This is a genomic window from Spirosoma sp. SC4-14, assembly GCF_037201965.1.
Lineage (GTDB): Bacteria > Bacteroidota > Bacteroidia > Cytophagales > Spirosomataceae > Spirosoma.
The window spans coordinates 1,223,090-1,453,775 of sequence record NZ_CP147518.1 but is presented as its reverse complement, the minus strand read 5'-3'; the positions used below and the strand labels follow the sequence as shown (position 1 = coordinate 1,453,775).

The following is a 230,686-nucleotide window of genomic DNA, read 5'->3' as shown; positions in this document are numbered from 1 at the left end:
ACGAGAAAGACAGTTGCTGCCCCGATAGCTGATTGAAAATAGGTAATGCTATAACAACCAGCAACAGTGCGAGCCCAACGGCCAGGCCATTGAGCACTACCGACTCGGTCATAAACTGGCGAATCAATTGCCCGCGCAACGAGCCCACTGCTTTCCGAATGCCTACTTCTTTAGCCCGATTAACGGCTCGCGCAGTAGCCAGATTGATGTAGTTGACCCAGGCAATCACAACAATAAAAAAGGCAATTCCTAATAGCAGGTAAACCGTATTGCCATCGCCATTGGGTTCAGCTTCTTCCATAAAATGGGAGTACAGATGAATGTTGCGCAGTGGTTGGAGCGTATAAATCGCGTCGGCATCGTATTTTTTTAGTTCGGCCCCGATCGTTTTTTGGATATAGGGCACAAACTTGGCTTCAAGGGCCTTAGGGCTGGCATTGGGCCGCAGAAGCAGATACGACAAGGCACCGTCCCACATCCAGGCCTGATCGGGGTTGTTATCCTTGCCCATATCCTTGATAAAGGTTACGTGCGGAATCAGCAAATCGGCATGAAGGTGCGTATTGGCAGGCATGTCCTGATAAACGCCCGTTACTTTCACGGCCCGTTCCTGATTGAGTTTTATGGTCTTCCCCATGGGGTTTTCGCTACCAAACAGCCGCTTAGCCACCGACTCCGAAAGAACAACCGTATTGGGTTCGGCCAGCACTGTGTTCACATTGCCAGCCAGAAGGGGGTAAGAAAAAATGTTAAAGAACGATTCGCTGGCCGTAAACACCCGCTCAACTTTCAGGCTTTTTTCGCCATAGTCGGCAATCATCGCCCGGCGCTTGAGCACCTTAACGTAATCTTCGACTTCACCGAAGTTAGCCTTAAACGAGTTTCCGGCGGCTTGTGCTCCGCCCGCCCATTGCGTACTGAGCTTACCCTTGTCGTAGCGATCCTGCAAAACACGGTAAATTCGGTCTCCCTTTGCGTGGAAATTGTCGTAGCTCAACTCAAAGGATACATATTGGAGAATAAGCAGACAAGCTGCAATACCAATGGCTAACCCCCAAATATTGATGGCCGAAAAGGCTTTGTTACGGATCAGATTCCGCCAGGCAATTTTGAAATAGTTTGTGAGCATGGAGCAGGGGCAAAGGGCTTAGGGCGATTTGTCTCAAAGACACAACAGAATCGAAAACGCTGCTTGTAGGGTAAGAAATCTTCTGGGTAGGCCCGTAGCGTAAAGAGCGTACCGATTACAGGCAGATCAACCTGATGATCCAGCCGCAGCGTATGAAATACGTTTCGGCATACCGCCCTGAAAGGCCCGAGGCTATTTTTTCAGGCCTTTACTACTGGCAATTATTTTATCGAATTATCCATATCTGCCGCAATCATCCAGCGCCGATCAGGGCCCCGCCGTAAAGCCAGTATAAACTTCCCAACATCATCGCCAGTTTCTTTATAGCGATATGCGCCAATAATATAACCTACTGATTCGGACTGGGCGAACGACAGTGCCCGCAGATACAATGGCCCTCCCATACCCCGATAGGCCTGCTCCAGCGCAGCATGCCCACGAACAGGGGGGCGTTGCGGCTGCATCACAAACCCATCTGGCATAAACAGAGCAACCAATGCCTTTGTGTTCTTAGCCCGCCAGGCTTGTTCATAATCGCGCAGTACCCGATCAAGTTCGGGCGGTAGTGCCGTTGTAGTCATTTGTGCCAATGCGGGTTGCCCAACCAGGCGATTCGCACTAAGCATAAAAAAAAGTATCAATAGAATTGATTTCATAGCGGTTCTGCTTCTTTATATAGGGTATAAGACAACAGGCAATTTTGAAATAGTTTGTGAGCATAAACAGCCCCTGCCCAGAAGGGGAGTTGTTACTCGGTTTAATGCCCCTTTTGGGGGTTAGAGGATTGTTTTTATTCCGTCCTCAGCGATTTCACGGGGTTTGTTAAGGCAGCCTTTAGGGATTCATAGCCTATGGTCAGAACCGTGACGAGAACCGTCAGGCTTAGTGTTAGAGCAAAAACCCACCATCCAGGCTGAATGCGATAAACATATCCGCGGAGCCATCCATTCATCAACAACCAGCCAACAGGAGCAGCCAACAAAAAACCAATGATTATCAATCGGCTAAACTCCCGACCAAACAGCCAGAGCAATTCCCGCACAGTAGCCCCTAATACTTTTCGAATACCAATTTCTTTAGTTTTTGCTTCGGCCATAAACGATACCAAACCATATAACCCCAAACAACCAATCAGAATAGCAATCAATGAAAATAGCTGTGCCAATCCTAACAGAATACGTTCGGTCATATAGAATTGATTCAGCATATCGTCGACAAAATTAGCCTTGAAAACATATTCCGGGAAAAGTGTATTCCAACTAGCTTCGATAGCACTGACTGTTTCGGAGCGATTAGCTGGAGTCAGTTTCAGTGCGGCAATATGGTTTTCGGGGTAGTAATTCAGTATTGTTGTTGGCGGAATTACCTCCCGTAAGTCACTAAGGTGAAAATCCTTTACTACACCCACAATTGTCTGAGTTCGTCCCCAAACACGAATCGACTTGCCCAGTATTTCCTTCGGCAAGTGCAGACCCAATTGTTTTACCATCGTTTCGTTCACAATAGCTTCATTACTGACGGTATCATTATTCAGAAAATTGCGCCCAGCCACTAGTTTGATATCAAACAACGGAATGTATTTCTGATCACCTACTTTTACCGTGGTTGGAAACGCTTCGGGCTGAGCATGATTATCAAAGGAAAACGAAATCGGAATCCGGCGATACGAGGCAGGTACTTCGGCACCTAATGCCACTTGTTCAACACCCGAAACCTGGCGTAACTGACTGCGCAATAGTTCTTGCTTTGCAGGATTTTTTGTGGGAACGGGAATAGTCAGAATAGCATCCTGGCGAAAGCCCAAATCCATTTGTTTCATATAACGCATCTGAGTCATCATCACAATGACTCCAATCAAAAACAACTGCGTAATAAAAAACTGGAACACAACCAGCCCCCGCCGAACCAATAAACTACCGATCTGTTTTGTCGTTACCTGACCATAACCCGATCGTAAGGCAGTCACAGGAGTAAATCGGGTCAGCACTAAAGACGGATAGACCCCTGCCAATAGAATTACCCCTCCAATTAGTCCTACAAACCAACCCAGCGAATTAGGCCGAAATACATCTAACACTGTCATATCGGCTCCTAATACAGTCAGGGCATTGTTCAGCATCGGCAAGCATAACTGAGCAATTAGCAATGCCAGTACTACAGCTACTAGCGTCAACAACGATGTTTCGGTCAAAAACTGTCGGATAAGTTGCCCTCGCGAACTCCCCATCGCCTTCCTGATACCAACTTCTTTCGAGCGTTTCAGTGCCTGTGCCGTAGCAATATTGATGAAATTGATACAGGATGCCAGCATCAGAAATAATCCGACGATAATTAGTGTATAAAGAACAGGACGGGGAGCCTGACCACCGTATTGCGGATTATGATTCAGATCGTCAAGTGTTAAGGCATGAAACTGTAACTTCTTAGCCTCTTCCCTGGCGAGGTATTTTCGCTGAATATCAGACAAAACGCTCGTTAGCTTCGATACGGATATCGCTTCGTGTAATGTCACAAAACATACTGTCGTAACATTGTTCCAATCTTGCATGGCTTGGTGCCGCCGATCACCAAGCAGCGATACCATTGTAGCATACGAAACAAAAACATCGTACCGCATCTTGGTATTCGATGGTAGGTTTTTCACTAATCCGGTCACGGTCAGATCTACCTGATTATCGAACCGCAAAGTGCGACCAATTGGATTTTCCGAACCAAAATACTTCTCAGCATATCGCTCCGACAGCACAACGGTATTGGGGGCAGTCAATGCAGTCTTTGAATCTCCGCTAATCCAGTGCGTATCGAACACATCGAAGAATTGCGGTTCGGTAAAGCAAATATTACGGGACTCTTCAAATTTTTTGACAAAGCCCCCTTTGTTATCTGGTATGCTGACGATACGTCCGAACGCATTTTCCAGCCGTACAACACGTTCAATAAACGGCACTTCCCGGCGCAGAATTTCGCCCAGCGGGCGAGGAGTGGCATCGGTAGGCAATACATTTTCCTGCTCAATATCCGTAACGATCCAGTACGTACGATCGGCTTTGGCATGATACCGGTCGAAACTGAACAGGTAACTCACCAGCAGAAACAGCACAAGGCTGCACGCCAACCCAATTGACAAGCCGATAATGCTAATGACACTGACTTTGCGATTGCGCCAAAGATTGCGTAGCGAGATTTTTAGATAGTTCCGAATCATAACGAACGTAGTAAGGATTAGTAAACAAGCCGTTCATACCTTACCACCTGAGTTCAAATCATCAGATTATCCATATTAACCATTAAGATTGTTATTTAGTGGTATAGGAAGGGCGTGAGGCATAGGGATAAAAAACACTGGTTCATCCCTCTTTACCCCACATCTCTACTCTGCCCGCAACGATTTTACCGGATTCATTAAAGCCGCCCGAATGGCCTGAAAACTAACCGTTAAGAGAGTAATCAGAGTAGCGCCAATGCCTGATACAACAAAAATCCACCACGATATATCGGTTCGGTATTCATAACTTCCCAGCCACTCACTGAGAGAATAATAGGCAATTGGCGCAGCAATCAGGAACGAGAGCAGCACCAGGCGCACAAAATCGATAGAAAGCAGGCCCCAGAGGTTTAGTGTCGATGCACCCAGCACCTTCCGTACTCCGATTTCCTTAATGCGTTGTTCGGCAATGAACGATGCCAGGCCAAACAAGCCTAGGCACGAAATGAAAATGGCGAGTACGGCAAAAATCCGGGCTAGTTTACCAATCCGTTCTTCAGCTCTGAATTTGGCATCATATTCTTCATCGGCAAACTTGAAATCGAAAGGCGAGTCGGCATCGTGTTTTTTGAAAACAGTCTCTACTTTTTTCAGCGCATCTTCAACCGGCACATTGGGCATGAGTTTAACGTTGATAAGGTTAGCCCAGCTATAGTTGACCATGAAAATAGTGGGCTTGATGGGTTTATAGGGCGATTCCATCACCATATCTTTCACCACGCCAACTACTGTGCAGGGCTTTTCGTTGTAGCGAATTGTTTTGCCAACAATATTTTTCAGCCCGGTCAGTTTAACGGCTGCTTCATTGAGCACAAAAGCCGATGTATCGGTCGAAAAATCACGCGAAAAATCACGCCCCTCTTTAATCTGCCAGCCAATGGTTTTACCAAAATGATGGGTGCAGCCCACAACCCCAAACAACGGAATCGATTTGGGGTCTTTACCTTCCCAGTCAAACCCAATCTGATTCGACCATACGCCGGTGGTTGGGCTCGACGATTGGCTCATTTCATAAACGGCACCCGTTTTCAGCAGATCATCGCGTAGCAAATCATACTTGTTATTAAGATTCGATGTCAGTGAAATTTGTAACAGACCCTGCCGATCGTAGCCAACGGGTCTATTTTTGGCATGTTGTATCTGCCGAAACACGATAAGGGTTCCGATGATCAACGTGATGGAAACCGTAAACTGAACTACCACCAGCACTTTCCGGGGAACAGCGGCCCAGCGACCCACACGAAATGTACCTTTCAGCACCGCCAGCGGATTAAACGATGAGAGATACAAAGCCGGATAACTCCCCGACAGCAACCCCGTTAGCAGCGAAAAACCAAGCAGCATTGTCCAGAATAATGGTTCTTGATACGGAATGCTCACCTGCTTACCCGACAAATCGTTGAATGCCGAAAGTGAAACCAGCACCAGCAGAATAGACAAAATCAGAGCAAAGCAAACCACCAGGATCGACTCACTCAGAAACTGCGTTATCAACTGCTGCCGAAGCGACCCAACGGCTTTTCGAATGCCCACTTCCTTTGCCCGTTTTTCCGACCGTGCCGTACTGAGGTTCATGAAGTTGATGCAGGCCAGCAGGAGCACAAACACACCGATAATGGCAAAGAGCCACACAAACTGAATGGCCCCGCCCGTGTTTTTGCCTTCTTTAAAATCGGAATACAAATGCCACCGACTCATCGGGTGCAGAAAATATTCGGGATTTTCCTGGGGTGATGTGTGCTTTTTCTCAACATCCCGGATTTTGGCCGAAACCTTACCCATATCGGCCTGATCGACCACCTGCACGAATGTCTGAAACGAGTGGTTGCTCCATTGCTGTTCCGAATCTTTCACCCATGGATTCTCGGCGCGGTAGGCACTCCATGGCATATAAAATTTTACAGAATAGAAATCCGAGTTGAACGGTAAATCTTCGAAAACGCCTGTCACTTTCATATCGTTTTTCGAATCGACCCGAATGATCTTATTCAATGGATTCTGCTCGCCAAACAACGCTTTGGCCATCGACTCCGACAACAGAATCGATGCAGGTTCTTTCAATGCAGTAGCATAATCGCCTTTCAGCATAGTAAGCGACAACATCTGTGGAAAAACAGGCTCCACATACATGCCTTCTTTATTGATCCGTTTTTCGCCGTTCATCAGTAAATGTCCGTAGCTCCACGATGCCAGCGATGCGTATTTGAAGTCAGATGCATAGTTCGTTTTGATTTCGGTAGCCGATGGTATCGACACTGCCGGACTGGTTCCCGTTGATCCGTTGAAGGTCTGGTTGATGAACAATTGCGCAATGCGGTCGTAACTTTTATGGAATTTATTATACGACAATTCATCGTAAATCCATAAGCCAATGAGCATGGCTACGGCCATACCAACAGCAAGGCCAAGGATATTGATAAATGAGTAAACCTTGTTCTTCGACAGGTTTCGGAGGGCGATTTTGACGTAGTTGCGTAGCATTGTGGTAGGGGCGTAGGGCAACGGGCGTGGCACAGAGGTACGTTGGATTCTACCCCACGTCCGTTGCTTTTTATTCTGACCGAAAAGACGTAGCCGAATTCATTAACGCTGCTTTTGCGGGATAAAAAGTTAGAACTTTCGGTTAAGGCCTAAAAGCGTTGCGGGTTCTTTAAGCAGTTAAAAAAACTCTGCTAACGCAACGAAACGCTTCTAACGCAAAAACGTGGAGTCAGAATAAAACTGGCTCCACGTTCCCACTATCAGAAGTATCAATTATTGAGCGACTGATTTGATGCCCAGTCTACGCTCCGTTTCTTTTATGATGGCTTTCTTTTCACTCTCGCTTTTGCCAAGTACGTTGGCTGTCCGTTCAAATATCAGTTCGTCGCCATCTTTTTTGAAAACATACTGCATCCACAGCCGCCCGTTTTCTTTATCTTCCCGATGAATCACCGACGATGGTGCCACATCATAGGTCGTCACTTCTTTCGATGCTTTTGACTCCATTACTTCGTAGCGAACGGGATCCATATCGGCCTTCACACTGGCAACAGCTACCGATTCGTCGGCCCATTGCTTTTTCCGGAATTTTTCTTCGCGCTTTCGCCCGTTGAACAACCCGGCATAACGTCCTTCAAATTCCTGATCCAGCGAATCAAGAATACGATTTTCCAATGCTTTCACCGCTCGGGCATCCATCTCCGACACATCGAACGTCTGATTGTAATGCATAGACTGACCCGATTGTTCGGCATCTACCCGAATTCGAAGTTGCTGACCGTCAGTCGTCACTTCTTTGCTAAACGACGACTGTTGCGCCACTGCGCTAAAGCCGATTGCAAGGAACAAAAGAGAAAGTAGCGTTTTCATATACTGGCAGTGGCTGTGTCTTAAATTAGAATAGGCATAGTGATCCATAAATGGTTTAGCCAGTTTCATGCCAAGCTAACTAACCACTGATTAACAGACGATTAAATAAACATATCATTACAAAATGTCCGATTTCGGACAGGAACGTACGGCAGTGGACAAAATTGTGCGGGGTGCTTCGCGTGGGGAGAGCGGGGAATAACGGAGATTGTCCAGCAAGCCCCGCCATCCCTGCCATTTATTCCGACCGCAGGGAACTAACCGGATTTACCAACGCAGCTTTAATACTCTGAAAACTAACGGTTAATACCGTAACCGACAAGGCTAGCAAGCCCGACAAGGCAAACATCCACCAGGAGAGTTCGATCCGGTACGCAAAATCGGCAAGCCATTTGTTCATGGCCCACCACGCAATGGGCGACGCGATAAATAGCGCAATCAGTACCAGAATTACAAAGTCTCTGGAAAGTAGCTGAACAATGTCAGGAACCGATGCACCCAGCACTTTTCGGATACCAATTTCTTTGGTCTTCTGCTGCGTAACGAGCGAAACCAGCCCGTATAAGCCTAAACACGAAATCAGAATTGCTAACCCGGCAAAGTAGCCGATAAGCTTGCTCAACCGTAATTCCCGCTCATAAAGCTGCGCCAATCGTTGATCGAGGAAGTCAAAAGCAAAGCCCTTTTCGGGAAAAAAGTGGTCCCATTCCTGCCGAATGGCCGCAATGGTTTCGGCTTTGTTTTCTGCTCCAAGTTTGATTGAAAAAATACTTAACATCGGTTGATCGACTGTTAGCAGTAAACTTTCGATAGGTGCCTGGAGCGACTGGTTATGAAAATCTTTCAGCACCCCAACAATTTTTCCCTGCCTGCCTTCCAGATTGACCGTTTTCCCAATAGCCTGAGCGGGCGATTTCCAGCCAAACTGGTTTACGCCCGTTTCGTTGATCAGAAAGGCGTCTGTTTTGTCGGTCGGGTAGGCCTCCGAAAAGTCGCGCCCTGCTACCAATTTCAAGCCGTACGTTTTGGCAAAGTTATGATCGACGGCAACGGTGCCAATAAACAGATTTTCGTCGGGCTGGTGGCCTTCTGGCACCACATTACGCCGAATAGCACCGGCCACCATCTGTCGGTTCGAAAGTGTTACGGTCCGAATGTGCGGATTTTTTAACAGGATATCCCGAAATGTCCGCAACCGCTGGTAGGTACTATCGCTCCGATCGGCAAAGACGTTGGTAATTTTTGCATTGAGCGTATTGGCCGTAATGATAAATTCTTTGTCGAATCCCATTGGCTGATTCTGCATATAGCGCAACTGCAGAAACGATACCAGTGTACCAATAATTAGTGCAATGGATGCCACAAACTGCACGCCCAACAGCAGTTGCCGAACCATTCCGCCTTTAGCTTTCCCGCTTACAAAACTCCCTTTCAGGGTAGCAATTGGCTGAAACCGCGACACGAAAAAGGCCGGATAACTCCCCGACAGCAACCCCGTCAGCATGGCTACTCCAACAAAGAATAGAATCAGCCAGCCATCCGACAGAAAATAGCGGACCGTAATGTGCTTGCCTGTCAGATCGTTCAGAACCGGTAGTAATGCCCCAATCAGCACAAACGACAAGCTCAGGGCAATTACACTTAGTAACATCGACTCGCCCAGAAACTGCGCCATAAGTTGTTGTTTCTCGCTGCCCAGTACTTTCCGAATTCCGACTTCTTTAGCCCGTTTGAGCGACCTGGCTGTTGACAGATTCACAAAATTGATGCAGGCTATCAACAGCGTCATCAGCGCAATACCAATAAAGACATAGAGATAGGTAATGCTGCCGTTTGGCTCAGGGCCCTCCTGCGCATCGGAACGCAAATGAAAGTTGCCCATTGGCTCCAGTTTATAGACAATGTCTTTGGCAAATTGCTTATTGGCATGTGTCAGCAAAAATTGCGGGAAACGGGCATTAACTGTTTCGGGCAACTTTCCGGGGCGCAGCAACACATACGTATAGCCATGCGAGATGATCCAGTTTTGTGGCAGATTCTGACGAGCGCTTTCGCTCTCAGTGGCAAACATGGTTTCGTAGTTAGCCAGCAGATCGATACGGATATGCGAATTATCGGGAAACTCCTCAACAACGCCGGTTACCGTCAACGGATGTTGCCCTTCATAAAGCATCGTTTTCCCAATTGGATTCTGATTGCCAAAGTATTTATGAGCGACTTTGTCGGTAATGATAACCGTAAACTTATCGTTTAGTGCTTTATGCGGGTCGCCCTGAAGAAAACGAAAGGAAAAAATAGCCAACAAACTCGAATCGGCGAAGAAAAACCGCTCCTCATCATATTTGATGGGACGTCCCCGCCCCACCACTTCAACCGTGGCCGGCGATTGAAACACTCGTGCCGACGTTTCGATCTCCGAAAAATTTGCCCGAAGCAGCGGAGAAACCGGCGGAGGTGTCAGCGCCAGCGGTTGTTCAAGCCCCGCAAACTTAGGCAGATACGTTATACGGTAAATCCGGTCGAACTTCTGCTGAAATGTATCATAGCTGAGTTCGTGACGAACGAACAACAGAATCAGAAAACAACAGGTCAATCCAACCGTCAGACCGACAATGTTGATGAGCGAAAAACCTGTCTGTCGCAGCAGGTTCCGCCAGGCGATTTTGAGGTAGTTTGTGAACATAACAGCCCCCCTGCCCCCGAAGGGGGAGTTGTGACTCGGTTAAAGGCCCCCTTTGGGGGTTAGGGGGCTGTTTTTACTCAGACCGAAGTGATTTTACGGGGTTCATCAACGCGGCCCGAATACTTTGAAAACTAACCGTGATTAAGGCAATCGCAATGGCTAACATACCCGCAATCACAAATACCCACCACTGAATATCGATTTTGTAAGCAAAATCGGACAACCACTTATCCATTGCATACCACGCAATGGGCGAAGCGATCACGATTGCAGCCAAAACGAGTTTAAGAAAATCTTTTGAGAGTAGGCTTACAATGCTGAATACCGAAGCACCCAGCACTTTGCGAACGCCGATTTCTTTGGTCCGTTGCTGAATGGTTAGTAAGGCTATCGCAAACAGACCCATACACGACAATACAACAGCAATTCCGGCAGCCGACGAAAAAATGTTCGACAGCCGCTGTTCGCGCTTATACCAGCGTTCGGTGTTTTCGTCCAGAAACGAACCCATAAATTCCTGCTTCGGCGCTATCGTTTTCCAGGCTGCTTTAATGGTTTCCATCGCTCCGTTCAGATTCTGGGGATTTACCCGAACAAGAATGTAATTGATGGGCCATTTTGACTGCATTTGCAGCACAATTGGTTTAATTTCCTGATGCAGCGAATACAGATTGAAATCAGACACAACGCCCACAATCTGATACTCTTTATCGTCGGGTTTAATAAATTTGCCTATCGGGTTTGCTTCACCCAACCGTTTTGCCATCGTTTGGGTAATCAAGATGGCATTTGTTGAGTCGGTACCGAAACTGGCATTGAAATCGCGCCCCTGAAGCAGTTTTATACCCAGCGTTTTCAGGTAATCGGTATCGACCCGAAGCCAGTCGCAGGTAATGTCGCGTTTCCCATAAAGAAACCCAAACATCATTCGCGACGAATTACCATCCAGCCCAGAACCGATGTTGACGCCCGTTCCTGAAACGGCAATTACGGTAGGCTGATTGGCCAGCCGATCGCGCATGGTTTTCAGAGCCTCGCTTCCGTTTAGTTCGCCACCGACCGGAATACTGACAACCTGTTCCTTGTCGAGCCCCATTGGCCGGTTTTGCAGATAGCCAATTTGCTGACGAACAATTACCGTACAAACAATTAACAGGCAGGCAATGGTAAATTGCGTAACGATCAGCGAGTTGCGCAGAAAACCCGGACGGCTCACTTTCACTTTGCCTTTCAGAACCTCAACGGCATTGAACCGAGTAACAAACCACGACGGATAACCACCCGCCACCAGCGTAACGATCAGGAAACCAATTGCGGTTGCCAGCAATACAGTTGGTGTCAGAAAATCGGTAAGCGTTAGGCTGCTCCGGAACATGCGGTTAAACACAGGCAGTGCAACGTAGGCCATGCCCAGACCAATGAGCAAGGCTCCCAGGCATAGCAAAATGGTTTCGCCCCAGATTTGCCGGAACAACTGCCCCCGCTGCGCCCCCAGGGACTTACGAACACCCACTTCCCGGGCCCGCGTAAGCGATTGCGCAATTGTCAGGTTAATGAAATTGATACAGGCAATGGCCAGAATAAAGAACCCGACCAGCATCAGCGTAAACACATATGTTTGGCTGATGCCGAGCCCATGTGTGGTTTCAGTATCGAAATGAACGTTTAAGAGCGGTTGCAACATCAGGCTACGCTGAAAACCGAGTTCATTTTTCGGATAACCCTGCTCCTGCCGATCTTTTATATCGCTGGCAAAATACTTGTCCATCATCGCCTGCGTACGACGCTGTAGTGTTTGCGGGTCCACACCCGGCTTCAGCTTGATATATACATCGTGGTTGCCATGATCCCATCGGTCTTTAAATTCCTGATAATCACCCGCATTCTGACTGCTAATGAGTGCATCGTACTCAAACGACGAATTTTTGGGCGGATTACTGGCTACGCCTGTTACATTAAATGTTTTCCAGGCACCGTTCAGCCGAAGCTCAAGTGATTTGCCAACGGGGTCTTCTTTCCCAAAAATATCATGGGCCATGCGTTCGCTGATCACAATGTCACTCAGGCTGTTCATGGCGGTTTTGGGGTTCCCTTTCAGCATCGGAAACGAAAACATGGTCAGAAAATCGCCATCGGCCATACGCACATCTTTCTGGTAGGTCTTATTGTTCCACCGTACACTGGCCCCCCTATCGAACCAGCGTGTGACGCCTTCAATTTCCGGAAATTCGGCTTTCAGAACAGGAGAAATTGGATAAGGCATCGTTGCTCCCTTATCGGGCGAACCGTCGCGGTTCGACGACAGGAAATAGATCCGAAAAATCCGGTCGGCATCGGCATGGAACTTATCGTACGATAATTCGAAGGAAGCGGTCAGAAAAAGAAGTATTCCTGTACCAAACGCAACCGACAAACCCACTACATTGATTAGTGTATGAGTGCGGTTTTTCCAGAGCATTCGGAAGGCTATTTTCAGGTAGTTGCGAAGCATGACACTTTTTAGTAGATTTGGTTAAAACCATTACATTATGTATTTTCATGCTTTAACCCCACCCTCGCTTGTTCAGGAAGATCGGGGCGTTTGGGCACCCGCCGACCACCAGCGGGTCATATCCAGGCTCACTATTGAATTGGGCATCCTTTATCATCATAAAAAAACAATTCAGTTAGAGCCACTACCCGAAACCATGCTGGATGATACAAAGGCAAGCCCTGTTCCTGATTTGTTACTGGTAAATAATATAACTGATGAAACCCCAATCATAATTGAAATATGTAAGACAAATGGACAAAAAGGGGATATTCAAAAAGTCATCGAGCTTATCGACCGTGACTTATACGGCATCCGCGAAGGTTTTGTCTATAATTACAAAACTCACCAATGGTATCGTTATCGTTTCGGCGACGGCGGCCTAACCACCGAGTCGTCATTCTCCGAAATCCTGCAACTAGACCTGAATGCGTTCATCTGACCTGGATTTATATGATTTAAACGATTTACAGGATCAACTCGCGTCAAAGAAGCGCCTGAAAAATCCTGCAAATCGTTTAAATCCTGTAAATCACGGTGCAGACTTACTCACTCCGCAAGCTCATTACGGGATTCATGAGTGCGGCTTTAATACTTTGATAGCTTACGGTCAGGAACGCAATCAGAATAGCCAGTCCTCCTGCCAGACCGAAAAGCCACCAGCTCAACTCTGTCTTATAAGCAAACGTCTCCAGCCATTGGTGCAACGCCCACCATGCTAATGGAGCGGATAGTACCAATGCAATGATGACCAGTTTCAGGAAATCCTGCGACAGCATACCCACAAGGCTAAACACCGACGCACCCAGCACTTTCCGAACGCCAATTTCTTTGGTGCGTTGTTCGGCCATAAAAGCCGCCAGCCCGAACAAGCCTAAACACGAAATCAGAATAGCCAGCAGGCCAAAGTAGTTAACCAGCGAATATACCTGCTGCTCACTCCGATACAGGCTTTCATATTCTTCATCCACAAAATGATAGTCGAATGGATAGTTCGGGTTGAAATCCTTCGTAATCTGTTCCAGATCAGTAATGGCCTGCTGGGTTTGGCCAGCGCGGGTTTTCACCAGCAGATAGCTCGTATTGCGGGTATCGAAACAAAGAATAAGTGGTTTGATCGGATCGTGTAATGAGTTGATGTGGAAATCTTTCATCAGCCCGATGATGTGCCCTTTACCTGGCCAGAATTTCACCTCTTTACCAACCGGATCTTTCATGCCCATCAGTTTGGCAGCCGCTTCGTTGATCAGATAATTAGTTGAATCGGCCGGGCTATCAGTTCTGAAATCGCGGCCATCGAGCAGCTTGATGTTCATTGTCCGCGTAAAATCGCCCCCAACAAACATACACGACACGTTGGTTTGTAGTTTCGGATCTTTTCCGGTCCAGTCCAGATCGCCCGACGAGCTTTGTACATTGACTGGCAACGACATAGCTGTAGTAGCCGACACGATCGAAGGTTTCCGCATGACTTCCTGCCGAAATGCTTCCACTTTAGTGGCCTGAGCAATTTCGCCCTCCAGCGGTACGTAAAGCACGTTTTCTCGATCGAGACCAAGGTTCTTGGTTCGTAGATAACTCATCTGCCGCCCAACGGTCAGCATACCTACAATTAGAAAAATCGACAACGAAAATTGAAATACGACTAAAGTCCGCCGGAAAAGCGCGGGGCCAGAACCAAATTGCAGACGCCCTTTCAGGATCTTAATGGGTTGTAGCGACGACAGGAAAAGGGCAGGGTAACTGCCAGACACAAAACCAGTAATGAGCACCAGAATAGCCAGGATAGCCCAAAGAGATGGGTCTGTCAGATTAAGGACCAAATGGGTACTGAATAGCGTATTGAACCTAGACAATAACCCCCAGACTAACAATAAAGCCAGACCGATAGCCAGTAAACTAGTCAGTATAGCTTCGCTCAAAAATTGTCCGATTAGCGACGACCGCAATGCGCCAACCACTTTACGAACGCCAACTTCTTTCGCTCGCATAGCCGACCGGGCCGTGGCCAGATTCATGAAATTGATACAGGCAACCAGCAGGATAAACAAAGCAACAATCGCGAAAATCCGAACATATTCGATTCGTCCGCCAACGGCTTTGCCATTTTTATACTCTGAGTATAAATGAAAGTCGGTGATGGGCTGTAAGGTCGGTCTGCCCGTTTCAAAATTCTTTCCACCATAGCGTGGATACAGAACCGCCATAGCTTTCTCAGCCTGTGGCAGTGTGGTGTGGGGCTTTAGCCGTACAAAGGTCTGGAAAGAGTTATTGCCCCAGGTTTTCATCCAGTCCTGTTCATATACTTTCCAGTTGACGAGCCAGTCGAACTGGAGCGAGGAGTTGTAGGGGAGATTTTCCAGTACAGCCCCAACCACATAAAACTTGTTGTTGTCGAGCTGGAGTGTTTTTCCGAGAGCCTGTCCGTTAGGAAAGTATTTTTCGGCTACTTTTCTTGTAATGACGATCTGGTTAGTTTGTGCCAGTGCCGCTTTCGGATTTCCGGCTATGGAAGGCAGATCGAAAACGCCAAAGAAATCTGCCGTAGCATAACGCCCGTTTTCTTTAGCCGCTTTTTCTCCAACCTTAATCAGCGCATCAAAACCCCAGTTTACTTTGGTAGCAGCCGCTACCTCCGGAATGTGTTGTGAGATCGCTTCCTGAAGCGGACCTGGCGTGGGGAAATTAGTAATGGTTTCGCCATTGAATGGAAAATTTACGCGCACAAAACAAATTCGGTCGGCATTGGGCAAAAACCGGTCATAGTCTAGTTCGTTCTTAACCCAAAGACCAATTAGCAAGCTACAAGCCATGCCCAGTGCCAGACCAAACACATTGATTGATGAATAGAGCTTGTGTTTCAACAAACTCCGGATGGCGATTTTAATGTAGTTGCGGAACATAAGGAAAGGCAGAACCGCACCGGCGACCCGGCGGGATTTACAGGATTTAAACGATTTGCAGGATCAATTCGCTTCAAAGAAGCAACTGACAAAATCCTGTAAATCCCGGTTCTGATTATACGTGAAAATTCTCGGTTACAACTTTACCATCGAACAGATTAACGATACGATGGGCAAAACCGGCATCGTAGGGTGAGTGCGTCACCATGATGATGGTGGTTCCCTCATCGTTCAGTTCGCCCAGTAGTTTCATCACCTCTTCACCATTCTTCGAGTCGAGGTTACCCGTCGGTTCATCGGCCAGAATTAGCTTGGGTTTGGCAACAACTGCCCGGGCAATGGCTGTCCGTTGTTGCTGACCACCAGAGAGTTGTTGTGGGAAGTGATTCCGGCGGTGCATGATGCTCATCCGCTCCAAAGCTTCTTCTACACGCTTTTTACGCTCATCGGCGGGAGTTTTCAGATACAACAGCGGTAACTCAACGTTTTCATACACGGTCAGCTCGTCGATCAGGTTAAAGCTCTGGAATACGAAGCCTATTGACCCTTTTCGTAATTGAGCCCGCTGGCGCTCAGTCATCCGGGCTACGGGTGTGCCATAGAAATTATATTCTCCTTCGCTAGGGTTATCCAGCAAGCCCAAAATATTGAGCAGCGTGGATTTACCACAACCCGAAGGGCCCATGATAGCGACAAATTCGCCATCTTTAACTTCCATGTTAATGCCGTTAAGGGCGGTGGTTTCTACTTCTTCGGTCGAGAAGAGCTTCTGAAGGTTAACTGTTTGGATCATAGTTTTCTGACAGGATTAACAAGATTTACAGGATTAGAGAGAGGTTATAAATCCTGTAAATCCTGTCGAAAAATTAAAATTCAAGGACTTCGTTATCGCCAAAATTTTCGTAAGAACTTGTAATGACTTGTTCACCTGGTTCAAGGCCGCTTAACACTTCATAATATTCTGGATTCTTACGACCCAGCGTAATGGGGCGTTTCACAGCACGGTTGCCCGATTTATCGACTACGTATACCCAGTTGCCACCCGTATCGGAGAAGAATCCGCCAACCGGAAGCAGGGTAGCTTTAGCAGCCTTGCCCAATTCCAATTGAATTGGCGACGACTGCCCGCGTTTAATACCTTCGGGCGCTCCTTTTGGAAATATCATATCAACTTCGAAACGGCCATTTTTCACCTCAGGATAAACCCGGCTGATTTCGAGTTCATTGGCTTTACCGTTAAACTCAAAACTACCTTTCAAACCCGAAAATACACGGCTAATGTAGTGTTCGTCGATACCAACCCGCATTTTAAACCCATCCAGATCGTCGATCTGACCAATGTTCTGTCCCCGGTTGATATTCGACCCAACTTCTACATCGATACTCGACAACTGGCCCGACACGGGCGCTTTCACCACCAGATTATCGAGTGTCTGTTGCCAAAGAGAGACATTTTTCTGCGTACGTTGCAAGGTACCTTCAAGTTGTTTGATTTGCATCTTCGCATTTTCCTCCTGATACTTCTGCGTTTCTATCTCAATCACACGCTGAGCAGTCAGCCGTTCGTAGGCCCGTTTGGCTTTCAGATAATCCTCTTCCGACACGACCTTGTCTTTATACAATTTGGCCTGCCGGTCATAAGAATCTTTAGCCTGTTCGATTTGAGCATCGAGATCGGCTAGTGTTTTGCGGAGTGTAAATCGCTCGATTTGCAGACGCTGACGAGTATTTTGCAGATCATTGACGAGTCGGTTCGCTTCCGTTTCCGATTGAAGGAAGCTTAGTTTCAGGCTCTGATTTTCAAGTTTTAACAATACATCACCTTTATGAACCATGTTCCCCCCTTCAACCAGTTTCTGCGTCACATAACCACCTTCAATAGCATCAAGGCGAATGGTTTTCAGGGGTTGCACTACGCCCGTAACGGCAATAAAATCTTCGAAAGGTCCGGTAGTAACGTCTGAAATAGTTATTTTATCTTTCTCAACATTCAGTTTCGACCGCCGGTCAGCAAACAGGAATGTGTAAGCTAAAAGACCCATTACTAGTGCACCACCAGAAAAAACAGCAATGCGTTGTGTTGTCCAAAATCGTTTAGGTAAGGCGCGATCCATTGTAAGTATTCAATTTGCACATTAAGAAAAAAAAATGACAAGCTTGTGCGCTACCTCTGTTGGGCCAATAGTCGTGCCAACAAATAAAATATACTGATTATCAGCCATATGATTAAATATTATTCATAAAAGCTGTCCGCTTTCGGACAGCTTTTTGTCCGCTTTCAAAATCACTTTATTTTCCCGTCCAGCTCAAGCAATACATACGGTTTCAGCGTTTTGGAACGGGTATTGTAATTCAAAAAATCGTATGTAAGCTGACTGATATGGAAATAAGGGAAAGCCGCCAGAGACCGAACGGCAAAACCACGATTAACCAGCGAATCGGCATAAACGGTTGTAGTAAAAATCTGTATTGGCCGCTGGCTACTCAGTTGCCGCAAAACCGAATCAGATCGGATATACTGAGTTGGGCCTTTCACATAGAACTCATAGGACCACGAACTTTCTCCGAAAGTTGTTGAGCCATAGAGTGCCGTTGGTCGGTTAACCCGTTGCGGTTGTTCATTCACAAAACGAGCGGCTGCAAGGCCAGCTTCGTAGTTCATGAATGTTGGATAAAGAAACAGATTCAATACACCCGCCAGCAGCAGCATCGCCCCAACCATTCGCCCCATCAGAGATAGTAATGTGTTTTGCCGAAACAAGCTGATTGTAGCAAATACGATAAGCATAACCCAGCTCACTGCCATACCCAAATGGACAGGTTGAACAATCACCAGAACAGCCACAATCAACACAACCAGCAGTCCTCCAATAACTGACTGCGCAATTGTCCATTGACGCAAACTTTTCTCACTGATTGTTACGAGATAATGGGCTGTCAACACCGCAAAAAATGGAAAAACAATATTCATGTAGTGCGGCAGTTGAAAACCCGACAGCGAAAACAACACAAATGTTGCCAGCCCCGAGCCGAGCGATATATATTCGGGCAGAAAATGGTTACGCTTTACTATTGCGACCAATGCTTTGCCTACGCTTACGTATAGCGGCAGCGACCAGGGTAAAAAAGCCCAAAGCAGCGTATGAACAAAGAAAAACTTGTCGCCCGCGCCTTTAATTGGCCCCGTGTTGAAAAATCGCCCGAACTGACTATCCCAGAAAAAGAATCGGATACCCGACACGCCTGTGTTGTCGAAAATAACTTTCTCGGGGTGCAGATCGAATTGTTCATAGAGGCAATAAATTTCGGGCAATGTGAAAGCAAACGACAGTATCACGGCAAAATACCAGCGAAACTTCAGCAACTCCTTCCAATTACCGGTCAGCAGCCAGTGAAGTCCTAAGCCAGCCCCAATAGGAACAATAACAAACAGCCCTTTGGTCATCAGCGCACAGCCCGTTAGCAATGCCCCAAGCACTAAATGGTAGAATTTCCCTCCCCGAAAGACGTGGTAGAAGTGATAAACCGGGCCAATAATGAGCATGATCAGATAAGGCTCGGCTCTCACATCACTATTTGACAAAACACCATGAAACGCTGTCAGCAACACCAATGCAGCCACTTGCGCCGTTAGCTTTGAGTAGGTCAGACGGGCAAAGCGGTAGGTATAGATAACGCTGCCCAGAAAAAACAATAAGGCAGGAAACTTGTAGGCAAACGTATTAATCCCAAATAGGAGATAGCTACCCGCCGATACCCAAAAGGGGAAGTGGGGTTTATCGAGCCAGTCGCGACCAACGGCATAGAGATTCACGAAGTCGCCGGTTTGTGCCATCGTTTTGGCAATGCAGGCATAGAGTGCCCCATCAGGTTCAAGAATTGGCGGAAACAAACCAGTTGCATTCAGAAATACGCCAGCAAATACAAGTGCATAAAACCAGCGATCATCGAGAGGGGAGTACTGATCTATCATTGATTAACAACGATTACGGTCGCTAGAGCGGTTAACTACTCATTGGTTGAGTAACCCTGTTTAAGCAGCCAAAGGCAATGCTCAACAAATGGCTGTACCGACGGCCCATAATAATGACCATCTAATGATAATAAATGACCGCTTAACGACTTTTAACGGCGAAAGTACATAAGAAAACCGTAATTCGTGGTCGAAATGGCCCCTACGTGCAACAAATCGCCAGACTCTTTTATCTTTGGTATATGCAAGATGCTAAACTCCTACTCGTCGACGATGATCCCGATGTGCTGTTGGCTGCCCGACTGCTGCTAAAACGGCATTTTGGTGCTGTAGACATCGAAAAAAATCCTGAAAAGCTACCTTTTCTGCTCAACAATAACCGCTACGACGCTATTGTTCTCGACATGAATTTCCAGCGAGATGTTAGCAGTGGCCGAGAGGGATTTGCCTGGCTCGACCGTATTCTGGATATTGATCCTAGTGCCCGGGTTATTTTATTCACAGCTTATGGCGATGTTGAAATGGCGGTTCGGGCCATCAAAGCAGGGGCTGTCGATTTTGTGCTGAAACCGTGGCAAAACGATAAGTTTCTGGAAACGATTCGGGGCGCTGTCGAAGGGAAAAAACAAGACAAGGAAGCCGAAGAGTCAAGTCCAAAAGAAAAACAGCCGGGTAAAGTAAATGGAAAACATACATCCATTATTGGTTCGGCCATGCGCCCGGTACTGGAAACGGTTGAACGGGTTGCTCCAACTGATGCCAATGTTCTGATTCTTGGCGAAAATGGTACGGGTAAAGACCTGATTGCCCGTGCTATTCATGAACAATCGGATCGGCGCGACAAGCCATTTGTAAGTGTCGATGTGGGCGCCCTAACCGAAAGTTTGTTCGAAAGCGAACTATTTGGTCATGTAAAGGGCGCTTTTACGGATGCTCGCGATGACCGGGCCGGGCGATTTGAAGAAGCGAACGGCGGTACGGTTTTTCTTGATGAAATTGGGAACCTAAGTGCTTCGCAACAAGCCCGGTTGTTAACGGTACTTCAACAACGACAGGTAACCCGGGTTGGCTCCAACAAAGCGCGCCCCATCGATGTTCGACTTGTTTGTGCTACCAATGCCGACCTGAATCAGCGGGTCGCAGAGCGGCAATTTCGGCAGGATTTACTGTATCGGATCAACACTATTGAACTTCACTTGCCTCCTCTGCGCGATCGCCCAGGCGATATTGGGCAATTAGCTGAGTTTTTTCTAAAGAAATATGCCAAACAGTATAATCGTTCGGTAACGGGACTAAGTCCGGCACTTCTGGCCGAAATGAAGCAATATCGCTGGCCCGGCAATGTTCGTGAGTTGCAGCATGCTGTTGAACGGGCCGTTATTCTTGCCCGTCCCGAACTAACTCAAAGCAACGTTCTGGAGCCAGACAATTTTGTATTCCGTAAAGATTCCTTTACGACAACGCCCGTTAACGAAACAATGCAGTTAGAAGATATGGAGCGGCATCTGATTCAACAGGCTATGCAAAAACATCGTGGCAGTATCACAGATGTAGCGCGTGAACTAGGGGTTTCCCGACAAGCACTGTACCGGCGTCTGGAGAAATTTGGTTTATAGATAGATATCTTATTTAGCCGAACGCCCCGCCTGAATTACTCAGGCGGGGCGTTCGGTGTTTACCCTAGGCGCTCGCGTAGGAATTCTATCAGTTGCTGCTGGTTCTCTTCAAGTCGCTGCTGATTTTCTTCAATACGGGACTGCCCTGTATGGAGATCAACAATACTTGACTTTAATTCCTGAATATTCGCATCCTGATGTTCAAATCGCTGATTAACATCAGACGTCAATTGATCAAATCGCTGGTCAACCTGAGCAAAACGTTGATTTACCTCTGTCCTTAATTGGCTAAATCGTTGGTCGACATCGGTACTCAACTGATCAAAACGAAGGTCGACATTTTCGAATCGTTGATCTACATCTGCGCTCAATTGATCAAAGCGCCGATCAACGCCCTCAAAGCGGTCATCAACCTTATCAAAGCGTCGGTCAACGCCCTCAAAACGGTCATCAACCTTATCGAATCGTTGATCTACATCTGCGCTCAATTGATCGAATCGTCGGTCAACGCCCTCAAAACGGTCATCAACCTTATCGAATCGTTGATCTACATCTGCGCTCAATTGATCAAAGCGCCGATCAACGCCCTCAAAGCGGTCATCAACCTTATCAAAGCGTCGGTCAACACCCCCAAAGCGGTCATCAACCTTATCAAAGCGTTGATCTACATCTGCGCTCAATTGATCGAATCGCCGATCAACACCTTCAAAACGTTTATTTACTGTTAGAGTCAGAGCAGCCAATCCTCGGGCTGTTTTATCGACCTGCAGCGTTACTTTCTGGATTTCGGCCTTATTTTCAACAGCTAATTGAAGAATCTGACCATTCGATTCAATGAGCCGATCGGTTTTTTGCGCTACATCGGCGAGTATAGGTTCAATTTGGTCCAGGCGTTTTTCGGGAGTCATACAAACGGTGGTGTTTGCAGTAAATATACAGCATTAACCCAAAAAGCGACATTAAATAGTTGCTGGTAGCCCAATTTTGTTGCTCATTGATTCATAACGCTATCCGATACGCCAAGCTCCTGGGCAATAGCCTCTTGGGCAGATCGCACAACATCATCCGGAGTTTGTCCGGCAGGTTCAATGGCAGGCAGCACAACCCACGACATCCGCGAGAAAGATGTTAGCGGAAATATTCCTTTAGGATTAAAATGACCCGTTCCCCGAACAGCTATTGGGACTACCAGCGCCGATGGCGCCCGTTTCAATAACGTCGAAACGCCACCCGTCACAAACGGCCTCATTTTACCCGACGACGACCGGGTGCCTTCTGGAAAAATAACCGCAGAATGCTTCGTTTGCTGAATATGCTTACCCAATCGGGCAATCTCAACAATTGCCTGTTTCGGATCTTTCCGGTCAATCAGAGCGGCTCCACTTCGGCGCAGATTATATGATACCCCTGGAATACCTTTTGCCAGTTCAATTTTTGAGACAAAAATGGGGGTATGCCTGCGCAGGAACCAGATAATTGGCGAAATATCGAACATACTCTGGTGATTAGCGATAAAAATAATGGGGCGATCGGTTGGCAATTCATCCTCCTGCTGAAAGCGTATGCTGCTTCCTGTCAGATACCAGCCATAGGAAATAGATGCGTTCATCCAGTCGACTACTTTCTTGTGAGCCGATTTCCCAAATGCATGAAACGCTATCACCTGCAGGCCATGAAAAACCACCAGGGTTAGTCCAAAATAGAGCAAATAAATACAGCTAAGTATATAATCAACAATTTTTTTCATCGCGCAGATTCAACAGAACAATGCTCCTCTCGCATTATTTTGCCAAAAATAACAATCAGTTGGTTTAGGTATAACAGAAAAAGCGAGGCCAGATCAAAACTAGCGTTTGTTTTACGCGTACCTTGCAGGTTATTGAATGGATTATCGATCTTCTTTGTTTCTTATACATGATTCTATCAGCCTCGCGTGTAGACGTAATGCGTTTCGTCGGCGAAAAAATAGATGCCTTAATTGGCGATTACCTTAAACCCATCGAAACGAACTGGCAACCGACCGACCTGTTGCCTGATTCTACACGGGAAAATTTTCTGGATGAAGTAAAATTTCTTCGCGAAAGCGTTCGTGAACTTTCTTACGACTATGTGGCGGTGCTGGTTGGCGATACCATAACTGAAGAAGCACTGCCAACCTACGAATCATGGCTGATGGACATGGAAGGCGTCGACCAAAATAACCCCCAGAACTGGACAGCCTGGATACGTGGCTGGACAGCCGAAGAAAATCGACATGGCGACCTGCTCAACAAATTCCTCTACCTGTCTGGCCGTGTCAATATGCGGGCTATGGAGGTTTCAACGCAGTACCTGATTGCCGATGGTTTTGATATTGGAACCGGTCGCGATCCATATCGGAATTTTGTATACACGTCCTTTCAGGAACTAGCCACCAATATTTCGCATCGCCGGACGGCTACACTGGCGAAACAGGCTGGGTGCTCGCAGCTTTCTAAAATTTGTGGTGTGATTGCGTCAGACGAAATGCGCCATGCGAAAGCCTATAAAGCTTTTGTTAAGCAGATATTTGAAGTAGACCCCACCGAAATGATGCTGGCATTTGAAGATATGATGCGAAAGAAAATAGTGATGCCCGCTCACTTCCTTCGGGAAACGGGTGTCAAAATAGGTCAGACATTCAGTCACTTCTCCGATGCAGCCCAACGGCTGGGCGTTTATACAACCTACGACTACATCGACATTTTGGATGATTTACTGGCCGACTGGAAAATTGGGAGCATTACCGATCTGGATGATGCCGGTCAGCGAGCCCGCGATTATGTGATGGCTCTACCCAATCGTCTGCGCCGAATTGCTGAGCGGACCAAAGTTCCTACACTCGAATATCCGTTTAGCTGGATAGCATAAGGCATGGATCGTTTTGCAATAGGCATTGGATGGCGCATTACGGCCATAGTTCTCTTAACCGTAGCCCTAACCTATCTTTATCTTCAGGAAAGCAATGGCATACTGCTTTTCCCACTGCTTATTGCTCATTTAGTTTTATCCGTTAATCTATACCGATTTGTTACCAGTTTAAACCGTAAACTGACCCGGTTTCTGGAGTCGGTTCGGTATTCTGATTTTGCAGTTGCGTTTCGGGCCGATAGCAACCTGGGGCCATCTTTCCACGAACTCAACGATCAGTTCAACGAAGTGCTGGATGCCTTCCGGCAAGCTCGGGCTGAGAAAGAAGCTAATCTGCACTATGTCAACACAATTGTGCAACATGTCAGTGTAGGATTGCTTACCTTCGATGCCGCCGGACAGGTCGAACTGGTGAATCAGTCGGCGTTACGATTACTGGGCACCTACCGGCTCCGAACTCTCAGCGACATCAACGCTACCCATGCCGATTTGGTCAATGTTCTTAAATCGGCGTCAACCTCGCCTACTCCGGTTTCGTATCAGACTGGCACAGATGGTGAGTTATCCGTTCGCTGCACCGCCGTTCGGCTTCGCGGGCGCTTAGTTACGGTGGCATCGCTCCAGAACATTCGTACGGAGTTACAACAACGTGAACTCGATGCCTGGCAAAACCTGACCAAAGTATTGCGGCACGAAATCATGAATTCAATTACGCCCATTGTATCGCTGGCCGGTACCATGCGCGATATTGTTGAAACAGATCTTGTTCCTATTGCCGAAGCTAGTTTGGCTCTTGAACCCGACAGCAGCGCTACCGATAAAGCGATGTCGGCGCTATTGTCGCCTTCTTTCTTTGCTTCGTCTGTTACAGATCTGCGCGACGCCCTGAACACCATTGAACAACGGGGAGCCGGTGTGATGCGGTTTGTGGATGCTTATCGCCATTTTACAACCATACCTCAGCCTAATTTCGCCGAGGTTTCGGTAGCCCATCTGTTGCGTCATGTTATTCAGCTTGCCCAGGCCAATAATCAAAAGCATCCGATTACGATCCTCACCAATAATGTATCGCCTAATCTGGCCATTCGTGCCGATGCCGACCAGATTGAAATGGTATTGATCAACCTATTAAAAAATGCGGTAGAAATTCTGGACGAAACCCCCAATCCAACCATTAAGCTCGAAGCCGTAACCGACGGCCCACGGGTGATTATCAGCGTGTCGGACAATGGGCCTGGCATTGAACCCGAAGCGCTGGAACAAATATTCATTCCATTCTATACAACGAAAAAAACCGGGTCGGGAATTGGACTGAGCTTATCGCGTCAGATTATGCAACTTCATGGCGGACAACTCACAGCCACATCAATACCTGGTCAGGGCAGTACGTTTAATCTGGTATTTTAGCCTAATTGATACTTACTCCAGAGGGCGCATCGACCAGCAGCGTATAGCTTATCTGGTCGATGCGCCGGAAAAAGCGCGTTGTGAGCAATACGGCTGCAATACTTAAGCCCGACAACAACCCAATCCAGACTCCAATGGCATCCTGTCCAAACGGAAAAGCCAGCACATAACTGAGCGGTAATGCTACAACCCAGTAGGAAAACAGCGTGATGACAGTCGGCACATTTACATCGGAAAGCCCCCGCAAACTCCCTAATGCTACTACCTGAACGCCGTCGGAAAGCTGAAAAAATCCGGCCACAATGACCAGCGATGCGGCAATGTCCATCACCGCCGGATTATCCCGGATGTAGAGCGAAACAAGCCATTCATTTGCCGACAAAAACAAGATAGCCGCCAGGCTCATAAAGCCAATCGACAACATAAATGCGGCTGTTCCAGCCCGAAAAACCCCTTCGCGGCTCCCTTTCCCTACAGCCGCACTTACCCGAATAGCAGCCGCCGACGAAATTCCGGTGGCCATCATATAAGTTACAGATGCCATGTTGATAGCAATCTGATGAGCAGCCAGTTGATCTTCGCCAAGCCAGCCAACAATTACGACTGCCAACGAAAATGTTGCGACCTCAAAGAAAAACGTAAGTCCGCCCGGAATACCTAGTTTCAGAATCGTTTTAACTTCTTCAACGGCTGGTAGCGATCGGAACGTTTTCAGCAGATAAGGCTTAAAATGCGCTGATCGATAGATATAGACCAACATCGCACTTGCCATATATAGCCGGGAAAACAAAGTTGCCGTAGCCGCTCCGATCAGCCCCATTTTCGGAAATGGGCCAACGCCTTCTATCAGAATGTAATTGAAAAGAGCATTGAGCAACAGGGCCGATAAGGTTATGGCCATAGCCACACGCGGATACCGCAACCCATCGGCCAACTGACGAGCTGCCACAAATACCAATAACGGCACCAGCGATATACTCACAATTAACATAAAGTCGCGGGCCAGGCGGGTTACTTCGGCCGTTTGCCCGAAAAGGCTGAAGTCAAAAGCCAGCCATGCCGACAAACCACCAAAAACCAGACTAAATAAGCCAGCAACCCGTAAACCTGCCCGAAATAATCGGTTAATAGCCGCAGCATCTTTCTGACTATGTGCCTTCGATACCAGAGCTGCCACTACTGTGAGCCCGCCCACACCAATACTCGACATCAGGAACGAGAGCGAATTGGCCAGTCCGGCAGCCCCTAAAGGTACAGCCCCCAGCAAGCGCCCAACAAACAGATTATCAGTCACACCCATCAGCACAACGCCCAGTTGTGCAATAATGATGGGTACGCTCAGCCGGAACGTATCAATAAGTTCGGGTCGATAGATAGCCAGAAAAGAACGGGGTACTAGTTGCATGAAAAGAAGGACGCAGAGGCCAATAATGCCGTACAAAGGTAACGCATCTTTCTACACAGTATGTTCCCCCGATTATTGTCCCTTGCCCCTTACTCCATTCTTCGTACTTTTGTTCTCTTTATCACGAATTCGGAAATGCCATTGAAAGAATACGGCAGCAGTATCCAGAAGTTGGTTGACAACATGGTCAACATTGAAGATCGGGAGAAACGCACACGCTATGCGCATATTCTGGTCGAATTGATGCGGCAAATCCACCCTAACATGAAGGATGGTCAGGACTACTATAATAAATTGTGGGACGATCTGTATATCATGTCAGGCTTCACACTGGATGTCGACAGCCCGTATCCTCCGCCATCAGAAGAGGCATTAGGCAAAAAACCCCAGCGGGTTCCCTACAACACCCATCACCTGAAGTTTAAACACTTTGGCCGTAATGTCGATTTATTGGTAGCAAAGGCTATTTCAATTGAAGATCCAGACGAAAAACGGGCATTTGTATCATACCTGACCCGGTTGATGCGCACATTCTACCAAACCTGGAACAAAGAATCGGTAGAAGACGAAACAATTTATCAAAGCCTGCTCGAAATTTCGAACGGAAAACTGGCCGACGATATCAACCTGATTCGTGAACAGGGTTTAGTTGAGTCGACTCCCCGCGAACGGACAGGCGATCAGACGCAACCGCAACGAATTGGTGGCAATAACTACCGCAACGACGGGTCGGGCAACCGCAACAACCAGGGGCGGCAAAATGGTGGTCAGCGGAACTTCCGCAACGACGGATCAGGCAACCGCAACAACCAGGGACGGCAAAACGGCAATCAACGCAATTTCCGCAACGATGGCGGCAACAACCAGGGGGGGCGTCCAAATAATAACCGAAACAACGACCGTCGGAGACGATAACCGCCGGTTAATTATGAATGATGAATTATGAATGATAGATGATGAGCAGCTAGTAAAATCATTCATAATTCATCATTTATCATTCATAATTCATCATTTCACACATGGCTTCATTTCAAATTACAGGCGGACGCAGGCTCAGCGGTGAACTAATTCCGCAGGGTGCCAAAAACGAGGCTCTGCAAATTCTCTGCGCTGTTCTGCTGACCAAAGAACCCGTCACAATTCATAATATCCCAAACATCCGCGACGTCAACCAACTCATCGATCTATTGGGCGACCTTGGCGTCTGGGTTACGAAAATCGGCGAAAACTCGTATCGGTTCGTTGCTTCGGATGTTAACCTCGATTATCTGGAAAGTGATACCTATAAACGCAAGGCGGCTGCGCTGCGCGGCTCGGTCATGCTACTGGGGCCAATGCTGGCCCGCTTCAAAAAAGGTCGAATTCCGCGGCCAGGTGGCGACAAAATAGGTCGTCGGCGGCTCGATACGCACTTCCTGGGTTTCGAAAAGTTAGGAGCTCAGTTTAATTACGATGCCAACGACGGCGGTTATTATCAGGTCGATGCCAGCAACCTTCGTGGCACGTATATGCTGCTCGATGAAGCCTCCGTAACCGGAACCGCCAATGTGCTGATGGCTGCCGTTATGGCCGAAGGTGTTACGACCATCTACAATGCGGCCTGTGAGCCATACCTACAGCAACTGAGCAAAATGCTCAATGCCATGGGCGCTAAAATTTCGGGCGTGGGGTCAAATCTGCTCACAATTGAGGGCGTATCGGAACTTCACGGTACTGAACATACCATGCTCCCCGACATGATCGAAATCGGTTCGTTCATCGGATTGGCTGCCATGACACAATCTGAAATTACGATCAAGAATTGTCGTATTCCAGAGTTGGGTATCATTCCGGACCAGTTCCGGCGATTGGGCATTCAGATTGAGTATCGGGGCGACGACATTTATATTCCGGCTCAGGACCACTACCAGATCGAATCATTCCTCGATGGTGGCATGATGACCGTTGCCGATGCGCCCTGGCCTGGTTTTACGCCCGATCTGTTAAGCATTGTACTGGTTACGGCCATACAGGCGCAGGGAACGCTGCTCATCCACCAGAAAATGTTTGAAAGTCGATTGTTCTTTGTCGATAAACTGATCGATATGGGCGCACAAATCATTCTTTGCGATCCACACCGGGCTACAGTCGTTGGACTTAACCGACAAATTCCATTGAAAGGTATCCGTATGTCGTCGCCCGATATTCGGGCAGGCGTTGCGCTCCTGATTGCAGCCATGTCGGCCAAAGGTACCAGCATCATCGACAACATCGAGCAGATCGACCGGGGTTATCAACACATTGACACCCGTCTGAACGCCATCGGCGCCGAGATTGTACGGTTGTAATTTGCTGACATTTTATAACTAAAAGAAAGAGGCTGAACGGCCTCTTTCTTAGTTTCTTACGCTTTCCCAACAAACAATTGATCGAACTCAGGGTTATTGACTTGTAATTCATTAACTATCGAAATCAATTGTTATGATAACTAACAAAGAAATCGTTGACGACCTCAACGATCTGGTCAAGATCAATAACGACCGCATTCACGGCTACGAAGATGCCATCAAAGACAGCGAAGATACTCAGCTAAATGAGCTGTTTCGCCACATGGTCATTCAGAGTGAACAGTTCCGTAGCCAGTTAGCCGACCATATTGTTCGGATTGATGGAACCGGAGTAGCTGATATAGACTCAACCGACCTATCCAGTAAATTGCACCGTGCCTGGATCGATATTAAGTCGGCCGTTACGGGTAAAGATCGATCAGCGATTTTAAGCTCAGTGGAGTTTGGCGAAAACGCAGCGGTAGAAGCGTATGAAGATGCGATTGCCAAAGATCATATTCCGGCATATATTAAAGAAGATTTGCAAAAACAACTGAGCGAGCTGAAAGGCGCTTACGATAAAATTAAAGGCCTGCATCAGGCAGCCTAACTGGTTGCCAATCAGCAGCTAACCATTAATCAATAAAGGGATGCCGTAGGGGCATCCCTTTATTGATTTTCTAGCGAGTCTGAGCAACTCTGGCCGATAAATCATCGAGTACTTCTGCCAGTTGCAGCAATTGACCTACTAATCCTACATCCGACGATTCGTTTGCCGCCCGCTTGGTTAGCTTGCTCAGGGTATGCAACGATCCGGCAATTTTAGGCGCTTTTCCTTCCGTAAGAGCCTGTTTTAGCGAATACAATTCATCAGCAATAGTATCGAGCGTCAGATTTCCCTCGCCAAGTGCATCACTCCACTGATTGATCAGTTCATCGACGGGACTGATGTGCTCAGCTCCCTGTTGCAACCGCTGTAATGTGTTAGCCAGCAACTGCTGGGCGTCCAGATTCGTTTGGGATGTCATAGGAATTTAGGTTAATGGGTTTATGGTTGCGCTGCCTCAATAAGATGCATACTAGTAGGCGGAGCAACCATAAACCCCTACTTTGGCAGAGGCATATCCTGTAGGTCTTCGTCGGTCAGTTTGATGGTAGCAGCCAAAACGTTTTCTTCCAGATGTTTAACAGACGATGTGCCCGCAATAGGCAACATTACTGGCGAGGCCGCCAAAAGCCAGGCCAATGCAATCTGATAATCAGTAGCATTATGCCGCGCTGCTACTTTCTTGATCGCTTCGGTAGCCGATATGTTTCCAGAATTTAACGGATACCACGGAATAAAGGCGATGTTGTGTTGTTCGCAGTACTTCAGCACATCGTTCCATTTCTGCTGACCAAAATTGTACATATTCTGTACCGAAACAACATCAAAATAGGTCTTTGCTTCCTCAATCTGTTCGATACCCACTTCGGAAAGGCCAATGTGTTTTATTTTCCCGGCTTTCTGCGCTTCCTGTAAAAAGCCAAGAAACTCTTCCGAAGGCACTTTAGGATCGAAGCGATGAAGCTGGTATAGCTCAATCTGGTCGAGCTTAAGTCGTTTCAGGCTACCGTCCAGCGCTTCTTCCAGGTGTTTTCGGCTGGCATCGACCGGCCACTGATTTGGGCCCGTTCGGAGCAAGCCACCTTTAGTAGCAATGACTAACCCTTCTGGATATGGATGAAGTGCTTCGGCAATCAGTTCTTCTGAAATATGCGGACCATAGCTATCAGCAGTGTCGATAAAATTAATCCCTAGATCAAGGGTGCGTTTCAGTACGCGGATAGCCTCATCATGATCTCTGGGCGGCCCCCAGATGCCATCGCCTGTAATCCGCATGGCTCCATAGGCCATCCGATTAACCGTAAAACCGTTCTCACCACCAATTGTAATTGTACCAGCCTGTGTTGCTGGTGCTTCAGTTGCCTGCATAAGCGTTTTTGGTTGTTTGTTGCGAAACAGGACTACCCAGTTTGTCCCGTAGTCTATCCATAAACAAAAAGAAACGCTTTTTGTATCAAATCAACCGTTAAGTTTTCTATACATTTAGGTAAGTGATTCGGTTTGCTTCCATTCGACGATGCCTTTATCTGTCATTAGCGGAACCTTCCTGATACCCGCAACCTGATGACATCTACCGCTTCTCAATCCCGTCCAGTACCCGCCGGATCACGTTAGCACGCTGCATAAATTCGAGCGAGGTAGTAATGTCCCGGTCGTCGATTACCTGTTTAAACTGTTGCAGAAACTCAATGTAGGCAGCCAGTGCATCCGATACATTGGCCCGGTTCTGATCGAAAATGGGAGCCCACATCTGCGGAGAACTTTTTGCCAGTCGAACGGTCGAACTAAAGCCGGTGCTGGCCATATCGAAAATGGCTTTCTCGTCTTTTTCTTTTTCAAGAACGGTTAGTCCCAACGCAAATGCACTAATGTGGCTTAGGTGCGAAACGTAGGCCAGATGCAGATCGTGCTCCTGTGGCGTCATATAGAAGAGCTTCATGCCCGCATCGCGAAACAGACTTTCGGCCAGTGTCAGGCTGTCGGGATTGCTTTTTTCGCGGTCGCAGATGATGAGGTTTTTTCCGGGCAGCAGTTCCTTAAACGCAGCACCGGGACCGGAGTTTTCGGTGCCGGCCATTGGGTGAGCCGCCACAAACTGGGCACGTTTTGGATGCGCATCGGCCACACCGCAGATCAGGCCTTTTGTCGACCCCAAATCAAGTACGGTTGCCCCTTCGGGTAGTAAATCCAGCACGGTGGGCAGCAGGTCAATAATGGTATTGACAGGCGTCGCCATCACAACCAGTGTGCTCTGGGCCACGGCTTCTTCTAGTGGTAAAATCTCATCGACAATGCCTTTGGCCAGGGCTAACTGGCCATTTACGGCAGATTTATCGACGCCAACAAAATGCATTCGAGGGTATTTTTCGCGCAGGGCCAGCGCGAACGATCCGCCGAGCAAGCCTATGCCTATGATTGAAACGGTCATCTGAACCGGGATTTTTAGGATTTACCTGACTGACTTTGATTTTATTGATTTATTAGAAATGATTTCGATAGATGGCTGACTATAATTGTACATACGCTAATGAACGGTGATTATGGTCTAAACTTCTTATTCAGCAGCCGTTTAAACTGAAGGCTTGGACTACCGAAATTGATCAACATACCGATCTCAAGATTGTAAGCTTCCAAGTAATTGATGGCTTGTGCTAAATGATCGTCATCAAGAGTAGAGATTGCTTTTAGTTCAACAGATACAATTTCTTCAACTAAAAAATCAACTCTACGAGAACCAATATGTCGGCCTTTGAAAAAAATTGGCATTTCGTGTTCGCGAGAAAATGTAAGGCCACACTCTTCTAGTTCAATGGCTAAAGCGCGTTGATAAATCACTTCCTGAAATCCATTACCCAATACTCTATGAACCTCAAATGCACATCCTATTACCTTACCAGTTAATTCAGAATGTCTGTATTCTGCTTTAAACATTGGAAATGATTTGTCTACTATATGTATCGTTGCGTTGCAAATAATAGTAAATCATACAAGAATCAAAGTCAGTCAGGTAAATCCTAAAAATCCTGGTTCAGACGGCCAACAGCTTCGGTGATCCGCTCTTCGGGCATACACAGTGAAATACGGATATAACGATTGCCTTTGGGACCAAAAATGAAGCCGGGGGCAATAAATACGTGCTTATTGTAGAGTAGATCGTCGACCAGCGCTTCAGCCGACTCCACCGAATCGGGGAGTTTTGCCCAGATAAATAGCCCTTCCTGATCCGTTGTATAGCTACAGCCCAGTGCGTTCAGAAAAGCATGAACGGCATCCAGACGCCCCTGATAAACTGCATTTCGTTCCCGATGCCACTCATCGGAATTCGTCAATGCTTCCGAAGCCGCATCCATCAAGGGCTTAAACTGCCCCGAATCGACGTTGCTTTTGATTGTTAAAACGGCATCGACATACGCCTTTGCGGCAGCCATCCAGCCGATGCGCCAACCCGCCATGTTGTGCGACTTGCTCATCGAGTTCAGCTCAATAGCCACTTCGTTTGCGCCATCGACCGACAGTAAACTGATAGGCGATTTCTTATTCAGAATCAGACTATACGGATTGTCGTGGCACAGTAAAAGCCGATGATCATGCGCAAAACGAACCGCCCGCTCAAACAACTCACGCGTTGCGGGTGCGCCCGTAGGCATGTGCGGATAATTGAGCCAGATAATTTTTGTGGTATCGGTCAGCAGATCGGCCATAGCGTTCCAGTCGGGTTGCCAGCCGCCGTGTTCGAGCAGCGGATACTCACGGACCTGCGCACCTACCATCTGACTAACTGCCCGATAGGCCGGATAACCCAGCTCAGGCACCAGCACGCCATCGCCATCGTTCAGGAACGTCAGCGAAATATGGGTAATCCCTTCTTTGGAGCCAATCAGCGGTAATATTTCTGTTTCTGAGTTTAGCGAAACACCATACGTATGGGCATAAAACTGTGCTATGGCCCGACGAAGACCAGCAGTGCCTTTATAAGGCTGATACCCATGCGACGACGGCTGCTGAGCCGATTGAATCAATGCATCGATGGTATTGGCCGACGGCATCATGTCGGGGTTTCCAATTCCCAAATTAATAATATCGTGGCCAGCCGCCTGCAGGCGACGGACTTCGGCCAGTTTCACCGAGAAATAGTATTCCTGCGTTTGATCGGCACGGTGAGCAAGAGGGATAATCACTTCAGAACCTGAGTTTGTATGAGTTGATAAACCGGTTATCACAAATGGACGGCAAAGATACTTGTCTGAACCGGGATTTACGGGATTTTAATGATTTACACGAATAAAGCGCTTCAAAGAAGCGAAAGCAAAATCGTGTAAAATCACGTTAACCATTACAATCCTGTAAATCCCGCAGGGCCGCCTGGCGGTTCAGACAAATACCTCAGTAGAGGAGCAATGTGAAGTGCCTGCATCATTTCGCCATTATCGATTATTTCCAGCGCGCGTTCCCTCGACACAACGTGTACCGTAATTTCTTCCGTCGATTCAAGATGTTGACCCTGTTTCAGTTCAACTCCCGTTGCCAGAAACGAATGGGTCAGGTTTGCGTGCGTGCCCGGATTGGCCGACAGCGTCATCAGCGGTTGCCAGTTTCCGCCACCAAAGCCCGTTTCTTCCAATAATTCGCGCTGGGCCGCCACCAGTGGATCTTCGCCCGGATCGACAACCCCCGCACAAAGTTCATAATGTACACCAGCAATTCCATGACGGTACTGGCGAATAAGCACCAGTTGACCTTCGGTTGTGATGGCCACGACATTAATCCAGTCGGGATATTCGAAGATGAAATAATTGGGAATTTCGCCACCATTCTGCATTTTGATGGCATCTTTACGAACCGTAAACCACGGTAGCTGATGGATGTATTCAGAGTGTTCGACCGACCACGGCCGAGGATCGTTTTCTGGAGTCATATCGCAAAGGTAGGTGGCAAATAAACGTCTTGTAGCGAAAAAGAAGTTATTTGGCTTAGCGATTTGACGGCAACAGATGCCGTCGTTAAGCGTAGTAACTACTAGGTTCGAGCCCTACTTCTAACAACTTCTAAGCGCGATTGCAGAAAAGTAATTTGGTAACCTTTTTCGCGTTTTAACATAAAAAGCAGCAGAATAACTCATACCGATGAATGACCAAAATCATCTCTACGTATATTCTCCCGCCTAATTTTACGACAGATTAACCACACAAGCGAGGAGAGTATCCTAAAGCCATGAAAACAATCCTAGTTCCGGTCGATTTTTCAAAAAACTCAGAAAACGCTCTGCATTTTGCTATTAACCTGTCACAGAAACTCCAGGCCCAACTCATTCTTTTTCACTCATTCCATACGTTTCATTCAAACGCTTATGGATCGGCTAAATCGTTTGATAAGGACGCGCTGTTTGCAAAAAATTATTCTGATCAGGAATTAAAAGAACTGTATGATAACGCCGGTATCGTGGCTTTCTCTGAGCCTGAGTATATAAGCTCCCAAAACGAGTTACGCGACGAAATACTACGGCTGGTGGCTGAAAAAAATGTCGATCTTATTGTGATGGGAACACAGGGATCGGGAAACCGGCTGGAAGGGCAAATTTTTGGTACCAATACCTCATGGGTGGTCGAAAAAGCGCCCTGTCCTGTCATAACCACCCACGAAAACCTGCAACTGGAAACGCTTAGCAACATAGTGTATGCCACCGATTATATGTCGGGAGATTGTGCCAATCTGCAAAAGCTGGCACAGATTGCCCAGGCATTTAGCGCGCATATTACGGTTATTCACATTGCCAAAGAAGAATCGGCGGAGGCCCTAACAGCACTGAACAATTTTGAGCAGCGGGTAAAAGCAGAAACCGGGCTTTCTAACCTTAGTTTCAACCTATTGAAAGGCAATAACGTTGAAAAAAGCCTGGAGCAATATCTGGCAGACAATCAGGTCGATCTGCTGGTACTGTCGGCCCACCACCATACCTTAACCGAAAAGCTCCTTGGCAAAAGTGTTACAAAGAACATGACACTCTATACCGACATTTCGCTGATGATTTTCCATCAGAAAGCTAACTAACCCATTGCTTGTCAGCGATTCAATCGCTGACAAACTACCCCGCAGACTCATCGGAAAGCTACTTCACTAATTCATCTGCCAACTGCAGATATTGTTCCCAATCGTAGTTGGTAACGTCGTGCTTGCCGGTTCGGATATGGTAGCGAACCGTATGCCCTACGGGTTGATTGACAGTTGGAAACGTAGTTGTTCCTATACCCGTTTTTCCATACAGACGATAGACAGGTCCGGCGGCAACGGCGCTTAGAAACTCCCCTTTGGGGTCCGACCAGCGATCTTCTTCGGCACTGGCTACATAGAGCGGACGGGGCGCTACCAAAGCCAGCAACTCATGCTGATCCACTGGCAAATTGGCCACACGCTTATTGAATGTTTTGTAGTTAGCACAGAACCAGTGCGGAAAAGCGGTATTGATTCGCTCAACAGTTTCGCCATACCAGCGACGCGCCAGTGCCGAACCGCCTTCTCCTGCTTCATTAGCCACCACTGCCGCAAAACGCTTATCCTGCGCACCGGCCCATAAAGCTGCTTTCCCGATTCGGGAATGACCAATCGAAATAATTCGCTTCGGATCGACCGCCGGATCAGTCATCAGATAATCGACAATACGGCTCATGCCCCAGGCCCAGGCACCAATGGCACCCCAGTTGTTGGCGCGGGTTGTATCGCCAAGCACCGATCGGATACCAGAACGCCAGCCCTGCGGATAATCGGGTTCAATATCGCCATAATAGGCCGTAGCCACGCCATATCCGTGTTTCACAATCATGTCGATGGGCCAACGCCGAGCCTGACTGCCCCGCGCTTTTTCGGTGGCTCGGTTGTTCAGAGCCGTTCCGTCTTGTGCGTTATACATCCACTGCGTCGAGAGCGGAATATCGGCCTCCATCGTTACACAGTGATTGCCACAAAAATTCAGACCCAGAAAAACCGGAACTGCTTTTTTCGCCGACTTTGGCGTATAGAGCAAGACCTCAATGGGCGGTAGCTGCGGATACTCGACGAACGAAATCGCTACCTGCTTCCGAACCGCTAGTCCATTCAATGCATTCGGATCGGTACTAACCGTTTTAAATTGAAGTTTGACTTGCTGTTTGGGCGTTTGCCCGTACACATTTTCGGCAAATAGCTGAAGTAGCTCGGCCCGACGACGCTCCCAGCCAGCTTTGTCGGTCACACGCTTGCCGTTCTGATTCAGTAGCGGGTCAGGCAAAATATACGCCCCAACCTTTTCTTCCTCATAATTGTAAACAGGTTCGGTTGTTTGCGCACAAACAACATTGAGGGCAACCAAACTCGTCAGTAAGCAAACCAGAAATCGATACATAAGCGTCAGCGGGCAATTTAGACTAAAAGAAACGGCCCCGACCGTTCATACTGATTAGTTCCGTTTTCGGCATTCATACCCGTCATTTTGTCGACTTTTTTTCGTCAGTCATATCAACCGCCCTCTCCAGTTCGTTGTTAAGGGAGCTTTTGCATTTGCGATTTCCGAACGTACAACACAACCTGATGAGAAATACCGCTGTCCTTTTCGTTACTGCGTTATGTCTTTTTGTATCATCCTGTCAACGGCCCACCGCCTATTTTCAGCGAACACCGCATCCGGCAGCCGCCCGAGTACCAATTGAACAGCCAACCGCCCAGGCCAAATCATTCTCGGCCGAATTAGCAGCCGATACTTCTCCAACCGAACTAATCGTTCCCGAAACAGAAACCAGTCCTATAGCCAGCCGCGAGGCCAACCCAACCGAAACGCCCGGCAACCGGGTTCAGCACCGGATGCAGCGCATTCAGTCGATGCTCCTCACCAAGCCAGAGTCGGTTACGCGCCCCAATGCCAACTCGAAGTCACAAAAACCTCTTCGGCTTGGCAACCGGATTCGGCAGGGTCTGGGAATTCCGCTCCGCAAAGAGCTAAACTGGTGGCAGCGCATTAGCTGGAAACTCAAAGCATCGGTCATTATTCTGGTGGTGGCGGTGTTGTTCGCTATTCTTCACATCACAATTCTGGCCATTATTTTCGGCATCATCGGTGCCCTTCTGATGATGAGCGGCCTTAAGAAATCATTTAAGGTTAAACGACCGTGGTTCTGACAACCCAGGTCTTTTTTTCTACTCCCGGATTAGATTTATCCAACAGCCAAACAAACGACGAAAGGAAACGCTTTTTTAGGTATAACCTAACTGCGTTCTTCGGCGCAATAGTCGAACTTCCTTTCGCATGACTGCAGAACAAATCCGTTTACAGAATCCGGCCTGGCGGCAGTGGGGATCGTACGTTTCTGATCGCCAATGGGGCACCGTACGTGAAGACTATAGCCCCAATGGAGACCACTGGAGCTATACAACCCACAGCATGGCCCGCAGCTATGCCTACCGCTGGGGCGAAGAAGGCATAGCGGGCTTTTGCGACAACAAGCAGCAGCTATGCCTGGCGCTGGCACTCTGGAACGGTCAGGATTCGATGCTGAAAGAACGCTATTTCGGTCTGTCGAACCCGGAAGGCAATCATGGCGAAGATGTGAAAGAGGTCTATTTCTACCTGGATGCCACCCCCACACACTCCTACCAGAAATTGCTCTATAAATATCCGCAACGGGCCTTCCCCTACGAACAGCTGGTTGACGAAAACGCCCAACGGAGCTTGCAGGTCGGCGAATTTGAACTGCTCGATACGGGTATTTTCGACGACGACCGTTATTTCGATGTGTTCGTCGAGTATGCCAAGGCTGATCCGCAGGATATTCTGATGCGCATTACGGTCTGGAACCGAGGCCCCGAAGCGGCTCCAATTCATCTGTTGCCAACGTTATGGTTTCGAAATACCTGGCGCTGGAACAATACCCCAAACGCGCAACGGCCAATCCTAAGGGCACAACCCGGCGGCTCAGTCCAAATCAATCATTCCGATCTGGGGCAATACGTAATCTACGCCGATGGTTGCCCCCACTGGCTCTTCTGCGAAAACGAAACCAATGTTGAGCGGCTTTACGCCAGTGACAACACTACGCCATATCCTAAAGATGGTATTAATGATTATCTGCTGCATGGTTTACAAACCGTTAATCCCGAGCAAAAAGGAACAAAAACAGTTGCTCAGTATAAGCGAATGATTGAAGCGGGTAGCTCAACCACCATTCAGATCAGGCTCCGTTCCGAAAACATCAAGTTGCCTTTCAACGATTTCGACGACATCCTACAACAGCGCAAACAGGAAGCCGACGAGTTTTATGCAGCTATTCATCCGGCAAAAGCGACCGACAATGAAAAATATATTCAGCGGCTGGCGCTTAGTGGTATGATCTGGAATAAGCAGTTTTACTATTACAACATCTGGCGCTGGCTCAACGGCGATCCAGGACAGCCGTCGCCCCCACCCGAACGCTGGAACGGACGGAACCATACCTGGCTGCACCTGATCAACGAAGACATTATTGCCATGCCCGACAAATGGGAGTATCCGTGGTATGCCGCCTGGGATCTGGCTTTCCATAGTGTCACGTTTGCGCTGATCGACCCGGAGTTTGCCAAAAATCAGCTCCTGCTGCTAACGAACGAATGGTGTATGAACCCTGACGGGCAACTGCCATCGTTTGAGGGAACGTTCAGCGATGTGAATCCGCCTGTGCATGCCTGGGCTGCTTATCGGATTGTTCAGATCGAACAGCAACAGGGGCAAAAAAACGCCGATTTAGGCTTTCTGCGGACAATGTTCGAAAAACTCATGCTCAATTTCACGTGGTGGGTAAACCGGAAAGATCATTCGGGCAACAACATTTTTGCGGGGGGCTTTCTGGGACTGGACAATATTGGCGTTTTTGACCGCGATACGAGTTTACCCAACGGAGAACATCTCGAACAGGCCGATGCTACTAGCTGGATGGGTATGTTTGCGCTCAACATGATGCGGATTGCACTGGAACTTAGCCAGCACCACGAAGGCTACACCGACCTGGCCATCAAGTTCTTCGACCATTTTCTGTTCATTCAGCGGTCCATCAATCAAATGGGCAAAGGGCCACAGGGGCTTTGGGATAAGGAGGATGCTTTTTTCTACGACCAGATTCGAAACAACAATGGCGAGGTAAAGAAACTACGGGTTCGAACGCTGGTTGGTTTGTTTCCGCTCTATGGTGTCGAAGCACTGGATGAGCACCTACTGAGTTCGGCGTTTCTGGATCGGATTCACTGGTTTGAACAACATCGCCCGTCGTGGAGCGATCTGATCAATCACTACCTGAGCCCAGCAACACAACCGATAGGGCAACCCTCAAAACGACTGCTAAGTTTGGTCGATGAAGCCCAGTTTAAAGCGCTTATGGTTCGAATGCTCGATGAAACCGAATTCCTGAGCGGCCACGGCATTCGGTCGGTATCGCGGGTCTACCGCGATCATCCCTACGAATTTTCCTTATCAGACATGCAACTGGAATTTCGGTATGCGCCTGCCGAAAGCGATATTCACATTGCGGCTGGAAACAGCAACTGGCGTGGTCCGGTCTGGATGCCTGTCAACTACCTGATGGTCGATCGGCTGTTGCATTATTATCAGTACTACGGCAATGATTTCCGGATCGAATGTCCGGTTGGTTCGGGACAAATGCGGAACCTGAAAGAAATAGCACAGGAGCTAACGCATCGACTCATTGCCTTGTTCATCCCCGACGCCAATGGTCAGCGGCCGATAGCGGGAAGCCATCCAAAATGGCAGGACGAACATTTCAAACCCTATCCTCAGTTCTACGAGTATTTCAATGGCGACAACGGACAGGGTCTGGGGGCATCGCACCAAACTGGCTGGACAGGCCTGGTTGCCGACCTCATCCGCCGAAAATATACAGACTTGAAAAAGAATTAGTCATTGGTTCTTTGTTGAGTATAGTGAATACTACGCTCAACAAAGAACCAATGACTAACAACAAATGCCTACTTACTTCCTCGATGAAAGAAACGTAACCAGATCATTCAGTTCGGCTTTTGTCAGCATACCGCCATAGGCTGGCATTTCGTCGCTTCCGTTCACGATCTGGACTTTAAGTTGGTCAGGATTCCAGGTTCGACCAATCCGGCTCAGTTCGGGCCCCGTTATTCCGCCATGACCATCGATGCGGTGGCAGTACTGGCACCCTTTTTTGTAAAATAATGATGCCCCCCGTTCGAGTTTCGGGTCGCGAAAACGAACAGACTGAGCAAGGGGTTTGGTTTCAAACTGCGGTGACCAGGGCGCCCGATTACCGATATAAAGCAGACTACCCACGGCAACCACTACACAAACGACCCCAAACACAGCCCAGGGCCGACGGATGGGGCTTCGTTCGCCCCGATTCGATATAAACGGCAAGACCAGCAATGCCAGCACTCCTACTATGGGACCGAAGAAAATCAGATATGATTCCGTAGCCGGTGGCAACAGCGCAAACAGCGCAAAAATAGGAAGCATGTACCAATCGGGCTCCGGCGAGGTATTGATAATAGACGGATCGGGCGGCTGCGTCAGCGGAGGTGGCCCAATCAGTATAGCGAACCCCACAATGGCCAGAATTACCAGTGAACTGAACAGCGCGTCGCGCCAGGCCGCATTAGGCCAGAACGGCACCCCCTCTCGTTTCAGCATATCGTCATACCATTTCCGGTACGTTTTTGGATCGACCAGCCTGCCTGCTTTTGGTGGCTCTGAAATGCCGTTGCGAATAACCAGATACAGATGAAAGCCGACAAACAGAAAAATAAGCGCCGGGAACAGAAACACATGAAACGAAAAAAAGCGGCTGAGCGATTGCGCCCCAATGGTATCGCCCCCCAACAGTAGCCGGGCGAGAGCCGTACCGATCAGCGGCACACGCCCTAAATTCTGAGCTGCCACTACCGACGACCATACGCCGTTGGAATCCCAGCGCAGCAGTTGCCCCGTAAACCCCATGGCAATGGTCAGAAAGAGCAGAAAAACGCCACTGATCCAGCTCATTTCGCGCGGGTATTTATAGGAAGCCGTAATGTAGACCCGAATCATATGGATGCCCACCAGAATAATCATGCCCGATGCGCCGAAGAAATGAATGCCCCGTAGCACTTTCCCGAAAGCAGCCTGGCTGGTAATAAACTGAAGCGACTGAAAGGCCGAATCGGATGAGGGTTGGTAGAGCAATGACAGCCCAACACCCGTTACGACCTGAAGAACAAAGCAAAATAGCGTAGCACTCCCAAACACATAGGCCCACTTAGCACCCGGCGGTACAGGATGCCGCATCACGGGCAGTATCGTCTCAGAAAATCCCGTTCGGTCGTCGAACCAGTTCGCTATTTTTCGGAGTAGGCTCATGTTTTCTGTCCATCGCTGAAGTTGGTAATAGGAATAGGCGCTGTTCCGATCTGCACCTGGCCATCGGCCACCCGAACTGCATACTGACGTAAGGCAATAGGAGGTGGCCCCGCAGCCACAGACCCATCATGATAATAAACGCCCCCGTGGCAGGGACACATAAACAGTTTAGCCTCCGCTTCCCAGCGCACCGGGCAACCCAGATGGGTACAATTCGCCGAAAAGGCAATGAATTTATCGGTCGATTCGCGCCGGAGCCATGCGGCTGTGTGGGCCGTAGTTCCTGCCCAGGCTTTTGGATCGGCATTTTCGAACTTAACCAGTTGAGTAGAGCCTATTGGAAAATTTTCTGCCGAACCCACGGCTCGCCAGACTTCGGGCTTGTCTTCGAGCAACGGGGCCAGCAGTGCCCCTGCCACCGGTATACTAACCGCTATGGCTGCCAGGCCACCCAGGCCGAGGCTCATGTTCATCATAAACTCCCGGCGGCTATCGTTTTCGGGCTCAGTCTTCGTCTTCTCCTGATTCATAGCGTAGTTCGGTTATCCATCCTGCCAGCGTATAGGCCATAATCAACAATCCAGCGGCACTAATGATCCAGCCCGCCAGCAATCCCCAGCCCAGAAAGGCCAACCCCATTGCGAAGAAAAAAGGCCAGTACGTTGGACGGGGCAGTTTGGGTGGGTGTGCTTTTGTCCAATTGGCAGGGTCTTTCAGAAACTGCATTTTCTCGTCCTGATTCATAGATTTTTCGTCAAAAGCAGTTGAATATGATCCGTATGTTTTTGTTCAGTTGTTAACCAGCCAAACAGCAGATACATGGCTCCGGTCAGATAAACCAGACAGCCCGGTACCCACATCAACAAACCTGCTATCTGCTGATCAGTCACAGCATCAATACCCCAGTTGTGGCGAATCAATCTTACCAGTCCGTAGTAGTCAGCCCCCTCGTAGGTCTGATATAACCCAACGGGGGCAAACGTGATTAGCATCCCCAGCAACGAACAGGCCGCACAGGCAGTGAACAAATAAACGACCCCTGTTAATGGATGAAGCCGTTGCTGGCCGAATGGTCCGAGAATTGGCCAAACAAAACAGAAGCCCGCCAGAATCAGGCTGACAGGATGCAAGACGTGGGCCAGATTGGCCAGCGACCCCGCCGACGTACCGGCAGTCTGGCAAAGCGGAATAGCGGCTATATCGCCATAGGTGGTCGAGAAATCGTGGGCCATCGTAGCGTCATACACGGCCGGAATATGCCAGAACCACATCAGGCCAACGCCCGCCAGCCAGCCAAGCCAGGACCATACCCGAAAAAAAGCCGATACCCGAATCATTATCCGTTCGGCTTTGGAAGTTGGATGCTGGGGCAATCCGAGTATGAGTAATGGAGCCGCTACCAGCAGCAACAGAACGTGTTCGGCCATGTGCGCACTAAGCAGATAATGAACGCCCAATGTATGCAATGGCGACAGTTGCGCCAGTCCGACAAGCAACAGGCCAGCAACATAGAAGCCAGCCCCAGGCTGCCATTTCCAGCCCGATATAATGCCATAGAGCAACCCAAAACTGGCCAGCCCCAGCAGATCGAGCCAGTTAATTGTCCAGAGGCTAAGGAGTTGATTCATGACCAGCTATGTTTATTAGGGTTGGCAATACATACACCAGCGTGAATACTACCACCCAAACTACATCCACAAAATGCCAGTAAATACCTACCGTACTGATGACAGACGACTGCGGTTTGTCGAAATCGCCCAGCCATGCCAGATACAGCACAACACTTAAAATAATTAGCCCCACAAGCACGTGCAGACCATGAAAGCCCGTCAGCGTGAAAAAACCGGTCGCAAAAGTTCCTTTACTGATGGTGAGTTGACTGGATAGCAGATGACTATATTCCCGAATCTGCCCGACTAGAAAAACAGTACCCAGCACTAGCGTAGCCAGCAACCAGCCTTTTAGCCCATTCGGGCGTCCCTGCTTAAAATTGACTTCGGCCCGCCAGAAAGTAAAACTGCTCAACAGAAGCAATGCCGTAAAAGCCGCCGTTGCTGGCAGTTCCAGTTGCTCAACCGATTGCGGTCGAAAGCCCGGATAATAGGCAAAATACACGAAGCCCATCATCAGCGACAGAAAAAAGATGGCTTCAGTGCCCACCACCAGTTTCATCATGATCTTTGGTTCCATATTTTTCGTCGTCTGTTTTTTGATGATCGCCAATGTCTGTATGATTCAGATCGTGCAACGGGCGAAAACTTACTATGGGCGGTACCCTGTCGAAATTCCTCAATGGAGGTGGTGAAGTTGTCAGCCACTCCAGCGTGTAGCCATCCCAGGGGTTGTTGGGCGCAACCCGACCGCGTTTCAGTGCTGCGTATAGGGCATACATAAATAGCAGCATCGACCCACCCATCAGAAAAGCGCCCAAACTCGAAATCAGGTTCAGCACATCATAGGCAGGCAGATTGGGGTATGTATGCACCCGCCGGGGCATACCAATAGCGCCCAGAATATGCTGCACAAAAAACGTGAGGTTAAACCCAATGGTAAAGAGCCAGAAAAACCAGTTCCCCAGCTTTTCGTTTACCATGCGCCCGGTAATTTTAGGAAACCAATAGAATAGCCCGGCAAATAGCCCAAACAAACTACCGCCCAGAAAAACATAGTGCAGATGCGCTACTACATAGTATGAATCGGTCAGTTGCCAGTCGATGGGCACAATGGCGAAGGAAACTCCGCTTAACCCGCCAATAGTAAACTCAACCAGAAAGGCCGTAGCAAACAGCATGGCCGTTGTGAACCGGAGCGACCCTCCGTACATAGTACCCAGCCAGTTGAAAATTTTAACGCCTGTTGGAATACCGATGAGCATACTGCTGGCCGCAAAAAAGCCATTGACAGTATTGCCCATACCAGTAGCAAACATATGGTGCGCCCATACGCCAAAGGCCAGCAAGGCAATGGCAATCCCCGACCCTACCACAAATGCATAGCCGAAAATGGGCTTTCGCGAAAACACCTGAAAGACTTCAGAAAGAATGCCAAAGGGTGGTAACACCACAATATAGACTTCAGGGTGCCCAAAGAGCCAGAACAGGTGCTGCCAGAGTAACGCCGAACCTCCACTGGCCGTATCGAAAAAATGTCCATCCAGTTGGCGGTCAATCAGCAACATAGCCAGAGCCGCATTTAGCGATGGGAATGCAGCCAGAATCAGAAAGCTATTGACCAGCACCATCCAGACAAAAACAGGCAGGTGTTTGTAGGTCATTCCGGCCGTTCGCAACCGAATAATGGTCACAATCAGGTTCGCAGCCGTACTTACGGTACCAATCCCGGTAAGCAATAAACCAATGCAGTAGTAATCGACGCCGGAAGTTGACGAATATTGCGGCAGATTGAGCGGAGCGTAGTTGAACCAACCAGTATTGGGAGCCCCGCCCGCCAGAAAACTAAAATACAGTAGCAGCCCCCCAAAAAAGGCAATCCAGAAACCGAATGCATTGAGCCGGGGAAATGCCATGTCGTTAGCCCCAATCATTAAAGGAGTCATATAGACCGAAAAGCCTAGAATAGCCGGAGTCAGCACGAAAAAAATCATGGTAGTTCCGTGCATCGTAAAGAGCTGATTGTAGGCATCAGGGCTCAGAAAATGATTTTCGGGTATCAGTAGCTGCACTCGCATCAGCACTGCAAAGGCCCCACCAACCAGCAGGTAAAACAGGGCCATGAGCAGATACAGGATACCAATCTGCTTATGATCGACCGACGACAGCCACTGCAACAATCCCTGATTGCTACTCACATCGGCACCGGGCAGCGGAGTCTGTGGTTCGGGAAGTCGCACATTTGTAATCATTGAAGCGTCGATAAATAGTCTACCAATACATTAATGCTGTCTTTAGGATAGATAAACCGGGGCATCCGCGAACCGGGCTTAATCGATTGTGGATCACTGAGCCATTTTCGCAGATTTTCGCGGGTGTTGGGCATCATACCCGACAGCATGGTTTTACGACTGGCAAAATGCGTCAGGTCGGGTCCAACATCGCCATTGGCAGTTGTGCCACGAATACGGTGGCAGCTTCCGCAGGTTTGCCGGTTAAAAAAATCGGCTCCTGCAATGGCCGACGTCTGGGTTGGTTTCACTGCGTTCTGCTGGCGTTCTTGAAGCCACTGCTGATATTCGGATTCTGGCTGCGCCACCACTCGAATGCGCATCCAGGCATGCTGGGCACCGCAAAATTCACTACAGGCTCCTTCGTAAATACCCGGCTCCCGAATGGTTAGCCAAAGGTGATTGGTTCGACCAGGAATAGCATCCATTTTCGATCCCAGCGCCGGAACCCACCAGTCGTGAATCACATCGTCGGAATTCAGATGTAACAGCACTTTCCGACCAACAGGCAGATGAATTTCATTGGCAACAATAGCCTGAGTGCCAGAATAGCGAGCCTCCCACCAGAACTGATGCCCCGTAATTACAACATCGGGTTTACGGTTGCCGGATGCTGGCAGAATGCGTTTCATGGTCCGAATGGTCAGGTAAAAAAATACCCCAACCAACAGCGTCGGAATTCCAATCATAAAAAGCTCTACCGTTCGATTGCCCGTAAACTGACGGGGCTCTTCATCGCCGGGTTTCCCTCGAAATTTAACGACAACATAGATCAACAGTCCGATTACTGCCAACAGAATCGCCATTGCCGCTACGATAAAATAGATCGTTAACGAATTAATTTCATCAGCCTCATACGAAGCGGGCGAAAATATTGACGGTATGCGTAGCAGATGAGTCATTGAATCCGGTTTTGTTACACACTAATCAGCGCCAGGCCCGTTTCGGCATCCTGTTTCCGGCGCAGATAGGCCGGAGATTCGGTCAAAATCACCTCCAGTGTTGGATGAACCCGGCCCGACAATACATGACCGCCGTGTGCGGTACCATCCGCCTTTCCAACAACCACATGCGCATGAACCTGCACGTCACCGTCGGGATTTAGGGATATATCGCCTGCCAGCGTCAGTACCTCAACCTGGTCGCGGATCGGAATTTTGCGATAGTCTTTAATGGCATAATCGAAATAGCCCAGCAACACCTCATCGAATGCGCCAATGGCCGTAAACTGGCTGGCCGTCAGATCGTTTTTTTGAGCAAACTCTTTTAACCCGGCTATCACCTCGTCGCCTTTATCAAAAATCAGCGCATAGGTCTTTTGTTCGGCATCGTTTATGAGTTTCGATTTCATACATATCTGCGTTTTCTTCGACAGGATGAACGAGATTTTTTCCACAGAATTAATCCTGTTCATCCTGTCAAAAACTTCACCCGTTTATTCGGTATAAGCAATGGTCGAAATCAGCGCATTGGCATCCTGGCGGGAATCCAGCCGGGTATGCTGCACCACAATCGGCACATCGGATCGGATAACACTGGCATAGTCAGTATCGACCGGAACTGGCTCAGGATCGGTCAGGTTATTGAACCGTATGTGTTTGGTGCGTCGGGCACCAACCGTGATTTTATAAGGACCTACCGGCTCCCGGTCGGAGAAATAAATCATAATTTCCACGTGCGCATCCCGATCCGATGCATTCAGCAGGCAAGCTGCTTCGTGGCTGGTCATTTGTGGCTCAGGACCATGGCTCCAGGCCGGAATGTAGCCTTCGGCAATAGCCCATGTTTTCTTACCTAACTCCATAGTCATGGCGATTGTTGGTCAATAGCATCGTAAGTCAATCCAGCGGTCACAGCACTCTTTCATTCTTTCCTTTGCACCAGCCAGTAGCCCAGCGCAACACCTGCCAGAGTTGCGGCTAATACTGCCAGCCGTTCTTTCCTGACGGCTTTTCCGGACAGCTTCATGCCCTTTACATAGGTCTTTTCGGGATATGCACCGGTTTTGGCTCCATTCTGTTCGCGTAGGGCCATCTGCATTACCTGAGCAAGGTGCATTCCCTGCCGATCCGTACCCTGCTCAATTTGTTCGCGGCAACTAAACCCATCGGCAATTACCAGCGTATCGTCGCCTGCCTCCCGAACTTTGGGTAACAATACGCGTTCTCCGGCTGCCAGGCCAACGTCATACTGTTGTCCGTCGAGGTAGCCAAAATAACCCGCCATACCGCAACAACCCGAATCCAGCATCTCGTAGTCGAGCTTGAGGTCGCCCAGCAGTTTTTCTTCTGCTTCGGTTTTCATAACCGCTTTGTGATGGCAGTGACCATGCACAATGGCCTTCCGTTTCAGTTCGGGCAGTTTGAAGTCGGGCGCTTTCTTTTCCAGAAATTCGGCCAGCGTAAACGTTTGCTCCCGAAGGCGTTTGGCATCTTCATGTTCGGGAAACAGGTTGCACAACTCGTTTTTAAATACTGACACGCAACTGGGTTCCAGTCCAACGATGGGCGTTCCTGCCCGAATGTCGTCGCGCAGGGTATTCATGATGTCGTAGAGCAGATTTTTAGCCGTATCGAGCATCCCAAAATCGTATAGCGGACGACCACAGCACAGGATTTGCTTTGGAACTACTACGTCAAACCCAGCCGCTTCGAGTACTTCGTGACCAGCCACCAGGGTTTCGGGCAGAAAGAAATTATTGAACGTATCGGCCCACAGAATCACGCGCGGTTTGCCGGTTTTCGTCCCATTGGTTTCGCGCCGGTACCAGTCGCGGAAAGTCTGTTCGGCAAATTGAGGAATAGTCCGCTTCTGTGAAACGCCAGCCGCCCGTTTCGCCAACCGACCTGTTATGGGATTCTGCATGAAGAAATTTACGACTTCGGGCACGAGCGACGCCAGCCGCGACCACCAGTAGATCAGGCCAAAGGCATAGGCCGAGCGTGGGCGAAGCTTTCGTTCGTAATAATGCGACAAAAACTCTGATTTGTAGGTCGCCATATCGACATGCACCGGACAATCGCCCAGGCAGCCTTTGCACGACAAACACAAATCCAGGGCCTCTTTCACCTTGTCGCTATGCCAGCCTTCGGCCAGTTCTTCACCCTGTAGCATTTCGAACAGTAGTCGGGCACGACCACGGGTAGCATGTTCTTCCTCGCGAGTGACCATATAGCTGGGGCACATGGTTCCGCCTTCGTGATGGCGGCATTTGCCTACGCCCACACACCGGAGTGTTGCCCTGGCAAAACTGCCATCATCGTCGGGGTATTTGAAATGGGTCATCACCTGGGGTGGATTATAGTCGGTGCCCAGCCGCAGGTTTTCGGTCTGGCCATAGGCGTCGATGGCTTTGCCCGGATTCATTTTGCCGGTTGGGTCCCAGATGGCTTTAAACTCCCGAAACGCCTGCATCATGTCGGGCCCATACATAATGTCGAGCAAGTCGGCGCGAGCCTGTCCATCGCCGTGCTCACCCGACAGCGACCCACCATAGCTAACGACCAGTTTAGCCGCTTCGTTCGTAAAGCGTTTGTAGGTATCAATGCCTTTGGCAGTCACCAGATCGAAGTCGATGCGGCAGTGAATACATCCCTGCCCAAAATGCCCGTAGAGTGATGCTTCGTAACCATACTTATGAAAGAGATCGCGCAGGGACTTAAGATAGTCGCCTACTTTATCGGGTGGTATGGACGAATCTTCCCACCCCGGCCAGGTATCGGGCATGTCGGGCACAAAGGCTGTAGCGCCCAGTCCTGATTCGCGAATTTCCCAGAGTTTTTTCTCCTGCTTCGGATCATCGAACAAACTCATTGTTGGGGGATTATCGCTCTTTTTAAACTCCTCCATGAGCGCTTTGGCCTTGTTGTCGGACTCCTCTTTGGTATCGCCCCCAAACTCAACCAGCAACCAGCCTTTACCAGAGGGTAACAAAGGCAGATCGTCGACGTTCAGCCCCCGTTTTTTCATGTAGCCAATCAGTTTCTCATCCATTCCTTCGAGACCAATGGGCTTATGTTTCATGGCTATAGGTGCATGGTGTCCGGCGGCATACACATCCGGAAAACCCAGCACCAGCAGCGACCGGGCTTTCGGTTTGGGCAGGAGCATAAGCGTGGCTTCCAGTATAACCACACAGGTACCTTCTGTTCCGACCAGCGCCCGTGCTACGTTGAAGCCTTTTTCGGGAAGCAATTCATCCAGATTAAAACCTGACGAACGCCGGGGAATCTGTGGCATTTTAGCCCGAATCACATCGGCATACCTGTCGCGCAGGGCTTTCAGCTTCGCATAGATTTCACCCTTACGCCCACCCGTGCGAATAATCCGTTCCAGTTCATCTTCGGGGGTTGGGCCAACGTCCATAATGGTTCCATCGTAGGTCAGGATAGTGAGCGAGTGGGTGTTGTCGGAAACACGTGCCCCCAGCCCTGCATGTTGCGCCATTACGGAATGGACACCACAGGAGTTATTGCCCAGCATACCGCCCAATGTGCAATGGTCGTGCGTGGCGGGGTCAGGCCCAAAAGTTAACCCATACTGCGTTTCGGTTTTGCCGCGCATACTGTCGAGCACAATGCCGGGCTGAACCGTTACGGTTTTCTGCTTTGGATCGATCGCCAGTATCCGATTGTAATACTTCGACAAATCCATAACCACGGCTACATTGCAACCCTGCCCTGCCAGACTGGTCCCTCCGCCCCGCGTCAGAACAGGCGCTCCGTATTGGCGACAAAGCGCCACGGTTTGCACAATATCGTCTTCGTCGTGCGGAAGCACTACACCAATAGGCACCTGCCGATAGTTGGAGCCATCGGTCGAATACGTAGCCCGGCTTCCCCGGTCGAACCGGACTTCGCCTTTGATCATAAGTCGCAGATCCGCTTCGAGGGCTTCGACATCAATGCCCGTCGCGTTCTCTACAACAACTCGCTCTTTATAAGTAGACTGGCTTTGTTGTTCTGTTTCGGTTACCATGTGAAGGGTTGAATTATTGAATTGTTGAGTTGTTGAATGATCCAACTACACGGCGGACCGCAATTCAATCATTCAACAACTCAATCATTCTAGTTTATACGGTTCAGCATCAGCCCGTTTCAGTTCAAGGCCCAAACCGGGTCGGCTCAGATCGGGCGATAGATAGCCATGAACGGGTTTCGGAACGCCATCGAAAAACAGGTTTTCGATACGGACGTGGTCATGAAAATATTCACCAACCCAGAAGGCATTCAGCGCCAGCGACGGATGCAGATGCAGAGCGGGTGCACAATGAAATGAAAAAGGCAACTGATAGCCTTCGGTCAGGTAGCCCGCTTTCAGAAAACCCGTAATACCACCACACCGGGTAGCGTCGGCCTGCAATACATCGACGGCTTTATGATGAAGCATATGCGCAAAATAGTCCAGCGAATAACCGTATTCGCCAGCCGCAATTCGTATCGATGCAGGAGCGTGGTTTCGGATAAACTCCAATCCACTCAGATTGTCGGACGATACGGGCTCTTCAAACCAGTTTATGCCATACTGCCTGAAGTTTTCCGCTTTTTCGAGCGCCTGTTTAACCTCATAGCCACCGTTGGCATCAACCATCAGGCTTACATTTGTGCCAATGGTTTCTTTTGCCAGGCGTACCCGTTCGAGATCGGCATCAGGGTTTCGGCCTATTTTCATCTTAACCATGCTAAACCCTTCGCTGGCCCAGTTGCCAAGCTGGTGCTGTAGCTGCTCATGCGAATAGGACGTAAAGCCACCACTGCCATACACCATCGCCTTGTTTCGCACGCTGCCCAGCAGTTGTACCAACGGCACATTCAAGAGTTTGGCTTTCAGATCCCAAAGTGCCGTGTCGACCGCAGAAAGCGCCATATAGGCCATACCACAACTCCCCTCATTGCGAATGGCACTGGCCATTGCTTTCCAGAGGGCCGGAATATCGAACGGATGCTGTTCGACGACAATGGGAGTCAGTTTCTGCTGAATAAATTGCCCAACCGATGCATCGGCATAGGTATAGCCGATTCCCCGCTGATCGCCAGCCTCAATTTCGACCAGCACCATTGTGGTACTGTCCCATTGTAGCGTCCCGTCCGATTCCGGCGCATCTGTTGGTATCCGATAAACAGATACCGACAGATGCCTGATCCGGTCGGAGTGCATTAGCATAGTATTTAGCGAATCAGCCTTTATGGGGCATATAATTTTCGACTACTTCCTTGAAGGTTTGCTTAATAACGCCCCCTTCTTTCGGGTCGCCCTTGAGCAGTGTTTTTGAGAAATTAAACATCTGATCGTAGGTGATGTGCGGAGGCAGCGTTGGCACGTTGGGGTCGACAACAGCTTCCAGCAAAGCCGGCCTGTCGGCCGACAGTACCTCGTCCCAGGCAGCAGCCACCTGTTCGGGATCATCGACTCTCACTCCTCTAAGGCCCAGCATTTCGGCATATCGCGCATAGGGGAAATCGGGTACTTCCTGCGAGCCGGTATATTCTGGATTACCCGCCATTACCCGCTGCTCCCAGGTCACCTGATTCAGGTCGCCATTGTTGAGCACCAGAATAACCAATCGGGGGTCGCTCCACTGTTTCCAGTATTTACTGATGGTAACCAACCCGTTGATACCCAGCATTTGCATGGCCCCATCGCCCACCAGCGCAATTGGAATGCGGTCGGGGTAGGCAAATTTAGCGGCAATAACATACGGAACACCGGGGCACATGGTAGCCAGATTGCCCGACAACGACGCCATCATACCATCCCGAATTTTCAGATCGCGGGCAAACCAGTTGGCCGATGTTCCTGAATCGGCTGCCAGAATGCAGTTGTCGGGGAGTTTAGGCGAAAGCTCCCAGAATACCCGCTGCGGATTAATGGGATTGGCTTTGTTCATGGCACGGCCTTCCAGCAGTTTCCACCAGTCTTTAACACCCTCTTCAATGGTTTTTCGCCACGAACGATCATCCTTATACGTAATCAATGGCAGCAGTTCTTTCAGGGTTTCTTTACTGTCGCCAAGCAGGTTTACTTCCATCGGATAGCGTAGGCTTAGCATTCGCCCGTCGATATCGATCTGCACCCCACGTGCCTGTCCTTCTTTGGGCAAAAATTCGGAATACGGGAAGCTACTGCCAATCATGAGCAACGTGTCGCAATCGGCCATCATATCCCAGCTTGGCTCAGAACCCAGCAGGCCAATCGGCCCCGTAACATAGGGCAAATCGTCGGGCAGAGCGGCTTTGCCCAGCAAGGCTTTGGCCACACCAGCGCCCAGCTTTTCGGCAATTTCTTTCACTTCCGTAGCAGCCCCAAAAGCGCCGGCTCCAATCAGAATGGCTACTTTTTTGCCTTCGTTAAGCACTTGTGCCGCTTTTTCCAGTTCACTTTTCGGCGGAACCGTATGTTGTTTAGCATGGCCAACCCCCGTAAAGACCGTACCATGAATCCGCGGTGGACTTTCTACTGCATCCAGTTCCTGCACATCGTTAGGAATGATGACGCAGGTAACGGTGCGTTCGGCTTTGGCAATCCGAATGGCGCGGTCGATAACCTGCCGGGCCTGCGCAGGGTCAGTAATCATGTGTACATACTCGCCAGCAACGTCTTTATAAAGTGAAATCAGATCGACTTCCTGTTGATAACTACCACCTAAAGCAGTACGGGCCTGTTGCCCCACAATGGCCACAACGGACTGATGATCCATTTTGGCATCGTATAATCCATTCAGCAGATGAATAGCACCGGGGCCGGAAGTGGCCATACAAACACCGACTTCACCCGTAAACTTGGAATGGGCACAGGCCATAAACGCGGCCATTTCTTCGTGCCGAACCTGAATAAAATCGATTTTTCCTTCGGCCCGATCCAGAGCGCCCATTACGCCGTTGATACCATCGCCCGGAAATCCGAAGATCCGGTTGATACCCCATTCGCTCAGTCGATCAATAATAAAATCGCTTACCAGTTTTGCCATAACAGTTTGAGTAAGAGTCTAAAAAAAAGAATTACAGCAGTAATTTCTCTTCAGGTGTAACTAAAATTATACCTGTCGAGCCTGCTGCTTAATCAAATTTTAATAGCTCTGCTCATGGCCTAAACTAGCAAAATAGTTCTGGCATCCTACAACGCCCCAAAGCAACACCCTAATTACCAGGCAATTACTAGTCACATCTCCTCAGATAGTACTATTTTGAATCTTTGTCATTATTTCTAGCTACTGATTCGCCAACGGTCCAGAGCCTAATTTTACTGATTTAATCGGCAAAAAGGCAGGCCATAACTGTTTCAAACCAGTTATACTATTAGTCATTGGGTAGAAGTAGTCATTGGGTAGAAGTTATTGGTCACTAGTTATCGGTCAGTGGTTGTTTGCTTCCATTTCCCTACTCATCAGCTACCAATGACCAACCTCCAATGGCCGATAAAAGTAAACTCAACTGCTATGATACAGCCTATTGATTTTCAATCAGATAACATCGTCGGCCTGCGCATGACCGACAAAATTACGGAAGCCGACATTAAGCCCTGGGCTACGTTGCTCGATCAGAAAAGCCATGCAACCGACAAGCTCCGTGTTTATATCGAATATGAAGATGTAGACGCTATCACCTTGAAGGCAGCATTACAGGATCTGAAGTTCGATGTTACCCACCTGGGCGATTTTGAAAAGGCGGCTCTTGTTTCCGACAAAAGCTGGACTAATCTGCCGGCTTTTGTGGCCAATATGCTTCCTAATCTGGATGCCAAACAGTTTTCGCCCTCCGAAAAAGAAAAGGCCCGCCAGTGGATCACCAGCTAGTGTAGTAACGACGGGGCAATTGTCATTAGTCATTGGAAACTGGTCATTAGTATCTTTTCCTAATGACCGATGACGAATCACCAATGACGAATGACAACCGAAACGTATCCTATTACCAGTGAAACCGGCATTCCACCCGGATGGAGCTATAACCCATCGACCTGGGGGCAACGGATTCCGCTTCTGGCCATTGCCCTCATTGGTATGGGGATATCCCTTTATCTGGGTTTATATCAGTTGCAGGTTATTTCTACTGTTTGGGACCCATTTTTTGGGTCTGCTTCCAGTGCTACCATCCTGCACTCAACCTTTTCCCGCATATTACCGATTCCCGATGCGCTTCTGGGCTCCATTGGTTATCTGCTCGATGCCATCAGCGGTATTATTGGCAATACCCGACGCTGGAAAACGATGCCCTGGATTGTTATTCTTTTCGGTATAGCTGTGGGCCCGCTGGGCATCACCAGTTTGTTTCTGGTTATTGCCCAACCAGTTTTCTTTCATGCCTGGTGCAGTCTGTGTCTGGCTTCGGCCGTACTTTCTATATTTATGATTGGTCCAGCTATGGACGAAATTCTGGCCAGCCTGCTTTATCTCCAACGGGTAAAACGCAGCGGCTATTCGGTCTGGAAAGCATTTTGGGGAGACACGGACCTAAGTTCGACCATAAACTGACTATGCTGGCACGCCTTATCAATACGCTGATCGGTATCTGGCTTACTGCATCACCAGATATACTTCATCTGGATCAGAAAGCCGCGATAAATGAACACATTGCCGGACCAGTGGCAGCCTCGGTAGCTATTATTGCCATGAGCGAATCGGTTCGCAGTTTCCGATATGTAAATACGCTGGTTGGTTTCTGGCTACTGATGGCCCCCTGGATACTGGGCTATCAGGATTCAGCGGCTGTTCTGAACGAAATGCTGGCCGGGGCACTGCTGGTAAGCTTATCGTTGGTGAAGGGCAAGATTCATCAACGGTTCGGCGGTGGCTGGCGTTCGTTGCTAATGCATTCCGACAAGTAGTTTGGCACTAGCCCGCTACGCTATTCTCCATTGGTGGATTTTACCCGCCGTCAAAATACGTCGTTATGAAAACCAAAAAAGTTGTTGTTGTTACGGGAGCCTCGGCCGGTCTGGGTCGGGCCATTGTTCGTGAATTTGCGAAGCAAGGAGCTAATATTGGACTGATTGCCCGCGGTCTTGAAGGCCTCGAAGGAGCCAAACGTGAAGTTGAAGCCTGCGGTGGACGTGCCCTTATCTGTCCACTTGATGTAGCCAATGCCGATGCTGTCGACAAGGCCGCCGATGAAATTGAGGCTACATTTGGCCCGATCGATGTATGGGTTAACAACGCCATGAATAGTGTTTTTTCGCCCATTAGCGAGATGAAGCCCGAAGAATATAAGCGCGTAACGGAAGTAACCTACCTGGGGCAGGTATATGGTGCGCTGGCCGCGCTGAAACGGATGCGCCCCCGCAACCGGGGAAGCATTATTTTTGTTGGGTCGGCGCTGGCCTACCGGGGTATTCCGCTGCAATCGGCTTATTGCGGGTCAAAACACGCTATTCAGGGCTTTTATGATTCGCTGCGGGCCGAACTATTGCACGAAAAAAGCGGCATTCATACCTGTATGGTGCAATTGCCTGCCATGAATACAACACAGTTTGGGTTTGTTCGAAGTAAACTACCCAAAAAACCGAAGCCGATGGGTACTATTTATGAGCCTGAAGTAGCGGCACGCGCCATCGTCTATGCCAGCGAAAGTGACCACCGCGAACTCTATGTTGGCTGGCCTACCGTTGAAGCCATTGTGGGCAACAAAATTGCCCCATCGATTGGCGACTGGGAACTAGCCCGAAGCGGCTACAAAGGGCAAATGACCAACGAACCCGAAGACCCAACCCGGCCCGATAATTTATGGGAACCACTCCCTGGCGATCATGGTGCTCATGGGCCCTTCACCAGCCAGTCGTGGTCGTTTAGCCCGCAGTTCTGGCTCTCGAAAAACAAAGCCCCCATCACTGCTTTCGCCCTGGCGCTGGTAGCGGGAGTGTTATGGGGAAAATGAGTACGGTATTCGGTTTACGGTTGCTCCGCCTGTTAGCTTGCTTTAATGCGGAGCAACCGTAAACCGAATACCGGCTATCTCTCCTGCTCTGCTGGCAGTTCCAGGCCGTTTTCTTTATACCACTGGTTGGGGGTTTGTTTCAGGTTTTCGACAATAAGGGGCAGAGTTTTGCTCAGGCTATGCCTGGGTTGCCAGCCTAGCTGCTGTTTTGCCCGGTCGATGTTGAGTTCGTAATGATCGTCGGCGCGGTCGATCATCCAGGGTTTTATGAATGGATCGCCAACCAAATCCTGCGCATACGCACCGACTTTGGCCAGCAGTTTTGGTAGTTCAATGGTTGTCCAGTCGGTTCCGTACAGAACCTGCCCGGTCGTTTCCTGAATCTCAGCATAACTAACCGACTTTTCTTCACCGATATTAAACACCGCTTCCGATCCAAGTTCGTGGCGCTTGTCGATCGTTAATGCAATAGCCTCCACCACATCGTCCAGATGCACGTAGGCATTACCGGAATCGGTATCGCCCGAGTAGAAATGACTCGTCAATGTTCGCTCATAAATGCGCTGAATCTGATGCACCACCGGCACCGAATGCCCCATTTCGGTATACAGCCCCGCAATTCGCAGAATTACCGACGGAATGTGTCCATGCAAATCATGAATGAGCTGTTCCGTTTTGACTTTCGATTTGGGGTAATCCCAGGCAGGCTCTACCGGAGCGTTTTCATTGAGCGGGTGCCCCGGTGTGGTCGGTTTATAGATGAGCATACTACTCGAAAAAACAAATTGCTCCACTTCAAACGGCTGTAGTGCTTCCAGCAGATGTTTTGTACCCTGAACAGTGAGTTTTTCGTAGAGTGGACTTGGTTCACCAGAAAAATCGTAGTAGGCCGCTAAATGAACTACCGAAACAATATGATGTCCGAACTGCCCGCGCACCTGCGCCAGTGCCGCTTCGATACTGCTTTTGTCGGTCATATCGGCCGAAATGCAGACGGCTTCTTTGGGTGGATAGGGCGGCCCCGCCCGATCGAAACCAACCATGGTGTATGTAGACGCCAGTTTGCGAATCAACTCACTACCTATCAGCCCACTGCTTCCGGTAACGATAATTACCTTTTTCTGATTTACCATAATTTTTCAATTTAGTTTCGACAGGACTTACAGCCGAAATTCACTTTACATACTTATCCCAACTACCGTATTGCTCGGTAATAAGCCCACGCGGAATAGCGAGCGCCACAATCAACAAGCCAGCTACCAGATCATTGATGGACAGGGCAATAGGTGCGTTACCGGCAAACCAGATTCCACCGGCAATGGCTACCCCCAGCATTACATTCAGGTAGCGACCAATCCGCAGCACTTCGCCCATACTGATTACGGATACCACCACAACCAATGCACCACAGAGGTGGTTTAAACTGGCCGCTGCTGTTTGAATAGGAACGCCAACTACATAAGGAGAGAAAACAAGCCAGATGCCTAAAAGCATCGATACCGTTAAGGTCCACGGAAAGCTCATGCCCCATATCGACGCCTGAAAAACGGCACCCTGCTGATCTGGAAAGGTTACGAGTTCGGGCGATCGTTTATCCATTTCGCCTTCGTCTACCCCTCCCCCTTTCCAGAAAACCGTCCAGAAACGACCTCCCTTTTGGGTGGCTTGCTTCATGTACTGAACCATAGCAATCACTTCATCGACCTCCAGCGGAATCATAGGCAGCATAATCAAAGCTGCCAGAATGCAGAAAGAGCACCAGTAGCCTACTACCAATGGCTGAGAAATGACCAGAAATATATGCACCAGCCCTAATGGGATAACCAGAATACCGAAGAAAGTAACCATCCAGGGCATGGTACGCCAACGCGCCGAACTGCCCATCCAGCCCATCAGAAATTCAAACGTATAGGCAAACGACCCTAAACCAGCATCGGAAACGGGTAGCGAATGCGACATAGCCGAATTGAGTACGTTAACGGTGCTTTGCCCAAAGAATGGGTCCCAGGGATGATCGAGGTAGCCAAGTTGAAAGGCAGCCAGGTAGCGCGACACTACCCAGCCCATAAACCCCGCAACAATCATAATCCAGCGCTGCGGCCAACTCGATGGGTTATAGCTCCAGCCGGGGGGCGTGTCGGGGCCCATTTCCATATACAGAATCATGTTGGGCATACCCGGAACCAGCACCGTAAAGCCAATAACCAATACACCTACCAACGTATCGTTCAGATAAGCCGCTGCCGACGGCGACCACAAAACGAGCGGAGCCATGCTGAGCCAGATGCCCACAAAACAGCAGATCCAGACACTGATGGGCCGGTTAGGTGTTAGCGATCGATAGCCGAAAATGATCAGCAGAATACCACTGACAATGTCGCTCCACCGGAGTGCCTGCACACGCTCGGCCAGGGGTAGCCATACCGACCGACCCCCACTGGGCATCACGGGGTTTTTACCATAATCGAACGTAAGCGGAGCCAGCAGCACCCAGAAGCCTAGCAGAACAACCAGCCAGTAGATCCATAACGTCTGCATATGATGCTTATGCAACATATCCAGCCGTTGCTTGGGGTCCATGTGCATCATGCTATGTTCCTGATCCTGATGCCCCATGCCTTTCATCTGACCGTTAGGTTCGCCTTTCGGCTGCCCATTGGGGTCATGCATCATCGGACGCGTAACACCCCGGTTGCCCATGTTCTGCTCCATATCGCTGGTCCGTTTTTATGCTGATCTCTTTAGGAAAACCAGCAGTAGGCCAGTGTGTTATGATATTAAGCAAATTCTAAGCTTGTGGCGCAGGAATAAAAAAACCTAAAAGGGTTCTGAAGCCTTTTAGGTTTTGGGCGGTAGAGTCGGCTATGGAAGCGACAGAATGGCGTTGTAGATCAGGTCGATGTACATCTGCCGGTCCACATCATACACGAACTCCGTATTGGGCGTTTTTTTCCAGACATCGAAAAAGTCGACAACCGTAGTGCCAGTCGTTAGTTTTCCCGTAAGCTCCACATCCACATGGCAGGCTTTCGACTGAAACATCGACGGATCAATGAGCCAGGCAATGGCGCAGGGATCATGCAGAGCCGCGCCACCTTCCAGCTCGGGTCGTTCGCGTCGGTAGAAAATGGAAAAGAAATCCATGAGTTCGGCAATGACAACACCGGTTCGGTTACCCGCCGACCGAAACCGCTCAATATCGTCCTGAAAAACCAGTGCTTTATGCGTCACATCGAGTCCGCACATGGTAATGGGCACGCCCGAGTGAAAGACAATTGAAGCGGCTTCGGGATCGACATAAATATTGAACTCGGCGGTAGGGGTCATATTGCCCCGAAAGCCGCCACCGCCCATCAGCGAAATCCGCTCGATTTTCGATTTCAGATGTGGAAAAGCCAGCAGGAATGTAGCAATATTGGTCAGCGGTCCCGTGGGCACCAGCGTAATGTTCTCTTCGGATTCGGTCAGGATTTGGGCCATGGCTTCGATCGCCGACGTCGATTCGGGCTTAATCTCGGGTTCGGGTAAGATGGGGCCATCCATACCCATTTCACCATGCACATAATCGGCAATGATCAGGTCGCGAAACAGCGGTTTGTCGCAGCCTTTGTAGATAGGTATATCAACATTCAGCAGGGTTTTGAGCTTTAAGGCATTTTTCAGGGTTTTTGCCTGTGTCTGGTTGCCCGCTGAGGTCGTAATGGCTTTAATATCGAAGCGACCGCTTCCTACGGCCAGCATAAGCATTACAGCATCGTCGTGGCCAGGATCGCAGTCAATAATTACGGGTATTTTGTTCATCAGTGGTTCTGTTCTATATAGCCTAAAAGTCGCGTTTGGCAAACTTGAAACGGCGAATATACGACCTGGCCGGAATCTTGTGCTTCAGAAACAGAAAATACCCTGTGGGAAGGCTAATAGGCTATCTATTCAGTCTGGTACTGGTAGGTTTGTACTTCTGAAAACTATCTATACTATCGTCCGAGCAGGAATTGTATGCCTAAACCCAGAGATAAATCCTGATGATTCGAGCGACCTGGTAAAAAGGACGTATTAGGCCCACTAAGCCCCACCGGTCCTCCTGCTTCATTCATATACATAACATAGTGCAGACTAGCCTGAAGAGCGAATCGGTTATTCAAAAAATAAGCAAGCCCAAGCGCAGGAGTTAACGCATTCGACGAGAAAGTTCTGGAATACGATTCTACTGCTCCCCCATAGATAGTAAATGTATCCTTATTGGTAAAGAAGCTATAAGAAATACCCACAAACGGTTTTAAAGGCGCTTTTCCTACATAATACCGGATATAAGGGGAAGCGCCTATACTACTTGTATGTTCCCGGAAAACGGTAGTTGTGGAAGTACTATAATGATTCAGCGAGAGGCCAACTCCTGCAACCAAATTCTGTACGAGAACGTATCCAATTGCCGGTGTTAGCTGGCCAGAAAATGAAGTATTGGCATCGTTTACTTTATAAGAGAAATCAGACAAATCGGCACTAACCTGCCACCGCCCCTGACTGATTTGAGCTTGTGTCGTCAATGACACTAATACAAATAGTAAAGTCGTGAGTTTCATCCCTGGAGTATAGTAATGTTTTTACTATCTCATCAACGAAAAAATAATATATATCAATATGTTTAAGTAAAACAAATCCTCTATAACGGATCACTATTTTTTATTCGGATCATTAGCCAAAACCTCAGGCTAAACCCAACTGACTATAGCCACTCGGAAGGTGCCTTGCCGAATTTTTTCTTAAACGAATGGGAAAAATGCGACAATGTTTCGAAGCCCAGATCAAGGTAAATCGCAGAGGGTTTCATGCTCTTTTTTTCGATAAGATGCCGCGCTTCCATCAGGCGTTTCTCCTGTAGCCAATGCCGGGGCGACGTACCAAATGCTTTCTGGAAATCGCGCTTAAAACCAGCAAGGCTTCGGCCCGTGAGTTGGGCAAATTTTTCAACCGGAACATTGAAATGGAAATTGCTCAGCATGAATTTTTCCAGATCGATCTTATAAGGCTCCGAAAAGTCGAATAAAAACGGACTGAGTTTAGGCAACGCGTGGAGCAGCAATTTCACACCTTCCTTCACTTTTAATTCGCCCATAGCAGCCGTTATCTTTTCTGCCGGATTGCGAACGTAAGGTAGTACCGACTGAAAATACCCCTGCAAAAAATCGTCGGCGGGAATAAGAATATTGGGCGGGCCAACATACTTCTGCTTTATGTCTATTTGCTCCTCCAGGGCAATTTTCCTAAGCAGATTTTCCTGCAGGGAAATAACAATCGTTTCATAATCCTCTTCGGGCAGCGGGGTTTTGGTGATCTGACCCAGTTGGTTTTTGCCAATCAACATCATCTCTCCGCCCCTCATCGAGATTGTCTGCGTAGCTGTTTCCAAAGTGAACTGTCCCGAAACCTGCAATACCAGCTTAGTGTCATTCAGGAAGCCCACTTTTTCCTTTCGTCGGGTCGAGAGGTAGGAGTAAAAGATAACTCCAGGAAGTATTTCGGTTGGATTCGTCACTTTGTAAATATAAAAAAAGCGGGGTTATAAATAAACCCGCTTATCGCTGTAGGTAGGTACCGCCCAATATCACGCCCGGTGCAAAGTGTGTGTTCAGGGCATCTATCTCATCGGTCGTAAACTCGATCGACATGGCCTCTATGTTCTCGGGCAACCGCGATCTTCGGCTCATGCTTACCAACGGCATAATATGATTTCCCTGCGCATTCACCCAGGCAATAGCCAGTTGAGTTGGCGTGTATCCTTTTTCGTTGGCCATTTGCCTTAATAGCTCGACTTTTTCCAGATTCCGGATTAGATTTTCTCCCTGAAAACGTGAGAAGTGAGTGTGGTAATCATTGGCCGCAAGTGGGGCTTTCATGGTCCCCGTGAGTAAGCCTTCGGCCGTATTGGCAAACGCCACAACGCCAATTCCCAACTCTTTCGCCGTAGGCAGCAACTTGTCTTCGATTTGCCGGTCGGCCAATGAATACCCAATTTCAAGAGCCGTTACGGGATATACACTATTGGCCTTACGGAGTTGCTCCGCAGTGATTTCAGATACACCGAGGTAACGTACCTTCCCTTCTTTGATCAGGTCGGCAATAGTTCCAATTACATCTTCTACAGGAACGCTGTTATCGAGTCGGCACGGCTGATAAAGATCAATGGTATCTATGCCTAAACGCACTAACGAATAATTGATAAAATTCTTAATGGCTATGGGGCGCAGGTCCAGGCCAAGCCATTGACCATTATAAAAAATTGCCCCAAACTTAACACTGATGAAGGCATCGTCCCGTCTGCCTTTGATGGCTTTTCCGACAAGCAACTCGTTATGGCCGCTACCGTAAAAGTCGCCTGTATTCAGAAAGTTAATGCCGCTATCCAGTGCCTCCCGAATAGTGGCAATACTTTCCTGTTCGTCGTTCACCGGACCTCCCCAGGTAGACGACATACGCATACAACCGAGTCCGAGTTTGGATACGATCGGGCCATTTGTACCGAGGGCAATTTCTGTTACTGTTGTCATTGGTAGTCTGTATTGATTAACGATACAAAGCTCTCGACTTTTGCCTACGGTCGATGTCTTTTGTGGCTCAATTTACTTGCCTGAATGGCTCATCGCAGAAAAGCAATACCAGAAACATCCTGCATCAGCCAGACAGAGTTTGATCTACCAGAATCATCGACTATCTTAGACAATTCGTTCCTGAGCTTTGCCTTGTTTTATGCGTTTTTTTATTTCTCTTTCAATTCTCCTCAATCTGGCAGTAGTAAGTTTGTCGATGGCCCAATCGGGCATACCTGCCGAAGCCCAGGCCGTTGCCAGAACCGTTCGGCCAGCCGCCATTCGGGCCGCCATGCGGTTTCTGGCCGACGATGCGCTCGAAGGACGTAAACCAGGTAAACGGGGGTTTGCACTGGCAGCCCTCTACATGGAAACCCAGCTCGAAGCACTCGGGATGCAACCCGCTGGCGAAAACAATACCTATCGGCAGGAAGTACCCCTGCGCCGGTGGCAGGTTCGGGAAAAGAACAGCTCATTAACAGTGGTGACCGATGCTGGCGAACAAACGCTTGTGTATGGCAAACAATTTATTCTGAACCCTAATCCCGACCATTCGACCAGCGATGTGTCGGCACCTGTGGTGTTTGTTGGCTATGGCATTTCGGCACCCGAATTAGGCTACGACGATTATGCAACCATCGACGTCAAAGGCAAAATTGTGGCTTATGTAAATGGAGCGCCCAGTTCGTTCCCGTCGAATCAACGTGCCTATTATTCGTCGTCCAAGGCCGAAATAGCGGCAAACCACGGCGCTATTGGCGTAATGGCCTTCAATTTACCGAGCGACCTGCGCAACCGCATCGAAACGTCGGCCCCGCGCGCCCGGCAGGGCATTTATCGCTGGCTCGATAAACGCGGCAAGCCACAACGGACGTTTCCAGCCCTGAAAGGCTCAGCCTCATTGAGCGATTCAACCGCCCGGCTGCTGTTTGCCAAAGCCGAAACCCCGTTTAGTGATGCCGTGACGGCTGCTCTCAAAAACCAGCCGCAGGCGTTTCCGCTCAATGTATCGGTCAAAATGAGAACGTTTACCGATGCGGTAGAAGATGTGGCCGGACAAAATGTGGTGGCCGTTTTGCCCGGTTCTGACCCGGCTCTGAAAAACGAATACATTGTATACGTGGCACACCTCGATCATCTGGGCATTGGCCGACTGGTTAATGGCGATTCGATTTATAATGGTGCTCACGACAACGCATCAGGGGTAGCAATCAATCTGGAAACGGCCCGACTGTTTGCCTCGTTGCCTAAAGCACCACGCCGATCAATTATTTTCGTTGGGGTAACAGGTGAAGAAATGGGCTTACTGGGTTCCGATTATTTTGCCAGCAATCCAACCGTACCAAAAGAAAAAATCGTCGCTAATTTTTGTCTGGATATGCCCTTTTTCTTCCATCCGCTCCTCGACATTGTGCCTTATGGCGCTGAGCATTCGAGCCTGAAGAAAGAAACCGAACTGGCAGCATCGTTCCTGGGCATTCAGATCAGTCCCGATCCTATTCCGGAGCAAACCGTGTTTATGCGGAGCGATCACTTCAGTTTTGTGCGACAGGGCATTCCAGCTATCTATATCAAAAGTGGCTCACAAACCGGCAACCCCAAACTCGACGGCACTAAACTTAATCTCGACTGGCGCGCCACAATTTATCATTCGCCACAGGACGACATCAATCAGCCGTTCGATTTCAAGGCTGCGGCCAAACACGTTCAGTTGCAGTTCCTGATTGGCTACCTGACCGCCCAGGCCAACAGTCGCCCAAGCTGGAATAAAGGCGACTTTTTCGGGACAAAATTTGGCACAAAAGCGGAGAATTAGTCATTAGGAATTGGCCATCTGCCTTTGGGCTCTAACGAATAGCTACTGACCAATAATAAAGCGTTTTTCAACAGGATTTTCAGGATTAATTTTGAAATCAGGCTAATTCTGCCGAAAAAAGAACTTTATATGTATTTCTCCCTTAATCTGCATAAATCCGCCAACGGTTTCTCATCTTTGCTCCCTCTTTAGGCCGAAACCACACGGCTTCTGCAACCATGCCCGGCACGATATTACTCATCGACGACGAACCCAAGCTCCGCCAGCTACTGGCTCGTATTTTAATTCTCGAAGAGTATCAGGTTCTGGAAGCTGATACGGCTAAAAGTGGTCTACGAATGCTGGAGCGTACCGAAGTCCATCTGGTCATCAGCGATGTAAAACTCCCCGACGGCAATGGTATCGACCTGACCGCTCAGGTAAAAACGATCCAACCAGCTACGGAAGTAATTGTGCTGACAGCCTACGGAACCATTGCCGACGGCGTGAAAGCCATCAAAAACGGCGCATTCGATTACATCACAAAAGGTGACGATAACGATAAAATTATTCCGCTGGTGAGCCGGGCTATCGAGAAAGCACAACTGCAATTTCGGATCAGACGACTTGAAGAGCAGGTTCAGCAAAAATATGGCTTTGAGAAAATAATTGGTCAATCGGTGGCTATTCGGCAGGCAATTGATCTGGCCCGGCGCGTAGCGGTTACGGACACTACGGTGCTGTTAACCGGCGAAACCGGAACGGGAAAAGAAGTGTTTGCCCAGGCCATTCATCAGGCTAGTCCACGCCGAACAGGGTCTTTTGTGGCCGTAAACTGTAGTGCTCTCAGCAAAGAAATCCTGGAAAGCGAACTCTTTGGGCATCGGGCGGGGGCTTTTACGGGCGCCACACGCGACAAAAAAGGCCTGTTCGAAGAAGCCAACAAAGGCACTATCTTTCTGGACGAAATCGGCGAAATGGCGCTCGACCTTCAGGCCAAACTTTTGCGCGTACTCGAAACGCACGAATTTATGCGCGTTGGCGATACGAAACCAACCCGAACCGATGTGCGCGTGGTTGCCGCTACCAACCGCGACTTAAAACACGATGCCGAATCGGGAGTATTTCGGGCCGATCTCTATTATCGACTCTCGGTTTTTTCCATCGAACTTCCACCCCTGCGCGACCGGCGCGACGATATTCCAACACTGGCCGACGTACTGACCCAGCAGGAAGCCGCCAAAATTGGCAAACGGCAACTGACGCTTAGCCCTGCTTTTGTTGATGCCTTGACCCGCTACAACTGGAAAGGAAACATTCGCGAACTGAAAAACGTCATCGAACGGGCAGTCATCCTCAGCGACGGGCAAACCCTAGTGCCCGAATACCTGCCGCTGGATGTTCAGGTTCCGGCTACGCCCTCTCCCCTTTTCACCTACGATCTGGCTACTGTCGAGAAAAACCATATCGATCAGGTCCTCCGCCATACCAACGGCAACAAAGCCGAAGCTGCCCGGCTGCTGGGTATTGGCCTCAGCACGCTCTACCGGAAACTGGAAGAATACCGGCTGGGATAAGCTCAGCGGTAAGCCTCGAAAGACACCTGTCCAGGCGAGAAGTCTTTACGGAATTTCTTTCGTGGACCGATAAACAATCGAGTTCAGAAAAAAATGTCGGACCGCTGTCTATTTATGCAATTGCACACCGTCTAAACGAAACTAACCTATTTTCTATCGACGATGGCATTACCTTCTATTTTCTCGGCTGATATAGCCGCCACCGTAGTTGAACGCATCAATCAACTCAAACCAACTACACAACCCCAATGGGGAAAAATGGACGTTGCTCAAATGCTGGCACACTGCAACGTGACCTACGAAATGGTTTATGAGAACAAACATCCTAAACCAAATTTTCTGATGAAACTTTTCTTAAAGTCGTTCATCAAGCATATCGTCACAAATGAGCAACCCTACAAACGGAACTCCCAAACAGCACCGGCTTTTCTGATCAAAAGCACCAAAGATTTTCAAACAGAAAAAAAACGGTTAATTAACTATATCACCAAAACCCAGCAACTAGGCGAAACGTATTTCGATCAAAAAGAATCTCATTCGTTTGGCAGGCTCACTAAAGAGGAATGGAATAATATGTTCTACAAACATCTGGATCATCACCTTCATCAGTTTGGTGTGTAATCTCTGGCAACACCTATGCAAAGGCGGCAATTTGTCAAAGGTAGTTTAGCAGGTTTGCCCACTCTATTTCTGGCCACTTCGCTGGTAGCAGGTGCCTGTAAAAAGAACAACAACGTTGACCCTAACAGCAAAACTGTTGTTATTGTTGGCGGAGGGGTTTCGGGCTTATCTGCCGCAAAAAAACTAAAAGAAAAAGGGCTTACTGTTATCGTTTTAGAAGCTCAGGACAAAGTAGGTGGACGCTTACGAACAAACCGAAGCCTGAGCGTTGCGTTTGACGAAGGCGCAAGCTGGATACACGGCATTAATGGCAATCCGATGGCAACCCTGGCCCAACAAGCCGGAATGGACACGTTTTATACGGATGACAATAGTCGAAAATCGTATGACATTGGTGGCGTCTTAAGAAGTTCAATCGCCTACGACGATGCCGAAGAAGAGCTTTACGCTATTTTAGAGACACTGATGAAGAGCGGAAATGCCAGTCAAAGCTTTGAGACGGTATTTACGAATTTATATCCTGCAAAAGCGAATGACCGGCTTTGGAAATTTCTGCTGTCGACGTATATAACGTTCGACACCGGCGATTTAAATCAACTCTCCTCTCTGCTCTACAATGAGGGAGAAGAATTTAGTGGAGTAGAGAAAATTGCTACCAATGGCTACGACACTATTGCCAATTATCTGGCAAAAGACCTAACTGTTCAGCTCAATCAGCGAGTCACAAAAATCGACTATTCTGACACTAAAATTGCTGTAACGCATAATGGAACCACAACGGTAGCCGATTACGTAATCGTAACGGTTCCGTTAGGCGTTTTAAAAGCCAATAGTATCGAATTTGTGCCTGCCCTTCCGGCAGTTAAACAAACGGCGGTTCAAAAAGTAGGCATGAACTGTGTCAATAAATTTTTACTTACCTGGAATACCGCCTTTTGGGACAATGTGCAATACCTATCCTACACTCCTGAAGTTAGAGACAAATTCAATTATTTCGTGAATGTAAAAAAATTTCATCCAGACGTAAATGCATTGATGACGTTTGCCTATGCCGATTATGGCCGACAAACCGAAACAATGTCTGATGCACAAGTCACAGCCGACATTATGGGACATTTGCGGGATATGTATGGAACCAGTATTCCTGACCCGACAACTATGTTGCGTACCAAATGGCAATCGAATGAAAATTCAGTTGGGGCTTATTCCTACACAGCCGTTGGAACAGCAATGCACCATTTCGACGATTTAGCCGAAGAAGTAAACGACCGTTTGTTCTTTGCTGGCGAACATACCCATATCGATTATTTTTCTACCGCCCACGGCGCTTACTTAAGCGGGATACGGGAAGCTGATAAAATCATAGCTCTGCTATAAAGACAAAACGCCATACGTAAAGCTTTTGAGAACCTGCCCCAGATGCAGGTTCTTTTTTTTTGCACGCAAAGTGGCATCCGCTTTCCCAAAATGAGAATCGACCTTATCAAAATGAGAAGGTTCAGCTTGTTCTATTGCGTTCCGAAATAAAAAGCAAGAAACTAAACCACTAACTATCAAAGGTTTACCCAAACCATTTTATCAAATCGTCAAGAAAGGAATGCTTTTTGGCATAGTGTGTCCAAACCAAACAGAAACGCTTTTATGGAAACCATCCTGCTGATTGTAACGGCCCTACTCTGCTTCGCTTTCTTTTACAAATCCATCGAGTGGTTTGAACACATTTAGCTTGTTGAATGATTGAATCAAAACAATGAGTCCTGCTTATTAGCACAATTCAATCATTCAACATTTTAATCATTAGTCATGCTTACCGGCTTATTCATCATCTCGCTAATGGTTTTCGCGTATATGCTATACGTGCTGATAAAACCAGAAAAATTTTAAACGACAAGAGCAAAATGATAGGTACATGCCTACCATCCGGTGACCCGGTTTTGCGCTTTCGCTATTTAACACTTTCATTCTTTAACAAATGTCAACTGAATTAGTAGGCGTGGTGGCCATGTATGGCATTACCGTCTTGCTGGCTATTCCGCTGGGCAACTACATTGCCAGCGTTTTTAAACCAGAAGCCACTAATGGGCCGTTTGAACGGTTCATTTACCGGCTCGGCGGCATTGATTCTGCCCGCGAAATGAACTGGCAGGAAAACCTGACGGCGCTACTCACAATCAATGCCGTATGGTTCTTATTTGCCTTTACGCTCCTTGTGCTCCAGGGTCTATTGCCACTCAATCCGGATGGCAACCCGTCGATGACGCCCGATCTGGCGTTTAATACAGCCATCAGTTTTATGGTTAACTGCGATTTGCAGCACTATTCGGGCGAGTCGGGTCTGACGTATCTGACACAACTGTTCGTGATCAACTTTTTGATGTTCACGTCGGCCGCTACGGGCATTGCCGCATTAATACTCATTGTGCGGTCATTTTTGCCCCAAACGGTAACTACAGCCGGGAATTTTTACGTGTTTTTCGTAAAGTCGATCACCCGCATTTTGCTGCCAGTTTCGTTTGTTGTAGCCCTTATTCTTGTCTTTAACGGAACGCCTGCCAGTTTCGACGGTAAAGACAGTATTGTAACCATGCAGGGCGACACGGTTGGTGTATCGCGTGGTCCTGCGGCCGGTATGATTGCCATCAAGCATGTTGGAACCAACGGCGGTGGCTGGTTTGGTGTTAACTCGACGCACCCACTCGAAAACCCCAGCTACTTCACCAATATGGTCGAAATGATTGCTCAGGTACTTATTCCGATTGCTATGCTTTTTGCGTTAGGGCATCTGATTAACCGTCGGCGGTTTATGTGGGTTGTGTATGGCGTTATGACGGTAGGTATGCTCTGTCTGCTAATTCCGACACTAATCTCCGAAACGCATGGCAACCCGGCAATTGCGCATATGGGAGTGGTTCAGCCAACAGGCGCGATGGAAGGCAAAGAAGTGCGGTTCGGCCCGTTGGCATCGGGTTACTGGAGCATCGTCACCACAATTATTTCGACCGGGTCAGTCAACTCCATGCACGACTCCTCGATGGCTTTGTCGGGGGCTATGGAGTTGCTGGGCATGATGACTAACGCCTTTTATGGCGGCTGTGGCGTCGGATTTTTGAACTACTACTATTACCTGATCATTGCGGTGTTTATTTCGGGGCTAATGGTCGGTCGAACACCCGAATTATTCGGGCGGAAAGTTGAAGCACGCGAAATCAAAATTGCTTCGATTGTAGCCTTATTAAGCACATTTCTTATCAAAGGCGGCACAGCCCTGGCAGCGTGGTTTTTCGTAAATCACGGCGATACTGCCGGAATCGCGTCTGGCTGGTTAAACAACCCCGCCAATCATGGTTTCACTGAGATGCTGTACGAATTCACATCGGCAAATGCCAACAATGGTTCGGGTTTTGAAGGACTGGGCGACAACAATTTCTTCTGGAATTATGCTACCGGCATTGTTCTGCTTTTGGGTCGATTTATTCCAATTATCGGTCCAGTGGCGATTGCTGGATTATTGGCTCAGAAAAAGTACATACCCGAATCGTCGGGAACCCTCCCAACCGACACCGCGACGTTTGGCCTGATGACCTTCGCCGTCATCATTATCATCACAGCACTATCGTTTTTCCCGGCGCTGGCTCTGGGGCCGCTGGCGGAGTATTTTAGTCTGAACCCGGATTTATAGGATTTATGGGGCTGACTATGATTTAAGTTGATTTAAGCCGCTTCCAAGAAGCGAAATAAAATCATGGCTGGTCAGGTAAATCAGTATAATCCAGGTTCAGACAGCATTCTTTTCACCTATAACAAAAATGGCAAAGCAACATTCATCCCCTTCGCTGTTTCAGAAAGACCTCGTCATAACAGCCATTCGGGAGTCGTTTGTCAAACTTAATCCGGCAGTTCTGATAAAAAACCCGGTTATGTTTACCGTCGAAATCGGCACCCTGATTATGGTGTTCGTAACGCTCTACATCGCACTTACGGGCAACACTACCCAAGGCTCATTGGGTTATAACGTGGCCATTACAGCTATCCTTTTCCTGACCATTTTGTTTGCCAACTTCGCCGAAGCCATTGCCGAAGCACGGGGCAAAGCTCAGGCCGAATCGCTCCGCAAAACCCGGCAGGAAACACCCGCTAAAGTTGTTCGGGCAGTAGGTACCATGTATACTAACGAGATTGAAATTATCTCGTCGGCTCAGCTCGTTAAAGGCGATGTATTCATCTGCGAACCGGGCGATATTATCCCGGCCGATGGTGAAATCATCGAGGGACTGGCAACTATCGACGAATCGGCCATAACGGGCGAATCGGCACCGGTCATCCGGGAAGCTGGTGGCGACAAATCATCGGTAACGGGCGGCACCAAAGTCCTCTCAGACCATATTAAAGTACAGGTCACCACACAGCCTGGCGAGTCGTTTCTCGATAAAATGATTGCGCTGGTAGAGGGTGCCAGTCGGCAAAAAACACCGAACGAAATTGCCCTAACGATCTTACTGGCTGGTTTTACCCTGATTTTCATCATTGTGTGCGTAGCCCTGAAACCCTTTGCCGATTATGCCCACACCCCCATCACGATTGCCGCCCTGATCTCGCTCTTTGTTTGCCTCATTCCAACAACTATCGGGGGGCTTTTGTCGGCCATTGGCATTGCAGGGATGGACCGCGCTTTGCGGGCGAATGTCATCGCCAAATCGGGGCGGGCCGTTGAAACGGCTGGCGATATCGATACGCTGCTGCTCGACAAAACCGGAACCATTACCATCGGCAATCGAAAAGCAACCAATTTCTATCCAGCGCCGGGCATCCGCGAAGACGATATGGTTCGGGCATCGACGCTGAGTTCGCTGGCCGACGAAACACCGGAAGGAAAATCGATTGTCGAACTGGCCCGCACAGGTAGCTGGGGTGCTAACGTAACAGGTCGACTATCGACCGAAGGAGCAACGCTGATCAAGTTTACGGCCGAAACGCGATCCTCGGGAATTGATATGCCAATGGATCAGAATGGGACCGTACGACGTATCCGCAAAGGTGCAACGGACTCAATTCGCACTATCGTCACTCGGGCCGGGAATCCATTCCCTCAGGCGGTTGAAGAGCAGGCTAAAAAAATTGCGGCCAACGGCGGCACTCCGCTTGTTGTAGCCGAAAACGAGGAAGTAAAAGGAGTTATCGAATTGCAGGACATCATTAAACCCGGTATTTCGGAACGGTTCGAACGGCTACGGAAGATGGGCGTAAAAACGGTGATGGTTACGGGCGACAACCCACTGACGGCTAAGTTTATTGCCGAAAAAGCGGGCGTCGACGACTACATCGCCGAAGCCAAACCCGAAGACAAAATGAACTACATCCGCCATGAACAAACCGGCGGCAAACTGGTAGCCATGATGGGCGATGGCACCAACGATGCTCCGGCGCTCGCGCAGGCCGACGTAGGCGTCGCGATGAACTCAGGCACGCAGGCCGCCAAGGAAGCGGGCAACATGGTCGACCTCGACAACGACCCAACCAAGCTTATTGAAGTTGTTGAAATTGGTAAGCAGTTGCTCATTACACGTGGTACGCTGACAACCTTCTCCATCGCTAACGACGTTGCCAAGTATTTCGCCATTGTTCCGGCACTGTTTGTTGTATCGATTCCGGCGCTGCAATCGCTCAATATCATGGGTCTGCACAGTTCCGAATCTGCTATTTTGTCGGCCGTAATTTTCAACGCCATTATTATTCCGTTGCTGATTCCGCTGGCGCTACGTGGTGTCGAATACAAACCCATTGGCGCATCGGCTCTGCTCCGCCAGAATCTGTTCGTCTACGGTTTGGGGGGTATCGTAGCACCATTTATCGGGATAAAACTTATCGACCTGGTGGTGGGGCTGTTTTTATAAACTAAATGTCATTTGTCATTGGCAAGCTACTACGCAACAGCGTTTATTTTAAAAACAAATGACCAATGACAGCATATTACGAACGAATTATCATGAAAAAGCATATTGGATCTGCACTTCGGCTGACGCTCGTTTTGCTGGTTATTCTCTCCGTTATTTATCCACTCGTTATTGCGGGTGTTGGTCGATTGGCGCCCGGACAAGGCAAAGGCGAAACCGTTAGCCTAAACGGTAAAGTGGTTGGTTATGCACTGGTCGGACAGAAGTTCACCGAAGACCGGTATTTCAACAGTCGTCCTTCGGCAGTTGAGTACAATGCTGCCGGATCAGGCGGCTCCAACAAAGGCCCCTCGAATCCCGATTATCTAAAAATAGTGCAGGCTCGTATCGACACCTTTCTGGTGCATAATCCGGGCATTGACAAAGCAGCTATTCCGGCTGAACTGGTAACGGCTTCGGGATCGGGTCTTGACCCGGACCTGTCGCCGGATGCCGCCAGAATTCAGGTAAATCGTATTGCTAACATTCGTGGCATTAGCCCTGATCGGCTTAATCAGTTGATCGATGCGCAGACAAAAGGGCCTCTGTTCGGACTATTCGGCCCCGCTACAGTTAACGTTCTGAAACTGAACGCGGCTTTAGATAGTCTGAAGTAATAACTGACAGTAATTTGCCGGGTGTAGCCGGACTACTTAGCTGTATTGAGTACAACAAAACTCCATGAAAAACCTCTTTTTATCATCGGCCGCTTCTGCACTGTTTGCAACCGCATCATTGGCCCAGACAATAGATACAACCAAAACCAAACAGACGGCAACTATTCCCCACATGGGTATAACATTTAGTGGCTATGTAGAAGCGTATTATGTGCATGATTTTACAGCACCTAAAACCAGTCAGGAACGCCCCGGTTTTTTGTATAACCACAAACGAAACCGCGAAGTAAACGTTAACCTGGCCTTTCTGAAGGGCGCGTATACGAGCGAGCGTGTACGTGCCAATCTGGCCATTCAGGCAGGCACCTACGCCCAGTATAACTATGTTACCGAACAGCCGCTGCTGAAAAATGTATTTGAAGCCAATGCGGGCGTGAAACTAAGCAGGAAGCGTGATTTGTGGTTAGACGCTGGCATTTTTGGCTCGCACATTGGTTGGGAAAGTGCTATTTCGAAAGATTGCTGGACCCTGACCCGAAGTATAGCTGCCGAAAATTCGCCTTACTATCTGGCCGGAGCCAAACTTACCTACAACACATCGAACGGAAAATGGACATTACTCGGATCGGTAGTCAATGGCTGGCAGCGAATTGCGAAACTACCGGGATATACAGGTCCTGCTATTAGCACACAGGTGCAATATAAACCCAGCGCCAATGTGGTGTTGAACTGGAGCACCTTCTTCGGAAGCGACCGGCCCGACTCGCTCAGGCAAACGCGCTTTTTCAACAATTTGTACGCAATTCTGAATCCGAACGGTAAGGTCAGTATCATTCTGGGCTTCGACATCGGCGCAGATCGTAAACCCATCGGTTCCGATGGGCGTCGGGTGGGTAGTGGTCACTATGTCTGGTATTCGCCCGTAGCTATTGTTCGCTACTCAATCTCCGATGTTCTGAAACTAGCTGGCCGGGTCGAATATTACGACGATAAAAACAGCGTCATTATCGCAACCGGAACCGCTAATGGATTCAGGACCTGGGGGTATTCAGTGAATTTCGACTATCTTATTTTACCCACGGCCGTATTTCGTATTGAAGGAAAAGTATATGACAGCCAGGACGCTATTTTTGACGCAACGAACGGCGTAAGCCGGACCAATACAGCCCTGACAACCAGTGTAGCCGTTTCATTTTAAAAAAGTTTACAGTTTTCAGTGCTCCGCTTGTTTATAACCTCACTACAGCGAAGCACTGAAAACTGTAAACTGTAAATCCCGTGCACAACAACGACCAGAATGCCGAACACTTCCTGAACTTGCTCCGTCAGTCGCGACGGGGTAAGTTCAAGGTGTATATTGGTATGAGTGCTGGCGTTGGCAAAACGTACCGTATGTTGCAGGAAGCGCATTCGCTGCTGCGAGGAGGCATCGATGTGTGTATTGGGTTCGTAGAAACACATAACCGCGCCGAAACGCTGGCGCTGGTCGATGGGTTGCCCGTTATTCCCCGGCGCCGGTTGTTTTATAAAGGGCGCGAACTGGAGGAAATGGACTTGCAGGCCGTTATCAATCTGCACCCTGAGCTGGTCGTTGTAGACGAACTGGCTCACACGAATATTCCAGGCTCAAAGAACGAAAAACGCTGGCAGGATGTGCTTGAAATTCTGGATGCGGGCATCAATGTGATCAGTGCCGTCAATATCCAGCACATCGAAAGTCTGCATCAGGCCGTCCGGCAAATTTCGGGCATCGACGTAACGGAACGAGTTCCCGACCGCATTCTGCAAATGGCCGACGAGGTTGTCAACATCGATCTTACAGCCGACGAGCTAATCAACCGATTAAAAGATGGCAAAATTTATGAACGGGCCAAGGTCGAATCTGCACTAGCTAATTTTTTTCAGGCCGATACGATTCTGCAACTGCGCGAACTGGCGCTCAAAGAAGTAGCCACTGCCGTTGAGCGAAAAATTGAGACTCAGATGGCTCCAGGCGCACAACTCAAACCCGAACGGTTTCTGGCAGCTATCAGTAGCAACTACGAGGTAGCCCGGCGGGTAATCCGAAAAACTGCTCGCCTGGCCAGCTATTATCAGTCGCGTTGGTTCGTGTTGTATGTACAGACGCCAGCCGAAGACCCCGACCGGATTAAACTGGATATTCAACGGCATTTGATCAACAACCTCAAACTGGCTACGGAACTTGGAGCCGAAGTAATCCAGGTAAAAAACCGCAATATTGTCAATGCCATTGCCGAAACCGTCGATCAGCGAAACATCACAACCGTATGCATCGGAAAGCCGCATATTAATTTATTTCAGGTCATTTTACGCACCAATGCCTTTAATCAGCTATTGACTAAACTGTCAGACTCCAATACCGATCTGATTATACTATCATGACGATCAAAGCCAAACTATCGCTCGGGTTAGCCTTTATGTTCGTTATCATTCTCGGATTGGGTGGGCTCGGCACCTACTACCTAAACGAACTGGCCAACGATTCGCAGGCTATTCTGAAGGACAATTACATATCGCTCCAATACGTGAGCGATATGCAGAAGGCGCTGCTCGACCGTGTTGCTGATTCAGATGCGCTGCACCGGTTCGAAATAACCCTCCGAAAACAGGAAGCGAATGTTACGGAAGAGGGCGAACAGGGCATTACCGATGCCCTGCGAAGAGATTTTAACCGGCTGGCTACAGTTCCTAATGATACAATGGCCCTCCGGCGGCTGGAAGTCAATCTGCTACAGCTTGACGACATAAACCGGCAGGCGATGTTCCGAAAAAACGGAACCGCCAAACAAACGGCTACGGATGCGCTGTTGCTTCTGGCTGTTGTTGGTACGGTTTGTTTTCTGATCGCTTTCTCATTTGTCATCAATTTCCCAAGTTACATTGCCCGCCCGATCCGCGAACTCACCCGAGGTATTCGGCAAATAACCAGCCGCAATTTCGAAGAACGACTACACTTCCGATCCAGCGACGAATTTGGCGAACTGGCCCGTTCATTCAACTCAATGGCGCAGAAACTGGATGAATATGAACACTCGAACCTGGCGAAGCTACTATTCGAAAAAAAACGCATTGATACCCTGATCCAGTTGATGAACGACGGGATTATTGGCCTGGATGAGCATAAGAAAATTCTGTTTACCAACCCCGTAGCCAGCCGATTGCTGGGCATAGACGCCGATAAACTGATTGGTCGATACGCACCGGATGTAGCCTCGGTTAACGACCTGATGCGCACCCTGATTCAGGACCTTATGGCCGAACACTGGCCCGAAGAACCCATTCGCCCAAACGGAAATGGCCTACTGAAAATCTATGATCCCGGTGCCGATGGGAAAGGCAAAGAAAGTTTTTTCACGAAACAGATCCATGCTGTTACCGTTGCGCCCACAGGCGATGGCGACTATCGTCCAGCGGGTTGGGTGATCGTGCTCGAAAATATCACCTCGTTCAAAGAACTCGATCAGGCTAAAACCAACTTCATTGCCACCGTTTCGCACGAGCTAAAAACCCCAATCAGCAGCATTAAACTTAGCCTCAAATTGCTGGACGACGACCGGATTGGGCAACTCAATACCGAACAGAAACAACTGATTGGCCACGTCCGCGACGATGCCGAACGGTTACTGAACATTACTGGCGAGTTGGTCAATATGGCTCAGGTAGAATCGGGACAGATTCAGCTAAAGATCGAAAACGTAGCTCCATCCGACATTGTGCGCTACGCAACCAATGCCCTACAGGTATCGGCCAATCAGAAACATATCCGTTTTGAGGTAAATGCGCCTGTCGATTTACCAACCGTAAAAGCTGATCCAGACAAAGCCTCGTGGGTACTGGTTAACTTTCTGTCGAATGCGGTTCGGCATAGCCCCGAAGACAGTCCAATCGACGTCTCGGTCCGACCGATTGGCAACCAGGTTGAATTTGTTGTGCGCGACTACGGCGCTGGCATCCGCGCTGAACACCGCGACCGTATTTTCGACCGGTATTTTCGGGCACCCGGCACAAATGGGCAATCGAGCGGAACAGGGTTAGGACTAGCTATTTCAAAAGAATTTATTGAATCGATGGGGGGCGAAATTGGGCTGTTACCTAACCTCGCCAATGGTGCTGCATTCTATTTCCGGCTACCAATCTCCATTAGCCAGTAACTAATTGCCAGCTCCCAAACAAAGTACCCGCCTGATGCTGGAAGACAACAGCATCGGGCGGGTAGCTTTCACAACGTCCCTCTTATCAACTTACTCCGCTAATTCCAGTTTCAGTTCCCTCTGGGCATAGCCCGCCAGAACTGTCCTGTCCTGATTTTCGCGAAAAATGAATTGAATATTCCGCAGCTTTGCCGATGATCCAAAATTCCGAATCGTAGCCACTACATCGCTATCGACAAACGACGAGGCCGTAGCATCGATTTCGAGAATCGAATTATCGGGCACACTTTTGAGCAGTTTCATCAGCCGGGCTTTGCTCAGAAACGACACATGATCGCCCAGTTTAACCTGAATATGCGTCCGGTCTTTGTCGCTATCCCAATTGGTGCGAACACGGTGTGCATTCAGGTAATGATCGCGCAGAATGAAGAAGATTCCGGCCACCATACCAACGCCGATACCTATCAGCAGATCGGTTAGCAGAATGGCAACGACCGTTACCACAAACGGTACAAATTTTGCAACGCCTTCGGCATAAACACTCTTCACGATTTCAATTCGGGCCAGTTTATACCCCGTCACGAGCAGAATAGATGCCAGACTCGCCCACGGCATTTTATTGAGCAATGTGGGCAGCGTTACCACACATACCAGCAGCAGTGTGCCATGAATCAGGGCAGCGAGTTTGGTACGCGCTCCGGCATTAATGCTGACCGAACTCCGTACAATCACCGATGTTAGCGGAATACCGCCAATCAGGCCACTCACGATATTGCCGACGCCCTGAGCTTTCAGTTCATGATTGGTCGGCGTTTTACGTTTCAGCGGGTCCAGCGCATCCGAGGCTTCAATGGCCAGTAGCGCTTCCAGACTAGCCACCAGCGCAATGGCAATGGCCGATGTATAGACTACTGGGTTATTCCACTGCGAGAAATCGGGCAGAGTAAACAGGTTTATGAATCCGATTGCACTATCAGGCACCGGCAACTGAACCAGATGATTACCCCGCAAGGCCCATTCAGGAGCCATCAGCCGAACAAGTTCGTTCATACAGATACCAAGCACCACAACGACCAGTGCCGCCGGAACGTTCTGGGCAAACCTGGTTGTTTTGAAACCCGGCCGCTCCCACAGAAAAAATACCGCCAGCGACAGTACCGAGATCAGTATAGCGATGCCCCGAAACTGCCCCAGAGCCATCTGTAGTTGCTCAATAATATTGAATCCGCCGGGCTGAAAAAGGGCTAACCCCTCGGCTGCGTCGGCATCGTAGCCTACCAAATGCGGGAGTTGCTTAATAATCAGAATGATACCAATACCGGCCAGCATTCCTTTAATGACCGACGATGGAAAGAAATTACTAACCATACCGGCGCGGGCAAACCCCAGTCCAATCTGAAAAAGACCGGCAATGCAGGTAGCCAGCAAAAAGGCCGGAAATGATCCCAGCGACTGAATGGCCCCTAAGGTGACGATGATCAGGCCCGCTTCGGGACCCGAAATACTCAGCGCCGACCGGCTGACGGCCCCCACTACCAGACCACCCACTATACCGGCAATGATACCGGAAAAAAGCGGAGCCCCCGAGGCCAGTGCAATTCCCAGACATAAGGGTACTGCAACCAGAAACGAGATGGCTCCCCCCCTAATGTCGCCCTGAAGATTTGGTAAACGAATTGCGCTATTATTCTTTTTTGCATCATTCATTGTTCGTTGAGCTGTTTACTGCTTTCTTTTTGTTGTTATAGTTCACCCAGTCTGGCCGGTTGAGCCCGCTGAATGACTGATATACGTAGCTTTGTTGTACTCTCTAACTGCTGTAAACGCTGCTCCAGACGCTGTTTTTCAACCAGTAGCGAATCGGCTCGCTGGCTTATGGCTTCATACTGAGCCCGCTCATGCTGTTTCTGCTGCCGTCTGTCGGTATATCGATTAAAAACTATGCAGGCAATAACGATTCCCCAGACAGTCAGCCAATTCACAAGTTTTTCGGTTTCTCTAACGCGGTCGTACATAGCTCAATACCATCGTTTTAGCGTATTGATACATTTACAACACAAAATTAGCTCAGGCAATAACGGCCTTCATTAAGGGGTAATTAGAAGGTAATGAGAGATCGGTTAGAAACCGATTAGAAATCGATTAGAGCTTTTTGGGTAGCTGAACTGTAAAGGTTGTTCCCCGATCGATTTCGGACGAGACGTGAATATATCCGTAGTGAAGTTGAATAATTCGGTAGGTAAGCGGTAGTCCAACGCCATGGCCATGAATACGTTTTACGTTATCGGCCCGGAAAAAGGGTTCGTAAATGCTTTTGAGGTCGGCTTCTGAAATGCCAACGCCTTCGTCTTTGAACTCAACCGTTATCCAGCGTTCGGTGGCTCCCAGCGTTACATCGACGCGCTTCTTTTCGGAAAACTTGCAGCCATTTTCCATCAGATTGAAAAAGGCAGAAAACAGCAGCGATTTATTTCCCTCAATGGTTAGCGACGGCTGCATACTTTCGAGTTTACCGTCGAAGGCAAATACCACCGAATAATCGGGCTGGCGGTTGGTAAGCATTTGCGACGCCTGGTAAATAACCTCATCGATAGCCACTTCGCTAAACTTCAGGGGTGTCGAGCCCAAACTCACCAGCGTCAGGTCGAGCAGGTTGTTGGTGAGTTTGTTCATCCGCTGAATCACTTCCAGCACGGCTTTCCATTTGGCTTCGTGCTCTTCAACTGTCCGGCGTTTGAGCAATGTTACTTCAATTTGGCCGGTAATGATCGTAAGCGGAGTACGTAGTTCATGCGAGGCATTGGCCACAAAGTTTCGTTGCATTTCAAAAGCTTCCTGCACCCGGTCGAGCATTCGGTTAAACGTGTGTGCCAGTTGTGCCAGCTCGTCTTCATCGTTCCCGGCCGAAACGCGCTGATTCAGATTTGAAGCCGTTATGCGGTCGACCTGCCTGATTACTTCCGAAATAGGTCGTAGCGACCGGCCCGCATAGGCCCAGCCCACAATTCCCATCAATGCCAGACTACACACCAGCCCCACCACCATAATGGTGCTGAGGTGCCGCATTTCTTCCAGCCCATACTCGTCGTGTGCCGATGCCACCAGTATATACTCCTGATTGTTATGCCGGTGCACAAAGCCAACAATTTCCTGTGGGCCCTTTCGAAAAAAAGCTTCTTTCTTCTTTCGAATCAGCAGCAACACTTCGGGTTTGATGATAGTACTATCCTGCGTGGCATAAATCATCCGATTCTGCTGATCGTAAATATTGATCTGCTCTTCGGGAAGTGCCGTAAGGTTATTCTGCTCAAAAATCCGCAGCAGCCGCATCGTAATTTCATCTTCGTCGAGCAGCAGCCGGGCTGTGGTTTTGGCCTTATCGCTCAGCCGCAGGTAGAAATCCCGCTGCCTGAAATACTCCGCCGTAGCATATACGACAAACGAAAACAGCAGTAAAATAGCCGCTACAATACCAACGAACGTAAAGGACAGACGAGCGCGTATCTTCATAAGTTAGTCGTCGGTAGCCTGCATGATATAGCCAATGCCGCTGAGAGTGTGGATGAGCTTGACCGGAAAATCCTTATCTATTTTTTTTCGCAGGTAGTTCACGTATACATCCACGACATTGGTGCCCGTATCGAAATTCAGATCCCACACCTGCTCGATGATCTCATTACGACTCAGCGCCTTGTTCTGGTTTTTCAGAAAAAACTCCAGCAACGCCAGTTCGCGGGCTGTCAGCGAAAGCTTCTGATTACCCCGTTTTACGGTTTTGCTCTGTTGGTTGAGTTCCAGATCGGCAATTCGGAGAATTGCTGGTTCGGCCGGATGCGCTGAATTCCGCCGGGTAAGTGCCCGCAGACGAGCAACCAACTCCCGAAACTCGAACGGCTTAACCAGATAATCGTCGGCACCGGCATCGAATCCGTCGAGTTTACTGTCGGTACTGCCAAAGGCCGTCAGCATCAGTATGGGCAAGTTTTCGAATCGATTGCGAATCATCCGACACAGATCGAAGCCACTAATGACGGGCAGATTGACATCGAGAATGACAATATCGAATTCTGACTCGGCCAGTTTTTGCTGAGCTTCTTTGGCATCGCCAGCAATGACGGCCACGAAGTCATATTCTTCTAACCCCGTTTTGATGAGTGTAGCAACTTCCCATTCATCTTCAACAATCAAAATTCGCATAACATCCAGTATTGAGTATGATTCCAGAACGTTCCAGAACTTGCTGACGGGCATTTCTACCGCTGCCCATTTGCTCTTAAACAATGACTTAATGGCCGAATCAAGTTCCAAACCTGGCCCGAATCAACGCGAATTTCAAAGAATCTTCGTCTATATAACCAGCCAATTTTATCAACCTTAGTAGAAACCACTCCGTGCACCCTATTTACTCTGCCAAACAATAGTTATCCTGCAAGCTACCGTCGACGCACCATTTTAGTGATGCTCCCCGGCGCCTACCGAAGCGAATCACTAAATTCTGTAACATTGCATCCTATTTTTACCCCTCTCCTGGCAGCAGTAAATGAATAAAGACCCCCTTAAAACACGCTCATCTAAACTTCCTCACGTTGGCACAACCATTTTTACGGTTATGTCGAAACTAGCCACCGAAACCGGTGCCATCAACCTATCGCAGGGATTTCCGGGTTTCGATTGTTCGCCAGAACTTGTATCGCTGGTTGAGCAGTACCTGCAAAAAGGGTTCAATCAGTATGCTCCAATGACCGGTGTGCCTGCACTACGGGAAGCCCTGGCCCAGAAAGCGGTTAATCAGTATAACGTTTCCTACGATCCTGAAACGGAGGTTACGATCACTTCGGGCGCTACCGAAGCGATTTTTGCAGCCATTACGGCAGTGGTTCGCCCCGGCGATGAGGTAATTGTGTTTGAACCTGCCTACGATAGCTACGTGCCAGCCATCGAACTCAATGGTGGCACTCCTGTATATATAACCCTGGCTCCAGCAAACGAGTCAGCCCCGGAAACGCATACCGCAGATTATACCATCGACTGGCAGCTAGTTGCCGAAAAAATAACCGATAAAACCCGCCTGATTCTGGTCAATACTCCCCATAACCCAACCGGCCGCGTCTGGACAACAACTGATCTTGACCAACTAGCCAACCTGATTCAGGATCGTGCTATCTGGGTTGTAAGCGATGAAGTCTATGAACACATTTTGTTCGATTGCCGGAAGCACCATTCGCTCATGACGCATCCGGTTCTACAGGAACGTACGTTTGTGATTGGCTCTTTTGGCAAAACATTTCATATAACAGGCTGGAAAGTCGGCTATTGCTTTGCCCCGCGACCGTTAACTACCGAATTTCGCAAAATCCATCAATACTTAACCTTCAGTACGGTCACTCCTATCCAATACGCCCTGGCCGATTACTTAAAAAATCCGGATCATTACTTACAACTTCCTGCTTTTTACCAACACAAACGCGACCTGTTTCTCGATGGTTTACGGCAATCCAGATTTCGGTTTCGGACAACAGAAGGCAGTTTTTTCCAGACCGTTTCCTACGCCGATATTAGCCACGAACCTGACTATGAACTAGCCCTTCGTCTGACAAAAGAAATTGGTGTAGCAGCCATTCCAGTTTCGGTTTTCTATCATCGGAAAAACGATTACCGAGTGCTGCGTTTCTGCTTTGCCAAAGATGACGCTACCTTGATAGAGGCTGCCGACCGGCTAAGCAAACTGTAAACCAGCGATTTAACAACCCGATACCAATAAGTTCTAACAATTGCGCTATCAGCTACATATCTCCTGAACCAGCCTTGCCCGAGCCGTGGCAATACCACAATATCTTTATATTGAAAAATCAACTAAAATACATATAATATACTACACTAATCCGATTTTTCAACTAAATATACCTATAAAATACAAAATACAAAAGTATAATATGGTTCCACTATTTACGAAGCATATATAAGCTTAATCCTATTTTACTGTTTTTGTCTTTTGGAGAAATTAAAGCCCATAAGCCGCAAATATGCCTTTCTCCTCAAACTACTCCTTTTGCTCGCTATCTACTTCCGATGCTAAGTATTATTCCTAAAACAGGAGCTTACTTTCCACTAGATACAGTAAAATCAGCCATAGTTAAACCAAAAAACATAGTATTTGTACTTATACAATATCAATCTAACAAGTCAGAATAATATTTTAGCAGCATGAACACAGTCTACCAAATAAATATACATGTAAAAGAAGATACTGTTTATCATTATTAGCCATTCTAAGAATATTGCAAAAAAATATTTGCAATCCCTTTCAATTATACGGGATCTATATATTACTTTTGTTCTCCCGTTTTCTTGGGATATTAAAAAGTACCTAACAACTACTGTTTTCATGAGAAAAATTCTATTCGGAAGTTGGCTTCTTGGTCTACTTTTCTGCTTGCCAGCATTGGCGCAGGATGTAACCGTAAGTGGCCGCGTTACTTCATCAGACGACGGGTCGCCCCTACCAGGAGTGACTGTACAAGTTAAAGGTGCAAACCGTGGTACAAACACCGATGCACAGGGTAATTATCGGCTAACGGCACCAGCCAGTGCCCAGTTAGTTTTCAGCTTCATCGGCTATACGACTCAGGAGGTGCCCGTCAACAACCGCAGCGCGATCAATGTGTCGCTGTCTGGCGATTCGCAGCAACTAAACGAAGTTGTTGTAATTGGTTATGGTACACAAACCAAGCGTGATGCTACCGGTAGTATTGGTTCCGTAAAAGGGGCTACCATTGCTCAGATGCCAATCCAGAGCTTTGAATCGGGTCTGGCTGGTCGTACGGCCGGTGTTCAGATTACGGTTCCGAACGGTGTACTGAACAATCCTCCCGTTTTCCGTATTCGTGGTACAAACTCTATTTCGCTTAGCTCACAGCCGCTTATTGTAGTTGATGGTGTTCCATCCTTCACGGGCGACTATTCGTCGACAAACGCACCTGCTAACCCACTGGCCAGTATCAATCCAAATGATATTGAAAGCATCGACGTAGCCAAAGATGCCGCTGCCACTGCGATCTACGGTAGCCGTGCTGCCAACGGTGTTGTATTCATTACGACCAAACGGGGTAAATCAGGGACTGTTAAAGTTAATTATGATGGCTGGGTTGGCTTTTCCAATGCCTATCGGCTACCATCGCTGCTAAATGCGCAGGAGTACATTAACTTCAAAACGCAGGCGGTTGCCAACAACCCGTCGGCAAGTGCCATTAAGTACAATCAGGTAAACGATGCCAATGGCAACCCAGTCGATACCAAATGGTATGATCAGGTTTATCGGCAGGGCGTTTCCCAGAACCACAATGTAAACATTTCGGGTGGTTCGGATAAAACCAATTACTATTTCTCGGTTGGCTATACGAATCAGCAGGGGATTCTGAAGAAAAACGATTTCCAGCGCATCAATACGCTGTTCAATATGGACAGCAAGCTGGGCAAGATGTTTACCGTTGGTGGCAAGATTGCTTACTCTAACGAGAAGAACCTGGCCGCTACCTCGTCGGGGTCGCTCTATGGCGAAGCCTTCAACACGGGTGGTTTAGGTCGTTTGGCTATTGTATTGCCTCCCATCATTTCTCCTTACAAAAATGATGGTTCGTATAACATAAATGGTTCGGCTATTGGCTCTTCTAACATCAGCGGTATAAGTTCACTATCGTATTATAACCCAGTAGTTCTGCTCGACAATAACCGCTCTAACTCAGAAAGTAATCACATTCAGTCGAACATTTATGCCCAGTTTAAGCCATTAGACTGGATTACGCTGAGAAGTACCTACGGTATCGACTATCTGCTGATCAATAACGATCTTTTCTGGACACCGATCAGTGGTGATGGTTACAGCTATGGTGGCTATGGAACTGCCAGTGCGGGAACCTACAAAACATGGGTTTGGACCAACACGGCGCAATTCGACAAGACGTTTGCGGGTAGCCATAATGTTAGCCTGCTGGTTGGTCAGGAACAACAACGCCGTACGTCCAATGCCTTTGGTATCAACCGTCAGACCTTGTCGGATGATGCCTATAACCAGATTCAGGCAGGCTGGGTGAATAACAACCCAGCGGGTATGACTTATGGCGAGAACTACCTGTTATCTGCTTTTGGTCGGTTAAATTATAACTATAAAGAAAAGTACTTCCTGAGCGGTAATGTTCGTCAGGACGAATACTCGGCTTTGGGCGAGAAAAAAGGCGTATTCTGGGGCGCATCGGCTGGTTGGGAAATCACGCAGGAGGGTTTCTGGAAAGCGGCTGGCCTCGACCGTGTGTTCAGCAACTTTAAAATACGCGGTAGCTACGGTAAGGTCGGTAACATTGGCGGTATCGGCGACTATACGCCTTACTCTACCTACGCTTCGGGCTTATATGGTGGTTCTTCTACGTTGTATTTCTCGAACGTGGGCAACCCCAATCTGAAATGGGAAACCAGTACGAAGACCGATGTTGGCTTTAACTTCGGTTTGTTCAATGATCGGATTACGGGTGAATTTGCCTGGTACAAAAACGACATCAACAACCTGATTCTGTATGTAGCCCAGGCTCCATCGACTGGTCTGCCAACCAACCCCCCTCAGAACGTTGGTACGATGTATAATAAAGGTATAGAGCTGTCGCTGAACGCACGGGTGGTTAATTCAAAAGCTTTCCAGTGGAATTCGAGCTTCAACATTACCTTCAACAAAAACGAAGTGACTTCGCTGGCTCCTGGCTTAAATGTAATTCAAACCGGAATTGGTGGTAGTGGTGCGCTCGAAACAGTAAACCAGACTCAGGCCGGTTATTCGCTGGGTCAGTTGTGGGTAGTTCGTACGAATGGTGTCGATCCGGGAACGGGCAAGCGTATTTTTGTGAATTCGCAGGGACAGAACGTGTACTATCAATACTACGCTCCAACGGGCCAGTATCAGTATTCAACTACACCCGATGGCAAAACAAAATATGTTAGTCCAACAGGTGGATCGGCTATTACACAGGCTGCCGATGGGGTGATGTATGCAAACGTGTTGCCAAAACAGTATGGTGGCTGGGATAACACCTTCAAATACAAAAACTTTGACCTGAGCGCTCTGCTTACCTATCAGCTCGGTTTCTACGTATACTACGGCTCCAACGCTGGTTTGCACGATCAACGCTGGTGGAATAACGCCAAAGACGTGTTGACCGATGCCTGGCAGAAAGAAGGCGATACGGGCAAGAAGTATGCTAAGCCTGTTTATGGCGATAACGTATCGAATGGCTCTGCTATTCCGCTGGATGCCAACGTATTTAAAGGTGACTTCCTGCGGCTTAGAACGTTGACGCTGGGCTATACGCTACCGGCATCGCTCACATCGAGAGCTAAAATCAGCAATCTGCGGGTTTATGTAAGCGGTCAGAACCTGGGCTTAATCACCAAGTATCCAGGTCCAGATCCAGAAGTATCGTCGAACGGTGCCAACAGCAATAGCAGTACATCTTCGCAAGGTGTCGACAGAAACACAATCGGTAACGCACGCACAATAACGATTGGTTTACGGGCAGGTTTCTAATGCGTTTCATCAAAGATTTTATGAAAAAGAAAATAATATATTCGGCAGCCTTATGCCTGATTAGCTGGGGTTTTAGTGCCTGTAATCGGGATTTGCTTACCCCAATTCCACAAACATTGGTAGCAGACGTATCTGCCTTTAGCACCGTATCACGCGTTAATACACAGCTTCTCTCTTTATATGGAGCGCTGAAAGATGGTAACGTGTATGGCGGCCGCTATGTAATCTATGGCGATATTCGTGGCGAAGATTTTATCAACGAGACGAATAACCTGGTTACGGGTTCTGACGTGTGGGCCGAAAACCCAACCAACAGCGCCACTGCCGTTTCTAACTTGTGGAACTATGGCTATCTGGCCATTAACAAGTGCAATATCTTTTTAGATGGTATGGCAGCAGGCGGCACTACGGTAGTAGGTGCCGATTTGGGAAAACAGTACATCGCGGAAGCCAAACTGATTCGTGGTCTAGTCTATTATAGCCTGCTTCAGTTCTATGCTCGTCCATATGCCGATGGCAATGGTAACAACCCAGGGTTGCCTCTGCGCCTTACCGGTATTAAAGGAGCAGGGCAGTCTGACTTAGCCAGAAGCACAGTGGCCGAGGTGTATGCCCAGGTAATTAAAGACCTGAACGAAGCAGAAGCCGATTTACCTTCAAAATATACGGCAGCCTCTGACAACGTTACCCGCGCTCACAAGAACACAGCAATTGCCCTGAAAACACGCGTGTATCTGAGCATGCAGAACTATGCCAACGTAATTACGGAAGCTAACAAGATCGTGAGTGCTACGGCTCCCTTCTCGTCGCCTTCGAACGTTGCCAATGCATTGCAGCCAGATATCACAACGGTTTTCACGAACTATACAACATCGGAATCCATTTTCTCGATGCCAATGACCAGTACCACAGGAGACTATCCGGGCACGCAAAACCAGTTGGCGTATTACTTTTCGCCAACTACGGCTAATGGTGGTGTAGGAAATGGCGAGTTTTCGCTGAATCCGAATGGAATCATTGCTAACCCGGATTGGAAAGCAACCGATAAGCGTCGTTCGTTCATTAAGCAGTCGGGTACGACAACCGTTAAAAACTGGCTTGTTAAGTACAAGGCACCAAGCCCCTATACAGATTATGTTCCTGTAATTCGGTATGCCGAAGTGCTTCTGAACCTGGCCGAAGCAAAAGTTCGTAGCACCAACACAGTCGATGCACAGGCAGTAGCGCTGCTGAATGCCGTACGAAATCGTTCGGATGCCTCAACAACGTTTACGGCTGATAGCTTTGCCGCTTCTACCGACCTCATCAACGCCATTCTGACCGAACGTCGTATTGAGTTCCTGGGCGAAGGGCTGCGCAATAACGATCTGATGCGTCTGCTGCAAACGATTCCTGCAAAAGGAACAGCTCAGTCAAAAGCGCCATCGGACAATGGCTATATCTGGCCAATTTCGGCATCGGAACTGGCACTGAACAAACTGGCGACGGACAACTAATTCTGTCTTTTGTTCTCATTAAAAAGAGGTTAGTCCAGGCGGGCTAACCTCTTTTTTGTTATTGGGCAATTGTTATTAGCCACTTTCTGATGCTCGTCCACGATGCAATCGCGGATGAGCATCAGAACAGACCTAAAAGGTTTTTAAAACCTTTTAGGTCTAACTTAACACTACTTCTCATGCGATAACACTTCTTTTTCTTCCATGCCTTCGGGTTCGCCTTTAAGTACACTCAATGCCTTTTTGACGACATTTTCAACCGTAAAGCCGAAATAGGCCATCACTTCTTCGCCCGGACCAGACAAGCCGAAACGATTCATACTCAGCGACGTTCCTTCGTCGGTCACGTATTTATGCCAGCCTATGGGCGAACCCACTTCTACAGCCAGTCGCTTACGGACGGTTGGTGGCAGCACTTCATGCTGATAAGCCCGATCCTGCTTTTCAAACAGTTCCCACGAAGGCATACTAACTACCCGAGCCTGAATACCCTGTTTCTTTAACTCCTCCTGTGCGTCCAACACCAGCGATACTTCCGAGCCAGTACCGATTAAGATCAGCTCGGGCGTTCCTTCGGCGTCACTCAGAATATAAGCCCCTTTCTCCAATCCGCGAGCCGACCCATATTTACTCTGGTCGATTACCGGTAACTTCTGCCGAGACAGAATCAGAGCAACGGGCGTTTTGTGCTGCATCATAGCCACTCGCCAGGCTTCAACCGTTTCGTTGGCATCGGCCGGTCGAATCACAATACTATTTGGAATAGTTCGCAAGGACACAAACTGCTCGATTGGCTGGTGCGTAGGGCCATCTTCTCCCAGACCAATACTGTCGTGCGTAAACACAAACGTCACCGCCGATTCGGCCAGCGCCGTTAGCCGGATTGCTCCCCGCATATAATCGGAAAAGTTCAGGAAGGTGCCGCCGTAAGGATGCACGCCACCGTGCTGCGCCATACCGTTGAGGGCTGCCCCCATAGCGTGTTCACGTACACCAAACCAGATGTTCGAGTTGCCATAATGCCCCGGCTGAAAACTCACATCACCTTTGGTTGGCATTTCGTTCGACGATGCCAGATCGGCCGAGCCCCCAAACAAATACGGCACGTGTTGCTTCAGCGCCGTTAGCGCTTTGCCCGACGCCTGTCGCGTTGCCAGTGGTCCATCGTCGGGCTTAAATTGCGGCAAATCTGCATCCCAGCCTTCGGGCAATTTACCAGCAAACGATACGCTAAACAGATCCGCTTCGGCCGGAAACTGTGCCTTATAATCTTCAAATCGGTTTTGCCAATCGGTTTGCAAATCAGCTCCTTTTTTGCCTGGTTCGAGCAAATAGGCTTTCACGTCTTCAGGAACAAAAAAGGTTTTGTTGGGGTCCCACCCAAAAAACTCTTTGGTTTTCCGAACGTTTTCTTCGCCCAGCGCACTGCCGTGTACTTTGCTGGTGCCTTCCTGCGGACTGCCATAGCCAATAATTGTGCGAACGGCAATAATCGACGGTCGGTCGGTTTCGGCCTGTGCTGCCCGGATAGCCGCTTCAATGGCATCCAGATCATTGCCATCCGCAACGTGTTGTGTATGCCAGCCATAGGCATCAAAACGCGCCATCCGATCTTCCGTAAAAGCCAGATTGGTTGGGCCGTCGAGCGAAATAAGATTATCGTCGTAGAGATAAATCAGCTTCCCTAGCTTCAGGTGGCCAGCCAGCGAAGCAGCCTCTGATGCGATACCTTCCATCAGATCGCCATCGCTGACAATGGAATACGTGTAATGATCAACCACCGTATGCCCATCGCGGTTATAGGTAGCTGCCAGAAAGGCCTCTGCCATTGCCATACCGACCCCATTCGCAAACCCCTGCCCTAACGGCCCGGTAGTTACCTCAACACCCGGCGTCAGATTCGACTCGGGGTGGCCCGGTGTTCTGGAGTGAATTTGCCGGAAGTTTTTCAGATCGTCGAGACTCAAATCATAGCCATACAAATGCAGCATACTGTAGAGCAGTGCCGACCCATGTCCTGCCGACAGCACAAATCGGTCGCGGTCGGGCCATTGAGGATCTTTAGGATTGAATCGCAAAAAACGAGACCAGAGCACATAAGCCATGGGCGCAGCGCCCAGCGGCAAACCCGGATGGCCAGAATTGGCTTTCTGAACAGCATCGACCGACAGTAGCCGGATGGTATTGATGCTAAGTTGGTCAAGATCAACGTTCTTGTTTGCCATAGCGGAATTGAACGAAGTTGAAAAGATAGCTTTTAGCTCTTACTCATCAGTAAGAGCAGGTTTCTAATAGCTAACTCGCAAAATCGAAAGAAGATTGAAAAAAGAGAAAATTCCTGCAAAATCGCTCTGGTTCGCAAGCGTTGGGCATTGTTCATAATGAATACATATAGCGCGTTAGTCAAGGGTCTTATTGATTCCTGATTGCGGACGCGCTTATTTTTTTGAACCGGCAATTACTTACCCAATTCATGCCTGAGGCCGTTTCAGCGGGCTTGTTTTTATGGAGTTTGTTAGTTTTAAAGCCCGTTGGTTTTCGTTATATCCGTAAAATTTCGATTAAGTCAACTGTTTATTGTACCTACCGGTTATTTTTGCACCGGCTTTTGGCCATTTTTGCCCAATTTTCCCGTACCTCATGTCTAAGAAAACCAAGATTGTGGCCACTATTGGCCCGGCTTCCGAAACGAAAGAACAATTGCTGGCATTAGCCAAAGCCGGTGTCAACGTATTCCGGCTCAACTTCTCCCACGGTACCCACGAAGACCACCTTCAGCGATTAAATCGCATTCGTGAGATCAATGCAGAATACAATCTGAATCTGTGCGTGTTGCAGGATTTACAAGGGCCTAAGATCCGTATTGGTAATGTCGAAAATAAAGATGGCGTCATGCTGCTTCCTGGTAGCCAGCTCGTATTTACAAACGACGACATCATTGGAACGGCTGAACGGGTCAGTACACCTTATAAAGGCATGTATCAGGACGTTCATCCGGGGGAGCGCATCCTGATGGACGATGGCAAACTGGAAGTTCGTGTGATTGGTACCGATGGTACCGATGTGGTGACGGAAGTCGTTTATGGCGGTCCGATGAAATCCAAAAAAGGAGTGAACCTGCCAAACACCAAAGTGTCGATGCCCGCTGTTACCGAAAAAGACTGGGAAGATCTTAAGTTTGGCCTGGAGCACAACGCCGAATGGATTGCGCTCTCGTTTGTCCGTGAAGCTTCAGAAATTATTGAAATCAAAGAATACATTAAAGCACAAGGCAAGAGTAGCCGTGTTATTGCCAAAATTGAAAAACCGGAAGCGATCCAGAACATCGACGCCATTATTGAAGCGACCGATGGTCTGATGGTTGCCCGTGGCGACCTGGGCGTTGAATTACCGGCCGAGCAAGTACCGATGATTCAGAAAATGCTGGTTGAGAAGTGTAACAAAGCCGCCAAGCCGGTTATTGTGGCTACCCAGATGCTCGAAAGCATGATCGACGCTCCTCGCCCAACCCGCGCCGAAATCAACGATATTGCCAACTCGGTGTTGGATGGTGCCGATGCCGTAATGCTGAGTGCCGAAACGGCGTCGGGCAAATACCCAATTCTGGCCGTCGAAAGTATGGCCAATACCATTCGGCAGGTCGAAGCCACCAGCGACACAATTTATTATCGCTACCATGCTTATGTGAATGAACATCCGAGCGAAAATGTCATTAACGACAACGTGGTGATGAGCGCCTGCCGGCTGGCACGCGACACAAAAGCGAAGGCCGTTATTGGCATTACAAATTCGGGCTATACGGCCGTGCGGCTCTCGCACCACCGGCCCAAAGCCGATTTGTTTGTCTTCTGTAATGATGCCCGGCTCCGGAACACCTTAGGTCTGTATTGGGGGGTTCAGGTAATGCCTTATGAACCAAACCACGATCTGAATGTCGATCAGACGGTAGAGGGTATTAAACAAACGCTGATTGGTCAGGGCAAACTGGCCTCTGGCGATATTTTTATCAATACACTCAGTATGCCGCTTACGCAAAGCCGTCGGACCAATACGGTAAAGCTGAGCACGGTCGATTAAGTGTTTTTACTCCCAAATCAAATCCCCCAATGGCATATCCTGAAGACGTGCCGTTGGGGGATTTGGTTATTCGTCACTGGCTAACGCGCCCTACGGTCACGTATTTATGCCAGCACCGTTGCCCGCTTCACTTCTTTTTTCATCGATCGGCCTTGTTTCACCAGCTTATGGATGAATTTCATTTTTTGAACAATGGCCGCATTGAACACTTCGGGAACCACATCCAGCAATCCCATTGTGCGGTTCATTTCGTTAAGTTTTATGCCTAGTTGCTCATAGTTAAGCAGTAGTTTATCGAAGGGGGTTCCCCGAAAATCAACCGATTCCTCTTCTTCGAGCAATAGGTTCACATTCTCGGCAGTATCCAGAATAGTAATCATTTCCAGATAGGCCCTAAATGTTTCGGCAAAATCTTCCCACGGGTGCATACTGGCGTAAGCACTGATGTACCTGAGCGCCCAGTCGGGTTTAGGTCCCTGCTGATAATACTGATTCATGGCTATTACGTAATCGACAGCCGTATGATCGCCAAATACGGCTTTACATTCTTCTTCGCAACGATACTGAACCAACAACTGCCAGTAATAATGCCCGATCTCATGATGAAAATGCCCGATCAGCGTACGGTGCGATTCGCCAAAATCGACCCGAAGTTTTTCCCGCTCCACCGGGTCGGCCTCTTCAATATTGATCGTAATGGTGCCATCGGCATGGCCAGTGAACACTTTTTCGGCAATGATAGCGTCGGTTCCGGCCTGCGTAGTTAGCACTACATCGCCTTTGAAATCAAAAATCAGGGGTAACGAAAAACCGGAATAGACCGATCCGTAGGGTAGCCCAAGAATATCCAGGGTATAAAGAAGACGTCGTTTTGCTGCTTCAAGTTTATACCATTTCTCCTGATTACCCGGTACCGACATATCGGGCACAATACGATTCAGACTACAGCAGTCGCAATATGCGTCGGCCTGCTGCCAGGTTGTAGTTACCACAACACAACGATTACAGACCTGATAGTCTCGATAGTTGGCGCATTTTGTTAAGGTTGCCTGGCAATTGCCGCAGCTATAGGTATGTTCATCGAGCGGATTAAGCGATCGGATACCCTCGCACGACGGGCACCAACCTACTTCCCGATGGCAATTGACACAGGATGAATTCTCAAAATGCAGCGTATTCCCGCACTGACACGGATATATATTCATTAGTTTAGTTCTTCGTAACATTAGTAAGCTTATCTATAACCACCCCATCAGCAAGTTGTTAGCACAGCTTCTGTAAGTTTTATAATCTGGAGACACCAGGGGTCTGCAACTTCCCTACCGCGGTAGTGCTTTATTCTACTATTCCTATAAATATTATCCATTTCAATACAATCTCCAGCCGAAAGCCCACATGCTGCAACAATTGCATTATAACAAATAATATTTTACTTAATCCAATAAAAACCCAAAAAAAGTTGGCAAAATACAATATAGAGATAACTTTAACCTGCTAATCTCCTTTCATAAAAGGTCCTTCCGTATCACTCTTCAGTATGGCTATTAAAGTTGCAATTTCCCATAAAACAACCTACAAATTTGATCGTCTGGTTGGGCTTTCTCCTCATGTGTTTCGTCTTCGTCCGGCTCCTCACTCACGCACAGCCATAGAGAGTTATTCGTTTAAAATCTTCCCCCAAAATCATTTTATAAACTGGCAGCAAGATCCGTTTGGCAACTACCAGGCCCGGGTTGTATTTCCCGAAAAAACGAAGGAATTACGGATCGAGGTAGAAGTATTAGCCCGGATGGAGGTTATTAACCCGTTCGATTTCTTCATTGAAGAATATGCCGAAACGGTTCCTTTCCGCTACGACGAACACCTGCAAACAGAGCTAACGCCCTACCTGGAAATCAAAGAGAACGGCCCGTTACTTAACGAATGGCTCGTGCAGAACACCATTGCCGAAGCTACACCAACGGTCGATTATCTGGTTCATCTTAACCAACGGCTAAATCAGACGCTTGCCTATAACATCAGAATGGAGCCAGGAGTGCAATCGTGCGAAGAATCGCTGACCATACGAAGCGGTTCCTGCCGCGATTCGGCCTGGTTGCTGGTGCAGATTCTGCGGCATTTAGGCATTGCTTCCCGCTTTGTATCGGGTTATCTGGTTCAACTCACCGCCGACGTCAAGTCGCTGGATGGGCCGTCGGGACCCGAAGCTGATTTTACCGACTTACACGCCTGGGCCGAAGCCTATATTCCGGGAGCGGGCTGGATTGGCCTCGATCCGACATCGGGTTTGTTTGCCGGAGAAGGGCATATTCCGCTCTGCTGCACTCCCCACTACAAAAGTGCGGCTCCCGTTACGGGCGCTACAGATGTATGCGAAGTAACGTTTGCGTATGAAAACCAGGTTTTTCGAATTTTCGAAGATCCGCGCGTTACCAAGCCCTATACCGAAGATCAGTGGCAACAGATTCTGAAAGTAGGTGATGATGTCGAAAAAGATTTACAGGCGGGCGATGTGCGGATGACAATGGGGGGCGAACCTACATTTGTTTCCATTGATGATAACGAATCGCCCGAGTGGAATTCGGCTGCCGATGGCCCCCTAAAACGCAAACTCTCCTACGATCTGGCTTTGCGGCTCAAAAATCGGTTTGCGCACGGTGGCCTGCTCCACTTCGGACAGGGGAAATGGTATCCTGGCGAACCCTTTCCCCGATGGCAATATGGGTTATACTGGCGCAAAGATGGGCTACCCATCTGGAAAAACGACGATCTCATTGCCAAAGAAGCGCAAACTTCATTTACGTTCAGAGAAGCCGAAACTTTTATTAACGAATTAGCCCGATGCCTGGGACTTAGTGTCAATAATATCACTCCAGCCTACGAAGATCCTATTTACTGGGCGCTGGAAGAAAACAAGATTCCCGTTAATCTCGATCCACTGGACATTGATCTGAGCGACTCCATTGAGCGCCGGACGCTGGCCAGTATTCTGGAAAAGGGCCTCAATAATCCGGCCGGTTTTGTACTGCCGGTAGAATGGGATAGCAACACTAATTCGTGGGTAAGCTGCGTCTGGGAATTCCGCCGAAAAAGCTGTTTTCTTGTACCAGGCAATTCGCCAATTGGTTTGCGGCTTCCACTCTCTTCGTTACCCCACGTCACAAAAAATCGCCGAAAACAGCCCGTTGAGCGAAGTCTGTTCGAAGAGCTACCCGTTCTGGGTTCCTACCAGTCGGTTGTCGAAAGCCGCTATGGTAGCGAAACATCGCCCTACAGAGCCCCCGTTGGGCAGGAGCCAAAACCCAAAGCCGACGAGAAACCGGCCGAAAAGGCCACAACCGAGAAGACACCTTTATTTGAGGTCGATACGATCCGAACAGCCATTAGCCTGGAAGCCCGCGATGGTATTATCTATGTTTTTCTGCCTCCAGTCGATTATCTGGAACACTATCTGGATTTAATCGCGTCGCTGGAAGCTACCGCCGAAACGCTCCAGATGCCAATTCGGGTAGAAGGCTATACACCCCCTTCCGACTATCGTATCCAGAAATTGGTGGTGTCGCCCGATCCGGGTGTAATTGAAGTAAATGTGCATCCGGCTGCTTCCTGGCAGGAACTGGTCGACAATACAACAGCCCTCTATGAAGAAGCGTTTTTAGCGCGACTGGGCACCGAAAAATTCATGGTCGATGGTCGGCATACGGGAACGGGCGGAGGTAACCACGTGACCATTGGTGGTGCCAAACCCGCCGATAGCCCCATACTCCGACGGCCCGACTTATTGCGAAGCCTGATCACATATTGGCAACACCATCCGGCGCTTAGCTATTTGTTTGCCGGGCCATTTATTGGCCCTACCAGTCAGGCACCCCGCATCGACGAAGGCCGCGACGAGCGTTTGTATGAGGTTGAAATTGCGTTCGATCAGATTCCTGAAGACCGGGAAGTACCGTTCTGGATGGTCGACCGGATTTTCCGGAATCTGCTGGTCGATATTACCGGCAATACGCACCGAACGGAGTTCTGTATCGACAAGCTGTATTCACCCGATTCGTCGACGGGCAGGCTCGGCATTCTGGAATTTCGGGCGTTCGATATGCCTCCGCATAAACACATGAACCTGGTTCAAACGCTGCTGGTGCGGGCGCTGGTATCTATGTTCTGGAAACAGCCTTACAAGAAAAAACTCATCCGCTGGGGCACCGAACTCCACGATCAGTTTCTGTTGCCGCATTTTGTTTACCTCGATATGGTTGATGTGGTCACCGATTTGAAAGCAGCCGGTTATCCGTTCGATATATCGTGGTTCGATCCATTTTTCGAGTTCCGTTTTCCACATCACGGCACCATCACGGTAGATAATATTCAGATGCAATTGCGGCTGGGCATTGAGCCCTGGCACGTGCTGGGCGAAGAGCTGTCGAACGCCGGAACCGCCCGTTTCGTCGATTCGTCGCTGGAACGTTTACAGGTAAAAGTAAGCGGCTTTGTGGATGGCCGACACATTTTGCTGTGTAACGGCTGCCGGGTTCCGCTGCGCAGTACGGGCATCAAGGGCGAATATGTGGCAGGCATCCGCTACAAAGCCTGGAATCCGCCCTCGGCATTGCACCCCACCATTGGTGTCGATGCACCGCTGATACTGGATATTATCGACACCTGGAACAACCGGGTATTGGGTGGCTGTACGTATTTTGTGTCGCATCCGGGCGGGCGCAGCTTCGATACGTATCCAATCAACAGTTACGAAGCCGAATCGCGCCGAATCAGCCGGTTCTGGGGCTTTGGGCATACACCTTCGCAAACAGATGCGATTCCGGTGCCGGTAAAATTCTCCCCAACCATCTCCCGATTTGTAGCCGAGCATAAGAAAGACCTTCGGGTCGATACTCCTTTGGAACTGGTCAACCAGGATTATCCGCATACGCTCGATCTGCGTCGGTTCTGGCGGGCAAAATAAAATTGGCCATTCACTGCCAATCTGATCAAAAATAGTCTGAAGTTTATAGTATGGAGTATGACTTTTATCCAGAGGTTTTGTATAAGCGTCTACTGCTGACTACAGACTTCAGACTGCTCATTTAACAGAAATATGGTTTCAGAACCTACCCGTAGTTTGCTAGACCTATACCAAACTAAACTTAGCTCGTATGATGAGGTATTAGCACCCGATGGCACCTTAAAGCCGCATTGGCGAAAGTTATTTTCTGCATTAGAAAAAATTGGCAGTAACGAACTGGAAAATCGTGCGCAGGAAATAAAAAATAAGATTCGGGAAAACGGTGTCACCTACAATATTTACCAACGCCCAGGTGGCTTGAACAGCCCGTGGAAACTGGATCTGATTCCGTTCCTGATCGAACAGAAAGAATGGCAGGCCATATCGAAGGGGTTGCAGCAACGGGCGATATTGCTGGATTTGATTCTCCGCGACATCTATGGTGAGCGCCGGATGATTAAAGACCGAATACTCCCGGCCGAACTGGTCTTTAACAATACGGGATTTTTCCGATCCTGCCACGATGTAAAACTCCCTACCCAAAACCAGTTGATCATGTATGCTGCTGATATGGCTCGTGGTCCCGATGGCCGTATGTGGGTGGTTGATAATCGAACGCAGGCTCCGTCGGGGTCGGGCTACGCGCTGGAGAACCGAGTGCTCATCAGCAAAATTATGCCCGAGCTGGCACAGGATATGCACGTACGTCGGCTTTCGCCTTTTTTCACCCAGGCGCAGCAATCCATATTTAAAGTCTTCCGCGAAAAATCGGAAAACCTGAATGTGGTTTACCTCACTCCCGGCCCCAACAACGAAACCTATTTTGAACAGGCTTATCTGGCTTCCTACCTGGGCTATACGCTCGTTCAGGGCGACGATCTGATCGTTAAAAACGGGTTTGTCTGGATTAAAGCTATTGATAGTCTACAACGGGTCGACATCATTATCCGGCGCATCGACGACGAATGGTGTGACCCGCTTGAGCTTCGCATCGATTCGAAATTGGGAGTACCGGGTCTGTTGCAGGTTATTCGCAATGGCAATGTGATGGTTATTAACCCGCCGGGAACCAGTGCGGTCGAAAATTCGGCCTTCAATGCCTTTTTGCCATCGTTGTGCCGGTATTTTCTGAGCGAAGAGCTAATTCTGCCTTCGGTGGCAACCTGGTGGTGTGGCCAGCCCAGGGAACTCCAGAACACGCTGGACAATCTGGGCAACCTGATTATAAAAAAGGCCAACAGAAAACAGGTTTTTCGCTCGGTCTATGGCAAACAGCTCTCAGCTCAGCAACTGGAGGAGCTTCGCGCTCAGATTTTGCAAAACCCAACGGAATATGTCGCTCAGGAAGAAGTCAGTTTCTCAACAACACCGGCTTTTGTCGATGGCAGGATTGAGCCACGTTACGCGGCCATACGGGCTTTTCTGACCGCAACGCCAACGGGCTATCAGGTAATGGAAGGTGGCTTAACGCGCAGTTCGATCCAGAAAGACAGGTTTTCGTTTTCCAATCAATACGGCAGCATTTCAAAAGACACCTGGATTGTGTCGAACGAGGCCGAGATAATTCGGGAACGGGTTAAAGTTCCGGCTATTGTTTATCAGCAAGCCCATTCGTCGCTACCGAGCCGAAGCGCCGAAAACCTATATTGGGCCGCTCGCTACAGCGAGCGGAGCATGAGTGCCACCAGCTTTCTGATGATTACGCTCAATGCCCTAAGCTTTCAGCGCAATTTTGGCATTCAGACCAAAACGCAGCATATCGATATATTGCTGAAAACGGTATCGAGCCTTATTCAGGTAGAACCTCATTTTTCGGACGAGCATAAAGAGTTTTTCAAAAATCCTTATCCAATCATTGCCGAAAATATAGCGAGCAGCACCCAGGCTGGCAGCATCACCTCATCCGTTCAATCGTTTCTGCGAGCCATGCTTTCGGTGCGCGAACGGTGGAATAACGTAACCTGGCGCGCCATTGATGTTATTGAGCATATAAACCAGAAGCTTCAGCAGATTCGCCCCAATCAAAACCCAAACGACACTCATAACCTCCTGAATGATTTGCAGAGCAGTTTGTTCACGTTCTACGGAATCGTTAGCGAATCGATCCCCCGAAACCACGGATACTATCTGTTTGAAACGGGGAAGTTGATTGAACGAATTTTGTCGAAGATTACCATCCTTCGGTCTATCTTTAGCATTAAAACTGAGCCCTTTATTGAGAATGAATTGATGGAGATTGTGCTGATGAATCATGTTGCCTTATCGCACTATCGATCTACCTACAAGACCAATTTCGAAAAAGAATATGTGCTGGATATGATTCTGCTGGACCGGCAAATTCCGTCTTCGCTATCCTATTTGCTGGATTCGCTCGACTATAGCCTTAGCCAGTTGCCTCAATCGTCGGAACGGCTAAGCAAATCCCGAAAGGCTATTCTGGAAGCCGTTACGCAGATTAAGCTCATTGACGTATCAGACATTGCAACCGTTGAGCCCAGCACACAGGCTTATGAGAAATTAAGTATCGTTTTATCGCGTGTGTACAACTTGATTTTATTGGTATCCGACTATACAACCAACCAGTATTTTAATCATACAGCTACGCAACACTCGATCACAGAAACCATCGTAGATCTGGAAAATGAATTATAGATTGCTGCATAAAACCCAGTACGATTATAGCGAGAATGTGAATAACTATCATGGTCTGGCTTGTGTAACCCCAAAAAATCTGTCTCGTCAGACCCGCACCGATTTTTCGCTGTCGATTTATCCAACTCCTGATGAAATTTATACTCACACAGATTATTTTGACAATACAATTCATTATTTCTCCATTCATAAACCTCATAACAAACTCGTCATTTTAGCCAAAAGCACCCTCGAAACTCATTCGTCAGCCAGTGCTGTTGTGCCCATTACCAACAAAGAAGTCAGAGAAGGAATTCGAAGCGATGGTACCCTGAAAAATATGCTTCTCGACTATATGCTACCGAGCCCGTTTGTTCAGTGGGACGACGAAATCAAACGGTTTGGAGCCGATTGTTTTGCCGATACGGTATCCTTTTATGAAAGTGCGAAACGACTATGCCATAAAATTTATACAGAATTTACGTATGTGCCGGGTTTCACAACGATTCATACTCCGCTAAAAACGGTATTGCGGGAACGAAAAGGCGTATGTCAGGATTTCTCCCATCTGTTTATCGCCTGCCTGCGCAGCATGGGCTTTGCAGCCCGTTACATCAGCGGTTACCTCGAAACGCAGCCTCTTCCCGGCAAGCCCAAATTACAAGGTTCCGATGCCACTCACGCCTGGGTGTCGGTCTATGTTCCTGGAATGGGCTGGTGCGATTTCGACCCAACCAACGACCTCATTCCGCAGGAACGCCATATTACAACAGCCTGGGGGCGCGATTTTGGCGATGTTTCGCCTTTGAAAGGGATTATTTTCAGCACGGGCAAACATACCTTCAGGGTTGAGGTCGATGTGATACCCATTTGATGGGGCAAAACCTGTTGTCGACACAGACACAGGGGTGAAGTTCAATTTGTAAATTAGTCGTTCTGTGTCCTCTGTACCTCACAAGAAGGCAATTCAGCACAAAGACTAAAAAGCCGCGAAACCAAGGGTCATCGCGGCTTTTCTGTTCTCACTGAAAATGGAGATTTTCCGGGTTTACACGTTGGAGGCTACAGCCAGCTTTGCTGTTACCTCGCTATTAAAAACCCTCATTAAGCTTTTTCTTCGGTTTCGGTCTCAGCCGTTCCTGTTTCTGTCGACTCTGGTTCCGAGACTTCGTCGGCGGTTTTTTCAAATAGCTCAGGCGCATACTGACTCAGAATACCATACCACACAATTAACTTCTTAATGTCGGTTGGCCGAACCCGTTCGCGGTCATAATCGGGCACTACCGACGCCATAAAATCGGCCAGTTCGTTATTCGATCCTTTGGGATCGGCGGTCACTGTTTTGCCGTATTTATCATTAATTGCCAGCAACACCGTAGCGAGCGGAACCGACTGTTCGGGTGTGTCGACATAAATAGAAATATCGTTCAGAACCGAAACGCGTGCCGTTGGTCCCATCATTGTTTTCGCCTTTTTATCATCTAAAGACTCAACAATAACGCCATTTCGGCTTGGTTTAAGAATCCGAAACAGACCGCTGTGACCAGCAATGTTGGCAATTTGTTTTAATGCTTCCATAGAGACTTATTGAAATGGTAACGCCCGTTTTGGCCGACGTATTGCCCTTTTAATGAATGATTAATGGAGAGTTGTTAAATGATTGAATTGTCGAATGATTGAATTGTAGTTCTATTCAATCATTCGACAATTCAATCATTCAATCATTTTTTAAATTCCTGATTCAGCGGCCGAATAAACGCCAGGAGCTCTTCGCGACCGGTGGCCTTCACCGCTGATGTAACAAAAAACTGGGGTGCTTCTTCCCACACCTCCAGCAATCTGGCGCGGTAGGTTTCCAGCGCAGCGTTCAGTTTCACCTGGCTTAATTTCTCGGTTTTTGTGAATACGATTACGAATGGCAACCCACGCTCTCCCAGGTTATACATAAAATCGAGATCGAGTTTCTGGGGCTCAATGCGCGAATCGACCAGCACAAAAATACACAATAGATTGGGGCGGCTGGTCAGATAACCGTCGATGAGAGCCGCAAATTTTTCCCGCTCGGTTTTGCTAACCTGGGCATAGCCATATCCGGGCAAATCGACCAGATACCACTCATTATCGATCAGAAAATGGTTGATAAGCTGCGTTTTGCCGGGTTTGCCAGAGATTTTGGCGAGCGACGAACGGCTTGTCAACATATTGATCAACGACGATTTACCCACGTTTGAGCGGCCAATAAATGCATATTCGGGCCGGTCGGGTTTAGGGCATTTTGCCGGATCGGAGTTGCTAACAAAAAATTCGGCTTGTTTAACGGGCATAACAATAATGGCTGAAACGGTTGCAAAGGTCGGAAAGATTAAGGAAAATGGCACATAGTTTGTCTTTTGAGAAAGTGCCTATTAATTTGGATATTCAAAACGCCGGTAGAAACGAAAATAGGCTACCCAAACGTTATTCATCCGAAACTCAGAAAATAACCGTAGATCGGTTCGAGCGCATGAAAAAAGTAATTTGGTTCTTAACCATCCTATTCGTCGGATTTGGCTATTCTGCCACACAGGCCATTCCGTACGGTGATCACAAACCAGCTCCTAAAGAAGATCCTGAAGGTATTCAGTTTACCGAAGCATCCTGGAAAGATATTCTGAAAAAAGCCAAGGCCGAAAAGAAAGTAATTTTTCTGGATGCCTATGCCAGTTGGTGTGGCCCCTGTAAGCTGCTGCAAAAAAATGTTTTTACGAAAAAAGCGGTTGGCGATTTCTATAATGCCAAGTTCATTAACGTAAAAATAGACATGGAAAAAGGCGAAGGCCCAGCCTTATCGCAGGTGTATCCGCTCGAAGCGTATCCTACTCTGCTGTATATTGACGGAAATGGCAAAGTTATCAAGAAGGTCATTGGCCTTCAAACCCCTGAAAACCTGATTGCTATCGGCAAAAGCATCAAATAATTTCGGGTGGGTTTTACCTACGATTTGTGAGAGTCGGCCCGGAAAGGTCGACTCTTTTTCATTATTCATCCCAGCAGTCTGGCCATCAATCACGAAGTTTAATCGTACTAAACAAATACGTGATTCCAAGCAGGCCTAAAATTGTGGCAGCCAGCAAAAGCTGGTTCGGCCAGAACCAGTCCAGCGCATTGAGAACACATCCGTTTATTAGCAATTGAACCAACGCATACAAGGCCGATACGGACAGGTGCGGCCACCGAAGCCGATGCACCAGTTGCTGAAACAGGTGCAGTCGATGAGCCCGAAAAATATTCTGCTTTAGAAGCATACGATGAAGAATGGTCAGTACACTATCCACGCCATACACGGCCAGAAACAGAATGGGCAAACCAGTTTGGACAGCCTGCATGAACTGGACCAGTGCGAACAACACGATAAAAGCCAGTGTCATGCTGCCCACATCTCCGGCAAAGCAAATGGCCTGCCTGCGGGCATTGAAATAGCTAAACACAACTAAGGCTACAACCGTGAAGGGCAAAAGTGCTTCTGTTAAGAACGAAGCCGATACCAACTGGCGCAATCCATACCAGATTGATCCAACCGTAACAAGGCTGTAAAATGCCGTAATCCCGTTTATACCATCCATAAAATTGTAGGCGTTCAGGATTCCAACGCCAATGATTACGACCAACAACGTTGGCCAAACCCGATCGGGCACGACATTGGTCTGATAGAGTAACAGGCCAATAGCGACAAATTGAATACCAATCCGATATCGATTTGGTACGGACACCAGATCGTCGAAGAAACTTATCGCAGCCAGCAGCCCTAGCCCCAGCAGGAAGTAGGGCACATTGGCTTTGTAGTAGCCCCAGGCCAGCATGGCCGCAACCAAAAACAGAATGCCACCACCCCGCACAATGGTTTGTTCAGTATGCGAACTTCGCTCGTTGGGTTTGTCGATAATACCAGCCCGACGGGCAATAAGCAGATAACCCCTCTCGATTGCAGCCAATAGAATCAGCAGCAGAATATAGTCGGAAACAGTCATTGAAAACAATCGAGTACAGCGCGGGGCTTCCAGTTGAGATACCGACGAGCGGCCTGGTCGGAAAAGGTCAGCGAGTTTGTCAGCTTTTGCAGCGCAATTGAGTCAAGAGGAAATTTTCTGCCAATAACCGCATTAATGCCATCGCCCAGGCGAGCAACATGTTTAGCCATTCCGAACGGAACAGTACGGATATGAGTTCGACCAACGCACCGGGCAATAGCCTCTTCGAGATCGTGAATGCTTGGATGGCGCCCATCGGTAAGATTATAGACTCCCCCTACTTCGGCCGCCCGAACGACAACAGCAGCCACATCGTCGGCCCGAACCATACTCCGGCGTGCCGAGCCATTGCCAATTCGCACATAATAACCGCGCCGAATGGCCGTCATCATAGCTGCCAGATTGCCATTGGGTTGGTCGGCCACCACAAGTGGCAAACGCAGAATGGCCGTTCGTACGTTTCGTTGCATTCCCCACTCACGCACAAGCTGTTCGGCTCTTACCTTGCTGGGTCCATAGGCATCTTTGGCCAGTAAGGCTGTGCTTTCATCCAGCAGGTGGCCTTCCTGCCGACCGTATACCAACACTGTGCTTAGGTGCACCACTGCTTTTGGTAATGTGGGCATCTGTTCCAGTGCCGTTAAGAGTCGGGCTGTTCCCTGCACATTTACCCGATCGTAGTCGGCCATTTCCTGTCGATTCTTCGGAATCGAATGCGCTTTGCCTGCTGCATTGATTACATAATCGAACGTCTGATTTTGCAGATTCGGAACCTGCTCAGCCAAATCGCAATAGATATGCCGTTCACCCACAGGTTGCCGCCCAAGGGTTGTAAGAACATGCCTGGCCAGTAATTCTTTTCGAATTCGGCTTCCCAGAAACCCAGAAGCCCCCGTCAGCAGAATAGTCATAAAGCAGGTGCGTCAGCGTGATTTATAGGATAAGCTGCGGTCTTAAGCATCTGCTTTGCCAGAGCCTTCACAATGGTTTTTCGCTGAAACTGCTCCACAAAACGGGTGCGGCAACAGGTTCGGTAAGGCGTAGTGTTCAATTGTACAACCAGACTCGTTACATCGCCGGGGTCGAACAGAATATGGTTGTCGATATAGGTGCGGACAAACTGAGCGGCATAGCCTGCTACGCCCGCCAGAATGGGTTTATCAGTGGCTCCATACTCAAACAGCTTAGAGGGCAAAACACGCCGAAATGCCTCAAGGTCATTCAAATGAACCAATAGGTAATCAGCCGATTGATAGGCATCCAGGAGTGTGGTCCGGTTTACGGGTGTCCGTAATTCCACATTCGTTACTTTGTTTGACCGAATGGCTTCCTCCAGCTTTTTCTTTGCCCCTCCATCGCCAATAATCACAAACCGATACTGGTCGGCCAGCAATCGGGCGGCTTCGGGAATGAGTTTGTGTAACCCTTGTCCTTCGCCAATATTTCCGGCATAGAGAATTGTTTTGCGCCCTGAGTTTCGAGGAGCCGACACTGGCAGATTTAAAAACTCCTCGTCAATACCATTGGTAAAATAACTGAACGTCGCCTGCCGATAGGGGTCAAAATACGACCGAAAGCCTTCCGAAACCAGATTGATATGCGTTGCATAGCCAAACGTATACTGCTCTACCAACCGGAGGGCAGGGTTTAGGACAATCGGCAGAACAGACTTGCCGAACATCTCCAGAATTGTTTCGCGGAATAAGTCCCGAATATCGAGGAATAACGGCCTTTTCTGCCGACGCGCCAGTTGCGCTCCAACAAATGCCGTAAACAATCGCGACGACGAGGCCACCACCAGATCATACGACTCCGTTTTTGTCAGTTGCCGGGCTGCCCGATAGTAGCTCCAGAACGACCTTATCTGATCGGTAAGGCCACTGGCATGAGCAGGAACGGCAACACGATCAATACGAACCCGAGCCCCCGATTCACATTGCCATTCCTGATAGGGTAATGCAATTTGTTTGAACGACTGATAGCGATTGGGCTGCGTTGTCACCACATGAATCGTGTCGTTCATCTGAAGCTGGCTGGCCAGTTCCCGAATTAAAGGAGTATTACGAAACGAACCTGCACATAAATCGGGTTCGTAGTAAAACGTTAAATATAGTACGTTCATTCATCAATGGTTACGGTAGTATTCAGGTATTTTTCGAATGCAATTTCAAGGCAGTGGCCTATTCGAACTTGATTAAACCCTTCCGACATCGGATACGATGTCAATGACAAAGTGGGTACGTTTTCGGAAATGAACGTTACTTCTACCGGCCCCGCCCTAACCGAATCGTTGGTTTTCGTAACTGCTATAGCCGGATGGAAATACAGTCGGGCAATACCCGAGATCGATGCTCCGTGTCTTTTTCGGTCACTTACAAGTCGATCGAATACACTAATCCGGTTAGAATTTATATACCAGGATCGTTCATGGCTGATACCAATAAAACCGTATCCATCGTGGCAGGCCGATAGCCGATCAACTGTGTCATCCTGTAGCATTACATGAGCCCGGCGTCCCACGCGAAACCCGCTCCATACCTCCGATGAATTCTCACCCATTACGCTAACAGTATTGTGAGCGGCCGTACTTCGTTCCCAGCTCCGGCGTACACCAATTTCATACGTTGTTACACCAGGATCAATTATAACCGGCTGCCCGTTTACATACAGCACAAATGAAAACGTATCTGCGTGCGCGTGTCCCGGCTGATGATCAGGTCCAACAGCGCCAACGTCGATAAAAAGCTCATAAAATTGACGACGAAACATCCGGTAGCCACTATCGATACCCTTGCCAGGGGTTGGCACTGAATAACTGGGCAACAGTTGTAAAGCCTTTTTCCGAATTTGCGCAGTAGTCGGCGCAATATTCTGCGATGCGTCATTGACCAATGGAACATCGCCATTCGAAAACGTTATCGAGTTTAACCAGCAAAGCATTCTGACTGCCTTTTCCGACATAAAACTGACCAGCGTATCATCATCATACCAGTTATTTCCGCGCAAAGCCAGTATGGCATCGAGCAATCGATCCAGAACAATCTGATGATACATTGGACTACGCTCATGATGAGCGCCATCGGCCAGAATTTGTACAGTCAGCTCCTGCCGAATCAGCTTGGTGGCCCGGTAAAACCAGTTCTGATCCCGAAAAAAAAGTCCGCCGGTTAATAAAGCAAACCCGTTCTCCAGCAAATGATTGCCCGCCAGATGATACTCCAGACGTCGGTTTACCAGGTCAATCTGAGCAGCTAAATGTCTGTTTATGGGTTCATCCGTAATCTCATGTCTACTCAGAAATTGTATCCAGTTGATAATCCGTAACGATGTTGGATAAGGTTCCAGCCCATCGTTGATCGAATTGGTCTGTGCAATAAACTCCCGAATTAAGGATAGGCCCTCTTCAATCGTTATGGTGGGCTGATTGAGGAAATCGAAATACGTCAGGTTATAGGTCCAGAGCTTTCCTTTCAACCCACAGTTCCAGTCGATGGCCTCATCAAATTCGATGGGCTGGTTCAGGAACGTAAATCGTCGGCCGGCATAGGAAACAGGCTTATCGGCCTGAGGCACCTGCAGAAAATAACCAGCAGGTACACGTTTTGGAAAGCGTAGTTTTGCCCGACCGCGAAATTGCTTAACTACCTGATAATATAGCTGCTGGAAACGCAAATGCCGGACCGTTCGCCAAATAAGCCCTAGTCTGCTCATGTAGTCGGGGCTAAAACCAGATTGGGTAGAACACCTATTGCCCCAACATCTACCCAACAACCTTCGCGCAGGCTATGCAAAGCGCCCAGTGTTGTTTGGGTAGTATTAATTAGCTCGGTAAATGGAATTAGTGCTTCTTCCGAATTTCGACTTCGCAGGTGGCCAATCAAGCGTTTCATTTGTTCTTTATGGCCTTTGTCCTGCTGTCCCGACAGGCCCGAAAACCCCCGAAATCCATAGCCGGTCAGTTTACGGAAGTTATCAAGAACCAGCGTGCGCTCCTGCGAATAGACTTCTACACGCTCTTTGGCATAGGTTTTATGGCCATTGGCAAAATAGTTGACAACCCCAGTTGCTCCGTTTGCATACCGTAAGAGTAACGAAGCCGAATCTGTGGTTTCAGCCGGATGTTGGCCCATTGCGTTCATGCATACACGAACCACACGACTTCCGGTCAGGAACGTAATCAGATCGATCAGGTGGCAGGCTTCGCCCAGAATTCTGCCGCCACCCACTGCCCGGTCATGCACCCACGAGTTATCCGCAATAGTGCCGGCATTCATTGTTGCTACAACATTCATTGGAACCTGACCAGAACATTGCCCACCCAATAGCGCCTTCATTTTCAACACATAAGGCGAAAACCGGCGATTAAATCCAACCAGTATGAAGCGGCCCGATTTCTGTTGAGCCTGAATTATTGGCTGAATTTCTTCGTCATAAATTGCCAGTGGTTTCTCAACAAAAACATGCTTTTGTGCCTCCAGTGCCTCTATCGTTAGCTGGGCATGACTATTATGCCGGGTTGCGATAATGCACAAGTCAATTTCAGGATCGTTCAGAATCTGGCGGTAATCGGTTGTACTTTGGCCTATTCCATATTTTTTTGCCAGTAAGGTCGCATTCAACCCTCCTGCACTTGCAATCGTTTTTAAGTTGGCACCCGATGCTTTCAGCGCTGGCAGTAGCATTGCATTGGTAAAGTTACCCGCACCGATAAGGCCAACCGTACCACTGGATTCGCCATAACTCGTTTCCTTCAGGATAACTATTGGAGCAACATGACCCGAATCGGTATAATGCATCAACGACGCAATTCGCGACGATTGCCTCTGATCGATTGTGCTGTAGATCGTATTGAATTCGGCAAACGGTACTGTTTCAGTAATAAACGGTTTGACGTTCAGCCGACCGTCGGCCATTAACTGCAAAATTGTTTGAAAATTGCGATTTTCGGTCCACCGCACGAATGGCAGCGGATAGTCGTGGCCCTGTCGTTCATACAAATCATCGTATCGGCCAGGGCCATATGAGCAGGAAACCTGTAGAGACAATTCCTTTTCGTAGAACTCTGCCCGGCTAAGATTGAGCCCTACCACCCCAACGAGCACAATACGCCCGCGTTTTCGGCTCATTTGGGCAGCCTGCGCAACCAGCTCATCTGTTTTGGCCGAAGCCGTAATCAGGACACCATCGGCACCAACCCCGTTCGTACTGGCAAGTACGGCTTTCACCGGATCGGTTCCCAGCGCCGAATTAAATGCCGTGATACCCAGTTGCCGGGCCAGTTCGAGTTTAGGCTCATCGACATCCAGCCCAATAACCCGGCAACCATTCAATCGCAATAGTTCGACCGTTAACAAGCCAATTAAGCCTAATCCGATCACAACAATTGTCTCGCCCAGAGTAGGGTTTATTAAGCGAATGCCTTGGAGGCCAATGGCACTAATGACGGTAAAAGCAGCATCGTCGTCGCTAACTTCGGCGGGTATGGGCGCAACCAGATTTCGGGGTACACAAACCACTTCGGCATGGGCTCCATTTGATACAACCCGATCGCCAATGCGTAAATCCGTTATAGCCTCTCCTACTGCCATTACGGTTCCAACATTGCAGTACCCAAGCGGGAGTGGCTGATCGAGCTTCCGAAACACGGCTTCGAGCGTTGGCATCAATCCGTCGCTTTTTATTTTGTCGAGAACCTGCCTCACTTTGTCGGGTTGCTGCCGTGCTTTCGCAAGTAGGCTGGCCCGGCCAAATTCAACCAGCATCCGCTCAGTTCCCAACGATACCAACGATCGGCAGGTCCGAATCAGCACCTGCCCCCGGCCAACCTGTGGTATCGGCACATCTTCGAGCAGGGTTTCGCCCGTTTTCAGGTTTTGTATCAATTGTTTCATTACGGTGGAAATAAACAGAGTGATAACAGGTAGATTGCCTTCTTATTATCGCTCGGTTTGCAGGAGTATGTTAGCAATCCGACCAGCAGCCTGCCCATCCCATAAGGGCGGTATGGAACCAGTTCTGACGGTTCCGGCCAGAATGGTTTTGACTGTTTCCGATACAGTTTTAGGGTTCAGATCGGCCAGCAATTGATTTGTTCCTAACTCAACAGTAACGGGCCGTTCGGTAGAGTCACGAAATGTCAGGCAAGGAACCTGCAAGTAGGTTGTTTCTTCCTGAATACCGCCCGAGTCGGTAATGACAACAGCCGCATATTCCATCAAATTCAAAAATTCCAGATAGCCTTGAGGCTCAAGCAGGCGCACGGTCGAACTAGCTCGCAGGCGGTCCATTAAGCCCAGTTTTGTTAAGTTGGCCTCGGTTCGGGGATGAATAGGGAACAGTAGGGGTAGCTGATCGGCTATTTTTTCTGCAATCTCAACAATAGCCAGCAAGCCCGTTTCTGTATCAACATTAGCCGGACGGTGCATGGTCATGAGTCCATAACTACCCGGAGTAAGCCCTAACCGGCAAACAGTATTCAGGTCATGCGCTTTTTGACGATAATACACCAGCGAATCGATCATGGCATTGCCAACAAAGTGAATTTTCTCATTGGGCACGCCTTCCCGTTTCAGATTATCGAGCCCCGCCTGTTCAGTCACAAACAATAAATCGGCAATGGAATCGGTCAGAATCCGGTTGATTTCTTCGGGCATTCGCCGGTCGCCGGAGCGCAGTCCGGCTTCTACGTGCGCCACTCGAACGCCCATCCTGACGGCAACCAGCGCACAGGCAATGGTACTGGTCACATCACCTACCACAACTACCCAATCGGGCTTTTCGATAGATAGAGTTCGCTCAAACTTGAGCATGATTTCGGCCATTTGCTCCGTCTGCGTTCCCGTAGCTACGCCCAGATAGTAGTCGGGATTGGGCAATTCCAGTTGATTGAAGAAGATATCGCTCATACGCGCATCGTAATGCTGCCCTGTATGAACAATTTTCGATTCAACGGTGACTTGCTGCAAAAAGGCACGATGTAGTGGAGCAGCCTTCATAAAATTGGGCCGCGCTCCAACAATTGTCAGAATTTTCACGGTGGGTACCTACTTCATTGCTAATGGTCTACCGTTTCCGGTAAACCCCAACAAACAGATTGTTGACGTATTTTTTGGGCAATGCGAATTTTAATACACGCGATACCGGATCATGACCAGCGAAATACTCCGTTTCGACAAGATCAAAACCCAATGCACCAAGCTGCTGATTAAAATTTGTCACCGTTGAGACGTTATGTATGTAGGAAAAGTATCGTGGGAAGCCAGTCAGCCTGAACATAAATCGTTCAAGATGCCGATAAAAGCTGGTCTGATTAGGCATCGAAACGATAAATAAACCATTGGTTTTCAGCACCAAACGAACCTGCTGCAACAATGCAGGCATATTGGCTATATATTCGAACAGACTGGAAGCAATCACTACATCCTGCCCAGCGTAGCCAGTAGTATTGGTCAGTGGCAGCGCCTGAACCTCAAAGCGAGCGGTTGTCAGTGGTTGTTTCTGGGTGGCTAACCGAATCATTTCCGGAGAGCCATCGATTCCAGTTACAGAGCATCCTTTACGGGCCAGATAATGACTAAAAATGCCCGATCCACATCCAATATCCAGCACATTGTCGGTGGGGCTGATGTACCGCTCAAAGAGACGAGTCCAGACGGCAAACCGCTCCGAAAAAGCCTTCGACACAGCATATCGCTGATCAAATTCAGTGGCAATTTCAGTATGAAAATCAATGGCATTCGTGGTAGCTTTATTCACGATTGTATCAATCAGGAAAAAAGAAGGCGGTATTTTTCGGCAAACGATTCTGAATTCATGTATGTATCGGCAACTGTACGAGCAGCTTGAGACATTACAGAATACGTTTCCGTATCAATCTCCATTGCCTTCTTTATAGTATCGAGCCAGTGCCGATCGGTTAATGGTATATCCCAGCCAGCCTGTTGCTGCTCTAAATTTCGCCACTGGGTTTGATCGCTGATCAACACAGGCAAACCGACCGAGAACGCTTCAAAAATGGCATGGCCAAAGTTTTCGCCCCGCGTTGGCAGAATAAAATAATCGTAATCGGCCAGCACCCGGCTGATCTGACTGTGCTCAGCAACCCCTTTATAGCGCACAGTGCAGGAATCAGCAACAAGGCTAAATTCTTTTTGGCATATCTGCCAATAGTTCAGATCGTCGATAGGTCCATAAATATCCAGTTCAATTCCTTCAGCGGTTTGTAATTTCAGTACATTAGCCAGAAAATCGAGTCCTTTTTTAGGCGTTATGCGCGACACGAAAATGAACCGGGCTTTACCTTTTTGCTTAAGGGCTACGGTTCGTTGTGTTAACTGCTCCGGCGTATCAGGGGCAAGCACGACCGGTACTAAGCCTATTTGAGACTTTGGAAAAAAAGAACGGATTGCTTTTAGCTCATTTTCATCAGTAGCATGCCATTTAATCTGGCTCTTAAATACCCTTTTTATCAGCTGCAAAAAGGGATATTTTTTGTAATACTTTAGCCGTAAGGCACCTTTATGTAATTCGCCACGCGGAGCAATTATAAATCGTTTTCCGGTTATCCAGGCCATAGAAAGCAGCTTTATCGAAAACTGTCCGAACAGGCTGTTAGCATAAATGAAATCGAACGACGGTTCCTGTACCAGACGATAAATCGAACGCATCGTTAGTTTCGCTGGCGAGCAATACATAATCTGATAGCCGTCTTTACATAACCATGTATCCGGTGCAATACCATCATAAGGCTGCGTATCCAGAAAATCCCGATCGCGTGTTACGACAAAAATGGAATAGTAGGGCTGGAGAATTATAATTAGGTTTTTTACGGACTGAACGGGTCCTCCCGACTTGAAACCGGGGAGAAAGTATTCAATAAAAATCAACAGCTTGGGTTTTGTTATCACGTTTAGGGTCGCCTATTAAGAACTGAGTTTAGCATACAATACTTCATACTGAGCAGCCACCTTTTCGACCGTGTACGACTGAGCATTCTCCAGTCCATATCGGATCAACTCAGCGCGATATTCCGAATTGTGCCAAACCTTCAATATACCTTCACGAATGGCGCTAACATCAGTAGGATCGACGTAACAGGCGGCTTTTCCCCCTACTTCAGTCATTGGACTACGATTACTGGTAACAACAGGTCGCCCAACGGCATTAGCTTCCAGAATAGGCATCCCAAACCCTTCGTAGAGAGACACGAATGTGACCATGTCACAGACTGAGTAGAGCTGCATAATAGCTGTCTGGTTCAGATTCAAATAATTTTCATACGCTATATGACGAGCCCGAAGCCTGTTTGTCATTTTATCTGACAATGATCCAACAATAATTAGTCGGCAGGGGAAATGCTCTATGGCTTCGATAAGGCGTAATATGTTTTTGTGCGGAGCCGTACCTATCTGCAACAGCACCGGGCCTTCCTGATTGAAACGGCGGGGCTGGTACGTAAAAAATGGCGCGTAGGCATTAGGCACTACCATTATTTTCCTGCCCACTTTCCCCACATAATGAATAAGCTCCTGCCGTGTCTTTTCTGAGATAGCGGTTATAACTGCAGCCCGACGAATGGGGATGTAATACCAAAGTAGCCAGAATAACGCATAGCGCACTGGATTGCCTTTATGCTTATCTAGTAATACGCAGTCGTGAAAGGTAAGAATAGTGCGCGACCGTGGCAATGCCAGAGCGGCATAATAAACATCACCAGTAATATGAACCAAGCCGCCAACGTTTTGCTTCGCCAGAAACCGAAGATTTTGCCAGACCGAACGCAAACCCCGACTGATATGCGGCAACTGAACAGCCGTAGCCGTTAAAGATGGAAGTTGGTTCACTTCATCATAAATGGCATTGAATAATGTTTCAATGCTATGCCCTGTACCGGAAGCCCTGAAAACATACGTTATTCTCATTCTGTCGATATATTTTCTTTACGGGCAATATCCTCTAAAGCCGTTGTAACCTGTTGGTAGTAGTTCTCCCACGTATACTGTTCAGCTACGCGCCGAGCCACTGCTCCCAGCCGATTAACTTCCGAGCGGTTAGTATAGAAATGGAGAATTTTAGTGGCCATTGCCGATTCATCGCCCGCAGGAATAACAAAACCGCCCCCTTTCAGAACAGCATCTTTAGAGCCGGTATTTTCGCTAACAATTACCGGTGTTCCGCAAGCCATTGCTTCCAGCACGACTTGCCCCCAACTATCCAGATACGAAGGAAAAACGAAGACATCGGCCTGCTGATAATAACGAACCAATTCGTCGTGGTGCAGGAATGGAAGATGGCGAACGGCACCAGTACATTGCATCAATAAATCCTTACCATCGCTAACGGGGCCAATTAGTATCAGCTCGGCATCAGGTAAAGCTAGTTGACGAAAGACTTTCAGTACTAAATCGATGCCCTTCCGATAGCACACTTCACCAACAAAAAGGACCCTGAATGGGCCACCCAATGGTTTTTCTACAGGTGTGAATTTCTGCACATCAATGCCCAGGTTAACTTCGTGAATGCGGGAACGACAGATGCCATTTTCGGTCAGGCTTTGGGTTGCAAAACTGGAGAGGGTTAGTATGTAGTCTGTGGCATCCAGTGCAGCCTGTTTTCGTTGATTAATATATTCGGTTTGCTCCCTGGTAAGGCCATTAATTCTGAAGTTCGTTCCTATACTGTCGATTAAGTTATGATGCACCTGAGCCAGATCCAGTATAGTAACCTTTCCTAACTGCTTTGCGGTCTGAAACGTGATCAGATTAGAATTTTCGTAACCAATAATCATGTCAAACGACTCAGTTCTACGTATCTGCCGGGCAACCCAACGGTCAAAAAGTGGAAAAGCGATACGCATAATTCCAAACTCATGACGAAGTAGTTTAGCCATTGCAAATGCAAACGGATATGATCGAATTTGTTCTAAAGGAATTCCGATGAACTCATGCTTCCGCAGCTGATGAAATAACCTGGGCCAGGGGCGGCTCAGCCGTAAATAAGCATTAGCCGCAAACCCGGTATAAAACTGAGTCAGCCAACCCTGCTTTACTAAGGCAATCAGTAATCGATTTACATGTTGTTTTTTTACATGAGTAACTATTATCCTCATTTATCACAAATCGTTTTGGCGTAGGTAGTAGCTACGGTCCAGATAGATCCACCCCATCACGGAGTAAAAAACTACATTTACGTTATAGACCGTCGCCGAATTAAAGACCAGTAGATATACCAGTATTGCACCGAACAAGGCCGGGATTGTTGACCGGCGTGCCAATAGCCCCCATAAGAACAGCCGTACAAAGAATAATAGAAAGCCCCCTTCCAGAACAATCCGCTCAGGTTCTTCTTCATAATAGCCATACTCCTGCAAATAAATCGACTCGCCAAACAGGGCCTTAGCTCCCTGATAGGTCCCGCCCAGGCCTGTCCCAAACAGTGGATATGCGCCCCGGAAATCAATGATTTCCAGAATCTGACCAAAAACCCGATCTTCAGTTTCTCCATCTTCTAAATGCGCTACAATCCGGTGGTTAATGCCAGCATAAGCTTCCTCCACCAACGAAACATCGATATACTGACTTATCAACAGAAAAAGACCACCCAAACCAGCTAGTCCTATAACAGTACGCACATCAGTAATCGTGGAAAGAAACGAACAACCGACCAGAATGACGAGCATAGCCAATAAGCCCCGCGACCCTGTCATGGGGGCTATAACGGCGCAGGCAATCAGAATGGTAACTATAAGTAGTACAGATGCTTTCATCAGCCGTAACCCCCACACCCAGAAGCCAAAAAATGTAAATAGCGCCGTAAGGCCGCCGATATAGCTATAAGTACCAGTGATACGCACCCGTTGCACAGCATATAACGTAGCCACTCCGCCCGACTCCGATGTATCGCGCACGTACTTGTTGATAAAACTGTTGGCGGGCGACATAAACTGAATAACACCTAATCCTAGTTCTATCAGAATAATGATCAGAAAAAGCCGATTCATCCGCTCTACCGGGAATGCCTCCCGGTCGTCCATGTACACAAGCAATGGGAGGTATACACCTATATGAAGAAAATAGCCTATTAGCCCATGAAATGGCGTTTGAGCTAATGGATTAAATGCCATAGCAATTAACAGCAGACTATAGCCCCCCATTACCACTCTGGTGAAGTAGCTGGCAGGTTTCGTTTTGGCTAGCAGAGCAAACAGAACAGGCATCCCGATCTGAATTCCCAGTAGTAAATTTGCCGTCAGACCGTCTGTCAATATCCATTTCCGAATAGCCCCATTGAAGGTAACATAGAGAAAGAAAATGGTTAGCAACCGAATGTTATAGGTTTGCCGCTGCTTCAGTAGTTCTTCTTCTTCCATACGGCTTCTTCGATGATTGTTAAAAAACGAGCGGCAACAATTGGTCGGGTATGCTGCTCAAGATGGTGCCTCGCCTGCTGTCGATACATTTCTACCCATTCTGGCTCTTGTAAAGCCTTAGCCAACAGGTCTGCTAATGCATCGCTATCTTCCATGGGAAACGTAACACCACAAGGCCCAATCGCTTCGGGAAGCCCCCCCGCCTTTGAGCCAATTACAAAACAGCCGCAGGCAATACCTTCCAGCGCAACAATACCAAACGGTTCTTCATACACGGACGGAATTAGCAATATCTGGGATTGGTTTAACTCCTCTACCAATGTTTTCCCCTGCAAAACACCAGCAAACTGCACCTGTTGATGCAGCCCCAAATCATGTACTTGTTTTTCGAGTAATGAGCGTTCAGGTCCATCGCCAATAATGGTCAATGTGGGCATAAGATCTGTTCGCTGGCGTAATTTGGCCAGCGATTGTAGCAAAACAGACACTCCTTTATCGGAGACTAAACGCCCTAAAAACACCAGTTCTTTAGATCGTTGCTTATTAGTTTGGCCGATAAAAACGGTATCGTTATATGGATTACTCAGTGTATAACAGTTTCTGTAGTGTTGGGCAATAAATTTACTACAACCCATATTCACAGTAGCCCTTCGGGATACAGCCCATTTTAAGCGACCAGTTAGCGATGTGGCTGGATAAAGATTATGGTGCGTTAATACTAAAGGATTTTGTACGAATAAATAGGGCAGTATGCCTTTCAAACTAATGTTGAATTGCACAAATGCATCAGCCCACCGTATATGTCGAACAGTTTGCCAAAATCCGGGCTTTCTGACTACCTCGAACGAAAAAGCGTCAGGCTCTCTGGCAGGGGTTAGTGTTAACACACGTATAGAATGGCCCAGTTGGCTTAGTTCGGTAGCTAAATCCATAACCACATTCTCTAGTCCGCCAACCATAGGGTAAAAATTGGGCGCGTAAAAAACCAACTTCATGCCACACGTTTATTAGCCCGAAAAAACAGCCAGGATTGATTGCCTCTAAATTCGTTGAGCATGTAAGTCCTAAATCGTTGTGTCCAGCGGGGCAGCGCAGTGTTGTTCAGTTGTTTTTTTGTATCTGGATTGATCTCTTCTACTGTATGCGAGTTTTTGAAGCGATTCATCAGCAATGACCTAACGCCTTCCACTTGTTCAGGATGAAGCTCGACCAACATATCACAATTGAGCAGGTCGGGCAGAGCCACTGGATCAAGTAAACTAGCCTCTCCCCCTTCAATATCTACAATCAGAAAACCTCGTTTCTTGGACAGCACCTCAAGCAGGTCAGTGCAGTCGCAAAATCCTTTAATAGTTATATTCTGCACACCATTGCGTTGGGCCAGCATATGGATTTGCTTTTGTCCACGAGGAGTTGCTTCGAACGCAACAGTCGGGATAGCATTCTGAAAAATATACTTTGTTACGCCAACTGCATAATAGCCTTCGGCGGCTCCAATGTCCACAAAGAGATCGTAATCTGAATAATGCACTGCCTGAAGTACTGGCCATAATTCACTCTCATAAGAACCAGTCAGCTTAGGAACGATTACGCTACCGGTGCTTTGTGCGATGTAATGCATACCAGAAAAAGGTCCGGTCAACACATGCTTAGGCAGTAATGCAGCCAGTATGGTCTGAGGCACTGTGATATTGGCCATGTAGCGGATTCTATATATTCCATATCTGATGATCCGCCTGAAAATATTCATAGCTTAGCGAGCATTTCAAATTGATTTTCAAGAACATAGATCCACATAGCGTTGGTATGTGGCTTCCCAGCTCAGATGTCGGTAAAAAAACTGGCTAATGGCTTCAGGCTGTTGCTGGCTATTAAGTATGCTAAGTAAGCGTTCTGCAATCTGAACAGGCTGCGAAGCATCTTCCAGAAACACCCCTGGTGTTTGTTTCAACAAGGCGTTATTCATATCCCCTCTGGTGCCTACTACAGGTAGCCGGGCCAGCAAAGCCGCAGCCAGCGATGTACTTTTATTACTGGTTCCTCCTTCAAAAACGTTAGTTACGGGATCGGGTAAAAAGAAAATATCACTGGCCCGTAACATCCGGTAGACCTCCGCATTAGGCAAATAACCTGTTTCATAAACATTATCCCGAATCTGGTTGTAAATAGGTTCCAGTTCTTTTGAAATTTGCAACTTTCCACAAATCAGCAATTTTGTTTCTGGATGACGTTTACATACTTCATAATATACCTTAATTAGTAAATTATGATTACGAATTCCAAACGTGCTTAGTATGTCTTCATCTTTCGGAGCTATAACTTTTCGGATTGCAATAATATCTTCATCAGATACCTGAACAGGTAAAATGTTAGACCCTATAGGAATTAAATGAATAGATTTACGTGAATATTTTTCCAGCAATAACTTATAGAAATCGATACTGGTAATAATAACGTCTGCTATCTGTAACAAAAAGAAACAAATGACTCGCTGTATAAAGGCCATTATCCAATATTTAATTGGCCAATAAGTCATACGCACATATACCTCATGGAAAGTAATACTGATTTTGACTCCATATCGCTTACACATCAACAACAGTAACGGTATCCAAATTGGCATTGCCCACTTACTAAAGGAGTTAGGAACATATTGTAAGAACAGCCAATCTGGTTTATGTATAGAAAGAAATTTATTAAGAGTCAGGCAGGATTGAAAGTTCCATGTATTGATAAATGGATAAACCTCCGATTGATTTTCATATAGATGTGTATTCTTCTTGCAAATAACCAACACATCATGCCCATTTTTTTTAAACTCAGTAGCCAGATTAAATGAATAGTCTCCTACGCCATCTACTGCGGGCGGAAAATTATTTGTTAATATAGCGACTTTCATCTCTTAACTAATTTTTCACCTTCGAACATAGTTTTCTTGATAAAATAAGGAATACCTAAAGAGACATACAAAAAATTATAAAAAAATGATTTCAATTTCATATTTCTAGCGCTAACCAGCATCTGGTAGGTATAAGGATGAAAAGCAAATTTTATCAAATTTTTATTTACATATAAATAGTTATGTTTACTTACATATACAAACCAGTTATCAATAGATTTAAAAATATTTTTTACTTTATGATTAAAAGTTGCTATTCTAACTGGGTGTATAACGACGGCTTCGGAAACGAAAACAACCTCACATACTCGTTTAATTCTTAGATATAAATCCTGATCTTCGCGAGCGGCTAAAAAAAAATCCTCATCAAAACCTGATATACTTTCGAACAAGCTCTTTTGTAAACAAATATTGGCAGACCAGAAACATCCACCGGTAATATTTATTGGGCATTCTGCCATATCCTCATCTAGTTTCTCCCATGAATCAGGAACAATCTTACCTTCCAAAGCCCGCACATTTTCTTGACCATCAATTACATTCTTATAACCTATTAACAAATCTGGCGTAGAAATACAATCATCATCTATAAAAACCAGCCATTCGCCCTTTGCTAATCGAGCTCCGTTATTCCTATTAGATGCGGGGCCACGGCCAGGCCCCTTAACCCAACGTACCCACGGATAAGCTTCATTTACTAATTGTTTAGTGAGTCCATCTTCTCCATCATCAGAAACAATTACTTCGTATTGCGATGTATCTAACATTTGGATGCAAGGCGTTAAACTGTCCAAACATTTTATCAAAAAATCACTTCGATTATAGGTGGGAATAATTACGGAGAAGATCATAAATCAAATTAGAAGTAAAGGCTAGTATTATTACCTCTTATCCCAACCATGAGAATAAATATATTACTTAACAAAGAGACAGTCGACAAATAGACAGATAATACTACAACGCTATGAGTGGTGCTTAAATCTGCGTTACGTATATAAATCAGTTGAACAGTTAGTAAAACAAAAATGTTTATCAGTGCCAGATACCCTCTATTAAATTTTCTAGCAATAATAATAGCCCATAGAATTCCGGCCACATAATTAATAGCAGCAACACAAATAAATAAGAGTATCTCGTCTTTAACAGAAAAGAATTTAGAACCTAGCATCCATATAAAAAAATCTTCCTTATAATAGGCAATTACTACAAGAGGGAAAACCAAAGAAGTAGATACAATAACTATTAAGATAGCACGTTTCAACACTTCTTCAGTATTACTACGAGCAAAATAAGGCAATAACACAATTGAAGTAAAAGGAGTAAATAGCGAAAAAATTTGCGACAATCTACCAAGTGCTCCTATCTCAGCCACATTAGTAGCTTTACCAAAATAGCCTGATAAGAAAATAGTCATTTGTCCTTGTATAGCATAAAAAGCTACCATAGGCATAACAGGCCACACTGTTTTGAAAATTTCTCTAATTTTATCGGGATTGGCTTTCCGGACAGGCTCAAAATAAGCAAGTGCATACTGTCGTACCCAAATGGCATTTACCATAAAAGCTATTGTAGCGATAAAGACTGCCTGAATTGCGTTTAATTCAAGAGAATAATACAACAAAAAGGCAGCAATTAATCTAATAAATGCAGCTGTTACTTGCGTGCGATAATAGGAAAGCAGATCTTTTTTCATTTGTAAGATTGCCGAATAATAGCCTATCATACTTTGCGCATAAATACCAAGAAGAACAAGTCCATAAATAATCCATAAATCAGAACCCCAGTTTTGCTTTTGATAAAATATAGCTACAGCAATAGAGCCGATAAATGCACTAACAATAAAAAACCGGTCTTTAAATCTCTGTATTCCGGCCACATATTGCCCAATTAACTTTCTATCGTCAACCCTGTCACCAATCAAGCCTAACAAACTGCCTCCTAAGCCAAGGTCTCCTAAAATACCTAAGGTTGCCTGTAAACCCATTGCCAGACTAAATTTTGCCTGCTCGTCAATACTTAACCAGCGTAACAGAAAAAATCCATTTAACACATTCAATAGCTGCAACAACCCTTGGCCAGTTACATATTTATACACCAATCCGACCCGACCACGATGCTGGTCGAACTGATGACGCCAGGAAATTGAACCGGAGGGTAACATAGGTTTTTTGTGGCTATTACTATTTCCAGAATCTCGACAAAACGCCCACTCCTTTTCTTACTACGGTCTTTACGGTTTTTTTCTCTTCATCGTAGTAGCCAGTCTGATAGCCATAGCCATATTCTGAACCATAGCCATAGTTGTATTCATAATCTTTCTTCGTCACAATACCATTGATGAGCAGACTCATGTTACGGAAGCGCTTTTCCTGATACAGCGTCTCAATGGTTTTCAGGTAGGCCTTGTTCGTATACAGGTGCCGGAGAATATAAATTGTAGACGTGGTATAAGGAGCAACACTATATGCATCGCTAAGCAAGCCAACCGGTGGCGTATCGGCAATGACGACATCGAACCCTTCGCGCAGTGCCGCAAACAACTCGGCCATACGCTTACTGCCGAGTAGTTCGGAGGGGTTAGGTGGTAACAAGCCGCAGGGAATAAAAAACAGATCGGGGTAGTTGGCTATCGGCTGTATAATCTGCTCCAGCGTTGCCTGACCAATCAAAAAATTCGACAGCCCTATTGCCGACTTTACCCCCAGGTATTTATGTAGTTTAGGCCTTCGTAAATCAAGCTCAAGCAGGATAGTACGCCGTCCTGTTATGGCCATACTGGCTCCCAGATTCAGCGAAATAAACGATTTTCCTTCGCCACTTACACTCGATGTAATCAACAGTACCTGATGGTTTTCATCATCATCGGGTGCCAGAAAATGAATATTAGCCCGTAATGCCCGTATCTGTTCAGACAACATCGAACGGCTCGATGGGCTTACCTCCAGAGGTGATTTTATATCGGCCAGAACCACCTCCCCAATAATAGGAATCTGGGTTATTTCTTCTATCTCAGCTTTGCGCGTTACTTTGTTATTCAGAAAATCCAGCAGCCACAGCAAGCCAATCGGAACCAAAATTCCAACTACCAGCGCAAACAGATAATATGCGCTTTTACGAGGTTTAATTGGCTCCAGATTGCTTTTAGGTGCATCAACAATCCGCAAATCAGACACAGCAGCCGCCAGCGAAAGAGCCGTTTCTTCGCGCTTCTGCAGCAAATAGGTATACAATTCCCCTTTTATTCCCTGTTGCCGCGATATGTCGAGCAATACGCGCTCTTTCAGCGGAATCGTCTGAATAACGGCTTCAACCTTCCGCGTCGAAGCCAGAATTTTGCTGCGTGTATTGAGCAGAATCTGGCGAAGCGACTGCGTATTATCAGAAATATTGGCTTTCACTAACCGAATCTGATTGTCGATCACCTGTACAGCCGCACTCCCCTCAGGTGCAGACCGAATCAGTTTTTCGCGCTGAATTTCCAGATCCAGCAAATTCCCCAGCAGCCCGGTCAGAACCGGATTTTCGAGGCCTAATGTAGCAGGTGCCAGATTACCCTTGTCCGACTTGCTGGCAATGTATCGTTCAATCTCGTCTAATGCGCCCAACTGAATCGTTACCTGACTAAGCTGTGTATCGTTCTCATGGACTTTGTTCAGAAAAACGGTCGATTCGGCGCTCAGGTCGACAATGCCCGAACGGGTTTTATAATTCTGTATATTTTTTTCGACGTCGGTCAGTTCCCGTGAAATAATAGTCAGTCGATCATTGATAAATCGCAGCGTATTTGAGGCCGTTCGATTCTTGTATTCCAGCGATGACAGATCGTACCAGTGAATGAGCCGATTGATGAACGCGACTCCCCGTTCGGGGGAGGTATCTTCGAGGTTGATCCGCAACACAAACGACGACCGGCTGGCCTGCGTAATTTTAAGTCGGCCGATATAGGATTTAATGGCCTCCTCTTTGCTGGTAGTTGTCAGCAAAATATGCGCATAAGGATGCACAGCCGCCGAATTCCGGCGAATCAGAATACGTCCTAATACGGTGCTGACGGGCCGGTTGAATGGATAGGTTACGTCGTTAATTTTCAGTCCTCCCGGCACTAGTTCAGCTTCGGCTTCTTTACCAAACTCCTGTTCGTTCGGAGCCAGCAATGTGATCAGCACAGGCGAACGCTTATAGATGTCGCGCGTATGAAGTCGTTCTTTAATCGCATAGTTAACATCCAGATTCAGGTCATTCACAACTTTTTCGGCCAGTGTGTATGACTTCAGTATTTCTATTTCATCTTCAATATTTTTTGAGGGTGAAAAGATATCGAGTTCACGCAGAATGTCTTCTTTCGCTGGCGAGCCACTGTTATCTTCCATATTGATCAACAGGCTCGACTGAATGCTATAAACAGGCTTAATGCTTGTCAGAATCAGGTATGTCGTTCCAATACTGAGTAGTATGGCCAACACAAACCAATACCAGTTCTTCAGGTATTTGACAATCAAAAACTTAATATATTCCTGCCCAAACTGCCCTTTTCCCTGTAAACCGGTCTTCATGGTTGTTTATCTATAACTAGGCTTCGGCACATGCATTTGTTATTTTTCTATCGACGAAAAAACAGTACAGCGATGGTTACCAGCAGCGATGTACCGGAGAAAATGGTGGGCAAAAATGGAAATACCCGACCCGCCTGTGCCTTCTTCGATTTTTTAGGCTCGATGTAGATCATATCGTTGGGTTGCAGATAGTAATAGGGCGACCGAAACACGCTCCGATCCTGTAAATTCACTTGCCCAAACTCCCGCTTGCCAGCACGCTGCCTGATTACCAGTACATTTTCGCGTTTCCCGTAAATAGTCAGATCGCCCGCCAGGCTGATAGCTTCGGGAATTGTCATCTGTTCCCGGCTAACATTCAGCACAACGGGCCGGTTAACTTCTCCCATTACAGTTACCTGAAAATTGATAACCCGCACCCGCACAAACGGATTGTTAGCCTGTTTGCTCAACTGACTAGCCAGCAAGTCGGCGGCCTCGAAGGTGGTCAGGTTTCGGAGTTGCACACGACCCAAAACCGGAAAATTAATATAGCCTTTGGCATCGACCAGATAACCGGCAAGTTGCTTTGTATCAGGGTTATTGGTCATGTTTGCAACCGTTGTCTGAAGGTGCGGATTGAGGAGTGCATCCAGTTCTTCATTGAGCGTGGCCACATTGATAGTCAGTTCAGTACCTGGCTGAATCCGAAAAGGAGGTATGCTATCGACGGCCATAGTGCCACTATCGCCGGGCATGGCCTGAAAGTAGGCAATCGCATCTCTTTTTTGCTTAACGGGTTGTTGCGCAAAGCAACCTGCGCTCAACGCCCAGCCACTAAGACAAGCAAAAAAAGTATTCCAGTAAGTACAAGTACGGTTCATCCAGGCGACAGGCAATCCGGTAAATTTGTTGGCTGTGTGAGGATTAATAGACTGAAAAGTTGACGGCGAGTCACAGTTTAGTGACAAAATCAGATGCGTAAGGTAGCAACAGACCGGTCCAGCACGGCCTTTAGATCAAAAATGACGCTGTTGCTATCTTTTGTCAGACTATGCATGTCCATCATTCGAAATTCCTGATGGGCCACTGCTACCACAATACCATCGTATGCCTGTTCCGTCGGTTTTTCGATGAGCTGAATTCCAAATTCATGGTCCACCTCGTCAGCTACAGCCCACGGATCGTAGACGTCTACCTCAATTCCAAAGCTGCTCAGTTCACTGATTATATCCGGCACTTTAGCATTACGGATATCAGGGCAATTTTCTTTAAACGTTACTCCCATCACCAATACCCGACTACCTGCCAGATAAATACCGTGCTGGCTCATTTTCTTTACCAGCTTATTGGCCACATACAGCGGCATATCGTCGTTGACGCGCCTACCCGACAAAATCACCTGTGGGTGGTAGCCCAGGCTCTGCGCTTTATGAGCCAGATAATAAGGATCTACGCTGATGCAGTGGCCACCAACCAGACCGGGTCGAAAATTCAGAAAATTCCACTTGGTTCGGGCCGCTTCCAGCACATCGAGGGTGTCGATACCCATTCGGTCGAAAATCAGCGCCAGCTCGTTAACAAACGAGATATTCACATCGCGCTGAGCATTCTCGATGGCTTTGGCAGCTTCGGCCACTTTAATTGTAGGTGCCAGATAGGTTCCTGCTTCAATGATGGAGCTGTAGAGTCGATTAACAAAATCGGCTGTTTCTGGCGTTGAACCAGATGTAATTTTGAGAATTTTCGTCAACGTCCGTTCCTTGTCGCCAGGATTGATCCGCTCGGGCGAATAGCCACAGAAAAAATCAGTATTAAAAACCAGTCCGCTAGCTTTTTCCAGCACCGGAACACATTCTTCTTCCGTACAACCGGGATAAACTGTTGATTCATAGACCACAACATCACCTTTTTTCAAAAGTTTGCCAACCGTCTTCGACGCTCTTAACAGAAATGTCAGATCAGGATTTTTGTAGGAATCAACGGGGGTAGGAACCGTTATAATAAAAACGGTGCAGGGTTGCAGTTCTGCTGGGTCGGTTGTAAACCGGATATGTCGGCTGGCTCTGAAATCATCGGTACTAGCTTCGCGGGTCCGGTCATAGCATCCCTGCAACTCCTCAACCCGCCGACTATCAATGTCAAAGCCTACTGTTTGATACTGTTTACCAAATTCAAGGGCAAGCGGTAATCCCACATAGCCTAAGCCAATAATGCCAACCCTTACATTGGTTTTTGTTTCTGATGAATGCATGTGTACCCGTTGTATTACTGAATTTATCGGATAGTTACCAATAACTCTATCCAAACACAACCGGCAACCGTAGTGGTTTATCGTATGACTTGGCCAATACTGCTTCTAAATCAGGGCGATCAGCATCGCTCTACAACCCAACACACAAGCGGGGCATAGTACAATTCTTATAGATAAAGCAAGTTACGGATGCCGAACGCAATGTTTGGGCAGTCAACAAATATACTATTCAACTCAAATAATACATAAAAGGAGACACAATACTACCTATTGAGCCTGTAACATCCAGGTATCTTTCCTGACCCATCCTGACCGATTAACTCGCTCAACCAGCTTACAATCGCTGCATAAATTGACCGATTACGTCGTTTTTCCAGGACACGTAATTTCCCGTTTCGATATGACTTCGGGCTTGCCGTACCAGCCATAAATAGAAGGTCAGATTTTGTAAAGTAGCAATTTGCCCGGCCAATAGCTCTTCTGCCTTGAACAGATGGCGTAAGTAGGCTTTCGAATAAAACGTGCTGGCGTAGCCACCCAATCCCGGATCGATTGGGTTAAAATCGCGGCTCCATTTTTCATTTTTAATATTTATAACTCCTTCCGTCGTAAACAGAATACCATGCCGGGCATTACGGGTCGGCATTACACAATCGAACATATCGACACCAAGTGCAATTGCTTCCAGAATGTTAGCGGGCGTTCCAACGCCCATCAGATAGCGGGGTTTATCGGCCGGTAGAATACCATTCACTAACTCAATCATTGCATACATCTCTTCGGCGGGCTCGCCTACCGCCAACCCCCCAATTGCATTGCCTTCCCGCTCTTTAGAGGCTATCACTTCGGCCGATTGTCGGCGCAGATCGGGATAGGTGCTTCCCTGAACAATGGGGAACAGTGTCTGACGATACCCATACAGCCCTTCAGTTTCGTCGAAACGATTAATGCACCGATCCAGCCAGCGGTGGGTCATGTCCATCGACTGACGGGCATAGCTGTATTCGCAGGGGTAGGGTGTACACTCATCAAAAGCCATGATAATATCGGCACCAATTGTTCGCTGGATATCCATGACCCCTTCGGGTGTAAACCGATGGTTCGAGCCGTCGATATGCGATTTGAAGGTTACGCCTTCTTCCTTAATTTTCCTCGTATTAGAGAGAGAATATACCTGATAGCCTCCCGAATCGGTAAGAATTGGCCGACGCCAGCCATTGAATGCATGGAGCCCACCCGCCTGTTTCAACACATCGAGACCCGGACGCAGGTATAAGTGATAAGTATTACCCAAAATAATTTCGGCATTTATATCGGTTTCCAGTTCCCGTTGATGAACAGTCTTTACCGTTCCTGCCGTACCAACCGGCATAAAAATTGGCGTCTGAATAGGCCCATGATCGGTCGTCAGCGTACCCGTGCGCGCTTTCGACTGCACATCCTGAGCAGAAATTGAAAAAGTCATACGACAAAGATACGGGGCGCGGGGCAAGGGGCAAGGGGTGAGGTTAGTCTGGACTTCCCCGCCCCTTGCCCTCCACGCCACACCCCGCTATTCCCCGCGCCCTAAGCCCCTTGCCCCTCACCCCTTGCTTCGCTATCTTTGCGTTTTCATTCAGAAAACCATTCACTTAACGAGTCAATCTCTCCTTTCTTTGTGATTACTGTCCTGCTGATATTCTGGCTGCTTATGGTCGGCATTCAGCTTATTTATATTCTCTTTATCTTCTCCCGAACGGCTTTTTGGAATGCCAGCCATTCGGCTAGTGCGGTATCTACAGCGGCCCCGCAACCGGGCGTAACAATCATAGTCTGCGCCCGCAATGAACTCGATAACCTGACCGATCTGCTCCCATTACTAGACCAGCAGAACTATCCAACGTTCGAAGTGCTGGTGATGGACGACCGTTCGAGCGACGGCACGCTTACCTTTCTGGAAAACGAAATCACCGGTCTGACCCATGTTCGGTTTATCCGTATCGACCGGGAACATGAGCACGTTACTCCCAAAAAATATGCTATCACCATTGCCCTCAAAAAAGCCGTTTACCCCATCGTTTTGTTGACCGATGCCGATTGCCGGCCAGCAACAACCGAATGGCTTGCCCAAATGGTAGCCCCATTAACGGATCAGGACAAAAAACTGGTGCTGGGTTTTTCGCCCTACCAGCAGCAGCCCGGCTTTCTCAATCTGCTCATTCGGGCCGAAACACTTTTTACGGCGGTTCAGTATTTTTCGCTGGCGCTGGTGGGTCGCCCCTATATGGGCGTTGGCCGCAACCTGGCCTACCGCACACAGCTTTTCTTTGATAATCGCGGTTTCTACACCCACAAGAACATTGTGGGGGGCGACGACGACCTGTTTGTCAACGAAGTCGCTACGGGTCAAAATACGGCGATTTGCCTCGATCCCGATACGTTCGTCTGGTCGAGACCTAAAGAATCCTGGGCCGAATGGCAGCAACAGAAACGTCGGCATCTGAACGTTGGCAACTATTATAAAACCGGGAATAAGATTCGGTTAGGGCTACAAACAAGCACGCACGTGCTTACATGGGTGCTGGGCCTGCTCGTCGGACTGATAATTTTAGGGTATGCCATCGGCTATTATACGTTTACAGCCAGCGAATGGCTACTTTTGCTGATCGCTTCGGGTGCATTTTTGTTTCGGATAGTGGCCTTTTGGGGCATTGTGGGGCAAATCAGTTATAAACTGGCCCATACAGTTCATTGGGCCATTATGCCAGCCGTCGATCTGCTGCTGGCTATTTACTATGGCCTGAGTGGCCTCCGAATGCTGTTTACCCGACGCCAAAAGCGAATTTACTGGCGGTAGCCTTCTATTGACTAATGAACATCGACCTTCTGCTCAAGTATTTTCCAGACCTTACCGCCCAGCAAAAAGAGCGCTTTGCGGCCTTGGATGAGCTCTATCGCGACTGGAATGCCCGCATCAATGTTATATCCCGGCAAGACATCGACTCGCTCTACGAAAAGCACGTCCTGCATTCGCTCGGTATTGCCAAAGTGGTGCAGTTTAAACCCGGTACCGAAATCCTGGACGTAGGAACGGGCGGAGGTTTTCCGGGGATTCCACTGGCCATTCTGTTTCCACTGGCCGACTTCCACCTGGTCGATAGCATTGGCAAAAAAATAAAGGTTGTCGAAGAGGTAGCCAACGCGCTAGGGCTAACCAACGTAAAAGCCCAGCAGACCCGCGTGGAGCAGCTAAACACCACCTACGACTTTGTAGTGAGTCGGGCCGTAACACGCCTGAAGCCATTTATGGGCTGGATGCGCTATAAAATCCACAAAGCAGGCAACAACGACCGCCCCAATGGTGTTCTGTACCTGAAAGGTGGCGATCTGACCGAAGAGCTGGCCGAAGTGCCTGACCGTTACCGGGTTTATGATCTCTCCGACTATTTCGACGAGCCTTTCTTTGAAACAAAAAAAGTAATTTATTTACCTAAAACTAAATAGGTGAATGAGCAAATTAGCCTGGACCAATTAAAAAAATCAATTCACTGAAATTCAGTCACTTATTCACTAATCCGCTCATTCACTAACTCGCTCATTTCTTTATGCCAAACGAACGATTTCGCAGCAGTAGTTTTAAAGACCCCATTCGGCACGACGAGATTCTTTTCGACGACAAAGGGGTGACCTTCCGAATCCGCAAGCTGATTGGAGGAACCGACAACTTTGTTTTCTACTCCGACATTTCGGGTGTAGAAATCGACAACGGCCTGTTTTTTGCCACCATTCGGGTGATTCCACGGGCTCGCCCTGAAATTGTGATCCAGAACTTTACGAAAGGCGATGCCCGGCGCGTAAAAGAGCTGATCCTGCAGAATGTGCCCAGCCATCGGCCCGACGTATTCGGTGGTCCTACAACGCAGGGCGGCTACCCAACCCGCTAGTCAGAAAAAATTTTTGCCGAATCTTGAGGTTGACTATCACGCGGTTGTATCGGCAAGAGCATCTTTTTTCGATAGCGACACCAATTTTTCTTAGACAAACGCTTGCGTGGTGTCATTCTCTGCACTACTTTTGCACCACGATTCCCGAATAGCTCAGTCGGTTAGAGCATCTGACTGTTAATCAGAGGGTCGCTGGTTCGAGCCCAGCTTCGGGAGCCTGAAAATCAAGCACTTACGAGATAAAACTTGTAAGTGCTTTTTTATTTGCACAAGATTTGCACAAGAAATTTAGGTTGGCTCGGAACAGGTAGTGTACAACAGATGCGCTATTGGGGTTCATCTATTCCAGCGTAACCATATTTTTCACGAATATTTTTAGCGAACTCTCTTTTTTACCTTCTGCTGGTTGCGCTCTCGGATTGCCCTCTGCTCCTGCATCAGTCGTTGAAGCTCGTTTTCATTGTTGGCAACTTCGGCTGTCGTTAGGTCTTCATTTTCCAAAAATTGCCGTGCTGTTGTCTGTTGTCGCTGCACGGTTTCTTCCTGTGGTTTGTCATTTTGATCAACCAATTCGTCCTCGGCTTGCATAAACTCTTTCAGGATGTCTTGATGCCGTTTACTATCTGGCTTTGTACTCGGTTGGCTTGTGTCTTCTTCGTTAGCTGCAAATTGCTGCGCTATCCTTTGCTGTCTCTGTCGGCTCTCAATGCTCTGTGACTTCGTAGTTATCTCCTCTTGTGCCTCTGTGTAATCATTCACTAACTGCGTTGCAGATTCTTCGGCTTTGCCCGTCAATTCATCCGAATTCAAAAAATACTCTCCTGCTCGTTTCTTTTTCTTTTCAAGGCTATCGGTTTGATCTGTTGCTTCTGCTTCCGTCAGTTCTTGGCCTGATTGAATAAAGCTTTCAGCCAAATCTTTCATTCGCTTGCGGCTCTCAGTCTCTTCGACTTCCTGTGTTGTATCCTGCTTATTATCCCAGAAGGCAATGGCCGTTTTTTTCGCTTTATCCAAATCGCGCTGCTGTTCGGCCTTATTCGCGTTACTACTACCTTCCTGCTTTTGACGCATCAATTCGATGGCTTCTTTCTCCGGTATCAGCTTTTCATGGCGCAAACGCTGACGAACTTCTTTGATCCACACACCTTTTAGCTGGCGTACTAGATCAAACGACCGCCCATTCTCATCTACCACCATGAACGGATGACGTGGCACACCTTCGGCCAACAGATACCCATTGTCATGGACGGCTTTGACAAACTCTTTCCCCGTTTCAGTGTCGTTCCATAGATTGGTCAGCGCTTCCTTGAGTTCAGGCCGATGCTGATTGCGGTGGGGCGTAGGTTGCTGCTCAAACACTCGCTCCATTTCTTTACGAGCACGATCTTGAGCCAGTCGGCTAAACTTGTTGGCAATCACTTTGCCGGTTTTATGGTCGTAGCGCTCCCAGACCACATGCGCATGTGTCCTGCCCTTTTTGGTGTGTAGGACAATCACGCGCCGTTGCTCCTGCAACCCTAACTCGTTGCCCAAAATATCAGCCGCCTTGAGCCAGTCCTTTTCGCTCATTTTCCGGTCTTCGCTATAAGCCGGATTGATCTGGGCGTGGTACAGCCCTTTCTGACTTTTGGTTGGCTCGCTGGTCAGCGACATGCTTTGCAAGGTCTGATGCAAATAAGCGTCGGTTGCGTTTGAGCGTCCGGCAACGTCCACAACCTGGACACGTTCATTGGCTTCTCCAGAGAGAAGGTAATGTGCTAGCTGTTTGCCATTGCCCCGTATCGCTCCCCGGATGACCATTAGCTAAGCAGTTTGAGAACCTGTGCTGTGAGATTATCCAAACCTTGCATGGCCTGGTTGATCTCATCCGTATCGATGTCGGCCAGTTGCCCCGTCTCATCACGGCTGTTGAGGGCACGTGCAATCTGATTGACATTGCTGCCGACCTTGCCAAGTTCGGCCATCACATGGAGCAGCAATTCACGTTCTGGTGTGGGCTTATGCCGCAGGGGTTGTGTGGCCGCCATTGTCCGCAAGCGCATGAAGTCGCTGGGCGTATAGCCGTTCTCGGCTGCCATCTGCCAGATACGCAGTTTCTCAGATGCAGTCACGCGAACGCGAATAGTGAATTCGCGTTTGTCCGCATCGTCCTTTGGGGGTCGTGCCATACGCGGTAGCGTTTACAGGGAGGGTTAAGGGAGGGAGTATCCCCGCCCTTACAAGATCGGTTTGAGAGCTACAATTAAGGAGTTTTTGTAGCTACAAACCACGTCTTGCAACACCTACCCACGAAGATAAGGAAACCACGGGGTTTCTGGGTGAACTGCTTTTTCTTTTTTCTGGGCAATGGCTTTTCTAATAGTGAAAATCTCTGGTTTGGGATTTGCTGGTTTGGATGCAAGGCGGCAACTGATTTTTGCCCGTTGGCGCTTTTTTCTGTCTCCGGTGCGGCAAAAGCAGATGTGGCTGTGGGGATGGCGTGCCGAACCATCTGCCCTGGCAAAGCAGCCATTTTCCCAGCATGCAAAGGGACTTCCAAATCACGCAGGAACTTCTGGCAAAGACCCCAGAATACGTTTTCATGCTCGCCGTACCGAGCCAGCTCAAGGGCAATGATGCGATAAACACGATACCAGCCCATCAAGAACACAGCTCACTCCTCGACCTTTACAAATCCGGCAAATCGCTTTGGTAAATACGATCACATGCCTCATTGACTAATTCTTATCGCCCTTTTCATCAAGTCCGTTTCCGCGAACGAATTGCATTGAGACGCTCTAAAAGTGGCTGGCGAGTTCCTTCCGGTAATGCAACTTCATAGCTACCCAGAACGAGGTAACTGGTTTCGATCCGATCCAAATGATCCATATTAATGGCAACCGAACGCGATAATTTGTAGAACGTATTTGGCAAATAATCGAGTATATTGCTCAAGCCCTTCGCAACAACCACACGCCTTATCTTACGCTTTAATCGGTCTAATTCCTCTGACGTTAGGAATAATTCAGTATACCCCTTATCAGCCTCTAAATAGATTATATTCTTTATATAAATACGGAACCTAGCGGTCCTATCCGGTAGATAAAGATAATCGGACGTACTGATCAAGTCTGTTTTTTGCTCGTCATCATCATAAGACTTGAGCCTGTTTTCTGAAGGGTTGCCTTCGTGATAATTATGCAGGGCTAAGTCGATCTGCCTGACAAGGTCCCAAGGCCGGAATGGCTTATAAAGAAATCCTATAGGGTTTGTTTTTTTAGCTCTTTCATAGGTCTCATCTTCCATACGGCCCGTTATATAAAAGATCAGAACCGGTTTGATTTTTTTCAAACTCTGTGCTGTTGTAACCCCATCGGGTTTACCCTTAAGGCCAATATCGAGGAGGACTAAATCCGGCGACTCTGTCTTCATCAAGGCAATCGCGGAGTCATGATCAGCAGCCTCTCCACAGATTTTATAACTGGTCCGTTCAAGACTTTCTTTGATCGCCATAACGGCTAGAGACTCATCCTCTACGATCAAAATGCGTACGGGTGTTTTCATGAGTGTAAATGGATAGATGGAGAATCATAAACAGGGAATGACAATCGGAATATCTTGCCACCTGCTGCATGGCAAGCCTTACCATGTAAGCGTTGTGTGAAGGCCTGAATTAATTTCAGGCCGAAGCTCTCATAGCTTTTCCCGGCGTCAAAACCGGGACCATTATCCTCTATTTCCACGTTGATCGTATGATCGCTACGCTGGCAAGTCACTATGAGACGAGAAGCAGGCTGGACCGGGAATGCATATTTACAGGAATTGGTCACCAGTTCATTGATGATCAATCCCAAAGACATCGCTTTATCGGGATGGAGCCAAACAGGTTCCAATGTATAAATTGGCTGAATGTGCGCATAGCTATAGCCATACAAGACACCTTCGACCAGTTCAGGGATAAAATTCTCCAAGTTGATTTTAACCAATTGCTGGTTCCTATAATAAAGCCGTTGATGTACCAAGGCCATCACTTCTACGCGAAGCAATCCTTCAGTGATGGCTTTTTGAGCGTCTTCATTCGTCAGACGATTGGACTGTAATGTCATCAGATTGGCGAGTTGCTGAAAATTATTCTTCACCCGATGGCTCTGCTCCATCACCAAAGCCTCATTCTCCTGGCTAAGCCGCTGGTAGCGCCGAAAAAACCGGTAAAAAAATATGCTCGCGATAATGGCTAGAATGCATACCCCAATCACGATCCCGTTCAATCGTCGTTGCCAGTTCAGTTGGGCTTCTTTTTTCTGGGTTTCATACTCTATATTCAAACGCGTTATGGCCCCTTCTCGATCTGCTTGTAGTGCCTCTACGGTTAAATCATAATACGTCTTTTGTGTCTTTAATGCCTCTTGCCAGTGTCCGGTTTGTTCATAGAGTCGGGTATAAATTTGAAAGAGTTTTCCTCGTTGTTGGAAATCACCCTGCCTGGCCGTGTCCATGACATACTGTGCCCGACTTAGCCATTTTTTTGCACCAACAGGCTGTTGTAAAATCAGACAGGCATCCGCCAGGTTTAATGACGTATTGATAATGGGATAGGGTGTTTTTTCTTTTGTAAAGATGGAATCCGCTTTCTTCAGGTAAGCAAGCCCAAGCTGAGGGGTGACCTTCAAGAGGAGCGTTCCTTTGATAAGGTAAATGTTGGCGATATCAATGGGCACGTTTAACATCAACGCCAATTTTTCAGCCTGATTAAAATAGTAGATTGCACTATCCAGCGAGTAAGGAGGATAGACTCCTGGCGTTTCTCGATTCAACTCATACCCTAATGTATGGGCACCGGCCATTGAGGTGTATCCACTTATTAGACCGTGTTTGGAACCAGCGGCTTTGAAATTCGCCATTGCCTTCCGTATGGTCTGCATGACCTCAATATACTTTTTCTGCTCCACCAGAGAGTGTGACATGAATAAATACGTTTTGCCAACCGCTTCTGCTTCTGAGGAACCCAGTGGCTCACGTATCCGCAAGGAACGGATAAAGTATTTCTGGGCCGTTTCAAAATCACCCAGGCCTGTATAGCGTTTTCCTAACCGATAGCACATTTCGGCTACCTCTAAAGAGTCACCTTTCACCATCGCGTCCTCGTATTCTTTTTGGGCTTTTACCAGCTTGTCATAGAGGGAACGCCCTATCACTTTAGGCGGATCGGACGCTTTTTGCGCTTCCAAGGGAAAGGCGTTTAAAACTCCTGCTGTCAGAATGAGGAACAGCCTATAAGAACGCCTTATCTTTTGTAAAAAGATCAGGATGGGGGCCATGTGATTGAAGGGTGGAGATAGCTAACCAATTTAGGCAAAGGCTCATTTTAACCAAAAATACTGTCCTGGATACTACCGATGGCTTTGCCTAGCAATTTCATGTGGCAAAAACCGCGTTTCATCAACCCGTTTCCGGCATTCGTGAAACAGCCGAGGCATGGCATTGATAAATAGCGCATTTTGAATTGATTTTTTATTCCCCTATGAATCTGCTGGACAGTAACTCGACAAAACGGTGGCTTGGGGTGACCTCTGCCGAAATCGAAGAGCTTTTTCGGATCAAGCCAAGTGCTTCGTTCCGCAACCGGCTCATTCTGTTTCTGGTCGGCCTCATTCTGACGCCTATTACCTTGGCGGGCGCCCTGTTCGGCTATACGCAGGCGTATCTGCGCTTCATGAAGCCGTTCGCCGTATATCCCCTGCTCTATCCCTTAAATCCCATCGTGCGGTTTGCCATGTTTGCCTGGGCGATCCTGGGCTGGTTGGTGCTGTTTGGCCTCGTATTCATGCTCAGGCTGCTCGCGGAAATTATAGGGTTGCAAGGCTATGCGTTTCTAGTGTTCCTGGGTTCCAACCTGTTTTTTTCGCTCATTGTCTTTTTTGTTTTCCGGCGCTGGCAAATAGGCATTAACAATTCACTGGTCGAAAGCGACCGCTTTGGCTCGGCGCGGTTTGCCCGGCCTGATGAACTGAACTCCTACCGGCAAGGGCCAGGCCTGTATATCGGTGGCGGGTATGTCTTCAAGGACAAAGGCCATATCCTAACAGTTGCTGGTACACGGGGTGGCAAAGGCACGAATTTGATTATCCCCAACCTGCTTGGTTTAGGTGGTTATACAGGTTCCTGGGTAGTGATCGATCCCAAAGGCGAGAATGCTGCAATCACAGCGCGGTATCAACGCGAAAGCGGACGGCAGGTTGTCATTCTTAATCCGTGGGGATTGCTGGAAGAGCATATTGGCGAAGCAGAATCCTATAACCCACTCGATATTCTAGCTGATACTAGCAGCATTCATTTAGTTGATGATGCGCACATGATCGCGGAAATGCTCGTGCCCGTTGAGCGTGACGATAAGAACCGCTTCTTTACCGATACCGCGCGTTCTGTCGTCACTGGCCTCATCATGCAGATTGCAACAACGCAGGAAGGTAATGATCGAACTCTTACTACGCTCTGGCGATGGGCACGGCTTGCCGGTGATGATTGGGATGAATTGATTGCCCGTATGCGGCTCAACAATGATCCGGTGAACGGAGAAATCATTCGCAATGCCGGTAACGAAATCGTCAAATTGATGGAAGCCGGTGAGGAAACGTTTGGCAGTATCCTCTCCTCCATTTTACAAGCAACTGACTTTCTAAAAAGCCCATCCCTGCAAAAAGCATTACGGTCCGGCTATGACCCGGCCACCTTATCGGATGGTGATACGGCACTCTATATCATCATTCCCGCCGACAAACTGCAAAGCCATGCGCGTTGGCTGCGGCTCATGGCGACAACGACCTTACGGGCTGTTGTCAGAAACCCCAACAAGCGCGTTACATTTTTACTCGATGAATTTGCAGCTTTGGGTTATTTACCTGAAATCGAAACAGCTTTAAGTACCTATGCCGGATTTGAAATCACGGTCTGGCCGATCCTGCAATCACTGATTCAATTGCAGGGATTGTATGGTGAGAACTGGGAAACTTTCACGGCAAACACGGCAATACGGCAGTTCTTTACCATCAACGATAATTTTACAGCCAACTATGTGAGTGCGGCCATTGGTCAAACTTCTCATGTGATTACAACACGAAGCTGGTTTGGTGTACAGGACGCTAATGCAAATCAAAGACCCTTGGTAACGCCCGATGAAGTGCGACGTGGATCGTCAGATAATATTTTCGCGTTTTTCGGAGGTAGCCCGTCAACGACTTTTGCAAAAATACCATACTTTCATTTACCAGAATTAAAAGGGAAGTTTAGTAATAATCCATATCATAAATAACATTATAGACCTCATCTATAATAAATTTTAAAGCATAAGCCTGCTATATAATAATGGAAATTTTTGAATCTATTGAATCAAATGTCAGAAGTTATATTCGTCATTTCCCTGTCATATTTGATAAAGCTAAAGGTTCTAAAATTTACGACGAGTACGGAAACGCGTTCATTGATTTTTTTGCTGGGGCAGGTTCTCTCAACTATGGCCATAATAACCCTATTGTAAATAAAGCTCTTATAAAATATTTAAAAAGTGATGGAATAACGCTATCGTTAGATAAAGCAACTGTTGCAAAAAGGGAATTCTTAAAGAGATTTAATGAAATAATATTATTACCCAGAAACCTTGATTATAAAATTCAGTTTACCGGTCCTACTGGGGCCAACTCTGTGGAAGCGGCTCTAAAATTAGCGCGCCTTATAAAAAAAAGACAAAATATTATATCGTTCACAAATGCTTATCATGGATTGTCTTTAGGCGCACTCGCAATAACGGGTAATTCGTTCTACCATAACCAATTTTATAGTCATAGATCTAATGTAGCTCATATGCCTTATGATGGGTATTTTGGTGAAGGCTTTAATACTCTAAGTTATATGAGAAGATTTTTAGAAGATAAAGGTAGTGGTATAGAATTACCTGCTGCTATAATTGTAGAAATTATACAATGCGAGGGCGGAGTAAATATTGCTAGTATATCGTGGTTAAAAGAATTAGAGTTGCTCTGTAAAGAATTAGATATTTTATTAATTGTAGATGATATACAAATTGGTAATGGGCGTACTGGTCGTTTTTTTAGTTTTGAAGAAGCAGGTCTGTATCCTGACTTAGTTTGTATCTCTAAGTCAATCGGCGGTGGGCACCCTATGGCATTACTATTAATAAAACCAGAATTAGATCAATGGCAACCAGGGAAGCACACAGGGACTTTTAGAGGAAATAATTTAGCTATGGTCGCATCTACAGAAATCCTAAATTCTTACTGGCAAACGAATAGTTTAATTGAATCTATAGATAAAAACTCGAAAATAATTCGTACTTATCTTGATCTAATTTCTCAAGAAATACCTGAGCTCAATATGAAAGTTAAAGGAAGAGGTATGATTTGGGGATTAGAAATCCCAAAACTTGGCTTTCCAAATAAAGTGATATCACATGCCTTTAAGCGGAAGCTTATTATAGAAACATGTGGGATAAATAATCATACTATAAAATTGATACCTCCATTAATCATCAAAAGAGAGTTACTAAAGGAGGGATTGGATATATTTAGAGATGTCATACATGGATTAAGCAAAGATGAAGGGTGATTTTTAACAATAAAAACTTCTTTAAGCTCGCGCTAGAACTGAACTTCAAAATTTATATACTCCTTAAGTAAACCAGCTAATGATATGATAGTACGGCGTCTAATTGATTTAAACGAAACTGATCGTGAGGTAAAAGCGCCCAATGGGAATTGGGTAAGCCGACGATTTCTCCTTAAAGGAGATAATGTAGGTTTCTCTATGCATGATACATTAATACATGCAGGAACTGAGACATACATTTGGTATAAATACCATGTAGAGGCAGTTTATTGTGTCTCTGGAAAAGGAGAAATTGAGAATTTGGAGACTGGTGAAATACACAATATCTCAGATGGAACAATATACGTATTAAATCTTCATGAAAGGCATTACCTTAGAGCATATGAAACTATGAGGCTAATATGCGTATTCAACCCGCCAATTGTTGGAAATGAAGTACACACAGAAGAAGGATATTACGATCTTCCCAAAGAATAATATATAAATTTCTGGATGTTCGTAAAATTGCTCTATAATGAGTTTTGTGATTTTGCTTAATATACCCCTGAATAAGTAAACTAATAAAACTTTCTTCGTATGGATGCTAATACAGAAATACAGGAATCAATAGCATATCTAACTAGAAACCAGTATAATATTGAAAAAGCCAAAGGCATAAACAAAGCTTTTGAAAAAATTGTTGTACATCTTAAAGAATATTTTGACGATGAAGATGTACTTTTTATGCTATCTGAACTTTCAGATGATATAAAGATACTAATTATCCAACAATTCTTCCAGCATACTCAAAAAGGGAGCCATCAAACAGAATTTGATTATAATAAAGTTTCCGCTTTATTGAACAAATGGTTCAATATTAAAATTGATTTGCATTGGGAACAATCTAAAATTCAGACTAAAAATAACATTAAAACTATTAGTAGTAAAGCTGATAATCAAGGTATCTCAAAAATAGACTTTGGCGAAACAAAAATTTTTTTTGTCACAAATGGAACCCATCGGCTAGCGGTAAAAGAGTTGTTAAATACTATTTCTCAAAATACAATTATTACAACAGATAGAACTTCACCTCCTTGTGCTATAGCTGAATTTATTCCACTTTGGTTAAAGGATAGAAGCCTAAATGTAAGCGAGTATTATATAGACGGTTCAAACCATCATCAAATTGAACAATACTTTTCGATTATAGAACGATCATTATCAGAAAATATAGGGATATCATTTCATGAAGTTTCTACTGAAATGGGCATTATCACAAATGGAGATGCTCTTCGATTTCACAAAGACCGTTTAGTGAACCAATATGCATTCCTTGATAAACTAGGAGCTAATAGAAACTCCTTTAGTGTATCCCAGTGTTTAACCCTTATCGACTGGGACATGCAAGAAAACACTATGTCAGGTATTATATTCGATCATCCCAATGGTGACAGATATATTTTTTGCTTATTCCCAGGAGAAACGATAAGCTTACTATTTGCAGAGAACGTTAAACCAATTGGTCCAATGATGATGCCTTATCATTGTGCTCTTCCAGTAATAGATAACTCCGCTAGAAATACAATAGGGATTGCTAAAGGTAAGCGTTTAAGTACTGTTCTAAGAGGTCTTGTAAATTTAGAGAGTTTAGCTAAACTAACAGAAAAATCTTCTAATATACCTATCAATGAATTGAGTATAGAAAATGGGAACTCACGTATATACAGAGATGGCACTAAAATATTTCATAATAAAGTACAGGACATAGAAAACTCACAAGGGTGTTTAGTAGATGATCAAGGTGAAGAAATCACAATAATTGAACTTTCCATTCAGGGTAATGAAAAATTTCTTTATGAACTTCTCGGTGGAGATCTAAGTAATACGAAATTATATCGACTTGAAAAGCGGAGTTCTGGTTTCTCAGACCTTAATATAGCTATCCCAGATTTTACTACAGCAGACCAAATACATATAATTAATAGGTCTAAAAATTGTCCACAGAATAATTTTAATTATCCAATTGCATTTGATTTTAACGAGCATCAACTACCCTGGATACAATTATTTCCAGTATCTGTTTCTGAATCTATTGAAATTCCTAAAAATATGAGGCATTTAGTAAGGCTATGTCCACCAAGTGAAGTATTGCATAGGTCTGCGATAGCTGACTCTTTCTATCAATTTTCAACTTTAAAACGTCGCCAATCTATTATAGTAGACATAGTTTTAAGGTGAGAAGCAAATTAATTATAACAGAAAATATGAAGGAAGTTTAATGTTTGACTAAATAACTTAAACAATGAATATTGCCATTTTTATATACAATAGAATTCACATGTATTCTGGTGGACAATATCACGCATTCTCATTAGGTAAAGCAATAGCTGCTTGTGGTCACAATGTGAATTTTTTTTGGAATATCTCACCAGTCTTTGCCTCAGAGTTCTCGGATATACAGACGTTTAGCTTTACTACAGAGGAAGTTGAGTATCAAGCTAATAAGAATTATGACTATGTAATAGTTGCTCCATCGGGGTTTTATGTTCCTACTTATTATGAATCTGCTCTTCAGCTTGCTGGATTATCAAATGCGCGAATATGTTTATTAAATTATGAAAGCGAGAATTGGTTCAACAACTTAGCTCCAACAAAAGATGATCCTAGAGTATGGGATTATTGGCGACGAGTCTTATGCTATGGAGGCTTGGTAATTTCAAGTACCTTCGAAGCCCAGGAATATGCAAGGAATTTCTATAGAACACCTTTATCAAAACTTCATTTTGACGTCTCTAGGCCACCTATCAATTCAAATGAAGCTAATAAAGTACTATCAAAAAATCTATCTAAGGACGCTAGTGTTGTAATTTTTGTACGTCCATTCCATGATTACAAAGGAGGGGAAGATTTACTTAAACTATCTCCTAAAATATTTTCAGGTCGTATTTTAAATATTGTATTTGGTGGTCAACAGAATGATGAGTTTATTGAAAAGGTGAAATCTCATTATAGTAACAATAATGTAACAATACTTACACATACTTGTATTTCTGTTGCAGAAAAGTATATTTTATTAAGAAAGGCTCAAGTTCTTTTGTTTCCAAGCTATTTTGAAGGATTTGGTTATCCACCCATTGAGGCATTTGCCGTTGGTACAGAGGTAGTATGTTATGATTTACCCGTCTTATGTGAAACTTTAGGTAACTTGGCATTTTTTGCTGTAATAGGAAATATAAATCACTTAGAGAAATGCTTATTACAAGCTTTCAATTCTAAACGAGATACATCTATTTTAGTTAATCAAGCCAATTCCGTTTGTGGATTTTATAATGTTGGGCTAAATTTCGCGGAAATCTTAAAAAAAAACCTGTTAATTATTCCCTCCATAACCTCATATTCGACTTATTTGCATTGGGGACCTTTTAGTGTGGAACAAGCCGTGTCGATTCCTTCAATAGGAGTTCAAGTTCCATATCCACCATTTGTTGAAACAAGTACATTATCTAATAGCGGGCTTATTCTCAATATTCGTTTTGCTGTAAATCAGAAAGTGAGAGGAATAGAAATTGAAGGTAGCTGTATTGAGTATTTATCAATCACTTTGGATGAAATAGATTTTGATCAAAAATTTTTACACTATAATATTAAATTGATCGCAAAAAATATTGGCGATAGTTTATTGAAAATGCGATTAGATGATTTGTCATTTTATGAAGAAATAATTCATATTGTAAAAATAGATTAGCAAGTCTTTGTACAATCCTTAAACAGTGAATTTTATGAATGAAGCAAGATTTGCAGAAAAATTAACTCCCTATCTACAAGAGTTAGCTCAAAGGAGTAAAGCAGTGGAAAAAATGTACGTATTTAACTCAAAATACGAAAATATACCAGCAGATATTGAAAGAGATCTATTAAACGAAAAAAATACTTCAGCGGTTTTTGGTGTAGTAAAAAAATATGAAGGTCAAGTATTGGTTCTATTATCATATACTTGTGCTGCTAATTGTCGTTACTGTGAGCGTCAGGATAGAGTTGGAGTTGGTTTAGATTCAATCGGTAGATTGACAGAAAAACAGATCGACACTGTAGTTGATAGTATCAAAAAAGATCCTACAATATATGAAGTAATTGCAAGCGGTGGTGATCCTCTGACACATCCTAAAGGTCTAAAATATTTATTTGATCGTCTCAGTTTGATTGACCATGTTAAAGTACTCCGAATTCATACAAGGTTTCCCTTACAATTCCCAAATAAAGTAAACCTTGAGTTGATGGAACACTTAGTAAAAGCAAAAGATACAATCTATCTAAGCTTGCATATTGACCATCCAGATGAACTTCAGCCAGAATGTATTGAGCTTATAAAAAAATTTCGAGCAGCAGGATTTATTCTTCTCTCTCAAAGTGTATTTTTGAAAGGTGTCAATGATGATGTAATTATTTTAAAAACCATGTTTTTGAGACTTTTTGAGCTTGGCGTACGACCTTATTATATATACCATTGCCAAGAGATACCAACTACAAAAAGATTTGTAATGTCTCTTGCTGATGAGATTTTTATAATGACCAAATTAAGGAATGAACTTTCAGGGCTTGCATTCCCACAACATGTAATTGATATACCTGATGCTTCTGGGAAAGTTATTGTTCCGTCAAACCATTGGAATACAGATACTTCTATAGTTAAAGATTTTACAGGGCAAAAGATAAATACAAACAATTGGGCGAAAAATGAAAGTATATGATCTATTTCCTTTATAATGTACCTGCGTCTGTGCAGCTTGAGAAAAGCTGGTTTCAGAAAGAAATATATGCTAATTTTGAGACAGATATTAGTATTAATAAGTTGATATCACACCTCCGAAAATATATTCCAGATATTGAGCTTCTTAATATTGCAAATAATAATTGGTTTAAATACATAGATAAATACCCAATATTTAATTATACATACGGTTTTGGAAGGCTTATAGATTGTATCCACCCTTCTTATCTTCTAGAGGCAAGTGGGAATAGATATTTTGGCGCAACTCCTTTGGGAATATTACTTTCGTCGAATAAACCTCATAGTAACTCACTTATGAAGGCTTTAGGATACTTAGTACCCAAAGAATATCTTTTAGTTAGCGAAATAAAGAAAGAAGAAGCTCAGATTTTAAATTCTTATTTTTCTTCCTCAAGTTTCCTTGTTCTAAAACCTGCCTATGAAGAGTCTAGCTTAGGATTAAGGCTAATTGAAAATGAACCAGATAATATTTTTAATACAGTCAATGAAGTATATGCAAACATAAAAGCACCCCTTTTACTTCAGGAATATATTGACGGGGAGGATGTTACAATACCAATTATTGGGTATGAAGAAGCTTTCTTACTACCTGCTGTTGTACTTAAGCATGAAAAAAAATCCTCTCAACCTTTTTTATTCGAAGCTGCTTCAAAAGCTACAAAATCTGGTTTAAAATATGAAAGTATGGACGGTTATCCTGAGAAAATAAAAAAAAATATATATAAGATGGCTAAGGATGCTTTTTACATTACTCATCAACGGGATTATGCACGACTTGATTTACGCCTATCATCTAATGGTCAGTGTTATTTTTTGGAGATGAATTCTAATCCACAATTAGGGCTCGATAAAGCATCTTTCGCTGTCTCTGCATCTTTAATTAACTTAGAAGTTGGTGAAATTTTTAGAATGATTCTAGATAATAGAATCATTCCGAGTGGTTTATTTAAAAGTTTTTAATCAAATATTATATAGGTAGTTGCTGTATTCTTCCTAGGAAAGAATACATGTTAACTTTTGTACAACTTATTTTTATGTAAAAAATTTTATATAGTAGATAATTATTGCAAATTAAGTCTAAATAAGCTATTATATTGGTACCTTAAACCTCATTGCAATAGCTTAATTAATGTTAGAAGAATTTACCCTTGATATAATATATGAAGATAATAACTTTGCAGTGATTAACAAGCCAACAGGTTTATCTATGTTTAATGATAAAACTTGTTCTAAATCATTCTGGGATTTATTAGAAAGACAATTTAATAATAAAAAAATTTTCCAAGTGCATCGTTTAGACAAAGGTACAAGTGGTTTAATACTTATCGCTTTTTCTAAAAATGTACAAGCTCAATTAAACAGGCAATTTTGCTATCGAAAAATAGAAAAATATTATTTAGTTATCTGTATTGGGCAACCTTATCCTCCAAGTGGAAAGATTGATTTACCTCTTAGTCCAGGTCGGAAAAATCGCTTTAGAGTAGCCGGAAATAGAAAAGAAATTTTTGTAGATAATTCAGAAAACTATCCTACTTGGAAATTAAGAGAATCCGGCTCCCAGTCACTACATAACTCGTACCCAAGTGTAACTTTTTATGAAACTGTTTTATCTAATGGTTATTATTCATTGTTAGTCGTAAAACCTATCACTGGTAGAACTCATCAAATACGAGTTCATCTATCATGGATAGGTTACCAACTATTTGGAGATACAATTTATGGAAAGCCTAATTCTACTATTCAACGTGCTTGTCGTCTAGCACTACATAGCTTTAGATTGAAATTAATAGAAAGTTGGATTGAGGGTCAAGAATTTGTACAAAAAGTTTTCAAAACTGATATACCTATTTTCTTTATAAATTTTTTTACTAGCCATGACACTAATAATATGATTGAAATTTCATTTTTATATAAAAAAATAAATAGAGCTTTGTCTAAATTAGATGATATGTCCAATTAACAGCAATTAAAATAGTGAATGTATGAGCAAATTCTACAATTAATAGAGTAATTGCCTACATCAGTTTAGCAAAGTATTGAGTATACTAGAAATCATAACTTGATTAGGGAAGATGTCTGACAGGTTTGATTGGTTTACTGGTTCCGTATCGTTCACGAAGGCTCGTAGATTAATACTAGCTGGCTAGCCGCTTAACGTACCGTTACTTATACAATGCACAACTAGTGTAGTTACCTACAAAAATGTAAGCATCACAAAATCACTATTAGTCGTCCCCTATAGATATGAGTTTTGCCGCTGGCAAGTTGTACTGTTAATTGGTAGGTGTAAACACCCGGCTGGGTGGTATTTTTATACGTTCCGAGCCATAAGAAATCCCCACTGCTAACGGCTCTGGAACCGATATAATATACAACCTCCCCCCATCGGTTATAGATGGTTAACTCTTCCAATTGCAGGCTCGGGAAAGGGAAAAAAATAGCCCAGCCATCATTAATCCCATCCCCATTGGGGGTAAATGAATCGGGCAAATAGATGGCTTCTTCGCAGGGCTGACCGAGTTGGACTAGTTGGCTGGCCGTGCAATTGAGACCATCTCTGATGGTAACTTCATACGCGCCAGAAACCAAATAACTAAACGAGGAGTCGCCTTGGAAGTCTCTCCCATTCAGGCTGTAGGCAAGAGGCCCCAAACCTGTCGCATTAATCTTTAAAGAGCCATCATTGGTACCACATTCGGGTATGCCTCTACTGACATGGATGATACGAGGCCCTTCACTGCCCGCGATCGTAACAGTTTTAGTATCGGAGCACCCTAACTCATCCTTTACCGATACGGTATATTGGCCTGTCTTAAGACTATCGAACGAACCTGACAGTTGATAAGTCAAGCCATCAAGGGAATAAAAACTGGCTCCATTCCCGCCTTCACTAGTTAAGACTAGGCGACCATTATCTTTACCGCATGTGGTTGGAAACACATCCATTGCCTGAAACCGAAGTTGCGTTGATTTCTTCAGGGACACCAATTGAGTGGATGTACATTGGTTTTTGTCTTTGACGCGTACGGTATACTCCCCACCGTCAAGGTTATTGAACTGATTGTCGGCTTGAAAATCAATACCGTTGAGCGAATAACTTAACCCGCCCTCTCCACCGTAAGCCGATATGGTAAGCGCCCCATCCTTGTTGCCACATTTAGGATCGACTGAGGTAACTTGGCTAATCGTTGGTGTTTCCGGTTGACTGACGGTTACTTCTTTTGAGCCATGACAATTCGCAATGCTATCATGCACAGTGTACGTACCTGGGGCTAGGTTAGTAAAAAAGGAGGAGCTTTGGAAAGGTCCATCATTTAACCGATAGCGGACCTGACTGCCGCCGGTTGCACTTACCGAGATAACCCCGTCGTTTTTCCCACAATGGGCAGGTGTGGCAACAACGCTAACGAAAATCAATTCAACAATCGTAATCTGGATGGGAACGGGTGCCGATTCGATCGCTTCTATGGTTTGAGTGACATAGAAAACTGTCGTTTGTTCCAGGCTGGGCGCTGAGTAGGTATTCCCTTCATGTAGCAGGATTTGTTTTGCTGCGTCAGCGTACCATTTGACGTTTTTGCCTGTAACCGTCAAAGTAGGGTTACTCCCTTTACAATAGCTATCAGGTGATTGCAAAGCGATACTATCGCTGGTGACCTCAACCGTTTGATGAGCCCATGCTTCCTTAGCAAATGACGCGTTAAACAGCTTAAATGATGGCGTTTTATGGTTGTGGAGCGTGCGTACCAGAATCGGTGTGCGAAACAATTCTCCTGTTGATGAGCTCCTTGGGGCTACAGTAGCCATTGAGCAGCACCGCTCCAGATCGAACGCTTGCCTGGTCAGTAAGCCCCCCTTTACACTTGTCTGTATATGCATCTGCTGAGCCAGGTGGACTAAACCATTTGCTGGCCATTGAGCCTTCCCACACACAACCTCAGTCTTTGCTAAAAGAGAAGTGAACAACAGGATAAAACAGGTTAATCTCTTCATCTCTTGAAAAGCGTTTTATCAGTTACTACTTTCTCTAAGCACGAATAATAGCCTTAAAACGCGAACATTGTTCTATTTTACTTCTTACAGGCAATTGTTGCAGCTAGCTTTATCTATGCAATCAATCAAACCGAAGGGGTATTCCGCTACGTTCGCGGAATACCCCTTTCCATTCTTATCAGCTTACATGATAATTAAAACCTGCCCTTTAAGACCAGGTAAGTTTATAAACCCGTGCCATGGAGGTACTCTAATTACTCCATGAACGATGCGGTTCAATCAGCAATAGTACGTTAGGTTTACCAACCAGACCCGGTTATACCATTTTTCAACGCGAAAATAAGTGGGGACTCCTGTTTGCGGATCAGCCGCCGTATAATTCTCTCTTAAGGGTCTCATGCCATAATAATAGCGTAGATCAGCCACCAAATGCGTTCCCAATCGATACCCTACTCCACCGGTTAAGCCCGCATCGATTTTATTGGTATGCTGAAAGGCTGTAAATGTTTTCTCTTTATCAGAGCTATGATAGCTGTTAGCGCTCAGTAAATAACCAGCCTGCCCCCACTTCAAAGAACCCTCGTTCCCCTTTGGGTCGGAACCGGAGCATGACCGGAAGCCCTATATAGTCAAAAGCCGTAATATATCGATCCGACACATACCCATTGGTAGCGATTAACCGACTTCCCTGTCGGGTGTAAATTAATTCACCGGCTAAAGCCACGTTACTCGTCAGTTGCTGTTCAACGGCAACACCCGCATTATAGCGCCACAAAAGATTTGTAAGCGTCAAACTGGTTTGCACCTGACCGGCATTCAACCCACCAGTTATGCCCAATCGAGCTTTATTTTGTCCGTAAGCCGAAAACAGGATAAGGTATAATAAGCCAGCAACGATGCATTGTGCCCTTTTCAAAAATATCTTTTGCATCATTCAATAGATCCATTTTACGGCCTTAACTACCAGAAGCCATTCATTGTCAACATGAAAAGATGAAGCCCTCAAACGGCAGAAGGTGGCTAACCCCCTTCACAAAAACCGATCGGAGAAACCTTGCCAACGTATCCGATATACAACTCGAGTATTCCTACTCAATAAGGTTAGTTTACATAGTATGATAGAGTAACAGATATAACTTGATTATAGCGCGTGGTTGGCGGCCGGTTTACGTACGATTGCGTGACGGGATCATAGCCTGAATAGCCTCTAAAAACGGTCGCTAAACTTTTATAATACTTCCCTTCGATTAACCAGCTTGATGAAAAGCGATAGCCAACTCCGGCCAAAAAACCAATATCAACCTTTTTAAGGTTTGTTCCTTGACTGGTTGTCGTTCCGTTGGCGGGCAAAAATTCCTGGTGATGATTCAAGAGATACCCGGCCTGCACGCCCCCTTCGACTAAAAAAGGGAATCGCCTGCTTTGATAGCGCACGCCAACGGGCAAAGTCAAATAATTATATCGGATCGCAAGCTCTGTGTAGTGGGGATCGTTATAGAGTGGAATCGTACTCCCCTGCCGGGAATATAGTAATTCATAGAAAGCGCTCAGTTTAGGCGTAAAACGTTGTTCTAAACCAATCCCCGTTGTATATAAAGGCACCAGATTTTCTTTCGTATTAGGCTCGATAAAATTGGCCAGATTCAATCCTGCCTTGAGTCCGATATGGTAGGACGTAGGTGATTGGCTATATAACTGGGTCACTAGTAACCCTAGTAACCCAGTTATTGCTAATGATTTTTTGCTCACGATTATTGAAGAATGATTCGAACAGATTCAGCCTTACCAACCTCATAAATACCCTGTAAATAATATGTTCCTCGCGGTAAGGAATGCACATCGATATCAACCTGTAGACCGTTTTTTACAGCCTGGTCAGCATATTGCCCCCGCACTTTTATCTCTTTAACCGTTCCGTTTTTTTCACTGGAAAGTTGTAAAGCAATTGGTAAAGCCTGCGAGTCATCGCTAGGCTCGAATAAGGCTGTTACTTTATCATTAGCCGGATTATTGGCAATCCGATAATACCCACCTCCACAACTTGTGATAAAAAAAGTCCGAGAGGAACCTCCCGATGAACCGCATCCAGAATAGGTTACATCCATTTCGAGTACAAACCCTGTACCTGATGAGCCGGCCGTTATCGTTGCATTCGGCCCATACGAATAAAAATAATTCACATTACTGCTGCCTGTAGGAATAGACCAGCTATAACTATACTGGGACAATGGTAAGTTTGGATTCGCCTGAAAATTCCAGGTGCTTCCATTACAAAGCGAACTACCTGGATCGGCACCTCCGGTAGCTGAGAACGTTATATTACTACTGCCCGGAGCACCTATATAACCGGTTACTGCAGGACCTTCCAAGTTACTGCAACCTGTTATAAGGCCACTGACTGAATAAGTACCATACGAACTATTATGCAGTGTGACGCTACTATTGGTGCTATTGTCCGTATAAGAGGTTCCACTATTAACAGTTATGCCACCCGTGGTGCGCCAGATGAGACTTGCCGACGAGGTTCCACCATATGATAAACTGGCACTAAATGTCCCATTTTGGCCACTGCAAACAGTGGGCGTTGCGGTTAAAGTTGGACGAGGAGGTATTTGGGTAATATAAACGGTGATAGTGCCATTTCCCGATACATTCATGGTCACCCAGCCATCATTGTGGCTTGGGTCTAAGGTGAGAATAATATCGGATTCGACTATATGCTCGGTCTGGGAAAAATTGGGAGATGCTCCCCAGACCACATTTAAATCAGGCTGCGGGTATTCCTGGTAGGTAAAAATTTCGACACTCGATTTGCTACAATCAATAAATGCCGTTTGACCGTCAGTATAGTGATTGCCCTCAATCACCATTTCAAAAGCAAAAGCCTTTTGGGCAACAAGCAGACAAGTAGCTAAAACAGCCATAAGGAAGAAGGAGGTTTTCATGATGTGTAGTAGATTTAATTAACATATAAATGGTTTCTTTTTAAGAATAGTAACAATAAATAGTCTATAGGCTAGTTCAATATTTGCATTAAATTAATATTAAATAATACATAAATAATTCGAATAGATTTAGCCTGTGGAAGTCCTATCTTATCACAACGTACAGAACACTTTACTCTAAAGATGTTGCCTTCTATGACACCCCATCTTTTTAACCACCTCCACTCTGGTCAAACAAGAACAGTAATTCAGTACTGACACGTACTTCCCTAAGAGCTTTTAGCACCAAACTGCAACCAAGGTCTTCTTGCAAAGAAGTCATGCAACAAAACCATTCTAATAGTAAAAAAAAGCACGAATGAAGTCGTTTATGTCCTGGCAAAAGACTATTAATTCGCTTTTGCTGATCATTAATCAGGTTTAATAAATCGACCTATTAACTGCCAGCGCCGAAGTTATCCTGTATAAAATCATGCATGATACGCATGATTCAAAGCAGTTCCGCCGGTCAAGCCAGAGAGTATTTTAACTCCTCTCTGCGCCGTTCCGACTATTATCTGAACGGCCAAGAACAACCTGGTCAGTTATGCGGTCGGATTGCGGCCCGTATGGGAATTGCAGGTCCCATCACAAAGAATACCTTTCATGCTCTCTGCGAGCATATCAATCCTAATACAGGCGAGGCTCTTACGCCACGTAAAAAAGACAATCGCACAGTTGGTTACGATGTCAATTTCCACTGTCCGAAATCAGTCTCCATCATTCATGCGCTGACTGATGACAATCATATTCTGGATGCGTTTCAGGAAAGCGTTCAGCAAACCATGCTAGATATTGAAGCCGATGCCCAAACCCGCGTTCGTAAAAACGGCAAGGATGAAGACCGACCAACGGGTGAACTGCTCTGGGCGGATTTTATACACCAAACCGCAAGGCCCGTCGATGGCTCGGTGCCTGACCCTCACCTGCACTGCCATTCGTTTGTTTTCAACGTGACGTGGGATGCCGTTGAACAGCAGTTCAAGGCAGGACAATTCCGGTCGATCAAACAGGACATGCCGTATTATCAGGCGCGGTTTCACAAACGACTGGCCGATAAACTGGTTGAGTTGGGCTATCGCATTCGACGTACGGATAAAGCCTTTGAAGTCGCTGGTGTACCTGAACATATCATCGATCTGTTTTCCAAACGCACCAATGAAATCGGCCAGATTGCCAAAGAACTCGGTATTACCGATCAGGCCGAACTGGATCAGCTTGGCGCACGAACCCGCGCTAAGAAGCAAAAGGGCTTGAGCATGACTCAACTCAAGCAGGAATGGCGTAAGCAGATATTCGCGTTAGGAATGCGAGATAAAGACGAAGGCAACCCACCAATCCGCTTTGCCCCTGTCAAACCTTTTGCCCATCCCTCGCCTAAACACTGTATTGATCATGCGTTAGCGATGCGCTTTGAACGGGTGTCGGTTATGCAGGATCGGCGGATTTTGGAAATCGCTTATCGGCAGGGGCTTGGTTATCTAGCACTCACCGTTGAGCAGATTACCGACCGCTTTGCAGACGATAAGCGTATTATTCGGGTTAAGGATGGAGCCAAAACGCTCTGCACCACGAAAGAGGTGTTACGCGAGGAGAAACGGATGGTAGCCCTGGCACAACATGGCAAAGGCAACCTACCTCCGCTTTATCCAATTACACCTTCAATAGCATTGGAAGGCGAACAGCATGAAGCTGTTTCTCATGTGCTGACTACTACCAATCGCGTGTCGATCATCCGAGGACGAGCCGGAACCGGCAAAACCACGCTCATGAAAGAAGCTATTCGGCTGATTGAGGAAACAGGTCATAAAGTCACCGTTGTTGCACCGACAGCGCAAGCGGCACGGGGTGTGTTGCGGGAGGAAGGCTTTAGCGAAGCCGACACCGTAGCCAAACTGTTGTCCTCACCCGAACTGCAAGCGGCTTTAGCTGATGGTGTGTTGTGGGTCGATGAAGCCGGACTGTTGAACACCAAGGACATGACTGCCCTGTTGCAATTGGTTACTGACAAAAACGCACGGTTGATTCTAAGCGGGGATACCAAACAACATAGCAGTATCATTCGCGGGGATGCATTGCGCATTCTCAATACTGTGGCGGGTATTCAATCAGCCGAAGTCAGCCGCATATATCGGCAACGCAATCTGAACTATCGCAAAGCCGTGCAAGCTTTAGCCGATCATAAAGTCGGAGAAGCGTTTGCTGTGCTGGATAGCATGGGATCAATCAAGACTCCTGATCCTGCCAATTCCTTTATGGTCTTAGCCACTGATTATATAGCGGCCTTGAAAAAAGGAAAATCTGCTTTGGTGATTTCACCGACGCACAAGGAAGGTGAACAGGTTACAAAAGCCATTCGAGAGAAACTGCGTGAAACCGGACTAATTACCAGTGAGGAAACACCCCTGACACAACTGGTCAACACCAATCTAACGTCGGCTGAAAAAAGCGATCCTCGCAATTACCGTATCGGTCAGGTTATCCAGTTCAACCAGAATATAGCAAGCATCGAGCGCGGTTCGCGGTGGGAGGTTCATGCTGTGGCCGATGGCCTAGTCCACATTCAGGATACCAGCGGTAAGCAAACCTCCCTGCCCTTAGATCGCATGGAACAATTCGATGTGTATCGACCTAGCGAAATCGCACTGTCCAAAGGCGATAAAGTACGCATTACCCGTAACGGATATGACGCAAATAAAAAACGATTGACGAACGGTCAAATGTTGGATGTTGTCGCCATTGAGCCGAACGGGGCTTTGCGCCTACGCAACAAGGCAAGCAAAGCCACCTATACCGTTCCTGCCAGTTTTGGCCATATTGCCCATGGTTATTGCCTAACTTCGCATGCTGCGCAGGGCAAGACCGTCGATGAGGTGTTTATCGCCCAACCAGCCAGCACCTTTGCCGCCACCAATCTCAACCAATTCTATGTGTCGGTGTCACGGGCGCGAGATGGCGTGCATATCTACACAGATGACAAAGCCGCTTTGCTGGCTCATGCGTCCGAATTAGGGGATCGCCTATCCGCGTTAGAGTTGGTGAATCGCAAGAAGCCACACCGAAAATCCGTTGAGCATGTGATGCGAACAGCGCGACATGTGCCACCCAAAGTGAAACCATCGATCAAGCGTACTGAAACGCCAAGCCAGCCTAAGCCTATTCAGCGAAAGCCAAACAGCCATGCACCCCGTCCAACATTTTAGAGCGAATTTCGCGCAAGATGAGGTAGTGGATACAACCAGCGATAATCTTACGGATTACACGGTTGGTAGCACAGAATTGCATGATATAGACAGTACTGTGCGAAATCTATGCTTCGTGTGGGAAGACGGGCGACGGGCGTTTTTCAATTACGCCTATCTAGCATCGGTTGATTTGGTACTCACTGACAATCTGAATGAAATGCTACTTTATTTTAGTGGGCACGTCGTCACGTTAAAAGGGTATCAGCTAAGCCCATTGTTCGATTTATTATTCGATCATAGCCTCAAAACGATTAGAGCTAGCAATCCGCGCTATCAGATTGACGGGCAAACACAGGATAGTTATGTGACTGAAATCTTGCTTAAAAGCGAGTGATATATGTCTTATGCGTTGATTAAACCCTTTATTCTACGCATATTTTGCGTAGAATAATCTTTTGCTTTATCAAAATTCGATAGATGAAAGCCGGACGACTGGGTTGCCATCCGGCCTGTTGATTTAATTGGCTTTCGGTTTGTTCTTACGAACAACAACTGGAATTTTCTGGCCGAGGATGTTCAACGACAGGTTCAAGCCGTCTTTATCGCCGTGTTCCCAAGCAGCCCCTACTCTGATCCGGTCAACTTGCTCTTTAACCATAGTCCCTAAATAATTACTGGCAGCAGTCCACGCTATCAGGTTGACGGGCAAAGGCAGAATAGTCTTGTGACTGAAATCTTGCTCAAAAGCGAGCAATGTATATGCGTAGATTAGGCCTTTATTCCCTGCAAATTATACCTAGAATACGCATATACATTGCTAGAAAAGCGTAATAATGGACAATCTGACGATAAAAGCGATTATTTAAGGATTTGCTTTGTTGTCTTGCGAAAGATTAGCGCCGAACCCTTATCGACTAGTTATTTGACTTCGTAGAATTGCTTTCGAGCAATCCAACTGGCACCGACCATGAGACTGTCCATCTATAACCTCTCGACGATGACCCAGGATTCCTAATTTACTGGTAAAATCGACTAATTCCACAGCATCCTGCCATAAGCTGAATGGCCTACATACACATTTTACCACTTTTGCCAGATTGTAATTTGCTGTTGGGAGTCCATGCATGCAGGGAGTTCTCACCTAAGTAAGATACCCAAAATCGACAAAACAGTTTCACCCACTAAGTACCTATCTTTTATCAGCTCTTTCTATTACTCCTATAAGAGAGAAAGGGGAATTTTACACGGATAAAAGGGTAATTTTCCCGGTTATTTTCTACCCTGCCCTGTTTATTTTTGGGTAATCCTCTTTGTCAAATTACACTATCATGAATTTAGGATTTCTTTCCTCGCCAAACCGCTGGGCCTATTTTATGGCTAGCCTCCTATTTCTGCTAGTTACGGGTTACATTATATGGCATTACCTTGATAAGCCAGGTTCAAAAAATGTGATGCTGTCATCTTCGGAACAGGCTGATATACAAAATATTTTAGATGATTCTGAATCACTTAATGATTCCGGAAATACCGATAGCACGAGTCATCTTGCTACTCCTAAGAGTAATTCAGCTACAACCCAGCTTTCGTTCGAAATGAAACGCAGGAAAGTCTATGATTATATTACTCAAACCCATACCATGCTTGATAGTGCATCTAATGCACAACTTTGGGCAACCTGTCAGTTATTACCCGATGAACAGAGCCTGCGAAGTTACTTAAGTACACATCCTGTACGGGTATACTCACCCTACCACTTAAATGGTCGTTCTTTACTTTGGGAGCTAATCTGCTGGGCATTATTTGGTGTATTCTGCAATCTGTTCTACAGCGTATCAGAAGCATATAAAGGAACAGAAGTAAAAAAGGCAGCACCATCAGATAATCCTACTAATGCTTCTTCCGAAGAAGTAGAATTAGTTTCACCAAACGCAAAAAGCAGTTTAAAAAAACGAACTGTTAAAGAACGCCTCCAACGTCGGCTACTTGGCGGATTTGATCCAGCCGAAGTACCTTCCCATTTGGCTAAACTTCTGTATACTCCTTTTTTGGTAGTCATTCTGTATTTGGCCCTTATTTCATTTAATAGCACAACCGATTTACAATGGGTTCAATATGGTGAAGGGATTATTGTTTTTGCCTTCATCGTTGGTTTCTTTTCTGGACGAATGGTCGATTTGCTCGAACGCATCAAAGATCTGATTCTTCCAATTGGCCGATTTGGTAATGAACCACCAGCATCCAACCCAGCAGTAGATACTACCGAATCCGATGATTCCCCTGAAAAAATGGACTCATTTCAATTTATTAGCGAACGAACGCCAAATTCTTTGCTGTCTAATCTGGCATCCGCCAACAATCTATTACCAGTATCTGGCTTTGCTAATCTCAAGCTCAAATACCGACTTGAGCTTGACAAGCCAGACCGACAATTGGATATTTTCACATTAGGGTTTGATAATTTTTTGTCAGTTGTCAAACAACAACTTGATAGTACTAAAACGGTTTATTCGAATGAAAAGCTATCTACTACGCTTGATACATTTTCGAATGATGTAGCCGGAACTCCCGATTTTTTTAAAGTATTTGTTAATCTGCGTATTCGACGAGGTGACTCTATACCTGACCCGGCTGCTCAATGTTTTCTCTTTCTCTCTTTTATCGATCCCGACACGAATAAACCGGTTGCTTTTCCTCCGCATACGCCCAACCCCCGCAATGCAACATTGGTGTTTAAAATGCCGTCATCAGGAATTATTGCTGTTCATGAAGATGTACTCTGGAAACAACCGTCTGGGCCACAACCTGCTTCGCCACAGCCCATTGTACCACAACCTGTTGCACCATAAAATATAAACTACCCACCATGCATACAATAGCACGCCCTATTTTAGTGGGTTACTTATTCCTTTTTAGCCTTTTGGTACAGGTACAGGCGCAGACACTGGTTCAAAAAGCCGATGGTACTGTTCCTGTTCTCATCAAAGGAGTAACCCTCGGAGTCGATATTACACGGCCCAACGCATCGATCTATTATCTAAATGCCAAACCAGATACCGTAGGCCTGGACAATATTGATCTAAAGATCAACGAAGATAGCAAACCCATAAGCCTGACTGCTCCTGTGGTAGCGGAAAAGCTTTTTGGAACGTATTTATCTGTGAAAAATGATGATGACCAGGCTAGTACGTTCGCCATTTTCGGTGGTGAAAAACTGAAACCTCAGGTCAGAGCGGGGATTCTGTATGGCCAAACCAGAGACCTTGATCATCGACTGACTACGCATCCAGTTGTTATTGGCTCATTTTACGATGACACGCTAAAAAAGCTTGCCAACAAAGTTCAAAGACCTGTATTACTCCGGGATACGATCAAGATATTCAAAAATAAAATCGATTCATTACGATTTGCAAGTGCCTGTTTGAGCAATGACACTTTGGGCTTGGCAACTGCTATTAACAAACTTCTCGATACTAAAAAAAATGCGGATTCATGTCTTGCCGTTCCCAAAATAAAACAATTAGATGCTAAACTGGGCGAGCTGAAGTTAGTCCATAAAATGCTGAATGACTCTACCCAGGTCTGGCAAAATCGCATTAGGAAAGCTAAAGCAGACTTTCCAATCAGCCAGACGGATAGCATCAAGGCGTCAGAGGATCTAAGAACCCTGGGGGCTAGCCGACGAAGATGGCTGGCTAAACAGGATATTCTCGATAAAAAACTGCTTATTACCCAAACATGGTATATAGGTGCTAATTTGTCAACCTCATCCTTTAACTACCTGCCTTCGACAAGCCTGTCGAAGTTTACATCGTCGTTGGTAGAAGATTCACTAGCCGTTGCCTATGACTTTACGGCTGGCCTAAACTATCATATTGGCCGTGACTGGTTTATTGGCCTTAGTGTCAACCCTGGTTGGACAAACAATCTTGCTTCCCTAAAGAGTAAAGCTTACACACGAAAAGATTCCTTTAAGAATGATTCGCTGAGTATAGAAAAAACGGAAACGTATAATGCCGTGACAGGCAACTACCAAAAATATTGGCATCTGCCCTCACGGTTAGATTTGCTGTACAACATTCCCATCTCTCAGGCTGATTCAGCAGCAGCGGTACTGGTCTATGCTGGTTTGGAATACCGTTATCCGACCAACATAAATGTACGAAAGGTAATACCCGAGCAGATTAATTTACAAGCTGGGTTGTATCTCTTTACGGGACGCAAGCAACGTTTTGTGGGTGGGCTGCAATTTGGTATACAGGATATAGGTAACAACGGCTATTGGCTAAAAGTCCAAACCGATCCGACAGCTAAACGCCTGTCGTTTGGCGAACGATTTACAGTCTCTATCGTAGGTCGTATTACCCTTGCCCGTTTAGGTGGCCTGAGCGACTTTTTTAATGGTATAAGAAAGCCTCAGTGATATACATAATTTAAGTTGCGAGTTATAGCAGATCTGGTGTGAGTCCATCAAAGGTGTATGCCAAAAGAAACAAAAACACTTTCAACAGGAACCCTTTAGCCGTCACTGCATGAATACTGCGGGGAAATAAGTCAGTGATTTGATTAAATACCCCTTCGATGGGTTTGCGAAAGTGATTCTTTAGAAACACATCCCAAGCAGCATCGGGTCGATGGCTATTCGTTTTACGATGAATTCGCAGAAAAATCTGTTCATGCTCAGCGTACAAATCCTCCTGTTGGTAGTCAGTATAGCCTTTGTCTCCATAGAGTTCACTACCCGCTGGTAGATGAATACTCATCGACTGAAGAGCCGTTACATCAGCAAAACTGCCTGCAAGCACAAAATAATCAACGGGTAAGCAGTTTTCATCGATAATAAGCTGAATCTTAAAACCGTAGAACGGGGCCGCCCGCGCGGTATTCCTTTTTCGCTTCGTTGTAGCCATGATAGGCTTTGCCTTTCAGCAGTTTACAAACCGGAATCCGGCAATTTCGGCAGACCGCTACCGGAAACGAGTCGATGACGTAACGACTACTAGTGCTGAGATCTTTAAGAGTAAAGCCCAAGGCATGAAAGAGTGCTACTAGTCGGGCTTCAAGCCGGTGGATACGTCGATTGAAGCCCGATTTGTCAATCATTTTCAACCCATGATGTTCGCGCATATATTTCATAGCCGAGGCTTGATTGCCGTAAAAGAACAGGGCCGCCAGTAAAGCGGTTGTAGCGATTTCGGCATCGTTAAGTTTACAATGAGCATCTTCTTTAGGGGCACTGGCCTTGAAGAAATCGTCTAAAAAGCAGTAGATTGCTATGGCTTTGTCAGTCATGGGAGTTGTTATTTTAGAACCTCGGAAACTCTAAAATACACTCCTGACTGGCAGGCTCAGACTATCTCGCAACTTGAATTACATAAGGGTTCTTTATTTCTGCCAATCACAACTTGGGCCCATACCATACTTGTTTCATTCTGATTTGTTAAAGCCGGAGAGAGTCATCTATCCGGCTTTGTGTTAATTAGGTTTTCGGTTTGTTCTTACGAACAACAACTGGAATTTTCTGGCCAAGAATGTTCAAGGATAGGTTTAACCCGTCTTTATCGCCGTGTTCCCAAGCAGCCCCTACTCTGATCCAATCAGCTTGCTCGGTATCGGCTTGTGATTTTAGAACATAAACCGTGTGGGTTGGTTTGGACGAGCGGGTTTCGGTTTGAGAAGTCATCATCAAATCTCCTTTCTTGTGTGGTTGATGATGGAAGCAAACAAAGCTCAATAGGCCGTGTCAGCTCCCCAAGGCCAAAAATCGATGTGCAATGTCTATTTTTGGCCGCAGTCGTAGATCGTTTTTACCTCGTAAAAATGAGGGATCAGCGCCATGACGGACAATTGGGCTAGGCTGACATGCTCTATCAACTGACCCCAAGAAAGGGATAGTTGACGAAACCACCAAATCACCCGTGAGCCAACGCATAAGTTTTGCTTTCTAAACTCAAGGGCGAGGGCTTTGCAGGGCATAAATGTATTCAACCGCCTTTTGCGCGTGGGATGCGGCCTGAAAGATAAATCGTTTGTCATCCTTGAGCACATGCAGCCAGGACTGGATATAAGCCGCATGATGTTCTTCCGGCTGCGGTTCAAAGCCAAGATCAGCGGCCAGAAAGCAGGCTCCTAGCTCGGCTGTCAGTTCTTCTTTAGCGTACCCTTCATCGCCATAGTGTTTTTTACCGAAGTCACGATTCAAGCGGTGTGGCGGTTTCGTCCAGTGGCAAATTTCATGCGCTAAAACAGCGTAATAGCGCATAGCCGTTTCAAAGCTTTCGAACGGTGGCATTTGGATGCGGTCGGTGCTCTGGGTGTAACACGCTTTGGAACCGGTATAAATGTCGGCTTTCGTTTGAGCAAAGAAACCTTCGAGTTTCGGATCACGCGCTTGTCCGTTGATAACAACGGGCTCAGGGGTTTTATAGAAACCATCGGACAAGCCTTCGATCTGAGACGCATTGAAGACGGTATACGATTTAAGAAAGGGAATCTGGCTGGATTTGAGGTCGCCATTGGCATCTTCCTCTTCTTTGGTGAATTTATCGGCATAGACAATTTGGGTGCCCTTCTCGCCTTTGCGGACAGATGCCTTCATATCGGTGGCCTGTTTAAAAGTCATCCAATAGGGAGAGGTAAAGCCTTGATCGCTGGCGGCATTCCAGAGAATGAGCGTATTGATGCCGGTATAGGGAATATCATTCCAACGTAAAGGTTGCATCACCTGATTGGTCATGTGTTCGGAATGCCAAGGCTTGCGCCACGAGAGATTGCCGTTTTCAAGATCGGTCAGAATCTTGGAGGTGACGCGGGCGTAAATATCGTCCTGAGTTTGTCCGGTAGTGGCTGACGTAGTTTTGCGGGTAATCGGTTTGGTCATGTATCATGCTCCTGTGGTTGGGGTTATAGGGGATGAACAACACGGCGGCTTAGCGAGAGAACCAACCAGAATTTTGGTGGGGCGGGGAATGCGAAGCAGGCGAAAATTGTGGTTGGAAAGTGAGTGGCGTCGTGTACAGACCCGCCAGCAACTCTGGCCACTGGCAGAATGACAACTAAACCGCTGACCGCTAGCGCGGCATGCACCCTTCGTCAGCAAATGAGTAATAACTGCGCGGTGTGACGATCAGATGATCCAGTATGGCAATGTCGAGTAACTTGCCGCCATCAGATAGTTTTCGCGTCAAGGCTAAATCCTGTGGGCTAGGTTGTAGATTACCGGAGGGATGGTTGTGCGCTAGAATAATACCGGACGCATTGGCTTTGAGTGCTGTTACAAAAATTACTTTCGGGTCAACGATGCAGGCACTCATGCCGCCCGTGGAAATGTCGGAAATCGCCAGACAGTTGTTCTTGCGGTCCAACAGCAGAATCTTGAACTGTTCCAGCAGTTCCAATTTATTCTCGTCCCACGCCTGATGCAGAATTTCGTAAGCCGTTGCGGAGCGCGTAATTTGAATCCGATCCTGATACGGTGTTTTGTTGCGGTAGCTGATTTCAACTTCATTGACCGTAAACAACGATTGAATGTTGAGTTGCGACATAGGCCACCTCACACAGTCAAATTGAGTTTGTGCGTATGCCATACATTGACATCTTTGTGCGGAGCATAAACTTTGTTCATGGGCGTATGCCGTAAATCGGCTTGTGTCTGGCAGAATTCAGATAAAACAGTAGCGGCTTTGGCTCCGGCCTCGTCGTTATCCATCCAGCTATAAGCGAGGCGATAGCCGTAATTCTGCATATAAGGGATAGCCTGTTTCAGGCAGGATACTGAATTAAGAATGATAGCATCATCGGCAAGGCCATTCCCTTTTAACTGCGCAACGACCGACAGGTAATCCATGAAGCCTTCAAATAGGTGTATACCTTCGGGTTTAGGCACTTTCCCACGAACAAAGCTGATGGCTTTAGGCCGTAAACAGCCTTTAAAGAAGGGATTGCGGAGTTCAAAGCCACCATCTTCATTGGGAAAACCAAGCGCGGTAAAATACTTATTCGTCTGTGTATTCTGAACGCGAAGTTCCTTGAGATGGGGACGAGCAATCGGAAGTGGAATACCGCGCTTGTCCAGATAATGCATCAGTCCTACATGTTGAATAGATCGTTTTGATTTCAGCAGCAACGATCCATCATCATGGTTTAGAGGCTCGTCAGGCCGATAAATGGGTGTAATAGTATATGCAGCAACACCCATATTGGTAATCCAGCGCAAGGCATCCGATACAGTATGCGCTTCGCGCGTGAACTGTAGATATGCCGATACTAAATCCACAACATCTCCTCCGCGTCCGTCGCCGTAGTCGTGCCAACGATTGGTCTTGGTATCGACCCAAAAACTGGGTGTTTTTTCCTTCCGCACGGGTGATAGATAAAGTACTTTCCCCGTCGTTGTTCGTTTGGGATGAATGCCCAATCGACCTAAAATGTCGACAATAGCGACTGCCTTCGCCTGATCGATGTTCACGGGCGATCTCCTCAAAAAATGGTGGGAATGGATGGCCGTTCGTTACTGCTGAAGTTGGCGTTCAATGAACTTGTCCAACTCCGACCGGCGATAGCGTACTGATCGGCCTACTTTGAGCGGTTTCAGATCATAGCGTTTTGTGCAATCCCATACGGCCAACGTGTTTGGAGAAATGCGGAGGTATTTGGCAGCTTCTTTTCGATCCAACAGCGTTTCATTCGTCGTCGGCATGGCGTCCCCCTATCTGACTATGGTTACCCTACGTGAAGCAGGAATATAGTCATGATATAAGGAATAAATGCCTATAATCAACCTAAAACGGGATTGATCAACAACAAATAAGAACGGATAAACTGAGTAAAAAGTGATAAAACCGTTTAGACGGGAACGGCTCAAAATGCGGCACCGGCTATTTTCACGATAAATTGAAAGGGGATATAAGTGCCTGAAAAACTTGGTTGCGGAAGCCAGATTCGAATTGACAACCTTCAGGTTATCAAGAAAACTGCATAGCTGGAAAGGCACTATTTATTTCCCTTTTTGATTGACAGGTACACAAAAAGTGTACAAAATGAACCGACCACTGTCTTTTCCATGTGTTTACTTTTCATGACCTCCCTGTTTAAGTTATTTTCTCAAAGTTGCGGTTTGCCATTAAAAGAAGCCCAACTATTCTTGGGCACCAACGTTGATACGACCAAATCATGGTGGGCAGGCCGCAGGAATCCGCCGGAAGAAATTCTGGAAAAATTGGTCGATCTGTCAATCAAGCAGGATATTGCCGCTCAGGAACTGTTGCTGCAATTGGAAACACTAGGCAAAAAAAATAAAAAACAGTACATCACCTTGAAGGCACATGCGTTGGATTCTCAGGCACAGGCCATCGGATGGCCATCGGCCAATGCATATATGGCCGTTATTCGAAAAGCCGTTGAGAAAATGCCTATAGAACTTGCCATGCGTCTAGTATTAGTGACTGACTAAACCAACATATCCTAACTACCTATATAACAGCCTGTACTAAAACTGACAACATCGTTTTAGCATGCCTTGTCGATATAATCCGCATAGTCCTGCATCATTTTTGTCCGTTGCGGCAAAAATTGGGCGCGGTCATACGCTCGGTCAACACTGCTCTTTGGAACGTGCGCCAGTTGCCGATCCGCAATGTCATGCGGGTAGCCCAATTTTTCTTTTAAAATGCCTAAGGCCAGGGAGCGAAAGCCATGACCCGTCATTTTGCCGTTATAACCCATCCGCTTGATGGCAACCAGCATCGTGTTTTTGTTCATTGGTTTTTTCGGGTTATAATAACCGGGAAAGATAAAGTCCCGGTGCGCATTCAGCTTTTTTAGCTCGCGAAAAATCGCCAGCGACTGGTGCGACAAGGGAACGATATGAGGCAGATTCATTTTCATCCGTTCCGCTGGAATAACCCACATTGCTTTGTCAAAATTGATTTCGTCCCATCGGGCTTCCACCAGTTCACTCGTACGCACGAATGTCAGCAGCAATAGTTTGAGGGCTAGAAAGGTTTGCCGATGAATACGATCCTGATAATCCGTCAGACAAACGAGAAATTGGGGAAATTCATCGACCGAAATAGATGCGTAATGTCCTCGTTTAAATTTTTTCATCGCAGCCTCTAACCCATAGGTGGGGTCGCTTTCGGCCCTGCCGGTTGCAATGGCATATTTAAAGACATGGCTACAGGCGGCCTTCATCCGACGCGACAGATCAGGGGCTGTTTTTTCGATCTTCTGAAGGCAGTTCAGCATCATCAAGGGTTTTATATCCGCCAGCGGAAAGCTGCCTAAGGACGGAAATACGTACTTCTCAAAACGATGCTTAATGATGTCGGCATGTTTGGGCTTCCATAGAGGCATCTGTTTCCCGTGCCATTCAAGGGCCATCGATTTAAAATCACGTTGGCCGTTCAGCGCCTGCGTCTGAGCAATTTGTAACCGTTTTAAGACCGGATCAATGCCAACCTTTAGGTCCCGTTTAATATCGTCTTTGGCCTTACGGGCATCAGCTACCGAAACGGCGGGATAAGCACCCAGTGAAATGCGTTTTTCCTTACCATGCAGCCGATACTTCAGTCGCCATAATTTTGTGCCGTACGGCGTCACTTCTAGATACAGCCCTTCCCCGTCTGCCATCTTATACGGCTTGATTTTGGGTTTCGCTGTTTGACAGGTCATATTTGACAAAGCCATTATTGCACCCTCTGATTCGCGTTGCTACAAACCCCCTTATCCATTGGCAAGTTCATGCCCCCAGTCATGCCCCCACTTTTGGTTACTGTGGGTAAATGATAGGAATAGATGGATAAAGGGATGATAGCCCTAACGTACTGCGAAATTTGACTATTTCGCATTTTGATAAGGATGGATAATGTCAGTAAAAAAGAGATTGGTGCCCGTAGCCGCATTGCCATTTTCGTCCCAAGTGCTTGAATTGATTGGTATTAAAAACAGATCATTCTGCTGGCTGCCCCCAAGTATGCCCCCAGTTACGATGAATGTCCATATAACATATGGTATCATCTGGCGATTCTTTAGACAACGAAAATTTGTGAAGAGCGGTATTTGAGTATGTAAGCCGATGGATAGAAATCCGCCGTCGCTTATATATTTAGGTCAAACCTCTTCGCTCATAACGGTCTGGTCGCCAGTTCAAGTCTGGCCGGGCCCACCATTTACTTCAATAACTTAATTATACATTTATGATCGTAAGATATATCATGGGGTTACACAGGGGTTACATTCAAAAAGCCTATTGGCGTATCTGAATATCAACTAACAGAAAGTATCCCCAATAATTTAAAAGGTACGCTACGGGCCATTCAAGATTTAGAACGTGAGTTGCAAAAAAATAATGCAGATTCCTCTACAGATTGATAGTCAATAACGATTAATCCCCCAGTCGTTTGAAAAGATTTTAGAATATTTATACGGCTGATAATCAACACATTAACTCCCAATAAAATCGATTCCGGGATGGGTAGATAAACAAGCTGTAAAAGGAATAACGATATTTGATGTGATATGCTACCCCAAGCAAAAAAGCGCAACCGATGGTTAGTCCGGTTGCGCTTAACAGGTCAAATAGCGGGAGTGCTATCAGCCATATTAGGAGCCGTAAAACTTTTTGTCGAAGTGGCCAAGCTCCTGATTTACTAACCGAAGACCCGACGCTCCAACGTCGGGTTTTTCGTTTTGTCATCATTTGATGACAAAGTTAGTGATCTATTTTGATTATCGCTTGCGGAATCAAAATAGGAGATTGTATTAGATTTATTCGGCGGGGCTGGTGCTTTCTTAGATGGTGATAATACTGTACATCAACTTGGTTTCAGATATTTCCTGTCTGTGGTCGTTGGAGTGCCAATACCAGTAATTTACTTTCGTACTTTACTTCCCAAAGTACGAAACGGGTATAGGGCTTCAAGAGACTTGTGCCAGTTCTTTCGCAGGGGTTACCCGGGACGCCTATTCGTTTTTCGTGCTGTACCAAAATTAGTTTTTCGTGTTGCACACTGATTAGTTTTTCACTTCAAGACCAGTTTTAATGCTACAAGCAGCATTAAAAAATAATCACATTGAGTCCTCTTTGACTGCATGCCTATTAAACCACTGAAAATCACGCTCAATGCTCATCTTGTTATCATAGATGTCGTGGAACTCTACTTTTAACGTGATCGGGCTTAGCTGATCACGAACATGGTTCAAGGCGGTTTCGTTCTCTTGAGGGGCAAGAGAGGCTTCAAAAATTGTCAATGACGAATTGGGTAAAATGACTTTGCGCACCGATTCATGACCATCCAGCCGGGAGTAAGAGCGTCTGTCCAGGTGCAGGCACTCCTCAATGGTCGCATAGCGTTTGCCGTCTTTGATGAACCAGAGCCGATCCAAAATCATTGGCCCAACCCCGTTATTACTCACGCGAATATAGAGTTGGTCTTGCCGGTCTCTGAAATCAATCTGTCCCAACGGTTTGAGTGATTTTTCGTTATGGGTTCGCTGCAAATACACTTGACAAAACAGGCCTACTACCGCCAACACCGAAATCAAAACCGTCACATCCCATGTCATCAGTAACCAACCCTTTCTGATCCTTGACGGAACTGTTCAGTCAGTTCACCCAAGATAATTTGGCCTTGAAACCCAAAATAAGCTATAGGGGCCTATAAAGGTAGAGTCCATAAATGGGTTAATCATGGTGATCTAATCAATAAGCCTCTCTTTTCTCATTCATAAAAAAACCTGCCAGAAACTATATTTCCATGAAATTTATTACAGATAAGTATTTGATATTCATATAGTTTAATGGTAATTTTGCATGAATTTTGAATTAATATTCTTGCAATTACGTCTTATCTAAGCTATACTTACAATATAAAGAGGCAACCATGAAACTAGACCAACTCAAAAGCCACCTCACGAAAGGGGAAGTCTATCGAAGAGCCGATTTGGCACAATGGTCAAAGTCGGTTGATCGTCATGTCGAGCAACTCGTCGCGGACGGAACGCTGCAAAAACTAGCACCAGGCATGTATTACGTACCTAAAGAAACCGTTTTCGGAAAAACACCCCCAAACGAAGAAATCCTGGTGCGCCGGTTTTTAAAAGATGATCGGTTCCTATTAACCTCCCCCAATAGCTATAATGGCTTGGGAGTCGGAACGACACAGCTTTACAACAAACGCATCGTCTACAATCATAAGCGTCATGGCGAGTTCAAATTGGGTAATCGAAACTTTTCGTTCCGTAAAAAACCACATTTCCCCCAAAAGGCTACCCAGGAATTTTTACTCGTAGACTTGGTTAATAACCTGGACACACTGGCTGAGGATCAAGACTATGTGTTAAAAAATGTGTTTACAAAGGCCTCCACAATGGATACCAACAAGCTGAAACAATCGGTTTCAGATTACGGCAATGTGAAAACAAAGAAGTTATTCGAACCGTTTATCCTGAACAGCGAACAGTCCCATTATGCCCGCTAGTTATCTGCACGACCGGAAGGATTTCCTGGATTTACTGCGTATCCTTGAAGAGGAAACAGGTATTCAAGCCGGTTTGATTGAAAAGGATTATTGGATCATGCACGTGCTATATGGGTTGAAAAAGCAACCATTCGACTTCGAGCTAAAAGGCGGAACATCCTTATCGAAAGGGTATAAGATCATCAACCGTTTTTCCGAAGATATTGACATCCATATCAAAGCTCCGGTTGAATTACGCGTTAATGAAAATCCGAAAAACACCAAAAAACAGGCCGTCGAAGGCCGGAAAGCATTTTATGACTGGCTGGCTGCCAGCATAAAAATAGAGGGCATTCTATCGGTCGAACGGGATACTCATTTTGATGATACGGAGCATTATCGCAGTGGGGGCATCCGACTGCATTATCAAAGCCAAACTGAAACGATTGACGGCGTCAAAGAAGGGATATTGCTGGAAGCAGGCTTTGATACCGTTCAGCCCAATCAAGCCCTAACGATTTCGTCCTGGGCCTACGACAAAGCCATCACTAATCCCAAAATCAACATCATTGATAATCGCGCCATCAATATCATCTGTTATCATCCTGGGTACACATTCGTAGAGAAACTGCAAACCATCGCGACGAAATTCAGGCAGGAACAGCAAGGCGGAGAGACCCGCGTTAATTTTATGAGGCAGTATTACGACGTTGCCCAATTATTAGAGAATGAGCAAGTGATGGCTTTTATTGGCTCTGAGGCCTATGAAGCACATAAAATAGCGAGGTTTCCCAAAGCAGACTTAGCCATTCCGATAGCCGAGAATGAGGCTTTTCTACTTAACGATCCTGCCTTAAGAGCGAAATTTAAGAACCGCTATGAGAGCACATCATCGTTGTATTATAAGGGGCAACCGGATTTTTTAGCCATTCTGACTAAAATCCAGGACAATTTACACAAGATGTAATTTTACACGGATTATAGATTCATCATTCACTATCCTCTTCCAGCATGTGCCAAGCAAACCATTGAAAGTCACGCTCAATGGTTTGCTTGTTGTCGTAGAACTCTGAGATGGTCTAATAAATCGGGACACTGCAAGTGCTTAACTTCGCAGAGTCGTGAAAGAACAAAAAAACAACCAACCGGTTTCCCGCCGAAAGTATGATCAAGACTTCAAGACCGAAGCCTTGCGTATGATTGCCAATGGTCGTAGTGTTTACCAAGTTGCTCAAGCGCTGGGCGTTGGTGAGAACTTACTCTATCGCTGGCGTAGCCAACAGCAATCCGCTGATGGATTAACAAAAGGGAAAGAAAAAATAGATAGCCCGCTGGCTGTTGAAAACGAACGATTGCGGCATCAAGTGCGGCAGCTTGAAGAGGAACGGCAGATTTTAAAAAAAGCCTTGGCCATTTTCAGCCGACAGACCTGAGGTTGATCTATCAGTTTATTAGTCAGCAGATTAATGAGCATTCTGTTCAACTTTTGTGTAACGTATTGTGTGTCAGTCGTAGCGGCTTTTACAGGTATCAGGCTGGTGAAACTTATCAATCTACAGTGGAGAAGAAACAGTTAGCCCAATCGGTTGAAGAAAGTTTTCTTGACCATTGCCGACGCTACGGAAGTCGTCGATTAGTCGAAGAGCTTCGCGACCAAGGGTACCAAGTAAGTCGGTACCTGGTTCAGCGACTGATGCGTCAGCAGGGATTACGAGCTATCCAGCCCCGTAGTTTCGTACCACGTACCACCGATAGTCGTCATGATGGCCCATTTAGTCCTAATTTGCTGCTGGAGGCTCCATTTCCAACGGCTCCTGGATTAGTTCTAGTAGGAGACATTACGGCACGGGCCGCCCCGCTATATTGCCCTGGCTGGTGGTGAGTGGGCCTATTTGGCCGCCTGGATGGATTTATTTAGCCGACGAATTAAAGGCTGGCAGGTAGAAACCCATATGGAAGCCTCCTTGGTCCATAAGGCCCTCAAAAAGGCTTTATTGGGTTATTCAATTCAGGAACAAGCGGTTGTCCATTCTGATCGTGGTGGTCAATACATTGACAAAGACTTTCGCTTGACGCTGAGAGATAACAGGTTGCGTCAAAGTATGAGCCGTCCTGACGATCCGTATGATAATGCCTTTATGGAGTCTTGCTGGTCGAGATTGAAAGCAGAATTGATTCAGGATGGTATATTTCAGAATCTGGACGATGCTCGTCCAGAATTATTTGAATACATCGAGTGCTACTATAACCGCAAACGTAAGCACTCCTCGTTGGGGTATCAGAGCCCTGAACAGTTTGAAAATGAGTATTATCTAAATTTATCAAAAACTAAGCACTAAACTGTCCCGCTAAATCGAACCACCCCACTCCACTTCAAGGTAATCGGGCTTAGTAAATTGAATCCAACACAAATGGGTTACCGATTAACGCCAGATAAACTCTGTAAATGTTGGCTGTTCCTAATGAATATCTTGCGAACTAATCCAGATATAAGACTATTAATTGTCGATAGTCCCACTAAATATCTTACAAATCTTGTTTTAGATAGAACTAATGTTTCCACCTTAGGCCAAATCCAGCCCTTTCGTTCACTACATAAATGACGTATCAGAACAATGCTAGAAAGATGAAGCCCCTGTAGATAAATTTCTAAGGGGCTTCTAGGTTCTAACCAAAGTATAATAGTACATTTACTCTACATTTATTATGTTACTTTTTGCCATTAACAGGAAACACAGTATCTACAGAGTATTTGTCATAACCAACAACCTTATTAATACTGTGTACTATTTTTGCTTTAGTGGCAGGTTTTGAGTTAACAGGTGTCTTTCCTTTTGCAAACAGCTCAAGTGTATCTCGGCACAAAATATGTACGGTTGAAATATTAACTCCAGATGACTTACTAAGCTCAGTTGGTGTGATTCCCTCTTTATCGAGAATATTTCTAAGTGTTGACATTGTTTAAGGAATTGCTGAAAATTGCTGAAAATCGTTAAAAATCCTACAAATTTGCATTAAAAAAAGTTATTTTACCTCTTTTAATAAAACTTTGTTGGTTTTTTTTTGTTTTATCATATAATACACACTATTATTACAGCGTTAACAAAAGCCAATCCATTAATAGCGTGTTAACGCCCACACCATGGAAGCAACGATGATGACACCTGCCACAAACAGCTTCACGGCAAAAGCTTTTGAAAGCTTGCAAAAAACTCGTGATGAGATATCGAAGAGATATCCTGATAAGGCAAGTTATGTGCGTGAGCAGCTTGACATCATGAATGTGATGCAAGTAGAATTCCCTAAAGACAATGAAGGGGAAAAAATATATCAAGAGATGATGGTGGCTGCTGCCAGCCTGCGATTCGCATAATATTTTTTTAAAGAAAAAGCCTTACTCCTAAGAGAGTAAGGCTTTTCTTGTATATACCCACCCTACCAATCCTAAACCTTCAATACAGTGAGAGAAAGAAATGAATCAATTGTAGAATATTTAGAAGACTCTGGAGTTTTATTCAAAAATTGGAAAGAAGTTGACTTGTTAATGAGTACTCGTCCAGAAAAAGAAAAATACCAACGAACAATACATGATAATACGCGCTCTATAATATTTTCTTTATATCGCGTTGCAGATGTTGCAGATTCTACACCTGGTGAGGATATAGTATTAGCAAAAAAATATTTAAACAGTTTAGTATATGAGTCCTTCTCTATTCTTCAATATAGTTTGATGGCTGAAATTTCTGTATATAAAGAGGAGTACGAAACAGATGTAATCAAAACTGTTTTCCCTAAATACTTCGATACTTACCTAAAAGAAATTCTTTTAATACAACAAAACTTGCCAAACCTGACTCAAAATAGGGATAAAGCAAGTTTGTACGAACCCAAACAAGATCCGCGGGCGTCCTTAGATGAAATGTGGGCAGATGTGATTTTTTTGAGAGATGTTATATTACAGTTTAAAAATCTAAAGCCTGCTTTTGAAAAGAAAACAAGTGAGGACAAGAAAAAGTCTAATTCTGATATTATCAAGCAAGTTGTATATATAATAATAGCGGCACTATTAGGTTGGCTTTTAAGCTATTTTTTCAGTAAGCCAGATTAAGCTAGAGCGTGTTTGGTAATTTTATTGGCCTGATAATCAATCATTTGACAAAAAAAATCTTTTGTGTATTCCGGTCAAAGTGGCTCATCGTCAGTTTTGGTGATGAATAATTTTTCATATTAACCGGAAGTCATTACCACTCGTATCCGTAGCAATTCAAAGCCCGCTCGACCATACATGGCTCGTTTGATCGTCTTTAGGCGATTTACCTGCCCCTCCACCTGGCCATTGCTCCACCCTGAGCTAAATGCCTCTCTAACGGCGGCATAGTCCTGACGTAGACCTCGCACAAATTGACGTAGGGCATCAAGGCCTGTTGACTCACAACGAGCTAGCCACTCATCAAGTTTTTCTGCTTGCTTAGAGGCCATTAATTGCTTGAAGGATAAACTCAAATCACGAACTAACCGCAAGGATGGGCAGACATTGAGCAGTGTAGCGATGTAATCTTTAACCGGTTGGCTTGGTAATTCCTCAGTGGGTCGCGATAGCCAGATACTAACTTGGCGGGGTGAGTAGTCGATACGACGTACTGTTGGTTGAGCTGGTTCCGGGTCGCGCAAAAAACGACTGACTACCCGGTATAACGTCCGAAAACTACCCTTGTAGCCTTGGGCCACTAACTCTTGGTGCAAGCTTTTAACATGTCGCTGGCCTTCTGCCCATCGTCGGCGCAGGTATTCTTCGTAACGCAATACAGGCGACCAACGCCGAATTGTCTTGGGTTGGTAAGTGGTCCATCGCCAATATTTACGAACTGTATTCCTAGATAAACCCAACTGGCCTGCCACCCAGCGGATGGACTGGCCAGCCGCCTGTTTCATGGCTGGACGATTCGTTTCCAGTACTCTCTGGATCGCATCGCCTAAGTTTTTGAGCAAATGCCATCGATCGGCTACCTGCACTGCCTGCGGAGCGGCTTGGGCTGCCGCCAAAGCATAGGTGCTGGCCCTGTCGCGACTGATAATTTCGACACCAGGATGTTCGTTGAGCCATGACTTGAGCGTGTCCGTTTCCCGATCTGGTAACAGGTCAATAACCTGCCGTTTTTCTAAGTCAACCAAGATCGTACCGTATCGCTCACGTTTCTTGAAGGCCCAGTCGTCCACGCCCAGCACTCGTGGTGTGGTTGCTATAGGGAAGGGACAGGCACGCGCCCGGCGCAACAGCGTTGACCCACTGACGAATAGTCCGAATAAACGGCCTATCTGACTGCCATATTGCCCACCAGCGAGTAGGCCTAGCTGCTTGAGTTGTCCCTGACAGTTAGTTAGCCAACGGGCGTAGGGCTGAATGTGTTGGGAGAACCGCTCGGTGAAGATGCGCTGGTCACAAGCATCGTTGTCACAAAAGAACTTATGCACCTTTAGCTGCCAAACAAATGATTTACCAACAACAGGCAGGTCTGTCAACCGACGGTAGTAGCGGGAATGCATGCGGTCACTTATTTGGCCACACCGTGGGCAACAAGCTGAGACTGACGTGCTGGTCAAATGAGCAATAATGCGGTTAGGTTGCTGGTCAATCTCTTGACAAATCAGGGAGCAAATTGGTGGAGTAAAGTTAGTAAACACCCAACAAAGTTACTTATTCACCAAAACTGACGATGAGCCAGTTTACTCCGAAATACTCAGGAATTGAGGTTTATCCGTAGCCGCATTGCCATTTTCTTTCCAAGTGCTTGAATTGATTGGTATTAAAACGGATCATTCTGCTGGCTGCCCCCAACTATGCCCCCAGTTACAATGAATGTCCATATAACCTATGGTATCATCTGGGTATTCTTTAGGCAACGAAAATTGGGGAAGAGAGGTATCAAGCATGTAGGCCGATGGATAGAAATCAGCCATCGCTATATATATCTCAAAGCTCCTCGCTCATAACGGTCTGGTCGCCAGTTCAAGTCTGGCCGGGCTCACCATTTAAATCAATTACTTAATTATGATCTTGTGATTACAAGATACACCGTGGGGTTACATGGGGGTTACATTCTATAGTCCGGAATCAAACACTGCGTTAACAGATCGACTAATAAAAAGCATTGACAAAGCTCTTTGTATTTTATATTCTATTTTTGTGGAAAATAACAAAAATAGAATATAAATGAACTTCATCGCTTTTCAGGATGCCTTTCAGGAACGGGATGTTATTCCAGTCAATGACATTCTCAAGCGATTTCCTGACTTTGATACACGCCGATTGGTCGAATGGCAGGAGAAAGGCTATTTGCAAAAAATCATTAATAAATTTTATAGCTGGACTAATCGCCCCATATCGGAAGATCGATTGTTCTTTACGGCCAATCGGCTCTGCCATAACTCCTATATATCGCTTTGGTCGGCCCTGCGCTGGTATGGATTTATTCCCGAAGGCGTCTATCAGGTCTTTTCGGTAACGACCAAGCAGACCCATAACTTTGACACGCCATTAGGCTATTTCCATTATCAGCATGTCAAACCGGATTTGTTTTTCGGCTATCGTCCCATTGGGACAAGCCAACGCGAATTCCTGCTGGCTGAACCCGAAAAAGCGCTGCTCGATACGCTCTATCTCAATCCTGCCCTACGTGACAGCTTAGATATTGACGGATTGCGGCTGAACATGGACATTATTGCTGAAGCCTGTACCCCTGATACATTGACCTTGTATGCGCAAGCCTATCAGAACAAACGTGTCGAAAAACTTACCTCTCTCATCATCCAGCATCTGGCCAATGGTTAATCTTCAATACATCAAGCAATATTATCCAGCCAATCTGCACGGGTTTGAACGCGAACTTTTACGCGAATACCTGCAATGCGTGATGTTGCAAATCCTTTTCGACAGTCCACTGGGCCAAAAATTTGTATTCCTGGGAGGAACCTGTTTACGACTGGTGCATGACAACAGCCGGTTTTCGGAGGATTTAGACTTCGATAATTTGGCGATTACAGCCAGTCAGTTTGATGATGTAGCTGAACTGATGGAAAAAGAACTGACAGGGCAAGGCTACCAGGTTGAAATTCAGGTCGCTGGTAAAGGGGCCTATCGCTGTAACATTAGATTTCCTGAAATGCTCTACAAACAGGGATTGTCGAACCTGAAGGAGGAAAAGATATTGATTCAACTCGACACCGAAGCACAACGCTTCGATTTCACCCCTGATAGTTATATTCTCAACCGGTTCGGCGTATTTACGCAGTTGCAGGTAACCCCGCTTGATCTGATCCTAGCCCAAAAATGTTATGCCGTTCTAAACCGGCCCCGCAACAAAGGCCGCGATTTTTACGACATCGTGTTTTTGCTGGGTCGCAACATTAAACCGAACTACGCTTACCTGGAACAGAAAGTTGGCATCAAAACACCCACTGAACTCAAAGAACGATTGTTAGCCCATTGCGAAAAACTGGATATGAATGAACAAGGCCGAGATGTGGCAAAGTTCTTGTTTAATCCGGCTGATGTGCGTCGTGTTACGCTGTTTACTGCTATTATCAAGCAGTCGGAATTATAGCAATGCTCTCGTTATTCCTATCATATCAAAGGTTATTGTCAGGCATATATCGAGCAAACCATTTGAAATCACGTTCAAGCATAATCTTATTGTCGTAAATATCCCGCCCTTCCACTTTCAACGTAATCGGTCTTAGTTGATTGCGCGTATGGTTTAGCTCGGTCTCGCCTTCATAATCGTCAAACTTGGTTTCAAAAACCGTCAAATACGAATTAGGCAAAATAACTCTTTCTACAGGATCGTCGCTTGAGTCGTGCATAAATGATCTGGCTGGCAAATCGACACAATCCACAATGCTGGAATATATATTATCACTCTTGCAGAACATGATCTGGTCAATAATCAACGGCCCCAAGCCATTGTTGAGGATACGAACCGCAATCGTCTTATCGCGATCCCAGAAATAAATCTGGCCCATCGGCTTCACTGACTTTATGTTATGAACACGTTGCAGATGCCACTGGCCCAGCGTAATCAACATCGCCAAAATTGAGATAATAATTGAAATCGCAACCGACACGATAAACCACCCATCACAGAAATAGAAAGGAGCTTATATCATCTGATAATCCCGCAACAATTTCAATCGTTCTTTTGCCTGAAGCTCGTAAATCAAGGGAATAAACTTGTGATATAGGCTGCATTGAGGATCTTTGCCTTCTATTCGGTAGACTGGACAGCCACTGGTGCAAACTGATTCATACCGGCAGGATTGGCAATCCTGCGACTTCATACCTTCGTAGTGGCTAGTTTGTTCGACCATATCGACCAAATCTATCTCATCATCAAAAAGGGAATGCGCTTGTTTGGTGGCATCGCCAAAATGAACATGGCAGTAATTAACCGTACCATCTACATAGATAGCTCCACCCGAAAATCCTGATGCACAGGTCTGAAAGCCTAATTCATTCGGTTTCAGATCGCAAAATTGATGTCGGTTTGAAAAACTCCATCCAGTTTGGATGGCTTCACTCATCAATCTGTATGATGCAGATAAGTAATGGTCTAAACGTTCGCCATTAATCCCCTCACCCTTTACAATAGAGTATCGAAAGGGAATATCAAGATCAATCAGATAACGGGTCAGATCAGGCAAGCCTTCCAAATTATGATTGCTGACCACTGTGCTGGTCGATACCGGAATGTTATGGTCTATAAGTTGACGAAGGTTAGCATCCACCGTTTTAAAGCTCCCTGTTCCCGACCGGAAGGTACGCGTTGCATTATGATGAGATTCTAGCCCGTCAATTGAAACGCCATAGCTAATGTTATACGCTTTCGAAAATTCGATAATCTCCTCCGTCAGAATGGTTAGGTTGGTGATAAACGAGCCGTGCAATTCACAGCCCAATGCGTTCAAAGTCTGCTTTGCCTCGGTAATAAACCCTTTCCACGATTTGAATTGCGTTAACGGTTCTCCTCCCGCCAACCTAAACTTGATGCTGGTGAGTTTTCGCTTCTTTACGGTTTCAACGATTTTCTGTAGCAGTTGCTGTTTCGTTGCCTCCTGCATCCCACCGGTGGTGTTCAGCGTGGATATATAGCAATACCCGCAAGTGAGATTGCAACTGTTGGTGGTATGAATCCAGAAATTGAGCGATTGAGGGCTATCTGGTTTTTGCGGTTGACTAAACTCACCATCAAACCGGATCATCTCGGTTTGAGAGAGACGCGCTAAAAATTGCTCTAAAACGCCAAATGGTATAAAAAGCCTGTCTGCAATAGTTGCTGTGCTGGTCTGATTATCAATCGCACTAATGATTTTATACTGCGCTTGGGTCAAGATCCGCAAGGAATGCGGGTAAGCACAATTAACAGCATAAAAATATTCCCCATCAATCGGCCTAACCAGCAGATGGGGTGATTTGATTGGAATTGCAGTCGTCATAACGGAAAGTCAAAGGATGGCTAATACAGTCGCAATCACTTACTGGGGAGACGTAGCCCACACAATCACAGTTGGCGTTGAGGGATGGAGAACTGGCACAATCGCAATTGGCATTGACAGATGTAGCCAGTAGTTGCTGATGGCCTATATACCTCTCTAACAGAGCAAAATCATCAAATAGAATGTCTTGAGCAGAAATTGTATTCATGGCAAACAGGTATTAGCGTTGTTTGGCTAAAAATACCTATTGCCATTGGATTACTAGTGGTTGAGGGCCTTGTATCGAACAAGCAACTGACTTGTTTTTTACCAGCCTGATTTCGATTAGATTTGTGCATGGACACGCAAACAATCCACCACGGTCGCAACGTCAAACGCATTCGGGAAATTTTGGGCATCAAACAAGACGTATTGGCTACGTCTTTGGGGCTTAGTCAACAAGCCGTATCCCAACTGGAACGAAAAGAGCGATTGGACGCAAATACTTTAGAAAAGGTTTCCAAAGTGCTTGGTGTTTCCGAAGAAGCAATTAAAAACTTTACAGACGAAGCCGCAATAAATATTGTAGCCAACACTATAAACAACCATGATCAATCCACTGTGGTAAATTATTATCCTACCTTCAATCCCATTGATAAAATCGTTGAATTATATGAAGAAAAGGCAGCCTTATATGAGCGAATGTTAGCAATGGAGCGGGAGAAAAACGAGTTGTTGCAGAAACTATTAAATGCAAAAGAATAAGTTTGTCATATTGCTTTCCTATCCAAGCCATGTCATATAGTGATCTTTTAGCCCAGCAGGATAAGGAGCTTGAACGGCTCAATCAGGAATATTACGCCGATCAGGCCACGATCCGGCAACTGCAAAACGATCATTACGATAAAGGCCGTTTCGATGGCCAATTAGATCGGCTCAAAACACTCCACGAAAAGAAGGTCAAAGAAGTACAAACCCGTTTTGTTCAGGAACAACGGGAATATTTAGGAGAGCCAACACCGGCAGAGCCAGCACCTGATATTTCTAAAAGTCAGGACAAAGCAGTTGATATGATCAAAGCGTATCGACAGCAACAAAACGCAACTCAAACCGGCGATCAGCAAGATGTAGGTGGAGGTCAGGAAATAAAGCGTTCTCAACCCGCAAAAGGGCAACCCGTCGATGAAACTGAAGTCAAGAAACTAGCACAACAGGAGCGCGAAAAACGGGAGCAAAAGCACCAACAACATCATCGTCGCGGTTTTAGGCGGTAGAAGTCTAATTAGTCCATACGCTTTGACTGTGATTGGCAATTGATTTTAATTCTATGGTAATCATATAAATTTCAAAACCTGAAGGTGCGATTGATACAAGATCCTCCGTTACCTTGTTGACTGTGACCGTGACCTTTCAATACCCGAAGGTGCGATTGATACTCAGATCCGCCATCAGCTGATCCAGATTCGGTTCCATATTTCAATACCCGAAGGTGCGATTGATACCCCCTTCGAGAAGGTCGGTAAGATCATCTCCTATATGATTTCAATACCCGAAGGTGCGATTGATACCTGGGCTTCGATCTGGGCTATGCGCTCGTTGATTTCGTATTTCAATACCCGAAGGTGCGATTGATACCCCCTTCGAGAAGGTCGGTAAGATCATCTCCTATATGATTTCAATACCCGAAGGTGCGATTGATACCTGGGCTTCGATCTGGGCTATGCGCTCGTTGATTTCGTATTTCAATACCCGAAGGTGCGATTGATACATCCTGCCCTCGTAAGCGCTGCCGCTGGCATACTCCTATTTCAATACCCGAAGGTGCGATTGATACTTTGGCAATAACATCGTCAAGAATCTTCTTGGAGCTTTATTTCAATACCCGAAGGTGCGATTGATACGTGCATCATTCGCTTTGTCTAGCGTAATCGTCGTATATTTCAATACCCGAAGGTGCGATTGATACCGCGCTCTGCGATAACGACAGCGACGTAATTCTCGCATTTCAATACCCGAAGGTGCGATTGATACTTCGGCCAGTTGCGCCTTGTCACTCAGGATAAGCTGATTTCAATACCCGAAGGTGCGATTGATACCCGACCGCCCCAAATTGAGGATGCTTCACGTTAACATTTCAATACCCGAAGGTGCGATTGATACAAGTATAGCAAAGACCTCATCTGGACGGGGCTACTGTATTTCAATACCCGAAGGTGCGATTGATACTACGGGGGGCCAAAGGGATTGTATTACACGAGTAGATTTCAATACCCGAAGGTGCGATTGATACAATTATGCTCCCATTGCTGAGATACATATAATCGTAACATTTCAATACCCGAAGGTGCGATTGATACCCGCCGTCTGAACTGGATTTCATGCGAATAACATATTTCAATACCCGAAGGTGCGATTGATACATAAACCTGCGAGACTATTTCAGAAACAACACTTATATTTCAATACCCGAAGGTGCGATTGATACGGGCCAGGATTGCCAGTGCAGGCACCATCAACACAAATTTCAATACCCGAAGGTGCGATTGATACTCTTTAGCAATCCTAGCCAGTTGAATTTCTTTCGTTTATTTCAATACCCGAAGGTGCGATTGATACGCACATTAACCTCAACAAGAGGCAAGTGTAAATTCATATTTCAATACCCGAAGGTGCGATTGATACCTATAATCAACGAAAAACGCGCACCATCCTGGAAAATTTCAATACCCGAAGGTGCGATTGATACGTAGGTGAGCAGGTACGGAATATCATCGATCATCTCCTATTTCAATACCCGAAGGTGCGATTGATACACCCAGATAAGGCAGGTAAGGAAATAGCGGCTCTCCTTATTTCAATACCCGAAGGTGCGATTGATACTTGGCCTCCAGATCGCGCCGTACCCCATCCTCAGCATATTTCAATACCCGAAGGTGCGATTGATACGAGATTGTTATCCAGTCGCAGCCGCGTCGAATAACCCATTTCAATACCCGAAGGTGCGATTGATACGCGAACTGGCCGTTTAGTTTAGCCAACACCTTACCCCGATTTCAATACCCGAAGGTGCGATTGATACCGGGCATTCTGGGCCACGAGTTGCTTGGATTCGCCCATATTTCAATACCCGAAGGTGCGATTGATACTTTCCTTATCAATTATTTGGTTTTGGCAACCAAAACATTTCAATACCCGAAGGTGCGATTGATACGCGAACTGGCCGTTTAGTTTAGCCAACACCTTACCCCGATTTCAATACCCGAAGGTGCGATTGATACCGGGCATTCTGGGCCACGAGTTGCTTGGATTCGCCCATATTTCAATACCCGAAGGTGCGATTGATACTTTCCTTATCAATTATTTGGTTTTGGCAACCAAAACATTTCAATACCCGAAGGTGCGATTGATACTATTGCAAAATAATAATCCAGACTGACCAGTAATATAATATTTCAATACCCGAAGGTGCGATTGATACTTGAAGCGCATAACTACCGATAGGCAATAGTGCCCCCGCATTTCAATACCCGAAGGTGCGATTGATACGGCGGTGCAGATGCCTATCCAACTAATTCGCTGATTCATTTCAATACCCGAAGGTGCGATTGATACATGGTGCTGTTGTCGTTTTCGCCCTCCACGGTTACTTATTTCAATACCCGAAGGTGCGATTGATACTCGAAACCAATCTGAGGGCCGAGCACTTTCAAATGCATTTCAATACCCGAAGGTGCGATTGATACTGCTTAACGTCAATTTGGCCCGAGTGTTCTTTTTTGTATTTCAATACCCGAAGGTGCGATTGATACGCCATTAATGGAAGAGGATATTAACAGTATCTACATCGATTTCAATACCCGAAGGTGCGATTGATACGTTATGATGTGCGAGGCTAACGTCTGCGTGACATACCATTTCAATACCCGAAGGTGCGATTGATACTGAGGAACTGGCGTATATAGTGTATGAACAAAAATATTTCAATACCCGAAGGTGCGATTGATACCGCTAAAGACTGTCCTGAATGTGGGTATACGTTCCATTTCAATACCCGAAGGTGCGATTGATACGGGGGCTTGGACCGGCATATCACTATTTTTTTTCCTGCATTTCAATACCCGAAGGTGCGATTGATACAACTGATCGATGAAAAGGCCTGCCAGTGGAATCGTTATTTCAATACCCGAAGGTGCGATTGATACTTTACTGCATTTTTCCAGAAAAAGGCGTTTAAAATGTGATTTCAATACCCGAAGGTGCGATTGATACGATAAGCAGCAAGCTGGCGGTTGAGCTCGCGAACAGATTTCAATACCCGAAGGTGCGATTGATACAATAACGCGTTCATCGAGATCGTTGATTGCTTCGATATTTCAATACCCGAAGGTGCGATTGATACTAACCAAGATCAATGATTTCGAATTGGTGTTAGACATTTCAATACCCGAAGGTGCGATTGATACTATCTTCGCTGGTCATGGCAGGATCTGTTTAACGAATTTCAATACCCGAAGGTGCGATTGATACGGGCATGGGGTTCTGCATATACTGACGGTTAAAGACTACATTTCAATACCCGAAGGTGCGATTGATACCTTACGTATATTCTCCTCATTTGAGGTTGGAATATCCATTTCAATACCCGAAGGTGCGATTGATACAAAGTAAGAATTGGGATGTAAACAACCCAATTGCAAATTTCAATACCCGAAGGTGCGATTGATACTGAACTATCAGATGTATCGTCATTGTCACTTGATCATTTCAATACCCGAAGGTGCGATTGATACTTGCGCCAGAATTGATACTTTCTGAGCATGATCAAATTTCAATACCCGAAGGTGCGATTGATACTTAAGCTGATTAGGATCATGGCTTTTCATACAATCACATTTCAATACCCGAAGGTGCGATTGATACGGTCGAATTTGCTACCCGATTTTACCCAGATCGTTTATTTCAATACCCGAAGGTGCGATTGATACGAGGGTTCATTTGAGCGAAGAACGAGGCTTTTGTCTTATTTCAATACCCGAAGGTGCGATTGATACCAACCTCTAAAAAAGCACTTTGAGGGCTTTCAAGAAGGTTTTTCAGGCTTAAAAATAACACAAAAAAGCGTCAGCATCTAGTATTGCTAAAAATGCAGGAGGCTGACGACTTGATAAAAGGCCGTTATAAGCAGTATGGCCTGATTTGGATAGATATGCCTTGTGGAGCAAGCATTATTCATGCCGAAACAATCTCACAACTCGACAGGCTGACGACTTATAAAAACCGCGTTCGGTTTACATCATCAGTGCCGAGTGCAATGCGTTCGACGTAGCGTTCGTCGCGAAACTGATAAAACACCACGCCGTCATCGTCCTGCAAAAGCGCATCCGCTTCCAGTTGTAACTGTTTCAACTGACCAACGGTCAGGTCACCTTCAAAAACTGAATTCTGTACCCAGGTTAGGTAACGCCGGAATAATTTGAGCATTTTACCCACCCGCTTCTGGTTTACATCATAGACGGCAATACAAAACGGCATAGTTATAACGGTTTAGTATAAACGGCGTTACCACCACATATGAAAACCCTGATACAGATCGCCGACCGGATCGCACAAGTGACGCACAAGTTTGTAGCACTCGTGGCGCATCAGCCGCTCGTAGGATACTTTCTTGTTCATGGTGCGGTGCTGAACGGTCTGGCTTAGGCGCTCATCCCAATGGCTAACCACAATTTTGCGTCCGGCCTCGGTCAGGTAACATCCACCCAAGTATTTCTCGAAGTGCTTTGGATTCAACTCACCCGTTTTTAGGAGCCGGAAAATCATCCGGTCTACCAGCAGGGGCTTGAAGACTTCGGCTAGGTCCAGCGCCAGCGAGAATCGTCGGTCGCCGGGTTCGTGCAGATAGGCAATAGTCGGGTCGAGAGCGGTCCGGTAAATCTGACGCAGTACGGTCGAATAGCAGAGCGAGTTGCCAAACGAAATCAGGGCGTTCAACTCGTTGGAAGGTGGTCGTCGTTCACGTTTGTTGAACGGAAACCGGGCCGCTACTTCCGGCCCCAGAAAGTGGGGCCAAAGTCGATAGTATCGATCCCGAATACGCCCTTCAACCGCCATTAGTGTGTGAATATCAACCGTCAGCGGTAGGGCTTCTCGGTCTTTTTTCAATTCCACTAGGGTAGCTTGCACGGCTGCTTGCTCCTCCCCTACCAACCGAGGTTGATAGTATTTGATAACGCGTTCAATGTTGAACAGAGCCGCTTCCACAAAAGCGCGGGCCAACACCAACCTTCGTTTCCCACTCAGATAATGCCGGGCCTGATCAACGCGCAACCGCCCCGACAACTGCCCCTCTCGAGGGAACAGAGTGGCCGTATAATTGCCGTAGTAGTCGTAGAAAAACGTCGGAATACCCTGCTGCCCTAGGAATGTGACGAGTTTGCTGTTGATGTCGATTTCGCCGAACAGATACAAACTGTCGACGGCTTCGACGGGAAACGGAGATCGGGCACCGTCAGCCTCGGCGGAAGGCAACCCCTCGTCGTCAGGGGCATCATCAGGCAATCGCTCGCCCGTTGTGCGCTCTAGGCATAGGGTATTGTGCTGGCGACGCAATCGGCCGCTTGAAAAAAGGTAGTGTGGTCGTTTCATAGTAGTGAATTACTGAGGATGAACGCGTTATTTTATCCACCCTCTCGCTCCTCTACGGCAGTTTGGTTCATCCATAGCAGAGTTCTTCAAAGGCGCATTTGGTGCAGAAAGATCGTTTGCCTAAACGCGGGGGTGGTGTTTCCTGGTCGGCGATGGCCCGGATTGCCGACACGGTAGTGGCTAGTTCCGTGATGTGTTCAGCATCCAGCGTGACAGGTTCTGTCCGACGCAACAACGGGTAATCCAGTTGACCGGTAAACGGATGTCCGTTGGAACGGGTTACGCCGTTGAGGTAAAGCAGCCAGAGGTAGAAACGGACCTGCCAGCGGTGAGAATCCTCGCAGGCTCGACCTTTCTTGGTTTCGTGCAATACACCGTTTTTAAGGTTTGTCCGGTCAACTTTACCGACCAGTTCTGTGCCATCAGGCGCTTCGGCGTCGATGGTTAGGTGCTTTTCGTCGCGGTCGTAGCTATGGTCATCGAGCAGACGTCCGAGCGCCACCGCGTCCGATTCCTGCTCCATCCACAGCCCCCGCATCGACAGCCACGCCTTGCGGGGACACAGCCGGTAGTAACCCACCAGCATCCCACCGATGCGGGGATTAAGTATGGTCATCAGTTTTCGTAATTGTAAGCAGATAACAATTCGATTAGCCGTTGTTCCGCCTGTTCCAGCGCATCAACCGAACCGCTAACACCCGGCACATACCCTTTGCAAGCCAGAGAAGTAAATAAATCCACTCCATCAATAGGCTCAACAACTGGAATTGCCCGATAGCTATTGTCCCTATTTTGTTCAGCATCCAGGTCTGCTCGAATAGCTCCAGCAATCCGGCTGGCATTGTCGCCAATAGTAATGGCTAACATCGTTTGCGGACTGTAGGTACGTGCTTGATTGCTTGTGATATGCCAGTTGACCAAAGCTGACGCCAAAGCTGGAATAATTTCAGTTCGACGCTCAGCAGGAGCAATCAGCCGTTCACCATCAGCGGAGGCTACCCAACCAGCATCCCGTAGATTTTGTAATGAATCCGCTGTTAGTTCCGGTTCATGTTGATTGATAGAAACACTGAATAACCGGTTTAGATCGATGGCAACATCGAAGACAAATAAGCCGGTTGTTCGGGAATTATCTGGAATCCAATGTCGACGCGGTAATGTGCGTTGTTTTCTGGTTAGATAATCATTAATCTGCTCCTCAGAAAGGGCTTCTCCGGCAGCGTTGATAACGCGTATTGGATTATTGTCTGGTCGGTCACTCCGGTCGAATGTCAAATTTTCGTTTGTCATGCTGACCAGCAATGGGTGCAATGGACGCATTGCTGAAATAGACAGTGGACTACGCCGTTTCAAGGTTACCACGCCCGGACGCGCCCGCATCCAGCCCCCAATCAACTGATCGGCGTACGTTGGATCACAGGGTGACCATGGCTCTTTATTTCCCAACTCGTCTTTGTTATTGATCTCGTAATTGAACGTCACAGGTGCCCGATTCTCTTCCAGCGTTTCGGAGAGCATATCAAGCAACGAGCGTTTTACCTGCTGGCCGCTTGAGTAAGAAACTCGTTTATTAAACGTTGGATCATAGTAGTTTTTCTGTCCATCCTGAACGGCAAAAACAGTATGTTCGGCTACTTTTAAGCCGCGTAGATAAAGGTAAGGTTTCATTTTTCGATTAGTTAGCTTTTGATGTACTGGTGGTTAATTTGGCCTCTTCGACTGCGTATTTTAGTTTCAGAAGGGCAATAAAGAGCGGAATATCCGTTAGAGGCATGACTGCAATCATACTGGCTATTTCATTCAGCATTGGGTGCTGATCTGGTATTTTATCAATTAACCTGGCAAAGCGCTCGATCAATTGATTGCGATTAGTAGAGTTCGTTAATTCATTAACTAGATTGCTTCCCCCTTTTTTGCCTCGTTGAGTAGGGTCTGACACATGAATGAGTATGGCAGCTACTTTTTCGCTGAGTTCCAATAATTTCCTGTTGTTTAGCATGGCATCGATCCAGGTTTCATAAATTTTGTAAGTGATCCATAAAGAGTCTTCTCTGTTCTTTGGCGTTTTAAACGGCTTGCCACTCCCACGCACTCCGGGCATGTATTCGCGCAGGCTTTCTGGCTCAATTGCCTGGACACCGATAGCACCTAATTCGCAGGCTTTTTGAAACCCCATTTCGGTTTCATACAAACTGGCTACTTTTTCATAAGACAAGCCTTCTCGCAAGAGAAAAAGCTGCCGATGAAGTTCACGTAACACCTCAACTATGTCGCGCAATTGAATCTGAATAAATCCGACTGTTGTGTTCATCTGGCTGAGCGAATACACATACGATGTTAGCGGACGTGGAATTTTGTGAGCCAGCGCAAAAATGACACCTACCCACTTCTGCGTTTCCAGACTTGCAACCCCCGAGGCTTTATCTATTTTTACATCAGGCTGATGGCTAAACGGATCATCGGTCGGTTCGAAATCCTCCCGAAATGCATTGGTAATCCACCAACCATTCCAGGTATTAATCTGATGTGGTTTCAGGTTATGCATCTGCTTCATGAACGTCCGATAATATTGCCAGCCATCATACAGAGTCAGTAAGACAAGATCATCGTCAACCAGTACGTTTAGTCCGCCACTTACCCCAATTCCTAAAGCTGCTCCAATCCACGAAGCATATACTTCTTCGGGTGAGATGGGTAACAGAATATCGGTTACCTGCCCCGACGTTCCAGCCGTCGCTTCTGCTGCGGCACCCCCCAAAAAGAAGGAACCGTCGGGGGTATCGTGTTGGATTCGCTGATGCTGAGCCGCCAAAACATTCGTTCGCACCACTTCCGTGAGTGGTGTTTTTCCTTTCTGCTTATAGGCTTGATCGAACTTCGAATTATTGACGTGTTGCAGGAATCGTTCGTCGTTGAAGAACAACGTAAAATACTCATTCGAGAAAAAATCCTGCACCGTTCGTTGGGTATGGTCGCGAGCGTTGAGTAGTTCAACAAGCCGACGCCCTAAATAAGCTGTGTACATATCAGATCATTCGTTTAGCTGTAGTTGAGGAAGCTCCCGTGCGCACCGATTCTGGTTTATCGGGCAATACAAGTCCTAGTGTGATACCTTCTGGGTCATATTGATACAACTTATCTGGGATAACGTATGGATAATTACCGGCTTCGAGCAAAGGAAAGGTTTTGGCAGCAACGAAAGCGGCAATACTTTTCCAGGGAACGGGAATCTCTAATTCCTGACGGTTTATACCTTTCGGTTTTAAGTAAGTTTCCCGATCCTTGGCCAGAATGCAAACGGCTCCATCTATTTCAAGAGCATCAATCAGGTATGATTTCGGCCGATGACATAGTTCCCAAATAGGAGCGGTGTGAACATCAATCGGTGGAACAGTGATTTTATCATATACCTGATTAATGAGTTGCTGCAACTCCGTCTCACGTAGTAATCCATCGGGCAACAAATCAAAACTGCGTCGCACCACATCCGCATTATAAGGCTGGATGTCTTTGTCTGTAGTGGCTGGTGCGATTACGTGAACCGGTTTATATGTACCAATCGTATCGGAAGTGCGTCGACGGTGAATACGCCCGAAACGCTGAATCAAGCTATCCAATGGAGCGGCATCCGTTACTAGTCGGTCAAACGAAATATCTAAACTTACTTCAACAACCTGTGTAGCAATGACTATGCATGGCCCCTCTGCCTTGTCAAATACATCAATCAGGCTTTCCAAATTAGCTCTGTCACACCGTCGAAAACGACTATGGACTAACAATACGGGCACGTCCGGCAATTCTTTTTTCGCCCATTGATATCGCTCTTGAGCAAGTTTGACGCGATTAGCGACAAACAAGACGCGCTCCTTATTTTCACCAGTGACTACTTTTTTTATCAGCGCACGAGCAGATGTTTCATCTGGCAACTTGCTCACTTCGTGTCGGTTAAATTTGGTAAGCGCTCGCTTCTTTAACTGAACCTGGTAAACACGTCGGCTACCACCCAGTGCATTAATGAGATGCTGTTTTAGATCATCAGGAATAGTAGCTGTGCCAATATGCACCCGGCATCCTAACCGTACCAGATCTTTGACTAACTCAAGTGTCATTGCTCGAGCCAGATTATCGTATACATGCACCTCATCTAAAATCACGTCGCAGCCAGCAACGTCGAGTGCTGCCGCTTCATGACCACTAGTCTTAAAGACAATACTAGCCAACTGGTGTGGGGTTGTTACTTTAATACTAGCTCCTGGATTTCGCTGCCGGAATTGTTCTTCTTCGATTAGCTTACCTTTTTCGTCCCGAAGCCTGATCTGTGACGATGCGTGCGCCCGCCGAACATCCGTTTGCTCGTTGCGAGGCAGCCATTTCCCATCCTTCTTGTTTAAATTTTCGTTTACTCGAAGGTACATGGCATTGATTGAAGCCTGAAACGGCAACGTATATACGACTCGCCCTAGACAACGGCGTAGCAAAAAGTCTGTCTTTCCAGCCCCCGTCGGCGCAATAACCAGTGTGTGCCGGTTTCGGCGATCCGTTGGCAGTAATGAAAGTGGGTGTAAATCAGACTGTCGACTGTAATAAGTCAGATTAGGGCGCTTATAGTAGCTATTAAGAAGTGACTTAGCATCGTGCATGTGCTCGGAGGCAAAATGATCAGCACTCATCAGCAAACCTCGCCATCGCGACCGACCAGTAGGTCGACTTTTACAGTACTCAATGGCGTAATCAAACGCTTCTCGGGCCTCTTTGCGGCTAATTGAACGGTAGTTTAACTTGAATACTTTTACTACAGGCTCTACCCGCGCCGACCAAATTTCCCACACTTCCTGGCAACCGCTGTATGTATAATCGGCATGCCGGAGGAATACATCATTGGTCCCAAAATCATTTCTCAGATCGTTAAGTCCACGTCTGGATGCGTTATTATTCTGTAATGCCTTTAATGATTTATGGTGAGCAACAACCATATCAATTAGAACAGGCCAATCCCTTCGGTCGAATAAAGGTAGAAAAAGCAGCGACGAAATCTCGTGCCGGTGCGGATCAGATTCATTATTCTCTACTGTACCGATCTTTCCCTGTAACACGCGCTGAAAATAGGGATGAGCTTTGCCTAGGTCATGCAGTACCGCACCCAATCGAGCTAATCTCGTGTTAAAGCCGTATTCCCGTGCCATTTTCAAAATACAGTCGACCACGTGCTGCGTGTGTTGTAACAGCGTTAATCCCCCCTGTTCGGGACTTTTTGCTGAGAGTTTCATTATTCGAGGGGATCAGCGCCAACGGGTCTACCAACAATCTTCACGGTGCCATACATCGGCTGATTCGCCTGAAAGCGGTCATACCCGACCATAACTGCCGATGGACTTTCGCCAAACAGAAGTTCAAAGCCGGGAATTTGGTCAAACTCGTCAATGGTTTGTGTTAGTACCAGGTCATCCGGCAATAGTATGTCCTCATTTCGGCATAAACAAATGTGTTGTTCAGCCGCCCGCTCAGCATCCTCTCGTGTCGAAAAGGCTAGATGCAGTACGGGATTCAGCATAACGCCCCGTATCAGGATTGACTGCTCCCGCGTTGCCCGTTTTCGTTTGGCTTCGATAACAAAAGCCCTTGATTGCGTTCGTTCCTGTTGCTGATCAATTTTGGCATACGACAATCGGTGCCGCAGGATTCCCTCTACCCCCAGTTTTTGCCGAATGCCTTCAACAATACTTGGCGTAAGAAACTGCTGGCTGAATGTTCGTTCATCGCGCACGGCTGTCCAGGGTTTGATGTAGCCGAACGGGCCGGTGTAGCGGACGACGTAGTAAAGTTCTTGGCTCATATTGGGTTATCGGATTAACGTAATGCACCAAAACCACTGCCCGTTAATTCACCGAGTCCCACCGTCCAGGCAAAATGTAGTGCATCAGAAGTTCCCTTAACAATCACCGGGCATTCACTTCCCCGATGATTAGTACCTTTAATAGCGATCTTTCGAGTACGAGCATTTTGGTAAGTACGGTCGAACGAAGCCGTCACACCGAGGTCAGCTCCTGAAAAACCAGCCGCTGTGAGTTTGCGCTGGAATGACTGCGTTAATGCCTGGTCAGTAGCTGGATCATCCCAGAGTAGATAGGCTCGCGAGCCATCGGGACGTTTCTGACGAATAACAATCGAAGAGCCATCCGTCAGGAAATAATGATGATGTTGAAAGGCAGGCGGAGCAACTTCCCGAATTTCAGCAACCCGCATTCCAAACCCTAGTTCTGGCTGATCAAGTATACCACCCAGTGCTTGTCGAGCTTTCTCTTCGTCAAAAAACGAAATATTCCAGATAGCTCCTTTGGGAAAGCGCAAGGAACCGTTGCGGCTTTCGCCCCCTCGTAACCAGCCGAAGCTGTAGAGGCTTAAACCATCATGAATATCATTTCGACCCAGCCATTTGTGCAGGGTGCTAGTAAGTTGATGCAAGTGGTCGTAAGGTAGCGGCTGAGTAGTAGGAGTTAGTTGTAGTTGAAGGCGCATAGAAGGTTTAGAAGCTCAATGTTTACAATTAATAGGCGATGTGGAACAAAGGTGAATGATGCTTCCGCCAAAAATTGACGGTTTACAGAAAAAAATACCCGAAGGTCCGATTGATGACTGGGGGTGAATTAATGTCCCCTATGCATTACTAATTTCAATACCCGTGATGGGTGCGATTAATTACATTGTGAATAATCTGGCGTTAGAAGCCATAAAAGCACTGATGTCAAGAGCATTTGATAGAAAGGTTCGATCACAACTTGGCTGACAATCCCTCAATAATATGACTTTAACGCATCCAAGGAGGTTAACGCAAATACTAGCCAAATCTTTGTCTTGAGTAATAACCAATGATGGTGAAAATTCAATAATTTGCTGAATCACTTCTCCACTATCATATTTCTTGCTCTGGTTTTCGGAAATTATTATCAACTCGCTCTTATCAAAGAATGTGAGCGTACGTCTAAAAATAGGTTGGATTTCTGGAGTAACTACTACTTTATTCATAGTATCTAGAGTTTGCTTTCGCATTTCACAACTATAACAAAAGTAATTTTGTTCGTCTAAACAGCGCAAATATATTTATACTAATTCTTAATATCCCTAATAAACTACTACGGCATCTTGTAACTATAACAAGATAATTAAAAGTATTTTTCGCTTAGTATTCGTACACGAGCAGCCAACCTCACCCGCAGTTCAGCCGGTTCCAGCACTTCGACTAGTTCGCCGAATGCCAGGATTTCACGCTCAAGTTCGTGGTTGAGAATAACGGTCAATTCCAGATCAACAAAACCGGGGACTTCCTGAATCAGCCGCTGACTACTGTGCAACGGTAGTGAACGGACGTAGTTGGCTTCGCTGGTCTGGAAGCGCAGGACCACCCGTTGAGGTTCGAGATCAGGCGGACAGGTTACTCCAATAGCGTGTCGGCGGTCGGTTCGACGCTGGCCTGTACGGGCGGTGGAAATAGGCTGATCGGTCAGCGTAAGCCCGTGCAACCGATCCAGGCCGAAGGTGCGTGGCTGATTGGCTTCCAGATCAAAACAATCCAGATAAAATCGATTGCGGTATTCCAGCAGTAAACCCGGTTCTACCCGTCGGAGCTTTCCTTCGTCGGCTTCTTTCTCAAACTTTCGGTAGACAAACTCCACACAGCGACCTGTTTGTAGTGCCTGCCATAACAGAGGCAAATGTCCGTTTCCTGTAAACTGTGTGTTATGCTCAAGTTGCAAATGGCGCCCAATGCCCCGAATACTCGCTACCGACGACGTCAGAAACTCCAACCGTTCTCGTCGTTCGAGCAGTTGCACAAACTGCTCGAAGTCAGCCACATCTTCATCGGTGGGCAGATCAAGGTAATAGCCCCCTTTGCGCCGGTTATTTCGAATATAAATTTGATAGACCGCTCCAATCGCCCGGATGTCTCGCTCAACGGTCCGTTCCGAAACCGCATCGAAGTCCTCACTGAGTTGAGCAACCAGCTTTTTGAGGGACGGATACAAAAAAGGTCGGTCGACTATGCGAATGATATGCAGCCGTCGACGCAAGGTCTGGATTTGATCCATTAAAGAAAAGGATATAGACAAACGTAAGGTCAACGAATGAAAATTTATGTCGTTGACTACACCAGAGAAACAAAAATGATTTTTGAAGAAATGATATGTTGATTAGAATTATCGCTTTCGTCTAATCGTCTGCTTCTGCCGTTCACGGATAGCTTTCATTTCAGCAACGAGTTTTTCATGATCGTACTGGGTTTTCCCATGTGCCATCGCTCTGCTGTAATCGTTAGGAGGATTGTCGCTTTGGGATTTCAGGATTTTGCCCAATAACTCTGGTTCATGCTTGGCGAGTTGGTAACCATGATTATAACCTTTAATGAACTCTGGTGATGGTTCGTCTTCTGACATGGCTAAAAGGTTTCTTTAGTGTGGCGAGATAAATAGTCGTTGATGGAATCGCTGTCGTATAGGATGAGCTTTCTCTCAGGCTGCGAAAACCGGATACTGCCTTCATCACGGAGTTTCTGCAAAGTCGTTTTGCTCTGAATACGCAATTTCTTCATGGCCTCGCTGCCTGAAATCCATTTATCCTCCTTGACCGCTTGCTGTTGCTGAACCCGTTCAAGAACCTTGTCAATTAGGGCATAAAAGGCTTCATCGTGTAGACAGATAACTTCCATTGTGCTTTTTGGCCAAAATAGAGAATCTACCAGTAAAAGCTATACGAACCACCTAAACACTGGCTTTTACGCATGTCCGTTTTATTTAACGGACTAATAATCAACTGGCTGCTTACTTCATTTACTCACCTCATCCCAAAATTCGTTCATTGTAATTGTCTAGGATATTGACCGGCAACCCTTTCAGATAAATTTCGGTAGTTTTTACGCTGGAATGGCCAAGCATCGTGCTGATCGCTGTCAGCGGAATATCGTGCAGCATTGCCTGGGTCGCAAATGAATGTCGGCTCACATAGCTTGTCAGGTTTGAGTCAATTCCGCATAGCGAAGCCAGTAGCTTCAGCTTTTTATTGTACCGTTTTCTGGCCCACTGAATGTCCTTTTCACGCAGAGTTGGCGAGTCTCGTTTCAGGATCGGAAAGACGAACTTGGAATCGGGCGTTTGTTGCATGTAATGAACCAGTATACTTTCAAGCTGTGGCGTAATCTTAATATCGTACAGCTTGCCCGTTTTTCTCCGGCGATACCGGACGCGCCCATTCTCCACAGAGCTTTTTTCCAGATAGGCCATATCCGCAAAGTTCATCCCATACATCATATAGCTGGCAACGAAATAATTGCGGGTATTAAAGCATATATGGGTGGCCGGAATGTCCAGTTGAATGATCGTTTTAAGAAACTCTCCGTCCAAAGCTCGCTTTTCGGTAGGCGCGGTCTTAATCTTATAATCATCGAACGGATACAATTCTTTATCGGCTACCCCAGACTTAATAGCCTTGTTGTAAATGGCCCTGATTGTCCGCATATAGACAGCCAAGCCATTGGCACCATTCCCTTTGCTTTTATGGTTAGTCTCGAATCTGGCAAGAAAATCATACGTGATCTCCTTGAACAATAAATCCTTGCCTTTGCGGTATTCTTTCAAAACGCTAATCAAGCCTTTATACGATCTGGCCGTACCAACCCGATGCGCTTTAATCAGCTCATCCACGCATTGACTAGCGAATTGGAGAAAAGAATCTTTGGCTTCTTTCTGTGTGATCCGGTCTTTCAACGACGTTATCGATAAAGTTTGCAGGGTGCCCAATTCATGAAGCTTAAGAATGATGTCCATCGCATCAGTCTTCTCCTTCTCAATCTGATTGTTCAGTCTGGTAACAGAACTGACGCCCTTATAGCTTTTTTTAATAGCCCGCTTTTTCTCATCCCAATCCGCTACAGCAACGCTTATTCCAATGGGAATAGAGGTTGTTTGCGCATTATGGCCCAGCCGCATAATGACTGGATAGGTGCCATCCTTTTTGGCACGGCGAGTATCTAAGGAAATCACGACATTTGTGTTCATGAATTAAAGATACGAAAAAATTTGCACAAGATTTGCACAAGGAATCCGTATTTAAACGGTTTACCCTGAAACTCCATGATTCATAAATTACTAATAATCAATTTATTATAAATCATATTGAACCATATTAAACTAGTAATCTGCTGACTGTTAATCAGAGGGTCGCTGGTTCGAGCCCAGCTTCGGGAGCAAAAAGCCTCAAATCTTGCGATTTGGGGCTTTTTTAGTTTTTTGTATCAAAATAAGCTTTGTTGCATGGCTCTTCAAAGAGTGGCTTCTACGCCCAAACGTTATGAAAACTGACTTAGAACCTGTTTAAACTTTCGCTAAAATCCCCAAAACCGTGTGAATTTTGAAGCGCGAACTTTAAATACACATAGTAATGGGGATCATCGACAAAGCTATGATTGAAAAATGGATTTTGCCGTATCTGACAGTGGGAACACGTGGATTTGAGACAACAGTCCCACTTACGCAGATTGTCGAATGCATCGCTCCGATTTCTATGGCTTAAGCAAGTGCTAACGTATAATTTTTGTCCGCATCGGCGGTCCGAATATTTTTCACCCCGACGAACCACCGCACAAACCCGGTGAATCAGCTTGTTGCGGGCGGCATTGATCACTAGCATCTTGGGCTTACCCTCCTGGAGCTTGCGAGCATAATAATCCTGAAGGTCGCCTGCCACTTGGATGGCCGACATCGTACACAGGTGAACCAGCGCTTTCAGGCGCTTGCGCGCCTGATGGCTTACTTTGGTTTTGCCCCGTATACTACTGCCTGAGCGGTACTCAAAAGGGGCTACTCCAGCATGACAAGCCAACTTCTTAGGATCACTGATGGCCTGCATCTCGTTGGTAGCTAACAAGAGTTCGGTAGCGATCACCGGGCCAACGCCCGGCACGGAGACCATTAAATCGAACAACTCTTTTAAGCGAGCATCAGCCTGGATAAGGTCGTGAATTTGTGCCTCGACGGCTTTCTGTTCCTCTTTAAGGGCAGTCAAGGACTTCTTGACATTACCTTTCAAGGTCTTTTGGAGCGTTTTGCTGATGAATGTCTCTTGCTCGGCCACCGGAACCGCCAGCAGGTTGTAGCGGGGCGGCCCTTTAGGTTTGCGGTGTGGTAAGATTTCAAGATTTAGAATAGCTTGCCAACAAGTAAACAAGGTGGGTTTCCCTAGGGGGCGGCCGAGATATTGATCTACGCACGGATTAAGGCCCCACCCTGTTATGCTTGCCTAAACTCAGATGGAAATTCGGGGATACAGCCCCATTAGTAAGGGTTCGAGTATTAAGGTAAGCAACTACTCTGGTCACCAACCTTTAAACCTTAAACATTATGTCTACTCGCTTTTACATTGGCGTTGATGTCTCGAAAGCCACCCTCGACTGGGCTGTCACAGACGGCAAGTCTATTGTTCTGCAAACTCAGACAGCTAATTCCGAAGCAGGCATCAAAGTGGCTCTCAAAGTCATCAAAGCCTTGCCTGATTTTATCATCTCGGAGTCGGTTTGTTGCATGGAGCATACGGGAGTGTATTGCACTCACCTTTTATCTTCCCTTTACAAAGTTCACCTCCCCCTCTGGTTAGAAAGTAGTTTACAGATCAAGAAAGCAGGCGGTTTGCAACGGGGTAAGAACGATGCAATTGATGCGGTTCGAATCGCTGACCGGGCCGCCGGTGCGGTATGCTTTCCGTTTTCGTGACAAAATACGTCTTTGGCAACCGCCAAGGCCCGTTTTACAAAAGTTGGCTTCCTTAAGTGGCCTTCGCCAGCGACTCCTGCTTGTGCGTCAGCAGTTACAGCAACCTATTAATGAACAACAAGGGTTTATTGACCCTGTTCTTCAACGACAACTCACTAAAACTTGCCAGGCTTCATTGAAGGCAATCAATGCCGATTTGAAAAACGCTGACAAGCAAATTCGAGAGCTCATTCAAGCAGATGATTATTTAAAAGCATTATTTGATTTAGTGACTTCTGTTCCTGGAGTTGGTGATGCGACAGCCACCGAATTGCTAATTGCCACCGAAGAATTTAAAACCATCCGTGATGCTAAGAAGCTTGCTTGCCATGCTGGTGTAGCTCCTTTCGACAGGGCCGCCTGTGCGGTATCGATCGGGTAGTAGTGTTCGCGGTAAAACCCGCGTCAATGAGCACGCCCGAAAACGACTTAAAAGCTTATTTCATCTGGGGGCAATGTCAGCGATTTGTGTCAAAGGTGAACTGCAAGACTACTATCGGCGTAAAGTGGCCGAAGGCAAGAATAAAATTCGGACCGCCGATGCGGCTTGTACTTAATGCAGTTCGTAACAATCGGACAGCCGAAGCCGCTTATCCATCGGGTTTGCTCAGTGGTTCACCGAGGACTGAAATATGACAAAAACTATATACCCACGCTTGTATAACCCATGGAAATCCGTGCCGTATGCTCCATACAGAAAACGGCCTGAGTAGGGTTCCAGCCTGCCAGAGCCTTCAACTGAGTCAATGCCGACTTGATGCCTTTGAGGGTGTTTTCGGTGTGGATATTAAGCAAGAAGCCGCCTTTCTGGGTGTACACCGCCCAGTCCAAAGTGTCTTTGGCAATGTCGATGCCAATGAACCGGGCCGCCGGGGCGGTAGCAAAAGTCCATAACAAGGTTTAGTTTTGAATGAGTAGTCAACTCCTTGCTTTTCTCGACCGGCAGCGGCCGACCGCCTTTCGTGGGCCTGCAATCCCTTATTTCTATTCGAGTCTTATGGCAATGGAAACAGAGAGGGACCTGACCGCGACGGCGGACCGTTCGGAGCATAGGTCTTTGACTCCTCGGCGACCCGGTAGGGTAACCCTCTCTGGTTGACTACTGGCAAAAGCTCAAATCTTGGTTTCTTACCAGCCCACAAACCTAAAGGGCGACCCGGTTTCCATCGCTTAAAAACGGGGTGTCAATGGCGTGAGTTACCTACAAAACAGTTTTTCACAGATAAAGTCTTGAGTTGGAATGCGGTCTTTTACTATCATAATAAGTGGAGTAAGGCCAATTGCTGGAAGGCCATTTGGCTTAATTTGTTGAGCAAAAACCTGAAGCATTTAGACCTGTCGAGTGTCGAGTTTGACGGTAGTCATACACCTGCCAAAAACGGGGGGATGCCGTAGGCTACCAAGGGCGAAAAGCCTGTAATACCACAAATGCGCTGTTTATGTCCGATAATCAAGGGCTTATGCTGGCCATGTCTACTCCTCAAGCAGGGCAACACCAGGATCTATTCCAAATTCAAGTACTATTTGATGGGATTTGTAGCCTGTTGAAAGAAGCAGGTATCAACTTGAAAGGCTTATTTCTCAATGCTGACGCTGGCTTTGATTCGGCTAGTTTCAGAACCGCCTGTGAGCAAGAAGAAATCCTGGCCAATGTGAAAGAGAATCCCAGAAATTCATCTAATCAAGACCAGAGGCCTTATCCAACCGGTACCCATATTTTCGATGACGACTTGTACACCGATCGTTCCGTGATTGAACATGCTAATGCTTGGATGGACGGCTTCAAAGCTCTTTTGATCCGGTTTGAGTTTTCAGTCAAAAACTGGATGAGTCTACATTTTATTGCATTCTCAGTCATTTTCTTGCGAAAAATCAACCGTAAAGCGAAAGTTTAAACAGGTTCGATTTTATAACTCGCTTTTGGTACTAAATTCAGTTGAGAATAAAACCACAACCCCAAACGGACGTTGGGCAAATCAAGCGCAGCGCATAGTGTTTATGCAAGCCATACCGAAGTGATCGGCTAATCTAATTTAATACTGATTGTCTTGCCCCCTTCACCAACAGTGAATTTACAATCCTTGAATTTTGGTGCCGACATGGTTGGGCGAAAATTATTGCTGAACCCATATGGCTCTTTCGGGATTCCGAAAATCCGTTTGTCTAATTTCCCATTGCCATTTTCATCATGAAAAACAGCTATGGCATAATCGCCCGGTTCAACCGAAAATGTAGCTTCCACGCGTTTTTCAATAGCATCGAGTCTCCTCCCGTCCATTGGCTTTCCATCAGGAAAACTATTGTCAGCACGGAATAAGGCAACATAAACGGCCCCCTGTGATGTACGAACATTGTGTACATCAACTTTTAAGCTGGTTTTTTTTGGCGATTTTGTTGGGTCTTCGTTGGCCAGAAAGAAGCTAAGTACTGAAAGCAAAATGAGCATGAACGCAGTGTTTTTCTAAAAACGGATTTAATTTGCAATTATGATAGCCCAGCCGACACCTCCCGTAAAACGATGGATTTTACAACCTTCTCCTGAGTCGCCTACACAACGGTCGGCAATCGGCTCATTAGCGCAATCCCTGAATATCAGCCCATCGCTGGCAGCGCTGCTGGTCCAGCGCGGTATTCATACATTTGACGAAGCCCGAACATTTTTCCGACCCGAAATTACACATCTGCACCATCCATTCGCCATGAAAGATATGGATCGTGCCATTATGCGCCTGCAAATGGCGATGCTTCCCGAACGGGCCGAAAAAATTCTGATTTATGGCGATTACGATGTAGACGGAACCACTTCGGTCGCTCTAGTTTACGGATTTCTGAAAAACTTTCACGAAGAAATCGATTATTATATTCCCGATCGCTATAAGGAAGGCTATGGTATTTCGAAACAGGGCATCGAATGGGCGGCCGAAAATGGCTTCACGCTTATTATCGCCCTCGACTGCGGCATCAAATCGATTGATCGTGTGGCCGAAGCAAAAGCCCTTGGTATCGATTTCATTATCTGCGACCACCACCGCCCTGGCAACGAATTACCCAATGCCGCTGCCGTTCTCGACCCCAAGCGCAACGACTGCGACTACCCATACAAAGAACTGAGTGGCTGCGGCATTGGCTTTAAACTCCTACAGGCCTTTTGCTTATACAAAGAAATTGACCTTCAGGCGCTATATCCACATCTCGACCTGGTTGCTGTCAGCATTGCATCGGATATTGTGCCGCTAACAGGCGAGAACCGTGTAATGGCCTATTATGGCTTAAAATATCTTAACGCGACACCACGCACTGGGCTAAAAGCGTTAATCAAAATAGCAGGCTTTTCGCGAGAGCTGGATATTACCAACGTTGTCTTCGGATTAGGGCCCCGAATCAATGCCGCCGGTCGGATTCAACATGCGAAAGCCGCCGTACAGCTCTTACTGGCCGAATCGGAAGAAGAAGCCGATGAGTTTGCGATGGCTATCAACAAGCATAATAACAGCCGACGGGAGTTCGATACGAGCATTACGGAGCAGGCACTAAGCATGATCCGCCAAAGCGAAGCGATGGTAAATGCCAAAACAACGGTTCTATATGATGCCACCTGGCATAAGGGTGTTATTGGCATTGTAGCTTCGCGATGCATCGAGCATTTTCACCGTCCCACAATCATCCTGACACAATCGCACGATAAAGCAGCAGGGTCGGCCCGGTCCGTGCCCGGATTCGATGTATATGAAGCCATAGAAGAATGCGCCGATTTGCTGGAACAGTTTGGTGGGCACACCTTCGCAGCCGGAATGACAATGTCGATTGACAATATTGAGGCCTTTCGGCAGAAGTTTGAAGAAGTTGTGTCGCGCCGGATTAAGGACGAACACCTGACTCCGCTCGTAGATATCGATTTGCCAATGGATTTTAGCGAGATTAATGATAAGCTTGCCCGAATTGTTAAACAGATGGGGCCGTTTGGCCCTCATAATATGCAGCCGGTATTCATGACCAATGATGTATATCTGGCCGGAGAACCGATTGTCATGAAAGAAAAGCACCTGAAAATGAACGTTAAACAAACAAAATCAGGGCATATTTTAACGGCTGTCGGTTTTGGAATGGCCCATCTGGCTGATCAGCTTCGGCATGGTAAACCCTTCGCCATCTGTTATCATGTTGAGCAGAATTTTTTCAATGGCAATGTATCATTGCAGTTGATGCTAAAAGACATTCGCTGCTACTAGAAAACTGTATGGGGCAGGATTACGACAAGATTATCAAAGAAAATATTGAATCGATTCTGCTACCGCTGGCCCGGAAAGTACTGAACTTGCCCGAGCCGGAAGGATTGATTGAAATTCCGGATGACGTCCAATATACCATTGAACGCAAGCCCGATTTTCTTAAAATCGTAACCAATGCCGAAGGTGATGGGTTATTTATTTTGCATCTGGAGTTCCAGACCCGGGATGAACCCGATATGTTATCGCGTATGTTGTTTTATGCAGCCCAGTTATATGGAAAATACAAACTACCGCTGAAACAATACGTCTTTTATATCGGCAGTCGCCCGGCTCGAATGCGTCATGAATTGAACCAGGAAGACCTATTGTTTCGTTTTCATATCCGAAACATTGTGGAGGTGCCTTACCAGACGTTTCTGGAAACAGAAAAACCAGAAGAGATGGTACTAGCCATACTTGGCAACCTGGGCACCGAAGCTCCCCCTCAGGTTATTCAGCGCATTTTGCAGACAATCAAAGCGAAAGAGCAAAGTCAACTAGCACTTGGCAAGTATTTTCGGCAGGTTGAGATCCTCTCAAAATTACGTAACTTTCAGAACGAAGTCATTAAACAAATTGAAGCCATGGCAATCGTATATGATTTAGAAACCGACATCCGCTACCTTCAGGGCAAACAGAAAGGTGCTGAAGAAGCCACTATTTCAGCAATGCTCCGGGGTATTCAGGAAGGAAGGCAGGAGGGATTACAGGAAGGAAGGCAGGAAGGATTACAAGAAGGAAGGCAGGAAGGACGCGAAAAAGCAAAAAAAGAAGCCGTAATGGGGTTGCTTCAGTTGGGTGTGCTGACAGTTGAACAGATAGCGACAGCGCTTGACGTATCAACTGATTTTGTATTGGCTATACAGGCTGGTTTGCAACCGCCCGTTTCGAACAAATGATTCTTAGAACAGAAAATTTAATAAAAAAATACGGGTCACGATTGGTCAACAACAATGTGTCCTATCAGGTAGCCCAGGGTGAAATAGTTGGTCTACTCGGCCCAAACGGCGCTGGCAAAACCACTTCGTTCTATATGGCTGTTGGGCTGGTAAAACCCAATAGTGGTAAAGTTTTTATCGACGATATCGACGTTACCGACTTACCGATGTATAAACGGGCGCGGCTTGGTTTAGGTTATCTGGCGCAGGAAGCCTCGGTTTTCCGCGACTTGTCAGTCGAGGAAAATGTGCTGGCTGTACTAGAAATGAGCGACTTACCTAAAAAGCAGCAAAAGGAGAAAACCGAAGAGTTGCTGGAAGAATTCAGTCTGACCCACGTCAGGAAGAATAAAGGTAAAGTGCTCTCAGGTGGAGAACGTCGGCGCACCGAAATAGCCCGCGCGCTGGCCGTTGATCCTAAATTTATTCTGCTCGATGAGCCGTTTGCGGGCGTCGATCCTATTGCGGTTGAAGACATTCAGAGTATTGTTGCCAAATTGAAGCACCGCAACATTGGCATTCTGATTACCGACCACAATGTAAACGAAACCCTCTCCATCACTGACCGGGCATACCTGCTTTTCGAAGGAAAAATACTGAAACAGGGATCTGCCGAAGATCTGGCCAACGACGAACAGGTAAGGCGTCTATATTTGGGGCAGCATTTTGAACTAAAACGGAAAATATAGCAATGCAATGGTGACCACAACTATGGTCACCATTTTTATTAACCCAGTACTTCTCTTAGCACTGGCAGCGATTTCACTTCGCCAATCGAATCAATGTGAATCTGGTAATAGGCAACTACCGCATCGAGCAATTCATTACGGGCCGACCGAGCCAATGATAGAGGAGTTCCAAACGGCTTACGAAGCATGGTATTTAGGGCATTCTCCATCTCGGCATCCGGTAAAAACGGGTAGGAGTGTTCGCGAAGCTGATTCTCAAACTCATGGGCGCTCTCGGGACCAAACCCCAGAAAAAAAGCCAGTTTGAGCAGAAATACCAGATGAAAATTTTCGTAGTTTAGCTTAGCCTCTTCCAGAAATAAAACCGAATCTATCAGAAACCGGAATAATACCGGACTGCTGGCCTCTTCTTTCAGTACCTTATTCAACAGTTCGGTAACGAAGATCGCGATCGTCGATTTGCTGACTTCAAACGGCAGACTCTGAAACGGATGAATCGTTTTCAACTCCGACAACCGGTGCAGGTCGCGGTCGTGTTTGTTGTAAACAACCATATCCAGCAACGTTAGCGGCTGAAAGAGCGCTATTCGATTGCTTTTGTTCTTGGCCGACCGAACGCCATTAACCAGATAGCTCTGTAGGCCAAACTCTTCGGTATAAACGCGGGCGATGATAGACGTTTCGCGGTATCGGATATAACTGAGGGCAATTCCCCTTGTTTTTTGCAGCATGTTGATCAACCCACCCATCCAGTGGTGCGTAAGCCTACTAATATAACTAGTTTCCGGGAAATGTTTCAGTAAATTTCCCGTTTTCATCCCATAGTCCGTTCAGTTGAGTCGCGAGTATTTATAGAAAAGTAAATTACTCGCCAAAGACACTTTTCCTGGCGTATTTAATGATCTCCCATGAAACTCTACAAAACCCGTTCAGGAATCGTACTTGAATCCAATAATCTGTTTTATACCGTTCCGGCCAGTAATTGGGACGAATTAGTCAATCAGGATAATCTGTACACGATTCTATTCGATATTACCCAAACGACGGCTCCTGCCGACAATCATCAGCAGTGGGTTCAGACAGGCCTACTGGCCCCAATTGGCAAACAGGAGGTCTGGGCTTCGGGCGTGACCTACCTACGCAGCCGAAATGCTCGTATGGAAGAATCAAAAAAATCGGGTGGCGATAACTTTTACGACCGGGTTTATGATGCCGAACGGCCCGAACTATTCTTCAAATCGACACCCGAACGTGTTGTTGGGCCAGGAGCCAATGTGCGTATCCGCGCCGATTCGACCTGGAATGTTCCCGAACCAGAACTAACTCTGTTCATTACTTCGTCGGGAAAAATTGTAGGCTATACCTGCGGCAACGACATGAGTTCGCGGAGTATTGAAGGCGAAAACCCGCTCTATCTGCCTCAGGCCAAAACCTACGACGGCAGCGCAGCATTGGGACCATGCCTGTACGTTCCGGAATCGCCCATTTCGCCCGAAACAGAAATCCGGCTGGAAATTATTCGCAACGGTCAGGCCGTTTTTACCAATAGCATTGCTATCAGCCAGATGAAACGGCAGCACACAGAACTAGTCTCGTTTCTGTTCCGCGAATGTTCGTTCCCGTATGGCTGCTATCTGATGACCGGAACGGGTATTGTTCCATCCGACGACTTCACCCTGCGCCCGGACGACGAAGTTCGTATCATTATCGACGGCATCGGCACATTGGAAAACAGAGTAGCGTAGGTCAGAAGTGCTACTTGAACCAGACTATTTGTAACCGGGAGAAAGCCGCTTTCTCCCGGTTTTTTATTTCCCGGTATTTTCAGCAACGACCCGAATGCCTGCCCTGGCTTTCGCTACTTTTGCGCGAAGTGCATCCAGCGAATCGTCCATGACCGTAACATGGCCCATTTTTCGGAACGGTTTAGTAATGGCCTTACCGTAGAAGAACGGGAATACACCCGGCATCGCCAGCAGCGTTTCAAGCCCTTCATAAACTGCCGGTCCTGTGAAACCATCCTCGCCGAGCAGATTAAGCATTGCAGCGGGCTGATAAGCCGACGTATCGCCCGGTGGATAATTCAGAATAGCCCGCCAGTGTTGTTCAAACTGGGAGGTAACATTGGCACGAATGGTATGATGACCGCTATTATGAGGCCGTGGAGCCACTTCATTGATGAGCACCTTACCAGCCTTGTCCAGGAAAAGCTCTACTGCCAGCAAACCCACAATGCCAAAAGCGTCGGCTGTTCGGCGAGCAATGTCCTGTGCTTTCTGGTCGATTTCGGAGGAGACTTCTGCGGGCGCAAACAGATACTCCACCAGATTTAATTCTGGATGGAACACCATTTCGACCGTTGGAAACGTTTGCACATCGCCCTGCTCATTGCGGGAAACTATCACAGCCAGCTCTTTCTCAAAATCGACGGCTTTTTCCAATATGCCGGGCGCATCGAAGGCCTTGCCAACATCGGCAACGGTTGCAATGCGCTGCACCCCTCGCCCATCATAGCCGTCGCGGCCAAGTTTATGAAAAGCCGGAAAAAAATCGGGCTGCTGAATTTCGACCATTGCCACATCGGCCCGCGTTTCGGTTAGAATAAAATCGGCCGTAGGCAAATTATGATCCCGATAAAATTGCTTTTGAAGGCGTTTATCCTGAATGATTCGTATAACCGAAGGTTGCGGAAAAACTTTTTTTCCTTCGCGCTCAAGCGCTTCGAGGGCATCGACATTCACCCGTTCGATTTCGATCGTGATTACATCGACCGACTGACCAAACTGATATACGGTGTCGTAGTCGGTAAGTGAACCGTTGCTAAAGTCGGTGCAGAGATGCCGGCAGGGTGCTTCGGCGTCTGGATCGAGAACATGAACACGGAGGTTCCAGTCGATAGCGGCCTGTAGGAGCATCAAACCAAGTTGCCCCCCGCCAAGTATGCCAATAGTAGGTGCCAAAAGAGTGAACGAATGAAAGCGTGACGGTGTACCAAACGGACGCAGAAATACCTACTCGCCGGTACAATCAATAAACAAAATTAATCAATCGCTCTTTCAGTCGTCCACTCTTTTGTTGTTTCTAATCTTTCCGATGAATGTCTGACCCACCGGACTCGCTCTTGGCCAGCACTTTAGCCGACCCATAATAATAAATATCGGAGCCTCCCGAAGCTTTCATGCTTAATTCCCGGCTGGCATTGACATATACATCGGACCCGCCCGACGAATGCGCATTACAAACTTCAACGGTCAGTTTACGCGCATCGAGGTCGGCTCCGCCCGAACCGTTGGCATTAAGTTTATGGGCCGATCCCTGCAAAACAATATCGGCTCCGCCCGAAGCCGAAGCATTGAGTTCATCGGCTTTTAGCTCTAGTTTCACATCCGAACCACCCGAGGCATTAAGGGTCAGATCGCTGAACGACAAACGGTTCTGCCCAAACACATCGGCCCCACCCGACGCATGAAGTTCGGTAAGCTGTTTAAAAGTCAGATAGGCTTTCACATAGCGGTTCTTGCCAAAGTTCCAGTTTGCAATGCCTCTACGGTCGACATAAAGTTTAAGAACTCCGTTTTTCACCTCCGATACAACCTCGTCTTCGTCGAAACCTTTGGCTTCGATGGTCAGTTTTTCGGAACTACCCTGAGTCAGATATACATCAATACCACTGCTTACACTAAGCCCTTTAAAACCAGCAATAGAGCGGTCTTTTTTCCAATCGTCGCTGGCCGTATTTATACCAGCAGTAACTACCATAAGTGCCAATATAGTTGCTTTCATACCTTAAGAATAGCGTTCGTTTTATTGAAGATGCGATAAAACTACAGTATGTTGCATGAATGATCGAAAATTCTGTCCGGTTTTAGTAGTGTGGCTGTCCGTTAGCGGACGAAAAAGAGGCTCAAACCGCCGTAATCACCTAAAAATTAAATCATTACAAAACTGGCACGACACTTGAACCAATAAAATTGTTACCCAAAAAGAAAACACTGTTAAGATTCATATACGCCCTAAGCGAGAAAAGGCCTTAACCAAAATAGTTCAACGATAATTACATATGATTCAGCTCAATAACGTTTCTAAATACTACCCAGCCGGTTTTGGTCGTATTTATGTATTGCGCAACATCTCGCTCGATATTGCAAAGGGTGAATTTGTGTCGATCATGGGACCGTCGGGTTCGGGAAAATCTACACTGCTACACATTCTTGGTTTGCTCGAAGAACCGTCGGAAGGCGAATACCTCTTTGAAGATCAACCTGTTCAGAAACTCTCCGAAAAACGGCGTACAGAACTACACCGTACGCAGATTGGCTTTGTGTTTCAGGCTTACCACCTTATTGATGAACTGACAGTTTACGAAAACATCGAAACGCCATTACTTTATAAAGGATTGAGCGGATCGGAACGTAAAAGCCGCGTTGCCGAACTGCTCGACCGCTTCAATATTGTAGCGAAGAAAGATTTGTTTCCTGCTCAGTTATCGGGCGGGCAACAACAATTGGTGGGTATTGCTCGGGCACTCGCGGCTGAGCCGTCGGTAATTTTTGCCGATGAGCCAACAGGTAATCTACACTCCGATCAGGCACGCGATATTATGGAAATTTTCAGCGAACTGAACAAGAAAGACGGCGTTACAATTGTGCAGGTAACTCACTCCGAAGCCAATGCTGCTTACGGCACCCGAATTTTACGGCTGAAAGATGGCTGGCTCGAAACCGAAGCAGTAAAAGAAACTCACTAAGCTAAAACCCGTATCTACTACAATACAGGCTTTATTCCGTAAGCAATAAAACTTACTACGGAATAAAGCCTGTATTGCAATAGGACTATTCGACCATTTATCTTCACTAAATACATAATCACCTGATTTTTAACTACTTATTAACGTAAAACTTATCCCATTATAATCTCATACGGCCAAATTTGCATCACTCAACAACATATTATCAATCAGGCGAATGAAACACAGTTACTGGAACAGCGGTCAGAGTATTCATATTACAGAGGAGGCTGGCTACTGAGTTCTATTCTTTTTTTGTTTCACTATCACGTCTTATTGTTATGAAAGTTATAGTACTGGCAGCGCTTGCTGCACTGCCCTTTTCGACTCAGGCTCAACAAACTAATCCTTTTGCTCCATTTCCAGAAAACGGTATTTACCTATCGGCTGCCGATTTCGCGAAACATCAATTAACCGATAGTTTCAATGATGGCCAGGCTGGGTACCGGCTCCATCAGGAAACCTTCGAGCGGGCCATAAAAGTTGATCAGCCGAATGCCCCCGAAGAAAAAATTCCACTATCAGACTTGTGGGGCGAACGTAAACAAGGTGTTGATTACCGGATTTTTGATGGCGATCAGTATAAAGTAGAACATAGCGACCGCGTTTATATCTATAGTAAGCCAACAAATATCTGGATTTCGGGCGGTGGCAATACTTATTCGCCGGTTCAGTATTATTTCAGCCGGAAGGCCGATTCGCCGGTTCATCTGATCACAAGCAATAACCTAAAGGATATTTTCTACGATCAGCCCGAAAAATTTGCTGCTTTTGAGAAAATCGATGATTCGTATGCAAAACCAGCCGAGCAGGCACGCAAACTGCTTCAACTGTTTTATACGACCGATAATAGTCATCAGGCTGTTTCGGCTGCCGAATAAGAGCTAAGCGAAATACAATCTGCATAAGAAAAGCCAGTTTAAACGACTGGCTTTTCTTATGCATAACTAACCAAACGTCTTCACTCAAAAAAAGCAGCCATAATATACTTGACAGGAAGCCATTATTTTTATTTACTTTGCAAAACAAAGTACTTTTAATATGCAAAATTTGATCTATTTTTCTCCTGATCGCCCTCTGGGTCAAACGGCACCTCCACAAAGCAGTAAGGGGCTAAGAGCCTTAGCAGCCCTCACAACAGCCGGCATGTGTCTGGTAACAGCACGGGGCTTACTAACCGGTAACTGGTGGTTCTTCATCATGCTTACCTGGAACCTCTTTCTGGCTTTTTTTCCGCTGGGCGTGGTTCTGATCCTTCGCGATCTCCGATCGGCAGGTTTTCGTAATAGCTGGCTTCTGGGAATAGGTTTAACTATCTGGCTGGCCTTTTTACCTAATGCGCCTTATATTATTACCGACCTATATCACATTAAGAACATCGATTTTCCTTTACTATGGTTCGACACCATGACCTTGTTTCTGTTTGCCTTGACCGGATTACTGGCTGGTTTATACTCCACCTTGGTTGTCCATCGAATGATGCTGCCACTAACGGGCACAGGTTTAACCTGGCTCATTTTGCTGGGCAGCCAACTCTTGTCGGGATTTGGGATTTATCTGGGTCGTTTTGGCCGTTGGAATAGCTGGGATGTGCTGGCTCAGCCACTGGCTCTGGTGGAGGCCATTACGGCAGCTGCTCAAAATCACCTGAGCCTGAAACTGACCCTGGCCTATGGCTTCGTTCTGATCGTGCTCTACGCAGCATTCTGGTGGTATGTCGATTCTGAAAAGAACCGGTAAACCAAACATACATACTCATGAACTCCTGGCATCTGTTATTTCTCGCACTGGCTTCATTATGGGGTTGTCAACCAGCAGCGAATAAGGAAATTTCGCTTGGCCAACCCATTCGACACGACGATTTTATCTATTCGGCCGAGCAGGTAGTTGTTTACGATAGCCTTGGCGCTCTGAAACCTGAAGGAAAATTCTGGATCATTACCTTCCGGGTCGACAATGAAGCCAAACGAGTTGAACATCACTGGGACAATAATACGGCTTTCATTGTCGACTATAAGGGTAACGTTTACGAAAATAGCCTTACCGCTCAGCAACAGCTAGATAATTTACATCCATTTGGATGGAAAGCTCACTACACAACGCTGGCGGGGCGTATCGACTCAACGCAACTGGTATTCGACCTGCCCCGGTCTGTTAAACAACCTTATCTGAAAGTCCGTGGCGACCTGCTAATGGGCGATGTGTTCGACGGGCGTCAATTTGAGCATACTAAAGTAAAACTATTTTCACCCTAGGTCGTTGGTGAATTCGACAAAAAACACCAGGAGAAAGTAGAACTAGCTGTCTCGATTAAACAACTTCAATGGTATGTTTGCTCCATGATCAACTTTCGTAAGGTTTGGCGTAGCTTCGGATTTGCAGGGCAAGGTATAATCGACTTATTTCGGTATGAAAACAACGCCAGAGTCCATTTATTAATCGCGATTGTGGTTATGTTGGCAGGTTTTCTTCTGGATCTTAGTCGCGTCGAGTGGTCTATTATTCTGATTCAGATTGGCCTGGTTTGGGCAGCCGAAGCATTCAATACGGCCATTGAAAAGCTTTGTGACTTTGTTTCGCCGGGTTTGCATCCGCAAATCAAAGCCATCAAAGATCTGTCGTCGGGTGCTGTATTGATCATGGCCATTACGGCAGTACTAGTTGGCCTGATTATTCTCGGTGGCAAGTTGCTGGCAATACTTTAAGCGAATCGTTATGCCAATTTTTGTTTATTCTCACTTAATATAACACGAAACACCACGAACCCTAATTTCTTTCTCATGCACGAATCGCGCGAACATCTACAGACGCTGACGGAAATCCGCAGCATGATGGAACGCTCCTCCAAATTTCTGTCGTTGAGCGGTCTGTCGGGCGTATCGGCGGGTGTTATTGCACTTGCCGGAGCTGCGGTTGTGTATATGCGACTTCAGACTGATGTATTTAAGGCACTAAGCTATCAGCGACTCGAACTATACGATGATGCCGCTCATCAGGCCATTCGGGAATTTTTAGTTACAGTAGCTGTTGTTGTTTTAGTAGCGGCTCTGCTAAGTGGCACCTATTTTACCGTTCGAAAAGCCCGTAATCAGGGCCTTAGCGTCTGGAATAGCTCATCTCAGCGATTGCTATGGGCGCTGGCAGTACCATTGGCCACGGGAGGCATTTTTTGTCTGGGACTGCTGTATTACAATCTGATCTGGATGGCGTTTCCGGCCACATTGATTTTTTATGGGCTGGCGCTGCTCAATGGTAGCAAATACACGGTTCGCGATGTAGAGTCGCTGAGTTACTGCGAGATTGCCCTGGGTCTGCTTTCGCTGTTCTGGCCGGGTTATAATCTGCTGACATGGGCCGTTGGTTTCGGTGTGCTGCATATCGTATACGGTATGGCCATGTATTATAAATACGAACGCAATACTGCATGAAAGATCTGCTGGCTCAGTTTAATAAAGCATTTGAGAGTAAAGCGCGGCTGAATATCATGTCGATTCTGATGGTAAATGACGCCATGAGTTTCAATGCGCTTAAAGAACTGCTCGGTCTTACCGATGGTAATCTGGCCACCCACCTTCGGGCGCTGGAAGAGTCGGGCTATGTGTTGGTGCAGAAACAATTTATTGGCCGCAAACCGAATACCACCTATTCGGCTACCAACACCGGACGCCAGGCATTTACCGATCACCTTAACGCGCTGGAAGAATTCATTCGGAATATGTAGTTACAGCGCCGGACTTGTATCTTTATACCCGCCGTTCGTTATTTCACTGTATGAAAGTTACCGGGTTCAGTATTGTTCGAAATGCTCTTAAGTTCGATTACCCTATTCTTGAGGCTATTCAGTCTGTTTTGCCACTCTGTGATGAATTTGTAATAGCTGTTGGCAAGTCTGAAGACGATACACTGGCACTGATCAAAAGCATCGATTCTCCTAAAATTCGCATTATTGAAACCATATGGGACGATTCGTTGCGAGCAGGGGGGCAAGTGCTTGCCGTTGAAACCAATAAAGCGCTGGCCACTATTTTGCCCGATACTGACTGGGCTTTCTATATTCAGGGCGATGAAGTTTTGCATGAGCGATACCTGCCGGTGGTTCGGCAGGCGATGGAACGCTATATAAACCAGCCCGACGTAGAAGGCCTCCTCTTCAAGTACCTGCATTTCTACGGTTCCTATCGTTACGTGGGCGATTCTCCCCAGTGGTATCGACGCGAGATTCGGGTAATTCGCAATACGGGTAATGTTAGGGCATACCGCGATGCACAGGGCTTTCGAACAACGGATAATCAGAAACTACACGTTAAGCTGATCGATGCCTATATTTATCATTACGGCTGGGTAAAACCGCCGGAAGTACAGCAACGGAAGCTCAATGCCGTTCAACGCTTCTGGCATACCGACGACGAAATAAAGGGTCGCCCAACACTCGATCAGTTCGACTATAAGAGCATTGATGCCCTGGCGGAGTTCAAAGAAACACACCCCGCTGTTATGCAGCCACGCATACATGCCCAGCACTGGCAATTCGACTTCGACATCCGCGAGAAAAAATACTCGTTCAAAAACCGCCTGAAGATTTTTATTGAAAAACTAACCGGCTGGCGCATGGGCGAATACCGTAACTACAAATTAGTATAACCACGTCGGCATATACTTGCTGCCGTCGTTCTAACGATAGTACTCGCCAGTAACCTGTTCTCTTATGGAAGCAATGCACGCTACGATTCTGCCTATTCCGGTCCACCCTGGCTTGCCACTTGTTGGTAATTCGTTTGAGTACATACGCAATCCACTAGCCTTTATGCGCCGTTTGTTAGACACCTACGGCGAGCAGCGCATGGTTCGCATTCAGGTTGGCAACCGAACCACAACGCTCATGCTTAAGCCCGAAGAAACCAAACAGGTTATTCAGGAAAACAACCGCAATTATGGCCGGGGAAAATCGTTTGCTATTCTGCGGGAATTTCTGGGAAACGGCCTGCTAACCAGCGAGGGCGACTTCTGGCGCAGGCAACGTCGGCTGGCTCAACCGGCCTTTCATCGGCAAAAGCTGGCACTGCTGGCCGAAACCATGATCGACGAAGCCATTAGCTGGGTAAACCGACTGGAACAGAGTGCGTCAAAAGGCCCCGTCAACATCTCAACTGCCACAACCGACGTTACCTTACGAATTGTTACCCGAACACTATTTGGCAGTAGTCTGGCCGATGAACTCGACGATCTGTCGAAGGCGCTGGCAAATCTCAACCACGTTGCCAACAATGCCGTTATCAATCCCATTCGCCTTCCGAAATGGGTACCCACACCCGACAACCGGGCTTTCAACAAAGCAACTGCCCAGGTTAATAACCTGATTTTCGGAATAATTGAATCCCGACGCCAAACCGACCAGCACCGCGACGATCTGCTGGATATGCTGCTACATGCCATAGATGAAGAAACGGGCGAAAGAATGTCGGATGAACAGCTTCGCGACGAGATGGTGACACTCTTTACGGCAGGACACGAAACTACGGCGACCTCAATGGCCTGGACACTCCATTTGCTGGCTCAGCATCCTGAAGTTCTGGCCCGGATCAAAGCCGAAATCCAGGCAACACTTGGTCAGCGCAAACGCCCATCTGCCGACGATTTACGAGCTATGCCGTATTTGTCGCGGGTCGTCAACGAATCGCTACGGCTCTACCCACCGGCCTGGATTATGAGCCGCCTGTCGCTGGGCCCCGACCAGTTTGGCAACTATCGGCTGGAAGCCAACAGCGGTGTATTAATAAGTCCCTATGTGCTGCATCACGATCCGGTCAGTTGGCCAAACCCCGACCGGTTCGATCCTGACCGATTCGCACCCGATAAGGCTCGCGAACGTCATGCCTATGCTTTTCTGCCCTTTGGTGGTGGCCCGCGCCTGTGCATAGGTAATCAGTTTGCGCTCATGGAAATGCAGGCCCTACTGACGGTGTTATTAAATCGGTTTGACCTTAAACCAGTACCCGATCTACAGATCACTACCCAACCCCTGATTACGCTTCGACCTCGTCAGTCAATCAAAATTTACCTACAGTAGTATTTTGAAATTATATTTTATAAAGAACTTTTGTTAAGTACTGTTCCACGTACAGATGTAAACAGCTCGTTACGAAGCCTTATATTAACTCAGTATTACTCCAGCGTGAAACACAATTGTATCTTTCCCATCCGGGCTTGACATTGTGGCTAAGATACCCAAACTTAGATAGTCCATTGATGTTCCTATTTCAGTTCACTTTTAAAAGCGACACAATGAGACTACAAATTCATGCCGTACGCTTTACGGCCGATCAGACCCTGTTAGATTTTATCCAGGCGAAACTGAACAAATTAGACACCTTCCATGATCGAATTATTGGCGCGGAGGTGTTCCTTAAGTTAGACGGTGCAGACTCTAACAAAATCAAGGAAAAAGTCGTGGAAGTTCGACTGACGGTTCCGGGCAAGGAGCTGTTCGTGAAAGACCACGATAAAAGCTTTGAGAGCGCAACCGACAAAGTTCTTGAGGTATTAAAAGACAAACTCGTCCGTTGCAAACAGAAACGAAACGATATATTCAGTCCGGCTATAACCGAAGCTAAATCCAGAATGGAAGCCGAAGAGGAGGTTTTCGAACCCGATGAGTTATAAAACCAATACTTACTAAAAACAAAAATAGCCACCTGTTCGGGTGGCTTTTTTGTTATAGATTCAAATCGATTATAGACCAAATACGGCTTTAACCTGATCAACGAAATCGAGTTTTTCCCAGGTAAACAGTTCAACTTCCACCTCTTTAGAATGGCCGTTCGACCCGAACGTTTTCTTCACAATCTCGTTCTTACGGCCCATGTGTCCATAAGCTGCCGTTTCGAAATAGATCGGATTCCGAAGTTTCAGGCGCTGTTCGATGGCATAGGGGCGCATATCGAAAATTTGTCCTACTTTCTCAGCAATTTCGCCATCGTGCATATCAACCTTGGCCGTACCATACGTATTGACATACAATCCACAAGGCTGGGCAACTCCAATTGCATACGAAACCTGCACCAGTACCTGATCGCAAAGACCGGCAGCAACCAGGTTTTTGGCAATATGACGGGTTGCATAAGCCGCCGAACGGTCAACTTTCGAGGGATCTTTACCCGAGAAAGCTCCTCCCCCATGGGCACCTTTGCCGCCATAAGTATCCACAATAATTTTCCGGCCTGTTAGCCCCGTATCGCCATGTGGCCCACCAATCACAAACTTACCCGTTGGGTTAATGTAATAGGTAATATCATCGGTAAATAAGTGGTGCAATTCTGTTTTCTGAGCCGCTTTTACCCGAGGAATGACGATGTTAATAATATCGTGTTTGATTTTACTCAACATAGTTTCGTCATCCGCAAATTCGTCGTGCTGGGTCGATACGACAATGGTATCGATGCGAATTGGCTGATGGTCGTCAGAATACTCGATTGTTACCTGCGATTTGGCATCTGGGCGCAGGTAGGGCATCAGATGAAGCTCGTGGTTCCGAATAAACGACATTTCGCGCAGGATGGCATGAGCCAGATCCAGCGGCAAAGGCATAAAGTTGTCGGTTTCGTTAGTTGCATAACCGAACATCATGCCCTGATCGCCCGCGCCCTGCGCATTGGCATGACTCTCGAAATCTTCATGTTCTACCTTCCGGTCAACACCCTGGTTAATATCGGCCGACTGGTCGTGCAACGCCGAGAAAATACCACAGGAGTTAGCTTCGAACATATATTCGCTTTTGGTATAACCAATCTTGCGGATAACATCCCGCGTGATTCGTTGAACGTCTAAGTACGTATCTGTTTTTATTTCGCCCGCCAATACTACCTGACCGGTTGTAACCAGTGTTTCGCAGGCTACTTTACTGGACGGATCAAATGCGAGGAAATTATCGATGAGCGCGTCGGAGATTTGGTCAGCGACTTTATCTGGGTGACCCTCAGAAACAGATTCGGAAGTGAAAAGATACGGCATTACTGCTCCCTATTGCTTGGTTATGATTTTGCAAATCTACAAGATATTTAGCAAGGGGCAACAATCAAAGTCAACGGTCTGTCAATATAAAGTACAATTCAGCAGTGGCGAATTATCTATCGGGAAGTTGGGCTTAAGGCTAATAACGAGCTATTTGAATTCGTTGTAGCAAACGGCAGCCCTCTGTGGAATCCAAGAAAAATGGGATACTTTCTTAGCTATCTTACTAGTGTTATGATGCTTAGCCTTTACTTGTCAAAGCTATAGCTATTCAGACTACCGGAACAGACGGCTCAGCCGCTTTGCGAATAAGCTGTTATCGGGAAGAAAGCAGTCGTTTACGTTCAGCCGTAACTCCGCTATAATAGTTCGGCTGATTTAGCTTGGTTGTACCTTTTGAATCCTGACGATCGCGCAGTAGGTATCCAAACAGAAATCCACCACTAACGGCTAGCAGGAGGGTTATCAACCAAACTACCAGATAGAACGTATACGGTTGTACATAGAGATTCACGAGCTTACAGATATGAGTTAGAGTAATACCCTGCCGTGTATAACTGCTCAGGCAGCGCTTTTTGGTTTAATGCCCGTTAGGACGGTTTACCTGCCTGAGGGTAACGCAAATTTCTGGATTTTCTCAACCAAACATTCGTCGGCGCATCACATCGAAAAAAGCGGAGGTAAAAGGCCGCCAGGGCATCGTGGCGAATACGCGTATCTCGTCCATAAAACGGGTTTCTTCATCGAGAAACCGAAAAATGCGTTCGGGTCGATTATCGGCATAAAACCGGGTAAACAAATCGTCGGCCGGATGGCGATGCTGTTCCAGTACGTTCAGCAGAATGCTGTCGTACAGTTTAAATCGGTTGGCAAACCAGGATGTCTTCCGATTGGGTTTACCCGTTTGGGCCAGAGCATCAACTATAGTACGCAAATAGCGTTGGGTACGCTGAAAGGTGTAGCCGGTAGATGGTTTCGTATGGCCCCCTGCGGTCCCAATCCGAACAATGTGTTCAGAGGGGTTTTCTTCCGTCGGTTCATCGCTCATCGGAATTACGCCCGTTTCAACTTCACAGATTTCGTAAGCCCCCGTATCCAAAAACTGATCGATGTATTGTTGAAGTGCGGCTTCATAATCAGTATCAGCTAGCAGATAGTCATTAAAGAGCGTAAATTCAACCAGAGCCGTTTTGGCATCAAAGGGCATCACATAAACAAAACGGCAGTCGCCCTGCTGTGCCACTCTGAAATCCATCAGTTCGGGCAATGTTGGATCAAAACAGTCTTTTTCAGTTTTGATGACCCAGCCTCTGAAATGTTGCAGCAGGTTGTGATTCTCGGGTTGATTTAGTTTGAGCAAAAATGTGCTGTCGAACACATAATCGGCAATATAAGGCTCATCGTCGGCAATCACGAATCCGCCCTGAGGGGTTTCTTTGATCCGGTTTATGGTAGCCTGCCGTTGCTCAATGTTAGGCCATTTGTTTAGTTCATGCTGAATAAACTCATAGAAATCGATTCCCCGCAACATTTTATACTGATAGCTCCCTAAATCCAGGGCACCAGTATGCGTGGTTCCGTGGAAACTTACCCGATTCCATTTGCGAAACAGGATGGATTCAAAGGCACCTTCTCCTTTTTCCCAAAAACACCATGTACGGTCGTTGCGGTCTTTAACATCTTTGTCCAGAATCAGTATTGAGCGATCGCGTAATGGAGACTGAGTCAGGTAATAGGCCAAACTCAACCCCGCCATGCCACCGCCCGCGATGATGAAGTCATATTTTCTCATGCAGTAAATAAAAAGTCCGGGCGGCTCGTCCGGACTTTATTACTAATAATATTGGGTACGTCTAATTGTTTGAAAATATACGCACAAACTTTATACGTTGACGTGCTTTTCGGCATGGTAACTTGAACGCACCAACGGGCCAGATTCTACATATTTCAGACCCCGTTTCAGCCCTTCTTCCTTATACATAGCAAACGTTTCGGGATGAATCCACTCGATAACTTCGTGATGCATCCTGGTTGGCTGAAGATACTGGCCAAGCGTCAATACATCAAGGCCATTTTCGGCCAGATCGTCCATTGCCTTGAATACTTCGTCGTGCGTTTCGCCCAAACCCAGCATAATACCCGACTTGGTTCGCTGTCCATATTCTTTAGTCCGTCGGATTTGCTCCAGACTCCGTTCGTAGCGGGCCTGTGGACGAACCCGCCGATACAGCCGTTCAACGGTTTCCATATTATGCGAAACCACTTCCTGCCCAGCCGAAATCATTCGTTCGAGTGCTTCCCAGTTTCCTTTTGTATCAGGAATCAGCGTTTCGATGGTTGTAGCTGGCGAGGCTTCTTTGATAAGCCGTACCGTTTGGTACCAGATTTCGGCACCCCGATCCTTCAGTTCATCACGATTGACGGATGTAATTACAGCGTGTTTTACTTTCATCAATACGATGGCTTCGGCTACGCGCCGGGGCTCATCGGTGTCGTATTCATTCGGGCGCCCCGTTGCTACGGCACAAAACGTACAGCTCCGGGTGCATATATTTCCGAGAATCATAAATGTGGCCGTACCTGCTCCCCAGCATTCGCCCATGTTTGGGCAGTTGCCACTTTCGCAGATCGTGTGCAATTTATGTTCGTCTACCAACTTACGAACCTTCGCATATTCTGGCCCGATGGGCAGTTTAACACGCAGCCAGTCGGGGCGTTTTGTACCGGCAGTTCGGTTCCGTTGTTGTTCGGAGGGTATTACGGGTAGTTCAATCATGGCTCCTCAATCCTTTCCAGCAAAATTCGTTTTTTGTGCGGAAAGTTCAGCAAAACAGACGAAAGGAGAACGGCCAAAAAGAGTGTTAAGGCCGACCCGCCTTAGTTACTGTTCATTTTTTACTGCCAAAAAACAGGGTTACATAACCCGACGTGAAGAAACTGCGGTTACCGTCTTCGCGGGAGCCATTGGGCCCTGGGTTTGGAATAATCACAATCTTATTTGGGAATACTTCGGCCAGAAAACCGATTTCGATACCGGTTGTATTGTTGCGAAAGGTGCTTAGCTCAAAGCTTAGGGCGGCTTTGACATTCAGGCCCACCGTTAGTTTCGAATCGCCAAGGCCCTGAAAAAAACCACCAGAGCCTATAGGAGCGCCCTGCAAACCACCACTACCCTGCGTTAGTGAACTGTAGGGTACGGAGCGCGTCTGGTTGCCCTCCTGAATTTTCACATAATAGGGTTTTATGATTCCCAGCGTAGGACCGGCCGCAAAAATACCACTTACAGCAATGCCTTCGTCGCCACTCCGTTCAAACAGTTTTATTTCACGACCATACTGACCTCGCAGAGCAAACAGGTAATTTTCTTTTCCATATATATAGCGCGAACTGGCAAAATTGCTGGTCGTCTGAATTTCTTTAGGATGCTTTACATTAACGATTTCAACGCTCAGATAACGATACTGTGGTAAGCCAAAAAAATCGCCAGACAATAGCTTAGCCTGTCGGAATGACAATCCGCCCAATACACCCGAATTGGTATTCGACGTAATGCCAAAGGTCGTAATGCTCCGATACGTTTCGTCTTCCGAATCCGTATTCTGCGCCCAGGCATTACCCGTAAATAACAACCAGCCCATCAGGGTAGCTGTTGTCCATTTGTATATCGTCCGCATTTTGTAAAACTCTTTACTAAAACTACACAATTTTCATCAAATCCCGTCAAATTACCAGCTCGTATTAGCCTAACCAACTGATATTTTTTATGTTTAGGCAAATTAGGTAGCTGAAAACTAAAAACGGAATTTATAAGTAGTAACGTTGGTAAGACGAACAAATTCCTGTTTTACCTGGCTACAATATACGTATTATTTTATGGCAACGATTCACATTGACTATCTCGGTGATTTACGCACCGACTGCACCCATTTGCAATCTGGCACGCATATCAATACCGATGCCCCTACCGATAATCAGGGACGCGGTGAAGCGTTCTCCCCAACCGATTTGGTTGCCAATGCCCTGGGCACCTGTATTATAACTACGATGGCCATTTTTGCCCGGCGCGATGGTATTGATCTGAAAGGAAGCGAACTCGATGTAACGAAAGTTATGACGAGCCAGCCTCCCCGGCGCATCGCCCGCATCGAGGTAGATCTGACAATTCGTGTAGAAACCCTGCCCGACGAAGCAACCCGCGTCCGGCTGGAAAAAATTGCGCATACCTGCCCAGTCGCCATTAGTCTCCGTCCCGACCTGGAACAGGCCATTACAATTCGTTGGGAAGAAGTTGTAAGTGCTTAATCTTTAATGGAGTGGATGAACGAATCATCCACTCCATTAAAGATTTTACCAACCGTTTACCCTCTTTCTAAAAGAAATAAATAACACCTGTCTGGCTGCCATCAACCCTTAAACAAATTAAACAACCCTTTTTTTGCTCGCGTACGTATGGTTTGTCCCGACTGAGTCGCGTTAAAAACGCCTATAATAGCTGTTTCATATTGTCGAAAAAATTCAGGATCGAAATTGGCTTCCGGCAAATGTTCCAGTACATATTGGATCGATCGTTGTTGAGTGATCCAGCGTTGCCAAACCTCCTGCCGCTGCCGAATGCCCAGCGCGTTCATTCCCACAACAGCTCCATTATCCCGACGATAATTGATTCGGAATGCTATTTTTCCGTTCTCATGCTCCCAATATAGGGTCTGCTCGGAGTTGGGCAACTGGCTAGCCACGTCGCCATAGACCTGATACTCAATATCGAAGAATTTGGCCGAATTAAAAAAAATACCCGGATTATAGGCCGTTCTGACTCCGGCAATTGTACAGGCTACGGTTTCGCCCATCATTCGACCAGTATACCAGATTTGCTCCAGCGGTTTCCGCCGGGTTCCGTTCGGATTCTGGGGCGGTTGCCGATGCTGCACACAGTCGCCAATAGCATATACATCGGGGAGGCTGGTCTCCAGTAACTCATTTACCAGAATCCCCCGATCGGTTGCAAGCTCTGTATTTTTCAGAAACTCAATGTTCGGACTCACGCCAACGGAAATACCCACAAACTGAGCAGGAATTTCGTCGCCCTTTCTGGTGATAACACTAGCCACTCGCCCGCTGCCATCGTCGCGGATTTCAGCAAGTTCGGTAGTTGTCCGAATATCGACATGGTGCAAACGAATATGACGGGTAACCAGTGCCGACTCTTCCGCAGGCAACACATTCCGCCAGAAACTTTCTTCACGAACCAGAAACGTAACGTTAATACTCCGCGACAGAAGCATTTCGCAGAGTTCAATACCAATCAGGCCACCGCCAACAACCACCGCCTGTCGAATGCCCCTGGTAGCGGCCTCCATCTGGTCGAGATCAGGCTTCCCATACAGTCCCTGAACGCCCGCCAGGTGCTGCCCCGGCCAACCGAAGAAATTAGGTTTTGAACCAACTGCCAGAATCAATACGTCGTACAATATAAGTTGGCCATCGGCACAGCGAAGTGCTTTTTGTTCGAAATCGACCGTGGCGACCTGCGCCTGCACAAGATCAATTCGGTTTTTTGACCAGAACCAGTCTTCGTAAGGCTTCGTATGCTGAAACTCCAGATGCCCCATATAGACGTACATCAACGCGGTTCGGGAAAAGAAATAATCGGTTTCAGCCGAGATAACCGTAATTCGGTCGTCGCTCTTTTTACGGAGTTCGCGGGCGGCCGTAATCCCCGAAATGCCATTTCCCAGAATAACGATATGACGCATAAAGCGAATGAGAATGCTTATGTATAGCTGTAGCCCAAAGATTGCCTGCGCACCCAATGCCACACGTAGCAAAATACGGCATTATTGGTGAGGCAGATTCGTCTGCCAGCCGACAATTAGCAAAAAGTCACTGCAAAACGCCATTCTTTACTGACGCGGCTGCTTTTCTTTCTTTTGTTTCCGCTTCTGTCGCCAGCGTTTTACATCGGCAGTCAGGTTCTCCAGAAAAAACGACGGCCCTACCGATATATAGAATCCCGTATAATTGATCTGGCTTTCGGGAATATCTTTTTTGAGAATAAACCGATAACCGACAAGCAGATTTACCCCAAACCAATGCAACGGTCGCAACCACCGAACTGCCGGAAACTGATAAGCCGATAACACACCGACTCCTAGTGGCAGAAAAACGCCCCGAGCCACTTCATGCTCTTTGGCCTGATCGTCGTTACGTTCGTAGCGCGAATGACCGTAGCCAAATTCAACAGGAGTACTTATTTCAAACGAATTCCGACGAAGCCAGTACCGCTCGTAATACAATGTGCCAATCCGCAGATGCCGGGTTACCGACTCCGACGTATTGGGCAATAGACCAGGTTGATCGAGATGTTGATTGATAAAATAAAAGCCAGCCCCAGCCTTAAAACTAGCCGTACGACCTCCCCGCAAAGCGGGTCTATCGTGCTGCTGAGGAAATAGGAAACCCGCCCGCAATCCATAAACACTGACCGGTATTCGTCGGCCATTATCGTTGCGTGTATCATGAAAGAAAAAGAAACGCTGGTCGGTCGAAGCCGTAAATGTTAATGATTTTGGGCGTTCGCTGGCTGTTCGCAGCGAATCGTTTCCCTCATCGTCATCAGCATAAACAGATCGAGCCAGAGCCGGAACGACAAAACAGCCCACTAAAAGTGCTATACCAACTAATAGGCTACTTTTTTTTACGACCTGGTATATAGTTATCATAGTGCTAATAAAACGATAACCTATAAGGTCTATGATAGTTGCTATATTCTGCTTATACGGTATCAAAATAGAAAGCGAACCGCGTTTGTCCGGAGCATTTCACCAGTAGTATCTGCCTGATTTATAACCCGTAAAGCGGGTCATCAGCGCGAAAAGGAAGTACTAAGTACTTTACTTGCCAAAGCCTTGAAAATCCATTATTGTATTTACATCAATTCAAGAATAAATCCAATTTTCAATAACCTATAATATGGCCTATTTAAGCTATTTATAGGCTTATGAATTGCTTAAGCCAAACATCATGTAATTTATAAAATTTATTAATAATTGGATCTGGGAACGTTCCCGAGAACGATTGCATAAAAAAAGTCTGATTATTTCTTCTTTATGTTAAGCTAAATTCAGACACTTACGACAGTGTGCCTATAAAAAACAGGCACTAATAATCGTAGCTTGTCTTTGAATAATCCACAAACTATTCTTTTCACACGATAATTAGTCTAGAATAAGTAGAAATCCTTATCCAAGATGCTTTGGCCTACAAAAATCAGTGTCATTCCGTGTCTCACAAGCCATATTCAGCCTACACCGTCGAGGAGTTTGCGCTCGACGATCTGTTCGTTCGCTGGGTGCAACACCCTAACGACGAAGAGGTGACGGCGTATTGGCAAAATTGGCTTTTTCACAATCCGGAATGTACTGATACGATTGAGATTGCCCGAGAATTGGTGCTGACGGCCTCAATGTCCAACAGCCCATCGTTAACAACAGATGAGGTATCATCTGTATGGGGGCGAATTCGTGAATCACTCCAGACCATGGAGGATCTCCGCCCACTGCAACCCGACGTACGAGCCGTAATAGGCTGGTGGTATTTTTTGCGAACGGTAGCAGCAATGCTGGGAGTGGTGTTACTGATTGGCTGGGCTCTCTGGATTCAGTATGGGCCCGATCAATCCATTAAAACAATTAAAACAACCGCAGGGCAACCTCGGACAATTAATTTACCGGATGGTTCAATAGTACGACTTCATGCCAATAGCCAGCTACGTTATGACCGTCGGGGTTTTACGGGTCAATTATCCGACGAAACCCCCCGGGCAGTCTGGCTGGAGGGCGAGGCCGATTTTGCGGTGCTTCATCGAAACGACACCACCTCTGCCCGCCTGTTTCGCGTACATACTCCCGACCTGACTGTTGAAGCTGTAGGAACAACCTTTCAGGTTCAGCAACGGCCAGAATGTACCCGAGTTGCGCTGACCTCAGGAAAGGTCAATTTACTACTCAACAAACAGAAGCCCATAAGGCTCAAGCCTGGCGATGCAGTGGAAGTAGCTGCCGGATCAATACAGGCCATACCCTAACTCAACTCACCGTTACTTCCGAATGCATTTTAGAGTGCCTTTTATTTCTAAACCCTTAATTCTTTAACCTGATGCACAACACTATTACTTCTCTTCCTGGGCGGAAGTACCAACGACGCCTATGGTTGCCTCTACTCGGTCTGACGGCACTAACCGTAGTGAGCCAGCCCGCCTTCAGTGCTCCACCCGTGAATCGGATTGCCAAAGAAAATCCTACGCAGGAGCTTACAATCACTGGAAAAGTGATTTCTGGCGACGATAATAACTCGTTACCAGGGGTCAGCGTGACGGTAAAAGGAACAACCCGTGGTACAACCACCAATGCCGACGGTGAGTATCGGATCAATGTACCCAACAGCCGGGCTGTGCTGGTATTTTCGGCCGTTGGGTTCACCTCTCAGGAGGTTCCCGTTGGGAGCAAAACAGTTATTGATCTCACCCTATTGACCGACACCCGTGCGCTGAACGAAGTGGTGGTTGTAGGTTATGGTTCTCAGAAAAAGAGTCAGACAACGGGTGCTATCTCATCGGTTACGCCCAAGCAAATCACGGAACAACCCATCACCAACATCGGACAAGCTATGCAGGGCCGGGTTGCCGGGGTAGACGTGGCGCAGTCAGGTAGTCGGCCAGGTTCCGTACCAACCATTCGGATTCGGGGCCGTCGTTCGTTCAATGCGGGTAACGATCCTCTTTATGTAGTTGATGGAATTCCTCTTTCGGCTGGCTATGAAGATATTAACCCGAATGACGTTGGTTCGATGGAAATCCTCAAAGATGCTACCGCAACAGCCATCTATGGTGCCAGAGGTGCCAATGGCGTGGTGCTCGTGACAACCAAACGAGGTAATCCAACAGGCAAGACAACCATTAGCTACGATAGTTATGCCGGGGTTACAGACGCTCTGGACAAAATTCACCTGTTTAGTGGTCCTGAATTTGCCGAGTTTGTCCGGGAAGCCTATCGGGCCACAGGTAACTATAAAGATGTAAACGGTAATCCCGTTCCAACGGGCGTGGCCGATGCCTATGCCGATTCGAAAGTAGCGGTATTAGGTGGCGACCCAGCCGTGGCAGCCGGTATTGCTGCCAACCGAAATACTGACTGGCAGTCACTAATTCTAAAACAGGGTTTTCAGCAGAATCACTCGCTGGGTATACAGGGCGGTAATGAAAAAACGCAGTTCTACATTTCGGCAGGCTACTTTGTGGACAAAGGAATCATGCCGGGGCTGGATTTCACGCGCTATTCGCTACGGGCCAATGTCGATCACCAGATCAATAAAGCCCTCAAAGTAGGGATTGCTTCCTATATGATGTATAGCCTGCGCAATGGTGAAAACCTGAATCCTTACAACTTTACGCTTCAGCAAAATCCACTCGGCAGACCTTATGACGACAATGGAAATCTGATTTTCTCGCCAACCAACGATGCGTTACTTACCAACCCACTCGCCGAAGTTGTACCGGGTGCTCAGGTGGAACAAACGAAGAAATACCGGATTTTCAACAGCATCTACGCGGAAGTAAAGATTATTGATGGCTTAAAATATCGGGTTAATTTCGGTCCTGACTTTACAATCAACCGCTATGGACGCTTCATTGGCTCCCTAACGAATGCCCGCAAAGGGGGTGATCCACAAGCCTCAAGCTCAAATAACTTTGGCTTCAACTATACGTTAGAGAACGTGGTCACTTATAATAAGAAGTTTGGCGACCACAATTTCGGTATTACAGGCCTGCAATCTATTCAGCGCGATAATTATGAAGCCTATGGAATCAACGTACAGGGCGTTCCGGCAGAAACACAGCAGTTTTACAACCTGGGTAATGCCAGTTCGGTATTAGGCGTAAGCAGCAACCTGATCCAATGGACAATTAACTCGTTCATGGGTCGTATCAACTATGACTACAAAGACAAATACCTGGTAACGGCGACTATCCGTCGGGATGGTTCGAGCCGGTTTGGTGAAAATACAAAATACGGTAACTTCCCCGGTATTGCTCTGGGCTGGAATATCAGCAACGAAGATTTTATGAAGGGTTCGACCTGGGTTGATCTGCTGAAATTGCGGGCCAGCCGCGGATCGGTGGGTAACCAGGGCGTAGCTCCCTACCAGACGCAGGGATTACTGGATCGCACGGTATATGCCTATGGTAACACAGCCGCTTATGGGTATCGGCCAAGCACTATTGGTAATCCCGATTTGCGCTGGGAAACCTCTACCACAACGAACATTGGGGTTGATTTCAGCCTTTGGAGAGGTCGGGTAACGGGTGCTATCGAATTGTACAAAACCCGCACAACCGATCTGCTGCTGTCCGACCTGTTGCCTACATCCATTGGTTTCAACTCAGTGACCCGGAATATTGGCGAAACGCAGAACAAAGGGGTAGAAGTCAGTATCTCTACCGTGAACGTGAATACGAAAGGTGGCTTTAAATGGACATCGGATATCGTGTTCTCTAAAAACTCAGAAGCCATTATCTCCCTATTTAATGGCCCTATTGACGATGTAGGGAACAAACGCTTTATTGGTAAGCCACTGACCGAATTCTATGACTATAAGAAAGCGGGAATCTGGCAAACCAGCGAAGCTGATGCCGCCAAGTCTTATCAAAGTGCGGTTGGCCAGATTAAAGTACAGGACACCAACGGCGATGGCAAAATTACGGCTGATGACCGCGTATTCCTGGGCTCCGATATCCCAACCTGGAGTGGTGGTATCACAAACCGGTTCAGCTATAAAGGCTTTGATTTCAACTTCTTTATCTACGCCAGGGTTGGCCAGACCATCCTGAGCGGATTCCACCAAAACAACAACGCCCTGGCCGGACGTTACGAACAAATCAAAGTCGATTACTGGACCCCTAACAACCCAACCAACGAATTCCCCCGGCCTAACTCAAGCCAGGAGTTCCCGGTCTATAACACGGCCATCATCTACTTCGATGGTTCATTTGTGAAGGTGCGGAATATCAACTTCGGTTACACATTCCCACAAAAAATCGCCCAAAAGCTCAGAATGCAATCGCTCCGTATTTTCTCCAGCATTCAGCAGCCGTTCATCTTCTCTACCTATCGGTCGAAGTATAACGGTGTCGATCCTGAAACCAGCAATGGTACGGTCAGCAACGGTGTTACGCCCGCTACACGGGTAACAACCTTCGGTTTAAATGTCAAATTCTAAACGCAGTTGTTTCGTCATTTGTGTTTATAAACATTCATAGATTTTACCAACATGAAATCAGGATTTTCACATAAATCATTCCGTGTTCTGGCACTTACGGCCCTCCTGCTGAGTGGCCAAGCCTGCAAGAATGTACTGGATGAAACTGTAATCTCGGCCATTGGCAACGATTACATCAATACACCGAAAGGGTTTGAAGATGCCAGCAAAGCGGCCTATTCGTCGCTGCGCACCTTCTACGGAACCGAGCGGGGGCTAACCATGACCGAATATGGTACGGACATCTACCGGGTTGGTGCCGACGGAAGCTACAAAGGGTTTCATTTCTATGATACCCAGATGAATAGCTTCGTCGATATTCTCCAGCAGGTCTGGGAAGAGCTATACAAAGCGATCAATACCTGTAATGCCGTGATCGAGCGCGCTCCTGCTGCTTCCGTTTCCGACGCTACTAAAAAATTACGCGTAGCAGAGATGAAGTTCCTTCGAGCTCATTACTACTTTATTCTGACCCAGCAATGGGGTGGTGTAGATCTGCGTCTGACGGAAACACTCGGGCCAACCAAGAAAACCAGCCGGGCAACGGAAGCGGAGATGTATGCTGCAATTATATCGGATCTGGAAGCGGCTATTCCTGACCTGGATAACAAAATCAGATCCTCGGACTATGGCCGGGCAACTAAAGCGGCTGCTGAACATTTGCTGGCGCGTGTGTATCTGACCAAAGCGACCTCCTCAGCAAAAGCCGCCGACGATTATTCGAAAGCCGCAACGTATGCCCAAAGCGTAATTGCAAACTATGGCTTCAAACTGTTACCCGACTTTGCGAGCGTATTTGCCCAGGGTGCCGGCGAAATCAGCGATGAAGTGATCTTTGCGGTTCAGTATACATCTGACCCACTGACTAATATCAACTCTGTCAATACCATCAATGGTGAAGGCAATAAGCTTCATTTGTATTTTGGTATGCAGTATGACGTACAGGCTGGTATGGTTCGGGATATTGTGAACGACCGCCCTTTCAAGCGGCTTCGTCCAACCGACTATCTGTTGGCCACTGTCTTTAAAGACCGTGTCAACGATTCACGTTATAAAAAGACGTTCAAGGATACCTGGCTCTGCAACAACCCTGGTACGTTCAATACGGCTTTCGACAATTCAAAATCGACCGTTACCTTTAAAACTGGCGACACCACAATTTATATTCCTGGTGTAGAATGGACGATGGCTCAACGGGCTGCCAAGCCGTATCAGGTATTGGTGCCCAGCGCTTATACAGCGGCTCTGTTCCCAACCCTGCAAAAATTTCTGGATCCGCTTCGTCCCGACAAAACCTACGAAGCAGGTAGCCGCGATTATCTGGCCTTCCGTCTGGCCGAAACCTACCTGATTCTGGCCGAAGCACAGTTCAAACTTGGCAAAACAACCGAAGCAACCGCTGCTATCAACATGGTACGTCGTCGGGCTGCATGGCCAGGGAAAGAGGCTGCCATGGAAATCACAGCCGATCAGTTGGATATGGAAATGATTATGCAGGAACGCGCCCGCGAACTGGCCGGTGAGCAAATGCGGTGGTTCGACCTCAAACGCTGGGGTAACCTGGTCGAACGGGTTAAACTCTATAATCCCGACGGCGCTGCCAACGTAAAAGAAACGCATAACCTCCGGCCAATTCCGCAAACGCAGATTGACCGGACCGAGAAAGCGGCTGATGGTAGCGCAGGTTTTGCTCAAAACCCTGGTTTCTAATTCCTAAACGATTGAAGGAATGAATAATGATAATATGTTTTCATTTATTCATTCCTTCAATCGTTATTTCAAGTAGAACATAGTCCATTTTCGCTTATTTCAGTATCTACTAAGGAAAACGATTCATCTCATCGTCAGTAATTCCGACGTTCGGTCTACGCTGATCCTTCCACTTTTCAATCATGCAGGAGACGGTAAACAGGCGGCAATTTCTTACTACAGCCGGGCTATCGACACTGGCCCTTACTACGGGCCTTGGCCGGTTAGTTGCCCAACCCGAATTCGTTAAAAAATCAGGGCTAAAAATCGCCTACTCAGCCATTACCTGGGGTGGCAACGATGCCAAAGCCATTGAAGATATTTCGGCACTCGGCTATAAAGGTATTCAGCTTCGGGCTAACACATTTGGTCCCTACAAAGCCAAGCCCTCGGAACTGAAAGCACTGCTCGACCAGCATCATCTGAAGCTGGCTATGTTTTCGAGCGGTAACGTTGATATCGATCCGGCCAAAGAACAGAGCACTATCGATACTCACGTAGCGCACGCCAGCTTCGTGAAAGCACTGGGTGGCTCGGCCATTCAGCTCACCAACTCGGCCCGTCCCAAAGATCGCCTGCCAACAACGGAGGAATTGAAACGGCTGGCCGCCGTTATGAACGAAATTGGCAAGCAAACAGCCGCTATGGGTATTCAGGCTGCTTACCATAACCACATGCACCAGCTCGGCGAAACGCCCGAAGAAGTCGATGTGATTGTACAGGCCATGAATCCGAAGTATGTGAAGCTCGAACTAGACATTGCTCACTACAAACAGGGGGGTGGCGAACCTGAAAAAGCTGTGAAGCAATACAAAGACATTCTGTATGCCCTGCACCTTAAAGACACCATGTCGCCACTGCCCGATAAACCGAACGATCCGAAAGCCTACAAATTTGTAGAGCTTGGCCGGGGAAATGTTAATGTTCCGGCGGTATTCAAAGCACTGGACGACATCAAATTTAAAGGCTGGGGCATTATCGAGCTAGATGGCGTTCCCGAAAAGGACAAAACAGCCGCTCAATGCGCCCAAATCAGCAAAGATTACATCACGAAAACGCTCAACTTTCCAATTTAAATGATTGACTTGTTGAGTTGCTGAATAATTGAATTAACGCGTCATAGTTAACAACTCAACAAGTCAACAATTTCCCTATGAAACAACTCATTCTGGCGGGTCTGATTCTAACGGCCTTACTGGCAGCAGAAAAACCACAAGCGCCAAACACCCTGACGGCGAAGGAGAAAAAAGAAGGCTGGAAACTGTTGTTCGACGGTAAAACTTCGAACGGATGGCGGGGTGCCTACAAAGATAAATTTCCCGCAAAAGGCTGGGATGTTTCCGACGGGATGCTGACGATTCAACAATCAAACGGATCGGAGTCGGAAAGTTTTGGCGATATAGTTACGACTGGCGAATACAGTGATTTTGACCTGGTGTTCGATTTCAGACTCACCGAAGGAGCCAACAGTGGGCTTAAATATTTTGTGGTCGAGCAAACACCAAAACCGAAAGGTTCAGCTTATGGACTCGAATACCAGGTTCTGGACGACGATAAGCATCCGGATGCGAAAATGGGACGCGATGGCAACCGTACGGTTGGCTCGCTCTATGACCTGATTCCAGCAAAAAACAAAAAAGCAAACCCAATTGGCGAGTGGAATACGGGGCGTATTGTCTCGAAAGGAAAACACGTTGAGCACTGGCTGAACGGAACCAAAGTGGTAGAATACGAACGTGGCAGCGATCATTTCCGCGAATTGGTGGCCATGAGTAAATATAAAGCGCCATCCTATAATGCCAATGGTCGATTTGGCGAAGCCCCCAAAGGGCATATTCTGTTGCAGGATCATGGCAACAAAGTGTCTTTTCGGAATATAAAAATCAAAGAACTCTGAGCGGCTGTTTATTGTCGGTATCCTGCTGTTTGAGACAATAAAGTAGCCCTAACTTATCATCTACTAGTTAACCTCTAACGCCCTGAATTATATGGAAAATCGTCGTGAGTTTATAAAGAAATCAGCGCTTGCCGGGCTTGGCATGAGCTTTTCGGCCAGTAGTTACGCCCGGATCATTGGTTCAAATGAGCGCGTTCGGGTTGGTATTGTTGGCTTTTCGGATCGCTTTCGTCAGTCGCTGGCTCCAGCTTTTGCTGAACATGCCAAAGCCCAGAACTTTGCTTTTGTGGGTGTATCCGACATCTGGAATCGCCGTCGCGACGAAGCCGAGCAATACCTGAAAGGCAAAGGCTGGAACGATAGTTCGTTTTTTAAAGCCCGTAATAACGACGAACTCTTCGAGCGCAAAGATGTTGATGCGGTAATTATTTCTACGGCCGATTTCCAGCACGCGCTTCACTGCGCGGCTGCCGTTGAGTCGGGCCACGATGTATACTGCGAAAAACCGTTTGCCGAAGCACTCGACGATGCCCGAAAGGCACTGAAAGCGGTGGAAAGCTCCAAGAAAATTGTTCAGATTGGCTCACAGCGTCGTTCGGCTCCAAACTATCACTCGGCCAACGATTTCATCAAGTCGGGTAAATTTGGCGATATTACGATGGTTGAAATGACCTGGAACGTAAACCAACCCGGTCGCTGGCGTCGGGCTAAACTCGTATCCGAAATTCGGAAAGAAGACACCGACTGGGATCGTTACCAGCTCAACCGCCCCAAAACAGCCTGGGACCCACGCAAATACCTTGAGTTCCGGTTGTTCTACCCCTACTCGTCGGGTATTCCGGGTCAGTGGATGTCGCACCAGATCGACACGGTTCACTGGTTCAGCGGTCTGGATCACCC

General features: G+C 46.7%; 201 protein-coding genes, 1 tRNA gene and 1 CRISPR repeat array (2 of these 203 cut by a window edge). Of the genes, 86 read left to right on the top strand and 116 right to left on the bottom strand.

Going from position 1 to position 230,686, the window contains the following annotated elements:
- The 7 genes from WBJ53_RS05990 to WBJ53_RS05960 all read right to left on the bottom strand — a co-directional run.
- On the bottom strand, positions 1 to 1,129 hold the 5' portion of the coding sequence (locus tag WBJ53_RS05990) for an ABC transporter permease (RefSeq protein ID WP_338875156.1). It extends 1,289 nt beyond the left edge of the window; the window shows 1,129 of its 2,418 coding nt (coding positions 1-1,129); its start codon is at positions 1,127 to 1,129; the stop codon falls past the left edge of the window.
- A 221-nt stretch (positions 1,130 to 1,350) separates the two neighbouring features.
- Positions 1,351 to 1,785, bottom strand: coding sequence for a DUF4440 domain-containing protein (locus tag WBJ53_RS05985; RefSeq protein ID WP_338875155.1), 435 nt, complete (start codon positions 1,783 to 1,785; stop codon positions 1,351 to 1,353).
- Positions 1,786 to 1,919: 134 nt separating this feature from the next.
- Complete coding sequence (locus WBJ53_RS05980) at positions 1,920 to 4,334, bottom strand: ABC transporter permease (protein WP_338875154.1); 2,415 nt, start codon at positions 4,332 to 4,334, stop codon at positions 1,920 to 1,922.
- Between the two features lie 165 nt (positions 4,335 to 4,499).
- Positions 4,500 to 6,875 carry an ABC transporter permease gene (locus WBJ53_RS05975; RefSeq protein ID WP_338875153.1) on the bottom strand — a complete coding sequence of 792 codons (2,376 nt, stop codon included), beginning with the start codon at positions 6,873 to 6,875 and terminating at the stop codon, positions 4,500 to 4,502.
- A gap of 273 nt (positions 6,876 to 7,148) precedes the next feature.
- Positions 7,149 to 7,745, bottom strand: coding sequence for a hypothetical protein (locus WBJ53_RS05970; protein WP_338875151.1), 597 nt, complete (start codon positions 7,743 to 7,745; stop codon positions 7,149 to 7,151).
- A 238-nt stretch (positions 7,746 to 7,983) separates the two neighbouring features.
- Complete coding sequence (locus WBJ53_RS05965) at positions 7,984 to 10,428, bottom strand: ABC transporter permease (RefSeq protein WP_338875150.1); 2,445 nt, start codon at positions 10,426 to 10,428, stop codon at positions 7,984 to 7,986.
- A 73-nt stretch (positions 10,429 to 10,501) separates the two neighbouring features.
- Entirely contained in the window at positions 10,502 to 12,919 is a 2,418-nt protein-coding gene (locus tag WBJ53_RS05960) for an ABC transporter permease (protein ID WP_338875149.1), read from the bottom strand.
- A 37-nt stretch (positions 12,920 to 12,956) separates the two neighbouring features.
- Here WBJ53_RS05960 and WBJ53_RS05955 point away from each other — a divergent pair, with 37 nt between their 5' ends.
- On the top strand, positions 12,957 to 13,400 hold the full coding sequence (locus WBJ53_RS05955; protein ID WP_338875148.1) for a hypothetical protein: 444 nt from the start codon (positions 12,957 to 12,959) through the stop codon (positions 13,398 to 13,400).
- Positions 13,401 to 13,503: 103 nt separating this feature from the next.
- On the opposite strand, the gene WBJ53_RS05950 is transcribed toward WBJ53_RS05955, so the two are convergent.
- The 4 genes from WBJ53_RS05950 to WBJ53_RS05935 form a co-directional block, all read right to left on the bottom strand.
- Positions 13,504 to 15,861: an ABC transporter permease gene (locus WBJ53_RS05950; RefSeq protein WP_338875147.1), complete on the bottom strand. Its 2,358-nt coding sequence runs from the start codon at positions 15,859 to 15,861 to the stop codon at positions 13,504 to 13,506.
- Between the two features lie 115 nt (positions 15,862 to 15,976).
- Positions 15,977 to 16,654 (bottom strand): ABC transporter ATP-binding protein, encoded by a 678-nt coding sequence (locus WBJ53_RS05945; protein ID WP_338875146.1) that lies wholly within the window; start codon positions 16,652 to 16,654, stop codon positions 15,977 to 15,979.
- A gap of 73 nt (positions 16,655 to 16,727) precedes the next feature.
- Positions 16,728 to 17,975, bottom strand: a complete 1,248-nt coding sequence (locus tag WBJ53_RS05940; RefSeq protein ID WP_338875145.1) for an efflux RND transporter periplasmic adaptor subunit — start codon at positions 17,973 to 17,975, stop codon at positions 16,728 to 16,730.
- Between the two features lie 170 nt (positions 17,976 to 18,145).
- Entirely contained in the window at positions 18,146 to 19,834 is a 1,689-nt protein-coding gene (locus tag WBJ53_RS05935; protein WP_338875144.1) for a glycosyltransferase family 39 protein, read from the bottom strand.
- A 242-nt stretch (positions 19,835 to 20,076) separates the two neighbouring features.
- On the opposite strand from WBJ53_RS05935, the gene WBJ53_RS05930 reads away from it, so the two are divergent.
- Positions 20,077 to 21,450: a sigma-54 dependent transcriptional regulator gene (locus WBJ53_RS05930; RefSeq protein WP_338875143.1), complete on the top strand. Its 1,374-nt coding sequence runs from the start codon at positions 20,077 to 20,079 to the stop codon at positions 21,448 to 21,450.
- A gap of 59 nt (positions 21,451 to 21,509) precedes the next feature.
- On the opposite strand, the gene WBJ53_RS05925 is transcribed toward WBJ53_RS05930, so the two are convergent.
- A complete protein-coding gene (locus WBJ53_RS05925; protein WP_338875142.1) occupies positions 21,510 to 22,358 on the bottom strand; it encodes a hypothetical protein in 849 nt (282 codons plus the stop codon).
- Between the two features lie 83 nt (positions 22,359 to 22,441).
- Positions 22,442 to 23,197 carry a lysophospholipid acyltransferase family protein gene (locus WBJ53_RS05920; RefSeq protein ID WP_338875141.1) on the bottom strand — a complete coding sequence of 252 codons (756 nt, stop codon included), beginning with the start codon at positions 23,195 to 23,197 and terminating at the stop codon, positions 22,442 to 22,444.
- Positions 23,198 to 23,364: 167 nt separating this feature from the next.
- Between WBJ53_RS05920 and WBJ53_RS05915 the strand changes: the two genes are divergently transcribed.
- A complete protein-coding gene (locus WBJ53_RS05915; protein WP_338875140.1) occupies positions 23,365 to 24,339 on the top strand; it encodes an acyl-ACP desaturase in 975 nt (324 codons plus the stop codon).
- 3 nt (positions 24,340 to 24,342) lie between these two features.
- Entirely contained in the window at positions 24,343 to 25,746 is a 1,404-nt protein-coding gene (locus WBJ53_RS05910; RefSeq protein ID WP_338875139.1) for an ATP-binding protein, read from the top strand.
- Position 25,747: 1 nt separating this feature from the next.
- On the opposite strand, the gene WBJ53_RS05905 is transcribed toward WBJ53_RS05910, so the two are convergent.
- A complete protein-coding gene (locus tag WBJ53_RS05905) occupies positions 25,748 to 27,151 on the bottom strand; it encodes an MATE family efflux transporter (protein ID WP_338875138.1) in 1,404 nt (467 codons plus the stop codon).
- Positions 27,152 to 27,211: 60 nt separating this feature from the next.
- Between WBJ53_RS05905 and WBJ53_RS05900 the strand changes: the two genes are divergently transcribed.
- From WBJ53_RS05900 to WBJ53_RS05890, 3 genes are all read left to right on the top strand, one after another.
- The gene (locus WBJ53_RS05900; protein ID WP_338875137.1) at positions 27,212 to 28,066 is read left to right on the top strand and encodes a DUF4290 domain-containing protein; all 855 of its coding nucleotides are present in this window, start codon (positions 27,212 to 27,214) and stop codon (positions 28,064 to 28,066) included.
- Between the two features lie 104 nt (positions 28,067 to 28,170).
- Complete coding sequence (gene murA / locus WBJ53_RS05895; RefSeq protein WP_338875136.1) at positions 28,171 to 29,478, top strand: UDP-N-acetylglucosamine 1-carboxyvinyltransferase; 1,308 nt, start codon at positions 28,171 to 28,173, stop codon at positions 29,476 to 29,478.
- Positions 29,479 to 29,611: 133 nt separating this feature from the next.
- Positions 29,612 to 30,067: a PA2169 family four-helix-bundle protein gene (locus WBJ53_RS05890; RefSeq protein WP_338875135.1), complete on the top strand. Its 456-nt coding sequence runs from the start codon at positions 29,612 to 29,614 to the stop codon at positions 30,065 to 30,067.
- A gap of 70 nt (positions 30,068 to 30,137) precedes the next feature.
- Here WBJ53_RS05890 and WBJ53_RS05885 read toward each other — a convergent pair whose 3' ends face one another.
- From WBJ53_RS05885 to WBJ53_RS05860, 6 genes are all read right to left on the bottom strand, one after another.
- A complete protein-coding gene (locus WBJ53_RS05885; protein ID WP_338875134.1) occupies positions 30,138 to 30,485 on the bottom strand; it encodes a hypothetical protein in 348 nt (115 codons plus the stop codon).
- Between the two features lie 77 nt (positions 30,486 to 30,562).
- The gene (locus tag WBJ53_RS05880; RefSeq protein ID WP_338875133.1) at positions 30,563 to 31,432 is read right to left on the bottom strand and encodes an aldo/keto reductase; all 870 of its coding nucleotides are present in this window, start codon (positions 31,430 to 31,432) and stop codon (positions 30,563 to 30,565) included.
- A gap of 202 nt (positions 31,433 to 31,634) precedes the next feature.
- On the bottom strand, positions 31,635 to 32,492 hold the full coding sequence (locus WBJ53_RS05875; protein WP_338875132.1) for a prephenate dehydrogenase: 858 nt from the start codon (positions 32,490 to 32,492) through the stop codon (positions 31,635 to 31,637).
- Positions 32,493 to 32,602: 110 nt separating this feature from the next.
- The gene (locus WBJ53_RS05870) at positions 32,603 to 32,995 is read right to left on the bottom strand and encodes a GxxExxY protein (protein ID WP_338875131.1); all 393 of its coding nucleotides are present in this window, start codon (positions 32,993 to 32,995) and stop codon (positions 32,603 to 32,605) included.
- A gap of 83 nt (positions 32,996 to 33,078) precedes the next feature.
- The gene (locus WBJ53_RS05865) at positions 33,079 to 34,242 is read right to left on the bottom strand and encodes an aminotransferase class I/II-fold pyridoxal phosphate-dependent enzyme (protein WP_338875130.1); all 1,164 of its coding nucleotides are present in this window, start codon (positions 34,240 to 34,242) and stop codon (positions 33,079 to 33,081) included.
- A gap of 155 nt (positions 34,243 to 34,397) precedes the next feature.
- On the bottom strand, positions 34,398 to 34,979 hold the full coding sequence (locus tag WBJ53_RS05860) for an NUDIX hydrolase (protein ID WP_338875129.1): 582 nt from the start codon (positions 34,977 to 34,979) through the stop codon (positions 34,398 to 34,400).
- Positions 34,980 to 35,275: 296 nt separating this feature from the next.
- On the opposite strand from WBJ53_RS05860, the gene WBJ53_RS05855 reads away from it, so the two are divergent.
- Positions 35,276 to 36,112 (top strand): universal stress protein, encoded by an 837-nt coding sequence (locus tag WBJ53_RS05855; RefSeq protein WP_338875128.1) that lies wholly within the window; start codon positions 35,276 to 35,278, stop codon positions 36,110 to 36,112.
- Between the two features lie 58 nt (positions 36,113 to 36,170).
- Here WBJ53_RS05855 and WBJ53_RS05850 read toward each other — a convergent pair whose 3' ends face one another.
- Complete coding sequence (locus WBJ53_RS05850; RefSeq protein ID WP_338875127.1) at positions 36,171 to 37,439, bottom strand: acetylxylan esterase; 1,269 nt, start codon at positions 37,437 to 37,439, stop codon at positions 36,171 to 36,173.
- A 185-nt stretch (positions 37,440 to 37,624) separates the two neighbouring features.
- Between WBJ53_RS05850 and WBJ53_RS05845 the strand changes: the two genes are divergently transcribed.
- Complete coding sequence (locus tag WBJ53_RS05845; protein WP_338875126.1) at positions 37,625 to 38,209, top strand: hypothetical protein; 585 nt, start codon at positions 37,625 to 37,627, stop codon at positions 38,207 to 38,209.
- Positions 38,210 to 38,336: 127 nt separating this feature from the next.
- Positions 38,337 to 40,973, top strand: coding sequence for a glucosidase (locus tag WBJ53_RS05840; RefSeq protein ID WP_338875125.1), 2,637 nt, complete (start codon positions 38,337 to 38,339; stop codon positions 40,971 to 40,973).
- Positions 40,974 to 41,045: 72 nt separating this feature from the next.
- Here WBJ53_RS05840 and WBJ53_RS05835 read toward each other — a convergent pair whose 3' ends face one another.
- The 12 genes from WBJ53_RS05835 to WBJ53_RS05780 form a co-directional block, all read right to left on the bottom strand.
- A complete protein-coding gene (locus tag WBJ53_RS05835) occupies positions 41,046 to 42,434 on the bottom strand; it encodes a cytochrome b N-terminal domain-containing protein (RefSeq protein WP_338875124.1) in 1,389 nt (462 codons plus the stop codon).
- Entirely contained in the window at positions 42,431 to 42,964 is a 534-nt protein-coding gene (locus WBJ53_RS05830) for a Rieske (2Fe-2S) protein (protein ID WP_338875123.1), read from the bottom strand. Before WBJ53_RS05830 ends, WBJ53_RS05835 begins: the two co-directional genes overlap by 4 nt.
- Positions 42,939 to 43,178, bottom strand: coding sequence for a hypothetical protein (locus WBJ53_RS05825; RefSeq protein WP_338875122.1), 240 nt, complete (start codon positions 43,176 to 43,178; stop codon positions 42,939 to 42,941). Before WBJ53_RS05825 ends, WBJ53_RS05830 begins: the two co-directional genes overlap by 26 nt.
- Entirely contained in the window at positions 43,175 to 44,062 is an 888-nt protein-coding gene (locus tag WBJ53_RS05820) for a cytochrome c oxidase assembly protein (protein ID WP_338875121.1), read from the bottom strand. Before WBJ53_RS05820 ends, WBJ53_RS05825 begins: the two co-directional genes overlap by 4 nt.
- A complete protein-coding gene (locus WBJ53_RS05815) occupies positions 44,046 to 44,624 on the bottom strand; it encodes a heme-copper oxidase subunit III (RefSeq protein ID WP_338875120.1) in 579 nt (192 codons plus the stop codon). The genes WBJ53_RS05820 and WBJ53_RS05815 overlap by 17 nt, the downstream gene beginning before the upstream one ends.
- Entirely contained in the window at positions 44,584 to 46,296 is a 1,713-nt protein-coding gene (ctaD, locus tag WBJ53_RS05810) for a cytochrome c oxidase subunit I (RefSeq protein WP_338875119.1), read from the bottom strand. The genes WBJ53_RS05815 and ctaD overlap by 41 nt, the downstream gene beginning before the upstream one ends.
- Positions 46,293 to 47,237: a cytochrome c oxidase subunit II gene (coxB, locus tag WBJ53_RS05805; RefSeq protein WP_338875118.1), complete on the bottom strand. Its 945-nt coding sequence runs from the start codon at positions 47,235 to 47,237 to the stop codon at positions 46,293 to 46,295. The genes ctaD and coxB overlap by 4 nt, the downstream gene beginning before the upstream one ends.
- A gap of 14 nt (positions 47,238 to 47,251) precedes the next feature.
- Positions 47,252 to 47,686 carry a PPC domain-containing DNA-binding protein gene (locus WBJ53_RS05800; RefSeq protein WP_338875117.1) on the bottom strand — a complete coding sequence of 145 codons (435 nt, stop codon included), beginning with the start codon at positions 47,684 to 47,686 and terminating at the stop codon, positions 47,252 to 47,254.
- Positions 47,687 to 47,770: 84 nt separating this feature from the next.
- Positions 47,771 to 48,139, bottom strand: a complete 369-nt coding sequence (locus WBJ53_RS05795) for a sensory rhodopsin transducer (RefSeq protein ID WP_338875116.1) — start codon at positions 48,137 to 48,139, stop codon at positions 47,771 to 47,773.
- A gap of 59 nt (positions 48,140 to 48,198) precedes the next feature.
- Positions 48,199 to 51,312: an FAD-binding and (Fe-S)-binding domain-containing protein gene (locus WBJ53_RS05790; protein ID WP_338875115.1), complete on the bottom strand. Its 3,114-nt coding sequence runs from the start codon at positions 51,310 to 51,312 to the stop codon at positions 48,199 to 48,201.
- Between the two features lie 84 nt (positions 51,313 to 51,396).
- Positions 51,397 to 52,497 carry an enolase C-terminal domain-like protein gene (locus tag WBJ53_RS05785; RefSeq protein ID WP_338875114.1) on the bottom strand — a complete coding sequence of 367 codons (1,101 nt, stop codon included), beginning with the start codon at positions 52,495 to 52,497 and terminating at the stop codon, positions 51,397 to 51,399.
- A gap of 13 nt (positions 52,498 to 52,510) precedes the next feature.
- A complete protein-coding gene (locus tag WBJ53_RS05780) occupies positions 52,511 to 54,301 on the bottom strand; it encodes a thiamine pyrophosphate-requiring protein (protein WP_338875113.1) in 1,791 nt (596 codons plus the stop codon).
- A gap of 468 nt (positions 54,302 to 54,769) precedes the next feature.
- Between WBJ53_RS05780 and WBJ53_RS05775 the strand changes: the two genes are divergently transcribed.
- The 4 genes from WBJ53_RS05775 (at position 54,770) to WBJ53_RS05760 (ending at position 57,200) form a co-directional block, all read left to right on the top strand.
- Positions 54,770 to 55,126 (top strand): STAS/SEC14 domain-containing protein, encoded by a 357-nt coding sequence (locus WBJ53_RS05775; protein WP_338875112.1) that lies wholly within the window; start codon positions 54,770 to 54,772, stop codon positions 55,124 to 55,126.
- A gap of 90 nt (positions 55,127 to 55,216) precedes the next feature.
- A complete protein-coding gene (locus tag WBJ53_RS05770) occupies positions 55,217 to 55,801 on the top strand; it encodes a vitamin K epoxide reductase family protein (RefSeq protein ID WP_338875111.1) in 585 nt (194 codons plus the stop codon).
- A 2-nt stretch (positions 55,802 to 55,803) separates the two neighbouring features.
- Positions 55,804 to 56,154, top strand: a complete 351-nt coding sequence (locus WBJ53_RS05765) for an SPW repeat protein (protein ID WP_338875110.1) — start codon at positions 55,804 to 55,806, stop codon at positions 56,152 to 56,154.
- Between the two features lie 65 nt (positions 56,155 to 56,219).
- Positions 56,220 to 57,200, top strand: a complete 981-nt coding sequence (locus WBJ53_RS05760; RefSeq protein ID WP_338875109.1) for an SDR family oxidoreductase — start codon at positions 56,220 to 56,222, stop codon at positions 57,198 to 57,200.
- 74 nt (positions 57,201 to 57,274) lie between these two features.
- Here WBJ53_RS05760 and WBJ53_RS05755 read toward each other — a convergent pair whose 3' ends face one another.
- The 6 genes from WBJ53_RS05755 to WBJ53_RS05730 all read right to left on the bottom strand — a co-directional run bounded on the left by WBJ53_RS05755 (position 57,275) and on the right by WBJ53_RS05730 (position 63,745).
- A complete protein-coding gene (locus WBJ53_RS05755; RefSeq protein ID WP_338875108.1) occupies positions 57,275 to 58,333 on the bottom strand; it encodes an NAD(P)-dependent oxidoreductase in 1,059 nt (352 codons plus the stop codon).
- Positions 58,334 to 58,373: 40 nt separating this feature from the next.
- The gene (locus tag WBJ53_RS05750; RefSeq protein WP_338875107.1) at positions 58,374 to 59,912 is read right to left on the bottom strand and encodes a vitamin K epoxide reductase family protein; all 1,539 of its coding nucleotides are present in this window, start codon (positions 59,910 to 59,912) and stop codon (positions 58,374 to 58,376) included.
- A gap of 150 nt (positions 59,913 to 60,062) precedes the next feature.
- Entirely contained in the window at positions 60,063 to 61,001 is a 939-nt protein-coding gene (locus WBJ53_RS05745) for a nucleoside hydrolase (RefSeq protein WP_338875105.1), read from the bottom strand.
- Positions 61,002 to 61,174: 173 nt separating this feature from the next.
- Positions 61,175 to 61,780 (bottom strand): outer membrane beta-barrel protein, encoded by a 606-nt coding sequence (locus tag WBJ53_RS05740; protein ID WP_338875103.1) that lies wholly within the window; start codon positions 61,778 to 61,780, stop codon positions 61,175 to 61,177.
- Positions 61,781 to 61,923: 143 nt separating this feature from the next.
- A complete protein-coding gene (locus WBJ53_RS05735) occupies positions 61,924 to 62,733 on the bottom strand; it encodes an AraC family transcriptional regulator (RefSeq protein WP_338875101.1) in 810 nt (269 codons plus the stop codon).
- A gap of 40 nt (positions 62,734 to 62,773) precedes the next feature.
- Positions 62,774 to 63,745, bottom strand: a complete 972-nt coding sequence (locus tag WBJ53_RS05730; RefSeq protein ID WP_338875100.1) for an aldo/keto reductase — start codon at positions 63,743 to 63,745, stop codon at positions 62,774 to 62,776.
- Between the two features lie 199 nt (positions 63,746 to 63,944).
- Here WBJ53_RS05730 and WBJ53_RS05725 point away from each other — a divergent pair, with 199 nt between their 5' ends.
- The 10 genes from WBJ53_RS05725 to WBJ53_RS05680 all read left to right on the top strand — a co-directional run bounded on the left by WBJ53_RS05725 (position 63,945) and on the right by WBJ53_RS05680 (position 78,496).
- Complete coding sequence (locus tag WBJ53_RS05725; protein WP_338875097.1) at positions 63,945 to 65,600, top strand: M28 family metallopeptidase; 1,656 nt, start codon at positions 63,945 to 63,947, stop codon at positions 65,598 to 65,600.
- Positions 65,601 to 65,818: 218 nt separating this feature from the next.
- A complete protein-coding gene (locus WBJ53_RS05720) occupies positions 65,819 to 67,156 on the top strand; it encodes a sigma-54 dependent transcriptional regulator (protein ID WP_338875096.1) in 1,338 nt (445 codons plus the stop codon).
- A gap of 162 nt (positions 67,157 to 67,318) precedes the next feature.
- Positions 67,319 to 67,777 (top strand): DUF1569 domain-containing protein, encoded by a 459-nt coding sequence (locus tag WBJ53_RS05715; protein ID WP_338875095.1) that lies wholly within the window; start codon positions 67,319 to 67,321, stop codon positions 67,775 to 67,777.
- Positions 67,778 to 67,792: 15 nt separating this feature from the next.
- Complete coding sequence (locus WBJ53_RS05710) at positions 67,793 to 69,154, top strand: NAD(P)/FAD-dependent oxidoreductase (RefSeq protein WP_338875094.1); 1,362 nt, start codon at positions 67,793 to 67,795, stop codon at positions 69,152 to 69,154.
- A 595-nt stretch (positions 69,155 to 69,749) separates the two neighbouring features.
- Positions 69,750 to 71,456 carry a potassium-transporting ATPase subunit KdpA gene (gene kdpA, locus WBJ53_RS05705; protein WP_338875093.1) on the top strand — a complete coding sequence of 569 codons (1,707 nt, stop codon included), beginning with the start codon at positions 69,750 to 69,752 and terminating at the stop codon, positions 71,454 to 71,456.
- Positions 71,457 to 71,583: 127 nt separating this feature from the next.
- Positions 71,584 to 73,668: a potassium-transporting ATPase subunit KdpB gene (kdpB, locus tag WBJ53_RS05700; RefSeq protein ID WP_338875092.1), complete on the top strand. Its 2,085-nt coding sequence runs from the start codon at positions 71,584 to 71,586 to the stop codon at positions 73,666 to 73,668.
- A 92-nt stretch (positions 73,669 to 73,760) separates the two neighbouring features.
- Positions 73,761 to 74,324, top strand: coding sequence for a K(+)-transporting ATPase subunit C (locus WBJ53_RS05695; RefSeq protein WP_338877158.1), 564 nt, complete (start codon positions 73,761 to 73,763; stop codon positions 74,322 to 74,324).
- A 64-nt stretch (positions 74,325 to 74,388) separates the two neighbouring features.
- Positions 74,389 to 75,522, top strand: a complete 1,134-nt coding sequence (locus WBJ53_RS05690) for a porin (RefSeq protein WP_338875091.1) — start codon at positions 74,389 to 74,391, stop codon at positions 75,520 to 75,522.
- Positions 75,523 to 75,602: 80 nt separating this feature from the next.
- Positions 75,603 to 76,727, top strand: coding sequence for a sensor protein KdpD (locus WBJ53_RS05685; RefSeq protein ID WP_338875090.1), 1,125 nt, complete (start codon positions 75,603 to 75,605; stop codon positions 76,725 to 76,727).
- Positions 76,724 to 78,496 carry an ATP-binding protein gene (locus WBJ53_RS05680; RefSeq protein WP_338875089.1) on the top strand — a complete coding sequence of 591 codons (1,773 nt, stop codon included), beginning with the start codon at positions 76,724 to 76,726 and terminating at the stop codon, positions 78,494 to 78,496. The genes WBJ53_RS05685 and WBJ53_RS05680 overlap by 4 nt, the downstream gene beginning before the upstream one ends.
- A 90-nt stretch (positions 78,497 to 78,586) precedes the next feature.
- Here WBJ53_RS05680 and WBJ53_RS05675 read toward each other — a convergent pair whose 3' ends face one another.
- From WBJ53_RS05675 to WBJ53_RS05660, 4 genes are all read right to left on the bottom strand, one after another.
- Positions 78,587 to 80,203, bottom strand: a complete 1,617-nt coding sequence (locus WBJ53_RS05675) for a SulP family inorganic anion transporter (RefSeq protein WP_338875088.1) — start codon at positions 80,201 to 80,203, stop codon at positions 78,587 to 78,589.
- 35 nt (positions 80,204 to 80,238) lie between these two features.
- A complete protein-coding gene (locus WBJ53_RS05670; RefSeq protein ID WP_338875087.1) occupies positions 80,239 to 80,478 on the bottom strand; it encodes a hypothetical protein in 240 nt (79 codons plus the stop codon).
- A gap of 160 nt (positions 80,479 to 80,638) precedes the next feature.
- Positions 80,639 to 82,006, bottom strand: a complete 1,368-nt coding sequence (locus WBJ53_RS05665; RefSeq protein ID WP_338875086.1) for an ATP-binding protein — start codon at positions 82,004 to 82,006, stop codon at positions 80,639 to 80,641.
- Between the two features lie 3 nt (positions 82,007 to 82,009).
- Positions 82,010 to 82,693 carry a response regulator transcription factor gene (locus WBJ53_RS05660; RefSeq protein WP_338877157.1) on the bottom strand — a complete coding sequence of 228 codons (684 nt, stop codon included), beginning with the start codon at positions 82,691 to 82,693 and terminating at the stop codon, positions 82,010 to 82,012.
- Between the two features lie 343 nt (positions 82,694 to 83,036).
- Between WBJ53_RS05660 and WBJ53_RS05655 the strand changes: the two genes are divergently transcribed.
- The 3 genes from WBJ53_RS05655 (at position 83,037) to WBJ53_RS05645 (ending at position 89,560) form a co-directional block, all read left to right on the top strand.
- Positions 83,037 to 84,227 (top strand): methionine aminotransferase, encoded by a 1,191-nt coding sequence (locus WBJ53_RS05655; protein ID WP_338875085.1) that lies wholly within the window; start codon positions 83,037 to 83,039, stop codon positions 84,225 to 84,227.
- Positions 84,228 to 84,881: 654 nt separating this feature from the next.
- Positions 84,882 to 88,064 carry a TonB-dependent receptor gene (locus WBJ53_RS05650; RefSeq protein WP_338875084.1) on the top strand — a complete coding sequence of 1,061 codons (3,183 nt, stop codon included), beginning with the start codon at positions 84,882 to 84,884 and terminating at the stop codon, positions 88,062 to 88,064.
- A gap of 20 nt (positions 88,065 to 88,084) precedes the next feature.
- Positions 88,085 to 89,560 (top strand): RagB/SusD family nutrient uptake outer membrane protein, encoded by a 1,476-nt coding sequence (locus WBJ53_RS05645; RefSeq protein ID WP_338875083.1) that lies wholly within the window; start codon positions 88,085 to 88,087, stop codon positions 89,558 to 89,560.
- A 170-nt stretch (positions 89,561 to 89,730) separates the two neighbouring features.
- Here WBJ53_RS05645 and tkt read toward each other — a convergent pair whose 3' ends face one another.
- Positions 89,731 to 91,785: a transketolase gene (gene tkt, locus WBJ53_RS05640; protein WP_338875082.1), complete on the bottom strand. Its 2,055-nt coding sequence runs from the start codon at positions 91,783 to 91,785 to the stop codon at positions 89,731 to 89,733.
- 415 nt (positions 91,786 to 92,200) lie between these two features.
- Here tkt and pyk point away from each other — a divergent pair, with 415 nt between their 5' ends.
- On the top strand, positions 92,201 to 93,637 hold the full coding sequence (gene pyk / locus WBJ53_RS05635; RefSeq protein ID WP_338875081.1) for a pyruvate kinase: 1,437 nt from the start codon (positions 92,201 to 92,203) through the stop codon (positions 93,635 to 93,637).
- Positions 93,638 to 93,741: 104 nt separating this feature from the next.
- Here the strand turns inward: pyk and WBJ53_RS05630 are convergent, their stop codons facing one another.
- The gene (locus WBJ53_RS05630) at positions 93,742 to 94,842 is read right to left on the bottom strand and encodes a putative zinc-binding metallopeptidase (protein ID WP_338875080.1); all 1,101 of its coding nucleotides are present in this window, start codon (positions 94,840 to 94,842) and stop codon (positions 93,742 to 93,744) included.
- A gap of 332 nt (positions 94,843 to 95,174) precedes the next feature.
- On the opposite strand from WBJ53_RS05630, the gene WBJ53_RS05625 reads away from it, so the two are divergent.
- From WBJ53_RS05625 to WBJ53_RS05615, 3 genes are all read left to right on the top strand, one after another.
- On the top strand, positions 95,175 to 98,597 hold the full coding sequence (locus tag WBJ53_RS05625; protein WP_338875079.1) for a transglutaminase family protein: 3,423 nt from the start codon (positions 95,175 to 95,177) through the stop codon (positions 98,595 to 98,597).
- Between the two features lie 132 nt (positions 98,598 to 98,729).
- Entirely contained in the window at positions 98,730 to 101,288 is a 2,559-nt protein-coding gene (locus WBJ53_RS05620) for a circularly permuted type 2 ATP-grasp protein (RefSeq protein ID WP_338875078.1), read from the top strand.
- On the top strand, positions 101,278 to 102,141 hold the full coding sequence (locus WBJ53_RS05615) for a transglutaminase family protein (protein ID WP_338875077.1): 864 nt from the start codon (positions 101,278 to 101,280) through the stop codon (positions 102,139 to 102,141). The genes WBJ53_RS05620 and WBJ53_RS05615 overlap by 11 nt, the downstream gene beginning before the upstream one ends.
- Positions 102,142 to 102,371: 230 nt before the next feature.
- On the opposite strand, the gene WBJ53_RS05610 is transcribed toward WBJ53_RS05615, so the two are convergent.
- Positions 102,372 to 102,845, bottom strand: coding sequence for a DUF5606 domain-containing protein (locus WBJ53_RS05610; protein WP_338875076.1), 474 nt, complete (start codon positions 102,843 to 102,845; stop codon positions 102,372 to 102,374).
- A gap of 143 nt (positions 102,846 to 102,988) precedes the next feature.
- The gene (yihA, locus tag WBJ53_RS05605) at positions 102,989 to 103,591 is read right to left on the bottom strand and encodes a ribosome biogenesis GTP-binding protein YihA/YsxC (RefSeq protein ID WP_338875075.1); all 603 of its coding nucleotides are present in this window, start codon (positions 103,589 to 103,591) and stop codon (positions 102,989 to 102,991) included.
- A 179-nt stretch (positions 103,592 to 103,770) separates the two neighbouring features.
- Between yihA and WBJ53_RS05600 the strand changes: the two genes are divergently transcribed.
- Positions 103,771 to 104,223 carry a thioredoxin domain-containing protein gene (locus WBJ53_RS05600; protein ID WP_338875074.1) on the top strand — a complete coding sequence of 151 codons (453 nt, stop codon included), beginning with the start codon at positions 103,771 to 103,773 and terminating at the stop codon, positions 104,221 to 104,223.
- An 85-nt stretch (positions 104,224 to 104,308) separates the two neighbouring features.
- Here WBJ53_RS05600 and WBJ53_RS05595 read toward each other — a convergent pair whose 3' ends face one another.
- The 20 genes from WBJ53_RS05595 to tgt all read right to left on the bottom strand — a co-directional run bounded on the left by WBJ53_RS05595 (position 104,309) and on the right by tgt (position 128,791).
- Complete coding sequence (locus tag WBJ53_RS05595; protein ID WP_338875073.1) at positions 104,309 to 105,274, bottom strand: hypothetical protein; 966 nt, start codon at positions 105,272 to 105,274, stop codon at positions 104,309 to 104,311.
- The gene (locus WBJ53_RS05590; protein WP_338875072.1) at positions 105,271 to 106,185 is read right to left on the bottom strand and encodes an NAD-dependent epimerase/dehydratase family protein; all 915 of its coding nucleotides are present in this window, start codon (positions 106,183 to 106,185) and stop codon (positions 105,271 to 105,273) included. The genes WBJ53_RS05595 and WBJ53_RS05590 overlap by 4 nt, the downstream gene beginning before the upstream one ends.
- Entirely contained in the window at positions 106,182 to 107,396 is a 1,215-nt protein-coding gene (locus tag WBJ53_RS05585) for a glycosyltransferase family 4 protein (protein ID WP_338875071.1), read from the bottom strand. Before WBJ53_RS05585 ends, WBJ53_RS05590 begins: the two co-directional genes overlap by 4 nt.
- Complete coding sequence (locus tag WBJ53_RS05580) at positions 107,393 to 108,985, bottom strand: alginate lyase family protein (RefSeq protein WP_338875070.1); 1,593 nt, start codon at positions 108,983 to 108,985, stop codon at positions 107,393 to 107,395. The genes WBJ53_RS05585 and WBJ53_RS05580 overlap by 4 nt, the downstream gene beginning before the upstream one ends.
- The gene (locus WBJ53_RS05575; protein WP_338875069.1) at positions 108,982 to 111,165 is read right to left on the bottom strand and encodes a bi-domain-containing oxidoreductase; all 2,184 of its coding nucleotides are present in this window, start codon (positions 111,163 to 111,165) and stop codon (positions 108,982 to 108,984) included. The genes WBJ53_RS05580 and WBJ53_RS05575 overlap by 4 nt, the downstream gene beginning before the upstream one ends.
- A gap of 45 nt (positions 111,166 to 111,210) precedes the next feature.
- Positions 111,211 to 112,308, bottom strand: a complete 1,098-nt coding sequence (wecB, locus tag WBJ53_RS05570; protein ID WP_338875068.1) for a UDP-N-acetylglucosamine 2-epimerase (non-hydrolyzing) — start codon at positions 112,306 to 112,308, stop codon at positions 111,211 to 111,213.
- Positions 112,309 to 112,336: 28 nt separating this feature from the next.
- The gene (locus WBJ53_RS05565; RefSeq protein ID WP_338875067.1) at positions 112,337 to 113,029 is read right to left on the bottom strand and encodes a class I SAM-dependent methyltransferase; all 693 of its coding nucleotides are present in this window, start codon (positions 113,027 to 113,029) and stop codon (positions 112,337 to 112,339) included.
- A gap of 11 nt (positions 113,030 to 113,040) precedes the next feature.
- Positions 113,041 to 114,180, bottom strand: coding sequence for a glycosyltransferase (locus WBJ53_RS05560; protein ID WP_338875066.1), 1,140 nt, complete (start codon positions 114,178 to 114,180; stop codon positions 113,041 to 113,043).
- A gap of 15 nt (positions 114,181 to 114,195) precedes the next feature.
- Positions 114,196 to 115,194, bottom strand: coding sequence for a glycosyltransferase family 1 protein (locus WBJ53_RS05555; protein ID WP_338875065.1), 999 nt, complete (start codon positions 115,192 to 115,194; stop codon positions 114,196 to 114,198).
- A complete protein-coding gene (locus WBJ53_RS05550) occupies positions 115,191 to 116,162 on the bottom strand; it encodes a glycosyltransferase family 4 protein (RefSeq protein ID WP_338875064.1) in 972 nt (323 codons plus the stop codon). Before WBJ53_RS05550 ends, WBJ53_RS05555 begins: the two co-directional genes overlap by 4 nt.
- 222 nt (positions 116,163 to 116,384) lie before the next feature.
- Positions 116,385 to 117,641, bottom strand: coding sequence for a hypothetical protein (locus WBJ53_RS05545; protein WP_338875063.1), 1,257 nt, complete (start codon positions 117,639 to 117,641; stop codon positions 116,385 to 116,387).
- Entirely contained in the window at positions 117,620 to 118,573 is a 954-nt protein-coding gene (locus tag WBJ53_RS05540; protein ID WP_338875062.1) for a glycosyltransferase family 4 protein, read from the bottom strand. The genes WBJ53_RS05545 and WBJ53_RS05540 overlap by 22 nt, the downstream gene beginning before the upstream one ends.
- Before the next feature lie 59 nt (positions 118,574 to 118,632).
- Complete coding sequence (locus tag WBJ53_RS05535) at positions 118,633 to 119,340, bottom strand: hypothetical protein (RefSeq protein ID WP_338875061.1); 708 nt, start codon at positions 119,338 to 119,340, stop codon at positions 118,633 to 118,635.
- A gap of 78 nt (positions 119,341 to 119,418) precedes the next feature.
- A complete protein-coding gene (locus WBJ53_RS05530; RefSeq protein ID WP_338875060.1) occupies positions 119,419 to 120,540 on the bottom strand; it encodes a glycosyltransferase family 4 protein in 1,122 nt (373 codons plus the stop codon).
- Positions 120,537 to 121,391 (bottom strand): glycosyltransferase, encoded by an 855-nt coding sequence (locus tag WBJ53_RS05525; RefSeq protein ID WP_338875059.1) that lies wholly within the window; start codon positions 121,389 to 121,391, stop codon positions 120,537 to 120,539. The genes WBJ53_RS05530 and WBJ53_RS05525 overlap by 4 nt, the downstream gene beginning before the upstream one ends.
- 8 nt (positions 121,392 to 121,399) lie before the next feature.
- Positions 121,400 to 122,701: a hypothetical protein gene (locus WBJ53_RS05520; RefSeq protein ID WP_338875058.1), complete on the bottom strand. Its 1,302-nt coding sequence runs from the start codon at positions 122,699 to 122,701 to the stop codon at positions 121,400 to 121,402.
- A gap of 19 nt (positions 122,702 to 122,720) precedes the next feature.
- Entirely contained in the window at positions 122,721 to 125,093 is a 2,373-nt protein-coding gene (locus WBJ53_RS05515; RefSeq protein ID WP_338875057.1) for a polysaccharide biosynthesis tyrosine autokinase, read from the bottom strand.
- 47 nt (positions 125,094 to 125,140) lie between these two features.
- The gene (locus WBJ53_RS05510) at positions 125,141 to 125,956 is read right to left on the bottom strand and encodes a polysaccharide biosynthesis/export family protein (protein WP_338875056.1); all 816 of its coding nucleotides are present in this window, start codon (positions 125,954 to 125,956) and stop codon (positions 125,141 to 125,143) included.
- A gap of 89 nt (positions 125,957 to 126,045) precedes the next feature.
- On the bottom strand, positions 126,046 to 127,326 hold the full coding sequence (locus WBJ53_RS05505) for a nucleotide sugar dehydrogenase (RefSeq protein ID WP_338875055.1): 1,281 nt from the start codon (positions 127,324 to 127,326) through the stop codon (positions 126,046 to 126,048).
- Positions 127,327 to 127,660: 334 nt separating this feature from the next.
- On the bottom strand, positions 127,661 to 128,791 hold the full coding sequence (gene tgt, locus WBJ53_RS05500; protein ID WP_338875054.1) for a tRNA guanosine(34) transglycosylase Tgt: 1,131 nt from the start codon (positions 128,789 to 128,791) through the stop codon (positions 127,661 to 127,663).
- Between the two features lie 192 nt (positions 128,792 to 128,983).
- Here tgt and WBJ53_RS05495 point away from each other — a divergent pair, with 192 nt between their 5' ends.
- The 4 genes from WBJ53_RS05495 (at position 128,984) to WBJ53_RS05480 (ending at position 131,465) form a co-directional block, all read left to right on the top strand.
- A complete protein-coding gene (locus WBJ53_RS05495; protein WP_338875053.1) occupies positions 128,984 to 130,162 on the top strand; it encodes a glycosyltransferase in 1,179 nt (392 codons plus the stop codon).
- 14 nt (positions 130,163 to 130,176) lie between these two features.
- Positions 130,177 to 130,809 (top strand): 16S rRNA (guanine(527)-N(7))-methyltransferase RsmG, encoded by a 633-nt coding sequence (rsmG, locus tag WBJ53_RS05490; RefSeq protein WP_338875052.1) that lies wholly within the window; start codon positions 130,177 to 130,179, stop codon positions 130,807 to 130,809.
- Positions 130,810 to 130,910: 101 nt separating this feature from the next.
- The gene (locus tag WBJ53_RS05485) at positions 130,911 to 131,249 is read left to right on the top strand and encodes a hypothetical protein (RefSeq protein ID WP_338875051.1); all 339 of its coding nucleotides are present in this window, start codon (positions 130,911 to 130,913) and stop codon (positions 131,247 to 131,249) included.
- Positions 131,250 to 131,391: 142 nt separating this feature from the next.
- Positions 131,392 to 131,465, top strand: a tRNA-Asn gene (locus tag WBJ53_RS05480).
- Positions 131,466 to 131,624: 159 nt separating this feature from the next.
- Here WBJ53_RS05480 and WBJ53_RS05475 read toward each other — a convergent pair.
- The 5 genes from WBJ53_RS05475 to WBJ53_RS05455 all read right to left on the bottom strand — a co-directional run bounded on the left by WBJ53_RS05475 (position 131,625) and on the right by WBJ53_RS05455 (position 136,546).
- A complete protein-coding gene (locus WBJ53_RS05475) occupies positions 131,625 to 133,049 on the bottom strand; it encodes a relaxase/mobilization nuclease domain-containing protein (RefSeq protein ID WP_338875050.1) in 1,425 nt (474 codons plus the stop codon).
- Positions 133,049 to 133,417, bottom strand: coding sequence for a plasmid mobilization relaxosome protein MobC (gene mobC, locus WBJ53_RS05470; protein WP_338875049.1), 369 nt, complete (start codon positions 133,415 to 133,417; stop codon positions 133,049 to 133,051). The genes WBJ53_RS05475 and mobC overlap by 1 nt, the downstream gene beginning before the upstream one ends.
- 74 nt (positions 133,418 to 133,491) lie before the next feature.
- Positions 133,492 to 133,890 carry a hypothetical protein gene (locus tag WBJ53_RS05465; RefSeq protein WP_338875048.1) on the bottom strand — a complete coding sequence of 133 codons (399 nt, stop codon included), beginning with the start codon at positions 133,888 to 133,890 and terminating at the stop codon, positions 133,492 to 133,494.
- A 98-nt stretch (positions 133,891 to 133,988) separates the two neighbouring features.
- Positions 133,989 to 134,792 (bottom strand): response regulator, encoded by an 804-nt coding sequence (locus WBJ53_RS05460; protein WP_338875047.1) that lies wholly within the window; start codon positions 134,790 to 134,792, stop codon positions 133,989 to 133,991.
- Entirely contained in the window at positions 134,789 to 136,546 is a 1,758-nt protein-coding gene (locus tag WBJ53_RS05455) for a histidine kinase dimerization/phosphoacceptor domain -containing protein (RefSeq protein ID WP_338875046.1), read from the bottom strand. The genes WBJ53_RS05460 and WBJ53_RS05455 overlap by 4 nt, the downstream gene beginning before the upstream one ends.
- 203 nt (positions 136,547 to 136,749) lie before the next feature.
- On the opposite strand from WBJ53_RS05455, the gene WBJ53_RS05450 reads away from it, so the two are divergent.
- The 8 genes from WBJ53_RS05450 (at position 136,750) to WBJ53_RS05415 (ending at position 146,575) form a co-directional block, all read left to right on the top strand.
- Complete coding sequence (locus WBJ53_RS05450; protein WP_338875045.1) at positions 136,750 to 138,537, top strand: type IV secretory system conjugative DNA transfer family protein; 1,788 nt, start codon at positions 136,750 to 136,752, stop codon at positions 138,535 to 138,537.
- A gap of 53 nt (positions 138,538 to 138,590) precedes the next feature.
- Positions 138,591 to 139,847, top strand: a complete 1,257-nt coding sequence (ectB, locus tag WBJ53_RS05445; protein WP_338875044.1) for a diaminobutyrate--2-oxoglutarate transaminase — start codon at positions 138,591 to 138,593, stop codon at positions 139,845 to 139,847.
- Positions 139,848 to 139,931: 84 nt separating this feature from the next.
- Positions 139,932 to 140,324 (top strand): ectoine synthase, encoded by a 393-nt coding sequence (locus WBJ53_RS05440; protein WP_338875043.1) that lies wholly within the window; start codon positions 139,932 to 139,934, stop codon positions 140,322 to 140,324.
- Positions 140,325 to 140,423: 99 nt separating this feature from the next.
- Complete coding sequence (locus WBJ53_RS05435; RefSeq protein WP_338875042.1) at positions 140,424 to 142,064, top strand: hypothetical protein; 1,641 nt, start codon at positions 140,424 to 140,426, stop codon at positions 142,062 to 142,064.
- A 64-nt stretch (positions 142,065 to 142,128) separates the two neighbouring features.
- Entirely contained in the window at positions 142,129 to 143,571 is a 1,443-nt protein-coding gene (locus WBJ53_RS05430; protein WP_338875041.1) for a glycosyltransferase family 4 protein, read from the top strand.
- A gap of 34 nt (positions 143,572 to 143,605) precedes the next feature.
- Positions 143,606 to 144,574: a radical SAM protein gene (locus WBJ53_RS05425; RefSeq protein WP_338875040.1), complete on the top strand. Its 969-nt coding sequence runs from the start codon at positions 143,606 to 143,608 to the stop codon at positions 144,572 to 144,574.
- Complete coding sequence (locus tag WBJ53_RS05420) at positions 144,571 to 145,575, top strand: hypothetical protein (protein ID WP_338875039.1); 1,005 nt, start codon at positions 144,571 to 144,573, stop codon at positions 145,573 to 145,575. Before WBJ53_RS05425 ends, WBJ53_RS05420 begins: the two co-directional genes overlap by 4 nt.
- 169 nt (positions 145,576 to 145,744) lie before the next feature.
- Complete coding sequence (locus WBJ53_RS05415) at positions 145,745 to 146,575, top strand: RNA pseudouridine synthase (RefSeq protein WP_338875038.1); 831 nt, start codon at positions 145,745 to 145,747, stop codon at positions 146,573 to 146,575.
- A gap of 251 nt (positions 146,576 to 146,826) precedes the next feature.
- Here WBJ53_RS05415 and WBJ53_RS05410 read toward each other — a convergent pair whose 3' ends face one another.
- From WBJ53_RS05410 to WBJ53_RS05395, 4 genes are all read right to left on the bottom strand, one after another.
- The gene (locus tag WBJ53_RS05410) at positions 146,827 to 148,608 is read right to left on the bottom strand and encodes a gliding motility-associated C-terminal domain-containing protein (RefSeq protein ID WP_338875037.1); all 1,782 of its coding nucleotides are present in this window, start codon (positions 148,606 to 148,608) and stop codon (positions 146,827 to 146,829) included.
- A 535-nt stretch (positions 148,609 to 149,143) separates the two neighbouring features.
- Positions 149,144 to 149,401 (bottom strand): outer membrane beta-barrel protein, encoded by a 258-nt coding sequence (locus WBJ53_RS05405; RefSeq protein WP_338875036.1) that lies wholly within the window; start codon positions 149,399 to 149,401, stop codon positions 149,144 to 149,146.
- A gap of 308 nt (positions 149,402 to 149,709) precedes the next feature.
- Positions 149,710 to 150,357 (bottom strand): porin family protein, encoded by a 648-nt coding sequence (locus tag WBJ53_RS05400; RefSeq protein WP_338875035.1) that lies wholly within the window; start codon positions 150,355 to 150,357, stop codon positions 149,710 to 149,712.
- Between the two features lie 2 nt (positions 150,358 to 150,359).
- The gene (locus WBJ53_RS05395; RefSeq protein WP_338875034.1) at positions 150,360 to 151,553 is read right to left on the bottom strand and encodes a hypothetical protein; all 1,194 of its coding nucleotides are present in this window, start codon (positions 151,551 to 151,553) and stop codon (positions 150,360 to 150,362) included.
- Between the two features lie 485 nt (positions 151,554 to 152,038).
- Here WBJ53_RS05395 and mobF point away from each other — a divergent pair, with 485 nt between their 5' ends.
- A complete protein-coding gene (mobF, locus tag WBJ53_RS05390; protein WP_338875033.1) occupies positions 152,039 to 154,795 on the top strand; it encodes a MobF family relaxase in 2,757 nt (918 codons plus the stop codon).
- Complete coding sequence (locus WBJ53_RS05385) at positions 154,773 to 155,171, top strand: hypothetical protein (protein WP_338875032.1); 399 nt, start codon at positions 154,773 to 154,775, stop codon at positions 155,169 to 155,171. Before mobF ends, WBJ53_RS05385 begins: the two co-directional genes overlap by 23 nt.
- Positions 155,172 to 155,294: 123 nt before the next feature.
- Here WBJ53_RS05385 and WBJ53_RS05380 read toward each other — a convergent pair whose 3' ends face one another.
- Positions 155,295 to 155,531: a hypothetical protein gene (locus tag WBJ53_RS05380; RefSeq protein WP_338875031.1), complete on the bottom strand. Its 237-nt coding sequence runs from the start codon at positions 155,529 to 155,531 to the stop codon at positions 155,295 to 155,297.
- Between the two features lie 574 nt (positions 155,532 to 156,105).
- Between WBJ53_RS05380 and WBJ53_RS05375 the strand changes: the two genes are divergently transcribed.
- A complete protein-coding gene (locus WBJ53_RS05375; protein WP_338875030.1) occupies positions 156,106 to 157,623 on the top strand; it encodes a hypothetical protein in 1,518 nt (505 codons plus the stop codon).
- Between the two features lie 17 nt (positions 157,624 to 157,640).
- Positions 157,641 to 159,197 (top strand): hypothetical protein, encoded by a 1,557-nt coding sequence (locus WBJ53_RS05370; RefSeq protein ID WP_338875029.1) that lies wholly within the window; start codon positions 157,641 to 157,643, stop codon positions 159,195 to 159,197.
- A gap of 22 nt (positions 159,198 to 159,219) precedes the next feature.
- Here WBJ53_RS05370 and WBJ53_RS05365 read toward each other — a convergent pair whose 3' ends face one another.
- From WBJ53_RS05365 to WBJ53_RS05335, 7 genes are all read right to left on the bottom strand, one after another.
- On the bottom strand, positions 159,220 to 159,684 hold the full coding sequence (locus WBJ53_RS05365; protein ID WP_338875028.1) for a transposase: 465 nt from the start codon (positions 159,682 to 159,684) through the stop codon (positions 159,220 to 159,222).
- The gene (locus tag WBJ53_RS05360) at positions 159,626 to 160,066 is read right to left on the bottom strand and encodes a hypothetical protein (protein ID WP_338875027.1); all 441 of its coding nucleotides are present in this window, start codon (positions 160,064 to 160,066) and stop codon (positions 159,626 to 159,628) included. The genes WBJ53_RS05365 and WBJ53_RS05360 overlap by 59 nt, the downstream gene beginning before the upstream one ends.
- Positions 160,067 to 160,253: 187 nt before the next feature.
- Positions 160,254 to 160,460 (bottom strand): hypothetical protein, encoded by a 207-nt coding sequence (locus WBJ53_RS05355; RefSeq protein ID WP_338875026.1) that lies wholly within the window; start codon positions 160,458 to 160,460, stop codon positions 160,254 to 160,256.
- A gap of 264 nt (positions 160,461 to 160,724) precedes the next feature.
- Complete coding sequence (locus WBJ53_RS05350) at positions 160,725 to 161,654, bottom strand: zincin-like metallopeptidase domain-containing protein (protein ID WP_338875025.1); 930 nt, start codon at positions 161,652 to 161,654, stop codon at positions 160,725 to 160,727.
- Between the two features lie 190 nt (positions 161,655 to 161,844).
- The gene (locus WBJ53_RS05345; RefSeq protein ID WP_338875024.1) at positions 161,845 to 162,330 is read right to left on the bottom strand and encodes a JAB domain-containing protein; all 486 of its coding nucleotides are present in this window, start codon (positions 162,328 to 162,330) and stop codon (positions 161,845 to 161,847) included.
- A complete protein-coding gene (locus WBJ53_RS05340) occupies positions 162,327 to 163,256 on the bottom strand; it encodes a toprim domain-containing protein (RefSeq protein ID WP_338875023.1) in 930 nt (309 codons plus the stop codon). Before WBJ53_RS05340 ends, WBJ53_RS05345 begins: the two co-directional genes overlap by 4 nt.
- A 27-nt stretch (positions 163,257 to 163,283) precedes the next feature.
- A complete protein-coding gene (locus tag WBJ53_RS05335) occupies positions 163,284 to 163,472 on the bottom strand; it encodes a helix-turn-helix domain-containing protein (protein ID WP_338875022.1) in 189 nt (62 codons plus the stop codon).
- Positions 163,473 to 163,850: 378 nt separating this feature from the next.
- Between WBJ53_RS05335 and WBJ53_RS05330 the strand changes: the two genes are divergently transcribed.
- Positions 163,851 to 164,225 (top strand): hypothetical protein, encoded by a 375-nt coding sequence (locus WBJ53_RS05330; RefSeq protein WP_338875021.1) that lies wholly within the window; start codon positions 163,851 to 163,853, stop codon positions 164,223 to 164,225.
- A 56-nt stretch (positions 164,226 to 164,281) separates the two neighbouring features.
- Here the strand turns inward: WBJ53_RS05330 and WBJ53_RS05325 are convergent, their stop codons facing one another.
- Together WBJ53_RS05325 and WBJ53_RS05320 are read right to left on the bottom strand one after the other, a co-directional pair.
- The gene (locus WBJ53_RS05325) at positions 164,282 to 165,403 is read right to left on the bottom strand and encodes an integrase arm-type DNA-binding domain-containing protein (RefSeq protein WP_338875020.1); all 1,122 of its coding nucleotides are present in this window, start codon (positions 165,401 to 165,403) and stop codon (positions 164,282 to 164,284) included.
- A gap of 1,437 nt (positions 165,404 to 166,840) precedes the next feature.
- The gene (locus WBJ53_RS05320; protein WP_338875019.1) at positions 166,841 to 167,338 is read right to left on the bottom strand and encodes a hypothetical protein; all 498 of its coding nucleotides are present in this window, start codon (positions 167,336 to 167,338) and stop codon (positions 166,841 to 166,843) included.
- A 317-nt stretch (positions 167,339 to 167,655) separates the two neighbouring features.
- Between WBJ53_RS05320 and WBJ53_RS05315 the strand changes: the two genes are divergently transcribed.
- The 5 genes from WBJ53_RS05315 (at position 167,656) to WBJ53_RS05295 (ending at position 170,570) form a co-directional block, all read left to right on the top strand.
- Positions 167,656 to 168,252 carry a DUF6088 family protein gene (locus WBJ53_RS05315; RefSeq protein WP_338875018.1) on the top strand — a complete coding sequence of 199 codons (597 nt, stop codon included), beginning with the start codon at positions 167,656 to 167,658 and terminating at the stop codon, positions 168,250 to 168,252.
- The gene (locus WBJ53_RS05310; protein WP_338875017.1) at positions 168,242 to 169,198 is read left to right on the top strand and encodes a nucleotidyl transferase AbiEii/AbiGii toxin family protein; all 957 of its coding nucleotides are present in this window, start codon (positions 168,242 to 168,244) and stop codon (positions 169,196 to 169,198) included. The genes WBJ53_RS05315 and WBJ53_RS05310 overlap by 11 nt, the downstream gene beginning before the upstream one ends.
- A gap of 154 nt (positions 169,199 to 169,352) precedes the next feature.
- Positions 169,353 to 169,664, top strand: a complete 312-nt coding sequence (locus tag WBJ53_RS05305) for a transposase (protein WP_338875016.1) — start codon at positions 169,353 to 169,355, stop codon at positions 169,662 to 169,664.
- A gap of 125 nt (positions 169,665 to 169,789) precedes the next feature.
- Positions 169,790 to 170,113 (top strand): IS3 family transposase, encoded by a 324-nt coding sequence (locus WBJ53_RS05300; RefSeq protein WP_338875015.1) that lies wholly within the window; start codon positions 169,790 to 169,792, stop codon positions 170,111 to 170,113.
- 22 nt (positions 170,114 to 170,135) lie between these two features.
- Positions 170,136 to 170,570: an IS3 family transposase gene (locus WBJ53_RS05295; protein ID WP_338875014.1), complete on the top strand. Its 435-nt coding sequence runs from the start codon at positions 170,136 to 170,138 to the stop codon at positions 170,568 to 170,570.
- 370 nt (positions 170,571 to 170,940) lie between these two features.
- Here the strand turns inward: WBJ53_RS05295 and WBJ53_RS05290 are convergent, their stop codons facing one another.
- On the bottom strand, positions 170,941 to 171,189 hold the full coding sequence (locus WBJ53_RS05290; RefSeq protein WP_338875013.1) for a hypothetical protein: 249 nt from the start codon (positions 171,187 to 171,189) through the stop codon (positions 170,941 to 170,943).
- Positions 171,190 to 171,373: 184 nt separating this feature from the next.
- Here WBJ53_RS05290 and WBJ53_RS05285 point away from each other — a divergent pair, with 184 nt between their 5' ends.
- Positions 171,374 to 171,604 carry a hypothetical protein gene (locus WBJ53_RS05285; protein ID WP_338875012.1) on the top strand — a complete coding sequence of 77 codons (231 nt, stop codon included), beginning with the start codon at positions 171,374 to 171,376 and terminating at the stop codon, positions 171,602 to 171,604.
- An 87-nt stretch (positions 171,605 to 171,691) separates the two neighbouring features.
- Entirely contained in the window at positions 171,692 to 172,339 is a 648-nt protein-coding gene (locus WBJ53_RS05280) for a hypothetical protein (RefSeq protein ID WP_338875011.1), read from the top strand.
- 119 nt (positions 172,340 to 172,458) lie between these two features.
- On the opposite strand, the gene WBJ53_RS05275 is transcribed toward WBJ53_RS05280, so the two are convergent.
- Positions 172,459 to 173,775, bottom strand: coding sequence for an ISL3 family transposase (locus WBJ53_RS05275; protein WP_338875010.1), 1,317 nt, complete (start codon positions 173,773 to 173,775; stop codon positions 172,459 to 172,461).
- A gap of 667 nt (positions 173,776 to 174,442) precedes the next feature.
- Here WBJ53_RS05275 and WBJ53_RS05270 point away from each other — a divergent pair.
- Together WBJ53_RS05270 and WBJ53_RS05265 are read left to right on the top strand one after the other, a co-directional pair.
- Positions 174,443 to 175,060 (top strand): hypothetical protein, encoded by a 618-nt coding sequence (locus WBJ53_RS05270; protein ID WP_338875009.1) that lies wholly within the window; start codon positions 174,443 to 174,445, stop codon positions 175,058 to 175,060.
- A complete protein-coding gene (locus WBJ53_RS05265; protein WP_338875008.1) occupies positions 175,053 to 175,832 on the top strand; it encodes a nucleotidyl transferase AbiEii/AbiGii toxin family protein in 780 nt (259 codons plus the stop codon). Before WBJ53_RS05270 ends, WBJ53_RS05265 begins: the two co-directional genes overlap by 8 nt.
- A 25-nt stretch (positions 175,833 to 175,857) precedes the next feature.
- On the opposite strand, the gene WBJ53_RS05260 is transcribed toward WBJ53_RS05265, so the two are convergent.
- Both WBJ53_RS05260 and WBJ53_RS05255 read right to left on the bottom strand, forming a co-directional pair.
- Positions 175,858 to 176,313 (bottom strand): hypothetical protein, encoded by a 456-nt coding sequence (locus tag WBJ53_RS05260; protein WP_338875007.1) that lies wholly within the window; start codon positions 176,311 to 176,313, stop codon positions 175,858 to 175,860.
- Positions 176,314 to 176,385: 72 nt separating this feature from the next.
- On the bottom strand, positions 176,386 to 177,720 hold the full coding sequence (locus WBJ53_RS05255; protein WP_338875006.1) for a radical SAM protein: 1,335 nt from the start codon (positions 177,718 to 177,720) through the stop codon (positions 176,386 to 176,388).
- A gap of 336 nt (positions 177,721 to 178,056) precedes the next feature.
- Here WBJ53_RS05255 and WBJ53_RS05250 point away from each other — a divergent pair, with 336 nt between their 5' ends.
- Both WBJ53_RS05250 and WBJ53_RS05245 read left to right on the top strand, forming a co-directional pair.
- Complete coding sequence (locus WBJ53_RS05250) at positions 178,057 to 178,464, top strand: helix-turn-helix transcriptional regulator (RefSeq protein ID WP_338875005.1); 408 nt, start codon at positions 178,057 to 178,059, stop codon at positions 178,462 to 178,464.
- Between the two features lie 29 nt (positions 178,465 to 178,493).
- Complete coding sequence (locus tag WBJ53_RS05245; protein ID WP_338875004.1) at positions 178,494 to 178,973, top strand: hypothetical protein; 480 nt, start codon at positions 178,494 to 178,496, stop codon at positions 178,971 to 178,973.
- A gap of 68 nt (positions 178,974 to 179,041) precedes the next feature.
- A CRISPR array of direct repeats spans positions 179,042 to 182,750; the repeat unit is 29 nt; unit sequence ATTTCAATACCCGAAGGTGCGATTGATAC.
- Between the two features lie 217 nt (positions 182,751 to 182,967).
- Here the strand turns inward: WBJ53_RS05245 and cas2 are convergent.
- The 14 genes from cas2 to WBJ53_RS05175 form a co-directional block, all read right to left on the bottom strand.
- Complete coding sequence (cas2, locus tag WBJ53_RS05240) at positions 182,968 to 183,231, bottom strand: CRISPR-associated endonuclease Cas2 (RefSeq protein WP_077924498.1); 264 nt, start codon at positions 183,229 to 183,231, stop codon at positions 182,968 to 182,970.
- Between the two features lie 27 nt (positions 183,232 to 183,258).
- A complete protein-coding gene (gene cas1b / locus WBJ53_RS05235; RefSeq protein WP_338875003.1) occupies positions 183,259 to 184,344 on the bottom strand; it encodes a type I-B CRISPR-associated endonuclease Cas1b in 1,086 nt (361 codons plus the stop codon).
- 67 nt (positions 184,345 to 184,411) lie between these two features.
- Positions 184,412 to 184,960 (bottom strand): CRISPR-associated protein Cas4, encoded by a 549-nt coding sequence (locus WBJ53_RS05230; RefSeq protein WP_338875002.1) that lies wholly within the window; start codon positions 184,958 to 184,960, stop codon positions 184,412 to 184,414.
- Positions 184,960 to 186,012 carry a CRISPR-associated protein Cas7 gene (locus WBJ53_RS05225; RefSeq protein WP_338875001.1) on the bottom strand — a complete coding sequence of 351 codons (1,053 nt, stop codon included), beginning with the start codon at positions 186,010 to 186,012 and terminating at the stop codon, positions 184,960 to 184,962. Before WBJ53_RS05225 ends, WBJ53_RS05230 begins: the two co-directional genes overlap by 1 nt.
- A 7-nt stretch (positions 186,013 to 186,019) precedes the next feature.
- Positions 186,020 to 187,369, bottom strand: coding sequence for a hypothetical protein (locus WBJ53_RS05220; RefSeq protein ID WP_338875000.1), 1,350 nt, complete (start codon positions 187,367 to 187,369; stop codon positions 186,020 to 186,022).
- A gap of 1 nt (position 187,370) precedes the next feature.
- Entirely contained in the window at positions 187,371 to 189,611 is a 2,241-nt protein-coding gene (gene cas3 / locus WBJ53_RS05215) for a CRISPR-associated helicase Cas3' (protein WP_338874999.1), read from the bottom strand.
- Positions 189,611 to 190,177 carry a hypothetical protein gene (locus WBJ53_RS05210; RefSeq protein ID WP_338874998.1) on the bottom strand — a complete coding sequence of 189 codons (567 nt, stop codon included), beginning with the start codon at positions 190,175 to 190,177 and terminating at the stop codon, positions 189,611 to 189,613. The genes cas3 and WBJ53_RS05210 overlap by 1 nt, the downstream gene beginning before the upstream one ends.
- 14 nt (positions 190,178 to 190,191) lie before the next feature.
- On the bottom strand, positions 190,192 to 190,860 hold the full coding sequence (locus tag WBJ53_RS05205; protein WP_338874997.1) for a CRISPR-associated endoribonuclease Cas6: 669 nt from the start codon (positions 190,858 to 190,860) through the stop codon (positions 190,192 to 190,194).
- Positions 190,861 to 191,040: 180 nt separating this feature from the next.
- Positions 191,041 to 191,367, bottom strand: a complete 327-nt coding sequence (locus WBJ53_RS05200; protein WP_338874996.1) for a hypothetical protein — start codon at positions 191,365 to 191,367, stop codon at positions 191,041 to 191,043.
- 137 nt (positions 191,368 to 191,504) lie between these two features.
- Entirely contained in the window at positions 191,505 to 192,428 is a 924-nt protein-coding gene (locus tag WBJ53_RS05195) for a WYL domain-containing protein (protein WP_338874995.1), read from the bottom strand.
- 108 nt (positions 192,429 to 192,536) lie between these two features.
- Positions 192,537 to 192,773 (bottom strand): hypothetical protein, encoded by a 237-nt coding sequence (locus tag WBJ53_RS05190; RefSeq protein ID WP_338874994.1) that lies wholly within the window; start codon positions 192,771 to 192,773, stop codon positions 192,537 to 192,539.
- A gap of 2 nt (positions 192,774 to 192,775) precedes the next feature.
- Entirely contained in the window at positions 192,776 to 193,045 is a 270-nt protein-coding gene (locus WBJ53_RS05185) for a DNA-binding protein (RefSeq protein WP_338874993.1), read from the bottom strand.
- Positions 193,046 to 193,175: 130 nt separating this feature from the next.
- Positions 193,176 to 194,390, bottom strand: coding sequence for a site-specific integrase (locus WBJ53_RS05180; RefSeq protein WP_338874992.1), 1,215 nt, complete (start codon positions 194,388 to 194,390; stop codon positions 193,176 to 193,178).
- Positions 194,391 to 194,694: 304 nt separating this feature from the next.
- Positions 194,695 to 195,558, bottom strand: a complete 864-nt coding sequence (locus tag WBJ53_RS05175; RefSeq protein WP_338874991.1) for an IS110 family transposase — start codon at positions 195,556 to 195,558, stop codon at positions 194,695 to 194,697.
- 173 nt (positions 195,559 to 195,731) lie between these two features.
- On the opposite strand from WBJ53_RS05175, the gene WBJ53_RS05170 reads away from it, so the two are divergent.
- The 3 genes from WBJ53_RS05170 (at position 195,732) to WBJ53_RS05160 (ending at position 196,696) form a co-directional block, all read left to right on the top strand.
- The gene (locus WBJ53_RS05170) at positions 195,732 to 196,100 is read left to right on the top strand and encodes a transposase (RefSeq protein WP_338874990.1); all 369 of its coding nucleotides are present in this window, start codon (positions 195,732 to 195,734) and stop codon (positions 196,098 to 196,100) included.
- Positions 196,101 to 196,182: 82 nt separating this feature from the next.
- Positions 196,183 to 196,521 (top strand): transposase, encoded by a 339-nt coding sequence (locus WBJ53_RS05165; RefSeq protein WP_338874989.1) that lies wholly within the window; start codon positions 196,183 to 196,185, stop codon positions 196,519 to 196,521.
- Positions 196,502 to 196,696, top strand: a complete 195-nt coding sequence (locus WBJ53_RS05160; RefSeq protein WP_338874988.1) for a transposase — start codon at positions 196,502 to 196,504, stop codon at positions 196,694 to 196,696. Before WBJ53_RS05165 ends, WBJ53_RS05160 begins: the two co-directional genes overlap by 20 nt.
- Positions 196,697 to 196,781: 85 nt before the next feature.
- Here the strand turns inward: WBJ53_RS05160 and WBJ53_RS05155 are convergent, their stop codons facing one another.
- Positions 196,782 to 197,036, bottom strand: coding sequence for an IS110 family transposase (locus WBJ53_RS05155; RefSeq protein WP_338874987.1), 255 nt, complete (start codon positions 197,034 to 197,036; stop codon positions 196,782 to 196,784).
- Positions 197,037 to 197,234: 198 nt separating this feature from the next.
- On the opposite strand from WBJ53_RS05155, the gene WBJ53_RS05150 reads away from it, so the two are divergent.
- A complete protein-coding gene (locus WBJ53_RS05150) occupies positions 197,235 to 197,534 on the top strand; it encodes a transposase (protein WP_338872205.1) in 300 nt (99 codons plus the stop codon).
- A gap of 44 nt (positions 197,535 to 197,578) precedes the next feature.
- Positions 197,579 to 198,034 carry a transposase gene (locus WBJ53_RS05145; protein ID WP_338872207.1) on the top strand — a complete coding sequence of 152 codons (456 nt, stop codon included), beginning with the start codon at positions 197,579 to 197,581 and terminating at the stop codon, positions 198,032 to 198,034.
- 128 nt (positions 198,035 to 198,162) lie between these two features.
- Here the strand turns inward: WBJ53_RS05145 and WBJ53_RS05140 are convergent, their stop codons facing one another.
- Entirely contained in the window at positions 198,163 to 198,585 is a 423-nt protein-coding gene (locus WBJ53_RS05140) for a DUF2141 domain-containing protein (protein ID WP_338874986.1), read from the bottom strand.
- 40 nt (positions 198,586 to 198,625) lie between these two features.
- Here WBJ53_RS05140 and recJ point away from each other — a divergent pair, with 40 nt between their 5' ends.
- From recJ to lptB, 3 genes are read left to right on the top strand one after another with little or no spacing between them, the layout of a single operon-like run.
- Positions 198,626 to 200,368 carry a single-stranded-DNA-specific exonuclease RecJ gene (gene recJ / locus WBJ53_RS05135; RefSeq protein WP_338874985.1) on the top strand — a complete coding sequence of 581 codons (1,743 nt, stop codon included), beginning with the start codon at positions 198,626 to 198,628 and terminating at the stop codon, positions 200,366 to 200,368.
- Between the two features lie 8 nt (positions 200,369 to 200,376).
- The gene (locus WBJ53_RS05130) at positions 200,377 to 201,306 is read left to right on the top strand and encodes a hypothetical protein (RefSeq protein WP_338874984.1); all 930 of its coding nucleotides are present in this window, start codon (positions 200,377 to 200,379) and stop codon (positions 201,304 to 201,306) included.
- On the top strand, positions 201,303 to 202,034 hold the full coding sequence (gene lptB, locus WBJ53_RS05125) for an LPS export ABC transporter ATP-binding protein (protein ID WP_338874983.1): 732 nt from the start codon (positions 201,303 to 201,305) through the stop codon (positions 202,032 to 202,034). The genes WBJ53_RS05130 and lptB overlap by 4 nt, the downstream gene beginning before the upstream one ends.
- A 38-nt stretch (positions 202,035 to 202,072) precedes the next feature.
- Here the strand turns inward: lptB and recO are convergent, their stop codons facing one another.
- The gene (recO, locus tag WBJ53_RS05120; protein ID WP_338877156.1) at positions 202,073 to 202,765 is read right to left on the bottom strand and encodes a DNA repair protein RecO; all 693 of its coding nucleotides are present in this window, start codon (positions 202,763 to 202,765) and stop codon (positions 202,073 to 202,075) included.
- A gap of 177 nt (positions 202,766 to 202,942) precedes the next feature.
- Here recO and WBJ53_RS05115 point away from each other — a divergent pair, with 177 nt between their 5' ends.
- On the top strand, positions 202,943 to 203,779 hold the full coding sequence (locus WBJ53_RS05115; RefSeq protein WP_338874982.1) for a fumarylacetoacetate hydrolase family protein: 837 nt from the start codon (positions 202,943 to 202,945) through the stop codon (positions 203,777 to 203,779).
- A gap of 63 nt (positions 203,780 to 203,842) precedes the next feature.
- Here the strand turns inward: WBJ53_RS05115 and WBJ53_RS05110 are convergent, their stop codons facing one another.
- Positions 203,843 to 204,949: a 5-(carboxyamino)imidazole ribonucleotide synthase gene (locus tag WBJ53_RS05110; RefSeq protein WP_338877155.1), complete on the bottom strand. Its 1,107-nt coding sequence runs from the start codon at positions 204,947 to 204,949 to the stop codon at positions 203,843 to 203,845.
- 166 nt (positions 204,950 to 205,115) lie between these two features.
- Positions 205,116 to 205,817, bottom strand: a complete 702-nt coding sequence (locus tag WBJ53_RS05105; protein WP_338874981.1) for a head GIN domain-containing protein — start codon at positions 205,815 to 205,817, stop codon at positions 205,116 to 205,118.
- 277 nt (positions 205,818 to 206,094) lie between these two features.
- Here WBJ53_RS05105 and WBJ53_RS05100 point away from each other — a divergent pair, with 277 nt between their 5' ends.
- The 10 genes from WBJ53_RS05100 (at position 206,095) to raiA (ending at position 213,480) form a co-directional block, all read left to right on the top strand.
- Positions 206,095 to 206,781, top strand: a complete 687-nt coding sequence (locus WBJ53_RS05100) for an ABC transporter ATP-binding protein (RefSeq protein WP_338874980.1) — start codon at positions 206,095 to 206,097, stop codon at positions 206,779 to 206,781.
- 320 nt (positions 206,782 to 207,101) lie between these two features.
- A complete protein-coding gene (locus WBJ53_RS05095; protein WP_338874979.1) occupies positions 207,102 to 207,701 on the top strand; it encodes a hypothetical protein in 600 nt (199 codons plus the stop codon).
- A 160-nt stretch (positions 207,702 to 207,861) separates the two neighbouring features.
- Positions 207,862 to 208,560 (top strand): DUF1361 domain-containing protein, encoded by a 699-nt coding sequence (locus WBJ53_RS05090; RefSeq protein WP_338874978.1) that lies wholly within the window; start codon positions 207,862 to 207,864, stop codon positions 208,558 to 208,560.
- Positions 208,561 to 208,577: 17 nt separating this feature from the next.
- A complete protein-coding gene (locus WBJ53_RS05085; RefSeq protein WP_338874977.1) occupies positions 208,578 to 209,075 on the top strand; it encodes a hypothetical protein in 498 nt (165 codons plus the stop codon).
- A gap of 84 nt (positions 209,076 to 209,159) precedes the next feature.
- On the top strand, positions 209,160 to 209,525 hold the full coding sequence (locus tag WBJ53_RS05080; RefSeq protein WP_338874976.1) for a diacylglycerol kinase family protein: 366 nt from the start codon (positions 209,160 to 209,162) through the stop codon (positions 209,523 to 209,525).
- A gap of 75 nt (positions 209,526 to 209,600) precedes the next feature.
- Entirely contained in the window at positions 209,601 to 210,248 is a 648-nt protein-coding gene (locus tag WBJ53_RS05075) for a hypothetical protein (RefSeq protein ID WP_338874975.1), read from the top strand.
- A complete protein-coding gene (locus WBJ53_RS05070; protein WP_338874974.1) occupies positions 210,245 to 210,541 on the top strand; it encodes a transcriptional regulator in 297 nt (98 codons plus the stop codon). The genes WBJ53_RS05075 and WBJ53_RS05070 overlap by 4 nt, the downstream gene beginning before the upstream one ends.
- 50 nt (positions 210,542 to 210,591) lie before the next feature.
- The gene (locus WBJ53_RS05065) at positions 210,592 to 211,461 is read left to right on the top strand and encodes a glycosyltransferase family 2 protein (RefSeq protein ID WP_338874973.1); all 870 of its coding nucleotides are present in this window, start codon (positions 210,592 to 210,594) and stop codon (positions 211,459 to 211,461) included.
- Positions 211,462 to 211,525: 64 nt separating this feature from the next.
- Positions 211,526 to 212,887, top strand: coding sequence for a cytochrome P450 (locus WBJ53_RS05060; RefSeq protein ID WP_338874972.1), 1,362 nt, complete (start codon positions 211,526 to 211,528; stop codon positions 212,885 to 212,887).
- Positions 212,888 to 213,102: 215 nt separating this feature from the next.
- Positions 213,103 to 213,480, top strand: coding sequence for a ribosome-associated translation inhibitor RaiA (gene raiA / locus WBJ53_RS05055; RefSeq protein WP_338874971.1), 378 nt, complete (start codon positions 213,103 to 213,105; stop codon positions 213,478 to 213,480).
- A 69-nt stretch (positions 213,481 to 213,549) separates the two neighbouring features.
- Here the strand turns inward: raiA and metK are convergent, their stop codons facing one another.
- From metK to WBJ53_RS05030, 5 genes are all read right to left on the bottom strand, one after another.
- Positions 213,550 to 214,827 (bottom strand): methionine adenosyltransferase, encoded by a 1,278-nt coding sequence (gene metK / locus WBJ53_RS05050; RefSeq protein ID WP_338874970.1) that lies wholly within the window; start codon positions 214,825 to 214,827, stop codon positions 213,550 to 213,552.
- A 316-nt stretch (positions 214,828 to 215,143) separates the two neighbouring features.
- Entirely contained in the window at positions 215,144 to 215,341 is a 198-nt protein-coding gene (locus tag WBJ53_RS05045; RefSeq protein ID WP_338874969.1) for a hypothetical protein, read from the bottom strand.
- A 123-nt stretch (positions 215,342 to 215,464) separates the two neighbouring features.
- Complete coding sequence (locus WBJ53_RS05040; protein WP_338874968.1) at positions 215,465 to 216,619, bottom strand: lycopene cyclase family protein; 1,155 nt, start codon at positions 216,617 to 216,619, stop codon at positions 215,465 to 215,467.
- A gap of 90 nt (positions 216,620 to 216,709) precedes the next feature.
- A complete protein-coding gene (gene lipA, locus WBJ53_RS05035; RefSeq protein WP_338874967.1) occupies positions 216,710 to 217,603 on the bottom strand; it encodes a lipoyl synthase in 894 nt (297 codons plus the stop codon).
- A 112-nt stretch (positions 217,604 to 217,715) separates the two neighbouring features.
- Positions 217,716 to 218,501 (bottom strand): hypothetical protein, encoded by a 786-nt coding sequence (locus tag WBJ53_RS05030; protein WP_338874966.1) that lies wholly within the window; start codon positions 218,499 to 218,501, stop codon positions 217,716 to 217,718.
- A gap of 199 nt (positions 218,502 to 218,700) precedes the next feature.
- Between WBJ53_RS05030 and WBJ53_RS05025 the strand changes: the two genes are divergently transcribed.
- The gene (locus tag WBJ53_RS05025; RefSeq protein WP_338874965.1) at positions 218,701 to 219,129 is read left to right on the top strand and encodes an OsmC family protein; all 429 of its coding nucleotides are present in this window, start codon (positions 218,701 to 218,703) and stop codon (positions 219,127 to 219,129) included.
- Between the two features lie 101 nt (positions 219,130 to 219,230).
- On the opposite strand, the gene WBJ53_RS05020 is transcribed toward WBJ53_RS05025, so the two are convergent.
- Positions 219,231 to 220,580: an FAD-dependent oxidoreductase gene (locus tag WBJ53_RS05020; protein WP_338874964.1), complete on the bottom strand. Its 1,350-nt coding sequence runs from the start codon at positions 220,578 to 220,580 to the stop codon at positions 219,231 to 219,233.
- 147 nt (positions 220,581 to 220,727) lie between these two features.
- Positions 220,728 to 221,546, bottom strand: a complete 819-nt coding sequence (locus tag WBJ53_RS05015) for a hypothetical protein (RefSeq protein ID WP_338874963.1) — start codon at positions 221,544 to 221,546, stop codon at positions 220,728 to 220,730.
- Between the two features lie 560 nt (positions 221,547 to 222,106).
- Between WBJ53_RS05015 and WBJ53_RS05010 the strand changes: the two genes are divergently transcribed.
- From WBJ53_RS05010 to WBJ53_RS04985, 6 genes are all read left to right on the top strand, one after another.
- On the top strand, positions 222,107 to 222,910 hold the full coding sequence (locus tag WBJ53_RS05010; protein WP_338874962.1) for a FecR family protein: 804 nt from the start codon (positions 222,107 to 222,109) through the stop codon (positions 222,908 to 222,910).
- A gap of 71 nt (positions 222,911 to 222,981) precedes the next feature.
- On the top strand, positions 222,982 to 226,101 hold the full coding sequence (locus WBJ53_RS05005) for a TonB-dependent receptor (protein WP_338874961.1): 3,120 nt from the start codon (positions 222,982 to 222,984) through the stop codon (positions 226,099 to 226,101).
- Positions 226,102 to 226,152: 51 nt separating this feature from the next.
- Positions 226,153 to 227,850, top strand: a complete 1,698-nt coding sequence (locus WBJ53_RS05000; protein ID WP_338874960.1) for a RagB/SusD family nutrient uptake outer membrane protein — start codon at positions 226,153 to 226,155, stop codon at positions 227,848 to 227,850.
- 182 nt (positions 227,851 to 228,032) lie between these two features.
- Positions 228,033 to 228,965, top strand: a complete 933-nt coding sequence (locus tag WBJ53_RS04995; protein ID WP_338874958.1) for a sugar phosphate isomerase/epimerase — start codon at positions 228,033 to 228,035, stop codon at positions 228,963 to 228,965.
- A 77-nt stretch (positions 228,966 to 229,042) separates the two neighbouring features.
- Positions 229,043 to 229,786, top strand: a complete 744-nt coding sequence (locus WBJ53_RS04990; RefSeq protein ID WP_338874957.1) for a DUF1080 domain-containing protein — start codon at positions 229,043 to 229,045, stop codon at positions 229,784 to 229,786.
- 91 nt (positions 229,787 to 229,877) lie between these two features.
- Positions 229,878 to 230,686 carry the 5' portion of a Gfo/Idh/MocA family oxidoreductase gene (locus WBJ53_RS04985; protein ID WP_338874956.1) on the top strand. 517 nt of this gene lie beyond the right edge of the window, so the window shows 809 of its 1,326 coding nt (coding positions 1-809); the start codon lies at positions 229,878 to 229,880; its stop codon lies off the right edge, out of view.

Coding starts and splice junctions, on each gene's coding strand:
- WBJ53_RS05985 (WP_338875155.1), bottom strand. CDS start 1,785: ATGAAATCAATTCTATTGATACTTTTTTTTATGCTTAGTGCGAATCGC.
- WBJ53_RS05980 (WP_338875154.1), bottom strand. CDS start 4,334: ATGATTCGGAACTATCTAAAAATCTCGCTACGCAATCTTTGGCGCAAT.
- WBJ53_RS05975 (WP_338875153.1), bottom strand. CDS start 6,875: ATGCTACGCAACTACGTCAAAATCGCCCTCCGAAACCTGTCGAAGAAC.
- WBJ53_RS05970 (WP_338875151.1), bottom strand. CDS start 7,745: ATGAAAACGCTACTTTCTCTTTTGTTCCTTGCAATCGGCTTTAGCGCA.
- WBJ53_RS05965 (WP_338875150.1), bottom strand. CDS start 10,428: ATGTTCACAAACTACCTCAAAATCGCCTGGCGGAACCTGCTGCGACAG.
- WBJ53_RS05960 (WP_338875149.1), bottom strand. CDS start 12,919: ATGCTTCGCAACTACCTGAAAATAGCCTTCCGAATGCTCTGGAAAAAC.
- WBJ53_RS05955 (WP_338875148.1), top strand. CDS start 12,957: ATGTATTTTCATGCTTTAACCCCACCCTCGCTTGTTCAGGAAGATCGG.
- WBJ53_RS05950 (WP_338875147.1), bottom strand. CDS start 15,861: ATGTTCCGCAACTACATTAAAATCGCCATCCGGAGTTTGTTGAAACAC.
- WBJ53_RS05945 (WP_338875146.1), bottom strand. CDS start 16,654: ATGATCCAAACAGTTAACCTTCAGAAGCTCTTCTCGACCGAAGAAGTA.
- WBJ53_RS05940 (WP_338875145.1), bottom strand. CDS start 17,975: ATGGATCGCGCCTTACCTAAACGATTTTGGACAACACAACGCATTGCT.
- WBJ53_RS05935 (WP_338875144.1), bottom strand. CDS start 19,834: ATGATAGATCAGTACTCCCCTCTCGATGATCGCTGGTTTTATGCACTT.
- WBJ53_RS05930 (WP_338875143.1), top strand. CDS start 20,077: ATGCAAGATGCTAAACTCCTACTCGTCGACGATGATCCCGATGTGCTG.
- WBJ53_RS05925 (WP_338875142.1), bottom strand. CDS start 22,358: ATGACTCCCGAAAAACGCCTGGACCAAATTGAACCTATACTCGCCGAT.
- WBJ53_RS05920 (WP_338875141.1), bottom strand. CDS start 23,197: ATGAAAAAAATTGTTGATTATATACTTAGCTGTATTTATTTGCTCTAT.
- WBJ53_RS05915 (WP_338875140.1), top strand. CDS start 23,365: ATGATTCTATCAGCCTCGCGTGTAGACGTAATGCGTTTCGTCGGCGAA.
- WBJ53_RS05910 (WP_338875139.1), top strand. CDS start 24,343: ATGGATCGTTTTGCAATAGGCATTGGATGGCGCATTACGGCCATAGTT.
- WBJ53_RS05905 (WP_338875138.1), bottom strand. CDS start 27,151: ATGCAACTAGTACCCCGTTCTTTTCTGGCTATCTATCGACCCGAACTT.
- WBJ53_RS05900 (WP_338875137.1), top strand. CDS start 27,212: ATGTTCCCCCGATTATTGTCCCTTGCCCCTTACTCCATTCTTCGTACT.
- murA (WP_338875136.1), top strand. CDS start 28,171: ATGGCTTCATTTCAAATTACAGGCGGACGCAGGCTCAGCGGTGAACTA.
- WBJ53_RS05890 (WP_338875135.1), top strand. CDS start 29,612: ATGATAACTAACAAAGAAATCGTTGACGACCTCAACGATCTGGTCAAG.
- WBJ53_RS05885 (WP_338875134.1), bottom strand. CDS start 30,485: ATGACATCCCAAACGAATCTGGACGCCCAGCAGTTGCTGGCTAACACA.
- WBJ53_RS05880 (WP_338875133.1), bottom strand. CDS start 31,432: ATGCAGGCAACTGAAGCACCAGCAACACAGGCTGGTACAATTACAATT.
- WBJ53_RS05875 (WP_338875132.1), bottom strand. CDS start 32,492: ATGACCGTTTCAATCATAGGCATAGGCTTGCTCGGCGGATCGTTCGCG.
- WBJ53_RS05870 (WP_338875131.1), bottom strand. CDS start 32,995: ATGTTTAAAGCAGAATACAGACATTCTGAATTAACTGGTAAGGTAATA.
- WBJ53_RS05860 (WP_338875129.1), bottom strand. CDS start 34,979: ATGACTCCAGAAAACGATCCTCGGCCGTGGTCGGTCGAACACTCTGAA.
- WBJ53_RS05855 (WP_338875128.1), top strand. CDS start 35,276: ATGAAAACAATCCTAGTTCCGGTCGATTTTTCAAAAAACTCAGAAAAC.
- WBJ53_RS05850 (WP_338875127.1), bottom strand. CDS start 37,439: ATGTATCGATTTCTGGTTTGCTTACTGACGAGTTTGGTTGCCCTCAAT.
- WBJ53_RS05845 (WP_338875126.1), top strand. CDS start 37,625: ATGAGAAATACCGCTGTCCTTTTCGTTACTGCGTTATGTCTTTTTGTA.
- WBJ53_RS05840 (WP_338875125.1), top strand. CDS start 38,337: ATGACTGCAGAACAAATCCGTTTACAGAATCCGGCCTGGCGGCAGTGG.
- WBJ53_RS05835 (WP_338875124.1), bottom strand. CDS start 42,434: ATGAGCCTACTCCGAAAAATAGCGAACTGGTTCGACGACCGAACGGGA.
- WBJ53_RS05830 (WP_338875123.1), bottom strand. CDS start 42,964: ATGAATCAGGAGAAGACGAAGACTGAGCCCGAAAACGATAGCCGCCGG.
- WBJ53_RS05825 (WP_338875122.1), bottom strand. CDS start 43,178: ATGAATCAGGACGAGAAAATGCAGTTTCTGAAAGACCCTGCCAATTGG.
- WBJ53_RS05820 (WP_338875121.1), bottom strand. CDS start 44,062: ATGAATCAACTCCTTAGCCTCTGGACAATTAACTGGCTCGATCTGCTG.
- WBJ53_RS05815 (WP_338875120.1), bottom strand. CDS start 44,624: ATGGAACCAAAGATCATGATGAAACTGGTGGTGGGCACTGAAGCCATC.
- ctaD (WP_338875119.1), bottom strand. CDS start 46,296: ATGATTACAAATGTGCGACTTCCCGAACCACAGACTCCGCTGCCCGGT.
- coxB (WP_338875118.1), bottom strand. CDS start 47,237: ATGACTCATCTGCTACGCATACCGTCAATATTTTCGCCCGCTTCGTAT.
- WBJ53_RS05800 (WP_338875117.1), bottom strand. CDS start 47,686: ATGAAATCGAAACTCATAAACGATGCCGAACAAAAGACCTATGCGCTG.
- WBJ53_RS05795 (WP_338875116.1), bottom strand. CDS start 48,139: ATGGAGTTAGGTAAGAAAACATGGGCTATTGCCGAAGGCTACATTCCG.
- WBJ53_RS05790 (WP_338875115.1), bottom strand. CDS start 51,312: ATGGTAACCGAAACAGAACAACAAAGCCAGTCTACTTATAAAGAGCGA.
- WBJ53_RS05785 (WP_338875114.1), bottom strand. CDS start 52,497: ATGCTAATGCACTCCGACCGGATCAGGCATCTGTCGGTATCTGTTTAT.
- WBJ53_RS05780 (WP_338875113.1), bottom strand. CDS start 54,301: ATGGCAAAACTGGTAAGCGATTTTATTATTGATCGACTGAGCGAATGG.
- WBJ53_RS05775 (WP_338875112.1), top strand. CDS start 54,770: ATGATACAGCCTATTGATTTTCAATCAGATAACATCGTCGGCCTGCGC.
- WBJ53_RS05770 (WP_338875111.1), top strand. CDS start 55,217: ATGACAACCGAAACGTATCCTATTACCAGTGAAACCGGCATTCCACCC.
- WBJ53_RS05765 (WP_338875110.1), top strand. CDS start 55,804: ATGCTGGCACGCCTTATCAATACGCTGATCGGTATCTGGCTTACTGCA.
- WBJ53_RS05760 (WP_338875109.1), top strand. CDS start 56,220: ATGAAAACCAAAAAAGTTGTTGTTGTTACGGGAGCCTCGGCCGGTCTG.
- WBJ53_RS05755 (WP_338875108.1), bottom strand. CDS start 58,333: ATGGTAAATCAGAAAAAGGTAATTATCGTTACCGGAAGCAGTGGGCTG.
- WBJ53_RS05750 (WP_338875107.1), bottom strand. CDS start 59,912: ATGGAGCAGAACATGGGCAACCGGGGTGTTACGCGTCCGATGATGCAT.
- WBJ53_RS05745 (WP_338875105.1), bottom strand. CDS start 61,001: ATGAACAAAATACCCGTAATTATTGACTGCGATCCTGGCCACGACGAT.
- WBJ53_RS05740 (WP_338875103.1), bottom strand. CDS start 61,780: ATGAAACTCACGACTTTACTATTTGTATTAGTGTCATTGACGACACAA.
- WBJ53_RS05730 (WP_338875100.1), bottom strand. CDS start 63,745: ATGACAACAGTAACAGAAATTGCCCTCGGTACAAATGGCCCGATCGTA.
- WBJ53_RS05725 (WP_338875097.1), top strand. CDS start 63,945: ATGCGTTTTTTTATTTCTCTTTCAATTCTCCTCAATCTGGCAGTAGTA.
- WBJ53_RS05720 (WP_338875096.1), top strand. CDS start 65,819: ATGCCCGGCACGATATTACTCATCGACGACGAACCCAAGCTCCGCCAG.
- WBJ53_RS05715 (WP_338875095.1), top strand. CDS start 67,319: ATGGCATTACCTTCTATTTTCTCGGCTGATATAGCCGCCACCGTAGTT.
- WBJ53_RS05710 (WP_338875094.1), top strand. CDS start 67,793: ATGCAAAGGCGGCAATTTGTCAAAGGTAGTTTAGCAGGTTTGCCCACT.
- kdpA (WP_338875093.1), top strand. CDS start 69,750: ATGTCAACTGAATTAGTAGGCGTGGTGGCCATGTATGGCATTACCGTC.
- kdpB (WP_338875092.1), top strand. CDS start 71,584: ATGGCAAAGCAACATTCATCCCCTTCGCTGTTTCAGAAAGACCTCGTC.
- WBJ53_RS05695 (WP_338877158.1), top strand. CDS start 73,761: ATGAAAAAGCATATTGGATCTGCACTTCGGCTGACGCTCGTTTTGCTG.
- WBJ53_RS05690 (WP_338875091.1), top strand. CDS start 74,389: ATGAAAAACCTCTTTTTATCATCGGCCGCTTCTGCACTGTTTGCAACC.
- WBJ53_RS05680 (WP_338875089.1), top strand. CDS start 76,724: ATGACGATCAAAGCCAAACTATCGCTCGGGTTAGCCTTTATGTTCGTT.
- WBJ53_RS05675 (WP_338875088.1), bottom strand. CDS start 80,203: ATGAATGATGCAAAAAAGAATAATAGCGCAATTCGTTTACCAAATCTT.
- WBJ53_RS05665 (WP_338875086.1), bottom strand. CDS start 82,006: ATGAAGATACGCGCTCGTCTGTCCTTTACGTTCGTTGGTATTGTAGCG.
- WBJ53_RS05660 (WP_338877157.1), bottom strand. CDS start 82,693: ATGCGAATTTTGATTGTTGAAGATGAATGGGAAGTTGCTACACTCATC.
- WBJ53_RS05655 (WP_338875085.1), top strand. CDS start 83,037: ATGAATAAAGACCCCCTTAAAACACGCTCATCTAAACTTCCTCACGTT.
- WBJ53_RS05650 (WP_338875084.1), top strand. CDS start 84,882: ATGAGAAAAATTCTATTCGGAAGTTGGCTTCTTGGTCTACTTTTCTGC.
- WBJ53_RS05645 (WP_338875083.1), top strand. CDS start 88,085: ATGAAAAAGAAAATAATATATTCGGCAGCCTTATGCCTGATTAGCTGG.
- tkt (WP_338875082.1), bottom strand. CDS start 91,785: ATGGCAAACAAGAACGTTGATCTTGACCAACTTAGCATCAATACCATC.
- pyk (WP_338875081.1), top strand. CDS start 92,201: ATGTCTAAGAAAACCAAGATTGTGGCCACTATTGGCCCGGCTTCCGAA.
- WBJ53_RS05630 (WP_338875080.1), bottom strand. CDS start 94,842: ATGAATATATATCCGTGTCAGTGCGGGAATACGCTGCATTTTGAGAAT.
- WBJ53_RS05625 (WP_338875079.1), top strand. CDS start 95,175: ATGGCTATTAAAGTTGCAATTTCCCATAAAACAACCTACAAATTTGAT.
- WBJ53_RS05620 (WP_338875078.1), top strand. CDS start 98,730: ATGGTTTCAGAACCTACCCGTAGTTTGCTAGACCTATACCAAACTAAA.
- WBJ53_RS05615 (WP_338875077.1), top strand. CDS start 101,278: ATGAATTATAGATTGCTGCATAAAACCCAGTACGATTATAGCGAGAAT.
- WBJ53_RS05610 (WP_338875076.1), bottom strand. CDS start 102,845: ATGGAAGCATTAAAACAAATTGCCAACATTGCTGGTCACAGCGGTCTG.
- yihA (WP_338875075.1), bottom strand. CDS start 103,591: ATGCCCGTTAAACAAGCCGAATTTTTTGTTAGCAACTCCGATCCGGCA.
- WBJ53_RS05600 (WP_338875074.1), top strand. CDS start 103,771: ATGAAAAAAGTAATTTGGTTCTTAACCATCCTATTCGTCGGATTTGGC.
- WBJ53_RS05595 (WP_338875073.1), bottom strand. CDS start 105,274: ATGACTGTTTCCGACTATATTCTGCTGCTGATTCTATTGGCTGCAATC.
- WBJ53_RS05590 (WP_338875072.1), bottom strand. CDS start 106,185: ATGACTATTCTGCTGACGGGGGCTTCTGGGTTTCTGGGAAGCCGAATT.
- WBJ53_RS05585 (WP_338875071.1), bottom strand. CDS start 107,396: ATGAACGTACTATATTTAACGTTTTACTACGAACCCGATTTATGTGCA.
- WBJ53_RS05580 (WP_338875070.1), bottom strand. CDS start 108,985: ATGAGCAGACTAGGGCTTATTTGGCGAACGGTCCGGCATTTGCGTTTC.
- WBJ53_RS05575 (WP_338875069.1), bottom strand. CDS start 111,165: ATGAAACAATTGATACAAAACCTGAAAACGGGCGAAACCCTGCTCGAA.
- WBJ53_RS05555 (WP_338875065.1), bottom strand. CDS start 115,194: ATGAGAATAACGTATGTTTTCAGGGCTTCCGGTACAGGGCATAGCATT.
- WBJ53_RS05550 (WP_338875064.1), bottom strand. CDS start 116,162: ATGGCTAAACTACTTCGTCATGAGTTTGGAATTATGCGTATCGCTTTT.
- WBJ53_RS05545 (WP_338875063.1), bottom strand. CDS start 117,641: ATGGAAGAAGAAGAACTACTGAAGCAGCGGCAAACCTATAACATTCGG.
- WBJ53_RS05540 (WP_338875062.1), bottom strand. CDS start 118,573: ATGGATTTAGCTACCGAACTAAGCCAACTGGGCCATTCTATACGTGTG.
- WBJ53_RS05535 (WP_338875061.1), bottom strand. CDS start 119,340: ATGGCCAATATCACAGTGCCTCAGACCATACTGGCTGCATTACTGCCT.
- WBJ53_RS05530 (WP_338875060.1), bottom strand. CDS start 120,540: ATGAAAGTCGCTATATTAACAAATAATTTTCCGCCCGCAGTAGATGGC.
- WBJ53_RS05525 (WP_338875059.1), bottom strand. CDS start 121,391: ATGATCTTCTCCGTAATTATTCCCACCTATAATCGAAGTGATTTTTTG.
- WBJ53_RS05520 (WP_338875058.1), bottom strand. CDS start 122,701: ATGTTACCCTCCGGTTCAATTTCCTGGCGTCATCAGTTCGACCAGCAT.
- WBJ53_RS05515 (WP_338875057.1), bottom strand. CDS start 125,093: ATGAAGACCGGTTTACAGGGAAAAGGGCAGTTTGGGCAGGAATATATT.
- WBJ53_RS05510 (WP_338875056.1), bottom strand. CDS start 125,956: ATGAACCGTACTTGTACTTACTGGAATACTTTTTTTGCTTGTCTTAGT.
- WBJ53_RS05505 (WP_338875055.1), bottom strand. CDS start 127,326: ATGCATTCATCAGAAACAAAAACCAATGTAAGGGTTGGCATTATTGGC.
- tgt (WP_338875054.1), bottom strand. CDS start 128,791: ATGACTTTTTCAATTTCTGCTCAGGATGTGCAGTCGAAAGCGCGCACG.
- rsmG (WP_338875052.1), top strand. CDS start 130,177: ATGAACATCGACCTTCTGCTCAAGTATTTTCCAGACCTTACCGCCCAG.
- WBJ53_RS05485 (WP_338875051.1), top strand. CDS start 130,911: ATGCCAAACGAACGATTTCGCAGCAGTAGTTTTAAAGACCCCATTCGG.
- WBJ53_RS05475 (WP_338875050.1), bottom strand. CDS start 133,049: ATGGTCATCCGGGGAGCGATACGGGGCAATGGCAAACAGCTAGCACAT.
- mobC (WP_338875049.1), bottom strand. CDS start 133,417: ATGGCACGACCCCCAAAGGACGATGCGGACAAACGCGAATTCACTATT.
- WBJ53_RS05465 (WP_338875048.1), bottom strand. CDS start 133,890: ATGGGCTGGTATCGTGTTTATCGCATCATTGCCCTTGAGCTGGCTCGG.
- WBJ53_RS05460 (WP_338875047.1), bottom strand. CDS start 134,792: ATGAAAACACCCGTACGCATTTTGATCGTAGAGGATGAGTCTCTAGCC.
- WBJ53_RS05455 (WP_338875046.1), bottom strand. CDS start 136,546: ATGGCCCCCATCCTGATCTTTTTACAAAAGATAAGGCGTTCTTATAGG.
- WBJ53_RS05450 (WP_338875045.1), top strand. CDS start 136,750: ATGAATCTGCTGGACAGTAACTCGACAAAACGGTGGCTTGGGGTGACC.
- ectB (WP_338875044.1), top strand. CDS start 138,591: ATGGAAATTTTTGAATCTATTGAATCAAATGTCAGAAGTTATATTCGT.
- WBJ53_RS05440 (WP_338875043.1), top strand. CDS start 139,932: ATGATAGTACGGCGTCTAATTGATTTAAACGAAACTGATCGTGAGGTA.
- WBJ53_RS05435 (WP_338875042.1), top strand. CDS start 140,424: ATGGATGCTAATACAGAAATACAGGAATCAATAGCATATCTAACTAGA.
- WBJ53_RS05430 (WP_338875041.1), top strand. CDS start 142,129: ATGAATATTGCCATTTTTATATACAATAGAATTCACATGTATTCTGGT.
- WBJ53_RS05425 (WP_338875040.1), top strand. CDS start 143,606: ATGAATGAAGCAAGATTTGCAGAAAAATTAACTCCCTATCTACAAGAG.
- WBJ53_RS05420 (WP_338875039.1), top strand. CDS start 144,571: ATGATCTATTTCCTTTATAATGTACCTGCGTCTGTGCAGCTTGAGAAA.
- WBJ53_RS05415 (WP_338875038.1), top strand. CDS start 145,745: ATGTTAGAAGAATTTACCCTTGATATAATATATGAAGATAATAACTTT.
- WBJ53_RS05410 (WP_338875037.1), bottom strand. CDS start 148,608: ATGAAGAGATTAACCTGTTTTATCCTGTTGTTCACTTCTCTTTTAGCA.
- WBJ53_RS05395 (WP_338875034.1), bottom strand. CDS start 151,553: ATGAAAACCTCCTTCTTCCTTATGGCTGTTTTAGCTACTTGTCTGCTT.
- mobF (WP_338875033.1), top strand. CDS start 152,039: ATGATTCAAAGCAGTTCCGCCGGTCAAGCCAGAGAGTATTTTAACTCC.
- WBJ53_RS05385 (WP_338875032.1), top strand. CDS start 154,773: ATGCACCCCGTCCAACATTTTAGAGCGAATTTCGCGCAAGATGAGGTA.
- WBJ53_RS05375 (WP_338875030.1), top strand. CDS start 156,106: ATGAATTTAGGATTTCTTTCCTCGCCAAACCGCTGGGCCTATTTTATG.
- WBJ53_RS05370 (WP_338875029.1), top strand. CDS start 157,641: ATGCATACAATAGCACGCCCTATTTTAGTGGGTTACTTATTCCTTTTT.
- WBJ53_RS05365 (WP_338875028.1), bottom strand. CDS start 159,684: ATGGCTACAACGAAGCGAAAAAGGAATACCGCGCGGGCGGCCCCGTTC.
- WBJ53_RS05360 (WP_338875027.1), bottom strand. CDS start 160,066: ATGACTGACAAAGCCATAGCAATCTACTGCTTTTTAGACGATTTCTTC.
- WBJ53_RS05355 (WP_338875026.1), bottom strand. CDS start 160,460: ATGATGACTTCTCAAACCGAAACCCGCTCGTCCAAACCAACCCACACG.
- WBJ53_RS05350 (WP_338875025.1), bottom strand. CDS start 161,654: ATGACCAAACCGATTACCCGCAAAACTACGTCAGCCACTACCGGACAA.
- WBJ53_RS05335 (WP_338875022.1), bottom strand. CDS start 163,472: ATGCCGACGACGAATGAAACGCTGTTGGATCGAAAAGAAGCTGCCAAA.
- WBJ53_RS05330 (WP_338875021.1), top strand. CDS start 163,851: ATGACCTCCCTGTTTAAGTTATTTTCTCAAAGTTGCGGTTTGCCATTA.
- WBJ53_RS05325 (WP_338875020.1), bottom strand. CDS start 165,403: ATGGCAGACGGGGAAGGGCTGTATCTAGAAGTGACGCCGTACGGCACA.
- WBJ53_RS05320 (WP_338875019.1), bottom strand. CDS start 167,338: ATGACATGGGATGTGACGGTTTTGATTTCGGTGTTGGCGGTAGTAGGC.
- WBJ53_RS05315 (WP_338875018.1), top strand. CDS start 167,656: ATGAAACTAGACCAACTCAAAAGCCACCTCACGAAAGGGGAAGTCTAT.
- WBJ53_RS05310 (WP_338875017.1), top strand. CDS start 168,242: ATGCCCGCTAGTTATCTGCACGACCGGAAGGATTTCCTGGATTTACTG.
- WBJ53_RS05295 (WP_338875014.1), top strand. CDS start 170,136: ATGGATTTATTTAGCCGACGAATTAAAGGCTGGCAGGTAGAAACCCAT.
- WBJ53_RS05290 (WP_338875013.1), bottom strand. CDS start 171,189: ATGTCAACACTTAGAAATATTCTCGATAAAGAGGGAATCACACCAACT.
- WBJ53_RS05285 (WP_338875012.1), top strand. CDS start 171,374: ATGGAAGCAACGATGATGACACCTGCCACAAACAGCTTCACGGCAAAA.
- WBJ53_RS05275 (WP_338875010.1), bottom strand. CDS start 173,775: ATGCATTCCCGCTACTACCGTCGGTTGACAGACCTGCCTGTTGTTGGT.
- WBJ53_RS05270 (WP_338875009.1), top strand. CDS start 174,443: ATGAACTTCATCGCTTTTCAGGATGCCTTTCAGGAACGGGATGTTATT.
- WBJ53_RS05265 (WP_338875008.1), top strand. CDS start 175,053: ATGGTTAATCTTCAATACATCAAGCAATATTATCCAGCCAATCTGCAC.
- WBJ53_RS05260 (WP_338875007.1), bottom strand. CDS start 176,313: ATGTTGATTACGCTGGGCCAGTGGCATCTGCAACGTGTTCATAACATA.
- WBJ53_RS05255 (WP_338875006.1), bottom strand. CDS start 177,720: ATGACGACTGCAATTCCAATCAAATCACCCCATCTGCTGGTTAGGCCG.
- WBJ53_RS05250 (WP_338875005.1), top strand. CDS start 178,057: ATGGACACGCAAACAATCCACCACGGTCGCAACGTCAAACGCATTCGG.
- WBJ53_RS05245 (WP_338875004.1), top strand. CDS start 178,494: ATGTCATATAGTGATCTTTTAGCCCAGCAGGATAAGGAGCTTGAACGG.
- cas2 (WP_077924498.1), bottom strand. CDS start 183,231: ATGCCGTTTTGTATTGCCGTCTATGATGTAAACCAGAAGCGGGTGGGT.
- cas1b (WP_338875003.1), bottom strand. CDS start 184,344: ATGAAACGACCACACTACCTTTTTTCAAGCGGCCGATTGCGTCGCCAG.
- WBJ53_RS05230 (WP_338875002.1), bottom strand. CDS start 184,960: ATGACCATACTTAATCCCCGCATCGGTGGGATGCTGGTGGGTTACTAC.
- WBJ53_RS05225 (WP_338875001.1), bottom strand. CDS start 186,012: ATGAAACCTTACCTTTATCTACGCGGCTTAAAAGTAGCCGAACATACT.
- WBJ53_RS05220 (WP_338875000.1), bottom strand. CDS start 187,369: ATGTACACAGCTTATTTAGGGCGTCGGCTTGTTGAACTACTCAACGCT.
- cas3 (WP_338874999.1), bottom strand. CDS start 189,611: ATGAAACTCTCAGCAAAAAGTCCCGAACAGGGGGGATTAACGCTGTTA.
- WBJ53_RS05210 (WP_338874998.1), bottom strand. CDS start 190,177: ATGAGCCAAGAACTTTACTACGTCGTCCGCTACACCGGCCCGTTCGGC.
- WBJ53_RS05205 (WP_338874997.1), bottom strand. CDS start 190,860: ATGCGCCTTCAACTACAACTAACTCCTACTACTCAGCCGCTACCTTAC.
- WBJ53_RS05200 (WP_338874996.1), bottom strand. CDS start 191,367: ATGAATAAAGTAGTAGTTACTCCAGAAATCCAACCTATTTTTAGACGT.
- WBJ53_RS05195 (WP_338874995.1), bottom strand. CDS start 192,428: ATGGATCAAATCCAGACCTTGCGTCGACGGCTGCATATCATTCGCATA.
- WBJ53_RS05190 (WP_338874994.1), bottom strand. CDS start 192,773: ATGTCAGAAGACGAACCATCACCAGAGTTCATTAAAGGTTATAATCAT.
- WBJ53_RS05185 (WP_338874993.1), bottom strand. CDS start 193,045: ATGGAAGTTATCTGTCTACACGATGAAGCCTTTTATGCCCTAATTGAC.
- WBJ53_RS05180 (WP_338874992.1), bottom strand. CDS start 194,390: ATGAACACAAATGTCGTGATTTCCTTAGATACTCGCCGTGCCAAAAAG.
- WBJ53_RS05170 (WP_338874990.1), top strand. CDS start 195,732: ATGTCTACTCGCTTTTACATTGGCGTTGATGTCTCGAAAGCCACCCTC.
- WBJ53_RS05145 (WP_338872207.1), top strand. CDS start 197,579: ATGTCCGATAATCAAGGGCTTATGCTGGCCATGTCTACTCCTCAAGCA.
- WBJ53_RS05140 (WP_338874986.1), bottom strand. CDS start 198,585: ATGCTCATTTTGCTTTCAGTACTTAGCTTCTTTCTGGCCAACGAAGAC.
- recJ (WP_338874985.1), top strand. CDS start 198,626: ATGATAGCCCAGCCGACACCTCCCGTAAAACGATGGATTTTACAACCT.
- WBJ53_RS05130 (WP_338874984.1), top strand. CDS start 200,377: ATGGGGCAGGATTACGACAAGATTATCAAAGAAAATATTGAATCGATT.
- lptB (WP_338874983.1), top strand. CDS start 201,303: ATGATTCTTAGAACAGAAAATTTAATAAAAAAATACGGGTCACGATTG.
- recO (WP_338877156.1), bottom strand. CDS start 202,765: ATGCTGCAAAAAACAAGGGGAATTGCCCTCAGTTATATCCGATACCGC.
- WBJ53_RS05115 (WP_338874982.1), top strand. CDS start 202,943: ATGAAACTCTACAAAACCCGTTCAGGAATCGTACTTGAATCCAATAAT.
- WBJ53_RS05110 (WP_338877155.1), bottom strand. CDS start 204,949: ATGCTCCTACAGGCCGCTATCGACTGGAACCTCCGTGTTCATGTTCTC.
- WBJ53_RS05105 (WP_338874981.1), bottom strand. CDS start 205,817: ATGAAAGCAACTATATTGGCACTTATGGTAGTTACTGCTGGTATAAAT.
- WBJ53_RS05100 (WP_338874980.1), top strand. CDS start 206,095: ATGATTCAGCTCAATAACGTTTCTAAATACTACCCAGCCGGTTTTGGT.
- WBJ53_RS05095 (WP_338874979.1), top strand. CDS start 207,102: ATGAAAGTTATAGTACTGGCAGCGCTTGCTGCACTGCCCTTTTCGACT.
- WBJ53_RS05090 (WP_338874978.1), top strand. CDS start 207,862: ATGCAAAATTTGATCTATTTTTCTCCTGATCGCCCTCTGGGTCAAACG.
- WBJ53_RS05085 (WP_338874977.1), top strand. CDS start 208,578: ATGAACTCCTGGCATCTGTTATTTCTCGCACTGGCTTCATTATGGGGT.
- WBJ53_RS05080 (WP_338874976.1), top strand. CDS start 209,160: ATGATCAACTTTCGTAAGGTTTGGCGTAGCTTCGGATTTGCAGGGCAA.
- WBJ53_RS05075 (WP_338874975.1), top strand. CDS start 209,601: ATGCACGAATCGCGCGAACATCTACAGACGCTGACGGAAATCCGCAGC.
- WBJ53_RS05070 (WP_338874974.1), top strand. CDS start 210,245: ATGAAAGATCTGCTGGCTCAGTTTAATAAAGCATTTGAGAGTAAAGCG.
- WBJ53_RS05065 (WP_338874973.1), top strand. CDS start 210,592: ATGAAAGTTACCGGGTTCAGTATTGTTCGAAATGCTCTTAAGTTCGAT.
- WBJ53_RS05060 (WP_338874972.1), top strand. CDS start 211,526: ATGGAAGCAATGCACGCTACGATTCTGCCTATTCCGGTCCACCCTGGC.
- raiA (WP_338874971.1), top strand. CDS start 213,103: ATGAGACTACAAATTCATGCCGTACGCTTTACGGCCGATCAGACCCTG.
- metK (WP_338874970.1), bottom strand. CDS start 214,827: ATGCCGTATCTTTTCACTTCCGAATCTGTTTCTGAGGGTCACCCAGAT.
- WBJ53_RS05040 (WP_338874968.1), bottom strand. CDS start 216,619: ATGAGAAAATATGACTTCATCATCGCGGGCGGTGGCATGGCGGGGTTG.
- lipA (WP_338874967.1), bottom strand. CDS start 217,603: ATGATTGAACTACCCGTAATACCCTCCGAACAACAACGGAACCGAACT.
- WBJ53_RS05030 (WP_338874966.1), bottom strand. CDS start 218,501: ATGCGGACGATATACAAATGGACAACAGCTACCCTGATGGGCTGGTTG.
- WBJ53_RS05025 (WP_338874965.1), top strand. CDS start 218,701: ATGGCAACGATTCACATTGACTATCTCGGTGATTTACGCACCGACTGC.
- WBJ53_RS05020 (WP_338874964.1), bottom strand. CDS start 220,580: ATGCGTCATATCGTTATTCTGGGAAATGGCATTTCGGGGATTACGGCC.
- WBJ53_RS05015 (WP_338874963.1), bottom strand. CDS start 221,546: ATGATAACTATATACCAGGTCGTAAAAAAAAGTAGCCTATTAGTTGGT.
- WBJ53_RS05005 (WP_338874961.1), top strand. CDS start 222,982: ATGCACAACACTATTACTTCTCTTCCTGGGCGGAAGTACCAACGACGC.
- WBJ53_RS05000 (WP_338874960.1), top strand. CDS start 226,153: ATGAAATCAGGATTTTCACATAAATCATTCCGTGTTCTGGCACTTACG.
- WBJ53_RS04995 (WP_338874958.1), top strand. CDS start 228,033: ATGCAGGAGACGGTAAACAGGCGGCAATTTCTTACTACAGCCGGGCTA.
- WBJ53_RS04990 (WP_338874957.1), top strand. CDS start 229,043: ATGAAACAACTCATTCTGGCGGGTCTGATTCTAACGGCCTTACTGGCA.